208 protein-coding genes, 1 tRNA gene and 1 riboswitch (2 of these 210 only partly in view) are annotated in these 230067 nt (G+C 71.8%); of the genes, 101 read left to right on the top strand and 108 right to left on the bottom strand.

Annotation, left to right across the window (positions count from 1 at the left end; genetic code table 11):
• Positions 1-8, bottom strand: partial view of an OsmC family protein gene (locus SKED_RS09840; protein ID WP_012867001.1) — the beginning only. Its footprint begins 496 nt before the window's first position; only the first 8 of its 504 coding nucleotides appear in the window; it begins with the start codon at positions 6-8; its stop codon lies off the left edge, out of view.
• Positions 9-135: 127 nt separating this feature from the next.
• On the opposite strand from SKED_RS09840, the gene uvrC reads away from it, so the two are divergent.
• The 9 genes from uvrC to SKED_RS09795 all read left to right on the top strand — a co-directional run bounded on the left by uvrC (position 136) and on the right by SKED_RS09795 (position 9868).
• Positions 136-2247, top strand: coding sequence for an excinuclease ABC subunit UvrC (gene uvrC, locus SKED_RS09835; protein WP_012867000.1), 2112 nt, complete (start codon positions 136-138; stop codon positions 2245-2247).
• A 59-nt stretch (positions 2248-2306) separates the two neighbouring features.
• Positions 2307-3251 carry an RNase adapter RapZ gene (rapZ, locus tag SKED_RS09830; protein WP_012866999.1) on the top strand — a complete coding sequence of 315 codons (945 nt, stop codon included), beginning with the start codon at positions 2307-2309 and terminating at the stop codon, positions 3249-3251.
• The gene (locus tag SKED_RS09825; RefSeq protein ID WP_042437946.1) at positions 3248-4219 is read left to right on the top strand and encodes a gluconeogenesis factor YvcK family protein; all 972 of its coding nucleotides are present in this window, start codon (positions 3248-3250) and stop codon (positions 4217-4219) included. Before rapZ ends, SKED_RS09825 begins: the two co-directional genes overlap by 4 nt.
• A 112-nt stretch (positions 4220-4331) precedes the next feature.
• A complete protein-coding gene (whiA, locus tag SKED_RS09820) occupies positions 4332-5312 on the top strand; it encodes a DNA-binding protein WhiA (protein WP_012866997.1) in 981 nt (326 codons plus the stop codon).
• Between the two features lie 374 nt (positions 5313-5686).
• Positions 5687-6691, top strand: a complete 1005-nt coding sequence (gene gap, locus SKED_RS09815; RefSeq protein ID WP_012866996.1) for a type I glyceraldehyde-3-phosphate dehydrogenase — start codon at positions 5687-5689, stop codon at positions 6689-6691.
• Between the two features lie 130 nt (positions 6692-6821).
• Complete coding sequence (locus SKED_RS09810; protein ID WP_012866995.1) at positions 6822-8021, top strand: phosphoglycerate kinase; 1200 nt, start codon at positions 6822-6824, stop codon at positions 8019-8021.
• Between the two features lie 163 nt (positions 8022-8184).
• Positions 8185-8979, top strand: coding sequence for a triose-phosphate isomerase (gene tpiA / locus SKED_RS09805; RefSeq protein WP_012866994.1), 795 nt, complete (start codon positions 8185-8187; stop codon positions 8977-8979).
• A gap of 255 nt (positions 8980-9234) precedes the next feature.
• Positions 9235-9486 (top strand): preprotein translocase subunit SecG, encoded by a 252-nt coding sequence (gene secG / locus SKED_RS09800; protein ID WP_012866993.1) that lies wholly within the window; start codon positions 9235-9237, stop codon positions 9484-9486.
• Positions 9487-9517: 31 nt separating this feature from the next.
• Positions 9518-9868: an RNA polymerase-binding protein RbpA gene (locus tag SKED_RS09795; protein WP_081447962.1), complete on the top strand. Its 351-nt coding sequence runs from the start codon at positions 9518-9520 to the stop codon at positions 9866-9868.
• A 209-nt stretch (positions 9869-10077) separates the two neighbouring features.
• Here SKED_RS09795 and pgl read toward each other — a convergent pair whose 3' ends face one another.
• The 5 genes from pgl to tkt form a co-directional block, all read right to left on the bottom strand.
• Positions 10078-10824: a 6-phosphogluconolactonase gene (gene pgl, locus SKED_RS09790; protein WP_012866991.1), complete on the bottom strand. Its 747-nt coding sequence runs from the start codon at positions 10822-10824 to the stop codon at positions 10078-10080.
• Positions 10821-11741 (bottom strand): glucose-6-phosphate dehydrogenase assembly protein OpcA, encoded by a 921-nt coding sequence (locus tag SKED_RS09785; protein WP_012866990.1) that lies wholly within the window; start codon positions 11739-11741, stop codon positions 10821-10823. The genes pgl and SKED_RS09785 overlap by 4 nt, the downstream gene beginning before the upstream one ends.
• A gap of 39 nt (positions 11742-11780) precedes the next feature.
• Positions 11781-13322, bottom strand: a complete 1542-nt coding sequence (zwf, locus tag SKED_RS09780; RefSeq protein WP_012866989.1) for a glucose-6-phosphate dehydrogenase — start codon at positions 13320-13322, stop codon at positions 11781-11783.
• 147 nt (positions 13323-13469) lie between these two features.
• Complete coding sequence (gene tal, locus SKED_RS09775) at positions 13470-14606, bottom strand: transaldolase (RefSeq protein ID WP_012866988.1); 1137 nt, start codon at positions 14604-14606, stop codon at positions 13470-13472.
• 284 nt (positions 14607-14890) lie between these two features.
• Positions 14891-17068 (bottom strand): transketolase, encoded by a 2178-nt coding sequence (tkt, locus tag SKED_RS09770; RefSeq protein WP_012866987.1) that lies wholly within the window; start codon positions 17066-17068, stop codon positions 14891-14893.
• Between the two features lie 525 nt (positions 17069-17593).
• Here tkt and SKED_RS09765 point away from each other — a divergent pair.
• From SKED_RS09765 to SKED_RS09685, 19 genes are all read left to right on the top strand, one after another.
• Positions 17594-18511 carry a heme o synthase gene (locus SKED_RS09765; protein ID WP_425358127.1) on the top strand — a complete coding sequence of 306 codons (918 nt, stop codon included), beginning with the start codon at positions 17594-17596 and terminating at the stop codon, positions 18509-18511.
• Between the two features lie 8 nt (positions 18512-18519).
• Positions 18520-19473: a site-specific tyrosine recombinase XerD gene (locus SKED_RS09760; protein ID WP_012866985.1), complete on the top strand. Its 954-nt coding sequence runs from the start codon at positions 18520-18522 to the stop codon at positions 19471-19473.
• A gap of 72 nt (positions 19474-19545) precedes the next feature.
• Positions 19546-20427, top strand: coding sequence for a ParA family protein (locus SKED_RS09755; RefSeq protein WP_012866984.1), 882 nt, complete (start codon positions 19546-19548; stop codon positions 20425-20427).
• Positions 20411-21439, top strand: coding sequence for a segregation and condensation protein A (locus SKED_RS09750; protein WP_012866983.1), 1029 nt, complete (start codon positions 20411-20413; stop codon positions 21437-21439). The genes SKED_RS09755 and SKED_RS09750 overlap by 17 nt, the downstream gene beginning before the upstream one ends.
• Positions 21436-22110 carry an SMC-Scp complex subunit ScpB gene (scpB, locus tag SKED_RS09745; protein WP_012866982.1) on the top strand — a complete coding sequence of 225 codons (675 nt, stop codon included), beginning with the start codon at positions 21436-21438 and terminating at the stop codon, positions 22108-22110. Before SKED_RS09750 ends, scpB begins: the two co-directional genes overlap by 4 nt.
• A 4-nt stretch (positions 22111-22114) precedes the next feature.
• A complete protein-coding gene (locus tag SKED_RS09740) occupies positions 22115-22906 on the top strand; it encodes a pseudouridine synthase (RefSeq protein ID WP_012866981.1) in 792 nt (263 codons plus the stop codon).
• Between the two features lie 153 nt (positions 22907-23059).
• Positions 23060-23422 carry a chorismate mutase gene (aroH, locus tag SKED_RS09735; protein ID WP_012866980.1) on the top strand — a complete coding sequence of 121 codons (363 nt, stop codon included), beginning with the start codon at positions 23060-23062 and terminating at the stop codon, positions 23420-23422.
• A 170-nt stretch (positions 23423-23592) separates the two neighbouring features.
• Positions 23593-24345 carry a (d)CMP kinase gene (cmk, locus tag SKED_RS09730; RefSeq protein WP_012866979.1) on the top strand — a complete coding sequence of 251 codons (753 nt, stop codon included), beginning with the start codon at positions 23593-23595 and terminating at the stop codon, positions 24343-24345.
• An 80-nt stretch (positions 24346-24425) separates the two neighbouring features.
• The gene (locus SKED_RS09725) at positions 24426-25307 is read left to right on the top strand and encodes a lysophospholipid acyltransferase family protein (RefSeq protein ID WP_245534544.1); all 882 of its coding nucleotides are present in this window, start codon (positions 24426-24428) and stop codon (positions 25305-25307) included.
• On the top strand, positions 25300-25911 hold the full coding sequence (locus tag SKED_RS09720; RefSeq protein ID WP_012866977.1) for a YdcF family protein: 612 nt from the start codon (positions 25300-25302) through the stop codon (positions 25909-25911). Before SKED_RS09725 ends, SKED_RS09720 begins: the two co-directional genes overlap by 8 nt.
• 87 nt (positions 25912-25998) lie before the next feature.
• A complete protein-coding gene (der, locus tag SKED_RS09715; RefSeq protein WP_012866976.1) occupies positions 25999-27594 on the top strand; it encodes a ribosome biogenesis GTPase Der in 1596 nt (531 codons plus the stop codon).
• Between the two features lie 218 nt (positions 27595-27812).
• The gene (locus SKED_RS09710) at positions 27813-29210 is read left to right on the top strand and encodes a UTP--glucose-1-phosphate uridylyltransferase (protein WP_012866975.1); all 1398 of its coding nucleotides are present in this window, start codon (positions 27813-27815) and stop codon (positions 29208-29210) included.
• 89 nt (positions 29211-29299) lie between these two features.
• Positions 29300-29376 (top strand) — tRNA-Pro (locus tag SKED_RS09705).
• A 234-nt stretch (positions 29377-29610) separates the two neighbouring features.
• Positions 29611-30522, top strand: a complete 912-nt coding sequence (locus tag SKED_RS19510; RefSeq protein WP_012866974.1) for a HamA C-terminal domain-containing protein — start codon at positions 29611-29613, stop codon at positions 30520-30522.
• Entirely contained in the window at positions 30519-33077 is a 2559-nt protein-coding gene (locus SKED_RS19500; RefSeq protein ID WP_012866973.1) for a DEAD/DEAH box helicase, read from the top strand. Before SKED_RS19510 ends, SKED_RS19500 begins: the two co-directional genes overlap by 4 nt.
• A gap of 151 nt (positions 33078-33228) precedes the next feature.
• The gene (locus SKED_RS19975) at positions 33229-33987 is read left to right on the top strand and encodes a hypothetical protein (RefSeq protein ID WP_217167858.1); all 759 of its coding nucleotides are present in this window, start codon (positions 33229-33231) and stop codon (positions 33985-33987) included.
• A 507-nt stretch (positions 33988-34494) separates the two neighbouring features.
• A complete protein-coding gene (locus tag SKED_RS09695) occupies positions 34495-36774 on the top strand; it encodes an MMPL family transporter (protein ID WP_245534543.1) in 2280 nt (759 codons plus the stop codon).
• An 80-nt stretch (positions 36775-36854) separates the two neighbouring features.
• Positions 36855-38075 carry a sensor histidine kinase gene (locus tag SKED_RS09690; RefSeq protein ID WP_012866969.1) on the top strand — a complete coding sequence of 407 codons (1221 nt, stop codon included), beginning with the start codon at positions 36855-36857 and terminating at the stop codon, positions 38073-38075.
• Positions 38072-38767: a response regulator gene (locus SKED_RS09685; protein WP_042437937.1), complete on the top strand. Its 696-nt coding sequence runs from the start codon at positions 38072-38074 to the stop codon at positions 38765-38767. Before SKED_RS09690 ends, SKED_RS09685 begins: the two co-directional genes overlap by 4 nt.
• A 36-nt stretch (positions 38768-38803) precedes the next feature.
• Here the strand turns inward: SKED_RS09685 and SKED_RS09680 are convergent, their stop codons facing one another.
• Positions 38804-39352 (bottom strand): TetR/AcrR family transcriptional regulator, encoded by a 549-nt coding sequence (locus tag SKED_RS09680; RefSeq protein WP_012866967.1) that lies wholly within the window; start codon positions 39350-39352, stop codon positions 38804-38806.
• 86 nt (positions 39353-39438) lie between these two features.
• Between SKED_RS09680 and SKED_RS09675 the strand changes: the two genes are divergently transcribed.
• Positions 39439-40377: an SDR family NAD(P)-dependent oxidoreductase gene (locus tag SKED_RS09675; RefSeq protein WP_012866966.1), complete on the top strand. Its 939-nt coding sequence runs from the start codon at positions 39439-39441 to the stop codon at positions 40375-40377.
• A 64-nt stretch (positions 40378-40441) separates the two neighbouring features.
• Here the strand turns inward: SKED_RS09675 and SKED_RS09670 are convergent, their stop codons facing one another.
• Positions 40442-41029: a GNAT family N-acetyltransferase gene (locus SKED_RS09670; protein WP_012866965.1), complete on the bottom strand. Its 588-nt coding sequence runs from the start codon at positions 41027-41029 to the stop codon at positions 40442-40444.
• A 44-nt stretch (positions 41030-41073) separates the two neighbouring features.
• On the bottom strand, positions 41074-41676 hold the full coding sequence (locus tag SKED_RS09665) for a class I SAM-dependent methyltransferase (protein WP_012866964.1): 603 nt from the start codon (positions 41674-41676) through the stop codon (positions 41074-41076).
• A gap of 53 nt (positions 41677-41729) precedes the next feature.
• On the opposite strand from SKED_RS09665, the gene SKED_RS09660 reads away from it, so the two are divergent.
• Entirely contained in the window at positions 41730-42587 is an 858-nt protein-coding gene (locus SKED_RS09660) for an RCC1 domain-containing protein (RefSeq protein ID WP_012866963.1), read from the top strand.
• A 2-nt stretch (positions 42588-42589) separates the two neighbouring features.
• Here the strand turns inward: SKED_RS09660 and SKED_RS09655 are convergent, their stop codons facing one another.
• The 4 genes from SKED_RS09655 to SKED_RS18995 form a co-directional block, all read right to left on the bottom strand.
• A complete protein-coding gene (locus SKED_RS09655; RefSeq protein ID WP_012866962.1) occupies positions 42590-43162 on the bottom strand; it encodes a Clp protease N-terminal domain-containing protein in 573 nt (190 codons plus the stop codon).
• A 19-nt stretch (positions 43163-43181) separates the two neighbouring features.
• Positions 43182-43424, bottom strand: coding sequence for an RNA polymerase subunit sigma-70 (locus SKED_RS19495; RefSeq protein WP_081448078.1), 243 nt, complete (start codon positions 43422-43424; stop codon positions 43182-43184).
• A 72-nt stretch (positions 43425-43496) separates the two neighbouring features.
• The gene (locus SKED_RS09650; protein WP_012866961.1) at positions 43497-44309 is read right to left on the bottom strand and encodes a hypothetical protein; all 813 of its coding nucleotides are present in this window, start codon (positions 44307-44309) and stop codon (positions 43497-43499) included.
• 65 nt (positions 44310-44374) lie between these two features.
• On the bottom strand, positions 44375-45079 hold the full coding sequence (locus SKED_RS18995) for a GNAT family N-acetyltransferase (protein ID WP_012866960.1): 705 nt from the start codon (positions 45077-45079) through the stop codon (positions 44375-44377).
• A gap of 241 nt (positions 45080-45320) precedes the next feature.
• Here SKED_RS18995 and SKED_RS09640 point away from each other — a divergent pair, with 241 nt between their 5' ends.
• Entirely contained in the window at positions 45321-46088 is a 768-nt protein-coding gene (locus tag SKED_RS09640; protein ID WP_012866959.1) for an alpha/beta hydrolase, read from the top strand.
• Between the two features lie 75 nt (positions 46089-46163).
• Here SKED_RS09640 and SKED_RS09635 read toward each other — a convergent pair whose 3' ends face one another.
• On the bottom strand, positions 46164-46949 hold the full coding sequence (locus tag SKED_RS09635) for an SDR family NAD(P)-dependent oxidoreductase (protein WP_012866958.1): 786 nt from the start codon (positions 46947-46949) through the stop codon (positions 46164-46166).
• A gap of 102 nt (positions 46950-47051) precedes the next feature.
• Here SKED_RS09635 and SKED_RS09630 point away from each other — a divergent pair, with 102 nt between their 5' ends.
• Positions 47052-47918 (top strand): helix-turn-helix transcriptional regulator, encoded by an 867-nt coding sequence (locus SKED_RS09630; protein ID WP_012866957.1) that lies wholly within the window; start codon positions 47052-47054, stop codon positions 47916-47918.
• Between the two features lie 7 nt (positions 47919-47925).
• Here SKED_RS09630 and SKED_RS09625 read toward each other — a convergent pair whose 3' ends face one another.
• Positions 47926-50517 (bottom strand): excinuclease ABC subunit UvrA, encoded by a 2592-nt coding sequence (locus tag SKED_RS09625; protein ID WP_012866956.1) that lies wholly within the window; start codon positions 50515-50517, stop codon positions 47926-47928.
• Positions 50518-50623: 106 nt separating this feature from the next.
• On the opposite strand from SKED_RS09625, the gene SKED_RS09620 reads away from it, so the two are divergent.
• The 7 genes from SKED_RS09620 to SKED_RS09590 all read left to right on the top strand — a co-directional run bounded on the left by SKED_RS09620 (position 50624) and on the right by SKED_RS09590 (position 57835).
• Positions 50624-51685, top strand: coding sequence for an ankyrin repeat domain-containing protein (locus SKED_RS09620; protein ID WP_012866955.1), 1062 nt, complete (start codon positions 50624-50626; stop codon positions 51683-51685).
• A 125-nt stretch (positions 51686-51810) separates the two neighbouring features.
• Positions 51811-52440: a CDP-alcohol phosphatidyltransferase family protein gene (locus SKED_RS09615; protein WP_012866954.1), complete on the top strand. Its 630-nt coding sequence runs from the start codon at positions 51811-51813 to the stop codon at positions 52438-52440.
• Positions 52437-53360, top strand: a complete 924-nt coding sequence (locus tag SKED_RS09610; protein WP_012866953.1) for a phosphatidate cytidylyltransferase — start codon at positions 52437-52439, stop codon at positions 53358-53360. Before SKED_RS09615 ends, SKED_RS09610 begins: the two co-directional genes overlap by 4 nt.
• Complete coding sequence (locus SKED_RS09605; RefSeq protein WP_012866952.1) at positions 53357-54562, top strand: lysophospholipid acyltransferase family protein; 1206 nt, start codon at positions 53357-53359, stop codon at positions 54560-54562. The genes SKED_RS09610 and SKED_RS09605 overlap by 4 nt, the downstream gene beginning before the upstream one ends.
• Before the next feature lie 318 nt (positions 54563-54880).
• Positions 54881-56164, top strand: a complete 1284-nt coding sequence (locus tag SKED_RS09600) for a hypothetical protein (RefSeq protein WP_012866951.1) — start codon at positions 54881-54883, stop codon at positions 56162-56164.
• 117 nt (positions 56165-56281) lie between these two features.
• Positions 56282-56899 carry a TetR/AcrR family transcriptional regulator gene (locus SKED_RS09595; protein WP_012866950.1) on the top strand — a complete coding sequence of 206 codons (618 nt, stop codon included), beginning with the start codon at positions 56282-56284 and terminating at the stop codon, positions 56897-56899.
• A gap of 138 nt (positions 56900-57037) precedes the next feature.
• Positions 57038-57835, top strand: coding sequence for an NAD(P)H-dependent oxidoreductase (locus SKED_RS09590; RefSeq protein WP_012866949.1), 798 nt, complete (start codon positions 57038-57040; stop codon positions 57833-57835).
• A 101-nt stretch (positions 57836-57936) separates the two neighbouring features.
• Here the strand turns inward: SKED_RS09590 and SKED_RS09585 are convergent, their stop codons facing one another.
• Entirely contained in the window at positions 57937-58335 is a 399-nt protein-coding gene (locus SKED_RS09585) for a hypothetical protein (protein WP_012866948.1), read from the bottom strand.
• Positions 58336-58564: 229 nt separating this feature from the next.
• On the opposite strand from SKED_RS09585, the gene SKED_RS09580 reads away from it, so the two are divergent.
• From SKED_RS09580 to SKED_RS09565, 4 genes are all read left to right on the top strand, one after another.
• Positions 58565-59476 carry an AraC family transcriptional regulator gene (locus tag SKED_RS09580; protein WP_143755706.1) on the top strand — a complete coding sequence of 304 codons (912 nt, stop codon included), beginning with the start codon at positions 58565-58567 and terminating at the stop codon, positions 59474-59476.
• Between the two features lie 57 nt (positions 59477-59533).
• Positions 59534-60577, top strand: coding sequence for an ABC transporter substrate-binding protein (locus tag SKED_RS09575; protein ID WP_012866946.1), 1044 nt, complete (start codon positions 59534-59536; stop codon positions 60575-60577).
• A 99-nt stretch (positions 60578-60676) separates the two neighbouring features.
• Positions 60677-61306 (top strand): hypothetical protein, encoded by a 630-nt coding sequence (locus SKED_RS09570; protein WP_143755705.1) that lies wholly within the window; start codon positions 60677-60679, stop codon positions 61304-61306.
• A 61-nt stretch (positions 61307-61367) separates the two neighbouring features.
• Positions 61368-61913, top strand: a complete 546-nt coding sequence (locus SKED_RS09565) for a TetR/AcrR family transcriptional regulator (RefSeq protein WP_012866944.1) — start codon at positions 61368-61370, stop codon at positions 61911-61913.
• Between the two features lie 99 nt (positions 61914-62012).
• Here the strand turns inward: SKED_RS09565 and SKED_RS09560 are convergent, their stop codons facing one another.
• The 3 genes from SKED_RS09560 to SKED_RS09550 are packed head-to-tail and all read right to left on the bottom strand — an operon-like array spanning position 62013 to position 65235.
• Positions 62013-63686 (bottom strand): FAD-binding oxidoreductase, encoded by a 1674-nt coding sequence (locus tag SKED_RS09560; RefSeq protein WP_012866943.1) that lies wholly within the window; start codon positions 63684-63686, stop codon positions 62013-62015.
• Positions 63683-64372 carry a lysophospholipid acyltransferase family protein gene (locus SKED_RS09555; RefSeq protein ID WP_012866942.1) on the bottom strand — a complete coding sequence of 230 codons (690 nt, stop codon included), beginning with the start codon at positions 64370-64372 and terminating at the stop codon, positions 63683-63685. Before SKED_RS09555 ends, SKED_RS09560 begins: the two co-directional genes overlap by 4 nt.
• Positions 64372-65235: an SDR family NAD(P)-dependent oxidoreductase gene (locus SKED_RS09550; RefSeq protein ID WP_012866941.1), complete on the bottom strand. Its 864-nt coding sequence runs from the start codon at positions 65233-65235 to the stop codon at positions 64372-64374. The genes SKED_RS09555 and SKED_RS09550 overlap by 1 nt, the downstream gene beginning before the upstream one ends.
• An 81-nt stretch (positions 65236-65316) precedes the next feature.
• Between SKED_RS09550 and SKED_RS09545 the strand changes: the two genes are divergently transcribed.
• From SKED_RS09545 to SKED_RS09520, 6 genes are all read left to right on the top strand, one after another.
• Positions 65317-66123, top strand: coding sequence for a hypothetical protein (locus SKED_RS09545; RefSeq protein ID WP_012866940.1), 807 nt, complete (start codon positions 65317-65319; stop codon positions 66121-66123).
• Entirely contained in the window at positions 66120-68456 is a 2337-nt protein-coding gene (locus tag SKED_RS09540) for an SDR family oxidoreductase (protein ID WP_012866939.1), read from the top strand. The genes SKED_RS09545 and SKED_RS09540 overlap by 4 nt, the downstream gene beginning before the upstream one ends.
• A 1-nt stretch (position 68457) precedes the next feature.
• The gene (locus SKED_RS09535) at positions 68458-69261 is read left to right on the top strand and encodes a ferritin-like domain-containing protein (RefSeq protein ID WP_042437935.1); all 804 of its coding nucleotides are present in this window, start codon (positions 68458-68460) and stop codon (positions 69259-69261) included.
• 178 nt (positions 69262-69439) lie between these two features.
• Positions 69440-71929, top strand: coding sequence for a glycoside hydrolase family 3 protein (locus SKED_RS09530; protein WP_012866937.1), 2490 nt, complete (start codon positions 69440-69442; stop codon positions 71927-71929).
• 114 nt (positions 71930-72043) lie between these two features.
• Positions 72044-72745 carry a hypothetical protein gene (locus tag SKED_RS09525; protein WP_012866936.1) on the top strand — a complete coding sequence of 234 codons (702 nt, stop codon included), beginning with the start codon at positions 72044-72046 and terminating at the stop codon, positions 72743-72745.
• A 242-nt stretch (positions 72746-72987) separates the two neighbouring features.
• Positions 72988-73275, top strand: coding sequence for a hypothetical protein (locus SKED_RS09520; protein ID WP_143755704.1), 288 nt, complete (start codon positions 72988-72990; stop codon positions 73273-73275).
• Here the strand turns inward: SKED_RS09520 and SKED_RS09515 are convergent.
• Complete coding sequence (locus SKED_RS09515; protein ID WP_012866934.1) at positions 73270-74448, bottom strand: SGNH/GDSL hydrolase family protein; 1179 nt, start codon at positions 74446-74448, stop codon at positions 73270-73272. The two genes, SKED_RS09520 and SKED_RS09515, sit on opposite strands and share 6 nt — an antisense overlap.
• A gap of 88 nt (positions 74449-74536) precedes the next feature.
• On the bottom strand, positions 74537-75106 hold the full coding sequence (locus SKED_RS09510; protein WP_012866933.1) for a TetR-like C-terminal domain-containing protein: 570 nt from the start codon (positions 75104-75106) through the stop codon (positions 74537-74539).
• 178 nt (positions 75107-75284) lie between these two features.
• On the opposite strand from SKED_RS09510, the gene SKED_RS09505 reads away from it, so the two are divergent.
• The 8 genes from SKED_RS09505 (at position 75285) to SKED_RS09470 (ending at position 84037) form a co-directional block, all read left to right on the top strand.
• Positions 75285-75866: a hypothetical protein gene (locus SKED_RS09505; RefSeq protein WP_012866932.1), complete on the top strand. Its 582-nt coding sequence runs from the start codon at positions 75285-75287 to the stop codon at positions 75864-75866.
• A gap of 497 nt (positions 75867-76363) precedes the next feature.
• Positions 76364-77344 (top strand): ABC transporter ATP-binding protein, encoded by a 981-nt coding sequence (locus SKED_RS09500; RefSeq protein ID WP_012866931.1) that lies wholly within the window; start codon positions 76364-76366, stop codon positions 77342-77344.
• On the top strand, positions 77341-78438 hold the full coding sequence (locus SKED_RS09495) for an aliphatic sulfonate ABC transporter substrate-binding protein (protein ID WP_012866930.1): 1098 nt from the start codon (positions 77341-77343) through the stop codon (positions 78436-78438). Before SKED_RS09500 ends, SKED_RS09495 begins: the two co-directional genes overlap by 4 nt.
• A 97-nt stretch (positions 78439-78535) precedes the next feature.
• Positions 78536-79417, top strand: coding sequence for an ABC transporter permease (locus SKED_RS09490; RefSeq protein WP_012866929.1), 882 nt, complete (start codon positions 78536-78538; stop codon positions 79415-79417).
• Positions 79414-81639, top strand: a complete 2226-nt coding sequence (gene acs, locus SKED_RS09485) for an acetate--CoA ligase (protein WP_012866928.1) — start codon at positions 79414-79416, stop codon at positions 81637-81639. The genes SKED_RS09490 and acs overlap by 4 nt, the downstream gene beginning before the upstream one ends.
• Positions 81636-83018, top strand: coding sequence for an O-acetylhomoserine aminocarboxypropyltransferase/cysteine synthase family protein (locus SKED_RS09480; protein ID WP_012866927.1), 1383 nt, complete (start codon positions 81636-81638; stop codon positions 83016-83018). Before acs ends, SKED_RS09480 begins: the two co-directional genes overlap by 4 nt.
• Positions 83015-83512 carry a CoA-binding protein gene (locus SKED_RS09475; RefSeq protein WP_012866926.1) on the top strand — a complete coding sequence of 166 codons (498 nt, stop codon included), beginning with the start codon at positions 83015-83017 and terminating at the stop codon, positions 83510-83512. The genes SKED_RS09480 and SKED_RS09475 overlap by 4 nt, the downstream gene beginning before the upstream one ends.
• Positions 83513-83635: 123 nt before the next feature.
• Positions 83636-84037 (top strand): polyketide cyclase, encoded by a 402-nt coding sequence (locus SKED_RS09470; protein WP_012866925.1) that lies wholly within the window; start codon positions 83636-83638, stop codon positions 84035-84037.
• Between the two features lie 18 nt (positions 84038-84055).
• Here the strand turns inward: SKED_RS09470 and SKED_RS09465 are convergent, their stop codons facing one another.
• Complete coding sequence (locus SKED_RS09465; protein WP_012866924.1) at positions 84056-84964, bottom strand: helix-turn-helix domain-containing protein; 909 nt, start codon at positions 84962-84964, stop codon at positions 84056-84058.
• Positions 84965-85152: 188 nt separating this feature from the next.
• On the opposite strand from SKED_RS09465, the gene SKED_RS09460 reads away from it, so the two are divergent.
• Positions 85153-86199, top strand: coding sequence for an NAD(P)-dependent alcohol dehydrogenase (locus tag SKED_RS09460; RefSeq protein WP_012866923.1), 1047 nt, complete (start codon positions 85153-85155; stop codon positions 86197-86199).
• 96 nt (positions 86200-86295) lie between these two features.
• Here the strand turns inward: SKED_RS09460 and SKED_RS09455 are convergent, their stop codons facing one another.
• Both SKED_RS09455 and SKED_RS09450 read right to left on the bottom strand, forming a co-directional pair.
• Positions 86296-87288 (bottom strand): NAD-dependent epimerase/dehydratase family protein, encoded by a 993-nt coding sequence (locus SKED_RS09455; protein WP_012866922.1) that lies wholly within the window; start codon positions 87286-87288, stop codon positions 86296-86298.
• Between the two features lie 99 nt (positions 87289-87387).
• Positions 87388-87870 (bottom strand): GNAT family N-acetyltransferase, encoded by a 483-nt coding sequence (locus SKED_RS09450; RefSeq protein ID WP_012866921.1) that lies wholly within the window; start codon positions 87868-87870, stop codon positions 87388-87390.
• 53 nt (positions 87871-87923) lie between these two features.
• On the opposite strand from SKED_RS09450, the gene SKED_RS09445 reads away from it, so the two are divergent.
• Positions 87924-88316: a barstar family protein gene (locus SKED_RS09445; RefSeq protein ID WP_012866920.1), complete on the top strand. Its 393-nt coding sequence runs from the start codon at positions 87924-87926 to the stop codon at positions 88314-88316.
• 64 nt (positions 88317-88380) lie between these two features.
• On the opposite strand, the gene SKED_RS20295 is transcribed toward SKED_RS09445, so the two are convergent.
• The 3 genes from SKED_RS20295 to SKED_RS09435 all read right to left on the bottom strand — a co-directional run bounded on the left by SKED_RS20295 (position 88381) and on the right by SKED_RS09435 (position 90095).
• Positions 88381-88533, bottom strand: a complete 153-nt coding sequence (locus SKED_RS20295; protein ID WP_012866919.1) for a hypothetical protein — start codon at positions 88531-88533, stop codon at positions 88381-88383.
• Between the two features lie 126 nt (positions 88534-88659).
• Positions 88660-89343, bottom strand: a complete 684-nt coding sequence (locus tag SKED_RS09440; RefSeq protein ID WP_012866918.1) for a DUF6308 family protein — start codon at positions 89341-89343, stop codon at positions 88660-88662.
• Positions 89340-90095, bottom strand: a complete 756-nt coding sequence (locus SKED_RS09435) for a hypothetical protein (RefSeq protein ID WP_012866917.1) — start codon at positions 90093-90095, stop codon at positions 89340-89342. Before SKED_RS09435 ends, SKED_RS09440 begins: the two co-directional genes overlap by 4 nt.
• A gap of 178 nt (positions 90096-90273) precedes the next feature.
• Here SKED_RS09435 and SKED_RS09430 point away from each other — a divergent pair, with 178 nt between their 5' ends.
• The 7 genes from SKED_RS09430 (at position 90274) to SKED_RS18990 (ending at position 107638) form a co-directional block, all read left to right on the top strand.
• A complete protein-coding gene (locus SKED_RS09430; protein WP_012866916.1) occupies positions 90274-91665 on the top strand; it encodes a YihY/virulence factor BrkB family protein in 1392 nt (463 codons plus the stop codon).
• Positions 91643-92551, top strand: a complete 909-nt coding sequence (locus SKED_RS09425; RefSeq protein ID WP_012866915.1) for a hypothetical protein — start codon at positions 91643-91645, stop codon at positions 92549-92551. The genes SKED_RS09430 and SKED_RS09425 overlap by 23 nt, the downstream gene beginning before the upstream one ends.
• A gap of 316 nt (positions 92552-92867) precedes the next feature.
• Positions 92868-103814, top strand: coding sequence for a non-ribosomal peptide synthetase (locus tag SKED_RS09420; protein ID WP_012866913.1), 10947 nt, complete (start codon positions 92868-92870; stop codon positions 103812-103814).
• 356 nt (positions 103815-104170) lie between these two features.
• A complete protein-coding gene (locus tag SKED_RS09415) occupies positions 104171-104380 on the top strand; it encodes an MbtH family protein (protein WP_012866912.1) in 210 nt (69 codons plus the stop codon).
• A complete protein-coding gene (locus SKED_RS09410) occupies positions 104377-105546 on the top strand; it encodes a daunorubicin resistance protein DrrA family ABC transporter ATP-binding protein (RefSeq protein ID WP_012866911.1) in 1170 nt (389 codons plus the stop codon). Before SKED_RS09415 ends, SKED_RS09410 begins: the two co-directional genes overlap by 4 nt.
• Positions 105543-106502, top strand: coding sequence for an ABC transporter permease (locus SKED_RS09405; protein ID WP_012866910.1), 960 nt, complete (start codon positions 105543-105545; stop codon positions 106500-106502). Before SKED_RS09410 ends, SKED_RS09405 begins: the two co-directional genes overlap by 4 nt.
• Positions 106499-107638: a 4'-phosphopantetheinyl transferase family protein gene (locus tag SKED_RS18990; RefSeq protein ID WP_012866909.1), complete on the top strand. Its 1140-nt coding sequence runs from the start codon at positions 106499-106501 to the stop codon at positions 107636-107638. The genes SKED_RS09405 and SKED_RS18990 overlap by 4 nt, the downstream gene beginning before the upstream one ends.
• A 309-nt stretch (positions 107639-107947) precedes the next feature.
• Here SKED_RS18990 and SKED_RS18985 read toward each other — a convergent pair whose 3' ends face one another.
• The gene (locus SKED_RS18985; protein WP_012866908.1) at positions 107948-109540 is read right to left on the bottom strand and encodes an HNH endonuclease signature motif containing protein; all 1593 of its coding nucleotides are present in this window, start codon (positions 109538-109540) and stop codon (positions 107948-107950) included.
• 221 nt (positions 109541-109761) lie between these two features.
• Between SKED_RS18985 and SKED_RS09390 the strand changes: the two genes are divergently transcribed.
• Positions 109762-110094: an ArsR/SmtB family transcription factor gene (locus SKED_RS09390; protein ID WP_012866907.1), complete on the top strand. Its 333-nt coding sequence runs from the start codon at positions 109762-109764 to the stop codon at positions 110092-110094.
• A gap of 245 nt (positions 110095-110339) precedes the next feature.
• Positions 110340-110822: an SRPBCC family protein gene (locus SKED_RS09385; protein ID WP_042437932.1), complete on the top strand. Its 483-nt coding sequence runs from the start codon at positions 110340-110342 to the stop codon at positions 110820-110822.
• Positions 110823-111002: 180 nt separating this feature from the next.
• Here SKED_RS09385 and SKED_RS09380 read toward each other — a convergent pair whose 3' ends face one another.
• The 12 genes from SKED_RS09380 to SKED_RS09325 all read right to left on the bottom strand — a co-directional run bounded on the left by SKED_RS09380 (position 111003) and on the right by SKED_RS09325 (position 124186).
• On the bottom strand, positions 111003-111818 hold the full coding sequence (locus SKED_RS09380) for an ABC transporter ATP-binding protein (RefSeq protein WP_012866905.1): 816 nt from the start codon (positions 111816-111818) through the stop codon (positions 111003-111005).
• Positions 111815-112885, bottom strand: coding sequence for a FecCD family ABC transporter permease (locus SKED_RS09375; protein ID WP_012866904.1), 1071 nt, complete (start codon positions 112883-112885; stop codon positions 111815-111817). Before SKED_RS09375 ends, SKED_RS09380 begins: the two co-directional genes overlap by 4 nt.
• On the bottom strand, positions 112882-113949 hold the full coding sequence (locus tag SKED_RS09370) for a FecCD family ABC transporter permease (protein WP_012866903.1): 1068 nt from the start codon (positions 113947-113949) through the stop codon (positions 112882-112884). The genes SKED_RS09375 and SKED_RS09370 overlap by 4 nt, the downstream gene beginning before the upstream one ends.
• A 7-nt stretch (positions 113950-113956) precedes the next feature.
• Positions 113957-115000: an iron-siderophore ABC transporter substrate-binding protein gene (locus SKED_RS09365; RefSeq protein WP_012866902.1), complete on the bottom strand. Its 1044-nt coding sequence runs from the start codon at positions 114998-115000 to the stop codon at positions 113957-113959.
• Between the two features lie 233 nt (positions 115001-115233).
• Entirely contained in the window at positions 115234-116073 is an 840-nt protein-coding gene (locus tag SKED_RS09360) for a helix-turn-helix domain-containing protein (protein ID WP_012866901.1), read from the bottom strand.
• A gap of 123 nt (positions 116074-116196) precedes the next feature.
• On the bottom strand, positions 116197-116595 hold the full coding sequence (locus tag SKED_RS09355; RefSeq protein ID WP_012866900.1) for a VOC family protein: 399 nt from the start codon (positions 116593-116595) through the stop codon (positions 116197-116199).
• A 131-nt stretch (positions 116596-116726) separates the two neighbouring features.
• Entirely contained in the window at positions 116727-117962 is a 1236-nt protein-coding gene (locus tag SKED_RS09350) for a glycosyltransferase family 2 protein (protein ID WP_012866899.1), read from the bottom strand.
• Positions 117959-118834, bottom strand: coding sequence for an ATP-grasp domain-containing protein (locus SKED_RS09345; protein WP_012866898.1), 876 nt, complete (start codon positions 118832-118834; stop codon positions 117959-117961). Before SKED_RS09345 ends, SKED_RS09350 begins: the two co-directional genes overlap by 4 nt.
• The gene (locus tag SKED_RS09340) at positions 118831-119757 is read right to left on the bottom strand and encodes a PIG-L deacetylase family protein (RefSeq protein ID WP_012866897.1); all 927 of its coding nucleotides are present in this window, start codon (positions 119755-119757) and stop codon (positions 118831-118833) included. The genes SKED_RS09345 and SKED_RS09340 overlap by 4 nt, the downstream gene beginning before the upstream one ends.
• Positions 119758-120031: 274 nt before the next feature.
• Positions 120032-121333 (bottom strand): hypothetical protein, encoded by a 1302-nt coding sequence (locus tag SKED_RS09335; protein WP_042438965.1) that lies wholly within the window; start codon positions 121331-121333, stop codon positions 120032-120034.
• Between the two features lie 83 nt (positions 121334-121416).
• Positions 121417-123084 carry an ABC-F family ATP-binding cassette domain-containing protein gene (locus tag SKED_RS09330; RefSeq protein ID WP_012866895.1) on the bottom strand — a complete coding sequence of 556 codons (1668 nt, stop codon included), beginning with the start codon at positions 123082-123084 and terminating at the stop codon, positions 121417-121419.
• Between the two features lie 91 nt (positions 123085-123175).
• On the bottom strand, positions 123176-124186 hold the full coding sequence (locus SKED_RS09325; protein WP_012866894.1) for an Acg family FMN-binding oxidoreductase: 1011 nt from the start codon (positions 124184-124186) through the stop codon (positions 123176-123178).
• A 120-nt stretch (positions 124187-124306) separates the two neighbouring features.
• Here SKED_RS09325 and hrpB point away from each other — a divergent pair, with 120 nt between their 5' ends.
• Complete coding sequence (gene hrpB / locus SKED_RS09320) at positions 124307-126826, top strand: ATP-dependent helicase HrpB (protein ID WP_012866893.1); 2520 nt, start codon at positions 124307-124309, stop codon at positions 126824-126826.
• 13 nt (positions 126827-126839) lie between these two features.
• Here the strand turns inward: hrpB and SKED_RS09315 are convergent, their stop codons facing one another.
• From SKED_RS09315 to SKED_RS20430, 3 genes are all read right to left on the bottom strand, one after another.
• Positions 126840-128978 (bottom strand): TerD family protein, encoded by a 2139-nt coding sequence (locus SKED_RS09315; protein ID WP_042437929.1) that lies wholly within the window; start codon positions 128976-128978, stop codon positions 126840-126842.
• Between the two features lie 140 nt (positions 128979-129118).
• Positions 129119-129508 carry a fluoride efflux transporter CrcB gene (crcB, locus tag SKED_RS09310; protein WP_012866891.1) on the bottom strand — a complete coding sequence of 130 codons (390 nt, stop codon included), beginning with the start codon at positions 129506-129508 and terminating at the stop codon, positions 129119-129121.
• Positions 129505-130020: a fluoride efflux transporter FluC gene (locus SKED_RS20430; protein WP_012866890.1), complete on the bottom strand. Its 516-nt coding sequence runs from the start codon at positions 130018-130020 to the stop codon at positions 129505-129507. Before SKED_RS20430 ends, crcB begins: the two co-directional genes overlap by 4 nt.
• A 236-nt stretch (positions 130021-130256) precedes the next feature.
• Between SKED_RS20430 and SKED_RS09300 the strand changes: the two genes are divergently transcribed.
• Positions 130257-132077 (top strand): BCCT family transporter, encoded by a 1821-nt coding sequence (locus SKED_RS09300; protein ID WP_012866889.1) that lies wholly within the window; start codon positions 130257-130259, stop codon positions 132075-132077.
• Between the two features lie 109 nt (positions 132078-132186).
• Here SKED_RS09300 and SKED_RS09295 read toward each other — a convergent pair whose 3' ends face one another.
• Complete coding sequence (locus SKED_RS09295) at positions 132187-132588, bottom strand: VOC family protein (protein WP_012866888.1); 402 nt, start codon at positions 132586-132588, stop codon at positions 132187-132189.
• Between the two features lie 164 nt (positions 132589-132752).
• Here SKED_RS09295 and SKED_RS09290 point away from each other — a divergent pair, with 164 nt between their 5' ends.
• Positions 132753-133601, top strand: coding sequence for a UbiA family prenyltransferase (locus SKED_RS09290; protein ID WP_012866887.1), 849 nt, complete (start codon positions 132753-132755; stop codon positions 133599-133601).
• 53 nt (positions 133602-133654) lie between these two features.
• On the opposite strand, the gene SKED_RS09285 is transcribed toward SKED_RS09290, so the two are convergent.
• The 10 genes from SKED_RS09285 to pdhA all read right to left on the bottom strand — a co-directional run bounded on the left by SKED_RS09285 (position 133655) and on the right by pdhA (position 145138).
• Positions 133655-134908 carry an FAD-dependent oxidoreductase gene (locus tag SKED_RS09285; protein ID WP_012866886.1) on the bottom strand — a complete coding sequence of 418 codons (1254 nt, stop codon included), beginning with the start codon at positions 134906-134908 and terminating at the stop codon, positions 133655-133657.
• Positions 134901-135707 (bottom strand): class I SAM-dependent methyltransferase, encoded by an 807-nt coding sequence (locus SKED_RS09280; protein ID WP_012866885.1) that lies wholly within the window; start codon positions 135705-135707, stop codon positions 134901-134903. Before SKED_RS09280 ends, SKED_RS09285 begins: the two co-directional genes overlap by 8 nt.
• A gap of 59 nt (positions 135708-135766) precedes the next feature.
• The gene (locus SKED_RS09275; RefSeq protein ID WP_012866884.1) at positions 135767-136957 is read right to left on the bottom strand and encodes a type III polyketide synthase; all 1191 of its coding nucleotides are present in this window, start codon (positions 136955-136957) and stop codon (positions 135767-135769) included.
• 180 nt (positions 136958-137137) lie between these two features.
• A complete protein-coding gene (locus SKED_RS09270; RefSeq protein WP_012866883.1) occupies positions 137138-137938 on the bottom strand; it encodes a glycerophosphodiester phosphodiesterase in 801 nt (266 codons plus the stop codon).
• On the bottom strand, positions 137935-139317 hold the full coding sequence (locus SKED_RS09265) for an ABC transporter substrate-binding protein (RefSeq protein ID WP_012866882.1): 1383 nt from the start codon (positions 139315-139317) through the stop codon (positions 137935-137937). Before SKED_RS09265 ends, SKED_RS09270 begins: the two co-directional genes overlap by 4 nt.
• Before the next feature lie 139 nt (positions 139318-139456).
• On the bottom strand, positions 139457-140416 hold the full coding sequence (locus SKED_RS09260; protein ID WP_012866881.1) for a carbohydrate ABC transporter permease: 960 nt from the start codon (positions 140414-140416) through the stop codon (positions 139457-139459).
• On the bottom strand, positions 140416-141366 hold the full coding sequence (locus SKED_RS09255; protein WP_012866880.1) for a carbohydrate ABC transporter permease: 951 nt from the start codon (positions 141364-141366) through the stop codon (positions 140416-140418). The genes SKED_RS09260 and SKED_RS09255 overlap by 1 nt, the downstream gene beginning before the upstream one ends.
• A 249-nt stretch (positions 141367-141615) precedes the next feature.
• Positions 141616-142944 carry a dihydrolipoamide acetyltransferase family protein gene (locus SKED_RS09250; RefSeq protein ID WP_012866879.1) on the bottom strand — a complete coding sequence of 443 codons (1329 nt, stop codon included), beginning with the start codon at positions 142942-142944 and terminating at the stop codon, positions 141616-141618.
• Positions 142941-144011 carry an alpha-ketoacid dehydrogenase subunit beta gene (locus SKED_RS09245; RefSeq protein ID WP_012866878.1) on the bottom strand — a complete coding sequence of 357 codons (1071 nt, stop codon included), beginning with the start codon at positions 144009-144011 and terminating at the stop codon, positions 142941-142943. Before SKED_RS09245 ends, SKED_RS09250 begins: the two co-directional genes overlap by 4 nt.
• The gene (gene pdhA, locus SKED_RS09240; RefSeq protein WP_012866877.1) at positions 144008-145138 is read right to left on the bottom strand and encodes a pyruvate dehydrogenase (acetyl-transferring) E1 component subunit alpha; all 1131 of its coding nucleotides are present in this window, start codon (positions 145136-145138) and stop codon (positions 144008-144010) included. Before pdhA ends, SKED_RS09245 begins: the two co-directional genes overlap by 4 nt.
• Positions 145139-145308: 170 nt before the next feature.
• On the opposite strand from pdhA, the gene SKED_RS09235 reads away from it, so the two are divergent.
• The gene (locus SKED_RS09235) at positions 145309-145986 is read left to right on the top strand and encodes a TetR/AcrR family transcriptional regulator (RefSeq protein ID WP_012866876.1); all 678 of its coding nucleotides are present in this window, start codon (positions 145309-145311) and stop codon (positions 145984-145986) included.
• Positions 145987-146064: 78 nt separating this feature from the next.
• On the opposite strand, the gene SKED_RS09230 is transcribed toward SKED_RS09235, so the two are convergent.
• On the bottom strand, positions 146065-147780 hold the full coding sequence (locus SKED_RS09230; RefSeq protein ID WP_012866875.1) for a cation:proton antiporter: 1716 nt from the start codon (positions 147778-147780) through the stop codon (positions 146065-146067).
• A gap of 126 nt (positions 147781-147906) precedes the next feature.
• On the opposite strand from SKED_RS09230, the gene SKED_RS09225 reads away from it, so the two are divergent.
• The 7 genes from SKED_RS09225 (at position 147907) to SKED_RS09195 (ending at position 155625) form a co-directional block, all read left to right on the top strand.
• Entirely contained in the window at positions 147907-149157 is a 1251-nt protein-coding gene (locus tag SKED_RS09225) for an amidohydrolase family protein (protein WP_012866874.1), read from the top strand.
• 172 nt (positions 149158-149329) lie between these two features.
• Positions 149330-150952, top strand: a complete 1623-nt coding sequence (locus SKED_RS09220) for an ABC transporter substrate-binding protein (RefSeq protein ID WP_012866873.1) — start codon at positions 149330-149332, stop codon at positions 150950-150952.
• On the top strand, positions 150953-151891 hold the full coding sequence (locus SKED_RS09215; protein WP_012866872.1) for an ABC transporter permease: 939 nt from the start codon (positions 150953-150955) through the stop codon (positions 151889-151891).
• Positions 151888-152841: an ABC transporter permease gene (locus SKED_RS20720; protein ID WP_012866871.1), complete on the top strand. Its 954-nt coding sequence runs from the start codon at positions 151888-151890 to the stop codon at positions 152839-152841. The genes SKED_RS09215 and SKED_RS20720 overlap by 4 nt, the downstream gene beginning before the upstream one ends.
• Positions 152838-153650 carry an ABC transporter ATP-binding protein gene (locus SKED_RS20715; RefSeq protein ID WP_012866870.1) on the top strand — a complete coding sequence of 271 codons (813 nt, stop codon included), beginning with the start codon at positions 152838-152840 and terminating at the stop codon, positions 153648-153650. Before SKED_RS20720 ends, SKED_RS20715 begins: the two co-directional genes overlap by 4 nt.
• Positions 153647-154543 carry an ABC transporter ATP-binding protein gene (locus tag SKED_RS20710; protein WP_012866869.1) on the top strand — a complete coding sequence of 299 codons (897 nt, stop codon included), beginning with the start codon at positions 153647-153649 and terminating at the stop codon, positions 154541-154543. Before SKED_RS20715 ends, SKED_RS20710 begins: the two co-directional genes overlap by 4 nt.
• Positions 154540-155625 (top strand): pyridoxal-phosphate-dependent aminotransferase family protein, encoded by a 1086-nt coding sequence (locus SKED_RS09195; protein WP_012866868.1) that lies wholly within the window; start codon positions 154540-154542, stop codon positions 155623-155625. The genes SKED_RS20710 and SKED_RS09195 overlap by 4 nt, the downstream gene beginning before the upstream one ends.
• Before the next feature lie 18 nt (positions 155626-155643).
• On the opposite strand, the gene SKED_RS09190 is transcribed toward SKED_RS09195, so the two are convergent.
• From SKED_RS09190 to SKED_RS09165, 6 genes are all read right to left on the bottom strand, one after another.
• A complete protein-coding gene (locus SKED_RS09190) occupies positions 155644-156765 on the bottom strand; it encodes an ATP-grasp domain-containing protein (RefSeq protein ID WP_042437922.1) in 1122 nt (373 codons plus the stop codon).
• A 198-nt stretch (positions 156766-156963) separates the two neighbouring features.
• Positions 156964-157599 carry an FMN reductase gene (locus SKED_RS09185; RefSeq protein WP_012866866.1) on the bottom strand — a complete coding sequence of 212 codons (636 nt, stop codon included), beginning with the start codon at positions 157597-157599 and terminating at the stop codon, positions 156964-156966.
• Positions 157600-157676: 77 nt separating this feature from the next.
• Complete coding sequence (locus SKED_RS09180; protein WP_012866865.1) at positions 157677-158159, bottom strand: MarR family winged helix-turn-helix transcriptional regulator; 483 nt, start codon at positions 158157-158159, stop codon at positions 157677-157679.
• Between the two features lie 68 nt (positions 158160-158227).
• Complete coding sequence (locus tag SKED_RS09175; protein ID WP_042438943.1) at positions 158228-159370, bottom strand: LLM class flavin-dependent oxidoreductase; 1143 nt, start codon at positions 159368-159370, stop codon at positions 158228-158230.
• Between the two features lie 168 nt (positions 159371-159538).
• Positions 159539-160024, bottom strand: coding sequence for a DUF4395 domain-containing protein (locus SKED_RS09170; RefSeq protein WP_012866863.1), 486 nt, complete (start codon positions 160022-160024; stop codon positions 159539-159541).
• On the bottom strand, positions 160021-160548 hold the full coding sequence (locus SKED_RS09165; protein ID WP_012866862.1) for a thioredoxin family protein: 528 nt from the start codon (positions 160546-160548) through the stop codon (positions 160021-160023). The genes SKED_RS09170 and SKED_RS09165 overlap by 4 nt, the downstream gene beginning before the upstream one ends.
• A 167-nt stretch (positions 160549-160715) precedes the next feature.
• On the opposite strand from SKED_RS09165, the gene SKED_RS09160 reads away from it, so the two are divergent.
• From SKED_RS09160 to SKED_RS20705, 3 genes are all read left to right on the top strand, one after another.
• Positions 160716-161291, top strand: a complete 576-nt coding sequence (locus SKED_RS09160) for a tyrosine-type recombinase/integrase (RefSeq protein WP_042437920.1) — start codon at positions 160716-160718, stop codon at positions 161289-161291.
• Complete coding sequence (locus tag SKED_RS09155; protein WP_012866861.1) at positions 161291-161587, top strand: hypothetical protein; 297 nt, start codon at positions 161291-161293, stop codon at positions 161585-161587. The genes SKED_RS09160 and SKED_RS09155 overlap by 1 nt, the downstream gene beginning before the upstream one ends.
• Positions 161588-161668: 81 nt before the next feature.
• A complete protein-coding gene (locus SKED_RS20705; protein ID WP_245534623.1) occupies positions 161669-162136 on the top strand; it encodes a hypothetical protein in 468 nt (155 codons plus the stop codon).
• A gap of 34 nt (positions 162137-162170) precedes the next feature.
• Here the strand turns inward: SKED_RS20705 and SKED_RS09145 are convergent, their stop codons facing one another.
• The 8 genes from SKED_RS09145 to SKED_RS09110 all read right to left on the bottom strand — a co-directional run bounded on the left by SKED_RS09145 (position 162171) and on the right by SKED_RS09110 (position 169211).
• Positions 162171-162866: a YigZ family protein gene (locus SKED_RS09145; RefSeq protein ID WP_012866859.1), complete on the bottom strand. Its 696-nt coding sequence runs from the start codon at positions 162864-162866 to the stop codon at positions 162171-162173.
• Between the two features lie 129 nt (positions 162867-162995).
• Entirely contained in the window at positions 162996-163571 is a 576-nt protein-coding gene (locus SKED_RS09140) for a Dps family protein (RefSeq protein ID WP_012866858.1), read from the bottom strand.
• Positions 163572-163655: 84 nt separating this feature from the next.
• Positions 163656-164294: a hypothetical protein gene (locus SKED_RS09135; RefSeq protein WP_012866857.1), complete on the bottom strand. Its 639-nt coding sequence runs from the start codon at positions 164292-164294 to the stop codon at positions 163656-163658.
• Positions 164291-165640 (bottom strand): DUF58 domain-containing protein, encoded by a 1350-nt coding sequence (locus SKED_RS20860; protein WP_012866856.1) that lies wholly within the window; start codon positions 165638-165640, stop codon positions 164291-164293. The genes SKED_RS09135 and SKED_RS20860 overlap by 4 nt, the downstream gene beginning before the upstream one ends.
• The gene (locus tag SKED_RS09125) at positions 165637-166644 is read right to left on the bottom strand and encodes an AAA family ATPase (protein WP_012866855.1); all 1008 of its coding nucleotides are present in this window, start codon (positions 166642-166644) and stop codon (positions 165637-165639) included. Before SKED_RS09125 ends, SKED_RS20860 begins: the two co-directional genes overlap by 4 nt.
• A complete protein-coding gene (locus SKED_RS09120; protein ID WP_012866854.1) occupies positions 166641-167138 on the bottom strand; it encodes a hypothetical protein in 498 nt (165 codons plus the stop codon). The genes SKED_RS09125 and SKED_RS09120 overlap by 4 nt, the downstream gene beginning before the upstream one ends.
• Entirely contained in the window at positions 167135-167986 is an 852-nt protein-coding gene (locus SKED_RS20855; RefSeq protein WP_052293882.1) for a DUF4129 domain-containing protein, read from the bottom strand. The genes SKED_RS09120 and SKED_RS20855 overlap by 4 nt, the downstream gene beginning before the upstream one ends.
• 31 nt (positions 167987-168017) lie before the next feature.
• The gene (locus SKED_RS09110) at positions 168018-169211 is read right to left on the bottom strand and encodes a DUF3866 family protein (RefSeq protein ID WP_042437915.1); all 1194 of its coding nucleotides are present in this window, start codon (positions 169209-169211) and stop codon (positions 168018-168020) included.
• Positions 169212-169254: 43 nt separating this feature from the next.
• On the opposite strand from SKED_RS09110, the gene SKED_RS09105 reads away from it, so the two are divergent.
• The 10 genes from SKED_RS09105 (at position 169255) to SKED_RS09060 (ending at position 181784) form a co-directional block, all read left to right on the top strand.
• Positions 169255-170340 carry a helix-turn-helix transcriptional regulator gene (locus tag SKED_RS09105; protein WP_012866851.1) on the top strand — a complete coding sequence of 362 codons (1086 nt, stop codon included), beginning with the start codon at positions 169255-169257 and terminating at the stop codon, positions 170338-170340.
• The gene (locus SKED_RS09100) at positions 170333-171358 is read left to right on the top strand and encodes a helix-turn-helix transcriptional regulator (protein WP_012866850.1); all 1026 of its coding nucleotides are present in this window, start codon (positions 170333-170335) and stop codon (positions 171356-171358) included. Before SKED_RS09105 ends, SKED_RS09100 begins: the two co-directional genes overlap by 8 nt.
• A gap of 10 nt (positions 171359-171368) precedes the next feature.
• A complete protein-coding gene (locus tag SKED_RS09095; protein ID WP_012866849.1) occupies positions 171369-171701 on the top strand; it encodes a hypothetical protein in 333 nt (110 codons plus the stop codon).
• Between the two features lie 236 nt (positions 171702-171937).
• A complete protein-coding gene (tatA, locus tag SKED_RS09090) occupies positions 171938-172225 on the top strand; it encodes a Sec-independent protein translocase subunit TatA (protein WP_012866848.1) in 288 nt (95 codons plus the stop codon).
• 62 nt (positions 172226-172287) lie between these two features.
• The gene (gene tatC, locus SKED_RS09085; protein WP_042438933.1) at positions 172288-173049 is read left to right on the top strand and encodes a twin-arginine translocase subunit TatC; all 762 of its coding nucleotides are present in this window, start codon (positions 172288-172290) and stop codon (positions 173047-173049) included.
• 9 nt (positions 173050-173058) lie between these two features.
• Positions 173059-174210 (top strand): diacylglycerol/lipid kinase family protein, encoded by a 1152-nt coding sequence (locus tag SKED_RS09080; RefSeq protein WP_012866846.1) that lies wholly within the window; start codon positions 173059-173061, stop codon positions 174208-174210.
• Between the two features lie 9 nt (positions 174211-174219).
• Complete coding sequence (locus SKED_RS09075; RefSeq protein ID WP_012866845.1) at positions 174220-177138, top strand: DEAD/DEAH box helicase; 2919 nt, start codon at positions 174220-174222, stop codon at positions 177136-177138.
• Positions 177139-177198: 60 nt separating this feature from the next.
• The gene (locus SKED_RS09070; RefSeq protein WP_012866844.1) at positions 177199-178818 is read left to right on the top strand and encodes an amidohydrolase; all 1620 of its coding nucleotides are present in this window, start codon (positions 177199-177201) and stop codon (positions 178816-178818) included.
• 439 nt (positions 178819-179257) lie between these two features.
• Positions 179258-180832: an apolipoprotein N-acyltransferase gene (gene lnt, locus SKED_RS09065; protein WP_012866843.1), complete on the top strand. Its 1575-nt coding sequence runs from the start codon at positions 179258-179260 to the stop codon at positions 180830-180832.
• A 178-nt stretch (positions 180833-181010) separates the two neighbouring features.
• Positions 181011-181784, top strand: coding sequence for a polyprenol monophosphomannose synthase (locus SKED_RS09060; RefSeq protein ID WP_012866842.1), 774 nt, complete (start codon positions 181011-181013; stop codon positions 181782-181784).
• 57 nt (positions 181785-181841) lie between these two features.
• Here SKED_RS09060 and SKED_RS09055 read toward each other — a convergent pair whose 3' ends face one another.
• Positions 181842-182300, bottom strand: a complete 459-nt coding sequence (locus SKED_RS09055; protein ID WP_012866841.1) for a GatB/YqeY domain-containing protein — start codon at positions 182298-182300, stop codon at positions 181842-181844.
• A gap of 94 nt (positions 182301-182394) precedes the next feature.
• Complete coding sequence (locus SKED_RS09050; RefSeq protein WP_012866840.1) at positions 182395-182739, bottom strand: RNA polymerase-binding protein RbpA; 345 nt, start codon at positions 182737-182739, stop codon at positions 182395-182397.
• A gap of 486 nt (positions 182740-183225) precedes the next feature.
• Here SKED_RS09050 and SKED_RS09045 point away from each other — a divergent pair, with 486 nt between their 5' ends.
• Positions 183226-183552: an ArsR/SmtB family transcription factor gene (locus SKED_RS09045; RefSeq protein WP_012866839.1), complete on the top strand. Its 327-nt coding sequence runs from the start codon at positions 183226-183228 to the stop codon at positions 183550-183552.
• Positions 183553-183578: 26 nt separating this feature from the next.
• Here SKED_RS09045 and SKED_RS09040 read toward each other — a convergent pair whose 3' ends face one another.
• The gene (locus SKED_RS09040; RefSeq protein WP_012866838.1) at positions 183579-184181 is read right to left on the bottom strand and encodes a DUF1349 domain-containing protein; all 603 of its coding nucleotides are present in this window, start codon (positions 184179-184181) and stop codon (positions 183579-183581) included.
• 147 nt (positions 184182-184328) lie between these two features.
• On the bottom strand, positions 184329-185573 hold the full coding sequence (locus SKED_RS09035) for an MFS transporter (protein WP_012866837.1): 1245 nt from the start codon (positions 185571-185573) through the stop codon (positions 184329-184331).
• A gap of 67 nt (positions 185574-185640) precedes the next feature.
• Between SKED_RS09035 and SKED_RS09030 the strand changes: the two genes are divergently transcribed.
• The 3 genes from SKED_RS09030 (at position 185641) to SKED_RS09020 (ending at position 189266) form a co-directional block, all read left to right on the top strand.
• Complete coding sequence (locus SKED_RS09030; RefSeq protein ID WP_012866836.1) at positions 185641-186186, top strand: TetR/AcrR family transcriptional regulator; 546 nt, start codon at positions 185641-185643, stop codon at positions 186184-186186.
• Between the two features lie 150 nt (positions 186187-186336).
• The gene (locus tag SKED_RS09025; protein WP_012866835.1) at positions 186337-188724 is read left to right on the top strand and encodes an ATP-binding cassette domain-containing protein; all 2388 of its coding nucleotides are present in this window, start codon (positions 186337-186339) and stop codon (positions 188722-188724) included.
• Positions 188725-188753: 29 nt separating this feature from the next.
• On the top strand, positions 188754-189266 hold the full coding sequence (locus SKED_RS09020) for a hypothetical protein (protein ID WP_012866834.1): 513 nt from the start codon (positions 188754-188756) through the stop codon (positions 189264-189266).
• A 74-nt stretch (positions 189267-189340) separates the two neighbouring features.
• On the opposite strand, the gene SKED_RS09015 is transcribed toward SKED_RS09020, so the two are convergent.
• The 3 genes from SKED_RS09015 to SKED_RS09005 form a co-directional block, all read right to left on the bottom strand.
• Positions 189341-190192 (bottom strand): CPBP family intramembrane glutamic endopeptidase, encoded by an 852-nt coding sequence (locus tag SKED_RS09015; RefSeq protein WP_012866833.1) that lies wholly within the window; start codon positions 190190-190192, stop codon positions 189341-189343.
• 86 nt (positions 190193-190278) lie between these two features.
• Positions 190279-190515, bottom strand: a complete 237-nt coding sequence (locus SKED_RS09010) for a helix-turn-helix domain-containing protein (RefSeq protein ID WP_012866832.1) — start codon at positions 190513-190515, stop codon at positions 190279-190281.
• On the bottom strand, positions 190512-191249 hold the full coding sequence (locus SKED_RS09005; RefSeq protein WP_012866831.1) for a hypothetical protein: 738 nt from the start codon (positions 191247-191249) through the stop codon (positions 190512-190514). Before SKED_RS09005 ends, SKED_RS09010 begins: the two co-directional genes overlap by 4 nt.
• A 131-nt stretch (positions 191250-191380) precedes the next feature.
• On the opposite strand from SKED_RS09005, the gene SKED_RS09000 reads away from it, so the two are divergent.
• On the top strand, positions 191381-192172 hold the full coding sequence (locus tag SKED_RS09000) for an alpha/beta fold hydrolase (RefSeq protein ID WP_012866830.1): 792 nt from the start codon (positions 191381-191383) through the stop codon (positions 192170-192172).
• A gap of 90 nt (positions 192173-192262) precedes the next feature.
• Here the strand turns inward: SKED_RS09000 and SKED_RS18975 are convergent, their stop codons facing one another.
• Positions 192263-192895 (bottom strand): hypothetical protein, encoded by a 633-nt coding sequence (locus tag SKED_RS18975; protein WP_143755701.1) that lies wholly within the window; start codon positions 192893-192895, stop codon positions 192263-192265.
• 157 nt (positions 192896-193052) lie between these two features.
• Here SKED_RS18975 and SKED_RS08985 point away from each other — a divergent pair, with 157 nt between their 5' ends.
• Entirely contained in the window at positions 193053-194306 is a 1254-nt protein-coding gene (locus tag SKED_RS08985) for a phospholipase D-like domain-containing protein (RefSeq protein ID WP_012866828.1), read from the top strand.
• A 108-nt stretch (positions 194307-194414) separates the two neighbouring features.
• Here SKED_RS08985 and SKED_RS08980 read toward each other — a convergent pair whose 3' ends face one another.
• The 3 genes from SKED_RS08980 to SKED_RS08970 all read right to left on the bottom strand — a co-directional run bounded on the left by SKED_RS08980 (position 194415) and on the right by SKED_RS08970 (position 198741).
• On the bottom strand, positions 194415-194852 hold the full coding sequence (locus tag SKED_RS08980) for an SRPBCC family protein (protein ID WP_012866827.1): 438 nt from the start codon (positions 194850-194852) through the stop codon (positions 194415-194417).
• A 64-nt stretch (positions 194853-194916) separates the two neighbouring features.
• The gene (locus SKED_RS08975; protein WP_012866826.1) at positions 194917-195216 is read right to left on the bottom strand and encodes a hypothetical protein; all 300 of its coding nucleotides are present in this window, start codon (positions 195214-195216) and stop codon (positions 194917-194919) included.
• Between the two features lie 126 nt (positions 195217-195342).
• Entirely contained in the window at positions 195343-198741 is a 3399-nt protein-coding gene (locus SKED_RS08970) for a pyruvate carboxylase (RefSeq protein ID WP_042438929.1), read from the bottom strand.
• A 185-nt stretch (positions 198742-198926) separates the two neighbouring features.
• On the opposite strand from SKED_RS08970, the gene SKED_RS08965 reads away from it, so the two are divergent.
• Positions 198927-199700: a ParA family protein gene (locus tag SKED_RS08965; protein ID WP_042437906.1), complete on the top strand. Its 774-nt coding sequence runs from the start codon at positions 198927-198929 to the stop codon at positions 199698-199700.
• Between the two features lie 17 nt (positions 199701-199717).
• On the opposite strand, the gene SKED_RS08960 is transcribed toward SKED_RS08965, so the two are convergent.
• The 7 genes from SKED_RS08960 to clsA all read right to left on the bottom strand — a co-directional run bounded on the left by SKED_RS08960 (position 199718) and on the right by clsA (position 205257).
• On the bottom strand, positions 199718-200296 hold the full coding sequence (locus SKED_RS08960; RefSeq protein ID WP_042438927.1) for a MerR family transcriptional regulator: 579 nt from the start codon (positions 200294-200296) through the stop codon (positions 199718-199720).
• Between the two features lie 218 nt (positions 200297-200514).
• Positions 200515-201291, bottom strand: a complete 777-nt coding sequence (gene ftsR, locus SKED_RS08955; protein WP_012866822.1) for a transcriptional regulator FtsR — start codon at positions 201289-201291, stop codon at positions 200515-200517.
• Entirely contained in the window at positions 201288-201791 is a 504-nt protein-coding gene (locus SKED_RS08950; protein WP_012866821.1) for an FHA domain-containing protein, read from the bottom strand. Before SKED_RS08950 ends, ftsR begins: the two co-directional genes overlap by 4 nt.
• Positions 201792-201980: 189 nt before the next feature.
• Positions 201981-203291 (bottom strand): DUF881 domain-containing protein, encoded by a 1311-nt coding sequence (locus SKED_RS18970; RefSeq protein ID WP_012866820.1) that lies wholly within the window; start codon positions 203289-203291, stop codon positions 201981-201983.
• On the bottom strand, positions 203288-203620 hold the full coding sequence (locus SKED_RS08940) for a small basic family protein (protein ID WP_012866819.1): 333 nt from the start codon (positions 203618-203620) through the stop codon (positions 203288-203290). The genes SKED_RS18970 and SKED_RS08940 overlap by 4 nt, the downstream gene beginning before the upstream one ends.
• Positions 203621-203656: 36 nt before the next feature.
• Entirely contained in the window at positions 203657-204460 is an 804-nt protein-coding gene (locus SKED_RS08935; RefSeq protein WP_052293929.1) for a DUF881 domain-containing protein, read from the bottom strand.
• 59 nt (positions 204461-204519) lie between these two features.
• A complete protein-coding gene (clsA, locus tag SKED_RS08930; RefSeq protein ID WP_012866817.1) occupies positions 204520-205257 on the bottom strand; it encodes a cardiolipin synthase ClsA in 738 nt (245 codons plus the stop codon).
• 240 nt (positions 205258-205497) lie between these two features.
• Between clsA and SKED_RS08925 the strand changes: the two genes are divergently transcribed.
• Positions 205498-207342, top strand: a complete 1845-nt coding sequence (locus tag SKED_RS08925; protein WP_012866816.1) for a DEAD/DEAH box helicase — start codon at positions 205498-205500, stop codon at positions 207340-207342.
• A gap of 180 nt (positions 207343-207522) precedes the next feature.
• Here the strand turns inward: SKED_RS08925 and SKED_RS08920 are convergent, their stop codons facing one another.
• From SKED_RS08920 to ribD, 7 genes are all read right to left on the bottom strand, one after another.
• Positions 207523-207978 carry a PH domain-containing protein gene (locus SKED_RS08920; protein WP_012866815.1) on the bottom strand — a complete coding sequence of 152 codons (456 nt, stop codon included), beginning with the start codon at positions 207976-207978 and terminating at the stop codon, positions 207523-207525.
• A gap of 62 nt (positions 207979-208040) precedes the next feature.
• Positions 208041-208889: an ATP phosphoribosyltransferase gene (hisG, locus tag SKED_RS08915; RefSeq protein WP_012866814.1), complete on the bottom strand. Its 849-nt coding sequence runs from the start codon at positions 208887-208889 to the stop codon at positions 208041-208043.
• Positions 208890-208924: 35 nt separating this feature from the next.
• Positions 208925-209188 (bottom strand): phosphoribosyl-ATP diphosphatase, encoded by a 264-nt coding sequence (locus SKED_RS08910; protein WP_012866813.1) that lies wholly within the window; start codon positions 209186-209188, stop codon positions 208925-208927.
• Between the two features lie 87 nt (positions 209189-209275).
• On the bottom strand, positions 209276-209743 hold the full coding sequence (ribH, locus tag SKED_RS08905; protein ID WP_012866812.1) for a 6,7-dimethyl-8-ribityllumazine synthase: 468 nt from the start codon (positions 209741-209743) through the stop codon (positions 209276-209278).
• Entirely contained in the window at positions 209740-211134 is a 1395-nt protein-coding gene (locus tag SKED_RS08900; protein WP_012866811.1) for a bifunctional 3,4-dihydroxy-2-butanone-4-phosphate synthase/GTP cyclohydrolase II, read from the bottom strand. Before SKED_RS08900 ends, ribH begins: the two co-directional genes overlap by 4 nt.
• Positions 211131-211733: a riboflavin synthase gene (locus SKED_RS08895; protein WP_012866810.1), complete on the bottom strand. Its 603-nt coding sequence runs from the start codon at positions 211731-211733 to the stop codon at positions 211131-211133. Before SKED_RS08895 ends, SKED_RS08900 begins: the two co-directional genes overlap by 4 nt.
• 79 nt (positions 211734-211812) lie before the next feature.
• Entirely contained in the window at positions 211813-212994 is a 1182-nt protein-coding gene (gene ribD / locus SKED_RS08890) for a bifunctional diaminohydroxyphosphoribosylaminopyrimidine deaminase/5-amino-6-(5-phosphoribosylamino)uracil reductase RibD (protein WP_012866809.1), read from the bottom strand.
• A gap of 84 nt (positions 212995-213078) precedes the next feature.
• Positions 213079-213202: riboswitch (FMN riboswitch) on the bottom strand.
• A 107-nt stretch (positions 213203-213309) separates the two neighbouring features.
• Between ribD and SKED_RS08885 the strand changes: the two genes are divergently transcribed.
• On the top strand, positions 213310-213894 hold the full coding sequence (locus SKED_RS08885) for a GNAT family N-acetyltransferase (RefSeq protein ID WP_012866808.1): 585 nt from the start codon (positions 213310-213312) through the stop codon (positions 213892-213894).
• A 15-nt stretch (positions 213895-213909) separates the two neighbouring features.
• Here the strand turns inward: SKED_RS08885 and rpe are convergent, their stop codons facing one another.
• From rpe to SKED_RS08820, 14 genes are all read right to left on the bottom strand, one after another.
• Complete coding sequence (gene rpe / locus SKED_RS08880; RefSeq protein ID WP_012866807.1) at positions 213910-214572, bottom strand: ribulose-phosphate 3-epimerase; 663 nt, start codon at positions 214570-214572, stop codon at positions 213910-213912.
• A gap of 23 nt (positions 214573-214595) precedes the next feature.
• A complete protein-coding gene (locus SKED_RS08875) occupies positions 214596-216113 on the bottom strand; it encodes an RsmB/NOP family class I SAM-dependent RNA methyltransferase (RefSeq protein WP_012866806.1) in 1518 nt (505 codons plus the stop codon).
• Positions 216110-217057: a methionyl-tRNA formyltransferase gene (fmt, locus tag SKED_RS08870; RefSeq protein WP_012866805.1), complete on the bottom strand. Its 948-nt coding sequence runs from the start codon at positions 217055-217057 to the stop codon at positions 216110-216112. Before fmt ends, SKED_RS08875 begins: the two co-directional genes overlap by 4 nt.
• Positions 217058-217176: 119 nt before the next feature.
• Entirely contained in the window at positions 217177-217812 is a 636-nt protein-coding gene (locus tag SKED_RS08865; RefSeq protein WP_012866804.1) for an HAD family hydrolase, read from the bottom strand.
• Positions 217809-220139, bottom strand: coding sequence for a primosomal protein N' (locus tag SKED_RS08860; protein ID WP_012866803.1), 2331 nt, complete (start codon positions 220137-220139; stop codon positions 217809-217811). Before SKED_RS08860 ends, SKED_RS08865 begins: the two co-directional genes overlap by 4 nt.
• A 41-nt stretch (positions 220140-220180) precedes the next feature.
• Positions 220181-221374, bottom strand: coding sequence for a methionine adenosyltransferase (gene metK / locus SKED_RS08855; protein WP_012866802.1), 1194 nt, complete (start codon positions 221372-221374; stop codon positions 220181-220183).
• Between the two features lie 42 nt (positions 221375-221416).
• The gene (gene coaBC / locus SKED_RS08850; RefSeq protein WP_012866801.1) at positions 221417-222649 is read right to left on the bottom strand and encodes a bifunctional phosphopantothenoylcysteine decarboxylase/phosphopantothenate--cysteine ligase CoaBC; all 1233 of its coding nucleotides are present in this window, start codon (positions 222647-222649) and stop codon (positions 221417-221419) included.
• 41 nt (positions 222650-222690) lie between these two features.
• Positions 222691-222975: a DNA-directed RNA polymerase subunit omega gene (gene rpoZ, locus SKED_RS08845; RefSeq protein WP_012866800.1), complete on the bottom strand. Its 285-nt coding sequence runs from the start codon at positions 222973-222975 to the stop codon at positions 222691-222693.
• 121 nt (positions 222976-223096) lie between these two features.
• Positions 223097-223696 (bottom strand): guanylate kinase, encoded by a 600-nt coding sequence (gmk, locus tag SKED_RS08840; protein ID WP_012866799.1) that lies wholly within the window; start codon positions 223694-223696, stop codon positions 223097-223099.
• A gap of 2 nt (positions 223697-223698) precedes the next feature.
• Positions 223699-224010, bottom strand: coding sequence for an integration host factor, actinobacterial type (gene mihF, locus SKED_RS19485; RefSeq protein ID WP_081447957.1), 312 nt, complete (start codon positions 224008-224010; stop codon positions 223699-223701).
• Between the two features lie 223 nt (positions 224011-224233).
• Complete coding sequence (gene pyrF / locus SKED_RS08835) at positions 224234-225091, bottom strand: orotidine-5'-phosphate decarboxylase (RefSeq protein ID WP_143755973.1); 858 nt, start codon at positions 225089-225091, stop codon at positions 224234-224236.
• Between the two features lie 65 nt (positions 225092-225156).
• The gene (carB, locus tag SKED_RS08830; protein ID WP_012866796.1) at positions 225157-228480 is read right to left on the bottom strand and encodes a carbamoyl-phosphate synthase large subunit; all 3324 of its coding nucleotides are present in this window, start codon (positions 228478-228480) and stop codon (positions 225157-225159) included.
• Positions 228481-228483: 3 nt separating this feature from the next.
• Positions 228484-229746, bottom strand: a complete 1263-nt coding sequence (carA, locus tag SKED_RS08825) for a glutamine-hydrolyzing carbamoyl-phosphate synthase small subunit (protein WP_012866795.1) — start codon at positions 229744-229746, stop codon at positions 228484-228486.
• Positions 229743-230067 carry the 3' portion of a PH-like domain-containing protein gene (locus SKED_RS08820; RefSeq protein ID WP_012866794.1) on the bottom strand. Its footprint extends 242 nt past the window's final position, so only the last 325 of its 567 coding nucleotides appear in the window; its start codon lies beyond the right edge, outside the window; it ends in the stop codon at positions 229743-229745. Before SKED_RS08820 ends, carA begins: the two co-directional genes overlap by 4 nt.

The raw sequence follows: 230067 nt of genomic DNA, 5'->3' as shown, positions 1-230067 counted from the left end.
GCTCCCATCGCCCCACCGTATCTGGATCTGGCGCGATGTGACACCGGTCACGTCCCGGCCGGCACCGGCCTGGACCGTGGCCGTGGCCCGTTTGCCTGCGCCGCCGCTGTCAGCCGCCGCGACTAGGCTCGTCCCATGGCCGATCCAGCAACATACCGACCCGCGCCGGGAGAGATCCCGACCACGCCAGGGGTCTACCGCTTCCGCGACGACCACGGTCGTGTCATCTACGTCGGCAAGGCCAAGAACCTCCGCGCGCGCCTCTCCAGCTACTTCCAGGACCTCGCCGCGCTGCACCCCCGGACCCAGACGATGGTCACCACGGCCTCCTCGGTCGAGTGGACCGTGGTGGGCACCGAGGTCGAGGCGCTCGCCCTCGAGTACTCCTGGATCAAGGAGTACGACCCCCGCTTCAACGTCAAGTACCGCGACGACAAGTCCTACCCGTACCTCGCCGTCACCATGGGGGAGTCGGTGCCCCGCGCGCAGGTGATGCGCGGCTCCAAGCGCGTCGGCACGCGGTACTTCGGGCCCTTCGCCCACGCCTGGGCCATCCGCGAGACCCTCGACCTGCTGCTGCGCGTCTTCCCCATCCGCACCTGCTCGGCCGGCGTGTACAAGCGCGCCCAGCAGTCCGGTCGTCCCTGCCTCCTCGGGTACATCGACAAGTGCGCCGCCCCGTGCGTCGAGCGCATCAGCAAGGACGCGCACCGCGCCCTCGCGGACGACTTCTGCGCCTTCATGGCCGGCGACACCGCCAAGTTCATGCGCCGCCTGCGCGACGAGATGTCGATGGCCGCGCAGAACCTCGACTACGAGCGCGCCGCCCGTCTGCGCGACGACATCGGTGCGCTCGAGCGCGCCATGGAGAAGAACGCCGTGGTGCTCCAGGACGGCACGGACGCGGACATCTTCGCGCTCACCGGCGACGAGCTCGAGGCAGCCGTCCAGGTGTTCCACGTCCGCGGCGGACGCATCCGCGGTCAGCGCGGCTGGGTGGTCGAGAAGGTCGAGGACCTCACCGACGCCGAGCTCGTCGAGCACCTGCTCCAGCAGGTCTACGGCACCGCGGACGAGGCCGCTGGCGGCGACGCCCAGGCGGCCCGCGACAGCGGGCTGGTCCCGCGCGAGGTCCTGGTCCCCGTCCTGCCCGCGCACCTCGAGCAGATGACCACGTGGCTCTCCGGGCTGCGCGGTGCGCGCGTCGACATCCGGGTGCCGCAGCGCGGCGACAAGCGCGAGCTGGCTGCCACGGTCCTCAAGAACGCCGAGCACGCCCTCGCGCTGCACCGCACCCGCCGCGCGGGAGACCTCACCAACCGCAGCCTCGCGCTCCGCGAGATCCAGGAGGCCCTCGACCTCGACAGCGCCCCGCTGCGCATCGAGTGCTACGACATCTCGACGACCATGGGCACGCACCAGGCCGCCTCGATGGTGGTCTTCGAGGACGGCCTCGCCCGCAAGAGCGAGTACCGCACCTTCGGTGTCAAGGGCCCCGACGGCGACGGCGCGCGCGACGACACCGCCGCGATGTACGAGGTCATCACCCGCCGGTTCCGGCGCTACCTCGCCGAGCGCTCCGACTCCTCCGACATCGAGCTCGAGACCTTCGGAGGGGAGGTCGACGCCGAGACCCCGGCGACGGACCGCAAGCGTTTCGCGTACCCGCCCAACCTCGTGGTGGTCGACGGTGGTCCGCCGCAGGTCGCCGCGGCCGCCAAGGCCCTGGCCGACCTCGGCATCGACGACGTCGCGCTGTGCGGGCTCGCCAAGCGTCTCGAGGAGGTGTGGGTCCCGGGGGAGGAGTACCCCGTCATCCTGCAGCGGTCGTCCGAGGGGCTGTACCTGCTGCAGCGTGTCCGTGACGAGGCGCACCGCTTCGCGATCACCGCGCACCGCAAGAAGCGCGGCAAGGGCATGACCGTCTCCGAGCTCGACTCCGTGCCCGGCCTCGGCCCGGCGCGCAAGGGCGCCCTGCTGCGGCACTTCGGCTCGCTCAAGCGCCTGCGCGCCGCGTCGGCCGAGGAGATCGCGACCGTCCAGGGCATGGGCCAGCGCACCGCCGAGGCCGTCGTCGCCGCGCTGCACCCGGCAGGAGCGCCTGACGCGACGACGCCTGACACGCCCGAGGCTCCCGGTGCACCCGACGCCGCCGCGCAGCAGGACACCGTCGTCGCCGACCCGGTCGAGCACCAGGACTCCGAGGCCGTCACCCACGTCCCCGGCACCGCCGAGGCGCGAGGCTGACCTGCGGCTGCGACCGACCTGCGGGTGAGTCACCTCCCGATGCCTGGCATGCTTGGGGCATGACTGACGACGTCGCTCCGAAGACCGTCCCCTCAGGGATCCCGCAGGTCGAAGCCGTCACGCACCCTCCGGAACCGGAGACGAGCGAGGTGCTCATCATCACGGGCATGTCGGGTGCTGGTCGCTCGCGTGCCGCGATGGTCCTCGAGGACCTCGACTGGTACGTGGTCGACAACCTTCCGCCCAAGATGCTCGTGCCGCTCGTGGACATGATGACGCGCGCCGGCTCCGCGATCACCCGCGTCGGCGCCGTCGTCGACGTGCGCGGCCGTGAGTTCTTCAACGACCTCACCGAGGTGCTCGCCCGGTTCCGCAAGCGCGGCATCCCGTACCGCATCCTCTTCGTCGACTCCTCCGACGAGGTGCTCGTCCGCCGCTTCGAGCAGGTCCGCCGCCCGCACCCGCTGCAGGGCGAGGGGCGCATCCTCGACGGGATCGGCATCGAGCGCCAGCTGCTCTCGGCGATGCGCGACCGCGCCGACGTCCTCATCGACACCTCCGAGCTCAACGTCCACGACCTCGCCCGCGAGGTCCGCCGCAGCGTCGCCGAGACCGGCCAGGCGCAGGAGACCCTGCGCATCAACGTCGTGTCCTTCGGCTTCAAGTACGGGATCCCGCTCGACGCCGACCACGTGGTCGACATGCGCTTCCTGTCCAACCCGTACTGGATCACCGAGCTGCGCCACCTCACCGGCCGCGACGCCCCGGTCCGCGACTTCGTGCTGGCCCGCCCGGGCGCCCTCGAGTTCATCGAGCGCTACGTCGACGCGCTCGAGCCGGTGCTCTCCGGGTACCTCAACGAGGAGAAGCGCTACGTGACCATCGCCATCGGCTGCACCGGCGGCAAGCACCGCTCGGTCGCGACCAGCGAGGAGATCGCCCAGCGCCTGCGCGACCGCGGCCACCGGGTGGCGGTCACCGCGCGAGACCTCGGCAAGGAATGACCGTGGGGTCGGGGGACGCGCTCTCGGTCGTCGCGCTCGGCGGGGGCCACGGCCTCTCGGCGAGCCTGTCGGCCCTGCGGCTCATGTCGGACCGCCTCACGGCGGTCGTGACGGTTGCGGACGACGGCGGCTCGTCGGGGCGTCTGCGCGAGGAGCTCGGCGTGCTCCCTCCGGGCGACCTGCGGATGGCGCTCGCCGCGCTGTGCGACGACTCCGAGTGGGGGCGGACGTGGCGCGACCTGCTCCAGCACCGCTTCACGTCCAAGGGCGACCTCGACCAGCACGCCGTCGGCAACCTGCTCATCGTCGCGCTGTGGGAGCTGCTCGACGACCCGGTCGAGGGTCTCGACTGGGTCGGCCGTCTGCTCGGCGCCCGCGGTCGGGTCCTCCCGATGGCCTCCGTGCCGCTGTCCATCGAGGCCGACGTGCTCCGCGACGGCGCGCTCACCACGATCGTCGGCCAGTCGGCCGTCGGGTCGACGGCCGGGCGCGTCGAGAACATCCGGCTCATCCCCGCGGACCCGCCCGCGCACCCCAAGGCCGTCGAGGCCGTGATGGACGCCGACTGGATCGTGCTCGGCCCGGGCTCGTGGTTCTCCTCGGTGATGCCGCACCTGCTGGTCCCCGAGCTCGCCGAGGCCCTCGTGACCACGCGGGCGCGCCGGTGCCTCACCCTCAACCTGTCGAGCGAGACCGACGAGACGCACGGGATGACCACGGTCGAGCACCTGCGGGCGCTCTCCCGGCACGCCCCCGACCTCCAGGTCGACGCCGTCGTCGCCGACCCCGCTGCCGTCGACGACCCGGAGCTGCTGCTCGTCGAGGTCGAGCAGATGGGCGCCAAGCTGCTCATGCGGCAGGTGCGCCGCGGCGACGGCACGCCCCGGCACGACGCGCTGCGGCTCGCCGCCGCCTACCGCGACGTGTTCGACGACTTCCTGGGCGACGTCGGCGCGCTCACGCGGTGAGGGTGGCGCAGCCCGGTCGCGTCAGGCCGGTGCACGCCAGCCCGGACGAGGCCGGCGCACGCACGCCCGGCCCAGGTGCCGCGGCGTCGACGATGGATGGCAGGATTGACCCATGGCGCTCACGGCTCAGGTCAAGGACGAACTCGCACGGCTCAAGGTCGACAAGACCTCCTGCCGCAAGGCCGAGGTCGCGGCGATGCTCCGCTTCGCCGGTGGGCTGCACATCATCTCGGGGCGCATCGTCATCGAGGCGGAGCTCGACACCGCGATCGCCGCGCGGCGCCTGCGCCAGGCGATCTCCGAGGTGTACGGGCACACGAGCGAGATCATCGTCGTGTCGGCCGGCGGCATCCGCCGCGGCAGCAGGTACGTCATCCGTGTGGCCAAGGACGGCGAGTCCCTGGCCCGCCAGACCGGCCTGCTCGACGCCCGCGGGCGCCCGGTGCGCGGCCTTCCGCCGCAGGTCGTGTCGGCGGGCGTCGCCGAGGCCGAGGCCGCCTGGCGCGGGGCCTTCCTCGCGCACGGCTCGCTCACCGAGCCCGGCCGCTCCTCGGCCCTCGAGATCACCTGCCCCGGCCCGGAGGCCGCCCTCGCCCTCGTGGGTTCGGCCCGCCGCCTCGGGATCTCCGCCAAGTCGCGCGAGGTGCGCGGCGTGGACCGCGTGGTCATCCGCGACGGCGAGGCCATCGGCGCCCTGCTGACCCGCCTGGGGGCCCTCGAGACCGTCAAGGTCTGGGAGGAGCGTCGCCAGCGCCGCGAGGTCCGGGGCACCGCCAACCGCCTCGCGAACTTCGACGACGCCAACCTGCGCCGGTCGGCACGCGCCGCCGTCGCGGCCGGCGCCCGGGTCGAGCGGGCCTTCGACATCCTCGGCGCGGAGCTGCCCGACCACCTGCGCGAGGCCGGCGAGCTGCGCCTGGCGCACAAGCAGGCCTCCCTCGAGGAGCTCGGCCAGCTGGCCGACCCGCAGCTCACCAAGGACGCCGTGGCAGGCCGGATCCGCCGCCTGCTCGCGACCGCCGACAAGCGCGCCGCAGAGCTCGGGATCCCGGACACCGAGGCCGGCCTCAGCCCGGACCTGCTCGACCTCTGACGCCTCCGCGGCACCGCCGCGGTGTCGGCTCACCCGCACCGAGGGCAGAGCGAGGTCTGCTCCAGGCCCAGGACTCGTCCCGGACACGCGCGGATGACCTCGTCGTGAGACTCCTTGCCCGGCCTTGGTGTCTCGTTGGCACAGCACCGCCCGGGACGTGGTGCGCAGCCGTCTCACGGGACGATGGTCCTCACACGAGAGGCCATCTAGGTATAGGCTCAAGGAGTCAGGTTCACGGGAGACCCCGAGCCAGACCGAGGATCGGTCTTGCGACGTCTTTTCGGGTGCCAGGCAACTCACCAACGTACGCTGACGTACGTGTCGTTCGTCAACTACCGTGCGTCGGTTCGTCCGGCGCGCCCGAGGAGGGCATAGTGACCATCCGCGTCGGAATCAACGGCTTCGGTCGTATTGGACGTAACTTCTTCCGCGCAATCCTTGCGTCCGGAGCAGACATCGAGATCGTCGGTGTCAACGACCTCACCGACAACAAGACGCTTGCGCACCTGCTCAAGTACGACTCTGTCCTGGGCCGCCTCGGCGCCGAGGTCTCCTACGACGACGACTCGATCTCCGTCGACGGCAAGAAGATCAAGGCCCTCGCAGAGCGCAACCCGGCAGACCTGCCCTGGGGCGCTCTCGGTGCCGACATCGTCATCGAGTCGACCGGCTTCTTCACCGACGCGACCAAGGCCAAGGCTCACATCGAGGCCGGCGCCAAGAAGGTCATCATCTCCGCTCCGGCGAAGAACGAGGACGGCACCTTCGTCATCGGCGTCAACGAGGGCGACTACGACCCCGCGACGATGCACATCATCTCCAACGCGTCGTGCACCACGAACTGCCTCGCCCCGATGGCCAAGGTCCTCGACGAGGCCTTCGGCATCGAGCGTGGCCTCATGACCACGATCCACGCGTACACCGGTGACCAGAACCTGCAGGACGGCCCGCACTCGGACCTCCGCCGCGCCCGCGCAGCAGCGATCAACATCGTCCCGACCTCGACCGGTGCGGCCAAGGCCGTCTCGCTCGTCCTCCCGCAGCTCAAGGGCAAGCTCGACGGCTACGCGCTCCGCGTCCCCGTGCCCACCGGCTCGGCGACCGACCTCACCTTCACCGCCTCCAAGGAGGTCACGGTCGAGTCGGTCAACGCCGCGATCAAGGCTGCAGCCGAGGGCCCCCTCAAGGGCATCCTCGTCTACACCGAGGACCCGATCGTCTCCTCCGACATCGTGACCGACCCCGCCTCGAGCATCTTCGACGCCGGTCTCACGAAGGTCATCGGCGACCAGGTCAAGGTCGTCTCCTGGTACGACAACGAGTGGGGCTACTCCAACCGCCTCGTCGACCTCACGGTCCTCGTCGGCGAGAAGCTCTGACTCGCTGCGAATCCCTGAGTCACGGGTGACCACCCGAGCTCGCTGAACCGTCCGCGTGAGTGATGAGAGCCTTCTGGCGCCGTCACTCACGCGGACGTTCTCATGTCCGCCCCCTGAACCTGGAGTACCCATGAAGACGATCAAGGACCTCGGCGACCTGCGCGGCAAGCGCGTTCTCGTCCGCTCCGACTTCAACGTGCCGCTCGACGGCACCACGATCACCGACGACGGCCGCATCCGCGCCGCGCTCCCCACCCTCTCCTCGCTCGTCGAGGCCGGCGCGAAGGTCGTCGTCACGGCGCACCTCGGCCGCCCCAAGGGTGCTCCCGAGGACAAGTACTCGCTCGCGCCCGTCGCAGCCCGCCTCGGCGAGCTCCTCGGCGCCCCCGTGACCCTCGCGGAGGACACCGTCGGCGAGTCCGCCAAGGCCACCGTCGCGGCCCTCGGCGAGGGCGAGGTCGCCCTCCTCGAGAACATCCGCTTCGACCCGCGCGAGACCTCCAAGGACGAGTCCGAGCGCAAGAGCCTCGCGGCCGACCTCGCCGGCCTCGCGGACTTCTACGTCTCCGACGGCTTCGGCGTCGTGCACCGCAAGCAGGCGTCCGTCTACGACGTCGCCCAGGTCCTCCCGTCCGCCGTCGGCTCGCTCGTCCTCAAGGAGGTCGAGTCGCTGAAGAAGGCCACCGACAACCCCGAGCGCCCGTACGTGGTCGTCCTCGGCGGCTCGAAGGTCTCCGACAAGCTCGGCGTCATCGGCAACCTCATCACCAAGGCAGACCGCCTCCTCATCGGTGGCGGCATGCTCTTCACCTTCCTCGCCGCCAAGGGCTACTCGGTGGGCAACTCGCTCCTCGAGGAAGACCAGGTCGAGACCGTCAAGGGCTACCTCGCCGACGCCGAGAAGGCCGGCGTGGAGATCGTCCTGCCCGTCGACATCCTCGTCGCCGACGAGTTCAAGGCAGACTCGCCCGCGACCGTCGTCGCCGCCGACGCCATCCCCGACGGCAAGATCGGGCTCGACATCGGCCCCGAGTCGCAGAAGCTCTTCGCGTCGAAGATCGTCGACGCCAAGACGGCCGTCTGGAACGGACCGGCCGGCGTGTTCGAGTTCGAGGCGTTCTCCGGTGGAACCCGTGCCGTCGCCCAGGCGCTCGTCGACGCGACCAGCAACGGCGCCTTCACGATCGTCGGCGGTGGCGACTCCGCCGCGGCTGTGCGCATCCTCGGCTTCGACGAGGCCGGCTTCAGCCACATCTCGACCGGTGGCGGCGCGAGCCTCGAGTTCCTCGAGGGCAAGTCCCTCCCGGGGATCGCCGTCCTCGACTCCTGAGACCAGCTCTCAGCACCTCTGGACGACCGGCGCCTGAACGACCGGCTCCACCGATCTACCGGCACCTCTGAACTACCGGCGAGGGCAGCCGCAGCGGCCTGTGCACGCACAGCCGACCGCGCTGTCCTCGCCCCACCATCCCGACTCACGAAGGCAGGACCACATGGCCAACGCCCGTACGCCCCTCATCGCCGGCAACTGGAAGATGAACCAGGACCACCAGGAGGCCATCCACCTGGTGCAGAAGCTCGCCTGGGCCCTCAAGGACGCCAAGCACGACTTCTCGCAGGTCGAGGTGACCGTCCTCGCGCCGTTCACCGACCTCCGCAGCGTCCAGACGCTCGTCGACGCCGACAAGCTCGAGCTCACCTACGGTGCGCAGGACGTCTCGCAGCACGTCTCGGGCGCCTACACCGGTGAGATCTCGCCGGTGTTCCTCAGCAAGCTCGGCGTCACCTACGTGGCCGTGGGCCACTCGGAGCGCCGCCAGTACCACAACGAGGACGACGCCCTCGTCAACGCGAAGTCGAAGGCCGCCCTGGCCCACGGCATCATCCCGATCATCTGCGTCGGCGAGCCCCTCGAGGTCCGCAAGGCCGGAGACCAGGTCTCGCACACGCTCGCCCAGGTCGACGGTGCGCTCGAGGGCTTCTCGGCCGAAGACGCCGCCAAGGTCGTCATCGCCTACGAGCCCGTCTGGGCCATCGGCACCGGTGAGGTCGCCACCCCGCAGGACGCTCAGGAGGTCGCCGGCGCGATCCGCGTCCGCCTCGCCGAGCTCTACTCGGCCGACGTCGCCGACGCCGTCCGCGTGCTCTACGGCGGTTCGGTCAAGTCCTCGTCGATCGCCGAGCTCATGAAGGAGACGGACGTCGACGGCGCCCTCGTCGGAGGCGCCAGCCTCGACGCCGAGGAGTTCGCCAAGATCGCCCAGTTCAAGGCTGCCGCCGCGAGCTGACCCGCTCTGACGCAGGGGTGGTGCCGGGGGACCGGTGCCACCCCTGAGTCGTCCCCGGCCGGGGACGGCTCCGGGGTGCCTCGCGCTCGACGGGCGCGTGGTGGTCTATCCTGGTAGACGGCACGGACGGTGGCGTCCGTCACCTGCGCACGCCGGACCTGCTGGTCCAGCACGGCACGGGTTGCCGCCGCACCGCCGCTGAGAACCGGTGCTCCTCCGGGAGCGCCTCACCGATGTAGAGGGAAGAACAAGTCTGTGGACATCCTGCGTATCGCGCTCCAGGTCCTGCTCGTCCTCACGAGCGGCTTCCTGATCCTGCTCATCCTCATGCACAAGGGCAAGGGCGGCGGGCTGTCTGACATGTTCGGCGGCGGCGTCTCGAGCAGCGTCGGCTCCTCGGGTGTCGCAGAGCGCAACCTCAACCGCATCACCGTGGGCTTCGCGCTCACCTGGTTCGTCGTGGTGGTCCTCCTCGGGCTCATCACCAAGGTCGACACGGGCATCTGACCGCCCATCCATCTCTGGCAGGAGCGGCACAGTGGCCGGTGGTAGTGCGATCCGAGGATCGCGAGTTGGAGCAGGACCCATGGGCGAGGAGCAGCGCGGCGCCATGGCGCCACGCTTCGTCGTCACCTACTACTGCGCGAACGGGCACGAGACCCGTCCGAGCTTCTCGATCGAGAGCAACGCCCAGGCCCCCGAGACCTGGGACTGCACCCGGTGCGGCTACCCGGGCGGCCAGGACGCGGAGAACCCGCCGCCCCTCGTGCGCAACGAGCCGTACAAGACGCACCTCGCGTACGTGAAGGAGCGCCGCTCCGAGGAGGACGGCGTCGCCCTCCTCGACGAGGCTCTCGCGTCCCTGCGCGCCCGCCGCGGGGGCCGCTGACCCGACGCACCACACCACCCGACGGGGCTGGTGCCGCAGCCCACGCTGCCGGCACCAGCCCCGCCGTCGTCCTGGGAGATGTCTGCGCGACGCCTGCTCAGCCCCCCCGCACGACGAAGGGCGAGACGGTGAGAGGTCTCGCCCTTCGTCGCGTGCGCAGCAGGTGCTGTGGGGGTCGTCGTGCGGTGCCGGTCCTCAGGTGAGACCGGTCAGCGCCCGGCAGCCGCGGAGTCCAGGAGCCAGAGCGTCAGCTGCGCGCCCACGGCGGCCGCGACAGGAGCCTCGGCCTTGTCGGCGCCGTCGAGCCCGGCCTTCACCGCGTCGGCCTTCTCTGCGCCTGCGGCGATGATCCACACCTCGTGCGAGGCCTGGATGGTCTCGAAGGTGAGGGAGACGCGCTCGGGCGGCGGCTTCGGTGAGCTCCGCACACCCACGGTGCTCTGACCGGTGACGGTCCCGCCGGGGTGGCCGGGGAACAGCGACGCGACGTGCGCGTCGGGGCCCATGCCGAGCAGCGTGATGTCGAAGACCGGTGCGCTGGCTCCCTCGGGGGCGTAGCGCGCGAGCTCTTCGGCGTACGCGGCCGCGGCCTCGTCGACGTCGTGCTCACCGTCGGTGGACGGCATGGCGTGCACGTTGTCCGCGGGGAGCACGTCGAGGTGGTCGAGGAGCGCCTCGCGTGCCTGCGTCTCGTTGCGGTCGGCGTCACCGGCCGGGAGGTAGCGCTCGTCGCCCCACCAGAGGTGCACGCCGGTCCAGTCGACCGCGTCCCGTACGGGGTTCGCCGCGACGGCCGCGAGGGTCTTGATGCCCACGGTGCCGCCGGTGAGGACCACGTGGACGGGGGAGCGGACCGACTGCAGGTCGAGGATCCGCGTCAGCAGGCGCGACGCGGCCGCCTCGGCGAGCACCTGCGCGTCGGGGTGGACGACGACGAGCCGTGACTGCAGGCTCATGCGTCGGCCGTCAGACGCGGCAGGCCCTTGGAGAGGACCTCGCCGTAGACCTCGTCGGGGTCGAGGCGCCGGAGCTCCTCGGACAGGCACTCGCGGAGCGAGCGCACCGGGAGGGTGATCCGGTGGTCCGGCTGGCCCGGCTGGGTCAGCGTGGCCACGCGGCCGTCGGGACGGTCGAGCACGATGTCGCCGGTCTTGCGGTGCAGCACGACGCGGGTGATCGCGAGCTCGTCCTGGTTCCGGTTGATGGTCACCGGGCAGCGGAGCTTCTCGGCGAGCCAGGCGCCGAGGAGGTCGACCGACGTGTGCGACTCGGAGCCCTCGACGGTGACGCCGGTGACGGGCTCGTAGGGCGGCTGGTCGAGCATCGCCGCGAGCAGGCCGCGCCAGACGGTGACGCGGGTCCACGAGAGGTCGATGTCGCCCGGCTGGTGGTTCTCGCGCAGCGTCTCGAGCGTCTCGCTCGGCGACGAGCACTTGAGGCTGTCGGTGATGCGGATCTTGGCCATCTGGCCCACGAGGTCGGTCGACGGGCTGTCGGGGACCTCGTTGGGCCACCAGGCGACGATCGGTGCGTCGGGCAGCAGCAGCGGCATGATGAGCGTGTCGGGGTGCTGGGCGACGACGGACGACGGGCGCAGGACGATGACCTCGCTCGCCCCAGCGTCACCGCCCACGCGGATCTCCGCGTCGAGGCGGTCGGGTCGGCCGTCGGCGGTCGAGACGACGACGATGCGGCACGGGTGCTCGCGGCTCGCGTCGTTGGCCGCGTCGACCGCCTCCTCGATCTCCTTCTCGTCGGCGACGATCACGAGGGTGAGGACGCGTCCGAGGGCGATCGCGCCGCCCTCCTCGCGGATCTTGATGAGACGGCGCGCGACCGAGCTGACGGTCGTCTCCGGCATGTCGATGATCATGTGATCTCTCTTTTCAGGTCTTCAGGTCCGGGGCGCAGGTCAGGGCCGACGCCAGGACCGGCCGTCGCGGGCGAGCATCTCGTCGGCGGAGTCCGGGCCCCAGGTGCCCGAGCGGTAGGCGTCCGGGGTGCCCTTGCTCTCCCAGAAGGCCGTGATCGGGTCGAGGATCTTCCACGAGAGCTCGACCTCCTCGTGGCGGGGGAACAGCGGCGGGTCGCCGAGGAGCACGTCGAGGATGAGGCGCTCGTAGGCCTCGGGGGAGGACTCGGTGAAGGCGTGGCCGTAGCCGAAGTCCATCGTGACGTCGCGGACCTCCATCGCGGTGCCGGGGACCTTGGCGCCCAGGCGCAGCGTGATGCCCTCGTCGGGCTGCACGCGGATGACGATCGCGTTCTTCCCGAGCTCGCTCGTGGCGGTGGACTCGAAGGGCAGGTGCGGCGCCTTCTTGAACACGACGGCGATCTCGGTGACGCGGCGGCCGAGGCGCTTGCCGGTGCGCAGGTAGAACGGGACGCCGGCCCAGCGACGGGTGTCGATGTCCACGCGGATCGCGGCGAAGGTCTCGGTGGTCGAGGTGGGGTCGGTGCCCTCCTCCTCGAGGTAGCCGACGACCTCTTCGCCGCCCTGCCAGCCGGACTCGTACTGACCGCGGGCGGTGTGCTTGCCGAGGTCGTGCGGCAGGCGCATCGCGGAGAGGACCTTGATCTTCTCAGCGATGAGGTCGTCCGCGGCGAACGACACGGGCTCTTCCATCGCGGTGAGCGCGAGGAGCTGGAGCAGGTGGTTCTGGATGACGTCGCGGGCTGCGCCGATGCCGTCGTAGTACCCGGCGCGGCCGCCGATGCCGATGTCCTCGGCCATGGTGATCTGCACGTGGTCGACGTAGTTGGCGTTCCAGATCGGCTCGTACATCTGGTTGGCGAAGCGCAGCGCCAGGAGGTTCTGGACCGTCTCCTTGCCGAGGTAGTGGTCGATGCGGAACACGTCCTCCGGGGCGAACACCTCGGAGACCACGTCGTTGAGCTCGCGGGCCGACTCGAGGTCGTGGCCGAAGGGCTTCTCGATGACCACGCGGCGCCAGGCGTCCTCGGGGGACTTCGACAGGCCCGAGCGGGCGAGCTGGCGGCAGACGACGGGGAAGGCGCTCGGCGGGACCGAGAGGTAGAAGGCGTGGTTGCCCTTGGTGCCGCGCTCCTCGTCGAGGGCTGCGACGGTCTGGCTCAGGCGCTCGAAGGCCTCGTCGTCGTCGAAGGACCCCTGGACGAACCGGATGCCCTCGGCGAGCTGGTTCCACACGTCCTCGCGGAACGGCGTGCGGGCGTGCTCCTTGACGGCGTCGTGGACGACCTTGGCGAAGTCCTGGTCCTCCCAGTCGCGGCGGGCGAACCCGGTGAGCGCGAAGCCGGGGGGCAGTAGACCACGGTTGGCGAGGTCGTAGACCGCCGGCATGAGCTTCTTGCGGGCGAGGTCGCCGGTCACGCCGAAGATCACGAGACCCGACGGTCCGGCGATGCGCGGCAGGCGCAGGTCGCGCGCGTCGCGCAGCGGGTTGGAGTCGGCTTCGATCTTTGCGGGTCTCACGGGCGCCACCATCTTCTCCGGGTGTGGCACTGGGGCCACGCCCACGGTCTGACTTGTCGATCTTCACGTGTCGAGCGACTGGTCTGCGACGCATCGCCGCAGACCAGTCATGTCTAGCAGGACTCTAGGACCAGAGTCCTGCCTGTCTCAGGACGAGGCTCCGGAGAGTCCGTCGCGGACGGTCTGCAGGAGCTCGTCCCAGCTGGCCTCGAACTTCTGGAGGCCGTCCTCCTCGAGACTACGGGTGACCTCGGCGAGGTCGCCGCCGAGACGCGCGTACGTGTCGAGCGTCGCACGGGCGTCGTCGTAGGTGCCGGTGATGGTGTCGCCGGTGATGTCGCCGTGGTCGGCGACGGCCTGGAGGGTCTTCTCGGGCATCGTGTTGACGACGCCCGGGGCCACGAGCTCCGTCACGTAGAGCGTGTCGGGGTAGTCAGGGTTCTTGACCCCCGTGGACGCCCAGAGCGGGCGCTGCGGACGGGCACCGCGGGCCTCGAGGGCCTTCCAGCGGTCGGAGGCGAGCGTCTCGCAGTGGATCTCGTAGGCGAGGCGCGCGTTGGCCACCGCGACCTTCCCGAGGAGGGCCTTCGCCTCGTCGGAGCCGATCTCCTCGAGCTCCTTGTCGATCGCGCCGTCGACGCGGGACACGAAGAACGACGCGACGGACGCGAGGTCGGAGACGTCGCGGCCGGCCTCGAGCGCCTGCTCGAGCCCGGTGAGGTACGCGTCGATCACGGCGGAGTAGCGCTCGAGCGAGAAGATCAGCGTGACGTTGACGCTGATGCCCTGGGCGATCGCCGCGGTGATGGCGGAGAGGCCCTTCTCGGTGGCCGGGATCTTGATGAACAGGTTCGGCCGGTCCACCGTCGACCACAGGCGCTCGGCGAGCTTGCCGGTGGCGTCGGGGTCCTGCGCCATGCGGGGGTCGACCTCGATGGACACGCGGCCGTCGACACCGTCGGTGCGGTCGTAGACGGGGCGGAGCACGTCGCAGGCGTCGCGGACGTCGCGGGTGGTGATCTCCCAGACGGCGTCGTCGACGTCGGTGCCCTGCGCGGCGATCTCGGTGAGCTGCTCGTCGTAGCTCTCGCCCTTCGAGAGCGCGCTCGCGAAGATGGTCGGGTTGGTGGTGACGCCCACGACGTCGCGGGTGGCGACGAGGTCGGCGAGGTTGCCGGTGGTGATGCGCTCGCGCGAGAGGTCGTCGAGCCAGATGGCGACCCCCTCGCTGCTGAGTCGGGACGTCGCCTCGGACTGGGTGGGGGTGCTGCCGTTCTCTGACACGGGGATGACCTCTCCTGCTGCTGCTCGTGCTGTGGGCTCGTGCTGCGGGCCGTGCGGGTGCTGCGGTCTGCGGTGCTGCTAGGTCGTGCTGGGTGCTGCTGGGTCGTGCTGGTGAGACGACGACGGGCTGCGGCCGTCCCTGTTCCATCGAATCAGAGAAGGACGCAGCCCGCGATCAGAGCGCGCGTCTCGTCGCTCACACCCCCACTCATGCCCGTGGCGCGCCCGCGAGGCCCTCCGGAGAGGGCTGTGCGGACGCGCCACGGGCATGTCATGGGCGTGCGTCAGGGACGGTCGGCCGTGCCGCCCTCGGAGGGCTGCGGGGCTGCGCCGGGGGCGGAGGAGCCCGCGGCCTCGATGGACTCCTTGGCGGCGGCCACGACGGCCTCGGTGGTGATGCCGAACTCGCGGTAGAGCGTCTTGAAGTCTGCGGAGGCGCCGTAGTGCTCGATCGAGATCGAGCGGCCGGCGTCGCCGACGAGCTCGCGCCAGCCCTGGGCCACGGCGGCCTCGACCGACACGCGGGCCTTGACCGAGGCGGGGAGGACCGACTCGCGGTACTCCGCGTCCTGCTGGTCGAACCACTCGCGGCTCGGGACGGACACCACGCGGGCGTTGACGCCGTCGGCCTTGAGGGCCTCGCGGGCGTCGACGGCCAGCTGGACCTCGGAGCCGGTGCCCAGCAGGATCACGTCGGGCGTGCCGTTCGGGGCCTCGGCGAGGACGTAGGCACCCTTCTCGACGCCAGCGGCCGAGCCGAAGGTCTCGCCGGTGGCGGCACCCTCTCCACGGGCGTAGGTCGGCACGTTCTGACGGGTCAGGACGATGCCGGCCGGGCGGTCGGTGTGACCGAGGATGGTCTTCCAGGCCCAGGCGACCTCGTTGGCGTCCGCGGGGCGGACGACGTCGAGACCGGGGATGGCGCGCAGCGCGGCGAGGTGCTCGATCGGCTGGTGCGTCGGGCCGTCCTCGCCGAGACCGATGGAGTCGTGGGTCCAGACGAAGGTCGACGGGATGCGCATGAGGGCCGCGAGGCGGACCGCCGGACGCATGTAGTCGGAGAACACGAGGAACGTGCCGCCGTAGGCGCGCGTCCCGCCGTGCAGCACGATGCCGTTGAGGATCGCGCCCATGGCGTGCTCACGGATGCCGAAGTGCAGCGTGCGCCCGTGGGGGTTGCCGGTCCAGGCCGCCGTGGAGTGCTCGGCGGGGATGAAGGACGGCTCGCCCTCCATCGTGGTGTTGTTGGACTCGGCGAGGTCGGCCGAGCCGCCCCAGAGCTCGGGGAGCACCGGCGCGAGCGCCGTGAGGACCTTGCCCGACGCGGCACGCGTCGAGACGTCCTTGCCGCCCTCGAAGGTCGGGAGCACGGAGTCCCAGCCCTCGGGGAGGGTGCGGGTGGTGAGGCGCTCGAGGAGCTCAGCGCCCTCGGGGTTGGCGGTCTTCCACGCGTCGAAGCCGACGGTCCAGGCCTTGCGGGCCTCGGCGCCGCGGGCACCGACCTCGCGGGCGTGGGCGAGGACCTCGTCGGCGACGTCGAAGGACTTCTCCGGGTCGAGGCCGAGGTTGACCTTGAGGCCGGCGACCTCGTCGGCGCCGAGCGCCGAGCCGTGGATCTTGCCGGTGTTCTGCTTCTTCGGCGACGGCCAGCCGATGATGGTGCGCAGCGCGATGATCGACGGCTTGCCGGTCTCGGACTTCGCGGCCGAGAGCGCGGCGTGCAGCTCCTCGACGTTCTCGACGTAGCCGGTGCCACCCTGAGTCCAGTCGACGCGCTGGGTGTGCCAGCCGTAGGACTCGTAGCGAGCGAGGACGTCCTCGGAGAACGAGATGTTGGTGTCGTCCTCGATCGAGATCTGGTTCTGGTCGTAGATGACCACGAGGTTGCCGAGCTGCTGGTGGCCCGCGAGGGACGAGGCCTCGGAGGTGACGCCCTCCTGCAGGTCGCCGTCGCCGGCGATCACGAAGATCGAGTGGTCGAAGGGGCTCTCGCCGGGGGCGGTGCTCGGGTCGAGCAGGCCGCGCTCGCGACGGGCCGCCATGGCCATGCCGACGGCGGAGGCGAGGCCCTGGCCGAGGGGGCCGGTGGTGATCTCGACACCGTCGGTGTGCGTGTACTCGGGGTGACCGGGGGTCTTCGAGCCCCAGGTGCGCAGCGACTTGATGTCGTCGATGTCGACGTCGTAGCCGGAGAGGAACAGCTGGAGGTAGATGGTCAGCGACGAGTGACCGGCAGACAGCACGAAGCGGTCGCGACCGACCCAGTGCGAGTCGCTCGGGTCGTGACGCATGACCTTCTGGAAGAGCGTGTACGCGGCGGGCGCGAGCGAGATCGCGGTCCCGGGGTGGCCGTTGCCGACCTTCTCGACGGCGTCGGCGGCGAGAGCCTTGATCGTGGCGACCGCGCGGTCGTCGAGCTCGGACCAGTCGAAGGGCTGCTGCGCTGGGGTGAAGGAGTTCACCGGACCTCATCTCTGTCGTGGCGTGCGTGCACGCCAGAATCTGTCGTGGTCAGAGCCTGCGGGGCGTCGGAGGACGTCAGCAGCTGGCGGGCTGGTGCGCCGGACGACCGCGGCGAGGCCGTGGTCCTCGGCGGGCGTGCCCGTCGGTCGCTCTGGATTCCGCGTTCCACACTACGCGCGTACGCCCCGGTCTGGGCGGTGACGTCCGGCAGACGGTCACCGGTGACCGTCGACGTGCTGTGGCCCGCACCGGCACGATAGCGCGTCCGGGCGACGGGAGTGTGAACGTTAACAATCGTGTCGCGGAACAGGTCGCCGAACAGATCACAGTCGAAATCTCGCGCAGATGGCCGGGACTCAGGACCTACGGCACGTACGATGAGTCGGACGTTGTGCTGGCCTGGGCGTGGATGATCCCGCGACGAGCGCCGGCTTCTCTCGGACGCAGAACGGAAATCGGCCCGCGTGCACACCTCAAGCCCTGCCTCGGCACACCTCCCCAGCCCCGACGTGGCAGGTGAGGCGCTGCCCACGGCTGGGCAGCCGACCCGGGGCGCGGTGCTGCGGCGCCGGATCGGGGCGTACGTCGCCCTGACCAAGCCGCGCGTCATCGAGCTCCTGCTCGTCACGACCATCCCGACGATGATGCTCGCCGAGCGCGGCTTCCCGTCGCTGTGGCTCGTGCTCGCCACCCTCGTCGGCGGTGCCGGCGCGGCCGGCGCGTCGGGGGTCCTCAACTGCTACCTCGACCGTGACATCGACGAGGTGATGAACCGCACCAAGCGTCGCCCGATCGTCACCGGCGAGGTCTCGCCCCGTAACGCGCTGATCTTCGGCCTCGTGCTCGGCGCCGTGTCGCTCGCGTGGTTCGCGGTCTTCGTCAACATGGCCTCGGCGCTGCTGACCGCCGCGGCGATCGCGATCTACGTGGTCGGCTACACGATGATCCTCAAGCGCCGCACCCCGCAGAACATCGTGTGGGGCGGGATCGCGGGCTGCATGCCGGTGTTCATCGGCTGGTCCGCGGTCACCGGTGGCCTCAGCTGGGGCGCCGTGGCGCTGTTCCTCGTGATCTTCTTCTGGACCCCGCCGCACTACTGGCCGCTGTCGATGAAGTTCCGCCGCGACTACGCCGACGCCGGCGTCCCGATGCTCCCCGTCGTCGCCGACGACCTCAAGGTCGCCCGCGAGATGATCATCTACACGGTCGCCATGATCGCGTGCTCGCTCGCGCTCGTCCCGCTCGAGGGCATGACCTGGGTCTACGCCGTGGTCGCCTCGCTGTTGGGTGCCTGGTTCCTCGGTCAGTGCATCGGCATGTACCGCCGCGCCGCCGACCCCAGCCGCGGCAAGCTCGGCGCCATGAAGGTGTTCCACGGCTCGATCACCTACCTCACGCTCCTGTTCGTCGCCGTCGCGGTCGACGTCTTCCTGCCCTTCTGAGGTGAGCGGTGGTCGCAGCGGACGCCCGGGGTGACCGGCTCCGCCGTGCCGTCCAGGGCTACCTCGACCACCTGACCATCGAGCGTGGTCGCTCGACGAACACCGTCGCCGCCTACCGCCGCGACCTCGACCGCTACGTCGCGTACCTCGAGTCCCTCGACCTGGCCCTCGAGGACGTGACCACCACCGTCGTCGAGGACTACGTCACCGTGGTCCGCACCGGGTCCGACGGGCGCTCGGCCCTCGCGGCCGGGTCAGCGGCCCGCAGCCTCGCCGCCGTCCGCGGCTGGCACACCTTCTGCGTCGCCGAGGGCCTCGCCCCCGCGAACCCGACCGCGGGCGTGCGGCCGCCGAGCCAGGGCAAGCGCCTGCCCAAGGCGATCTCCACCTACGACGTCGAGCGCCTGCTCGCCGCGGCCGGCGCGGGGGACACGGTCGCCTCGGTCCGCAACCGAGCGCTGCTCGAGCTGCTGTACTCGACGGGTGCCCGCATCTCCGAGGCCGTGACCCTCGACGTCGATGACCTCGACCTCACCCCGGGCCTCGAGTCCGTCCGGCTGTTCGGCAAGGGCAGCAAGGAGCGCGTGGTCCCCGTCGGGTCCTTCGCGGTCGAGGCGATCCAGGCGTACCTGGTGCGCGCCCGCCCCGTCCTCATGGCGGCAGGGCGGGGGACACCCGCGGTGTTCCTCAACACCCGCGGGGCGCGGCTCAGCCGGCAGAGCGCCTGGCAGGTGCTGCGGACCTCGGCCGAGACCGCCGGGCTCGACGGCGCCGAGCACATCTCGCCGCACACCCTGCGGCACTCCTTCGCGACCCACCTGCTCTCGGGCGGGGCCGACGTCCGCGTGGTCCAAGAGCTGCTGGGGCACGCCTCGGTGACCACCACGCAGCTGTACACGATGGTCACCGCCGACTCGCTCCGCGAGGTCTACGTCCAGTCCCACCCACGAGCCCTCGCCTGAGCGGTGCCGTGGCGCGCCACCGTCGCGGCGCGCTTGCAGGCCCTTGCGACACGCCTGCGGTAGCGTTGCCGCGTGAGTAGTCAGGCCCCGAGCAGCACCGAGATCAACGAGCCCCGCCGCGACCCGGTCGGGCGCCTCCTTCCCGACTTCCCCGAGCCCGAGCGGCTCTCGGGGCACGGTCCCGCGCGCATCATCGCGATGTGCAACCAGAAGGGTGGGGTCGGCAAGACGACCACCACCATCAACCTCGCGGCGTGCCTCGCGGAGTACGGGCGCCGGGTGCTCATCGTCGACTTCGACCCGCAGGGCGCCGCGTCCGTGGGCCTGGGCATCAACCCCCACGAGCTCGACCGCACGGTCTACAACCTCCTCATGGAGCGCTCGGCCGACATCCACGAGATCATCGTGCCGACCAACGTCGAGGGCCTGCACATGCTGCCGGCCAACATCGACCTGTCGGCCGCCGAGGTCCAGCTGGTCGGCGAGGTGGCACGCGAGTCGGTCCTGTCCCGCGTGCTGCGCCCCGTGCTCGACGAGTACGACGTGATCCTCGTCGACTGCCAGCCGTCCCTCGGCCTGCTGACCGTCAACGCCCTCACGGCCGCGCACGGCGTGCTCATCCCGCTCGAGTGCGAGTTCTTCGCGCTGCGCGGTGTGGCGCTGCTGGTGGAGACCATCGAGAAGGTGCGTGACCGTCTCAACCCGCGCCTCGAGGTCGACGGCATCATCGCGACGATGTTCGACCCCCGCACCCTGCACTCCCGCGAGGTCGTGGCGCGCGTCTACGAGGCCTTCGGCGACACCCTCATGCAGACGGTCATCGGCCGCACGGTGAAGTTCCCGGACGCCTCGGTGGCCGCCGAGCCGATCACCACCTACGCCCCGAACCACTCGGGCGCGACGTCGTACCGCCAGCTGGCCCGTGAGCTCATCGCGCGTGGCGACGCTGCCTGAGGCACCGGCCGCGACCGACGTCGCGGTGTCTCCTGCGACGGACGTCGCGGTGCCCTCTGCGACCGACGTCGTGGTGCCAGCCCAGGAGCAGGTGTCCTCCGCCTTCGCGGTGCACCTCGACAACTTCGAGGGTCCTTTCGACCTGCTGCTGTCGCTCATCGCCAAGCACAAGCTCGACGTGACGGAGATCGCGCTGGCCCAGGTGACGGACGAGTTCATCGCCTACCTGCGGTCGGGGGAGCGTGACCTCGGGACGACGAGCGAGTTCCTGCTCGTCGCGGCGACCCTGCTCGACCTCAAGGCGGCACGCCTGCTGCCCTCGGGCGACGTCGAGGACTCCGAGGACCTCGAGCTGCTCGAGGCCCGCGACCTGCTGTTCGTCCGGCTGCTGCAGTACCGGGCGTACAAGCAGCTGGCGGGTGTGTTCTCCGAGCGCCTGGCGGAGCAGGGGCGCCGCACGCCGCGCTCGGTCCCGCTGGAGACGCAGTTCGCGGCCCTGCTGCCCGAGCTCGTGTGGACCACCACCCCGCAGGACCTCGCCGCGCTGGCCGCGCACGCCCTCGCACCGAAGCCGGCCCCGCCGACGGTCGACGTCGCGCACCTGCACGCGCCCGCGGTGAGCGTCCGCGACCAGGCGGCCATCGTCGTCGAGCGCCTGCGCGCCGGTGGCGCCCTCACCTTCCGCGACCTCGTGTCCGACGCCGAGTCCGTCCTCGTGGTGGTCTCGCGCTTCCTCGCCCTCCTCGAGCTGTTCCGCGAGGGCGTGGTCGGCTTCGACCAGATCACCCCGCTCGCCGAGCTCACGGTCCGCTGGACGGGCGACGACGACGGCGACGTGGAGGTCCGCGGCGACTTCGACGAGGTCGAGCCCGCCGACGAGGTCACGGTGGCCGCCGAGAGCGTGACCGACGAGACCATCGCGCAGATGGCGGCGCAGCCGGTAGGCACAGCGCAGTCGGTAGGCACGGCGCAGTCGGTAGTGACGGCGCAGCCGACGGAGTCACCCTCATGACCGTTGACGACGTCGAGCACGTCCCGCTCGAGGACCGCCCCGGCGGTGTCCTCGCGGCGATCGAGGCGATCCTCATGGTCGCCGACGAGCCCGTCTCCGTGGTGCGCCTGGCCGCTGCGCTCGGGCTCCCGGTCGACCGCACCGCCGACCACCTGTGGCGCCTGGAGACGGAGTACCGGTCTGCGGCGCGTCGTCCGGGCTTCGAGTTGCGCGAGTCCGGTGGCGGGTGGCGCGTCTACTCCGCACCGGAGTTCGCCGACGTGGTCGGGCAGTTCGTGACGGAGGGGCAGTCGGCCCGCCTGTCGCAGGCTGCGCTCGAGACCCTCGCCGTCATCGCGTACCGTCAACCGGTCACCCGTGGCCAGGTCTCGGCCGTCCGTGGGGTCAACGTCGACGGCGTCGTGCGTACCCTGACGATGCGCGGTCTGATCGTCGAGGACGGCTCTGACGAGTCCAGTGGTGCGCTCTTGTACCGGACTACGGGATACTTCATGGAGCGCATGGGCTTGTCGTCACTCGACGAGCTGCCCGCACTGGCTCCGCACCTGCCCGAGATCGACGCCCTGGAGCTGCCCGACGACCCCGGTCGTGGACAGCTCACCGGGCGGTGGGCGCAGGGCCGACCCGCCGAGGCGGCAGAACAGCCCGCTGTGGCACAACTGGAGGAATGAGTACATGAGCAACACCCGTGGCGGACGCAAGAAAGCCCGCCCGCAGGAAGCACCTCGCGACGTCCACGTCCCCGACGGTGTGCGCCTGCAGAAGGTCCTCGCGACGGCAGGGCTGGGTTCTCGCCGTGCGTGCGAGAACCTCATCACGGCTGGTCGTGTGACGGTCGACGACGTGCCCGTGCACGAGCTCGGCGTCCGCATCGACCCCGACAAGAACGTGGTGCACGTCGACGGGCTGCGCATCCAGCTCGACATGTCGCTGCTGACGCTGGCTCTCAACAAGCCGCTCGGCGTGGTCTCGACCATGCACGACCCCGAGGGTCGCCCGACGCTCGCGCAGTTCGTCGCGGACCGTCCGGAGCGCCTGTTCCACGTCGGCCGTCTCGACGCCGACTCCGAGGGTCTGCTGCTGCTGACGAACGACGGCGAGCTCGCCAACCGTCTGACGCACCCCAAGTACAAGATCACCAAGACCTACACGGTCCAGGTGGAGGGCCGCGTGCCCGCCAACCTCGGGACGACGCTCCTCAAGGGCATCGAGCTCGAGGACGGCGTCGCGACCGTCGACAAGTACCGCCTGGTCGACGCGACCCCGCAGGCCAGCCTCATCGAGGTCGAGCTGCACGAGGGCCGCAACCGCATCATCCGCCGCATGTTCGAGACCGCCGGGTACCCCGTGACCCAGCTGGTCCGCACCAAGATCGGCCCGATCCGCCTGGGCGACCTGCGTCAGGGTCGCGTGCGCGTCATCGGTCAGACCGAGCTCGGCACGCTCATGGCCGAGGTCGGGCTCTAAGACCACCGCAGACAGGCCGCCGGGAGACCGGCGGCCTTCTGCGCACCACGGCACCACCCGGCGTCACAGCACCACCTAGCGTCACCGGCGCCCCCAGCCTCACCGCACGACCCAGCCTCACCGCATCACCCAGCCTGACCGAACGGAGACACCATGACGGTGCGCGCGATCCGCGGCGCCACGCAGCTCGAGGTCGACGACCGCGAGCACCTCTTCGAGCGCACCAGGGAGCTCGTCAAGGAGGTGCTGCGGGCGAACGACCTCGACACCGAGGCGCTCATCTCCATCGTCTTCACGTGCACGCCCGACCTCGTGTCGGACTTCCCGGCCGCTGCCGCCCGGGAGATGGGGCTCGGCGACGTGCCCCTCATGTGCGCGACGGAGATCGCCGTGCCGCACGCGCTGCCCCGGGTCGTCCGGCTCATGGCGCACGTCAACCTCGAGGTGCCGCGCAGGGACGTCCAGCACGTCTACCTGCACGGCGCGACCACCCTGCGGAAGGACCTTGCCCAGTGAGCCACAGCGCGACAGACAGCCTCGGCGGAACGCCTGAGAGCCTCGAGGGCGGGACGGGTGCGTCGCAGGACGGCGCGGCGAGTGCTGACGGTGCCACGACCGCTGCCCTGAGCGGCGCGACGGCCGCGGCCATGAGTGCGGCCGCGGTCGGTGCCACGAGCGGCGCCGCGGTGGCTGCTGCGAGCATCGCGCACGACCTCGCCCACGCGGAGACGACCGACGTCGCCCGCCCGCTGGTCGTCGCCCTCGACGGGCCCTCGGGCTCGGGCAAGTCGAGCGTCTCCCGCCAGGTGGCCAGCCGCCTGGGGCTGGCGTACCTCGACACCGGTGCGATGTACCGCGCGGCGACATGGTGGTGCGTGCACCAGGGCGTCGACCTCACCGACCAGCCGGCCGTGGCCGCCCTCGTGGCGAGCATGCCGCTGGAGATCGGCGTCGACCCGTCGGACCCCACGGTCCACGTGGACGGCACGGACATCGCCGAGGCGATCCGCGACTCGTCGATCTCGACGGCCGTGAGCGCCGTGGCCACCAACCTCGAGGTGCGCGCGGAGCTGCGCCGTCGTCAGCGTGAGCTCATCGACGTCGAGCGCACCGCCGGCTTCTCCGGTGGCGTGGGTGTCGTGGCCGAGGGCCGCGACATCACGACGGTCGTCGCGCCCGACGCCGACGTCCGCGTGCTCCTCACCGCGAGCGAGGAGGCACGCCTGGCGCGCCGCGCCAAGGACGTGCACGGCGACGCCGACGCGTCGTCCGTGGAGGCGACGCGCGACCAGGTGGTGCGCCGCGACCGCGACGACTCGACCGTGTCCCAGTTCCTCGTGGCAGCCGACGGTGTCGTGACCGTCGACTCCTCCGACCTCGACTTCGAGCAGACCGTGCAGGCCGTGCTGGAGGTCGTCGAGCGCACCGGCCAGCGCTGATGGCTGCAGCAGGGGGACGCGCGAGCGGAGGCAGGTCCCGGGGCGACGGTGCCCCGGGCAAGGCCTCCGTCCGTCGCGACGTGACGAAGCCGCCGCTCGCGACGATCCCCGGGCCAGCGGGCCCGGCGTGGTCTCGCTGGGTCGGCCGGTTCCTCGCCAAGGTCGTGTGGAGCACGCGCGTCGTCAACGGGTCGAACCTGCCCCTCGACGGCCCGGTGCTCGTCGCTGCGAACCACACCGGTCTCATGGACGGTCCCGTGGTGCTCGGCGTCGCCCGGCGCCCGCTGCACATCCTCGTCAAGGACTCGATGTTCCGCGGCCCGCTCGGCCCGGTGCTGCGTGCTGCCGGTCAGATCCCGGTCGACCGCGAGGGCGGCCGCTCGGCGCTCACCACCGCTCTCGCGGTGCTCAAGCGCGGGGGAGCGGTCGGGGTGTTCCCCGAGGGCAACCGCGGTCGCGGTGACCTCGCCGAGGTCCGCGCCGGCGTCGCGTGGCTCGCGCTGACCTCCGGTGCGCCCGTCGTGCCGGTGGCTGTCCTCGGGACGCGACGTACCGGCCAGAAGGTCGGCGCGATCCCCGGCTTCCGCCGACGCCTGTACGTGGAGGTGGGTCAGCCCATCGTCGTCGAGCGCACCCCCGGCGTCTCCGGCCGGGCGACCCTCGAGGCCGCCAACCGCGAGATCCGCGACGCCCTCGCCGAGCTCGTGGCCGGAGCGGTCGAGCGCAGCGGGATCAGCCTGCCCCTCGACGACCCGAACCGGGAGAAGGGCGCTGGGCTCGCCGTCGAGCCGCCCGCGCCCGGGGTCCCCGGGGCGCCGGGAATCCCTGGAGGTCCGGGAGTACCCGGAGCCGCTGCGGTGCATGGGGTGACCGGTGCAGCCGGTGCCCCCGACGTCACCGGTGCGAGCAGCACGGCCGACGTGCCCGACGCGACAGACCAGGGCCCTTCGCACGGTGCTTGACCGTCGTCGTGCCTCGCTGGTCGGCATCGCCGTGCTCGGCGCGGTGCTGGTCGCGGGGGAGGTCTACGACTGGCGGGAGAGCCGCCGCGCCCTCGGCAGCGCACCAGGCCCTGGCGACCGCGAGGCGGTGGTCGTCCTCGGCTACCGCAACCGCGGGTCCCGGCCCAACGTCGTCAACCGCCAGCGCGTCCGCGCCGGCCTGCGGTCGGTGGACCCGGAAGCCGAGACTGTCCTCGTGATGTCCGGCGGCGCCGTCGCCGGTTCCGTCCCCGAGGCCGAGGTGATGGCCGCCTACGCACGGAGCCTCGGCTACCGCGGACGGTTGCTCGTCGAGACCGAGAGCCGGTCGACGTGGGAGAACGTCCAGAACGTCGTCCCGGTGCTCGAGGGCGCCGACCGCATCAAGATCGTGTCCACCGCGGCGCACGCCTCCCGTGCCCGCGAGATGCTGAGGGCAGTCCGCCCCGACCTGGCCGAGCGCCTGGTGCGCGGCCGCGAGCACCGCACCGGCGAGCTCACGCTCCTCAAGCCCGCGATGCCCGTCATCGCCCTCCGTGCGCAGCTGCGCAACCGCCGGTACTCCCGCCCGCAGCCGCCCCGCTGACACCCGGTTCGACCGGATTCTCCAGATGTGATGCAGCCGATCACCCACGTGTTCGTGAATCGGCCGCAGGACTGGGAGAATAGGTGTATGAGCACGCCTGAGCAGAACCTTTCAGAGGACACCGCGACGACCGCGGACCCCACATCAGCGCCACAGCCGACGTCTGACGTCCCCGAGTCTGCCCAGACGGAGTCGTCTGAGACGACGCAGCCGCAGGTGCCCCTCAGCGACGGCACGGAGTCCGACGGCGACGATGCCCAGCGCGAGCACGCGCTCCGCGTCGGCCTCGAGGAGTACGAGCTCGGCGACGAGGACCTCGCGCTCCTCGGCGGCGAGTTCGACGACGGCTCTGGCGAGGGTGTCGGCGTGCCGCTGCCCGTGCTGGCCGTGGTCGGCCGCCCGAACGTCGGCAAGTCGACGCTCGTCAACCGCATCATCGGCCGCCGTGAGGCTGTCGTCGAGGACAAGCCCGGCGTGACGCGTGACCGCGTCAGCTACCCGGCCGAGTGGGGCGGGCGCCGCTTCATGCTCGTCGACACCGGTGGCTGGGAGGTCGACGTCGCGGGCATCGAGGCGCGCGTGGCCGAGCAGGCCGAGGTGGCCATCTCGCTCGCCGACGCCGTGATGTTCGTGGTCGACGCGACCGTGGGCCCGACCGCGACCGACGAGCAGGTCGTCAAGCTGCTCCGCAAGTCCGGCAAGCCCGTGGTGCTGTGCGCCAACAAGGTCGACGGGCCGCGCGCCGAGGCTGACGCCTCGGAGCTGTGGAGCCTGGGCCTCGGCGAGCCGCACCCCGTCTCGGCCCTGCACGGCCGTGGCACCGGTGACCTGCTCGACGCCGCGATGCGCAAGCTCCCCACCAAGACCGAGCACGGCGTGGCCGTCCCGAACGGCCCGCGCCGCGTGGCCCTCGTCGGCCGCCCGAACGTCGGCAAGTCGTCGCTCCTCAACAAGGTCGCCGGCTCCAACCGCGTCGTCGTCGACCCGACCGCCGGGACGACCCGCGACCCGGTCGACGAGCTCATCCAGCTCAAGGGCAAGGACTGGGTGTTCGTCGACACCGCAGGTATCCGTCGCCGCGTGCACCAGACGCAGGGTGCGGACTTCTACGCGTCGCTGCGCACGCAAGCCGCGATCGAGAAGGCCGAGGTGGCCGTGGTGCTCCTCGACGCGAGCGAGAAGCTCACCGAGCAGGACACCCGCGTGATCTCGCAGGTCATCGACTCCGGTCGGTCTGTGGTCATCGCGTACAACAAGTGGGACCTCATGGACGAGGACCGTCGTCCGTTCCTCGAGCGTGAGATCGAGAAGGACCTCGTGCAGGTCCAGTGGGCGCCGCGCGTCAACATCTCGGCCGCGACCGGCTGGCACACCGACCGTCTGGTGCCGGCCCTCGAGCGTTCGCTCGAGTCCTGGGACACCCGCATCTCGACGGGTCGCCTGAACTCGTTCATGGGTGAGCTCGTCGCCGCCAACCCGCACCCGCTGCGTGGTGGCAAGCAGCCGCGCATCCTCTTCGCGACGCAGGCGTCGACGCGCCCGCCGCGCTTCGTCATCTTCGCCACCGGGTTCCTCGAGGCCGGCTACCGCCGCTTCATCGAGAGGCGCCTGCGCGAGACCTTCGGCTTCGAGGGCTCGCCCATCTCCATCTCGGTGCGCGTCCGCGAGAAGCGCAAGCGCTGAGCGATCTAGCGCGCAAGCGCTAACGCTCTGATCGTCCGACCAGGCCGGGACCTGCAGACAGTCGTCTGCGGGGCCCGGCCTTCGTCGTACCTGGTGGGAGGGCGTCGAGGGCTGTCTGGGGCGCCTGGGAGGGCTCCTGGAAGGGCTCCTGGTGTGATCTGACGCTGTCCACAGCGCCCCGGCTGTCCGCGTGCGTCCGTTCTCACTACAGTCGGGGCATGAGCGACTCAGGACTTCTCCAGGCCCAGCAGAAGATGCGCGACGGTGGGGTGGCCGGGACGGCGATCGACGTCTTCTCCCACTTCTACCGGCTGCTCGAGTCGGGGGAGACGGGGGTCATCCCCGAGTCCGACGTGGACCCTCTGGTCGACGTCGACAAGCAGTCGGAGCTGGACGTCCCGGAGCAGGTGGGCAAGGACGCCCTGGCGAAGACGGCGATCATCAAGCTCAACGGCGGCCTCGGCACGTCGATGGGCATGGACAAGGCCAAGTCGCTGCTGACCGTCCGCGGCGACGAGACGTTCCTCGACATCATCGTCGGCCAGGTACGCCACGCACGGGCGACGTCGGGCGCGCGGCTGCCCCTGATCTTCATGAACAGCTTCCGGACGCGTGACGACACCCTCGCGGCCCTCGACAAGCACGCCGACGTGGCTGTCGACGGAGTCCCGCTGGACTTCATCCAGAACCGCGAGCCCAAGCTGCGCGCCGACGACCTCACCCCGGTGACGTGGGAGGCCGACCCGAGCCTCGAGTGGTGCCCTCCGGGCCACGGGGACCTGTACACGGCCCTGCAGACGTCAGGGGTGCTCACAGCGCTCCTGGAGGCCGGCTTCGAGTACGCGCACGTGTCGAACTCCGACAACCTCGGTGCGTCACCCGACGCGGCCGTCGCCGGCTGGTTCGCGCAGTCCGGTGCGCCCTTCGGCGCGGAGGTCGCCGTGCGGACGCCAGCAGACCGCAAGGGAGGCCACCAGGTGGTCCGCAAGAGCGACGGGAGGATCGTCCTGCGGGAGACGGCCCAGACCCTCGACGAGGACGCTGCAGCGGCTGCTGACATCTCCAAGCACAAGTACTTCAACACCAACAACCTCTGGTTCGACCTCAAGGCCCTCGCCGCCGAGCTCGAGCGCACCGGTGGTGTGCTGCAGCTGCCGCTGATCAAGAACTCCAAGACCGTGGACCCCTCCGACGCGTCGTCCACTCCCGTGATCCAGATCGAGTCCGCCATGGGCGCCGCCATCGAAGTCTTCGAGGGCGCCAGGGTGCTGGAGGTCGACCGGTCCAGGTTCCTGCCCGTGAAGACCACCAACGACCTCCTGGTGCTCCGCAGCGACGTCTACGAGCTGGGGGAGGACTACAGGCTCACAGCGGCCGTCGAGGCCCCGTACGTGGACCTGGATCCCGACCACTACAAGACCATCGGGAAGTTCGACGCTCGCTTCGCCCAGGGGGCTCCGTCGCTGGTCAGGGCTACGGCGCTGAGGGTCGAGGGGGACTGGACCTTCGAGGCCGGCGTGACGGCTGTGGGGGAGGCGCGGCTGACCGACCCGGGCCAGCCCGGAACCGTCCCGTCCGGGACCACGATCAGCGCCGACGGCCTCGACGTGTCGTGAGCACCCCTCAGGATGGGGTAATGTTCTTCTCGGCCCTGCGGGGCTGGTGAGGTACTCACCGGCGGTCTTCGGACCGGCGAGAGAACCCACGGGCTGTAGCGCAGCTTGGTAGCGCACCTGACTGGGGGTCAGGGGGTCGCAGGTTCAAATCCTGTCAGCCCGACCAGCATTGAAGTACGTCGAAGAGGGCGGTTTCGGAGTAATCCGGGATCGCCCTCTAGCGATTCAGGAGCATCGAACGTAGGTGCAAGCGGAGCGAGGCCCACGAGCCCACCCGCATGACTTCACCCCCCTCTGTTCAGGGCACATGAGCCGACCTCACTTAGCATGGGGCGGGACAGGATCGCCCTAAAACAGACAGGCCCAGACCTTGCCTCCCGACGGATTCGTGTTCCAAGAGATGATGGATTCTCTAGTGCGAGGAGACACGTCGGACTTTCTACACCTAGTCGGTGCATTCGGAGAGCCAAAGAAGCTTGACGGGACTCGATCTACGGTACGGACCCACTTCGTGACCACCGACTCCACAGGTACGCCTGCAGTTGATCTTTTGAGCTCAGCAATGGCATACGCCGTGGTCGATTTCTGTGTACCCAGAGAGCGGATTGAGGCGGCCAACGCCCACTACCAGCGGACTCGAAGTACGATGCACGTTGCCAGCCTTCAGCAGGAAGCGCAAGAACTCTTTGTGGATGCGGATGAATCTGGAGAAGGTGGGGAACTCCTGCTCTTCCTTCTGAGCGAGCAACTCCTTGGCCTCCCACAAATCATCGCCAAAATGCCTTTGAAGACAAGTTCGCAGATGCACGTCCACGGTGCGGACGGCGTTCATGCCCGGATCGATGACGAAGGAATCCTTAACGTCTTTTGGGGCGAGTCGAAGCTCTACAAATCAAGTACAGACGCTTTCAGGGACTGTTTTAATAGCATTAAGCCTTTTCTTGCTCCGGACGGCCACGACGCTAGACGTCGAGATCTCCAACTCGTGCGCGACAACATCAATGTCGATCACCCAGAGCTAGCCACGCACTTGGTCCGCTATTTCACCACCTCCGATCCGCAGGCGCTCCAAGTGAAGTGGGGAGGTGTCTGCCTTATTGGTTTCGACTTAGAGGCCTACCCGAATACATCGTGCCTTGTGGAGGCGGAGCGAGCGGAGCTATCGGCAAAGATCAACCGATGGGAGAATGCCGTGAAGCGCAGAGTCTCAGAGCATTCTCTGGTCGACATCGAAATTGACGTGTTCTGCATACCTTTTCCAAGCGTTGCAGAACTACGAAAAGCTGTTCGTAGGAAGTTGGGAGGCCGATGAACGAGGACGACGTTCTAGAAAACAGTACTTTTCGTGATAGTTTTCACGAAATGAGGCGGCAAGAGTTGCGTCGAGAATTCCCCATGGTTGTGAACGATGGGGAGGCTGATCCGGCTGTCTTGGACTGGAACTTTCTGATTTTTTGCGCGAGCGCAATCTCGTCCTTTCGGACCGAACGCTCCGAGGCTTCCGTTCTTCGAGTAGCAACGTCCTGCCTCACGAACGAAAACACCGATGAATCCCAAAAGCAAGCAGCGGTGCTACTGCTAAACAGAATTGGAAATTCTCGGACGGTCCAAATGGCGGCAGCAAAAGGCCTGGTCCAACCGCAAGTGCCAGCTTCACTGCCTCCGCTTCTACGATTGGAATCGATACGCGGATCCATGGCCCGCGTTATTCCAATAGCAAGCGGCGAGCGCCTTGAAGTCAACAGGTTCCAGCGAGAAGTCTGGCAGATTGCGCAGTCGAATCAGTGGATCAGTGTTTCTGCTCCGACATCTGCGGGCAAGTCGAGAATTGTGCGTGAATGGTTTCTCGAACTGCTTCGAGAAACGCCCCGCTTGACGGCGGTCTACCTTTGCCCGACCCGGGCTCTAGTCGAGGAAGTCTCGGCTGATTACCGGAGTAGCGTACCGATAAACACAGGTGTCTTCACAATGCCTTGGGATCCTAAGATCTCGGAAGGCGACAAACGAGTATTAGTGCTAACACAAGAGCGCCTGCACCTTGTGCAAGAGAAATTCTCTGACTTCAAGGTCGATCTGCTGTTCGTCGACGAGGCTCAAGGGCTGGGCGCAGTGGAGCGCGGAATTCTGCTGCAGCAGGTGATCGACCGAGCAGTGGCCGCGAATGCAAGAATGCAGGTAATTTTTGCAAGTCCACTAAGTTCTAACCCAGACATTCATCTTACACACAGGCCCAAAGAAGTTTCATCAGAGCATTTCGTATCTGAGGCAGTAACTGTCAACCAGAACTTGCTGCGAGTCGAGGCAGTCAAGGGAAAGCCGCTACTTCGTGCCGTCAGGTACGCGCACGAAGGGACTATTAGAAACCTTGGCCATATTGAACTTCCTGAACGCCCGAATTCTTTGCCGGAGCGAATAGCCAATGTTGCTTTTGCTCTAGGTGGGAAATCGGGCGGCAATATAGTCTATGTAAATGGGGCAAGTGAAGCAGAAAAAGTCTCAGCAGTGCTCGCGCAACTTAACAGAAAATCGATTCAGAATGATGAGGTTCGCAATCTGCAGAAACTCCTGGAGACTGTCGTGCATCCGGACTACGCTTTAATCGACGCTTTGAACGCCGGGATCGCATTCCACTACGGCAACATGCCTTTAGTGGTTCGATCGGAGATCGAGAGGCTTTTTAGCAGTGGCCATATTGGCTACTTGGTATGTACTTCAACGCTGCTCGAGGGGGTGAATCTTCCGTGTCGTAACATTTTCATGCGGAATCCGAAGAAGGGCGTAGGTAACCCGCTCACTGAAAGCGACTTCTGGAATCTGGCTGGACGGGCTGGTCGTTGGGGGAAAGAATTTCAGGGCAATGTTGTTTGCATCGATACTGACGTCTCTGGTACTTGGGAGAACCTTCCACTTGTTCGCAAAAGATCTAAACTGATTCTGGCGACCACGCAAGGCCTCGCACGGACTCCCGATCTTCTTGAGTATATCGATCGGTCCGAGCGATCGGCGATATCTGGTCCTGAAGAATATCTTTTTTCATACCTTTGTTCCCGCTATGCTGCGGGCCGCGATCTGACTGACATGCTTTCTAAAGTCCCCGAGGAATCTCTGAGGGACGAGCTTCGTAATCGTATCGGTGCGGTGGTCGACAATGCTCCCTTCCCGAAGGAGATCATCTCTCGCCATTCGGGTGTATCTCCATTCGCAATGGAGAGATTGCTGGCGTCGTTCTCGGCAGAGAGCGATCTTGAGAATCTCTGGCTGCCAGGTCCAACCGAGGGGGATTCGAAGCTGAAATATCAGCGCGCGCTCTGTCGAATTGGTGAACACGTCACTACGGCCTTTGGTTCCGTGGCGATGTCTCCCGATTCAGACAAGAGAAAATGGCAACTGGCGAACCTAATTGTGAATTGGATGCTCGGGGTGCCGTTGCCAATGCTCATTGATCAGCGGATCTACCAAAGGAAAAATATCCCCGCGGCAATCAGGGGTGTACTTTCTGACGTTGAAAACATCGTCAGATTCCACGCACCAAAACACTTGGCTCTGTATGAGGACCTGGTTCGTGTTGAGGCGTTAAGGCGGGGGCAGCCGGTTCCGAGTAGTCGGCCCGACGTGGTGATGTTGCTCGAGCTCGGCGTGTCGAAGCCCAACGAGGTGGCTCTAACCACTTTGGGGCTTTCGCGAACGTCGACCGTAGCGCTCGCCGCCTATGTTCCTGTCGAACCGTGGATGGGTGATGAAGCCCTGAACTGGCTTTCCAACTTTGACATCAAACGGCTTCCTCTGCCGAAGATAGTGGAGAAAGAAGTGCTTGCTCTTCGCTCCGGCCTGGCCCGACTCGAACCACCTAGCCTAAGCGAGCAGTGAAGAGATGATTCCGGGTAAAAGTAGCGTCAACGCCGAAGGCCAACTTGAATCAGAGCATAACTCAGTGGCGTCCAGTCGGCGTTCGCGGCGGTTGGAGAGTGAGGCGGGCAGACGTTCGATCTGGAAGTCTACCTTGTATGTGTGGCCTCTGGTGGTTTTCGCTTCATGGGCCACCGCGCTCGTTCTGGATAGCGGCAACGGCCAGTTGTCGATTGTTGGTTGGATCCTAAGCGTCTCGAATCTCTTGCTGTGCGCCGTTTTCATTGCCAGTCTTGAAAAGCTTCAAATTTGGCCTCTACTGCTGACTGGAGGTTTGTGTGTGCTGGTATGCGCAGGGCTCCTGGTGCTTTCCGTTCGAGTTAGATTGGCTCTGCCGGCCGAAGTCGGCATACCACTTATCACCTTTTTGGCTCGAGTCTCTGTGATTGTGGTGTCCGTTAGGGTCTTTCAGATTCTTCGTCGGCGCGCAATGTCGAGCAACGAGCGTCGTTCCGTGAGTTGGGCGGCTGCCGGAGTGGCGGCTACTATCATTGTCGGGATGCTCGTTCCCAGTCTCGGCGTTTCGGGTTCGTCCAGCGTCGTTAAAGTTGAAGTCTTTCTGGTCTCGGTAGATTGTGAGGGGGTTCGCACTCCGGGAGATAACGTGCCCGTTACCGTGACGGTTGATAAACATCACCCAATGGTGTATTTAGTTGAAGACGGGCGCGTTGCTTACGACCTGCCGCGATATTTTGCCAGTTACACGTTGCACTTGCCATCTTCGTCGGGTGTCGGATTCGACCGCGTGGAAACTTGGAAACCGAAGCCCTTACCTATGTTTGTTGACCTGATTCGTGTCGCGGCCTCGTTCGGGCTCAGTACGAGGAGTGACTACATCGAAGGTGGTTGGGAGTATCGCGAGTGTTGGTGATTTGCGGGCCGGGAATTAGTGTAAGATTGCCTTTAGGCGGTCCTGTGAGTAGTCGGTCCGTTGCCGGCTCCAACTCGATGAACTCTGCGTCCGTTTCTTCTCGGTGTTTTTCGGTGAAGCGGGTGTTTCAGTCCAGAATCATTTTTGTTTTTCGACGGGCGTCGCCGATCACCGCTGTTTTATCACTTGTGTAAACGTTATGGGGTTTCCCAGTCTCCCCGAGTTGGCGTGCTGCGGCCGGCTCACTCGAACCCACACGTGCCCTCCTAGGTCAGGGAGTGGCCGGACTGTGTCTGGGGCGGTCGGGGCGAGCGCCAACTGTTCGAGCTGGAGCACCTCGTCGTGGCGGATCTCGGCCAGGTGGCCATCCTGTAGTCGTCGGCAGGGCGCCGTGCCTTGTCCCTCCCGACCTCCAGCCCTGATCGATATATTGATTCAAGCGACAAACGTATCGCCAGCCCGCGCTACCTCACCCAGATGAATGAGTCCCCACCCTCCACCAAGGCGATGCCCCAGCCCCACACACCCGACGAGGCTGATGCCAGCCCCCTCGTCTCGAGCGTGGGCATCATCTTCGAGAGGACTCTCATGGCTCGGCTGCTCTACAGGTTGGGTGTGCTCAGCGCCCGGCACCGTCTCGTGGTCCTCCTGGTGTGGACCGTCGCCCTCCTCGGTCTCGGCGGCATCGCCGCGACCAGCGCTCAGCTGTCCGAAGAAGAGGGGCTTCCGGAGACCGAGTCGGGTCTGGCGCTCGACATCGTCGAAGCACAGTTCGGCGTCCCGGCCGCCGACTCCCTCTCCGAGCTCCAGCTGGTGCTGGTCGCGGACGACATCACGTCGGACCCCGCAGCATCCGTCGTGCGAGGCCTGGTGGCTGACGCTCAGGCGCTCCCCAGCGTGACATCGGTCGCGGACCCGCTGGCTCCAGAGACACCGTTCGTCTCCGAAGACCTGACGACGGCCGTCGTGCAGATCAGCTTCACAGACCTGTCCGACGACCTAGACGCTGCAGCAGCAGCCCAGCACGCGACGGAGGACCTCGCAGCGTCCGCCCGTGCCTCCGGGCTGACCGCCGAGGTCGGCGGTTCCCTCTCGGTCGAACCGGTCGAGCTCATCGGCCCGACCGAGGCCGTCGGTGCGACCGTCGCGTTCCTCGTCCTGCTCGTCACCTACGGCTCGCTCGCTGCCGCGGGCGCGAATATGATCGTCGCGCTCCTCGGCGTCATCGTCGGGACCGTGGGCATCTTCGCATTCTCGGCGCTCGTCCCGGTCGGCTCCGTCACCCCGATCCTGGCGATCATGCTGGGCCTGGCCGTCGGCATCGACTACGGTCTGTTCATCCTGGCGAGGTTCCGGTCAGAGCTCCGCGACGGGCGCGACGTCGAGGATGCGGTGGGTCGGGCGACCGGCACCGCCGGGACGTCGGTGGTGTTCGCCGGCGCGACCGTGATGATCGCCCTCGCCGGCCTGACCGTCGTCGGCATCCCGACCATCACCGAGATGGGGCTCGCCGCAGCCTCCGCCGTCCTGGTCGCTGTCCTCATGGCACTGACGCTCCTGCCCGGCCTGATGTCCTGGATGGGCCGCCGCGCCCTGCCACGCGCAGAGCGCGCACACGGTCGCCCGGACGTGCCGGCGGCTCCGACGCGGACGAGCTTCCTCGAGCGCTGGGGTCGCCGCGTCGTCAGCCGCCCGCTGACGGCACTCGTCCCGGCCACCGCGATCCTGCTCCTCCTGGCCGTCCCGGTGCTCTCGCTCCAGACCGCCCTCACCACCCCCGGCGGTCCCGACCCCGACTCGACGGAGCGCGCCGCCTACGAGATGGTCGCCGACGCGTTCGGGGCCGGAGCCCAGAGCCCGCTCGTCGTCCTCGTCGAACCCGACGGCGCTGACCTGCAGTCCGCGCTCCCCAGTGTCGAGTCAGCCCTCGCTGCGCTCGACGGTGTCTCGGCGGTCGCCCCGGCGCAGACCTCCCCGGACGGCACCACCGCCATCGTCACGGTGGTGCCCACCACCGGCGCGATCGACCCCGCCACCGATGATCTCGTCGAGGCGATCCGCGGCACCTCCGTCGACGGTGTCCAGATGCTCGTCACTGGGACGACCGCCTTCGCCCTCGATATCGCCGCGCTGCTCACCTCCGCGTTGATGACGTACCTCCTCGTGGTCGTCGGGCTGTCGCTGGTGCTGCTCGTGCTGCTGTTCAGGTCGCTCCTCGTGCCACTGGTCGCGACCGTCGGGTTCCTGCTGTCGCTCGGCGCCGGTCTCGGGGTCATGGTCGCGGTGTTCCAGTGGGGGTGGCTGGACGCACTCATCCAGGCGCCGCAGGGAGACCCGGTGCCGTCCCTGCTGCCGATCCTCGTGGTCGGGATCCTCTTCGGGCTCGCGATGGACTACCAGGTGTTCCTCGTCTCCCGCATGCACGAAGCCCACCGGGCAGGCATGGCACCGTCCGACGCCATCGTCGAGGGCTTCCGGCGCAGCGCCACCGTGGTCGCGGCTGCGGCGTCGATCATGGCCGCGGTCTTCGGCGGCTTCGCCCTCGGCCTCGACCCGCTCGTCGGGTCCATCGCCTTGGCGCTCTCGGTCGGGGTGCTCGCCGACGCCTTCGTCGTGCGGATGGTCGTGGTCCCGGCCCTCCTCGCCCTGCTCGGTGAGAAGGCCTGGTGGATCCCGCGCTGGCTCGGCCGCATCCTGCCCGACCTCGACCCGGAAGGCCACGCGCTCGACGACAGCCCCACCAGCGTCGAGACGCAGCAGCGGGAGCTGGCAGGTCAGAGCCTGTGACGGCAGGGGCACGGCCCTCCGGTCGGCGCGTCGCCCGGCGGTCGTCACCGGACGCGCCGCCGAGATGGGACCCTAGGGCCGTGCCCACCCCCGAGACGCAGTCAGCAGCCCGGCTGCAGATCCGGTCGACCCGGCTGTGGGAGGGCCTGCTCGACGTTGTGAGTGTCATCGCCGTGGTCTCCGCCGTCGGCCAGACGGAACCAGTCCCACCCGCAGGGCTCGCCCTGCTCGCCGTCGCAGCACTCAGCCTCGTCGCACGACGCCGCGCACCGCGCCCGGCGTGGATGGTCTCCGCCGTCGCGGCCACCGCTGCCGGCTTCGCCTGGCCCGGCTCCATGTGGCTCACGCTCGCCTTCTGGGTCATCACCCAGGTGTGCCTGTTCAGCGTGGCGCTCCGGGACGACCGGCAGGTCGCGGCGTGGGCCGCGGGGACGCTCGCCGTCGCACTGGTCGCGCAGAGCACCATCGCCCAGTCGAACTCCGTGGTCGACCTGCTGAGCTTCGCGCTGATCACGTGGACCGCCGCGGTGCTCGGCGCCGGGCTCGCGGTCCGCGCCCAGCGCGAGCACATCGCCGCCCTCGAGGCCAAGAACCGTGCGGAGGCCGCCGACCGGGAGCGGGAGGTCGGGCAGCGCCTCACCCAGGAGCGCCTGCGGATCGCACAAGACCTGCACGACGCCGTCGCCCACACCGTGGCGGTCATCGCGCTGCACGCCGGCGCCGCGGAGCAGAACCTGCGGACGTCCCCGGACGACTCGGCCGCGTCGCTCGGTGCGATCCGTTCGGCCGCCCGGACCGTCGTGGGGGAGATGCAGCAGATCGTGCAGCTGCTCCGCGACGAGGGCGAGCCTCGTGAGGCGCGGGGCCGCACCGTGCCGGGCCTGGCGGCGGTGCCGGACCTCCTCCGGTCGGTGCGTGCCTCCGGTGTCCAGGTCTCCTACACCGAACGGGTCGGGACCGGAGAGCACGACGGCGCAGCGCAGCACAACAGCAGTGTGGAGCTGCCGCAGGTCGTCGACGTGACGGTGTTCCGGGTCCTGCAAGAAGGCCTCACCAACGCGGTGCGGTACGGAGACGGTCGCGTCGAGGCCAGCGTCGTCCGGGACGACCAGTCGGTGACGGTGCGCGTCGTCAACCAGCACGGGTCGTCGCCGGACGAGCCTGGGCGTGCGGGCTTCGGTCTGGTGGGGATGCACGAGCGGGTGTCAGCAGCGGGTGGTCACCTGTCGGTGGGGGACACCGAGCAGGGTTTCGAGGTCGTCGCAGACCTCCCGATCGAGAGTGCGAGGCCGTCAGCATGAGTGTGACGACTCCCGGTGCGAGCGCCGGGCAGGTGACCACCGTGGTGGTGGTCGACGACCAGGCCATGATCCGGGCCGGTGTCCGGGGGATCCTCCAGGGCGCCCCGGACCTCAGCGTGGTCGGCGAGGCCGCGGACGGGGACACCGGTGTGCGCATGTGCGCCAGCCTGCGGCCCGACGTGGTCCTCATGGACCTGCGGATGCCTGTCCTGGACGGCATCGAGGCGATCCGACGGCTGAGGAGCATGCCCGACCTCGAGTCGCTGCGGATCCTGGTGCTCACGACCTTCGACGACGACCCCGACGTCCTGGCGGCGCTCCAAGCGGGTGCTGACGGGTTCCTCAGCAAGGTCGCCGAACCGGCCGAGCTCGTCGACGCGGTCCGGGGTGTCGCAGCCGGCGACGTGATGCTGTCGCAGACGGCGACCCGCGCCGTCGTCCAGCACGTCGCACGGGCACCGCGACCCGCCGAGCCGGACCCTGTGCTCGCGCAGCAGGTCGCGAGCCTCACCCCGCGTGAGCGGACCATCGTGAAGCAGGCCGCGCAGGGCCTCGACAACCTCCAGATCTCCCGTCAGCTCCACATCTCCCCGCACACCGTGAAGACGCACCTCGGCCACGCCATGGCCAAGCTCGACGTGCGAGACCGGACGCAGATGGTCGTCGTCGCGTTCCGCGCCGGCCTCGTCTAGCGGCGGTGGAGCCGTGACTACTGCCTATGGCCAGCCTTAACGGCTGGCTGGGGGCCTCAGCCCGTCGAGCATCACCTGCAGGAGCAGGGGGAAGTCGTCGGGCGTGCCGAGTCGTACTGCGTGCTCGATGCCGCAGACGAGGTGTGCCAGGTGGTCGACCGTGAGGTCGGGGCGGACGATGCCGGCGGCGCGGGCGGACTCGAGGACGGAGGTGAAGGACTCGAAGATCTCGCGCTTGGCGGTCCGGACGGACTCGGCCTCGTCGTCGGGGGAGAGGAGCACGGCCTGAAGACCGCCGTCCTCGAGCTGGAGCGTGAGCGCGGAGCGCAGGTAGAGCGCCAGCCCGTCGCCCGGGTCAGGGTCTGCTGCAGCGCGCCGAGACGTGGCGAGCATGGTGTCGAGGGTGTCGGCGGAGAGGGCCTCGACGAGCGCGTGGACCGTCGGGAAGTGGCGGTACACCGTCCCGACGCCGACACCGGCCTCGCGGGCGACGTCGTTGAGCCGCAGGGTCGCCCGGTCGAGCGTCCGGGCGGCGTCGAGGATGCGCGCCCTGCTGCGGGCTGCGTCGGAGCGGAGGGCTGACATGACCCCAGCCTACGGCAAGTGGATGACCTATCCGTCTGTGCTAGCGTTTAGGCGGATAGTCTATCCACTTGAGAGACGAGGACAGCATGCCCTGGGACCCCGCACGACTGCCAGACCAGACCGGACGCACCGTCGTCGTCACCGGAGCGACCGCCGGGATCGGCTACTTCGCCGCGGAACAGCTCGCCGCCGCCGGAGCGGACGTCGTCCTCGCCTCCCGCTCGCAGGACAAGCTCCGACAGGCCGCCGACGCCATCAACAGCACAGTCCCGCACGCGTCGGTGCGATCCGTCGTGCTCGAGCTCGGTTCGCTGGCATCGGTCGACGCCGCGGCCGAGGAGCTCGCGTCGCTGCCCCGCCTGGACGCCGTCCTGCTCAACGGGGGAGTCATGAGCATGGACCGCCGCGCCGTGACCGAGGACGGCCTCCCGCTCATCCTCGGGACCCACGTCGCCGCCAACGCGAGGCTCGTCGCCCGGCTGCTCCCGGCGCTCGTCGCCTCCGCCGACGCGCACGGCAGCCTGAGCCGGGTGGTCCACACCTCGACAGGTTTTGTCCAGCAGCTGCGAGTGGGCGTCGACGACCTGCGGCGGGTCCCCAGACTCGGCATCACGGCGTACACGAAGGCCAAGACCGCGACCGAGGTCTTCGCCTTCGAGCTGGACCGCAGACTCCGCGCGCACGGGCTGCCCGTCGCGTCCGTCGTGACGCGACCCGGGGTGGGTGTCGACGCGAAGACGCCTGAGCGCCCCGGGATCCGCGACGCCACGACGCCCTACCAGCGCAACCCGTACACCCCGTGGGCGCAGGGCAAGGACACCGCCGCGTGGTCTGCCGTCAGGGCGGTCACCGACCCGGACGTGCGCGGTGGGGAGTACTTCTCACCCAGCGGGTCGCTGCGTGGTGCCCCGGTCTCCGTCCCGCCACCCGCCAGGACTGCCGCTCCGGACGGCGGCGCAGCAGAGCGACTGTGGCGTGAGGTCGAAGAGCTCGCCGGCCTGCCGATCACTGTCGGCCCAGCCTGACGAGCCTTCGGGCAACGGATGACCAGCTACAGCGTCCTGCGGCGTCGCACGCAGCCCACGACGCTCAGTCCTCGGCGAGCCGCTGGAACATGCGGTGGTCCTGCCACTCGCCCGCGATCTTGAGGTAGCGGGGCGCCATCCCGAACTCCTCGAAACCGTTGCGGGCGAGAACACCCTGCGACGCCGTGTTGGCCAGGAGCGTCGCGGCCTCGACCCGGTGGAGCCCCAGGGTCGTGAAGGCGTGCTCGACGGCGGCGGCCACGGCCTGCGTCGCCAGACCTCGACCAGTGCGGTCCTCCGCGAGCCAGTAGCCCATGCTGCAGGACTGGAACGGGCCCTGGACGATCCCGCTCAGCGTGACCCGACCCGCGACGCTCCCGTCGTCGTCGAGGATCACGAACGGTGCCGCGGCGCCTTGCTCGTGCCGTCCCAGAGCAGCCTCGATATCGGCGAGCTGCCCGGCAGCGGTGACGTAGTCCTCGCTCCGCACGGGTTCCCACGGAGCGAGGAAGGCACGGTGGGTCTGGAGCAGCTGGGAGAGGGCGTCGGCGTCGGTGCGCGAGACGAGACGGATGCGATTCACGCGTCGGAGCATGCCAGACCTGCGCGCGATGGAGAACTTGAGGCCGCGGTCGCTGACAGCCTGGAGCATCAGGGCGCAGACACCGTCGCGAGGAGACAGGCGCGTGACGAGGGTCAGTGCGTCGGCTTCGTCCAGACGAGCGAGTACCGCCACAGGGCGAGTCGCTGCCAGCGCGCTCCCGGGAGCACCCGGGCTGCGCTGCGCCGGACGTCTGCATAGGTGTGAGGCGGCGGCGCGGTCGGAGCGGAGTGCTCCCAGTGGCCGTGGCGGCGGGCGAGGCGTCGGTGCTGGAGGAGTCCGACGACCTCGTACACGTAGTCGAGCGGGCGTGAGTTCTGCGCCAGACCCACGACGGCGACGACGCCACCGGGGGTTGTGAGGTCGACGAGACGCTGGAGCGCCTCGTCGAGGCCGGGGAGGTGGTGGAGCGTCGCGATGGACGCGACCACGTCGAAGGAGCCCGTCGGGAGGGGGACCGTCATGGCGTCCCCCTGGACCCAGGTGACGTCCGGGTCACGGCGTCGTGCTGACTCGAGCGCTGTGGCGTCGAGATCGAGGCCGGTCACGTGCGGCACCCTCTCGCGGAGCTCCGACGCGAGGAGCCCGTCACCGGCGCCGACGTCGAGGGCGGTCTGCGCTCCCGCCGGGACGACGTCGAGGATCCGACGGTGGTAGTGGATGTTGTGGTTCCACCGGACCGGTCGTTCCTCGCTCATCGGTCCAGGGTGTCCGGTCGAGGGAGCGGACCGCAATCTGGGAGCATGCACCGATGACCTCTTCTCCGGTTCGCTCCCGCATCGCCGCCGGTCGACGGCACTCGCTCGGGGTCGGCGCGGACGGGTCGGTCGTGACCGCCGGGCGTCCCGGTGCGGAGGAGCTGCGCACGACCGGCTGGAGCGACGTCGTCGCGGTCGCCGCAGGGAACGTGCAGGCCGCACCCAACACCGGTCGGTCCCACTCGGTCGGTCTCCGGCGCGACGGGACTGTCGTGGCGACCGGGTGGGACAAGGACGGGCAGTGCGACGTCCACGAGTGGCGCGACATCGTCGCCATCGCTGCCGGCTGGCGACGCACGCTGGCCGTCGTCGCCGACGGGACAGCCCGCGCTGCCGGTCGACGTGCCGAAGGGGCCTGCGACCTCGACGGGTGGACCGACCTCGTCGCCGTGGCTGCAGGAGACTGGCACTCGGTCGGTCTCCGGCGCGACGGGACCGTCGTGGCGACCGGGAACAACCGCAGGGGACAGCTCGACGTCGAAGGCTGGCGGGGCATCGCTGCGGTCACTGCGGGGTACCTCCACACCGCCGCCCTCACGCAGGACGGCCGGGTCGTCGTGACCGGTGATCGTTCCGCTGGCATCGAGGACGCCACTGCCTGGCGTGACGTCCTCGCCGTGGCGTCAGGGAGCCACCACGTCGTCGCGGTCCTCGGCGGGGGACGGGTGCTGGCGGCAGGGGACAACAGTCGCGGTCAGTGCGACGTCGAGCAGTGGCGGGACGTGGTGGAGGTCGCCGCGGGGTCGACCCACACGCTCGGGCTGCGTGCTGACGGGACCGTCCTCGCGACAGGGAACGACGACGACGGGCAGTGCCGTGTGAATGCCTGGAAGACGACGGGCGACTGGTGAGGTCAGCCTGCCGTGCTCGCGCGGCTGAAGATCCGCTGCACCAGCCGGGTGACCGGCCCGGTCCGCACCTCGGTCGGCCAGGTCGGCGCCGGTGCGCCAGGGGTGGCTGCGGCGGCGAGCACCTCCGCACGGACCTGGTCGACGTCGACGTCGAGTGCCTGCAGGAGTCGTGACGCGCGGGCGGTGGGTTCCAGGGCTGCGAGCCAGAGGACCGTGCTGGTCAGCTTGCTCTCCTTGGGAAGGGAGCCGTTCTTGCGGAGCTGGCCCCACCCGGCTGATGCGGTGTTCAGCGCTGACTGCAGCTCTGGCGTGTGTCGGTTACGAGGGGTCCGGATCGGGCGTGGCGCCTCGGCCACCTGCGCTGCGACCGTCGAGAGGCCGAGGCTCCCGATGAGAGGCGCGTCGTCAGCCGAGCGCTCTACGGCGTCGTGGACTGCGGCGTAGGTCAACGAGGGGGTGACGGCGGTGACCGCGTCAGCGAGAAGACCTCCTGTCGCGAGCAGGCCGAGCAGGACGTGCTCGGAGCCGTAGACGTGCGCTCCGAGCGCCGTGGCCTCGTGCTGCATGGCAGTCATGACATCGGTGAAAGTGTCGTCATAGATCAGCATCGTCGTCCCATCGTCGAGAGCCGCGGGTGCGGCCGTGCTTCTTGTGGACTGTCTGGCGGGTCACTTCCAAGCAGGCGGCGATGTCGGCCCACGACATCCCTGCGGCGCGGGCTCGCGCTACGTGCAGATCTTCGAGGCGCGACGCCAGCCGTCGGAGGGCCACGACCGTCCGGAGGCCTTCGGTGGGTTCGACCGAGGTGGCTTCGGTCTCCATCGCTGAGAAGTTCATGCTGTCAGCCTAGGCTGACACCTGATGGGCGTCAACCTAGGCTGACAACCTGGTTCTTCCTGAGCGTCAGCTTCAGTCAGACGACTGGTCACCGAGCGCAGCGAGCAGGACGCGCGTCAGCGGTTCGTGCCGCGCTGCCATGTCGTCGTCGAGCGCGTCGAGGAGATGCAGCACCGCCATGCGGAAGAACAGGGCCCGCAAGAGCAGCTGAGACCACTGAGGCACGTCGTGGCCGAGCTCGAAGACGCGGTCGGCGGGCCAGCCGTGCCAGCAGACGGCGTCGACGGCCGCGATGGCGTCACCGAGTCCGACGGGTCGCCAGTACGGGGCCCAGTCGATGATGGCGGGCGGCCTCGCTGGTGAGAACAGGACGTTCCCGAGGAGGTCGCCGTGGATGAGCTGCGCTGGTCCCAGGACCGGGCGGAACTCCCGCGCGAGTCGAGAGAGAATCGGCCCGCCAGGGTGGGCCACCTCTTCCCACGCCATACGGTCAGCAATGCTCCAGGGACTGTCGGACTCGTCCAGGAACGCTGGACGGGGCAGCCCGGCGACTGCTGCGTGGAAGGCCCGCCCTGCCGCGATGACATCGACGACCCGGTCCTCTGCTGCCGCACCAGGCAGCCAGGTCCAGGCTTCCCAGCCGTCGTGCACCCACCCGCCGGTCGCGGACGCGACGGGCCGCGCTGTGCAGAACGAGCTGGTGTGCTCGATCCTGCTCAGCACGTGTGACTTCCAGCGAGCCTCGTCGAGAGCGTCGTGGGCTCGCAGGACGACGTCGCCGGCACGCCAGGTGAGACCTCGACCGCCGTCGAGCCGCGTCACCGGCGTCCCGGCTACCCCGAAGGCGGCGAGCGTCGCGGGGGTCGGCGAGGGCGCGATGGTCATGTCGCCACGGTACGGCGCTCGCCTGCGCATCGCGGGCTGCGGGCACGGGGCACGTATCGGTCGGCTCAGGTGCGCAGCTCGAAAGCCGTCTGAGTGCCCATACGGACGAATCCCAGTCGCTCTCCGACCCGGGTCGACGCCGCGTTGGTGTCGCGCGATCGCCACTGTGCCACGGTGTGCTCACGAAGTGCGTGCTCGACTGCCCCTGAGGCAGCTGCGCGCCCCAGGCCTCGACCTCGGTGCTCCGCGCCGACAGCGACACCGCAGTGTGCGACGCTTCGTGGCCAGCTCTCGTACCCTGCCGCGGCGACCGGGACGCCTTCGTCCTCCGCCACGAACCAGGTGCTCATCTCCGACAGACCGCTCTCGTCGCGGTCTTCAGGTTCACAGTGAGCGATCGCCCATTCTACGGCACCTCGGTCTGCCCGGCGCACCACGTGCACTGCGGGCGCCGGAGTGAACGTCGACTCGTCGGCGTACCCGAGGAGTGCCTGCCCGATGAGCAGTGGTCGCAGGTCGACCAGTGCTGACTCGGCAGCACGAGCATCGACAAGCTCGTGTCGTGGCAGCCCGTGCAGGCAACCGATCGCTTCAGCGGGTCCCGCGACGAGCACGGAGCCACCGATGTCGACGATGACGGCGGCCGTGAAGCGCGGCCATTCCACGAACGACACCTCGGACGCGCTCAACGCACCGTCCTGTGCGCGCATCCGCTCTTCCCAGAGGCGCTCGACGACGTGAAGCGTGGCGGGACGCAAGGACGACGACATGCTGCACCCTACATTCCGGTTGCTCCGCGGACGGCCGGTGGCGGCGCGCCCCAGGAACGATCAACGGGACGTCTCCTCGGGACGCTTCACTGGACATGAAAGTCTTGCGGGTAATCGCAGAACGGCGCGCCACAGTGACGACAACCGTCGAAGTCGTCCCGTCGACCTGAGCGGCTGACCTGGATATCGGGCACCCCGCCACTTCGACCACGTCGCTCAGCCGACGTGCTGTACTGGCCAGATGGGCGAGCTGGAGATTTCTCGGCGAGATCAGGCGCACGGTGCCATGTCTGAGGTGCTGTTCTCCGTCGAGCGGGACGGACTTCAGGTCCCCGCCTTCGCGTGGTTGCCGACCGGGCGACGGCACGCGTCGGTCGTCCTGATCGGCCACGGCGGCAGCGGGCACAAAGCCATCGACCGGCATCATCGACTCGCCCTCCGGTTGGTCGTCGGTTCAGGCGTGGCCTGCCTGGCGATCGACGGTCCCTACCACGGAGACCGCGCCGTCCCAGGCGACGGTCCGCTCGACTACCAACAACGGGTCGTCGCAGAAGGACCCGCCGCGGTGCACGATCGAATGTCCCAGGACTGGCTGACCGTGCTCGCTGCAGCGTCGGAAGAATGGTCGCTCGACGGGGACGCTGTCGGCTACCTCGGGTTGTCGATGGGGTCGCGCTACGGGCTCGGGGTCTGCGCGGCGTTGGGCGCCCGGCTGCAGGCCGCGGTGATCGGCACGTTCGGCCTGGCAGCGGACGATCCCATGATGGTGGCGATGGCCGCCGACGACCTCTTGCGGACTTCGGCGGCCGAGATCACCGCGCCTGTCTTGCACCACGTCCAGTGGGACGACGAGGTCTTTCCTCGCGGCGGACAGCTCCAGCTGTTCGATCTGTTCGCGTCACCGGAGAAGATCATGCGGGCCAGACCAGGAGCCCATGGAGAAACCCGCACCGATGACGAGGCCGCGTGGTGCGAGCATCTGTCATCGCGCCTGGCCGAGAAGGTCTGACACCGAGACCGAAACTCCTGTCGATGCCCGCGCTTCCACACCCGCGTGCGCTTCGCCGAGCACCGTGTATCCGCCCTAAGCAGTCCGCGCCGCCGTAATCCCACCGTCCACCGCGATCTCCGCTCCGTGGATGTACCCAGCCCGGTCGGAGAGCAGCCACGCCACAGCATCAGCAACCTCCTCAGGCGTCCCAGGTCGCCCAGCCGGCGTCGGAGCGGTCATCGCAGCGATGACGTCCCCATCAGTCGCGTTGATCGGCGTCCGGGTCGCACCGGGGGAGACCGTGTTGACGCGCACCCCGCGGGGCCCGAACTCTGCGGCCCAGCTGCGGGCGAGCTGGATCTCGGCGGCCTTGGACGCTGAGTACAGCCCGACGATGGGGTGCCCGATGTGGGCCATCCACGACCCGATGACGACGATGGCCCCGTGGCCGCGCTCGGCCATCGCCGGGGCGAGTGCGGCGGTGAGGACGTGGGGTGCGCGGACGTTCACCGCGAGGGTGGCCTCGAGGTCGGCGTCGGTGAGGGAGACGGTGTCGACGGATGGGCACAGTGCGGCGTTGTGCACGATCGCGTCGAGCCGCCCGCCAGCCACCTCAGTCACTGCGGCGGCGAGCTCACGCAGGACGTCGGGCGCGGCAGCCAGGTCGGAGGGGACGAAGACGGCGTGCGGGACGTCGACGCCGTCACCCGCCGCGGCGAGGTCGTCGATCTCCGCGACGACGGCGTCCCCGCGGGACCTGTCGCGACCGGTGACGATCACGCGCCACCCCTGGGCGGCGAGGGTGCGGGCGGTCGCGGCGCCGATGCCGCTGGTGGAGCCGGTGACGAGGACGGTGCGCGTGTGCTCGGTGGTAGTCATGTGTCTCAGTGGACCCGGTGTCGCACCACACGCACCAGGGTGCGTGCAGCCTGGTCACGACATGACCAGGTCCACGTCGCCCTGCGCTCCTACGCTAGGTGAGTGCCTGCTGACCGTGCCGCCCTCGGGGCCTTCCTGCGCTCTCGCCGTGACCGCCTCACGCCGTCGCAGGCAGGCATCACGGCGTTCCCAGGCCCGCGGCGCGTGCCGGGCCTCCGCAAGGAGGAGCTCGCGGTACTCGCCGGGCTGAGCCCGGACCACTACAGCCGTCTGGAGCAGGGCCGCCAGCAGAACGTCACCGACGAGGTCGTGCGGGCTCTCTCGCACGCGCTGCAGCTGGACGACGTCGAGCGTGCGCACCTCCGTGACCTCGCCGCCCCGATGTCGCGTCGACGATGGGCCGGGCCAGAAGCCCCGCAGCGCCCCGACCCGGGGATGCTCCGCCTGATGTCGACGCTCGACCACGTCCCGGCGCTGCTCCTGGGGCGCCGCTCAGAGGTACTCGCGAGCAACACGTTGCTCAGCAGCGTGCTCGGCACCGCGATGGAGCCGGGGACGTCGTTCGTGCGGTGGCTGTTCCTGGACCCGGACGCGCGGACGAGGATCGTCAACTGGGCCGACTTCGCCGCCCCTGCCGTGGGTTCGCTGCGCTACGAGGTCGGACGGCACCCCGACGACCGCCAGCTCGCCGACCTGGTGGAGGAGCTGCGCTCGGGCGACCCGGACGTGGCGCGGTGGTGGGACGACCAGCGCGTGACCTTCCGCACCTCGGTGACCAAGCACGTCGCCCACCCCACCGCCGGGCCGCTCGTCTTCGGCATCGAGTCGGTCGTCGGACCGCACGACCCGGAGCAGCGCCTGGTCGTCTACACCGTCGAACCCGACTCGCCCACGGCACGGGTCCTGCCGGTTCTGGCCAGCTGGACTGCGGACGCGCAGGTGCGCAGCGGGGCCGACGGGCGGAGCTGACCGAGGCTCACCTCGACGTCGGACCCCTCTCGCCCAGCGCCGTCGCGAGGTACGGCGCCGTCCGGCTGCCCGCCTCGGCGGCGACATCAACCGGCGTCCCCGATGCCACGACCCGTCCACCCGCGTCCCCGCCCGACGGTCCGAGGTCCACGACCCAGTCCGCCGACGCCACCACGTCCATGTCGTGCTCGACGATGACGACGCTGTCCCCGGAGTCGACCAGCGACTCGAGCTGCCCCAGCAGCAGCCGCACGTCCGCCGGGTGCAGCCCCGTGGTCGGCTCGTCGAGCAGGTACAGCGTGTGCCCACGACGCACCCGCTGCAGTTCGGTGGCGAGCTTGATGCGCTGTGCCTCCCCACCTGACAGCTCGGTCGCCGGCTGCCCGAGACGCAGGTAACCGAGACCCACGTCGAGCAGCGTCCGCAGGCTGCGCGCCGCAGCGGGGATCCCGCTCAGCGCCTCGGCAGCGTCCTCGACAGTCAGCGCGAGGACGTCCGCGATGCTGCGCCCGTCGTACGTCACCTCGAGCGTCTCGTCGTTGTACCGCGCACCGTGGCACTCGGGGCACTTGCCATAGCTCCCGGGGAGGAACAGCAGCTCGACGGACACGAAGCCTTCGCCCAGGCACGTCTCGCAGCGGCCACCGGCCACGTTGAACGAGAACCGGCCGGCGGTGTACCCGCGCTCGCGGGCGAGGTCGGTCGCCGCGAAGGCCGAGCGCACCGCGTCGAACAGGCCGGTGTACGTCGCAAGGTTGGACCGGGGCGTGCGGCCGATCGGCTTCTGGTCGACCTGCACCAGACGGTCGACGTGCTCCAGCCCCTGGGCGTCGCGGACGGTAAGCACGTCGGCACGCGCGTCCGGGAGCACCGCCTCGGACAGGCCGGCCTCCTCCGACTCCTCGGCCGTCCCTTCGGCACCGTCGACGTCCTCGTCTACCGCCACCGACCCGCCTGGCAGCCCGTCCCCGTTGAGGTGGTCACGCACGACATCGCGCAGTACCCGGCTCACGAGCGTCGACTTCCCCGACCCCGACACCCCGGTCACCGCGACCAGCATCCCGAGCGGGACGCTCGCGTCGAGCCCGTCGAGGTTGTGCACCGTCACGCCCTCGACCGTCAACCAGCCCTTCGGCTCACGGACCGGGCGCTCCACCGCGCCATCACCCTGCTCAGGGAACAGGAACGGCCGCGTCACCGACTGCTCGACATCGGCCAGCCCAGCCACAGCGCCGCTGTACAGCACCTCGCCACCGCCGGTCCCCGCCGCAGGACCGACGTCGACCACCCAGTCGGCCTTCCGGACCAGGTCCATGTTGTGCTCGACGATGAACACCGAGTTCCCGGACTCCTTGAGCTGCTCGAGCACCTCCATCAGCGGCTCCGCGTCCGCGGGGTGCAGCCCAGCAGACGGCTCGTCGAGGACGTACACGACCCCGAACAGCCCTGACCGCAGCTGCGTCGCGAGCCTCAGCCGTTGCATCTCGCCGGGGGAGAGCGTCGTCGTCACGCGTCCCAGCCCGAGGTACCCGAGACCGAGGTCGGTGAGGACACCGATGCGCGCCAGCAGGTCGGTGGTGATCGCGACGGCGACGTCCGTGTGCTCACCGGACCGGTTCGTCGGCAGTGCCGGCGCGGCGTCCGTCAGCTGCGTCGTCGGCCGGATGACCTCCGCGAGCTCGGTGAGCGGCAGCGCGTTCATCTCGGCGATGGTCCGCCCCGCGAAGGTCACCGCCAGCGCCTCCTGTCGCAGCCCCGTCCCGCCGCACACCGGGCACGGCCCGGACCTGACGAACTGCAGCACCTTAGCGCGCATCGTCTGGCTGGAGGAGTCCGCGAGGATGTGGAGGACGTACTTCTGCGCGCTCCAGAACCGCCCGTTGTACGGCTTGGCCACGCGGTCGCGCTGCGGGGTGATCTGTACGACGGGCTGCTCGTCGGTGAACAGCAACCAGTCGCGGTCCTCCCGGGGCAGGTCGCGCCACGGTCGGTCGACGTCGTACCCGAGCGCGATGACGATGTCGCGCAGGTTCTTGCCCTGCCACGCTCCCGGCCACGCGGTGATGGCGCCGTCGCGGATGCTCAGCGACGGGTCGGCGACCAGCGTGTCCTCAGTGACGGTCCGTGCCACACCGACGCCGTGGCACTCGGGGCAGGCGCCGGCGACGGTGTTGGGGGAGAAGGCGTCCGAGTCGAGGCGCGTCGCGTAGCCCTCGGGGAAGGTGCCCGCGCGGGAGAACAGCATCCGCAGCGAGTTCGACAGGGTGGTCACCGTCCCGACGCTCGAGCGTGAGCTCGGCGCACCGCGTCGCTGCTGCAGCGCGACCGCGGGCGGCAGGCCGGTGATGGACTCGACGTGCGGGTCGTGCCCCTGCTGGATGAGCCGTCGTGCGTACGGCGCGACCGACTCGAGGTACCGGCGCTGTGCCTCCGTGAAGATGGTCCCGAAGGCCAACGACGACTTCCCCGACCCCGACACCCCGGTGAACGCGACGATGGCGTCGCGGGGCACGTCGACGTCCACGTCCCGCAGGTTGTTCTCGTTCGCGCCGCGGACACGGACGAAGGCGTCGGGGGTGGTGGGGGTGTTGTTGAGCATCGTGCGACCCTAGGCCGGGCCTCGGGTGGCTGCGACCTGGGTGCGCGGTTCGGGTCGAAGGTCACTCCGAGCGGACGCAGCGACCACCGCCTGGCACGATGCTCCTATGGCTCGCCTACGCACGACTCTGCCCAAGGACTTCGCCGACCTGCTGCGCTCGTCGTCGCTGGACGAGCTCGTGGCGGTCTTCGACCGCTGCGCGGTCGACGCCACCGGCGGTCACACCAAGAGCACGGCTCTCGGGTTCGTGGACTGCCCCGACGGGCTGGTCCGCTGGCTCGTCGACCAGGGCGCCGACGTCGACGCGGTCGACACCTACGGCGCGACGCCGCTCTGGACCCGGGCAGCGAGGGGCCGGCCCGAGCAGATCCCGCTGCTGCTGAGCCTCGGGGCGGACCGTGACCACACGACCCGGGGCGGGGTGACGCCGCTGCACGCAGCGGCCGAGAACCAGCGCGACGCCACGGTCGAGGCGCTCCTCCGTGCGGGCGCGGACGTCCGCGCGACGACCGACCGCGGCGACACGCCCCTCAAGCGCGGCCTGGTCAGCACGACCAACGCGTCGATCGCCGCGATGGCCGACGTCGCGAGGCTGCTCCTCGAGGCGGGCGCCGAGGTCGACGACTCGATGCGCTCCCTGGTCGAGCGCATCGGCGAACGTTTCGAGTTCCACCGCGCAGGCTTCAACGCCGACTTCCTGCCCGAGACCGATGCCGGCCTGCGGGAGCTGTACCGCCTGTTCGGCGCGGAGCCCGCACCGGAACGCGTCGTGCACGACGGTGTCGCTCCCATCCACGTGCCCGCCGGCACCTGGCAGGCGCAGCACGCGGCGTTCTGGGAGCTGCTCGTCCCCTCCAAGGGCGCGGCGCAGACCGCGCAGGGCGAGGCGATCCGGATCACCGGTCGCGTCCACGACGAGGTGTTCCGCAACGGTGGTGCCAACTGGGACCGCGACTTCCGCCGGATGCTCGACGTCCTGGTCGAGCTCTGCAGCTCGGGCGTCCCGCTCGGCGCAGAGCACCTCGACGAGCTGCGCGCCCTCACGCACCAGTTCGAGCGCGGGAGCGCGCCGGACGAGGTCCTCGACCGGCTCGACGAGCTCGCCGTGGTGTGGGTCGCGCAGAACCCCACGCCGATCCCGTGCCCGGCTGTTCCCTACAGGCGCTGACCGGTCAGCGCCTGGTCTCGACGCCGTTCCCAGCCGCGCCTGGGGCCCTCGCTGCGCAGGCGTCGGCCGTCCCCCGATAGTTCTCCCCATCCAGGTCAGAGCGTGTTCCGCGCTACGTTGACCGGATGCGCGGACTCTATGCACTCAAACCCTGGTACACGAACCGTCTGGCGTCCGTCCTGCGGTTCGCGGTCGCCCGGGACGTCTCGCCCGACGTGTTCACCGCCGTCGGCGTCGTGAGCGCGCTCGGTGCTGGTGTTGCGATCGCCTTCGGCAGCTGGATCATCGCCCTGGTGCTGCTGGCCGGACGCCTGGCCGGGGCGAACCTCGACGGCGCGGTCGCCCGCGCCCAGGGGGTGAGCCGCCCGTGGGGCTTCGTCCTCAACGAGCTCGGCGACCGCGCAGGGGACCTCGCGATGTTCGCCGGGCTGGCGGTCCTCGCGGCGCGGACCGACTCGCTCGACTGGGGGACCGGGTGGGTGCTGGTGGCCGCGGTGTGCGCGACCCTCCCGACCTTCGCCTCCCTCTCGGGCGCTGGCGCCGGTGCCCAGCGGCTCAACGGTGGCCCCTTCGGCAAGACCGAACGGTGCGCTGCCGTCGTCGTCGCGACCGTTGTCCCCGCGTGGATCCCGGTGATCAGCGTCGTGATCGTCGTCGGCTCGCTGGTGACCACGGCTCTCCGGCTCCGCAGCATCCACCGCGTCCTCTCGACCGCGCCTGCCGGACCCGCGAGCACCTCGGCCGGCACCCCGTGAACCCCTTCGGGGCAGGCGCCGACCCCGTCGCCGCGTGGTTCGGCCTCGACCGGGCTGCGTTCACCATCGACGTGCACCTCGGCCCGTGGCACGTCTTCCTCGAGGGGCGCGCGGTGTTCCTGCTGCTCGTCTCGGTGGTGATCATCGGTGTCGCCGCCGTGCCGGTGTTCCTCTCGGGGAAGGCCGAGCTGCGGCGCCGCTGGACGACGTGGGCGTGCATCCTGCCGATCATCGGCGTGCCCATCTGGTTCGGGGCCGGGACCACCGCCGCTCTCGCCGCCGCGATCGGCATCCAGGCGGTGCGCGAGTTCTCCCGGCTCGCGGCGCTCCCGAAGCCCGAGACGTGGATCCTCTTCGCGCTGGCCGTCGGGTACCCGGTGGCCGCGTGGCTCGACCCGAGCCTGCTCGCCCTGGTCCCGCTCATCGCCCTGCTCTGCGCCGCCCCGGCGCTGCTCAGCGCCGACACGACCGACGGGGTCCGACGCGGCGCCATGACAGCCTTCGGGTCCATCTGGATCTGCTGGTCGCTGTCGAACCTCGTGCTGGTGTGGGGCGACGCGTACCTCATCTGCTTCGCGGCCGCGGCCGCCGACGTCGCCGCCTGGTGCGGCGGCAACGGGCTGCGCCGCCTCGGCTGGGCGCGACGCCCGCTGTCGCCGCTCAGCCCGAGCAAGACCGTCGGCGGGGTCGTCGGTGCGCTGGTCGGTACTGTTCTTGTCCTCGCCCTCCTCGGCTCGCTGTCGGTCGGGCTCGTCGTTGCTGTCGTCGTCGGAAGCGTTGGAGGAGACCTCTTGGAGTCCATGGTGAAACGTCACGCAGGGGTCAAGGACGCGGGTACCTGGCTCCCCGGCTTCGGCGGGATCCTCGACCGCGTCGACTCGTTGCTGCTCGTCCTGCCGCTCGCGGCGGTGCTCGCATGACCGCGCGTCGGCGCGTAGGCATCCCGCGCGGACCGAACGTCGCCGGGGCCCTGCGTCGGGGGATGTGGCGCCAGCTGTTCACCGTGGTCGGTGGGTACCGGGTGCGGGGGAGCGCGCCCTACGAGGCGATGGTCATCGTCGCCAACCACTCCTCCCACGCCGACACCCCGGCGCTGCTCGCCGCGTTCCCGTCGCCGTACAAGCCGGTGGTCGTCGCCGCGGACGACTACTGGTTCTCCGACGTGTGGCACCGCGCGCTGCTGCGCATCGCCATCGGTGCCGTCCCGGTCCGCCGGTCCGGTGGCGCGTACGACGACCTCGTCGAGAGCGCGCAGCAGGTGCTCGGCAAGGGCTCGAGCCTGCTCATCTTCCCCGAGGGCACCCGCAGCCTCGACGGGCAGCTCGGCGACTTCCGCTCCGGTGCGCTGCGGATCGCGAAGGAGTTCGACGTACCGCTGCTCCCCGTCGCGCTCGTCGGCACCCGTGACCTGCTCCCCAAGGGCGGGAGGTTCACTCCGGGACCCATCGAGGTGCGGCTCGGCGAGCCGATCCAGCCCGAAGACCTCGTCGACGGGGACATGAGCCCGGTGGTCGACCAGATCACCGACCTGCTGTCCCGCGGCGAGCCCACCGCGCCCGACGACCCCGCGTGGACCGCCCTGCACCGCCTCATGGAGTCGAAGGCCGGCATGGGTGCCGCCGCGGCCTGGGGCTTCGCCGAGGCCATCAGCTGGCCCGTCACCGCGGAGATGTTCCTGTCGGTGTTCGCCGCCGCCCACCCCCGCAAGGTCCTCCCCGCAGCCGGCTGGCTCGCGGTCGGGTCCGTGGCAGGGGTCGTCTTCACCGCCGTCTGCGCGCGGCACGACCGCACCCCGCCGGCGCCGCTGACCACCGCCGGCATGCGCACCGCGGCCGCGGACCACATGGCTGCTGGCGCGCAAGGCATCTGGCGACAGGCGCTCAACGGCGTCCCGGTAAAGGTCTACGCCGCCGAGGCCGGACGCCGACGCATCCCCCTCGCACCGCTCGCCGCGCACGCGCTCGGCGCGCGGGGCGCCCGGGCGCTGGCGCTGGGGGCCGTGGTTGCCGGGGTGTCGTACAAGGCGCAGCCGATGCTCAGGCGTGCGTACCGGACGTACCTCGGGACGTCAGGTGCCGGGTACGCGGCTGGATTGTCGCTCGTGATCCGGCGGTGGCGGTAGTTCTGCAGGCAGGCCCGACGAATACCCCGGAGGAGCCGATCTCCGTCTGGGGCTGATGTGGTGCAGGTCGTCCCGCGCGAGGAGCGACGGATGAGCACCCGCGGACGGTCACACCAGGGCCCTCCCGGTCCACCGACCGCCTGTGCTGACGGAGGCTCCGCGGGTTGCAGGTGCGCGTCGGGTCGAGGTGCTCTCGAGCGCAGGCCCGTGATTCACCCGGTGCGATCCAGCGTGGCTGCGCGTCTCGCCCTGTCGCTCGGGACAGGTCCGCTACATTCCACGTGACCCAGTGGTGTTCCGTGGCGTGTGGAGACAGCGATGAGCGACGAGATCGAGATCATCAACGATGGTGAGGGTGTCGCGATCTTGGGCGACCCCGCGGTCGTCGAGCAGTACCTCAGCTCGGTGGGTCTGGAGTCGAAGGAGCTCCCGACACGACGTCTCGGGGCGTCGATGAGCGCAGCGGCCGGCATCGCTCAGGCGGGCTCCGGTATCGCAGCCAGCTCTGGACGGTGGGTGAAGCTCACGGAGAAGTCCGCCGCTGCACTGAAGCAGTCCACCCTCATGAAGGGATCGAGCACAGGAGTCAGCAGGGCTGTCCTCACCGAGAACGGCGGCAAGATCAAGGGCATCCTGGAGATCGTCCAGACCCCTGCGTCGATCCTCACCAATCCCGCGATGCTCGCCGGCGTGTCCGGCATCATGGCGCAGGTGGCAATGCAGCAGGCGATGGACGAGATCAACGACTACCTGGCTGTGATCGACGCGAAGGTCGACGACGTGCTGCGGGCTCAGGAGAACGCCGTCCTGGCCGACATGATCGGCGTCGACCTGATCCTCGCGGAGGCCATGACGTTGCGTGAGCACACGGGCCGGGTCTCTGACGTGACCTGGTCGAAGGTGCAGTCCACGTCCTTCTCGATCGCCAGGACCCAGGCCTACGCGCTCGGTGAGATCAAGGGCATCTCGGAGAAACTCGAGAAGCAGGTCCAGGTCGGTGAGATCGCGAGTCTCTCAGCCACGTCGCGCGCAAAGGTGCTGGACTGGCTCGCGGTCCTCGCGCGGTGCTGTGCGCTGCAGGACGGCATCGCGGTGCTGGAGCTCGACCGCGTGCTGGACTCCTCGCCCGAAGATCTGGAGACGCACCGGTCTGGCGTACTGGCGGCCCGTCGCGACCGGGTCCAGCTCATCGTCCGGAGCACCCAGAGCCTGCTGGAGCGTGTCGACGCTGCGTCCCAGTCCGCCAACACGAAGGTGCTGCTGCACCCGGTGGCAGCTCGGACCGTCGTCCAGGTAGGGAACCACGTGACCCGTGACGTCCTCGACTTCCAGCTCCGTCTCGGCGTCGACGGGGAGCGCGGCGCTCTCGAAGCGCGCCGCTGGCGAGACGCGGTCGGTGACGTCCGGGACAGGACGATGGAGACGGGGATGGTCGGGGTCGCCGTCGCGGCAAAGCTCGGCAACGACACGGTCGGCCGGACCAGGTCGATGACAGGCAGAGCGGCCGGTGGCGCAGCGCGGCGCCTGGCGCGTCTTCGCGGAGGCGACCAGGGTGAGCAGGCGGTCGAGAAGACATCTGAGGATCCTGGCTACGACGAGTAGTCCTCATCGGCGGCGCGCGGGGTGGAGCACGGGCTAGCGCTTCTTACCATTCGTAAGTTACGGTAGGTAAGTAGAAGGGGCGTCGCCGCCCCACCACATCGACCGCCGGAGGACACCGTGACTGCCGACTCCCTCCCACCCCCACGCACACGCCTCTCTCGAGACGCCCGCCACGCCCAGCTCCTCGACGTCGCCCGGGACCTCATCCGCGACGACGGCACCGACGAGCTCACCCTCGCCCGCCTCGCCGACCGCGCGGGCGTCACGAAGCCGTTGGTCTACGACCACTTCGGCGACAGGTCCGGCGTCCTCGCCGAGCTCTACCGCGCCTTCGAGGCCCGCCAGCGCAACACCCTTGCCGCAGCCCTCGACGGTGCTGGACCGGCCCTGCCTGACGTGGCCGCGATCGTCGCCAGCGCCTACGTCGACTGCTGTATCGCCGAGGGCCGCGAGCTCGCCGACGTCGTGTCCGCGCTCGCCGGCTCGCCCACCCTCGACGCGCTCCGCCAGGAGGCGCAGGACGAGTACCTCGCCATGTGTCGCGACGCCCTCACACCGCACTCGAGCGCGCTCGACGCCGCGGGCCTCGTCGGGATCGTCGGAGCCGGCGATGCCCTCGGCCGCGCAGCCATCACCGGCCGCATCGGCGCCGACCGTGCTCGAGCTGCGCTGACCAAGGTGGTCACCGCGCTGGCATCCGGAGAAATGCCAACCCCCTCCGACGCGACCGCCTGACCCCGGCGCTCAGCCCCTCGCTTCAGCCCCCACCACCCCACAAGCCCAGCCGCACCGCCGCTCGGGCAGCTTCGCCGCGCCCGACTGCGACGCCACCTCTCCAGCCCCCACCCCGATGACCAGCCCTAGGAGCCCCCCATGATCGAGAACCCGCCCACCCCTGGCAGCGCCCTCTGGGTCTACGCCCACCCCCGCCGAGGTTCCTTCAACGACCTCCTGTTCCAGGCCGGCACCGAGGCCCTCTCCGCGACGCGCGACGTCGCCACCTCTGACCTGTACGCCCAGGGTTTCGACCCGGTGCTGAGCACGCGTGACCTCGGCGACCTCGCCGACACCCCGGGAAACATCGCCGAGCAGGTCGGCGAGGCTTTCTCTGCGGGCCGTCTCCCCGACGACGTCCGCGCCGAGCAGGCCAAGCTCGCCGCCGCCGAGCTGCTCGTCATTCAGTTCCCGCTCTGGTGGTACGGCCCGCCGGCCATCCTCAAGGGCTGGCTCGACCGCGTCCTCACCGCGGGATTCGCCTACGGCGACATGGACCCCGAGCTCGGTGTCCCGCGCCGCTACGGCGACGGCGGCCTCACCGGACGGAAGGCCCTCGTCGTCGTCACGGCGGGGGAGGACGAGCGCACCATCGGCCCGCGCGGCATCAGCGGCGACATCGACGCCCTGCTGTTCCCGCTGACCCACGGCACGCTCTGGTACACCGGGATCGAGACCCTCGACCTGCACGTGGTCACCGACGCCGACACCCTCGACGCGTCAGCCGTCGACCGCGAGACCGAGCGCCTCCGCAGCAGGATCGCTGGCCTGAGTACCGAGAACGTCCACCCGTACCGCCGTCTGCGCGACGGCGACTACCAGGGCACCCGCGCCCTCCGCGACGACCTCGCCCCCGGCCGCACCGACCTCGGCATCCACCGGGTCCAGCCCGGCTGACCGCCCGGACCCGCCCTCCCTCATGCCCGAGGCGCGCCGCCGCACCCCTCCGCGGAGCACCACGGGATCGCGCCCCGAGCATGAGAGTGGGTGGGCTCCGGTCAGGAGAAGGCGGTGCGGACGAGCTCGCTGACCTTGGCGAGCGTCGGGTCGTCGATCTCGGTGAGGAACCAGGCCGAGGGGTGCAGCGTGGTGCCGGGCTCACGGGCCACGGTGGCCTTCTCCGAGAGGCCGAGCGACATGTTGCCGTCGTCGAGCCGGAAGAACACGACGACCGGCGCGGTCCGGCTGGTCGCGTACCCGGGCATGCCGTACCAGATGCGCGGCTTGAGCTTCGGGCCGGCACTGAGGATCGTCTCGTGCAGACGTGCTCCGATGGTGGCGTAGGGCTCGGGCCACCCGGCGATCTTGTCGACGACGTCCTGGAGGTCCTGCGTCGCCTTGTCCGGCTTCGACGCCTTGGCAGTCGTCGGTTCCGTGCTGGACTTGGTCGTGGACATGGGGTCCGCCCTTCTCTCGCGCCGCACCGCGGCATGGTGACGACAGCCTCCCCGGTCGGGTCGGCTGCGCAATCTCCACCGCGGACGTGTCCTGGCCGGGGCCAGTCCTCTCTGCGGACGTGTCAGACGAGCACTTCGTCATCGACTGCGTGAGGGCACACGAGGTGCCGCCAGCCACGATAGCAAGACCGGCCGACAGGCGTCACGGCCGGTGACCTACCCTGAGCACGTGCGACCGACCGACCCCGCAACCAGCGCCGGGACCGCACCCGTGCAGTCTCCGAGGCGGATCGCCGAGGGGTACATCCTCACCACCGAGGAGTACGTCGTCGACGGCGAGGTCACGTGGCCGGCGCACGAGCACGCGGAGAGCGAGCTGCTGTGGTGCGCGTCGGGGTCGGCGAGCCTCGAGGCCGACGGTCGCCGCTGGACGATCCCGCCGAGCCTGGCGGTGTGGGTCCCTGCGGGTGTCCGGAACGCCGCGGGCGCGGCAGCCGGCTCGTTGGTCCGTGCGACGTTCTTCGACGTGGCCGCCACACGGCTCGTGGACGTGCCGGACGTCGTCACGGGCGTCGCGATGACCGACGCGGTGCGCGTCCTGCTGATGCACAACCACCTACGTGACCTCGACGACGCCGCACGGCGCCGGCTCCACCGCGTGGTGCTCGACCTGCTGGTCCCCGTGCCCCACGAGTCCTTCGACCTGCTGCTGCCGCGGACCGGCCACCTGCGGTGGGTCGCGGAGTCGATCCTCGCCGACCCGGGGGACCGGCGGACCACGGAGGAGTGGGCCAGCCGCTGCGGCCTGCACCCGCGTACCCTCGCGCGGCAGTTCCACGCCGAGACCGGTGTCACCTTCACGAGGTGGCGGATCCTCGCCCGGATGCAGTGGGCCATCCGCGAGCTGGCGCTCGGGGCGCCTGTGCTCGCGGTGTCGCGGCAGGTCGGGTACCGCAGCCCCAGCGCGTTCCTCGCGCACTTCCGCGAGCTCACGGGGCAGACGCCGACCGCGTACGTGGGCCGCCCGGCACCGGTGGTGGACGAGCCCGGACCTGGGGCTCACCACGTGCGCGGTCCTGAGGCTCACGACGTGCAGAAACAGAAGGAAGTCGTCCCCCGAGCGACACGGGTACCGAGTTAGGTTAGGCAAGCCAAACCTTGCTGGCCGCGCTCGCGGTCCTCACCTCCCTGGAGACCCATGTCCTCGCTCCCGCGCGCCCGCAGCGCGTCTCTCGACCCTCGTGGCCACCGCCGTCAACAGCGCCGTGCCCTCGCAGCCGTGGCCCTCGTGTCGACGCTGTTCCTCAGCGCCTGCTCGTCCGATGCGGCGCCCTCCGACGAGCCCGACGGCACCTGGACCTACCAGAGCGACTTCGGTCCGGTCGAGATCCCGGAGAACCTCGAGCGGATCGTGTCCGTCGACTTCTACACCCCCGCCGCCCTGATGGACCTCGGTGTCACGCCGGTGGGCGTCGTCAACACCTACCTCACCGACACCGAGGGAGCCGCCATCCCCGGCCAGTACACCGAGGCGGTCGCGGAGCAGGGCATCGGGTCGATCGGGGAGTACTACGAGCTGAACCTCGAGGCGATCGTCGCGGCAGACCCGGACCTGATCATCGCGACCGACGACTTCCTGCCCATCGAGGACCCGATGCGCGAGAAGCTCGAGCAGGTCGCCCCGATCCTCACCTTCACCGCCCGCGACGGAGACAGCTGGCGGACGCGTGCGACCGAGCTCGCCGTGATCCTCGACAAGGAGGACGAGCTGCAGCCGCTCGTCGAGGAGTACGAGGCTCGCCGTGACGCGATCAAGGACGAGTACGCCGACATCCTCGACAGCTACGCCGTCACCGTGCTGGCCCCCGAGCCCGACGAGTGGGGGACGTACGCCGACACACACTTCTCCACCCCGATCCTCCGCGACCTCGGCGCGACCTTCCGCGAGCAGGAGGACGACGAGGTCAACGAGAACGGCTTCCCCAGCTGGTTCTCCTACGAGAGGCTCGACCGGCTCTCGAACGCCGACGTCGTCTTCGTGCTGCCGAAGGTCGACACCGACGTGATGGCCCGCCTCGAGTCCAACGGGATATGGACCAGCCTGCCCGCGGTCCAGGACGGTCTGGTCTTCGAGTACATCCCGCTGTCGCCGACCGGCTCCTACGGTTGGGCGACGGAGAACCTCGACGACCTCGAAGCGCTGCTCGGCGAGGTCCAGGCCGCCATCGACGCGAACGCCTGACCGAAGAACCTGCGCGGGGTGCTCGGCTCCTTCTCGACGAGCGGCACCGTCTCGACGAGCATCCCGCGCACGGGACTCGTCACCCGGCAAGATGGTCCCGTGACACTCTTCGACCCCACCTTCGCCGCGACGCCCGGCATCGAGCGTCGCCGCTCGACTCCCCATACCGTCGGCGCCGCGGTCGGTCTGGTCCTCGTGCTCGTCGGCCTGGTGCTCCTCTCGCAGAACGTCCTGACGGTTGCGGAGTGGGCCCGCGACGGACTCCAGGACTCGTCGCGAGCACGCTACCGCGCAGGCGCGGGGCTCATGGTCCCGATGCTGTACCTCGCAGGGTTCTTCCTGGTCGGGTACTGCATCCGGTACCTGCTGGTCGACGCCCGCCCCTGGACGCGCACGGACACCGGGACGCGGCTGCGCTCCCTGTACGAGGGCTGGTATCTCGGCGACGCCCGGTTCTTCGAGGACCTGCACGCACGGCTCGCCTCGGGCGACCCCACGCGCTACACCCCGATGCCCGAGCGCGACAAGCGCGGACACTCGGGCCTGCGCATCTGGACCGCCGCCGCGGATCGCACTGCCTACGTCGGCCTCACCTGGGGGCCGCGACGCAAGACGACGCTCAACGCCCCGATGATCGTCCTCGTCGGCCCGGCGTACGACGCCCTCCTCGCCGCGAAGCGTGCGCGCTTCGAGAAGCCTTCTCGCGACGCCGAGCGTTCTCGCTGGTGAGCAGGCCCGTCCGGGCGCCCCAGCAGGAATGCCTGCTCAGGCCGCGGGCTACCATTGCCGCATGGTGCGCACGAAGGTCGAGCAGAAGATCTTCGTCGCCGCGCTCGAGATCCTCCGCAGCCGCGGTCCGCTCGCCGTGAGCGTCGAGTCGGTGGCCGCCGCCTCCGGCGTCGCGAAGACGACCATCTACCGTCGGTACGCCAACCGCGACGAGATGCTCACCGCCGCTGTCGCCTCCATCGCGGCCGAGACCGAGATCCCCGAGAGCCTCTCCGCGCACGACGCGATCCGGTGGGTGCTGCGGCACGCCACGGACACCATCGAGAACGTCGTGGGGCGCGGCACCGTCGCCGCGGTCCTCGTCGACGCCGACCCTGCCTTCACGACGCTGCTCCGCGGCCTCATCCGCACGTCGGCCAGCCCGTTCCGCGACGACCTGCGGGCACGCTCCGAGCGCGGCGAGATCAAGCGCGACCTCGACATCGAGCTGGTCATCAGCATGCTGCTCGGCGCCGTGGTCGCCGAGCTGGTCCGCGGCCGCCCCACGGACGCCGCCTGGGTCGAGACGGTCCTCGCCCTCGTCTGGCCGGCGCTCGAGCCTGTCTGACCACGGTCGCTGCGCCGCCTGAGCCCGGGACCACGAGAGCCCGCGAGGTCACCTACCCCGCGGGCCCTGCGAGTCCCGGTCCTCCGAGTCGCAGCCCTGCTAGTCCGCGACCACCTTGTTCGGGTTGAAGTGCGCCCCGGGGTCCGCGCCCTCGAACAGCGCCGTCATCACCTTGACGCCCTCGGGGGAGATGTCCTGCTCCAGCCACGCGGAGTGCTCGCGTCCCACGCCGTGGTGGTGCGAGATGGTCGCGTGGTTGTCGACGAAGGCCTGCTGGATGGCGCTCTTGACCGTGTCGTACTCGGTGAGCGGGTCGTCCTGGAACACGAAGGCGAAGGTGAAGTACAGGCACGCGCCGGAGTGGTACGAGTGCGAGAGGTGCGACATGATCCAGCCGGTCACGCCGATCTCGGCGTAGGCCTTGTGCGCGGCCTCGTAGACGGCGTCGTGCACCTGGTTGAGCCTCGACCACGGCGCCGCGGTCTCCGACACGTCGCCGGCGGCGCCCATGTCGAGCAAGAAGTCGCGCAGGTACGGGGTGTCGAACTTCTTCTGGTCGTACAGCAGGCCAGGGCCCTCGCCGACGCCCATGCCGCCGTGCTTCTTGACGATCGCGTCGACGAGCTTCTTCTGGTGCTTGGCGTGCGCGACGCCGCCCTCGTAGCCGATGAACGACAGGCAGATCGTGTCGAGGTCCCAGCCCTTGGAGGACATGATCTTGGGCAGGGCGGTCTCGGCGGTGAACTTGGAGAACCCGCTGCGCTTCTTGCTCGTCGCGAGCGTGAAGGCGGTCTCGCGCGCGTCGGAGATGCGGGTGATCGACGGCGACGCGTCGGACTCGGAGATCGCCTGCATCGCGGCGACGCCCGCCTCCCAGGTGGGGAAGAAGTACGCGTAGATGTTCCGCTTCTCGGGGATGCGGTGCACCTGGACGGTGACCTCCGTGATGACGCCGAGGCGGCCCTCGCTGCCGAGGATCATCTCGCGGACGCTCGGCCCGCTCGACGTGCTGGGCAGCGGGCGCAGCACGAGGACGTCGCCGGGGCGCACGACGCGCAGGCCGCGGGCGATGTCGGCGATGTCGCCGTACTTGTCGGACTGCATGCCGGTCGAGCGGGTCGCGACCCAGCCGCCGACGGTCGAGTGCGTGAAGCTGTCGGGGAAGTGCCCGATGGTCCAGCCCTTCGCGTTGAGCTGCGCCTCGAGGTCGGGGCCCTGGGCGCCGGCCTGCACGCGGGCGAGGCCGGAGTCGGCGTCGATGTCGACGACCTCGCGGAGCCGACCGAGGTCGAGGGACACCACGGTGCGGGTCTCGGCGGGGAGCGGCTCGAGGCTGCCGGCGATGTTGCTGCCCCCGCCGAAGGGGATGATCACGGCGTCGACGGCGACGGCCGCGTCGACCACGCGCTGCACCTGCGCCTCGTCGGCCGGGTACACGACGACGTCGGGGGAGCGCAGGATCTGGTTCCCGCGGATGCGCACGAGGTCGCGCAGGCCCTTGCCGTAGGTATGGATGACGCGGACCATGTCGTCGGTCGTCACGTGCTCGCCGCCGACGATGGCCGTGAGCTCACGGACGAAGCCCTCGGACGCGCGGCTGGCCGGGACGTCGACGTCCTCGAAGGACGGCTCGCTCGCGCGCGTCGCGGAGCCGAGGTCGAGCCCGACAGCCTTCTCCACGAAGGGGGCGAAGCCGGGCTTGTCCTCGTGGTGGAACCCCACGCCCTCGTTGCCCCAGCCCCACCACTTCATGTGCTTGACGGTGTCGGTCATCGTGTTCCCTTCTGGACGTGCACCAGGGCGCCGGAGGGCACGGAGGCATGGAGTCGGTGGATCTCGTCGGCGAGGCGGGCGGAGAACTCCGCCGGGGTCTCGTCGGGCTGGGGGAGCATGGGCGCGCCGAACACGACGTCGACCGGGGGCCGGCCGCGCTTGGGCCAGCTCACGCCGCTCGGCATCGCCGTCGCCGTCCCGACGAGCGCCACGGGCACGCAGGGCACCTCGGTGGCGATGGCGAGAGCCGCGGCGCCCTTCTTGAAGGGGCGGATCGCCCCGGACTTGGTCCGACCGCCCTCGGGGAAGATGAGCAGCGGCACGCCGCGCTCGAGCAGCTTGCGGGACGTCCCGCCGCGCTTGCGCTCACCGTTGCGCTCGACCGCGAAGGCGCTGAAGAAGAGGGTGGTGAGCGCCTTGCGCCACCACACGTCGAAGAAGTAGTCGGCGGCCGCGCCGGCAGCGAGGTACCGGGAGTGCTTGCGGGGCAGCCACCCGAGGATCAGCGGCGCGTCGAGGTGGCTCGCGTGGTTCGCGACGACGATGAACGGCGGGCGCAGGTGCGTCAGGTGGTCCTGACCGTGCACCGACACCTTGACGGTCGAGCGCACCACGGGTTTGAGGAACCCGCGCTGCGCGACGAACCGGACCGCTGCGACACCCTTGGAGCTGAAGCGGTCGACCATCAGGAGTCCTCGGTTCGTACGGTGCGGGTGGGGGCGTCGGTGCCGGGGCTGGCGGTGGGCGGGCTGGCGGTGGGCGGGCTGGTGTCGGGCGGGGAGTCCCGTCTGCTCGACGAGATTCTGCCCGAGATCTGCCGGACCGTCGCGCGCGGCAGGTGCCGGGCGAGCCATCCGATGACGCGGTAGCGCCGGGAGGGGACCGAGACGACCCGTCCCCGGGCGGAGTCGCGGAGCGCGGCGAGGGCCACGTCGGCTGGTTCGGTCCACAGCCAGCCGGGCACGGAGCTGCGTCGCTCGCCGTCGCGCGCGTGCCAGTCGGTGCGCACCCACCCGGGCAGCACGGCGGTCACGGTGACGCCGGTGCCGTGCAGCTCGACCGAGAGGCCCTGGGAGTACGACGTCACCCACGCCTTCATCGCGGCGTAGGAGCCGGTGGTGAACAGGCTCTGCAGGCTGGACACGTTGATGATCGCGCCTGAGCCGCGGGCCGACATGGCCCGGCCGGCGGCTCCGCCGAGGACCAGCACCGCGCGGCACATGACGTCGAAGCCGAGGTCGTGCGAGGCCACGTCGCGGGAGACGAGCGGGGTGCGGACGCCGGACCCCGCGTTGTTGACGAGCAGCTCGACCGGGCGCGTCGTGTCCTCGAGCCGTGCCGCGACCCGCTCGACGTCGGCGCGGACGGCAAGGTCGGCGCGCAGGGTGTCGACGGTGATCCCGTGGGTGGAGGCCAGTCTCGTCGCGGAGTCCGTGAGGCGTCCTTCGTCTCGGGCCACGAGGACGAGGTCGACGCCACGGGCAGCCAGCGCCTCGGCGAACGCGGCGCCGATGCCGGAGGTGCCGCCCGTGATGAGAGCAGTAGCCATGGCGGACAGCGTACGCTACGACGACCGTAGCGAAGGTCGGTAGACTCCGCTGAGATCATGCTCCTGACGGAAGGTGAAGGCATGTCGGAATCCCGGGACTCGTCCGTGGATCAGGCCCGGTTCCCGGCCCCGGACTTCGACGTGCGCGACTACGCCCGCACCGCAGCAGGGAGCCACCGAGAGGTCATCGACCTCGCCGCCTTCCGCTCCCAGCCGCTGTCCGCAGAGACCCTCCGCGTCCTCCGGTACGTCCAGGTCGTCGAGCGCTCGACCATGACGCACCTGCGCAGCGTGCTCGTGACGGCAACCCACAAAGATGCGCGGATCACCGCATTCTTGGTGACCTGGGCCTTCGAGAAGTTCTGGGTCGCCGACGCCCTCGCGCAGATCCTGCTGGCCCACGAGCCGGAGGGCACCGAGCCCGACCGCTCCGCGCTGCGGACACCGACCGAGCGGACGATCCGCGAGTCGGTCTACGCCAACATCGTCGGCGTCCCGATGATCGCCGTGCACATGACGCAGGGCACCGTCGACGAGTGGCTCACCCAGGCCGCGTACCGGCGCCTGGCCGAGCTCGACCCGCACCCAGAGCTGGTGGCGGTCGTCGACAGGTTCCTGGAGATCAAGGCGCGCCAGCTGAGCTTCTTCGAGGCGCAGGCCCGGTTCCGGCTCGCCGAGTCGCCCCGGGCGCGGAAGATCACCCGCAGGCGGCTCGCCAAGACCCCCTGGCCCATCGGCGCGCGTGCCGAACCGCGCAGCGAGACTGAGTTCTACTACTCCTACCTCTTCTCCGGACAGCCCGAGCGTCTCCTCGAGATCGACTCGCACGTCTCCTCCCTCCCCGGCCAGTCCGGGCTGGATCTCCTCCGAAAGGCTGCCCGGCTGTGACCCACGAGCCCGCACCCCCGCACGCACCGACCCCTGAGCCCGCGCTGGCTCCTGAGGCGGGACTGTCCCTCACCACCGAGCACGTCTTCGTCACCGGGGGCACCGGGTTCGTCGGCCAGGCCATCATCGAGCGCCTGCTCATCTCCCACCCGGGCACGCGCATCACCGTCCTGGTGCGCGGCAAGGGCAGCAAGACCCCGGCGGAGCGCCTCACCGGGATCCTCCGCAAGCCCGTCTTCGCGCGGTGGCGCGAGCAGCTCGGCGACGAGGCCGCGCGTACCGAGTTCGCGCGCCGCGTGACCGCCCACGAGGGCTCGCTCAGCGACGTGGGGACGCTCCCGGACGACATCGACGTCGTGCTGCACAGCGCCTCGACCGTGTCCTTCGACCCGCCGATCGACGAGGCCTTCGAGACCAACGTCGGCGGCGCCACCGGCCTGTACGGCGCGCTCCTCGCGAGCGGCAGCGACCCGCACGTCGTGCACATCTCGACCGCGTACGTCGGCGGGATCCGCAAGGGCGTCGCCCCCGAGGCGTCGCTGACGCACGAGGTCGACTGGCGCGCCGAGCACGACGCCGCGCTGTCGGCCCGGGTGCGCGTCGAGCTCGAGTCCCGCCAGCCGGAGGCCCTGCGCCGCCACCTGGGCACCGCGAAGGCGCAGCACGGCAAGGCCGGCCCGCAGCAGGTCGCGCGCCTGGCCGAGACGGCCCGCACCGAGTGGGTGCGCGAGCGCCTCGTCGACTACGGCCGGATGCGCGCCGAGAGCCTGGGCTGGACCGACGTCTACACCCTCACCAAGGCCTTCGCCGAGCGCGCCGCCGAGGAGCTCTGGGCGCAGAGCGGCCACCGCCTGTCGGTGGTGCGACCGTCCATCATCGAGAGCGCCCTGCACCACCCCTTCCCGGGGTGGATCGACGGCTTCAAGGTCGCCGACCCGCTGATCATCGCCTACGGCCGCGGCCAGCTGAAGGACTTCCCGGGGCTGCCCGACTCCGTCCTCGACATCATCCCGGTGGACTTCGTGGTCAACGCCGCGCTCGCCGCGGCCGCGCGCCCGGCCGTCGCGGGGGAGCCGGAGTACTTCCAGGTGGTGTCCGGGACGACCAACCCGCTGCCGTTCCACCGCATGTACGAGAACGTCAACGAGTACTTCACCGCCAACCCGCTGCCCGACGAGAAGGGCGACATCGCCGTCCCGCTGTGGCGGTTCCCCGGGGGCGAGAAGGTCGAGCGCGTCCTCGCACGGCGCGAGCGCCAGGTGGAGCACGCCGAGCGCATCGTCGAGCGGCTCCCGACCACCCCGCGCACGCGCCGGTGGCTCGACACGGTCGGCAAGAACAAGCGTGGGCTGGGTCGCCTGCGCGCCTTCGCCGAGCTGTACCGCGCCTACGTGCAGACGGAGATCATCTTCGACGACGCGAACACGCGGGCGCTGCTCGCCTCGCTGCCCGAGGACGTCCGCAAGGGCGAGGGCTTCGACGTCACGGAGATCGACTGGGAGCACTACTTCCAGGGTATCCACCTCCCGGCCGTCACGACCCTCACCCGCGCCTTCGGCAAGCGACCGCCGGCACGCGAGAGGTCCGAGCGCGCCCTGCCGGTGCGCGACGACGTCGTCGCCGTCTTCGACCTCGAGGGCACCGTCCTCGGTGCGAACCTGGTCCAGCAGTACCTGCAGCTGTGGAGCAGGACGGTGCCCCGGGGCCGCGCGGCGCACGACCTCGCCGACCTGGTGCTCTCGGGCCGCCGCTACTGGCGTGCGGAGCGCCGCGACCGCGGCGAGTTCATCCGCACCTTCATGCGTCGCTACGAGGGCTTCAAGGTCGCCGAGATCGAGCGCGAGGTCCAGGGCCGTTTCGGCCGCGCCATGCGCCGCGCCGCGCTGCCCGAGGCGCTCGAGCGGGTCGCGCAGCACCGGGCCGCCGGTCACCGCACCATCCTGGTGACCGGGACCATCGACCTCATGGCCGCGCCCTTCGCGCCGCTGTTCGACGAGGTCGTGGCCGGGCGCATGCACCAGCGCGACGGCGTCCTCACCGGGTACCTCGCCGACCCGCCGCTCGTCGACGAGGCCCGCGCCGCGTGGCTGCGCCGCTACGCGGAGCAGAACGGCCTCGACCTGTCCGCGTCCTACGGCTACGGCGACTCCCACGCCGACCTCGTGTGGCTCGACCTGCTCGGCAACCCGAGCGCGGTCAACCCTGACGTCCAGCTGTCCCGCCACGCCCGGCAGAAGAAGTGGGCCGTGCTCGACTGGAGGCGCCGGGCTCGTCCCTCGACGCCCGCCGCGGTGCCCGACGACCAGCGTGTGACCCTCAAGGATGGTGCGTGACATGGCATTCGACATCGACAGGTACACCGCGACGTCAGTCAGCGTGAACTGGGACGACCTCGACTTCGAGGAGTTCAGCCGCACCCCGCTGCCCGAGTCCACGCTGCGCAGCCTGCGCTACATGTGCGACATCGAGTACCACACGGTCTGCTACCTGCGGGACCTGCTCGTCACGCCCTCGCACAAGGAGGCGGACGTCAGCGCCTTCATGACGATGTGGAACCGCGAGGAGTTCTGGCACGGCGAGGCCCTGGCCGCGGTCCTCGGCGCGCACGGCATCACCGTGGACTTCGACGAGCTCAAGGCCACGCGCCTCAAGCTCGGGTGGAAGGACCGCCTCGACCCGATCAAGCAGTCGATGCTCGGCAACGTGGTGGGCAAGGACTTCATCGCGGTGCACATGATCTGGGGCGCGGCCAACGAGTGGTCGGCCGTCGCGGCGTACAACCGGCTCGCCGACCTCGAGAAGCACCCGGTGCTGGCCGTGCTGCTGCGGCGCATCGCCAAGCAGGAGGCCCGCCACGTCGCCTTCTACGCCACCCAGGCGCGCGAGCGCCTCGGCAGCAGCAAGAAGGCGCAGGTGCTCGCCCGCTTCGCGCTGAAGAACGCGTGGGCGCCGGTCGGCTCGAGCGTCATGGAGCCCGAGGAGGTCACCCACGTGATGGGTCACCTGTTCGCCGGCGAGGAGGGCCTGCGCGAGATCCGCAAGCTCGACGAGCACATCTCCCGCATGCCGGGCCTCGACGGCCTGAAGATCGTCGAGACCGCGATGATCAAGCACGGGGTCGCCGTCCCGGCTGCCTGAGCGGTTGTCCGGTGGCGTGGGCGGCGAGGCCCGGCCGAGGGGCGGTCAGGCGCTGCGACCTGCGCGGGAGCCCAGGCTGGGGCGGGTGCGCAGAGCCCTCTCGTATCGTTACGATGGTTGACGGCGCACCGCGCTGACCGCGCCCGGACGCACCCACGAGCCACAGGAGCCCCATCACATGAACACGCCGTCGGACACCCCCACCCCGGAGCTCTCGGCGGGTGAGCAGGAGCTCGCGCAGGCGTCGACGAGCCTGGTCGACACCGACACCTGGGTCGACCCGGAGCTCGCAGCCCTGTGCCGTGGGTCTGCGGCCGACGGCACCGTCCTGCTGAGCAACGACGGGACGCTCCCGCTCGCCGCCCGCACCCGCGTCGCGCTGTTCTCCCGTGTACAGGTCGACTACTTCACCGTCGGCTACGGCTCGGGCGGCGACGTCAACGCGCCGTACTCGTGGAACCTCCTCGACGCGCTCCGCGACGGCGGCCGCGTGGACGTCGACGCCGAGCTCGCCGACCTGTACACGCAGTGGTCGAAGGACCACCAGCCCGACGAGGGCACCTGGGGCAACTGGCCGCGGTACTTCGACGAGATGCCGCTCGAGCGCGAGACCGTCCGTGCCGCCGCGTCGCGCACCGACGTCGCCGTCGTCATCATCGGCCGCGCCGCGGGCGAGGCCCGCGAGAACACCCTCGAGCCCGGCAGCTACTACCTCACCGACGACGAGCGCACGCTCCTCGACTCCGTCACGGGCGAGTTCGAGCGCACCGTGGTGATCCTCGACTGCGGCAACGTCATCGACCTCGCGTGGCTCGAGGGCTACGGCGAGAAGATCTCGTCGGTCCTCTACGCCTGGCAGGGCGGCATGGAGGGGGCACGGGCCGTGGCCGACGTGCTCACCGGAGCCCAGGTCCCCGGCGGGCGCCTCACCGACACCATCGCGCGGCACTACGAGGACTACCCGAGCGCCCCGAACTTCGGCGGCCTCGAGCACAACGTCTACGCCGAGGACATCTACGTCGGCTACCGCTACTTCGAGACCTTCGCCCCCGAGAAGGTGCTCTTCCCCTTCGGCTTCGGGCTCTCGTACACGACCCTCGAGGTCGCACCGACCGTCGAGACCACGGACGCAGACGTCACCGTCACGGCGACCGTGACCAACACCGGCTCGGACCACCCCGGTGCCGAGGTGGTGCAGGTCTACGTCCAGGCACCCGACGGCCTCCTCGGCAAGCCCGCACGCAGCCTGGTCGGCTTCACCAAGTCGAGCCGCCTCGCCCCGGGGGAGTCCGAGACCGTCACGGTCACCGTCCCCGTCGACTCCCTCGCGTCGTACGACGACGCGGGCGTCACCGGGCACCGCTCCGCCTACGTCCTCGAGGCCGGGGAGTACACCGTCTACGTCGGCACCGACGTCCGCACCGCGGCCGCGGTCGCGACCGTCACCGTCGACGCGACCCGCGTGGTCCAGCAGCTCGCCGAGGCCAACGCCCCCGAGGCCGAGCACGCCTTCCAGCGGATGACCGTGGGCCGCGACGCCGACGGTCAGGCCGTCGTCGCGTGGCAGGACGTCCCGACGCGCCAGGCGTCGCGCAAGGATCGCATCGAGGCCCGCGAGCTCCACACCGTGGAGCAGACGGGCGACCAGGGCATCACCCTCGCCGACGTCGCCGCCGGCACTGCGACCCTCGACGCGTTCGTGGCGCAGCTCAGCGACGACGAGCTCGAGGCGCTCACCCGCGGCGACCGCGTCATGGGCAGCGAGCTCGGTGTGCCCGGCAACGCCGGCGTCTTCGCCGGGATCAGCGAGTCCCTGCGCGCCAAGGGCGTCCCGCCGGTCACCACGACCGACGGCCCGTCGGGCATCCGCCTGTCCGCCTACGCCTCGCTGCTCCCGTGCGGTGCGGCGCTCGCGGCGACGTGGAACACCCCGCTCGTGCGCCGCCTCGCGGCCAGCCACGGTCAGGAGATGGTCCGCAAGGGCACGCACGTGCTGCTCAGCCCGGGCATGAACATCCACCGCGACCCGTTGTGCGGACGCAACTTCGAGTACTTCTCGGAGGACCCGCTCGTCACCGGGCTGGTCGCCGCCGCGGTCATCGGGGGAGTGCAGGAGGCCGGCGTGGCCGCCTGCCCCAAGCACTTCGCGGCGAACAACCAGGAGACCAACCGCAACCTCAACGACTCGCGGGTCTCCGAGCGCGCGCTCCGCGAGATCTACCTGCGCGGCTTCCAGATCGCGATCGCCGAGTCGGCGCCGCGCACCATCATGACGTCGTACAACAAGATCAACGGCGTGTGGTCGCACTACAACGACGAGCTCTGCACCCAGGTGCTCCGCGACGAGTGGGGCTTCGAGGGTACGGTCGTCACCGACTGGTGGATGCAGCACGCGACCGACCCGGACTTCCCGGCCGTGACCGACGACGCCTACCGCGTCCGCGCCCAGGTCGACGTGTTCATGCCCGGCGGCTGGTTCGACCACGTGTCCGGCGAGTTCGACCAGGTCGCCCAGGCGTCGCTGCTCGACTCCCTGGCCCGCCCCGACGGCATCGCCCTCGGCGAGCTCCAGCGCACGGCACGCACCGTGCTGAACCTGACGCTCGGCCTGCCGGTCCTGCGCGAGCGCGTCGAGTCGCTGTCGGCTGCCGGACGTCAGGACGCCTGACCGCAGCCGACGCTGCAGCCAGCGTGACGCACGAGGCGCGCCGACCGGAGACGGGCGGCGCGCCTCTGCTGTCTCCACGGTCCCTGGTCTCCGCAGACCCCTAGGATGTCGCGCATGACGTCGAGCGTGGCCGCTGCAGCGGCGCAGGTCGTGACCTACGACGGGCTGCCCGCGGCAGCCGGCGGGGCGCACGCGCTCCGCGTGAAGAATCCTGCGGACGCCCGGGCACGGGTGGCGACTTTCCTCGACGCCTGCACGCAGCCCGCAGGCCCGCAGCGCTGGGGCTTCCAGGTCGCGACGGGCGGCGACCCAGACGCGAGCGACGGCCTGCGGGCCGTCGCGACCGAGCGCCTCGGCGGACCCAGCCGCCGCACGCAGACCCACACGGAGTGGGGCGTCCGCGACGAGGCCGTCGACGAGCTCCTCGCAGCGCTGGCCGCGGCCGGCCCGCAGACGACGCGGTACGGTGCGCCGCTGGCCGCGCTCACGCAGTCCGTCGCCGTGCACCTGCTGGACCCAGGGACGGGCGAGCCGTGGTCCGACCTCGACCCCGAGACGTTCGGCGGCTTCGCGGTCGACGGCTACGGACGTCTGCTGGGCGCGTCGGGCGTGCGCGCCACGTACGGCACCTCGGGCTCGACCCTGTCCCTCTGGCTCAACCTGCCCGCCGACGAACGACTGGTCCCCGCCGCCCAGCACCTGCAGCAGCACCTCCCGGTGAAGCTCTCCACCAAGCACTGGCGACGCTGGGCACCGACCCGAGCCGGAGACGGCTACAGGTCGACGAAGGTCACCTCCCCGCTCGTGGCAGTCTGACGTCATCACCCTCTGACGCCGTAGCCTGCGGTCCGCGCTGCCGCTACGGTGTCGATGACGGACCCGAGTCGCGGTCCAGCAACAGGGTGAGAGGCAGCATCGTGCGAGAACGACGACCCGACAGGGTGCGGCGACAGGACAGCGCACCGCGAGCACTCAGCGCTCTGTCGCGATCGACCCGGGCTGCTCTGGTACTGGCGGTCGCCCCGCTGGTGGTCGTGTCCTGCGCGGGTGGCGACTCCGTGCAGTCCGTCGGCATCGGTTCCTACCAGGTGTCAGACGACGGCCTCCGCCTCACCGTGGAGGTCTCTGTCGGGGCGGAGGACGCGTTCACCGCCGTCCACGTCGACCAGGACCCATCACAGGTCCAGGTCGAGATCGAGGTGGAGTTCCTGGTCGCAGGCGGCTACCAGCCGGCGATCGGCTACGCGAGACTGATCGACGTCGACCTCGACGAGCCTCTCGGTGACAGGACCGTGATCAGCACCCGGAGCGGAGAGCCTGTGCAGCGGGTGGAAGCGGATTCATAGGGCTCGACGACCAGTCTGACCGAGCTTCCCGAACCCCGTCTCGGCGAACCGCTCGCCCATCGTCTGGTGGGTGGCGGCGTCCGGGTGGAGGTTGTCGAGCATCGGGTGCTCGACGGCGTCGTCCGCGGAGTAGAGCTCGCGGCCGTCGAGGTAGGTGAGGTGCGGGTCGGTGGCCTGGCGCTCCTGGACGATGCGCTCCAGCTCGGCACGGATCACCGTGAGCGTGAGCTTCCCGGCGGCGACCTCGGTGGGGTCGCCGGTGGCGCGGAAGGCGAGCCTCCCGCTGGCCAGCGCCTCGAGGTCGAAGGCCCCGGGCCCGGGTGTCTCCTCGTGGATCTCGCACCAGACGGGCGAGACGACCAGCAGCGGTGTGGTCGGGTGGCCCTCGCGGATGGTGTCGAGGAACCCGTGGACGGCGGGCCCGAAGGCGCGCAGGCGCATGAGGTCGGCGTTGACGACGTTGATGCCGAGCTTGACCGAGATCAGGTCGGCGGGGGTGTCGCGGATGGTCCGGGCCATGAAGGGGTCGAGCAGCGAGCTGCCGCCGAACCCGAGGTTCACCAGCTCGACGCCGGTCAGGCGTGCCGCGACGGCGGGCCAGGTGGCCGTGGGGTGGGTGGCGTTCGAGCCGTGGCTGATGGAGCTGCCGTGGTGCACCCACACGGGTCGGTCCTGCGGAGCGGGGGAGACGGGGGCGTCCGCGCGGAGGTCGACGATCTCGACCTGCTCGTTGTGCGGCAGCCAGATCTCGACGGTCTTGTCCTCGTCCGGCAGCCCGTCGAAGCGTGCCGTGTGCGAGGGACCGACGTCCACGGACGGTGTGCCGGTCGCCATGTCGATGGTCACCGTGGTCCCCCCGGAGGTCATGGACTGCCCCACGACCTGTCCGTCGACGCTCAGCTCGACGATCCCCTCGGGGCGTGGCGGCACCCCGGAGTAGGTGGTGCGGGACCGCAGCAGGTCGATCTCGACCGTGGTGGCTCGCGTGCGGAACGCGACCCGCACGCCCGAGGGCTGCGCCTCGACCATGGCGAGCTGCGGGTCGGCGCACTGTGCGCGCGCCCACGCGGGCAGCCGGTGTACCCGGACGCCGTGGTCGGTCGTCTCGAGCTCGGCTGCGCCGCGCACGAGGGCGTCGGTGACCGGGACGGAGGTGAGTGGGGTGGAGGTCATGCTGGTGCTCGTCTCTGGTGAGGTGCTTCGGTGACGACGTGCGTGGTGCCGTCGCCTGGGTGGGGCCGACGCCTGGGTGAGTCGCTGCTCAGCGCGTGGGCCAGTCGGACAGGATCGCGTCGAGGGCGTCGATGATCTCGTCCCAGCTCTCGCCCGGTGGCGGGGTGCTGTGGTCGAAGCCGCCACCTGCCTCGATGGTGATGAACCCGCGGATCGTGCTGCCGAGCAGCCGGGTGGCGTGGACGTGGACCGCCCCGTCGAGCCCATAGCCGAGGAGGACCGCGGCGATGAGGCGGGCGTGCCGTGGCCCGGCGCTCGCACGCGCGGTCTCGGCGGACAGCGGGACGACGGTCGCGGCGAACCGTCCGGGGTGCTCGCGGGCGTAGTCGCGGAACGCGTTGGCGAGCCCGGCGAGCGCGTCTCGTCGGGACCGGCCGAGGACGGCTGCCTCGGCGCGGTCGGCGAGCTCGGCGAGGGCGAGCAGCGACACGCTCTCGCGCAGTGCGGGGGTCCCGGAGACGTGCGAGTACAGGCTCGCGGTCTGGACGCCGAACCGTCGGGCGACCGCGGCGGCGGTCACCTGCTCGAGACCAGACTCGTCGGCGAGGTCGGCTGCGGCCTCGGCGAGCCGGGCCGGTGTGATGCCTGCGCGTGCCATCTCTGTCCTCTCGACTGCTGCGCTCTCTCGGGCGGCATCCTCTCGACGCAACCCGACCTATACAAGGTAGCAGATTACCTAAGGTGTGTAGGCGCGGCAGAGCGCGACACGGCAGGGCACGACACGGCACGGCAGGGCAGAGCGGGGGCCGACGCACGCGCTTCGCTAGGGTGCTCTCGTGACCGCGTCCACGCTCCACCAGATGGTCTTGTTCCTGACCTCCGTCGACGAGGCCCGGCTCGGCGAGGAGCTGGTCTCGCACATCCCCGCGCTGCGGTTCGTCGACAGCGCGCAGGGAGACGACACCGCGACCCCGGAGATGCGCACCTCGCTGGCCGGCTGCCGGGGCCGCCTCGTCACCCTCGTGGACACGAGCATCGTCTCCGAGGGTCGGTTCCACGACGAGTACGTGGTCCGGCACCCGGCTGGGCACCGCTGGACCTACGCGATGGTCGGGACCGGCCTCGCGAGCCTCCTGCGTCAGGGCCCCACCTCGGGTGGTCTGCTCAACAGCGAGCTGCGCGCGTCGGTGCCTCGCGGCGACCACGCCACCCCGGCCTTCGTCGCCGAGCTGGAGCGCGTGGTGCGCGCCGGGGCCCGGCGGGTGGTCCCCGTCGACCCCGAGACGGGCGCGGTAGGACGCCGCGCCGACCGCCGGCTCCTCGCCTGGCCCGACGCCGCTGCCAGGTACGACGGCGGTGACGAGGGCGTCCTCGTCAACAGCGCGACGGCGTGGTTCGTCGCCAAGCAGGGCTCCTGACCGCACGATCCACGAGGTGTCGGCGTCGTGAGCTCTGAGTCGAGTCCAGGCCACCTGAGGCAGTAGACGGATGCCGGGGATCGTGTGTTGCCGCTGAGCCGCAGGTCCCACGATGAGAACTCACGATGTCCTCATGCTGAGATTCCGTTTGCTCAGCCCGGCGGGCCACGGCTACCGTCTGTCTCGACCACAGACCGCGCGCGTCTCGCTGGACGAGACAACCCCGATGGAGAGGACTGCCGATGACCAGCTCGACCCACGCTGCGCACACCGACGGCACTCTCGCCGGACGCGGTCCGTCCCTCGCGGAGCCGCACAGCTGTCGAACGTCCTGTCGACCTCATCTGCGCCGTCCCCGCGTCCTGCAGGCTGCCTAGCCCTCCTGCCCGGCTTCCCCGCCCACGCCCCGGTGCTCTTCCCCGCCATGGTGTGGCCGCTGCCGCCCGACGTCACCCTCGTCGCGCGACGTCCATGCCCTGAACCCCCAGGACCTCCCGATGTCGCTCGCCGAACGCCCCTCGCGCCCCGCCTCGCCGGCGACGCCCGCGCAGGCTCCCGCTGTCCACGCGCAGGCCGCCCAGACGGTGACCCTGCGCCACGTGCACCGCACCTTCGCCACCCCCGCCGGTCCGCGAGCGGTCCTCGCCGACGTCGACCTCACGATCACCGCCGGTGAGATCGTCGCCGTCCTCGGCACCTCGGGCTGCGGCAAGTCGACCCTGCTGCGCCAGGTGAGCGGCCTCGACACCCCGAGCACGGGGGAGATCCTCATCGGGGAGACCGCGGTCCACGGCGTCGACGACCGCACGGCCGTCGCCTTCCAGGAGCCGCGGCTGCTGCCCTGGCGCACGATCGCTCAGAACGTGCGGCTCGGTCTGCCGCGCGGCACATCCAAGTCCGCCGGGGCTGCGCGCGTCGCCGAGCTGCTCGAGCTGGTCGGTCTCACCGCCTCCGCGGACCTGCGTCCCCGGCAGGTCTCGGGCGGGATGGCCCAGCGCGCCTCGCTCGCGAGGGCCCTCGCCCGCAACCCGGCGGTCCTGCTCCTCGACGAGCCCTTCGGTGCGCTCGACGCGCTGACCCGCCTCAAGATGCAGGACCTCCTGCTCACCGTGCACGCCGCCGAGCCCACCACGGTCGTGCTCGTCACCCACGACGTCGACGAGGCCCTCGTCCTCGCCGACCGGATCGTGCTGCTCCGCACCGTCGACCCGGCAGCCGACTCAGCCCCGGACGGCGCTCGCTCCGTCCGGGCCGTGATCGACGTCCCCGGCGCTCGTCCCCGCGACCACGCCGACGCCGAGCTCGCCGCCCTGCGCACCGAGCTCCTCAGCGGCCTCGGCGTCCCGGCCCGGGTCGCCGGTCCCTCGCACACCCAGGCACCGCACACCCCAGCACCTCACGTCGCGGCTCCCGCGGCGTCAGACACAGCATCAGCAGCACCCACGACATCACACGTCCCCACCGAGGAGTCCGCATGACCATCCACCCGCTGCGCGCAGCGTCCGCCGCCCTGCGCACCAAGACCACGCTGCGCAGCAAGCCCGTGCTGTCCCTGTCCGCCGTGGCCCTGGCCGCGACCCTCGCCCTCACCGGGTGCGTGGCCGGAGAGGGCAGCGCTGCCGACTCGGGCTCCGGCACGACGGGTGACGCCGAGGGCTGGAGCGACGACAGCCTGTCGATCGACTTCGCGACCTACAACCCGCTGAGCCTCATCATCAAGGACCAGGGCTGGCTCGAGTCGACCCTCGGCGACGACGTCGAGGTCACCTGGGTGCAGTCCGCCGGGTCGAACAAGGCCAACGAGGCGCTGCGCGCCGGAGTGGTCGACGTCGGCTCGACCGCGGGCTCGGCTGCGCTGCTGGCCAAGTCGAACGGGTCGCCCATCTCCTCGATCTACGTCTACTCCCAGCCGGAGTGGGCCGCGATCGTCGTCCCGGCCGACTCGTCCATCACGTCGGTCGCCGACCTCGAGGGCGCCTCGGTCGCGGCGACCAAGGGCACCGACCCGTACTTCTTCCTGCTGCAGGCCCTCGACGAGGCCGGCCTGAGCGTCGACGACGTCGAGGTGCAGAACCTCCAGCACGCCGACGGCAAGGCGGCGCTCGAGAGCGGCGCGGTCGACGGCTGGGCCGGTCTCGACCCGCTCATGGCGACCAGCGAGATCGAGGCGGGCTCGAAGCTGATCTACCGCAACGTGGACTTCAACACCTACGGCCTGCTCAACGCGACCGACGAGTTCCTCACCGAGAACCCGGACCTCGCCCAGGTGGTCGTCGACGCCTACGAGAAGGCCCGCCTGTGGGTCGAGGAGAACCCGGACGAGGCCGTCCAGATCCTCGCCGACGCCGCCGGGATCGACTCGGCGATCGCCGAGAAGGTCCTCACCGAGCGCACGTCCTTCGACATCGACCCCGTCCCGGGCGACGCTCAGCGCAAGGTGCTCGAGGTGGTCGGCCCATTCTTCGTCGAGGCCGGCGACGTGGACGACCAGAGCCAGATCGACACGGCTCTCGACGAGCTCCTCGACCCGTCGTACGCGACCGCGGCCGACCCGTCGACCATCGCGGACTGACCGCACGCTCTGCCCGCGGCACCGCCCGCACGCGAGCCACCGCGCCGCCGCCCGTCTCGACCTCACCCGATAACCCCTGATCCCCGAGGAGCCCACCATGACCGCGACCAGGACAGGTGCGACCCCCGAGGTGAAGGGCGCGCCGGACAGCAGGGTCGAGACGGGCGCCACCGCTCCCGGCACTAACCCCGCCCCACGGGGCTCGGCCCGACGCCCTGCCACCGGCCCGGGCCGCTGGCGTCGTGTCGCCGTCGGCGCGATCCTCCCGCTCCTGGTGCTCGCCGCCTGGACCTGGGTGACCGAGACCGGCCGTGTCCCGGCGTACCGGCTGCCGTCGCCGGAGTCGGTGTGGTCCGCGGCCGTGGACCTGGCTCAGCGCGGCCTGCTGGGCCAGTACGTGGCGATCTCGACGCAGCGCGTCCTCATCGGCTTCGCCATCGGGGCGGTGATCGGCCTGCTGCTCGGTGCGGTCGTGGGGCTCTCGCACTGGGCGCGCGGCCTGCTCGCACCGTCCTTCGACGGCCTGCGTGCCGTGCCGTCGCTCGCCTGGGTGCCGCTGCTGGTGCTCTGGGTGGGCATCAACGAGGACTCCAAGATCATCCTCATCGCGATCGGGGCGTTCTTCCCCGTCTACACGACGGTCGCCGGGGCGCTCCGGCACGTCGACCCGCACCTCGTCGAGGCAGGGCGCGCCTACGGCCTCAGCGGGCCGCGGCTGCTCGCCCAGGTGCAGCTGCCGGCCGTCGTCCCGTCGGTCCTCGCGGGCCTGCGCCTGGCGCTCGCGCAGTCGTGGCTGTTCCTCGTGGCGGCCGAGCTGCTCAACTCGTCGATGGGCCTGGGGTTCCTGCTCGTCGACTCGGGCCAGAACGGCCGGGTGGATCGCATGATCCTCTCGATCGTCCTGCTCGCCCTGCTAGGAGGCCTGACGAACGCCCTCGTCGGCCTCGCCGAGAAGTACCTGCTGAGGACGTGGTCATGACCGAGACGATCCGCACGAGCCCGACGCCTGTCGCGAGCGAGACCGCGCCCGGGCCGTTGCAGCCTGGGGGATCGTCGTCGATCTCGGTCGTCCAGACCGAGGACCGCACCTACCCGGCGCCGCAGGCCTTCGCTGAGAAGGCCAACGTCGACCGGGCCGAGCACGACCGTCTGCTCGCCGAGGGGGAGCAGGACCCGGTCGGGTTCTGGGAGCGTGCGGCTGGCAGGCTGCGCTGGGACACCCCGTGGCACACGGCACACACCTGGTCCCCGGCCGTGCCGGTCGAGGGCGGCGAGGAGGGCGAGCTCACCGTCCCCGAGGCCCGCTGGTTCCTCGGCGGCCGGCTCAACGTCGCCGTGAACTGCGTCGACCGCCACGTCGACGAGGGGCGAGGCGACAAGGTCGCGATCTACGCCGAGGGGGAGCGCGGCGACCGCCGGGCCATCACCTACGCCGAGCTCCAGGACGAGGTGTCCCGCGCGGCCAACGCGCTCACCGCGCTCGGCGTCGGCGAGGGCGACCGCGTCATCGTCTACCTGCCGGTGATCGCCGAGACCATCGTCGTGACCCTCGCGATCGCCCGCATCGGCGCGATCCACTCGCTCGTCTTCGGCGGGTTCTCCGCGGAGGCGGTCCGGTTCCGCGTCGAGGACACCGGTGCCAAGCTCCTCGTCACCAGCGACGGCCAGTTCCGCCGCGGCGCGGCCGTCGAGGTGAAGTCGGCCGCCGACGCCGCGGTCGCCGGTCTCGACCACGTCGAGCACGTGCTCGTGGTCCGCCGCACCGGTCAGGACGTCGCCTGGACCCCCGGGCGCGACGTGTGGTGGCACGACGTCGTCGACACCGCGAGCCCGGTCCACGAGGCGCGGTCCTTCGACTCCGAGACGCCGCTGTTCATCATCTACACCTCGGGCACGACGGGGAAGCCCAAGGGCCTGCTGCACACCAGCGGCGGGTACCTCACGCAGGCGTCGTGGACGCACTGGGCGCACTTCGACGCCAAGCCCGACGACGTCCACTGGTGCACGGCCGACCTGGCGTGGGTCACGGCGCACACCTACGAGATCTACGGGCCGCTGGCGAACGGCCTCACCCAGGTGATCTACGAGGGCACGCCCGACACCCCGAGCCGCACGCGGCACCTGGAGATCATCGAGCGGTACGGCGTCACCACCTACTACACGGCGCCGACGCTCATCCGCACCCTCATGACGTGGTTCCCGGACGGCCTGCCGCCCGAGCACGACCTGTCGAGCGTGCGCCTGCTGGGCACCGTCGGCGAGGCGATCAACCCCGAGGCGTGGGTGTGGTTCCGCGAGCAGCTCGGCGCAGGGACCGCCCCGGTGGTCGACACGTGGTGGCAGTCCGAGACGGGCGCGACCATGATCGCCCCGCTCCCGGGGTCGAGCACCCTCAAGCCCGGCTCGGCCACCCGACCGTCGCCCGGTCTGTCCGTCAAGGTGGTCGACGAGGCCGGTGCCGAGGTCCCGTACGGCTCGGGCGGGCGCCTGGTCGTCGACCGGCCCTGGCCCGGGATGGCCCGGACCATCTGGCGGGACCCGCAGCGCTACCTCGACGCGTACTGGCGCACCTACGCGGGTGCTGGCGCCGACGGCCAGGGCTACTTCCTCGCCGGCGACGGAGCGTCCTACGACGCCGACGGCGACATCTGGCTGCTCGGTCGCCTCGACGACGTCATCAACGTCTCCGGCCACCGCCTCTCGACCATCGAGATCGAGTCGGCGCTCGTCGCGCACCCGGGGGTCGGCGAGGCCGGCGTGGCCGGGGTCGACGACCCGGTGACCGGCCAGGCCATCACGGCCTTCGTCATCCCGTCGCGGGCACCTGCCGCCCTCGACGACACGGCGGCCTGGCGCGCCGCGTCGGCCGCCGTCCAGGACGAGCTCCGGGCGCACGTCGCGACGGCCATCGGCCCGGTGGCCAAGCCGCGCCGCGTGGTGCTCGTGCCCGACCTGCCCAAGACGCGCTCTGGCAAGATCATGAGGCGCCTGCTCGCCCAGGTGCACGACCGCACCACCCTCGGCGACGTGACGTCGCTGCAGAACGCGCACGTCCTCGACCAGATCCACCACCTGCTGCACGGCGAGGAGAACGTCCCGGTGCCGCAGCCCGACCTTGCGCAGCAGACCGAGCCGGCTCAGCAGGAGCAGCACGACGAGCACGACACGCAGCACCACGCGACGAAGGAGCTCTCTCGATGACCGACCGCCAGTGGGGTTTCCGCACGAGGGCGCTGCACGCCGGGGGCGTCCCCGACGCCGCGACGGGTGCGCGCGCCGTGCCGATCTACCAGACGACGTCCTTCGTGTTCTCCGGGACCGACGACGCCGCGAACCTCTTCGCGCTGCAGAAGTACGGCAACATCTACTCCCGCCTGGGCAACCCGACGGTGGCGGCGCTCGAGGAGCGCATCGCGTCCCTCGAGGGCGGCATCGGCGCGGTCGCGACGGCGTCGGGGATGAGCGCGGAGTTCATCACCTTCGCGGCGCTCGTGGGGGCCGGTGACCACGTGGTGTCGTCCGCGCAGCTCTACGGTGGCACCGTGACCCAGCTCGACGTGACCTTGCGACGCTTCGGCGTCGAGACGACCTTCGTGCCGGGCACGGACCCTGCCGACTACGCGGCGGCCATCCGGCCCGAGACCAAGGTGCTCTACACCGAGGTCGTCGCGAACCCCTCCGGCGAGGTGGCCGACCTGGCCGGCCTCGCCGAGGTCGCGCACGCCGCGGGTATCCCGCTCGTCGTCGACTCGACGCTCACCACGCCCTACCTGAGCCGCCCGATCGAGCACGGGGCGGACATCGTCATCCACTCCGCCACCAAGTTCCTCGGCGGGCACGGCACCACCCTCGGTGGTGTGGTCGTCGAGAGCGGGCGGTTCAACTGGGGCAACGGCAATTTCCCGCAGATGACCGAGCCCGTTGCGTCGTACGGCGGCGTGCAGTGGTGGGAGAACTTCGGCGAGTACGGCTTCCTCACCAAGCTGCGCTCGGAGCAGCTGCGCGACATCGGGCCGTCGCTCTCGCCCCAGTCGGCCTTCACGCTGCTCCAGGGCGTCGAGACTCTGCCGCAGCGCATGGACGCCCACCTCGCCAACGCGCGCGCCGTCGCCGAGTGGCTCGACGCCGACCCGCGCGTCTCGTACGTCAGCTGGGCCGGCCTGCCCGGCCACGTGCACCACGACCGCGCGCAGCACTACCTGCCGACCGGCCCGGGGTCGGTCTTCGCCTTCGGTGTCGCCGCCACCCCCGAGGTCGACGGTCGCACCGCGGGCCGACGGTTCATCGAGGCGCTGCAGCTGGCCAGCCACCTGGCCAACGTGGGGGACTCCAAGACCCTGGTGATCCACCCGGGCTCGACCACCCACCAGCAGCTCTCGGCCGAGCAGCTGGCTGCGGCGGGCATCACCGAGGACCTCGTGCGCATCAGCGTGGGCCTCGAGGACGTCGACGACATCCTCTGGGACATCGACCAGGCCCTCACCGCTGCGACGGCAGTGCCGGCCGAGGTCCCGGCGCAGGCGTCGACGAGCGAGGCATCGGCGAGCCAGGCATCGACGACCACCGAGGTGTCCGCATGACCGCCGACCACACAGCCCGCACCTGGACGGGACCCAGCGCCCCCGAGCGCCTCGCCCTGCTGCGCCGCACGACGTCGGTCGCGATCGTCGGTGCCTCCGCCAACCCGTCCCGCGCGAGCTACTTCGTCGCGACGTACCTGCTGTCGAGCTCGCCGTACGACGTGTACTTCGTCAACCCGCGGGCCACCGAGATCCTCGGGCGCCCCGTCTACCCGTCCCTCGACGCGCTGCCGGTGGTCCCTGACCTCGTCGACGTCTTCCGCCGCCACGACGACCTCCCGACCGTCCTCGACGAGACGATCGCCGTCGGTGCCAAGGCCCTGTGGCTCCAGCTGGGCTCGTGGCACGAGGACGTCGCCCGCCGCGGCCAAGAGGCCGGTCTCGACGTGGTCATGGACCGCTGCCTCAAGATCGAGCACGCCCGCTTCCACGGCGGCCTGCACCTCGCCGGCTTCGACACCGGGGTTATCAGCTCGCGGCGGTCGCTAGGCTGAGCTCGTTCGCCTGAGCTCGCTGGGCTGAGGTCGTAGGGCTGAACCCACTGCTGCTGAAGACGGGGCGCGAGCGGTACGGCCGGATGCCTACCCCTCGCGCCCGCCCGCTGCTTGACTGGGTGCATGACCTACGAGGCACTCCACATCTCTCAGCCCGTCGACCGCCCGGCCGCCGAGGTGGCAGCGTTCGCCGGTGACCCGCAGAACCTGCCACGGTGGGCTGCAGGCCTGAGCTCCGGCATCCGCGAGGACGACGGCAGGTGGGTGACGGACTCACCGATGGGCACCGTCGAGGTGCGCTTCACGGGCCCGGTCGAGCACGGCATCCTCGACCACGACGTCGTCCTCCCTGACGGCACGGTGGTCCACAACCCGCTGCGCGTCCTGCGCAACGGCGACGGCAGCGAGGTGGTCTTCACGCTCTACCGTCTGCCAGACGTCGAGGACTCGGACTTCGAGCAGGACGCGACCACCGTCCGCGGTGACCTGGCGAGGCTCCGGGGGGTCCTCGAAGCCGACGCCTGAGCGTCGAGATCTCCGGGATCAGGCGCTCGGGGTGACCGCCGCACCGCCCGCGACCCCGCCTGCCCCCTCGACTCGACCCTGGCTCGCCGCCCAGCTCGACAGCAGCTTGAGCGCGTCGGCCGACGGGGTGCCGGGGACGGCGTTGTAGATGGTCAGCGTGTGCCCAGGGTCGCTGGGCAGCTCGATCGAGTGGTACATCAGCTCGACGACGCCGACCTCGGGGTGGTTGAAGGCCTTGGTGCCCGAGTGGTGCAGACGGACCTCGTGCGCGGCCCACATGGTGCGGAACTCGGCGCTGTGCGTCGAGAGCTCGCCGACGAGGGCCTGCAGCTCGCGCTGGTGGGGCTGGCGACCGAGGGCCATGCGCAGCAGCGCGACGCAGGTTCGGGCTGCGCTCTCCCAGTCGGCGTAGAAGTCGTGTGCGGTGGGCTCGAGGAACGCGAAGCGCGAGAAGTTCGCTCGACCGTCGGTGACCGTGTCGAGCATGGGGGAGAACATCGCCCGGGCCAGGTGGTTCATCGCGGTGATGCCCAGGTAGGGGTTGCCGACGACGGCGACCGCGTCGGTCATCGAGTCGACCATCCACTGCAGGCTGGGCCGCGGCACCGGCCCACCAGGCCGGGTGCGAGCGGTGGCGCCGGTGCGTCGGCACGTGGCGCGGACCAGGTCGTAGAGGTGGACGTGCTCGGCCTCGTCGAGCTCGAGCACGCGGGACACCGCGTCGAGCACCGAGTCCGACGGGTTGACGACCTTGCCCTTCTCGAGGCGCACGTAGTAGTCCGTCGAGACCCCCGCAGCCATGGCCACCTCCTCCCGGCGCAGCCCCGGGACCCGGCGGGTGCCGTGAGACACCAGGCCGACCTGCTCTGGGGTGATCCGGGCGCGACGAGTCATGAGGAAGTCACGCAGCTCCTCCGGGTTCTTCATACCGTCGAGTGTAGGGAGCGGCGCTGCGCGCAGCAGCCCACCGGGTCTCGCAGAGGGGGGTACGACAGGACCCCCCTCTCAGGTCGCGGCCGACCGCTCGGGCACTGCACCATGGAGATCAGGCCGACGACGTGACGCGTTCCCGTCGTCCGCGCCCACCACACCTCGTCTCACCGGATGGAGCCCCCATGCCCACCACAGTCTCCGCGTACGCAGCGACCGCACCCGACCAGCCGCTCGAGCGCACCACCATCGAGCGCCGCGACGTCGGCCCGCTCGACGTCCGCATCGACATCAAGTTCGCCGGCATCTGCCACTCCGACATCCACACCGCCCGCGGCGAGTGGGGCGGCGTCCAGTACCCGATCGTCGTCGGGCACGAGATCGCCGGCGTCGTCGCCGAGGTCGGCTCCGACGTGACCAAGTACGCGGTCGGCGACCGCGTCGGCGTCGGCTGCATGGTCAACTCGTGCGGTGAGTGCGAGCAGTGCCAGAAGGGCCTCGAGCAGTACTGCCTCAAGGGCAACATCGGCACCTACGACGGCACCGACGTCGACGGCACGCCCACCCAGGGCGGGTACTCCCAGCAGGTCGTCGTCACCGAGAAGTTCGTGCTCCGCATCCCCGACGGCCTCGAGCTCGATGTCGCCGCACCGCTGCTCTGCGCCGGCATCACCACCTACTCGCCCCTCCACCACTGGGGAGCGGGCCCGGGCACCAAGGTCGCCGTCGTCGGCATGGGCGGGCTCGGCCACATGGCCGTCAAGCTCGCGCACGCCCTCGGTGCTGACGTCACGGTGCTGTCGCAGTCCCTCAAGAAGCAGGAGGACGGTCTGCGCCTCGGCGCTGACCGCTACTTCGCGACGAGCGACCCCGAGACCTTCACCGAGCTCGCGAGCTCCTTCGACCTCATCATCAACACGGTGAGCGCCGAGATCGACCTCAACGCCTACCTCGGCCTCCTGGCCGTCGACGGCACCATGGTCAACGTGGGCGCACCGCCCACCCCGCTGCCGGTCCAGGTGTTCTCGCTCATCCCGTCGCGCCGCTCCTTCGCCGGGTCGGCCATCGGCTCCATCGGCGAGACCCAGGAGATGCTCGACTTCTGCGCCGAGCACGGCATCGGTGCCGAGATCGAGGTCATCAACGCCGACCAGGTCAACGAGGCCTGGGAGCGCGTCCTCAAGTCCGACGTCCGCTACCGGTTCGTCATCGACACGTCGACGCTCGTCTGACACCAGCACCACGAAGTGAGCCGCAGGAGCCCGGGACGCACCACGCGTCCCGGGCTCCTGCCCGTCTGAGGGCTCTGCGCTGGCGCGAGTGTGGACTCAGCGCTGATGCGAGGCAGGGGCCGCCGCTGCGCCGAGCTCGGCCACGAGGGCAGCCTCGTCCGCCGACGCGAGACCGGACCGGCGCTCGCGGTCCACGCCACGTGCAACCTCGTCGTCGAGCGTCCGGCGCAGCGTGTCGACGAGCGGCCGCACCGTCCCACCAGCCGCGAGGTAGGCGGCGTTGCTGCGCCGCGCGAAGCCGGCGTCCTCCACCGGGATCCACAACGGCAGCGACCGTGGTCCGGCCCAGTACCGGACGTCGTGGTCGAGCAGCCACGGGTCGTCCGCCTCGACGATCTCGCCCTCGAAGCCGGTGACGTCGCGGGCCTGCGAGAGGAGCTCGGCGAAGCTGTGCGGGTGGCCGACCGCGTCGACGACGCCGGTCGTCCCGTCCGACCCGGCACGCACGACGAACCCGGCGAGGTCACCGACGTCGATCACCTGGACGTACCGACCGGCGGCCGTCGGCGAGAGCACCGTCCCACCCCGGGAGAGCCGCGCGACCCAGTAGCCGAACCGGTCGCTCGGGTCACCGGGCCCGGCGATCAACCCCGGGCGGACGACCAGCAGCCGGCTGCCCACCCGCGCGGACGTCGCCCGCTCAGCAGCGACCTTCGCCTGCCCGTAGTCCGTGAGGTCGACCGGCTCGACCACGTCCGCGGACTCGTCGGCACCGGGCACGTCGGTGCGTGCGTAGACGGACACCGTCGAGACCAGCGTCCAGTGCCGGGCGCGGTCCGCGAGCGCGTCGAGCGCCGAGGTGACGAGCGGCAGGTCGTAGGAGAGCTCGACGACGTGGTCCCACTCGCCGTCGAGAGCGTCGTAGGCGCCGGGCTGGGCCCGGTCGGCGACGACGAGCCGAGCGCCGTCAGGTGCGCTGCCGGAGGTGCCGCGGGCGAGGCAGACGACCTCGTCGCCGCGGGCGACCGCCTGCCGGGCGATCTCGTGTCCGAGCCATGCCGTGCCGCCGAGGATGAGGGTGCGTCGCATGGGCCTAGTGAACACGACGGGCTCTGGTGGTGGTGCGTCGTCTGCTCAGGGCAGAGGAGGTGCGGACGGGGCCGGTCGCGGGAGGCGGAGTGCGCGCGTCTACAGCTCGCGCAGCATGGTGTCGGACCCGCCGTTGCGCCCGACGACCACGAACCCGTGCCGCTCGTAGAGGGCGCGGGCTGCGACGTTCCCGTCCTCGACGCTCAGGCTCAGTGCACGCCAGCCCTGGGCACGTGCCTGGTCGAGGTGACCGGCGAGCAACGCCGACCCGACCCCACGACCACGGTGGGCGGCACCCACGCCCATCCCGATCTCAGGCACGTCGTCGGCCACGAACCCGTAGCCCGGGGCCTCGGCGGGCAGCGCCCGCGCCCAGACGGCCCCGAGCGGACGGTCGTCCTCGTCGAGCGCCACGAGCCCGAGGTCGCCGGGCTGCTGCCAGCCGCCGAGGTACCGGACCGTGTGCTCGTCGGCGCGGACCTGCTCGCGGGTGAACCGTGCGGTGCCGTCCCAGGTGAACGCCTCGTAGAGCATGTCGTGCAGCAGGTCGAGGTCCTCGTCGGTCGCGTCTCGTAGCCTCATGCGAGAGATCGTCGCACGCGGCGCACACCACACCTCGAGAGGAGGACCTTCAGATGGCTCTGGCACTCACGATCGACGGCTCGACCGTCCACGACATCGCGTCGCTCTACGTCGAGCTGGACCGTGTCTTCATGCCGGACGAGGACTGGCGGCTGGGGGAGAGCCTCGACGCTCTCGACGACCTGCTCTACGGCGGCTTCGGTGTGCTGCACGGCCAGGACGACGTGCACGTAACCTGGGCGGACCATGCGGTCTCCCGAGCGGCTCTCGGTGCCGAGACGACACGCGCCTGGTACCAGGCGAAGCTCGACCGACCGGAGGTCTACGCGTCAGGTCTGGCGGAGCGGGCGCTCGCGGCCCTCGACGCCGGGACAGGTCCGACCTACTTCGACCTCGTGCTGGAGGTCTTCGCAGGTCACCCTGAGCTCCGGCTCACGCTCGCCTGAGCCGCTGAGAGCAAACGCGTCCAGTCCGTCGAAGGGCGGGGACGCGTCGCGCCCCCGCCACGGCTCATCGGACGTTGCAGTGCTCGCAGATCCGCCAGCCGCCCGTGCCGTCCCGGCGGTTGCCTGCCGGGATCTGCTGCCCGCTCGGGCAGTCGTCGTAGATGTGGTGCACGTCGGGGTCGGACTGGTTGGTCGAGTGGTAGGCACCTACGTACATCTCAGGCTCCTTTGCCTGGGCCCGGCCGCCGGGTGCGGCACGGTGGGGATGTGAGCCGCCTCGAGGTGCTGGCGGCTGGGCTCTCGGTGGGAGGCGGTCGTCGCGACCTCTGACCGGAGCCTCGTCCTACACGTCGGAGGGTTCTGGGTCCTCGGCAGACCACTCGCCGGTCCCGCGCGGGTCACCGAGGTGCCAACCGATGATGTCGAGCGCCCGCAGCGGCGTGACGGTCGGTCCCGTCGCGAGAGCGGCCAGCGCGGTCCAGTGCTCGAGCTGGGCCGTCAGGTCCTCCTGTACCGCCGCGACCCACAACCGGGTGAGGTCGGTCCAGCTGCGGTTCTTCGTGTCGGGGACCGGCGCGCCGTGCGCGTAGACGTAGCAGTGGCGGATGTTCCGGTCGTACAGCGGGAGCAGCCCGGGGCGCTTGCGGTGCAGCGCCTTGGACAGCTTGGTGAGGCTGATGAACTTCGGCTTGCTCGTGTCGAGCACCCCGTAGAGCTGGGCGATGCTCTCGAGCGTCCCAGGCGTGGCCTCGTCGAGCGTGACGTCCGTCGGGATCTCAGCGAGCCGTTCGTTGAGGACGTCGAGGATCGACTCGAAGCCGTAGTAGCTGCCGATGGCGTTCTGCCCGGCGTTGAGCAGCGCTGGCGCCAGCAGGTCGGCCGCGCCGAGCTCGGGCCCGTCGTGCCCGGGGTAGCCGTCGTACGCGGGATAGGCCCAGATCCGTCCCGGGTTCGTCACGTACTCGCGGACGTACTGCTGCGCCTTCTCGAGGCTGGTGTGGGTGCCCCCGACCCGGATCGTCGTCATCCTCGGAGCGTAAGCCCCTGGTGTTCTCCTGGTGAGCTCGCGACGACCTCAGGAGCGGGCGAAGTCTGCGGGCACGCCCCGGAGGCGCTGGTCCCACCGCGCCGCAGCCACCCACCGCGCCGCACCGATGGACCGTCATCGATCGCTTCTGAACCGACCGTCGCTGCGGTGGCGACGACGACCCAGGCGAGCAGCAACGGCAAGGACGCGGCGGCAAGACCCATGAGCGCCGCAGACAGCGTGAGGTACCCGATGCCCGACAGGACGAGGGCGACCGCCGTGACTACCGTGACGACCATCAGCGCTCGCCCACGCCGCACAGCCCCTGCGCAGACCGTCCCCACCAGCGCCGCGAGGACCAGCATCTTGACCCCGTCGACGCGGCTCACCATCTCCCAGAGGGCGACGGACCCGGTGCGGTACGGGTCGACGGCGAGACTGACCTCCCCGGCGAGCTGGTCGAGGGACAGCACCGCGGCGATCGTGGCGAGCGCGACGACCGGCCGCCGCGTCCGACCCGAGGACAGCGAGAGGCCCAGCAGCACGAGGAACGCGGCAGCGGCGCCGTGCACGAGGACGGCGAAGACGAGGACACGCGTCTCGTCCGAGAACGCGAGCCCGATCTCGGCGGCCGTGGCGTCCGGTCCGAGCTGTGGCCCTCCGACGAGCAGCCCGGCGACCCAGCAGGTGACGTACCCGACGGCCACCGCCCACCGCGCGCGTGCCGTCTGGAACCGCGTCGCCGTGGTCATGGGGGTGACGCTAGCGGTCGGTGTGCGCACACCAGACGGCTGCTCGCGGAAGACTGCCTGAACGTCCGGTGACCAGCAGGTGAACCGGCGGGAGGCCGAAGGGCTCTCCGCAGGCCCCGATCCCGACTCCGCGCTGCGACCCGCCCCGTGACAGAGTTCTCCCCATGGTGCTCACCCGATGACCCTCATGCTGCTCGTCACCACGGGACTCGTCTGCGCCGTCGTGATCCGGCTCTGGCTGCCCGCGCGCGAGAAGATCAGCACCGCCGCCACCACCATCGGGTCGGTGACGGCGGCGCTCGTCGTCGGGCTGCTCGCGAACGCGGTGGTCGGCGGCGCCCTCGGGGAGGTCCTCGCCGTGGTCTTCGGTGCGGGTGCGGCCCTCGGTGCGACGCACGTCGGCGCGAACGCCCTCGCTGCCGGCCGCGAGCGCAAGCGCCGTCGTGGCACCAAGGACAAGCCGCCGGTGCTGCAGCGCATCGAGGACTTCACCGAGGCGCACCCGGTGTCGGTCGGGTGGTTGAACGTGCCGCTGCTCGTGGTGCGCTGCGCCCGGCGGATCTCGCACGTGCGGGTGACGGGGCTGGCCGCGGAGATGACGTACTACGCGCTCATCTCGATCCTGCCGCTGGTGACCGCCTTCGGTGCGGCGCTGGGCTCGCTCGAGCGGTTCGTGGGGCAGGAGAGGGTCGAGCAGATCCAGTCGACCGTGGTGGACCAGGTGGTGCGGGTGTTCGACCACCAGATCGGTGCCGACGTGCTGGCACCGCTGGTCGAGGGGCTGCTGGGGCAGGAGCGCACGGGAGTGGCCATCGGTGGCACGGTCGTGGCGCTGTGGCTCGCCAGCCGCATGTTCCGGGCGGCCATCCGGGCGCTCGACGACGCGTACACCGTGGAGGAGCGTCGCAGCTTCGTCCAGCAGGTGATGCTGGGGCTGGCCCTGGCGCTCGGCGCGGTGCTGACCCTCGTGGTGCTGCTGAGCATGCTGGTGATCGGCCCGCTGCTGGGCGGCGGCGAGGAGATCGCGAACCTCTTCGGCCTCGGCTCGGTGTTCACGTCCGCGTGGGAGCTGCTGCGGTGGCCCGCGGTCGTGCTGCTCGCGGTGGGGTTCCTCGCGCTGCTGTACCGCTACGGCCCGAACGTGTCGACCACCTGGCAGCGTTGCCTGCCGGGTGCGGTCGGCGGGACGATCGGCCTGCTCGTGGTGGCCCTCGGCTTCCAGGTGTACCTCGGGGCTGCCGGCTCGAGCGTGCCGGGGGAGGACGCGGCGACCCAGACGGTCGCGATCGCCGCGCAGACCATCGGTGCGATCCTCGCCGCGGTCCTGTGGCTGTGGGTGAGCAGCATCGTCATCCTCGCCGGCGGCGTCCTCAACGCCGAGGTGCAGCGAATGCGCGGCACGACCCCGCCCGAGGTGGCTCAGGCGACGCCGGAGCCGGTGGAGCAGGACGACGAGGCTGACAGCGCCCACGAGCCCGACAGCGCCCACGAACCCGACAGCGACCACGTGACTGACAGCGTCGCCGGTGATCCCTACACTGGCGCCCATGACCTCAGTCGACGACGCTGACCAGGCCGGATGGGTGACCGCTGCGGGCAGCAGGGCCACCGGTGACACGCTCCCGACGGGCTGGCTCATGGCCGCCGCCGCGCACGGGCCGCTCGGACGCGACGACGAGGGCTTCGTCGCGCTCGAGGAGAGCGCCGACCCGGAGCGCGACGTGCACGTCCGCACCCTGCGCCTGCGCGCCCCGCACGACGCGCAGCTCACCCGTCTCCCGGCCCGGCTGCACGACTTCCCGAACCTCACGGACCTCACGATCGGCCCGTACGTCGAGCCAGACCTCGTCAAGGCTCTGGACCAGGGCGGGATCCCCGGGTCGGTGACGACCTTGACGGTGCTCACCGGCGGGCGACCGACCCGCTGGCCCAAGGGCCTCTCCCTCCCCGCCGTCCGCTCGTACACGACCGACGGTCCGTCGACCTTCGCGGCCGACACGTTCCCGTACCTCGAGCACGCCCACCTGGCCCCGACCAGGACGTCGTGGGCCGCGCTGCTCTCCCTGCCGACGCTCTCCACGCTGCAGCTGCGCACCGTGCCGCTGCCCGCTCCTGAGATCTTCGAGGCGGTCTCCCACCTGCCCCTCGTGGACCTCGGCCTGCTCGGCGGTCGCAAGATCACCGACCTCACCGGGATCGACCGGCTGTCGGGCCTGCGTCGGCTGCGCCTGCAGAGCCTGCCTGCTCTGACCTCGATCGCCGCCCTGGAGAGCCTCGAGCACCTCGAGGAGCTGCGCATCCTCTACTGCTCGCGGATCCAGGACGTCGAGACCGTCACGCGGATCCCGTCGCTGAGCCGGTTCGACGCCCACGGCTGCCAGGGCATCGGGCTCGAGGCCCTCGAGTCGTTCCTCGACGAGCACTCTGCGCACCGCGGGCACCGCGCGCTCGGCTGAGCAGCGGAGACTCTCGCCGGATCCTCCTCCAGACTCCACCCATCCGCCCTGCTCCAGGCTCCGAACTCTCCATGACGTCCCTCCCGGGGCGTCCACGAGACCGCACCGAAGGAGCACCTCATGGACATCTGGACCGCACTGATCGAAGGCCCGCTCATCCAGGGACCGCTGATCGACTTCGGCGGGATCCTCAACTTCCTGCAGATCGGGCAGTTCCAGTAGGACCCCACCCAGGCCCGAGGTCCGTCGGGACGACCGACGCAGCGACACGAGGTCCCGCCCGAGGGCGGGACCTCGTCTGTGAGGAGAGCGACGAGTGACGAAGCACGAGCAGGACGCCCAGACCGAGACGACCGCCACGAGCACGACAGCCCCGGACGTCGGTGACAGCGCCGAGACGTCAGATCTGCGCCTGCCGCTGACCCCCGCCCAGCGAGGCATCTGGTACGCGCAGCAGCTCGACCCGGGCAACGCGACGTACCAGATCGGCCAGTACCTGGACGTCGAGGGCCCGGTGGACCCGCGCCTGCTGAGCATCGCGCTCACCAAGACCGTCCGTGACATCGACTCGATCAGCATGCGCTTCCGATCCGACGACGACGGCCCGCACGCCGTGATGCGCCGCCCGGAGCCCACCGACGACCTCCTCGAGGTCGTCGACCTGCGCTCCGAGGACGTCGACACCGCCGTCGAGAAGGCCCGCGCTCTCATGGACGCGGAGATGGCCACGCCGCGCGACATCACCGGCGACGAGCTCTTCGGCGCGATCCTGTTCCGTCTCGCGGGGGACAGGTCGCTGTTCTTCCAGCGCGTCCACCACATCACGCTCGACGGCTACTCGGCCGTCATCGCCCTGCACTACCTCGCCCGGGTGTACACCGAGCTCGACAAGCGCGCCCCGACGGGTCTGCTGCTGCGACCGCTCGCCGGACGCGTGGCCCGCACGGCCGCGAAGACCCCCTCGCCGTTCCCCGGCCACCTCGAGCTGCTCGACGCCCTCGAGGAGTACCGCACGTCGGAGGAGTTCGCCGAGGACGAGGCGTTCTGGCGCGAGACCTTCGAGGAGGAGACCACGGTCGACGGCCTCGAGGGCACCACCGGTCGTGCTGCGACCCGTGTGGTCCGCGTCGCCGTGCCGCTGACCGAGACCCAGGCGGCAGCGCTCGCCGCCCTCGGTCGCGACCTCCCCAAGACGATGGTCGGCATCATCGCCGTGTACCTCGCCAAGATCACCGGCCAGGAGACCGTCTCCCTCGGCCTGCCGGTCACGGCCCGCCGCGGCAAGGTCGCCAAGTCGACCCCGTCGATGCTGTCGAGCATCCTGCCGGTCCGCGTCGACGTGTCTGCGTCGGCCACCGTCGCCGAGACGATCCAGCACGCCGGCTTCGTGCTGCGCGGGGTCGTCAAGCACCAGCGCTTCCGCACCGAGGACCTGCCGACCGCCCCGTCGCAGGCCGGCCCGTCGGTCAACCTGCTCCCCGTCATCGACGCGCTCGCCTTCGGCTCCGCTCGCGGCGAGGTGCGCATCCTGTCGACCGGCCCGGTGCACGACCTTTCCTTCGTGGTCTCCGGGCTCGAGAGCGACGCCGCGGTCCCGACCGTCCAGCTCGAGGGCGACGCCGCCCTGCACACCGTGGAGAGCCTCACCGAGCACGCCGATCGCCTGCTCGCCCTCGTCGACCAGGTCGTGGCCCAGCCCGACGACCTGGCCGTCACCTCGGCACGCGTCGTCGCCGACGACGAGGTCGCCGGTCTGCTCCAGCAGGGTGCCGGCCCCGAGCTCCCCATCGAGGCCGAGACCGTCCTGGAGGCCTTCGCCGCGGCGGCCTCCCAGCGCGGCGACGACGTCGCCGTGGTGGCCCCCGACGGGCAGCTCACCTTCGCCGAGCTCGACGCCGAGTCGACCCGCATGGCCCACCACCTCCTCGCCCAGGGCGTCGAGACGGGCCGCTGCGTGGCCGTGCGCATCGAGCGCAGCAAGCACCTCCCGCTCCTCGTCCTCGCGGTCCTGAAGGCCGGCGGCGTGTACGTGCCGCTCGACCCGGAGTACCCGATCGACCGCGTCGCGGGCATGATCGAGGACTCCGAGCCGGTGCTGCTCCTCACCAGCCACCGCCAGGCGGAGCGCGACCGCGCTGCCGGCGCTCGCTGGACCGTGCCATCCGTCGCCGTCGACTCTGACACCGCCGGGTCCTGGCGTCGGTGCAGCGACGACGCGTCGACCCTCCCGACGCTGCACGGCACCGACCTCGCCTACGTCGTGTTCACCTCCGGCAGCACCGGACGCCCCAAGGGCGTCGGCGTCGAGCGTGTCGCGCTGCGCAACCTCTTCCAGCACCACCGGACCGAGCTGTTCGACCCCGCGGCAGAGCGCCTCGGGCGCCCGGTGCGCGTCGCGCACACCGCCGGCCTGTCCTTCGACGCCGCGTGGGACCCCCTGCTGTGGCTGTTCGCCGGCCACGAGCTCCACATGATCGACGACGACGTGCGCCGTGACCCCCAGCGCCTCGCCGACCACCTCTCCGACGCCGGCATCGACTCGATCGAGACCACGCCGTCCTTCGCCGAGGCCCTGCTCGCGGCCGGCCTGTTCGACCGCGACCCGCACCCGACCGTCGTCGCCCTCGGCGGCGAGGAGGTCGGCCCCTCGCTGTGGGACGCCCTCGGCGCCCTCGACGACGTGCACGCCGTGAACTTCTACGGCCCCACCGAGGTCACCGTCGACAGCCTCGTGGCGACCATCACCGCCGGTGACCCCCACATCGGGACGTCCGTGCGCAACAGCCGCCACTACATCCTCGACGCGAGCCTGAGCCCCGTCCCGGACCGCGCCGTCGGCGAGCTGTACCTCGCCGGGGTCAACGTGGCCCGCGGGTACGTGGGCCAGCCCGGCCTGAGCGCCGAGCGCTTCGTCGCCGACCCCTTCGCGAGCGACGGCTCCCGCATGTACCGCACGGGCGACGTGGTGCGCCGCCGCCACGACGGCTCGCTGCGGTTCCTCGGTCGTATCGACGACCAGGTCAAGATCCGCGGGTACCGCGTCGAGCTCACCGAGATCGAGGCGGCCATGCGCCGCCAGGACGGCGTCGTCGGCGCCGCGGCGATCGTCCAGGGCGAGGGCCCCGCGGCCCGCCTCGTCGGGTACGTCACCGGCGAGGGCGACGGCGCGGCCGACGGTGGAGCCGACGAGCGCCTGGGCACCCGGGTCCGCGACGCGTTGCGCGCCGACCTGCCCGACTACATGGTGCCCAGCGCCGTCATGACACTGGCGGACCTGCCGCTGACCCCCAACGGCAAGCTCGACCGCCGGGCCCTGCCCACCCCCGGGCGCAGCGCCGACGACTCCGCCCAGCAGCCCCGCACCGCCGTGCAGCGGACCGTCGCCACGGCCTTCGCCGAGGTGCTCGGCGTCGAGTCGGTCGGCATCGAGGAGGACTTCTTCGCCGCCGGCGGTCACTCGCTGCTCGCGACCCGTCTCGCCTCGGCCCTCACCCAGGCGCTCGACGTCACGGTGACCGTCCGCGACGTCTTCGAGAAGCCCACCGTCGCACAGCTCGCCGGCCTCACCGCGTCGGGCGACGACGAGGAGCTCGCCGCCGACGGCACCGCGCCCCGACGCGCCGCCCGCCTGGCACCTGCCGCCCGCCCGGACCGCCTGCCGGTCTCGCTGGCGCAGCGCCGCCTGTGGTTCCTCAACCGCCTCGAGCCGGCGTCGGCCGCATACAACATCCCGGTCGTGCTGAACCTCGCCGGTCGCCTCGACGTGGCCGCGCTCCGCGCCGCCTTCGGTGACGTGGTCGCCCGGCACGAGCCGCTGCGCACCGTGTTCCCCTACATGGACGGCGAGCCCGTCCAGGTAGTCCTCGACGGCGACGACAGCACCGTCCCCTTCACCTCGGTCGACGTGCCCGCCTCGCAGGTGGACGCCGTGATCGAGCAGGAGGCGCTGCGCCCCTTCGACGTCACCGAGCAGACCCCGCTGCGCGCGGTGCTGCTGCGGACCGCGCCGGACACCCACGTGCTCGTCGCGACCATGCACCACATCGCCTCCGACGGCTGGTCGCTGGCGCCCTTCGCCCGCGACCTCTCCGTCGCGTACGCGGCGCGCGCCGCCGGGCACGCCCCTGAGCAGTCGGACCTTCCGGTCACCTATGCCGACTTCACGCTCTGGCAGCGCGAGCACCTCGGCGACCCGGACGACGAGTCGAGCGTCCTGGCCGAGCAGCTCACCTACTGGAACCGCGCCCTCGCCGGTGCGCCGGACGAGATCAGTCTGCCGCGCGACCGCTCTCGCGGCGCCGCAGACCCGAGCGACCCCGAGCAGAACGGTGTCGGCGAGGTCGCCCTCGAGCTCGACCCGCAGCGGCACGCAGCGGTCCGCGCTCTTGCCGCCGAGCACCGCACCAGCGTGTTCATCGTGCTGCACACGGCGCTCGCCGTGGCGCTCGAGCAGCAGGGCGCGGGCGAGGACGTGGTCCTCGGCACCCCCGTGGCCGGACGCGCCGACCCGCAGCTCGACGAGCTCGTCGGGTTCTTCGTGACGACCGTCGTGCTGCGGACCTCCCTGGCGCAGGACCCGACCCTGGCCGAGGTCCTCGGCCGCGTGCGGGCCGGAAACACCGAGGCCTACGCCCACCAGGACGTGCCCTTCGACTCGCTCGTCGACGCCCTGCGCCCGCCGCGCGTCGCCGACCGGCACCCGCTGTTCCAGGTGCTGCTCACCCTGCAGAGCAACGAGCCGGCCGAGCTCGACCTCGACGGCCTGGCGGTCACCGTCCCCGGGCAGGTGACGAGCGCCGGCGTCAAGGCCGACCTGCTCGTCGACTTCCAGACCCCCACCGGTGACGACGGCCCGCTCGTCGGGGCCCTCGGCTACGACCGCGCGCTGTTCGACCGCGCGACCGCCGAGCGCCTGCGCGACGCCCTCGACCGGGTGCTCACCGCGATCGTCGACTCGACCGACAGCCGCCTCTCCGACCTCCCGTCGGTCGACGCGGAGACCGCCGAGCGCCTCGCCGAGCAGAGCACCGGGCGTGAGCTCGCTGCCGGTGGGACGGTCCTCGACCGCCTCGCCGAGACGGTCGCGGCGCACGGCACCGAGCCGGCCCTCGTCGACACGCACGGCAGCCTGGACTTCGCGTCCCTCGACGTCCGTGTCGACGCCGCCGCCCGCGGCCTGCTGTCCCTCGGCGTGACCCGCGGCGACCGCGTCGCCGTGGCGCTCCCGCGCACCTCCGACGCCGTGGTCCTCGTCCTCGCCGCCCTGCGCGCCGGGGCCGTCGCGGTCCCGGTCGACGTGGCCTACCCCGACGCCCGCGTCGTGCAGATCCTCACGGACAGCGACTCCCGGGTGCTCGTCACCGACGACGCCGACCGCGCGAGCACGCTCGTCGGTCTGCTCGGCGAGGACGGCGACGTCGAAGACGAAGACCAGCTCGTCGTCCGCACCGCCCAGGACGTCGTCGACGCCGGCTCGCCCAGCGACGGCACGGCAACCGTCTCGCTCCCTGCGGCTCCGGCCCCCCGGGACGTCGCGTACCTCGTCTACACCTCCGGGACCACCGGCACGCCCAAGGGTGTCCAGGTGCCCCACTCCGCCCTCGCGAACGTCCTGGCCCAGCACGAGGACACCCTCGTCGGCCCGCTCCGCGAGCGCCTCGCGGGTCTGAGTAGCGCCAGCGAGACGACCAGCGCTACCAGCACCCCGCGCCTCCCGCGCATGCTGCACCTGTCGGGCCTGGGCTTCGACGCGGCCTGGGACCCGATCCTGTGGCTGGTCTCCGGGACGACGCTGCACATGGCTGACGACGCGACGCGCACGGACGCCGAGGCTGTCGTGCGGGCGGTCGTCGAGCACGGCATCGACGTCCTCGAGACGACGCCGTCGTACGCCCAGCAGCTCGTGACCGTCGGTCTGCTCGACGGTGCGGCGGACCGCGAGGTCCCGCTGCTCGTCGCCGTCGGCGGCGAGGCCGTGCCGACCGCGCTGTGGGACCGCCTGGCGGCGGCTCCCGGTGTCGACGGCTGGAACCTCTACGGCCCGAGCGAGTTCACGGTGGACTCGGTGCTCGCCCCGGTCGAGGCCGGCCGGGTGACCATCGGCGCGCCGATCGCGAACGTCACGGCGCGCGTCCTCGACTCGACGCTGCGCCCGGTCCCGCCGGGTGTCGAGGGAGAGCTGTACCTCTCTGGTCCTTCTGAGGCGCACGGGTACCTCGGCCGCTCGGCCGAGACCGCGTCGCGCTTCGTGGCCGACCCCAGCGGCGACGGCACCCGCATGTACCGCACGGGTGACGTGGTGCGCCGGCGCCTGTCGGGCGAGCTCGAGTTCGTCCGCCGCGACGACGACCAGGTCAAGCTCCGCGGCTACCGCATCGAGGTCGAGGACGTCGAGCGCACCCTCGAGCGCGCCGACGGCGTCCGCACCGCGGTCGCCCGCGTGGTGACTCCCGGCGGCCCCGACACCGCGCGCCTCGTCGCGTGGGTGGTGGGCAGCGCTGCTGGTACCACGGGCACTGCGCTCGCCCCCTCGGCGCTCGACACCTCTGCCGTCCGTGCCTTCGCGGCGGCCGAGCTGCCGGACTACATGGTCCCGACGTCGATCACCCCGATCGACGCGGTGCCGCTGACCCCGAACGGCAAGGTGGACGTCGCCGCGCTGCCCGAGCCGGGCGACCGCGGGCCGTCCCGGGCTCCTGAGACCGACGACGAGCGTGCGCTCTGCGCGATCGTCGGCGACGTCCTCGGTGTGCGCGACGTCGGTCTCGACGACGACTTCTTCGCCCTCGGCGGTCACTCCCTGCTCGCGGTGGCCCTCGCCGGCCGTGTCCGCGACGAGCTCGGCGCGACCCTCCCGCTGCGCGCCGTCTTCGACGCCCCGACGCCGGCCGCGCTCCTCGCGCTGCTCGGCCGTGGGTCGTCGGGTGCTGGTGCTGGCGCAGACGCCGCTGGGGCCGGTGCTGCCGGTACGAGCGTTGCTGCTTCAGACCCTGCCCCTGGCCTGCGTGCCTGGGTCGCGGCGAACCCGCGCCAGGACGGCGAGGAGCTGCCGCTCACGTCGGGCCAGGCGCGCCTGTGGTTCCTCAACCGGCTGGACCCGAGCTCGGCGGAGTACTCCGTGGTGCTGCAGGTCGAGCTGTCGGGCGACCTCGACGTCGCGGCGCTGTCCGGTGCCGTCGACGACCTGGTCGACCGCCACGAGGTGCTGCGCACCACGTACCCCGAGGTCGACGGCCGTCCGGTCCAGCGCGTGCACCCCTCGCCCACCGGGCTGATGGGTGACGAGCCGGTCGACACGAGCGTGGGCTTCGACCTCACGGTCGACCAGCCAGTGCGCGCCGCGCTCGTCGCGACCGGTGACCACCGGTGGCGTCTGGACCTGGTGATCCACCACGTCGCGACCGACGGTGCGTCGCTCGCCCCGCTGGTCCGTGACCTCTCGGCGTCGTACACCGCGCGCCGCAGCGGCTCTGCCAAGCTGCAGCGCCCGCTCGAGGTCCAGTACGCCGACGTCGCCCGCCGCGAGCACGTCGGTGCTGACTCTGACGCCACCTCCCAGCACCTGCTGGACGCGTGGGTCGAGGGCCTGGCGGGTGCGCCGGCCGAGCTCGACCTGCCGGCCGACGGCCGCCGTCCCGAGACTGCCGCGCAGCCCGCCGGGCTGCTGGAGTTCGAGATCCCGGCTGACGTCGCACGTCGTGTCTCCGCTGCTGCTGCGCGCCAGTCGGCGAGCGGGTTCCACGGGTGGCTCGGCGGTCTCGCCGGGTACCTGCACCGCATCGGTGCGGGCGACGACGTCGTCATCGGGTCACCCTCGGCGGGCCGGACCGACGCTGACGTGGCCGACCTGGTCGGGTTCTTCGTCAACACCCTCCCGCTGCGCATCGACCTGACCGACGGGGCCCCGAGCCTCGCCGACGCGATCGAGCGCGCCCGCTCGGCGACCCTCCAGGCGCTCGAGGGGGAGTCCGTGCCCTTCGAGCGCATCGTCGAGGCTCTCGCCCCCGAGCGTCGTCTGGGTCGCCACCCGGTGTTCCAGACCATGCTGTCCGTCGAGGAGCCCACCGGGATCAGCCTCGACCTCGAGGGCGTCAAGGCACGCCCGGTGGCCCCGGGCACGACCGGCAGCGCGAAGGTCGACCTGTCCTTCACCCTGCGCCCCCGTGGCGCAGGTGCTGGTGCTGGTACCCGAGGTGCAGACGGAGCCGGCGCTGCCGGAACACGTGGCGAGAGCCCGACCTCCGGCTCTGACACCTCCGGCACCGTCGACGGCGTGCTCGAGTACAACGCGGCGATGTTCAGCGTGCACGCGGCCCGTGGGCTGGTCGACCGGTGGGTCGACTTCCTCCGCGAGGCGGCGGACGCGCCCGACGAGCCGCTCGTCGACACCGTCCTGTCGCAGAGCACGCTCGCCCCGCTCGACGCGTGGCCGTCGGTGTGCGAGCCCCGTCCGGTCCTCGACGTCTTCGCCGAGTCGGTCCGCCGCTTCGGCGAGCAGGTCGCGCTCGTCGGGCCCGGGGAGGCGTACGCGGCGGAGTCGCTCGACTTCATCGACCTTGACGCCCGGGTCTCGGCCCTCGCCGCCGGGCTGACCGCGCACGGGGTCGGCGCTGGTGACGTGGTGGCCCTCCGTCTGCCCCGCTCGACCGACACCATCGCCGCACTGCTCGCCGTCTGGCGTGCAGGTGGCGTGGTTGCCCCGGTCGACGACGAGCTCCCCGCCGAGCGCGTCGCCAGCATGCTCCGCAGCGCAGCCCCGCGCCTCGTCGTCCACGTGCCAGAGGCGCAGGGCGAGCCTGAAGGGCAGAGCGAGCACGAGCCGCAGGGTACGCACCAAGGGCAGAGCGAGGGGCACGTCTCCGACCTCACCCACAGCACCGATCTCACCCACCGTGCCGCCGAGGAGGCAGGTCTCGACCGTTCCCAGGTCGTCGCCCTCGCCGACCTGCTCACGCGGGCGGGGTCGTCTGACAGCTCCGATGTCGTTCCTGCTCCTGCTGCTAGCACCACCAACCCGTCCCTCGACGACCCCGCCTACCTGATCTTCACCTCGGGCACGACGGGCGAGCCGAAGGCCGTCCAGGTGCCGCACGCCGCGCTGGCCAGCCTCCTGGTCTCGCACCGTGCGACGCTCATGCCCGACCCTGCGGTGCGTCGTGCCGTGATGGCGCACACCACCGGTGTTGGTTTCGACGCCGCGATGGACCCCGTCCTGTGGCTGGTCGCCGGTCACGAGCTGCACGTCGTGGGCGACGAGGTCCGTCGCGACCCGGAGGCTCTCGTCGAGCTGTTCGAGCAGCGGGAGATCTCCGCCTGGGAGACGACGCCGAGCTATGTCGCGGCGCTCGCCGGGCAGACCTCGCTCACCACGCTGCTCAACGCCCGCTCGCCCGAGGCTCCGTTCACGATGCTGCTCGGTGGCGAGGCGCTCGACGCCGGGCTGTGGGACTGGCTGCGCGAGCGGCCCGCGGTCGAGGCGTGGAACCTCTACGGACCGACGGAGGTGGGTGTCGACTCGCTCGTCGCCCGCGTGTCCGAGGCCCCGAGCCCCGAGCTGGGCGCGACGACGCCGCACACCATCGGCTACGTGCTCGACTCCCGTCTGCGCCCGGCCCTGCCGGGCAGCGTCGGCGAGCTGTGGCTCGCCGGCAGCCAGCTGGCCCACGGGTATGCCGGGCGCGGGGGAGCGACGGCCGAGCGGTTCGTCGCCGACCCCTTCGCCGCCGACGGCAGCCGCATGTACCGCACGGGTGACCTCGTGGTGGTCCGTGACTCCGTCGACGGGCGCCGTCCGAGCGTCGTGACGCTCGGACGCAGCGACGGCCAGGTGAAGATCCGCGGCCACCGCGTCGAGCCCGGCGAGGTCGAGGCGCTCTTGCGCGCCGCCGACGGCGTCTCGCAGGCCGTCGTCCGCCCGGTCGAGACCGCCCGTGGCGTCAGCCTCGGCGCGTGGGTCGTGCTCGCGGCGCAGACTGCAGGAGGCGGGTTGGAGCACACCGCAGGACGGCCGTCGGCGGAGCCCGCAGGAGAGGCGCCGGATCACACCGTCGAGCACGGTGCAGACCACCTCACCGCCGACCTCATGGCGGACCTCCGCTCGCGGGTGCCGGACTACATGGTCCCGGCGGCGGTCCGCGTGGTCGACGAGATCCCGCTGACCCCCAACGGCAAGGTCGACGTCCGGGCCCTGCCCGAGCTCGAGACCGTGGGTGCTGGCGGCCGTGCCCCGGCACCTGGTGCGGAGAGCGCCGTCGCCGCGGCCTTCGCGAAGGTCCTCGGGGTCTCGGACGTGGGTGCTGACGACTCGTTCTTCGAGCTCGGTGGTCACTCCTTCGTTGCGCAGCCGGCGATCACCGCGGTGAACACGGCGCTCGGCAGCTCGCTGCCGGTGCAGGCGCTGTTCCAGGCCCCGACGGTCGCGGGGCTCGCGGCCCTCGCGGGGTCGGGGACCGCGGACGTGGCGGACAGCCTGCGGACGATCCTCCCGCTGCGCCCCGAGGGCACGGGCGCTCCGCTGTTCGCGGTGCACCCGGCCAGCGGTGTCAGCTGGAAGTACTCGGTGCTGCTCGGTCGTCTGTCCACGCGGCGCCCGGTGCTCGGGCTGCAGATGCCGGGCATCGCGCCCGACGAGCCGGAGACTGCGACGGCGGAGACGCTCGACGACCTGCTCGACGAGTACGTGGCCGCGATGCGCACCGTCCAGCCCGAGGGGCCGTACCACCTGCTCGGCTGGTCGTTCGGCGGTCGTCTGGCGCAGCACCTGGCGGCACGCCTGCAGGCGCAGGGCGACGAGGTGGCGCTCGTCGCGCTCCTCGACGCCTACCCGACCGAGGAGTCGGCGCTCGAGGGGGTCGCCGGTGGCGACGCCATGTGGCGCGGCTTCCTCGACGCCAACGGCATCACGGCACCCGACGACGTCGAGCTCGACGTCCGGACGGTGCTGGCGATGCTCGGTGAGGCGGGCAACCCGCTCGGCGACGTCCCCGTCGAGTCGATCGAGCGCAGCGTCCGCCGCTTCGTGCGGATGGGCGAGCTGTTCGACACGACGCCGGTGCCCGAGCTCGAGGGGGACCTGCACGTCTTCGAGGCCACGGAGGAGGTCCCGGCCGGTCGGCCGGAGCCGTCCGCGTGGGAGAAGCACGTCCGTGGCTCGGTGACGTCCAGCACCGTCGCCGTGCGCCACTCCGACATGCTCAGCGACGAGGCGATGGACGACGTCGCCCCGGTCCTCGACGAGCTGCTGCGGGGCGTGGAGCAGGAGTAGGGACTTCTGGTTCCCGGGAGGTCAGCGGGTCTAGCACCCGAGACAGCCTCAGACGGCCGTCGCACGTGGCGAGATCTTCGCCGTGCGGCGGCCGTCGTGCTGCCTTCACGTCTGGGTGCGACACAGGCCCGGCGTCTGCCCTCCGACCTGTCGGGGCGACCGTGCGTGGATCCTCACGCGTCGTCGCTCTCTCGACGATCGGGGCCTGGGCAGGTGTGCGATGTGGCGACTGTGCCCCCGGTCACACCGCGTGACCTCTTCGTGATCTAGACCCATCCGCGCCGGTGGGGGCGTCGAACCACCCCCGACGACAGCTCCCCGACAACAGCCGACAGACGACGAGAAGAGGAAAGACGATGACGAACCCCTTCGACAACGACGAGGCGCAGTTCAGGGTCCTCGTGAACGGCGTCAACCAGCACTCCCTGTGGCCCGAGTTCGCCGACGTCCCCCAGGGTTGGGTGGCCGTGTTCGGTCCTGCCGCGAAGGACCAGGCCCTCGGGTACGTGACCGAGCACTGGCAGGACATCACTCCCGTGCACGACCAGGAGCGCATCGCGTCGTGATCTCCATCCACGGACTCACCAAGCGATTCGGCGACTTCCAGGCCCTGGCCGGGGTGGAGCTCGAGGTGCCCGAGGGCAGCGTGCAGGGCCTGCTCGGCCCCAACGGCGCCGGCAAGACCACGACGGTGCGCGTGCTCACGACACTCCTTGAGCCTGACGCGGGGGAGGTGACGGTCGCGGGGCACTCGGTGCGCACGGCTGGTCACCTCGTCCGACGCAACCTCGGGGTGTCGGGGCAGTACGCGGCCGTCGACGACAAGCTCAGCGGCTTCGAGAACCTCACCATGGTGGGGGAGCTGTACGGCATGCGGCGCTCGCAGGCGAAGGCCCGGGCGCGCGAGCTGCTCCGCGACTTCCGCCTCGACGACGTGGCCGACTCCAAGCAGGCCGGCTCGTACTCGGGCGGCATGAAGCGCAGGCTCGACCTGGCGGGTGCGATCGTCGCCCGCCCTCCCGTCGTGATCCTCGACGAGCCGACGACCGGGCTGGACCCGCGTGGGCGCCGGGACACGTGGGACGCGATCGAGTCCCTCGCCACCTCGGGGACGACGGTCCTCCTCACGACGCAGTACCTCGAGGAGGCCGACCAGCTCGCGGACAAGATCGCCGTCATCGACGCCGGGGCCATCATCGCCGAGGGGACCGCGACCGAGCTCAAGGCCCAGGCGGGCGGCGCGTGGATCGACATCGTCATCGCGCCCGGCTCGGACGGCGCAGCGGCCCTGGCCGCGGCACGTCGGACCGCGCAGGACGCGATGCTCGACGAGCGCTCGCGACGTCTCACGGCGCGCGCGACCGGTGGCAGCGACGCGTTCCGCGCCGTCCTGCACGCCCTCGCCGACGCGCAGGTCGACGTCGCCGAGGCGGCGCTGCGTCAGCCGACCCTCGACGAGGTGTTCCTCCGTCTGACCGGCAGCACCGCCACCGAGGCGGGTGCTGAGGCTGACTCGGAGGCGCACGACGACGGTGCTGGTGATGCGGACGTACGAGACGGCGACAGCCGAGACAGCGACGGTCATGACGGCGAGCGGTCGCCCGAGCCGAGCCGCGCACGCCGGCTCCAGACGACCGGCTCGTCCGAGAGGTCCGGTGATGCGGCCGAGACGGGCGCCACCGAGAGTCCTGACGGCGAGCCCGACAAGACCAGCAAGGTGGTGGTGTCATGAGCACGCTCCAGAGCGACGAGACGAGCGCGAGCGCGACCGGGACGAGCGCGACCGCGACGAGCTCCTCCGGTGGTGGTGCGCCTTCCCAGGGCACCGGTCTGCAGACCGCCGTCCCGACCTCGGTGATCGAGATCCCCGAGGTGCGCGGGGGCGTCCTCGCCCCGCTCGTGTCCGCGGTCCGTGACGGCTGGGTCGTCGCGCGACGCAACGTCGTGAACGTGCGGCGGACGCCTGGCGCGCTCGTGACGGGGGTGGCGCAGCCGATCATCTTCGTGCTGATCCTGGCGTTCGTGTTCGGCGGCGCGCTGGGGGGCGACGCGTACCGTGAGTTCCTCATCGGCGGCATCCTGGCGCAGACGCTGACGTTCAACTCGTCCTTCACCGCGGTCTACCTCGCGAAGGACCTGCAGTCCGGGCTGATCGACCGCTTCCGTGCGCTGCCCATGTCCCGGGTCGGCGTGATCCTCGGGAGGACGACGTCTGACCTGGTGACGAGCGGCATCTCGATCGTCGTGATCGTGCTGTGCGGGCTCGCCATCGGGTGGCGCGTCGACAACGGTGTCGGGCAGGTGCTCCTCACCTTCGGGCTGCTGGTGCTGTTCGCCTTCGCGACGTCGTGGATCGGTGCGGCCATCGCGCTCACCGCGCGCAGCGTCGAGGTCGCGCAGAGCCTCGGTCTGCTGTGGCTGTTCCCGGTGTGCTTCATCTCCGGTGCTTTTGTGTCCGCCGACATGCTCCCGGGCGTGCTGCGGACGATCGCCGAGTGGAACCCCGTGACTGCTGTCGCGACTGCGGTCCGTCAGGGCTTCGGCAACGAGCCTCCCGCCGGCTTCGAGGTCGCTGATGGCTGGGCCGCGCAGAACGCGATGCTCTACGCCTTCGTGTGCTGCATCGCGATCATCGCGGTCTTCGCCCCGATCGCTGTCGGCCAGTACCGGCGCATCAGCAAGCGATGATCACCCTGCTCGACGCGTCCGTCGACGACGTCCTGGCCGCGTGCGGCAGGCTGTCGGCGGCGGGCGCGCTCGTGGGTGGTGCGGTGCCATCTGTGCAGCGAGCGTCGTCTGTCGACCGGGCTTCGTCTGTCGACCTAGCGTCGTCTGTCGACCGGGCTTCGTCTGGCGACCAGGCGTCGTCTATTCACCGGGCTTCGTCTGTCGAACGGGCGTTGCCTGGCCACCCCGCGTTGACTGTCGACTCGGCGTTGCTGGGCGACCAGGCGTTTCCTGACCAGCAGGCGTCGACTGACCAGACGGCAGCAGCTGTCTGTCCGACATCGGGCGGCGTCGCTGCGCTCGGGCACGGCACTCAAGCGCTCGACGGCCTGGTCCGGAGCGGCCCCGCGCGTCGGACGGCTCTCGAGGTCGAGGCCGCCCAGCAGCTCGTCGACCCGGCTGACCGGGAGGCCGCGGCACGTCGCCAGCGTCCCGACGATGCGCGCAGGACGCTGGCAGGCCGCGTCGCGCTGAGGCTGCTGGTCGCCGCGCGCCTGGGTGTGCCGTTGAGCCTGGCGCCGCAGATCGTCGTGGACAGGACCTGCAGCACCTGTCACCTGCCGCACGGTCGCCCGCGCGTCGCGGGGCTGTCGGTGAGCACGTCGAGCTCTGAGCAGCGGGTGCTGGTCGCCGTCGCCGACGAGGGGACGGAGGTGGGTGTGGACATCGAGCGTGTCCCGTCGACGGTCTTCGACGGCTTCGACGACTTCGTGCTGCACCCCGACGAGCGAGAGCGCTTCGGTCCGGTGACGCGCGGGGCCTCGGGGACTGCTGCTCGTCTGTCGTGCTGGGTCGAGAAGGAAGCCGTGCTCAAGGCCGTGGGCGTCGGTCTGGCGTCACCACCTCACGAGCTCCTCCTCGCAGCGCGTCCTGACGACGCAGTGCTGCCGACACGCGCCGACATGATCGGCCCGTGGGAGTGGCGGCTCGTCGAGCAGGCGGGAGCGGCCGAGGCACTCGGGCTGTCCGTCACCGAGCTCCCGACGGAGCCTGGCTACAGGTCCGCGATCGCAGCGCGTGTTCCGGCGCGGATCCATGCCGTCGACATCACCAGCATCGCGATGCAGATCGCATCATCTGAGGGCTTGAGGGCTTGAGGGCTTGAGGGCTTGAGGGCTTGAGGGCTTGAGGGCTTGAGGGCTTGAGGGCTTGAGGGCTTGAGGGCTTGAGGGCTTGAGGGCTTGAGGGCTTGAGGGCTTGAGGCGGTGCTGCCCTTCGGCATGATCATGGCGGAGGCGCGGAGGCGCGGAGGCGCGGAGGCGCGGAGGCGCGGAGGCGCGGAGGCGCGGAGGCGCGGAGGCGCGGAGGCGCGGAGGCGCGGAGGCGCGGAGGCGCGGAGGCGCGGAGGCGCGGAGGCGCGGTGAAGCGCTGCGCGGCTCCCTGTCGCCGATGCTGAGCGACCCGGCTCAGAACGGTGGGTCGTCGGCGAAGGAACTCCCCGGGTCGGGAGGTGCGTGTGCTGTGCTGAAGGGTCTCGCCCCGCGTGAGCTGCGCACCTCGTCGGGGGCGGGGAGCTCGAGTGCGGGATGGTCGGTGTAGGTCCGACCGGTCGGCGAGGACCAGGCTGCGATCCCGTTCGGTCTGCCGAGCCCACCGGGGCGCATGCTGACCGTCCACCGGGTCTGGTGCTTGACGCGGTGGTGGTGCCGACACAGGTGGATGAGGTTGTCGTGGGCGGTGGTGCCGTCGTAGGCCCAGTCGACCACGTGGTCGATGTCGCAGCGCGCCGCTCGACGTTGGCAGCCGGGGAACCGGCACGTCTCGTCCCGTAGTCGGAGCCACCGTTTGAGGTCGGCCGGCACGGTGTAGGCGTCTCGTCCGACAGAGAGGACCACCCCGGTCTCGGGGTGGGTCAGGATGCGGGTGAACGACGGGGCACGCGCGGCGAGGTCCCGTGCCGTGGGGGCATCGATCGGACCGTAGCCCTCGAGGTGGCCGGGCTCCTCTGAGGCACCCAGCAGAGTCATGACGGGGACGGTCACGGCGACCGTCGGCCGGATGCCCCGCATCGACGGCAGGCCCGACGACGGGGTGGACACGTCGATGTCCTCCGCGGATGCTCCGCCAGAGCCAGAGCCAGAGCCAGAGCCAGAGCCAGAGCCAGAGCCAGAGCCAGAGCCAGAGCCAGAGCCAGAGCCAGAGCCGGAGCTGATGCGGCACGGGACACCGGACGGAGAGTGCTGTGTCGAGATGTCGTCGTCGAGGAGGAGTGCGCTGAACACATCAGCTCGCAGCTGTGCGAGCGTCCGCGGGTCGTCTGGGCCCTGGAGGCTGGCGGCTGTGTCGGTCAGACGGTTGTAGATGGCGGTCGCCTGCCCCGCAGGGAGGTACTGGTGCAGCCACATCATGCCGTCGTGGGCTGGCTCGGTCTCGACCCGCCGCTCGAGGAACCGCTCCCGGTGACGGTCCTCCAGTGCTCGCGGATGAGCCTGCTCCCGCTGCCGCCGCGCGTACCTCCGCAGCGCCGACACCGTCGTGATCTTCGCGCGCTCGACGAGGACAGCCTCGAGCGTCTGGCAGTCATCGGGCTCGAGGGTCGTCGTGGCATCCAGGATCGCGCCGACGTGGCGGTAGGTGATGTCGCCCTCCCCGAGAGCCTCGAGCGTCGCCGGGTGATGGTCGACCAGCACCTCTGCCTCGTGGACCAGACCGTCCATCGTGACCTCAGGGGTGCGGGTTGCGCACGCCATCTCGAGCGTGACGGACTTTCGGGCGTACGACCGCCCCGAGCGGATCGCGGCCGCGCGCTCGCGGTCCTCGGGGTCGACGGGCCCGAGCGCTGGGTCCAGCTCCCGCGCAGAGTCGACGGCCCAGGTGCGAGCAGCCTCGATGGCTCTGACGCGTCGGGCGTGGGCTGAGGCGATCGCACGGTCGGACGCGACGACCTCGTCGAGGAGCTCGTCCAGGATCTCTGAGCGCGCCCGCCACCACGGCATGCCGCTGGCGACGAGGTCCGCGACGCGGTTCGTCAGGTCGGCAGGAGAGTGGCTCGAACGCATGTTCGAATACTACCGTTCGGGGGTTTTGGGTGGCAAGGGGGAGTTGTGAGGCTGTGGATCGTCGCATGGCGGGCGCCTGACGTCGACCACCGGGCACAGGCGCGGGGGTGGCGCTGAGGCGTCCGCGCGGCGGCGCCCGCCCCGCGCACCGTTGCACCGCTCCGCGCCCTCGTATCGCCCACCCTTGCGCCCTGTCGCCACCCCGCGTAACGTACAACTTTATGGTTGTAGATCAGTGGGCCGACGAAGAGGTCGACCGCGTGTTCCAGGCGCTGGCCGATGCGACACGGCGCGACATCATGGCGCGCGTCGTGGAGCGCGGTCAGTCCGTGTCCGCGCTGGCTCAGGACTACGACATGAGCTTTGCCGCCGTGCAGAAGCACGTCGCGGTCCTCGAGCGCGCGACCCTCGTGACCAAGGAGCGACGCGGGAGGGAGCAGATCGTGCACGGGAACGTCGACGCCGTCCGGAGGGCTTCACACCTGCTCGGCGAGTACGAGAAGATCTGGCAGCTCCGAGCCCAGCAGATCGACGTACTGCTCGCGGAGGGATGAAGCACCAGCAGGGCGAGCGGCGCCGTCTGGCACCACGACAGCCCGCACGAGCCCACCCCGCCGCGACACCACCGCACCACGACAGCCCGCACCGCATGACAGCAGCACCGCACCATGACAGCCCGCACCGCATGACAGCTCCACCGCACTACGACAGCAGCAGAGAACCCCGGAGACCAGCGACCGAGAGCACCAAGGCCGAGAGCACCAGAGCCGAGAGCACCACGACGGAGAGAAGGACGACCATGCCTGTAGTGAGCAGTCACAAGGATCCTGAGAACCTCACCCTGACGATCGTGTCAGAGCACGCCGCCGACGTCGACCGTGTCTGGCAGATCTGGGAGGATCCGCGCCAGCTCGAGCAGTGGTGGGGTCCGCCCACCTGGCCCGCGACCTTCGAGGAGCACTCACTGGTCCCGGGCGGGCGCTCGCGCTACTACATGACCGGCCCCGAGGGGGAGAAGGCCGGCGGCTGGTGGACGATCCTCACGGTCGACCCGCCCCGGTCCTTCGAGTTCGAGGACGGGTTCGCCGACGAGGGCGAGGCGACCCCGACGACCGACACCACCCGCGCCGTCGTCACCCTCGAGCCGGTCGACAGCCGCACCCGGATGACCATCGTCACGACCTTCGCGAGCCTCGAGCACCTCGAGCTCCTCGCCCAGATGGGCATGGAAGAAGGCATGCGCGAGGCGATGGGCCAGATCGACGGGGTGCTCGCCGGCTGACGGAGGCACCCGACGCCGAGGGGCGACATCCCGCCGACCAGGCACGACATGCCTGGTGGCACGGGGTGTCGCCCCTGGTCGTCTGTCCGCTCCCTGGCCTCTGGGTCTCGGCAGGGTGGGATGACTACCGTCGGATCAGCCGGCGCAACAGCTGCGCCTGTCGTGAGACCGGCTGCGGCGTCAGCCCGCCGCGCGGTCCGTCACGTGGTGCCTCCCGATGGGCAGCATGAGCGGCTTCCCGGAGGTCGGGTCGACGATGACCTGGTTCTCGAGGCCGAACACCGCGCGGACGGTGTCCTCGGTGAGGACCTCCGACGGTGTGCCCGACGCGTGCACCCGCCCGTCGGCGAGCGCGATGAGGTGGTCCGAGTACCGGGCTGCGAGGTTGAGGTCGTGCAGCACCATGACGATCGTCGTGCCGCGCGCCCGGTTGAGGTCGGTGAGCAGGTCGAGGACCTCGACCTGGTGGCTGACGTCGAGGAAGGTCGTCGGCTCGTCGAGCAGCAGGAGGTCGGTGCGCTGCGCGAGCGCCATGGCGATCCACACGCGCTGGCGCTGCCCACCGGAGAGCTCGTCGACGGGACGGTCGGCCAGCGCCGCGGTCTCGGTGGCGTCGAGCGCCGCGGCGACGGCCTCGTCGTCGGCGGTGCTCCAGCGCGACAGCATGCCCTGGTGCGGGTGCCGTCCGCGGCCGACGAGGTCGGCGACGGTGATGCCCTCGGGGGCGATCGGTGACTGGGGGAGCAGCCCGAGGGTCCGGGCGAGCTGCTTGGCGGGGGTCTTGTGGACCTGCTTGCCGTCGAGGAGCACCTGCCCGCCGCGCGGTGACAGCAGGCGCGACATGGAGCGCAGGAGCGTCGACTTGCCGCAGGCGTTCGCGCCGACGATCGCGGTGACCTTGCCGGGCGGGACCACGAGGTCGAGCCCGTCGATGACCGTGCGGTCCCCGTACCCGAGGGTGAGGCCCTGTGCGACGAGGGTGTGGTCGGTGGTCACAGGGAGCTCCCGGAGCGGTTCGTGCGGACGATGAGGTAGACGAGGTACGGCGCCCCGAGGACACCGGTGACGACGCCGACGGGCAGGCGGGTCCCGAGCGCGTACTGGCCGACGAGGTCGCCGACGAGCACGAGGACCGCGCCGACCAGGGCGGCCGGCACGAGCAGCGAGCCGCTGGGGCCCACCAGCCGCGCCGCGATCGGTCCGGAGAGGAACGCGACGAAGGCGATCGGGCCGGCGGCCGCGGTCGCGAAGGCGATGAGACCGACGGCGGCGACGATGAGGATCAGGCGGGTGCGGTTCACCCTGACCCCGAGCGCCGAGGCCGTGTCGTCGCCGAGCTGCGTCACGGACAGGTTGCGCGACTGCGCGAGGAGCACCGGGGCGAGCACCACGAGTGCGGCGAGCACGGGCAGCGCCTGGGACCAGCTGACGCCGTTGAGGCTGCCGGTGAGCCACCGCTGCGCCGCCTGCAGGTCCCACTCGGCAGCGCGGGACAGGACGTACGCGGTCATGCTGTCGAGCATGGCGGCGACGCCGATGCCGATGAGGATCAGCCGTGTCCCGGCGACCCCGCCCTTGTAGGCCAGCAGGTAGACGAGGATCGCGACGACGAGCCCGGCGACGATCGCCACGACGGACACCGCGCGCGACCCGAGCGACAGGGTGACGATCGCGAAGGCCGCCGCGGCGCTGGCACCGGAGCTGATGCCGATGATGTCGGGGCTGGCCAGCGGGTTGCGCAGCATCGTCTGGAAGGTGACGCCGCCGAGCCCGAAGCAGAGGCCGGCCAGGATCGCGAGGGTCGCACGCGGCAGGCGCAGCCGCCCGACGGTGAAGCTGGCGCCGGCGACGTCCTCGCCGAGGATCACGCGCAGCACGTCGGAGGCCGGGTAGAAGGTCTTGCCGACCATGAGCGAGGTGACGAACAGGACGACGACGAGCACGGCCAGCACCGCGATCACGGTGCGGCGGCGGACGGCACGGCCGGACCGGGCGCGCGCGACGGACTGCGCCGTGGTGAGGACCGGGCGGTCAGACGCCGCCTCGAGGCTGACGGTGGTCACAGGGCACGCACCTTCTGGCGGCGGACGATGTAGATGAAGAAGGGCGCGCCGACCAGCGCGGTGACGATGCCGACGTCGACCTCGCTGGGCCGGGTGGCGATGCGCCCCAGGACGTCGGCTCCGGTGAGCAGCGCCGCGCCGGTGAGCGCGGAGAAGGGCAGCAGCCAGCGGTGGTCGACGCCGACGAGGAGACGGCAGGCGTGCGGGACGACGAGCCCCACGAAGCCGATGGGCCCGGTGACGGCGGTCGCGGCGCCACAGAGGATCACGGCGCTCAGGGCGGCGGTGCCGCGGGCGATCGCGACGCGCTCGCCGAGCCCGGCGGCCAGCTCGTCGCCGAGGGCGAGGGAGTTGAGGCTCCGCGCCGAGACGAGCGCCAGCACCAGCCCGACCACGAGGAAGGGGGCTACCTGCCGGATGCTCTCGTAGGAGCCACCGCCGACGCCGCCGATCTGCCAGGACCGCACACCGCCCGCGATGTCGTTGCGGCCGAGCACCACGGCGCTGACGAAGGACGCGAGGGCGGCCGAGGTGGCGGCGCCGGCCAGGGCGAGCTTGAGCGGCGTCGCACCTCCGCGGCCGAGGGAGCCGATCGTGTAGACGAACAGCGCGGTGACGGCGGCACCGGCGATGGCGAGCCAGATGTAGCTCGACGCGGCCGTGAGCCCGAAGTACGCGATGCCGGTGACGACGGCGAGCGAGGCGCCCATGTTCACCCCGAGGATCCCGGGGTCGGCGAGGGGGTTGCGGGTCACGCCCTGCATGAGCGCACCGGAGACGCCGAGAGCGGCGCCGGCGACGACGGCGAGGAGGGTCCGGGGGATGCGCTTGGCGACCGCCGCCTGGTCGAAGCCGTCGGTCGAGCCGCCGAGGGCCGCGAGGGCGTCGGTCCACCCCACGCCGCGCGAGCCGACCATCACCGAGGTGACGACGAGGACGAGCAGGACCGCCAGGACGACGAGGAGCCACAGGGCGCGGACGCGCCTCGGGCGCCGCACGGCTGCGGCGCCCGAGGTGGTCGGCCCGGCGACGGTGGTTGCCGGGCCCGAGGGTGCTGGTGTCACGCGGGGGTCACTTCGCGTTGTCGGCTGCTGCGCCGAGCAGCTCGAGGTAGTCGTCGAGGATCCAGGAGATGGACAGCGGCGTCGGGTTCGCGGCGGTGCCGAGCGGGCTGGTGCCGGGCAGGTTGACGATCGAGCCGTTGGCGACGGCGGGGACCTGCGAGAGCAGCGGGTCGGCCTCGAGGGCGGTCACGAGCTCGTCGCCGCCGTAGGTGACGATGAGGTCGACGTCGCTGAACGCGTCGGCCTGCTCGGCGCTCTGCGTGAGGGCGAACAGGTCGGTCGAGGCCGTCGCGGTCGCGATGCTCTCGGGGGTGGTGAGGCCGATGTCCTCGAAGAACATGGCGCGGGTGTCGTGCGAGGTGTAGAAGCTCACCTGGCTGAGGTCGGTGGTGTCCACGTGGGTGAGGAACATCGCGGAGGTGCCCTCGAGCTGCGGGTACGCGGCGGCCTTCTCGGTGATCTCGTCCTCGAGCTCGGTGACGAGGGCGTCGCCCTCGTCGGCCATGCCCATGGCCTCGGCGTTGAGGTGGATCATGTCGCGCCACGAGGTGCCCCAGGCGGTCTCGGGGAAGGCGACGACCGGCGCGATCTCGCTGAGGGTGTCGTAGTCCTCCTGCGTGAGGCCGGAGTACGCGGCGAGGATGACGTCGGGGTTCGTGTCGGCCACGGCCTCGAAGTCGATGCCGTCGGTCTCGTCGAAGAGGACGGGCGTCTCGGCGCCGAGCTCCTCGAGCTTCTCGTCGACCCAGGGGAGCAGGCCGTCGCCGTCGTCGTCGCCGAAGTTCGCGGCGGCCATGCCGACGGGCACGACGCCCAGGGCGAGGGGGACCTCGTGGTTGGCCCACTGGACCGTGGCGACGCGCTCGGGCTTCGACTCGATGGTCGTGGTGCCCAGGGCGTGCTCGATGACGATGGGCTCGAAGCCCGCCGCGCTGGTGGACTCCTCGGCCGGTGCGTCGGACGAGCACGCGGCGAGGCCGAGGGTGAGGAGCGCGGCGCTCGAGAGCGCGATCAGGCGGGGTGCGCGGGACGTGCTGGCGGCGCGGGTCATGGTGGCCTCTCGGTGGTGGTGCGGCGGTTCGCGGCGCGTCGCACAGGGTGCGGGCCGCGCGGGCCGTCGACGGTGCCCGTGGGTGGGCGAGGTGATCAAGGGTGGGAGCAGACCGGCGGGCCGTCGAACGGACCGCCTAAGGTTTGCCTAACCGAAGATAGTGCGCCCTTAGTGGGATGGCAATCGAGCAGTTCTGACGCCCAGATGAGCGGATCGGACACCTGGCGGGTGCGTCAGCGAGCGCGGAACCGCCCGGGGCTCACACCGGTGACCCGCCGGAACGCCGTGCCGAAGGCACTCGCAGAGCCATAGCCGACGAGCAGCGCGACGTCCTCGATCTCCTCGCCGCGCGCCAGCAGCGCGATCGCGTGCTGGGTCCGTGCCGTCGCGACCCACTGGCTGAAGCCGAGACCGGTCTCGGCGAGGAACGTGCGGGTCACGGTGCGCGTGCTCACCCCGAGCCGCGCGGCCCACGCCGCGAGCGTGGTCGGGTCTGCGGGGTCGGCCAGCACCGTCTCGACCACCGGGGCGAGCAGCTCTGACGTCGGCGACTGCAGCAGGAGCTCCGTCGGGGCCGGGACCAGCACGTCGAGGACCATCGCCTCGGTCGTGGCGCGCGACGCCTCGCCGAGGTCGGAGTCCAGACGGTCGAGGAGGAGCGTCAGCAGCGGCGTGAGGTCGACGGCGACCGGGGTCTCGGAGATCGACCGGACGGTCCGGGTGTTGAGCTGCGCGGCGCGCTGCCAGGTCCCGGCGGGCGTCCACCCGGAGTGCCGGACACCGGCGGGCACCCACAGCCCGATCGACGGGGTGACCGTCCAGGTCCGCGGCCCGACCGTCGCGGTCGACGCACCACGCTCGTTCCACAGCAGCTCGTGCGTGGGGTGCGAGTGCTCCTCCCACCACGTGTCGTGGGTGATGACCTCGGACGAACCCAAGATCACGAAGGGGACCTCGACCGAGCCGGCCTCGTAGGACGGCAGGGTGCGGCTGGTGCGGGAGGACGCCCTGCGCGGTCCGGAGCGGTGCGACGTGGTGGCGCCGGGCTGCGAGACGGTGGCCTGCTCGGTCATGGCAGCCAGGGTACGACGACCAGGTGCACCACCAGCGACGCGGATCGGCGTCCCGCCCCTCCACACCCCGCCCCGTCCCGCCCCGACGTGTGCCGCGGCTGGGCTGCTCGTCCTGTGCTCCGGCTACTCGTCCCGGGAGGAGAGCACGCAGAACTCGTTGCCCTCGGGGTCGGCGAGCACGTCCCAGGTGACCTCGGGGCCCTGGCCGACGTCGACCCGTGTCGCTCCGAGCGCCAGCAGCCGCGCGATCTCGGCGTCGCGGTCGTCGCTCGTGTGCGGCGCGAGGTCGATGTGCAGACGGTTCTTGGTGGTCTTGGTGTGCTCCACGGGCACGAACACCAGACCGGGCGGCACGCGCTCGAAGGGCAGGGTCTTCCCCAGCTCCTCGGCCCACGGTGGCACGAGCGCGACCTCCTCGTCCGAGGCGAAGACGGTGGTCCACCCCAGAGCCTCTTCCCACCAGGCGGCGAGAGCCCGGTGGTCGGTCGACTCGACGACTGTCGAGTACCAGCGCAGCGCCATGGTCGTGCCTCTCGTCGGAGCGGTGTGGGTCTTCGTGGGTCTGTGGTGGCCCGGGTCCACCGTGGCACGGTCGACCGACCGGCGCCACGGCTGTGGTGGCTGGCGCTGCACGGCTCCTCAGGCTCCGCTCCTCAGAACCGTGCCCCGTCCGGGATCCCGTGGCGTGACGACACCCCGGTGCGCTCCAGCTTGTTCCACCGGGACGGGCGGCGCCGCAGCTGCTGGACGATCGCGGTGACCATCACCGCGTTCATCACCGTGGAGTACACCGGCATCACGAGCAGCACGTAGAAGAACCGCAGGTCGCGCCACGACCCGTTGAGGGCCGCGGAGACGACCACCGAAAGCACCGGGAACAGCAGCAGCGCCCACGCGAGCGTGCTCGCCGGCGTGCCGTAGAGCGTCTGGGAGTCGTCGACCGCCAGGCCGAGGATGATCCCCAGCGCCACGAGCTGGAGCACCGGCGCCACGACCATCGTCAGGGCGTTGACGGCCAGGTACGGCCCCACCACCCCGTGCCGGACGCTGCCCACCAGGTCACGGTGCATCCACAGCGTCTGCAGGTACCCCCGCGCCCAGCGCACCCGCTGGCGCCACAGCGGCCCCACCCCGGCCGGGACCTCCGCGTAGACGATGGCCTCCGGCTGGAACGACACCCGGTACCCGGCGCGACGCACCCGCCACGTCAGCTCGAGGTCCTCGCCGAGCAGCCCCTCGGTGAAGCCGCCCACCTCGTCGAGCACCTCGCGGCGCACCGCACCGCAGTTCCCCGAGACGATGGTGAGGCAGTTGACCTGCGCCAGCGCCCGACGCACCATCGCCGTGACGTGCGTGAGCAGGGTGAGCAGCCGCGGCTGGAACCGGTCGAGGTTCACCGGGGCGTCGTTGCCGCACACGGCCCCCACCCGCGGGTCGTCGAAGCCGCGCAGCATCCCGCGGATCGTCCACCCCGAGAACACCCCGTCGGCGTCGACGAACATGAGGATGCTGCCGCGGCTCAGGGAGATCCCGTGGTTGAGCGCCGCCGCCTTCCCCGCGTTCGTCTGGTGGGCCACCACGACGCCCGGGCGACCGCGGTAGCTCTTCATCACCTCCCACGTGTCGTCGCGCGAGCCGTCGTCGACCAGCACCACCTCCTTGTTGAGGTAGCGGTCGGCCAGGATCGAGTCGACGCACCGGCGCAGCACCCGCCCCTCGTCGAAGGCCGGCACCACCACCGACACGAAGGGGTTCGACGGGACCCGCAACGGGTCCGCCGGGCGCCGCGCGTGCGCCACGAGAGCGAGCGGCAGGTACGCCGCCTCGACGAGGGACAGCAGCACGGCCGGCAGCACGAGCAGCTGCAGGGCCAGGGCCCACCCGCTCACCGGGTCGCCATCACTCGGTAGTGGTCCAGGATCCCGCCGCAGATCTCGGGCACGTACGCGCTGTGCGCACCCAGGCGGGCGTTGATCTCCAGCACCACCGCCGTCCCGTCCCGCAGCCGGCGCACGTCGACGTCCGCAGGGCCGGTCAGACCGATGGCCAGCACCGCGTCCGACGCCGCGGCCACCACGTCGGCCGGCTGGCCCGCGGCCAGCCGGCGCACGTGCGTGCCGTTGCCGACGTCCCCCTGCGCCAGAGCCGTCTTCTCGAGCACGGCGACCACGTCGACCGTGCCCCACCGGGACGACACCAGCAGGTCGACGGCGTACTCCGTGCCCGGCGCGAACTCCTGCACGATGCTGTCCGACGTCAGCCCCAGCCGGCCCACGTGCGGGTGGACCACCACCCCGCGCCCACCGCGCCCGTGGCGCGGCTTGGACACCAGCGGACCGTCGTACCCGGCGAGCGCACCGTGCGCCGCCGTCGTCCACGACGTCCCGAGCGTGCTGGCCGGGACGGGCACGCCCGCGTCGGCCAGCACCCGGTATGTGGACCACTTGTCGCTCGCGATCGACACGGCGCTCGCGGGTCCCACGACCACCGACCACTCGGGCGAGGTGTGGTGCAGCGCCGGGAGGGTGAGCTCCTCGGAGACCGTCGGGATGATGAGGTCGGCCGACCAGCAGCGGGCAGCCGCGAAGAGTGCGTCCGGGTACGTGGGGTCGAGCACCGGCGGGACGCGGAGCACCGTGAAGGGGCCCTCGCCCTCGGGGTGCATGTCCACCCCGAGGACCTGGTGCCCGCGCTCGACGAGCTGGCGGGCGACGCTCGCGCCCGCCGGCCCGCGGGCCCCGGTGACGACGACGCGCCTCACGGGAGCACCGTCGTCATCGAGGCGAGCACCCGGACGGGCTCGTAGCCCTCGGCGTGACGGACCTTGGCCTGCCCGCCCCGGTAGGACGCGGTCGCGCGGATCCGCTCACCGGTCATGTACGGCTTGTCGCTCTGGTCGCGGTGCGTGGCGATGGCCAGGACCTTGACGTCCACGTACCCGCCGACGTCCACGAAGACCGTCGGGCGGAACCGGGTGGTCGCCGACGGGCTCTCGTAGCACAGCAGCGTGGTGTGGAACCGTGCTGCGCGCAGCGTCGCCAGGTGCACGGCCTTGTGGTCCTGGTGAGAGTCGTTCGACGAGTGGGTGAGGATGATGTCGGGCTGGAGCCTCGACACGTGCTCCTCGATGGCGACGACCATGTCGCTGCTCGAGTCGGCGAGCCGGGTGTCGGGGAAGTTGAGGACGGTCACGGACTGCGCGCCGAGGAAGTTCCCGGCCGAGCGTGCCTCGGCAGGCCGGACGCCGGTGCCGCCGCGCTCGCCGTTGGACATGACGAGCCCGTGGACCTCGTAGCCGGCGTCGATCCACCGGGCGAGGGTCGCCCCGCAGCCCAGCTCCAGGTCGTCGGGGTGCGCTCCGACGGCGAGCACGCGCCGGGGTCGAGGCGCTTCCTCGTCGTCGGGCGGGGCGATCATCGTGCCGCGCACGACCACGAGGAGCAGGATGATGCTGGCCCAGCCGAGCACCTGGATGGCCACCGATGCCGGGCCGGTGAGCGTCGAGTGGTGCCAGACGGTGCAGATGGTCGCGGCGGGCACGAGCAGCAGGGCAGACACGAAGGCCGTCCGGCGGACGACGTCGGGGTGGGTGGTGTGCCGTCGGAGCCACCGTGCGCTGAGCAGCGCTCCGGAGGCCGCGCCGAGCAGGGCGAAGCAGAGGAGGGTATGGGCGAAGAGCACCATCGTCGGTGTCCTTTCGGGGTTGCCGCGCGCGTCTGAGGGCGCGACAAGGCTGAAGAGGTGGGGTGGACGGCCACGGCACGACGGGGGAGGGGGCACGTGGTCCGGCCAGAGAGGTCACCGAGGTGACCCGCGTGTGTTCGTCAGCTGGTGGGTGAGACAGGGCTGGTGGGTGAGACAGGGCGTTCGCTGCGTGGCCGGGGAGGGTCGCGCCTGTGCTCCGGGGAGGGAGGTTCACGCCGTGGGGGACGAGGGCGTGGGCTCGTGCGGCTGGGGCCTAGGTGCGGCCGTCGTCGCTGAAGGGGTCGGAGCCCTGTGCCGCGAGCACGAACCATGCGGTCGTGCCCGTGTGCAGGGCGTCGTAGATGGTGCTGTCGCCGCCGGCCGTGCCGTCCTGGGACGCGGCGGGGACTCCCCGCGGTGCGACGCCCGAGGAGGACTGGCCGTCGGTGAGGGACGGGGCGGACGAGGACGTCTGCGGTGCGCGCTGCGCGTCGCGGAGGGTGTCGAGGAGCTCGTCGGCGAGCGCTGCGTCGCGCTCGAGGCCCCGGACCCGCAGGGCGCAGGCGAGGTGGGCGGTGCCCTCGTACCAGACGGTCTCGGTCGGGTCGGCGCCGTCGCCGACCTTCGCGCCCCGGGCGTCGTCGCCGCCGACGAGGAGGTTCTCGCTGGCCCAGTCGAGGGCGCGGGAGGTGGCGTCGCCGGGCAGGACGAGCGACGCCCAGGACTGCACGTCCTCGGGGACGTAGTCGTCGGTGTTGGTGGTCTCGCCGTCGGTGCCGGTCCCCACCCAGTAGTGCCCGGTCGCAGGGTCCTGGAGGGAGGTGACGACCGCCAGCGCCGACTGCGCGCGCTCGGACCACACCGGGTCTCCGGTCGCGGAGGCGAGCATGAGGAAGAACGCGGCGACGTCGATGTTGTGCTCGGTCGACTTCCACAGGATCGGTGTGCCGTCGGCGGCGAGGCCGCCGGTGTACCCGCCGGTGCCGCGGTCGTCTGCGGTGACGTCGTGGATCCAGGTGCCCAGCCGGACGGCGGCGTCGAGCACAGCGGTATCGGGCGTCGCGGCGTCGGCCGTGCTGTCGTCGGCGGCTGCGTAGACCTGCAGCTGCGCGAGGCCGGCCCACGCCATGTTCCCGGTGCTGCTGGCGTCGGTGAGCGCCTGCGAGCTGTCGGCCGGTGCGGTGCACGGGTAGGCGTTGCGCAGGCGGCCGTCGCCGTCGGGGTCGGAGCCCTGCAGGGAGACGAGCGACGCGGCGAGGGTGCGCGCGCGGCCGAGGTCCTCGTCGGTGCCGCGGGCCGTGTACGCGATCGTGGTGACGGCGACGTCGTACACGTAGGACGCCTCGGGGGCGTCGGCTGCGGGGACGCCGCTGAGGTAGCTCGGCGGCAGCCGCAGCTGGTCACCGCGTCCGCAGGTGTCCATCGCGAGGTCGAGGAACGCGTAGGCGTCGGAGACCGACGCGTCCGGCGTGCTGCACGACGAGGCCGAGGTCGCCAGGACCGCTGTGGTGACGGCGGCGACCCACTGGCCCGCGGTGCGGTAGGAGGGGGTGCGCGACGACCGCTGTGCGCTCACGCTCGTCAGGGTCGCCATACGGGTCACAGTAGCCACCGGGTGTGATCTGCGCCACAAAAAGTCACGCGGCGACCGGGTGAGAATCACGCGGTGTCGTCGCTCACCTGACCGGCCTCCACGACCCACCTGCGGTCGACGCGCACGGCGTCGAGCATGCGGCGGTCGTGGGTGACGAGCAGGAGCGTGCCGGTGTAGGAGTCGAGGGCCTCCTCGAGCTGCTCGATGGCGGGCAGGTCGAGGTGGTTGGTCGGCTCGTCGAGCACGAGCAGGTTCACGCCGCGGGCCTGCAGGAGCGCGAGCGCGGCACGGGTGCGCTCGCCGGGCGACAGCGACGCGACGGGGCGCGCCACGTGGTCGCCCCGCAGGCCGAACTTGGCGAGCAGGGTCCGTACCTCCGCCTCCGGCCAGTCGGGCACGAGGCGGGAGAAGGACAGGGCGAGCGGGTCGTCGTCGCCCAGCTGGGAGCGGGCCTGGTCGACCTCGCCGACCGCCACGCTCGTCCCGAGGGTCGACGAGCCCTCGTCGACCGGGATGCGGCCGAGCAGCACGCCGAGCAGCGTCGACTTGCCGGCGCCGTTCGCCCCGGTGATCGCGATGCGCTCGCCCGACTCGACGGACAGCCTCACGGGGCCGAGGGTGAACGCGGTGCCCGCGGTCTGGGCATCGCTCGAGCCGAGCCGCACCACGGCGCCGTCGAGGGTCGCGACGACGCGCGAGCCGCGGGGTGCTGCGGCGATCTCGTAGCGCAGCTCCCACTCCTTGCGCGGCTCGACGACCTCCTCGAGACGCTCGATCATGCGGTCCGTCTGTCGCGCCTTGGAGGCCTGCTTCTCCGAGCCCTCGCGGTGCTGGGCGCGGATGAACTTGTCCGGGTCGGACTTCTTGGCGGCGTTGCGCACGCCCTTGGCCATCCACCCCCGCTGCATGCGGGCCCGCGCCTCGAGGCCGGACCGCTTGTCGGCGTACTCGTCGTACTCCTCGCGCGCGTGCCGTCGCGCGACCGCACGCTCCTCGAGGTACGCCTCGTAGCCACCCGAGTAGACCGCGACCTGCTGCTGGGCGAGGTCGAGCTCGACGACGCGGGTGACGCACCGGGCCAGGAACTCGCGGTCGTGGCTGACCACCACGACCGCCGAGCGCTGCGACCCCACGAACTCCTCGAGACGGGCCAGCCCGTCGAGGTCCAGGTCGTTGGTCGGCTCGTCGAGCAGCAGCACGTCGAAGCGCGACAGCAGCAGCGCCGCCAGGCCCACCCGTGCCGCCTGCCCACCGGACAGCCCGGTCATCAGGTGCTCGGGGTCCACCTCGAGCCCGAGGTCTGCCAGCACGGCACCCAGGCGCTCGTCGAGGTCGGCCGCCCCGATCGCCATCCACCGGTCGAAGGCGACGGCGTAGGCGTCGTCGGCCCCGGGCTCGCCGGCACCGAGGGCCTCGGTGGTGCGCTCGAAGGCCTCCTGCGCCGCGGCGACACCGGTGCGGCGAGCCAGGTGGGCGCGCACCGTCTCACCCTCGACCCGCTCGACCTCCTGCGGCAGCCACCCCACGATCGCGTCGGCAGGGGACAGGGACACCGACCCGGCCTTGGGGTGGTCCGCACCGGCCAGCAGCCGCAGCAGCGTCGACTTGCCGGCACCGTTGGCGCCGACCAGCCCCACCACGTCCCCGGGGCTGACCACGAGGTCGAGCCCGGAGAACAGCGTGCGGTCGGCGTGCGCTGCGGCGAGGCCGCGGGCGACGAGGGTGGCAGTCATGGGGTGAATCTTCTCATCGCGCGAGCGACGCCAGCTCCGCGGCACGGGGAGCCGTGCACGCAGGCATCCTCCGACGAGAGCCCGCCGGGAGCTACGCGGTCGACGCCCCGCCGGTCTCGAGGTGGTCGCCCCGCACCGCGGCGGTCCCCAGCGCACGACGAGGCGTCCGCACCCCGGGCTCGCCGTAGCCGAGCTGCAGGAGCACCTGCGGGGCGCCGACGAGGCCGAGCGAGCGGACGACCTCGTGGCGCGTCGTCGGGTTCTCCAGGACCGTGGTCGCGAAGGACGCGGTGAGTCCGGCGACCGTCGCCTCCAGCAGCAGCCTGCTCAGCGCCCGCCCGGCCCTCAGCCAGTCGTCGGGGGAGTCCCCGGGAGTGGTCAGGAGGGCCAGCACGGCCCCGTGCTCGGTGGCGTCTCCGGGTCCCGCTCGGTCGCTGAGGCGGCGCGACCCGGGACCCGGAGCAGCACCGGGGTGGCCCGCCCACGGTTCCTCGACCGGCACACCGTCACCAGCACCGTCGGCAGCAGCAGCTCGCCCCGTCCACGCCTCCTCCTCGGCACGGCCGACCAGGTCCTCGGTGGCCAGCGCCTCCGCTCGAGCCACCTGACGCAGCACCACCCCGCGAGCAGCGCTCCCCGGTGGCAGCACGACCAGGTGCGCCTGCGCGTCCGCGACCATCCGGACCAGCCGTGCCACCAGAGCGTCGTCGACCACGAGATCGTCCAGCGCGATCCGGGTCGTCCGCCGGTGCACCGTCGCGACCGACAGCTCCAGCTCGGCGACCGACGGAAGGTCGCCAGGAGACAGCGACACCCGCGCCAGCCGCAGGTCCCCGTCACCGGCGGTCACCGTCACCTCGGCGTCGAGACCCTCGCGCCGTGCCGCCACGACCAGATGGTCCACCAGCGCACCGCAGCTGATCGTCGCCTCGCGGGACAGCGGGTCGCCGTGCCGCAGCGACCGCGCCGGGTCCACCCTGACGTCCACCATTCCGCGGCCCCGCGACAGCCCCACCTCCACCGTCCACGGCTGCGTGTTGTGCACGCTCGGCGCGCGCGTCGCAGCCCGCACCACCCGCTCGAGCACCTCGGTCGTGAGCATCGTCGCTCTCCTCTGGTCGATCCCCCTGACTCCCGAGCCTGGCACCACCCGCCCCACCCGCGACAGTGCCGAAGGTCCTACGACGCCCCCGCACCGACCCCAGCGGGAGACAATGCTCCTGTGCCCGCCGACCCGATCGCCCGACTCCTCGCCGACCCACCCGACCTCCCCGTCCGCAGCGCCCTCCCGGCGCTCGCCGACGCCGTCCGCGACCGCGGGGTCGTCGTGGTCCAGGCACCACCCGGGACCGGCAAGACCACGCTCGTGCCACCGGCGCTCGCGGACCTGCTCGGCGCAGGCCGCGTGGTCGTCACGCAGCCCCGGCGGGTCGCCGCACGCGCAGCAGCCCGCCGCCTCGCGCAGCTCCTCGGCGAGCCGCTCGGCCAGACCGTCGGCTACTCGGTCCGGGGAGAGTCGACCACCAGCGCGAGCACCCGGGTGGAGGTGGTCACCACCGGTGTGCTGCTGCGCCGCCTGCAGCGCGACCCGGGCCTCGACGGCGTCACCGCCGTGGTGCTCGACGAGTGCCACGAGCGCCAGCTCGACGCCGACCTCGCCCTCGCGCTCCTCGTCGACGTGCGCGCCAACCTCCGCGACGACCTCGTGCTCGTCGCCATGTCCGCGACCGTCGAGGCAGAGCGCACCGCGGCTGTCGTCGGCGGCGACGGGCCTGCCGCCCCGGTCGTCACGGTGCCGGGCGCGCTGCACCCCGTGACGCAGGTCTGGGCTCCGCCGCCAGCCCGCGTCACCGCCCTCGACGAGCGGGGTGTCACGCCCGCGTTCCTCGACCACGTGGTCGCCACCACCCGGCGCGCCCTCGACGAGCGGCCGGGGGACGTGCTCGTGTTCGTGCCAGGGGCACGCGAGGTCGACGTCGTCGCCCGAGGCCTTGCCGGGGTCGAGGCCGACGTGCGGCCGCTGCACGGCCGGCTCCCCGCCGCGCAGCAGGACCTCGCCCTGAGCGCGGGGCCTCGTCGGCGCGTGGTGGTCTCGACCGTGGTGGCCGAGTCGTCGCTCACCGTCCCCGGGGTCCGCACGGTCGTGGACGCGGGCCTGTCCCGCGAGCCGCGGGTCGACCACCGCCGGGGGCTGTCCGGGCTGGTGACCGTCCGGGGCAGCCGGGCCTCGGCCGAGCAGCGTGCGGGGCGTGCCGGACGTGAAGGGCCGGGAGCGGTGTACCGCTGCTGGAGCGAGGCCGACCACGTCCGGCTCGTCGCGCACCCGGTCCCGGAGATCCTCACCGCCGACCTCACGTCCTTCGCGCTCGAGCTCTCCTGCTGGGGCTCGCCCGACGGCACGGCGCTCGCGCTCATGGACGCCCCGCCCGCCGCGGCGAGCGCCGTGGCCCGCCAGACGCTCGTCAGCCTCGGCGCGGTCGAGGCCGACGGGACCGTCACGGCCCGAGGACGGCAGATCGCCGGGGTCCCGGTCGACCCGCGCCTGGCCCGCGCCCTCCTCGACGGAGCCGACGCCGTCGGCCCGCGCGCCGCGGCCGAGGTGGTCGCGTTGCTCTCCGAGGACGTCCGCGCCCCGGGCGGCGACCTCGTCGCGGCCGTCCGCGGGCTGCGCGCCGGGACCCTCCCGGCGCCGACGTGGAAGAGCCAGGTGACCCGTCTCGAGGCGCTCGCACGGCGCAGCGGACCAGCGCGGGGGCTTGCCACCCGCGGCAGCGCCGGAGGCCGGCGGGCCGGGCTCAGCCTCGACCTGACGGTCGGGCTCGTCGTCGCCCTCGCGCACCCGGACCGGGTCGCCCGACGGCGCCCCAAGGGCTCGACCTACCTCATGGTGTCCGGCACCGGAGCCGCGCTCGCCCCGGGCTCTTCGCTCACCGGCTACGACTGGGTCGCGGTGGCCGACGCCGACCGTGGAGCAGGGCGCCGCGACGCGACGGTCCGCTCGGCCGCCCCGCTCGACGAGGACCTCGCCCTCGACGCCGCGTCCTCCGCACTGCACGACGACGCCACGGTCACCTGGACCGATGGCCGCGTCGTCGCGCGCCGCACCACGTCGCTCGGCGCCATCGAGCTGACCTCCGACCGGCTCACCGACCCGCCCCGCGACCAGGTGGTCGCCGCCGTCCGCGACGGGCTGGCCCGCGACGGCCTCGACGCGCTGCCCTGGCGCGAGTCCGCCGTCGCGCTGCGCGCCCGGCTGGACTTCCTGCACCGAGCCCTCGGCGAACCCTGGCCCGACGTGAGCGACCAGGCGCTGCTCGACGGCCTCGACCGGTGGCTGGGCCCCGACCTCGACCGGGTGCGCCGCGCCGACGACCTCCGGCGGCTCGACGTCACCTCGGCGCTGCGACGGCTCCTGCCCTGGCCCGAGGCCGGACGGCTCGACGAGCTCGCGCCCGAGCGCGTCACCGCACCGTCCGGCACAGGCGTCCGGGTCGACTACTCCGGCGACCAGCCCGTCGCCGCGCTCAAGGTGCAGGAGGCCTTCGGGTGGAAGGAGGCACCCCGGCTCGCCGGCGGCAGGGTGCCCCTGCTGCTCCACCTGCTTTCACCGGCCCGACGCCCCGCCGCGGTCACCGCCGACCTCGCGTCCTTCTGGTCCACCGGGTACCCGCAGGTCAGGGCAGAGCTCCGGCGCCGCTACCCCAAGCACGCCTGGCCCGAGGACCCCTTCGCGGCGCGCTGAGCGGCGCCGAGCGTCAGCCCTCGGCCTCCTCCGCGGTCGTGGAGAGCTCCGGTCCGAGGCCCTCGCCCGAGAGCCGCGGTGCGGGCGCGACCCACGCACGCACGGGCTGGAGCACCGTCGCGTAGAAGGTCTCCGTCGTGCTGATCACCGACGGGATGAAGGCACCCTTGACGCCGGAACGCTTCGTGCCGAGCGGCGCGACCGAGGTGAGCTCGAAGGAGACGACGTCACCGGACCGCTCGGAGACCAGCCCGGCGGCCGACTCACGGACGTCGCCCAGACGCTCGCACGTGTCGGAGGCAGCACCCGAGTAGTGGACGTCGACGAGCGTGTCGTCCGGGGCGTCCTTGAGCTGGCGGAGGATCCATGAGATGCGGCGCTGCGGGCCGCCCTCGCGCGGCGCCGGGACGGACGCGCTGATCCGGACCCGGCTGGTGCGCAGGTCCGCGACGACCAGCAGGGGGCCGGCCGCACCGGGGACGCGCAGGGTGGCTTGGAGCGTGCCGTCGGCGGCGAGCTGCTCGACCGCCGCCTGCGTCCTCGCAGCCGGGTCTGTCGCCAGGCGGCGTGGGAGGACGTGAGTCACGGGCACCCCGAGCTCGGCCGTGAGCCGGAGGCAGAGCTGGCGGACCAGCCGCGTCCACGAGTCGGCGACCGTCGGGACCTTGCGGTCACCGGCGCGCAGCGTCCCCGCGGCGACGGCCTCGCGCACGGTCACCCACCCGGCACCCATGTCGTCGAAGCCGGTGGCCCCCGAGCGCGGGTGCTCGAGGTAGCGGATGAGCTCGTGCAGCACCCAGGCCTGCATCGAGTCGGCGACACCACGGTGGGTCAGCACCATGCGTGCCTCGTGGAGGACCTCCGCCCACGAGAGGTGGAAGAGCGCCACCCCGCGCAGCTTGCGCTGGTCCACCGTGACAGGGTGCTCGCCGGTGCCGGGCGCGATCTCGTTCGAGATGGTCACCACGGCGTCGTAGCCGTTCTCGCGCGCGGCGTCGAGGTAGCTCTCGACCTGCTCCTTGCGCAGCTGCCCCGTGCCGGTCTTGACCTCGACCAGCGCCGTCCAGACCTTCCCGCCGCGGGCGACCCGGATCATCCCGTCGGGGACGACACGTCGCTCGCCGAGCACGAACGGCACCTCGAGGAAGGTCTCGACGGCACCCGCCGGTGCGCCGAGGTGCGCGCTGACCGCGCGGGCGAAGGGCCGGACGCCCATCATCGTGGCGAGCAGTGCCGAGGTGGCCCGCTTCTCCTGCTCCTCGCCTGCGCCCACTCCGTAGATGGAGAAGAGGCGGGCGGGGACCCAGGTGTCTTCGCCCGCGAGTCGGGGGACCGGTGCCGCGACCACGGGCTTCTGCTTCTTGGTGCGCACCCCTGCGGCGCGACGGGGCACGGCACCCGACGAGAGGTCGGCCGTCCGGTCGGGTGCGGGTGCCTGACCCGGGGTGAGCGGGTCGACCGGGGGTTCCGGCACGAGCGTGTCGACCGACTCCGGGACCGGACGCTCGACGACCTCGACGAGGTCCTCCTCTGTCGCCCCGAGGTCCGACTCGACGACCACCGACGAGGTCGGGTCCTGCGCCACGGCACCCGCAGCGTCAGCCGCGTCGGATGCTGGGTCGTCGGCGACGCTCACCCCGAAGTCGGTGGCCAGCCCCGCGAGCCCGTCGTCCCAGCCCTGGCCGACCGCGCGGACCTTCCACCCGCCGTCACGCCGGTAGACCTCACCGAAGACGAAGGCGGTCTCCGACGTGGCCTCGGTGATGTCGAAGCCGACGAGCGGCGTCCCCGCCTCGTCGACGACCGTGAACCTCAGCGCGCCGAGGTCGCCGAAGGTCGCGTCGGAGACGCTCGCGGTGACCGCGACGCAGTGCACCGACGGGTGGATCTCCTCGAGGTCCAGGGAGAGCCGCTCCTCGGCACCCGAGTCACCGGCAGCGCGGCCGAGGTGCTGGACCGAGCCGTCGGCGGCGACCGGCTGGTTGTAGAAGACGAAGTCCTCGTCGCTGCGCACCTTCCCGGCGTCGGAGAGCAGCAGCGCCGAGGCGTCGACGTCGACGCTGTCGTCCGCCCACGCGACCACCACGCGGATCCTGCTCACGGTCGGGCTGAGAGGCGCGTTCGCGCCCCGGGACAGGACCTGAAGTGTCATGGGCCACATCCTGCCCGGGCCCGGTGCCAGCGTCTACGGAGGTCAGCGGTGGAGATCCCGGGGGAGCGGGTGAGAAAGAGCTGCGGCGACGCTGTCGTGGTTCGTCCTCAGCACGTCCCGATCGTGCCGGTCGGCGTCCGTCACCCGCCGAGCTGGCCGAGCCAGAGGCCTGCTCCCGCGGCGGCGACGGTCGCGACGAGCATGCCGAGGCTGGCGACCAGGGACGCGGCGTAGCGGCCGGCCTGGAGCAGGCGGACGGTCTCGACGCTCGCCGTGCTGAACGTCGTGTAGCCGCCCAGCAGGCCCGTGCCGACGACGAGGACCACCTGGTCGGAGGCCAGGTGCCCGAGCCCGAGGCCGGTGAGCACACCGAGGAGCAGCGACCCGGTGACGTTGACGACCATCGTGCCGAGCGGGTAGTCGCCGCGGGTCCGGGCACGGACGATGCCGTCCACCACGAACCGGGCGGCGGCGCCGGCGCCTCCGGCGAGGGCCACGAGGACGAAGAGCAGCGGGGTCACGGAGGTCATGAGTCCGCACCCGGGCCTGCGGCTGCACCCTGACCGCGTCCGCGCCTGCGTCGTCGGGCGGCGAGGGCGATGCCCGTCCAGGTGGCGAGCGCGCCGAGCAGGACCGTGGCGAGGGAGTAGACGGCCGCTCCGCCGTGGTCGCCGTCGGCGAGCAGGCGGGCCGTCTCGACGGCGAGCGTGCTGTACGTGGTGTAGCCGCCCAGCACACCGGTCCCGAGCAGCAGGCGCAGGCGACGACGGCGGTCGTCCTCGGGGCCCTGACGGAGCAGCGCCTCGAGGAGCACACCGAGGGCGAGCGCACCGGACAGGTTGATGCAGAAGATCACGGTGTCGAACCAGCCCGTCGACGGGACGGCGAGCACGAGGGCCTCGCGGGCCGCGGCGCCGACCGTCCCTCCGGCCGCGACCAGGCCGACGCTCGACCAGCGCAGGTGCACCGGACGTGACCCCCGCGCCTGCGGGCCGGCTGCTGGCGTGTCGAGGTCCGGGTCGAGCGGGCGGTCGTCGGTCACGTCGCCCCCCTCTGCTGTCCGGGTCTGGTCGTCCGGGTCTGCCGGCGCGGTGCGCGCGCGGCCGCCCGAGTGTAGCGCCGGGCCCGACGACGTGCCGAGGCGTCCGCACCTCTGGCGGGTCTCCGGGGCGCTCAGGCGCGTCGACCTGCGCTGCCGCGCGCAGATGTCGCGAGTGAGGTGATGCTCACGTCTTCTCCGCATGCCCTCCGGCCCCTGAGCCCCTAGGGTTCACTCCCATGGAAGGTAAGAGCAGCAACGGAATCCACCGGGCGGTGTTCTGGCCGGCGGCCATCATCGTCCTCGTCTTCGCCACCCTGGCCATCGTCGCCCCCGAGGCGTCCGAGCGGGTCTTCGCCTCCGTGCAGAGCACGATCGTCGCGAACTTCAACTGGTACTACGTGCTCCTCGCCGCGGGCTTCGTGGTCTTCTGCCTCTGGATGGGCTTCAGCCGCTTCGGCGACATCAAGCTCGGGCGCGACGACGACGAGCCGGAGTTCTCGCTCCTGTCGTGGTTCTCGCTGCTGTTCGCCGCAGGCATGGGCATCGGCCTCGTGTTCTACGGCGTCAGCGAGCCCCTGAGCCACTTCGTCACCCCGCGCCCCGGCGTCGAGGGGACACCGGCGCAGCTCGCCCAGCAGGCCATGTCGCAGACGTTCCTGCACTGGGGCGTGCACGCCTGGTCCATCTACGTGGTGATCGGCCTGGCTCTCGCCTACGCGATCCACCGCCGCCGTCGCCCCATCTCCATCCGCTGGACCCTCGAGCCGCTGCTCGGCCGCCGCGTGAAGGGCCGCTGGGGCGACGCGATCGACGTCGTCGCCCTCGTCGGGACCCTCTTCGGTGTCGCGACCTCCCTCGGGCTCGGTGTGCTGCAGATCGGTGCCGGCCTCGACAGCGCCGGCATCGTCGAGCCCACCGACACCATCAGCGTCATCCTCATCCTCGTCATCACCTGCTTCGTGCTGTTCTCCGTCCTCTCCGGCGTCGCCAAGGGCATGAAGTGGCTGTCCAACGCCAACCTCATCCTCGCGGCCGTGATCCTCACGATCGTGCTCGCCGTCGGCCCCACGCAGTTCCTGCTGCGCGAGTTCGTCCAGTCCATCGGCAACTACCTCCAGGGCTTCATCGGCGCCGCGCTCAACGTCTCGGCGTTCTCCGGTGCTGAGGGCGAGGCCTGGCAGGCCAGCTGGACCACCTTCTACTGGGGCTGGTGGATCTCGTGGGCGCCGTTCGTCGGCGTGTTCATCGCGCGCATCTCCCGCGGCCGCACGGTCCGCCAGTTCGTCACCGGCGTCATCCTCGTGCCGACCACCATCACGGCGCTCTGGTTCGCCGTGCTCGGCGGGACGGCCCTCAAGATGGAGCTCGACAACCCGGGCACCCTCACCGAGGGCGGCGAGGTCAACATCGAGGGCGCGCTGTTCTCGCTGCTCGACCAGCTGCCCGGCGGCTCCGTCCTGACCATCGGCGCGATCATCCTCATCGCGATCTTCTTCGTCACGTCGGCCGACTCCGGTTCGCTCGTCATGGGCATGCTCGCCTCGGGTGGTGCGACCGAGCCCAAGGCGTGGGTCCGTGTGTTCTTCGCCTGCGCCACCTCGCTGCTCGCCATCGCGCTGCTGCTCTCGGGTGGGCTCGAGGCGCTCAAGACGGCGGCGATCATCATCGCGCTGCCGTTCTCGGTGATCATGATCGGCATCTGCTGGTCGACGTACATCGCGTTCTCCCGCGAGGACCGTGCCTACGCCAAGGCGCGACGGGCGGCGTTCCTCAGCCACATCGGTGACTACTACGGCCTCGAGGTCGACGCACCGCTCGAGCGCCCTGCTGTGTCGCCGTTCGCGAACATCCTCGCGAAGGTCCGCGCCACCACGCACCGCGGGCAGGACGCACAGGCGAAGGCCCGTGCCGCCGGGGCCGCGGTCGACGGTGCCGGCCCGGCCGGTCGCGCCGAGGAGGTCCGCACGACACCGGTGGCGGACATCGCCATCGAGCCCGACCCGGGCGCACCGGCTCCCGAGGACGTCATCGGCAGCGACGAGCGTCGGACCGACTGACACCTGCCCGACACCCGGGAGACCACGACGGTCTCGCCCGGACCGCACCAGACAGCACGCCCTGCGCCCTCCCCGGACGCGGGGCGTGCTGTCGTCTGGGGGCGGACGCTCAGGGCGCCTCGGCAGCCTGCGAGGAGTCGTCTCCCGCAGGCTCGCCGATCACGGAGAGGATGTTGCCGGCCGGGTCGGTGAACCACGCGATGTCCGGGCCCCACCCGCGCATGATGCCGCGGTCGTCGACGCCCTCGTAGCGGACGAACGTCACCCCTCGCCTGACGAGCTCGTCGACCGCGGCCTCGATGTCGTCGACCGGGAAGTTGAGCACCGTGAACGACGCGGGAGTGTGCTCGTCCTTCGGGTAGACCAGGACCGAGGCACCGTCGCCGAGACGCAGGTGCAGCATGCCGTGCTCCTCGTCGACCTGCAGGCCCAGGACGTCGGCGTAGAAGGCGCGGGTGGCGGGGACGTCGTCCGTGGCGAAGCCGCTGAACGCGCGAGCGCTGTCGATCATGAGGTCCTCCGTCGTCGTCGACCGGTCCGTCCCGTCGACACTAGACCCGCGCACCCCGAGGCACCAGAGGTCAGGCACTCAGGACATCCGGGCCGGCAGCCGAGCCGGCAGCCAGGCACGACACCCGACCGGCGACGAGGGCGTACGGACCCTAGGGTGGGCGCATGCTCGCCACGCTCCGCTCGCTCCTGCTGTCCAGCCACCCCGGACCGACCGCCACGGTCACCGTCCTCGCCGTCGTCCTCGGGGCAGGCAGCGGGCTCGGGCCCGGACGCGTCGTGCTGCTCGGCGTGGCCTTCCTCCTCGGGCAGCTCTCGATCGGGTTCTCCAACGACTGGGTCGACGCCGCGCGCGACCGGGCCGTCGAGCGTCGCGACAAGCCGGTCGCCCGTGGTGACGTCTCGGTCACCACGGTCCGCACCGCCGCGTGGGTCACCGCGGCGCTCACGGTCCCGGCGTCCTTCGGGCTGGGCTGGCAGGCCGCGGTCGCGCACCTGGTGCTGGTGGCCTCCGGCTGGGCCTACAACCTCGGGCTCAAGCGCACCGCGTGGTCCGTGGCACCCTTCGTCCTGAGCTTCGGGCTGCTCCCTGCCGTGGTCACCCTCGCCGCCCAGCCCCCGGCCGTCGCCGCACCGTGGGCGCTGGCCGTCGGTGGCGTCTTCGGTGTCGCCATCCACTTCACCAACGTGCTCCCAGACCTCGAGGACGACGCCACGACGGGCGTCGACGGGCTGCCGCACCGGCTGGGGCGTGTGGTCTCCGGCGTGGTGGCCTTCGTCGCGCTGGCCGTCGCCGCGCTGCTCGTGGTCCTCGGACCGGTGCTCGCCGGGACGAGCGACGCCCCCGGGCCGCTGGCCCTCGTCGCGCTCGGCGTCTGCCTGGCCGTCGCGACCGCCGGGGTCGTCCTCGTGGTGACGCGGCCGCCGGGGCGGCTGCTGTTCCAGCTCATCATCGTCGCGTCGCTCGTCGTCGCCGCGCAGCTCGCGCTGTCCGGGACGGTGCTCACGGCGTGATCGCGGTCGCGCTGGCGGTGCGGTGGACCGGGTGACCGGCTGCGGCAGATCCCTCAGCGCAGGTGGCGCATGGCGTAGACCGAGGCGAGTCCGCGTCGGGCGGGTGTCCGCAGCGCGGCCGTGAGCAGGGCGTCGCGCAACGCGGCGGTGGTGCCCTGCACGGGGCGGCCGAGGGCCATGTTGGCCTCGGCCTGGCGTGCGGCCCAGCGCGCCCTGCGGCGGCGTGTCGCGTCGTACCGCTCGAGGGCCTCGGCTGGGAGCGTCCCCGAGCGGGCGCCCTCGACGAGCAGGGGCGCCAGTCGTGCCGCGTCCAGCCAGCCGAGGTTCATGCCCTGCCCGCCGATGGGGCTGATCTCGTGCGCGGCGTCGCCGAGCAGCACCTTGCGCCCGTGCACGGTCTGCGCTGCCAGCCGGCGCCGGACCTCGAAGGAGCTGAGCATCGTGCAGGTGGACGCGTCGAGGCGGACACCGGTGCGGTGCTCGACGACGGCCACGAGCTGGTCGGCCGTCGGGCCCACGACCCGCGCGTCCGTGCGGACCACCCAGCGTCGCGTGCCCTGCGGGAGCGGGAAGGACTCGACGACGCCCTCGCGCTCCAGGTGCACCACGGCGTCGTCGCGCCGGGCTCCGTCGTCGACGAGGGAGCCGGTGCCAGAGCCAGTTCTAGTGCCGGTGGTGTCGGCGAGGTCGCCCATGACGTAGGTGTCGGGGTAGGTGCGGACGGGTGCGCGGACGCCGAGGAGGTCGCGGACGGTGCTGCGTGCGCCGTCGGCCGCCACGACGAAACGTGCGGTCTCGTGCACCGGGGTGGTGAGCGTCAGGGCGCTCGCGAAGGCGTCGTCGGCGGCGGGGGTCTCCTGGTCTGCTGCCCACCCGGTGAGCGGGACCTCGCCCGTCACCTGGACCGCTCCGACCACCTCCTCGAGGCCGGTGAGCGTCGTGCCGCGCTGCACGCACGACGGGTCGAGGGCGTCGACCCGGGCGCGGAGGATCTCCTCGGTCCGGGCCTGCGGGAGCGTCGCGACGAAGGGGAAGCGCGTGGAGACGCGGTCGAAGGGCACCACGCCGAGCACCCGGTCACGGGTGCGGGCGACGCCGCGCCGCACCAGCACCGCCTCGTCGACCACCTGCTGGGCGACCTCGTGGTCGAGGGACTCGAGAGCCGGGGCGTGGATGCCGATCGCCCGGGACAGGCCGGCCGGGGCGGGACGCCGCTCCCACACGACGACGTCGAGCCCTGCCTCGAGGAGCCGCGCCGCAAGGGCGAGACCGGCGGCGCCCCCACCGACGACCAGGACGTCACGCACGAGGACTCTCCGGCACGGGGCTGGAGGAGCTACCGGCGTCGGTGGCATCGCCTCTGGTGCGGTCGAGGACCGCGAGGACGCGGAAGGGCTGGCGCTCGACGGTCCAGCCCTGCGGCAGGACGGCGGCGAGCTCGTCGGGTCGGTAGCTGCGGCGGATCGACAGCAGACCGTCGTCCCGGACGAAGGACGCGTCCGGGCGCCCGCGCCGGTGCAGCGGGAGGGTACCCACCCAGTAGCCGAGGGCGGCCAGCGGGCTGCGGGCGATGTCGTCGTGCACCACGAGGCGCCGGGCGAGGGCCGCGCTGTCGTCGAGGAGCCCGGCCGTCTGGTCCGGGTCGAGGTGGTGCAGCACGTGGTTGGAGGTGACCACGTCGAACCGTGCGCCCTCGCGGACCAGGTCGGAGCTGAAGCACGGACGGAAGGTGACGCCAGGGACGGGTGGGAGCGAGAGCGCGTAGGCCGTCGCGCGGTCGTCTGGGTCGATGGCCGTGATGTCGAGCCGCAGGCCGTCCGTGGCCGCCCAGCGGGCGAGGGCGCGGGGCACGTCGCCACCACCGGACCCGATGTCGAGCAGCGTCGTCGTGCGTCCGGCCGACAGGAGCGGCCGCAGACGACGGACGTACACACCGCGCCACCCCGAGACGAGGCGGTTCACCACCACGAACTGCCGGTAGGTGCGTCGCAGCCCCTCGGCGTCGCAGTCGGGGTCGTCCATGAGCTCGGAGGCCTGGGTCTCGCGGTCGGCGAGCGAGTGACCGACCACGCGTCGGGCGACACGGTCGAGCGGGCGTCCGGCCACACGGTCGACCTGGTCGGCGGCGCGGGTCAGCAGGTCGTGGCGCACCGGGTGCTGCGCACTCACGCAGCAGCCCGGTCGTCGGCCCGGCGCAGCGTCAGCAGCGCCGACTCGACCGTGAGCCCGGGGCCGAAGGCCATGGCGCACACGGTCTCGCGCTCGCCTGGCCCAGGAGCACCCGCGGCCGCGGCGTCGAGGAGCCGGGCGAGGATGAACAGCACGGTCGCGCTCGACATGTTGCCGTGCTCGCGCAGGACGTCTCGGGACGGTGCCATCTGCTCGTCGTCGAGGCCGAGGGCGTCCTGGACCTTGTCGAGGACCGACCGACCACCGGGGTGCACGGCCCACCGGCCGATCTCCCCGGCGGCGCGGTCGCAGTCGCTGCCGACCTCGGCGAGCAGCGGGTCGAGGGCGCCGCGGATGTGCTCGGAGATGATCGAGGGGACGTACCGGGAGAGGACCATCTCGAAGCCGTGGTCGCCGATGGTCCACGCCATGTCCTGCTCGCCGACGGGCGTCAGCGCGGTGCGCAGGGTGTCCAGGTCGAGGACCAGGTGCCCGGCCGGCGCGGGCCGGGCGGTGACCACGGCGGCCGCCGCGCCGTCGGCGAAGACCGACGACGCCACGATGGTGTCGGGGTCGTCCGAGGCCTCGAGGTGCAGGGAGCACAGCTCGACGCAGACCACGAGCACGACCGCGCCCGGGTCCTCGGCGCAGATCGACCGGGCTGCTGACAGCGCCGGGAACGCCGCGTAGCAGCCCATGAACCCCACGTGCAGCCGCCGGGTCGTCGCGGGGAGCCCCAGGTCGCGAACCAGGACGTAGTCGGGACCGGGAGCGAAGAACCCCGTGCACGACGCGGTGACCACGTGCGTCACGTCCCCGGTCCCGAGCCCTCCCGACGCCGCCAGGGCGCCGCGCGCCGCCTCGAGGATCAGGCCGGGCACCTCGGCGACGTAGCGGTCGTTGCGCGGGCGGGTGGTCGGCGAGAGCACCGTGCCGTCGGCGGGGTCGACGAAGAACGGCTCGGGGGCGTCGTCCGGGCGCGGTGTCCGCCGTGACGGGCTCGTCGGCGAGAGGTCGGTGACGACGGTGTGGCGGGTGTCGATCGCGGAGGCGTCGAAGGCCGCAGACACCAGGCGCCGCGCGAGCCGGCTGCGGCCGGGCTGCGCGAGGAGCAGGTCACGCATGTCGGGCTGCTGGATGACCGTGGGAGGGACGGCGGTGGAGACGGACCGGACGCTGATGGTCATGACGCGACTGTAGCTCTCGCCCCAGGTCAGCGCAGGGGAGAGCCTGTGGGTACCGCCGCACGGCAGACCGCCAGGAGCCACGGACGCCGCCAGGATCCGGTCGACGACCAGCCCGGCAGCACGCGGACGGCCCCGCACCCCCCGAGGGGGTGCGGGGCCGCCGCTGCCGTGCGCGGGTCGTCAGCCTCGCGGTGACGGCGCCGCGCCGGTGGCCGAGAGCCAGCCGACGAGGGCGTCCGGGCGGTCGGTGATGATCGCGTCGACGCGGGCCTCGACGAGGAGCGCCCAGTGCTCGGGCTCGTTGGCCGTCCACACCATGACCTGGACGCCGGCCGCCTGCAGGCGCGGGAGCAGCGTCTGGTCGTCGAGGAGCAGGCCGCCGTGCGGGTTGCACGCGACGACCCCGAGCTCGGCGCACACGTCGAGCAGCGTGTGGTCGACCTCGAAGACGAGCAGCCCACGACGCATCTCGGGTGCCACGTCGCGCAGCGCGGCGACGGTCTCCCGCGAGAAGCTCTGCGCCAGGACGCGGCCGGTCAGACCGGCCGCGCGGATCGCGTCGACCGCGACCTGCACCCCGGCAGCGTCCCAGTCGCCCTTGAGCTCGAGCAGCAGCTCGATGCCCTCGCGGGCGACGAGCAGCTCGAGCACCTCGTCGAAGGTCGGGATCCGCTGACCCGCGTAGGCGGGGGAGAACCACGACCCGGCGTCGAGGCGACGCAGCTCGTCCGAGTGCATCTCGGCCACGGCACCCGACCCGTTGGTCGTCGCGTCGACGGTGTCGTCGTGGATGACCACGGGAGCGCCGTCGGCGTCGAGCTGGATGTCGATCTCGATGCTGTCCGCCCCGCTGCGCCATGCCGACTCGAAGGCGGCGAGCGTGTTCTGCGGGGCGAGGGACGAGCTGCCGCGGTGCGCGATCACCATGGGTCTGGTGCTGCGCTGCGCCTCGAGCGGTGCGGCGAGGGGTGCGGTGGTCACAGGTAGGGCTCCACGTTCTCGGAGAACGCCTTCTCCAGTCGGGGTGTGATCGCAGCCCACGCCTCGGCGGCCGGGGTGTTCTTGAGCACCATCTGCTCGATGCCGTCGGTGAGGATCTGGTCACCGCCGGGCACGAACACGCGGACCCAGTCCTGGGTGCGCGTCTTCTGCTCGAGCTGGTCGATCGCCGTGCGGAACTGCGGGGTGTTCGCGTAGATCTCCGTCATCGTCTCACCCTCCTGCGCGGAGGTACGAACGGGCATGTAGCCGGTGTTCGCCGAGAAGTACGCCGTATTGTCGGGGTCCGTGATGAAAGCGAGGAAGATCGCCGCGGCGAGCTGCTGCTCGGGGGAGCGCGACGCGGGGATCGCGAGGCCGGTGCCACCGGTCGGGACGCCCGAGCCGTTCGGGCCGTCGGGCAGGAACGAGGTGCCGAGCTCGAAGTCGGCAGCGTCGAGCAGGCCCTTGAGCGACCCGGTCGAGCCGACGAAGGAGCCGAAGATGCCCGCGGCGAAGTTCGCCTGGGTGTCGGTGCCGACGCCCGCGACCTTCGAGTCGTTGAACAGGCCGCGGACGAACTCGCCGGCCGCCTCGGCCTGCGGGGTGTCGAGGGTGACCTTCCACTCGTCCGAGTAGGCGCCGCCCTGGCCCCAGATGATGTTCTCCATCCACCAGCCGGCCCACGAGGTCCCGGTGCCCAGGCCCAGCGGCGCGCCGTCGGCGGGCAGCTGCTCGCGGATGGCCGGAGCCCACTCCTCGAGCTCGGCCCACGTCTTCGGTCCGCGGTCGGGCAGGCCGGCAGCAGCCCACACCGTCTTGTTGTAGTAGAAGAGCGGCGTGGAGCGGGCGTAGGGCGCGGCCCAGTGCTTGGAGTCGAACTCGTAGTCCGAGTACAGCGTCGCGTTGAAGTCTGCGGTTTCGACCTCGAGGTGCGAGAAGATCTCGTCGAGCGGCATGATCTGGCCGTTGAGGAAGTAGCGGAACCACCAGACGTCCGACGAGATGACCAGGTCGGGGAGGTTCGACGTCGAGGACGCCGCCTGGAAGCGCTGGGCGACCTCGTCGTAGTTGGCGCCCGCGGTGACGAGCTTGACGGCGATCTCGGGGTGCACGGCGTTGAAGCGCTTGATGAGCTCTTCCTCGATGGGCTTCGAGGCGCCCGGGTGGTTGGACCACCAGGTGATCTCCGTGGCCGGGGTGACCGAGGACCAGTCGGTCGCGGGCTCGGCGTCGGCGCGGGCGCTGCCCTCGCTGACGGAGGGGCCGCTGCAGGCAGCCAGGGCCAGGCCGAGGGCGCCGAGGCCACCGAGCTGCAGGACGCTGCGGCGGCTGGGGGTCCAGCCGTTCGCGGCGGAGAAGACGTTGGTCGAGTTCGACACGAGAGGTGCTCCTTGAGTGTGGTGCTACGAGGACGTGAAGAAGATCAAGGCAGGTAGGTCTGGTGGGACGAGGTGCGTCAGGTGGTACGAGACGGGCCGGTCAGGTTCGTCCGGCCCGTGGATCAGGGGTGCGGGCTGGTCAGCCCGTCACGGCGCCGGCGGTCAGGCCCGCCACGAGGCGGCGCTGCAGGACGAGGAACACCGCGAGGATCGGCGCGGTCACCAGCACCGTGGCGGCCATGAGCACGCCCCAGTTGTTGAGACCGTCGACGTTCTGCAGCAGCGTCAGCCCGACCGGGAGCGTCATCATCTCGGCGTTGTCGACCACGAGGAACGGCCACAGGTACTCGTTCCACTCGGCGACCATCGACACGAGGCCGACCGCCGCGATCGTGGGGAGCGACATCGGGAGCACGAAGCCCCAGAGCCGCCGCCAGTGACCGGCGCCGTCGAGCGCGGCCGCCTCGAGGATCGAGACGGGGAGCGTGAGGAAGTGCTGGCGGAACAGGAAGGTCCCGAAGGCGCTCGCCAGGCCCGGCACCAGGATCCCCTGGTACGTGTTGAGCCACCCGAGCGAGGCCACGAGCGTGTAGTTCGGGATGATCGTGATCTGCTGCGGGATGAGCAGCGCGAAGATCACGACGGCGAACACGACCTTCTTGGCCGGGAACTCCAGGAACACCAGCGCGTAGGCGCAGCACAGGCCGAGCAGCATCTTCAGGCCGGAGCCGACGATCGTCAGCCCCAGGCTGTTGAGGAACAGCCGGCCGATGGGCAGCGTGTCCGCGACCTGCGCGTAGTTGTCCGGCTCGAAGCTGGCCGGCAGCCACTGCAGCGGGATGGAGTAGATCTCGTCCGGCTGCTTGAAGCTCGCGAACAGCATCCACAGCAGCGGGACCGACATGACGCCGACCGCTACGACCATGGTCACGTACGAGGCGACCGTGCCCGGCAGGGTCCCGGTGCGGGCCTGCGGGGCACCGCGGTCCTTGGCAGGCTTCCGGGAGCCGCGGGTCGCCGGCGGGGTGGTCGACCCGGAGCCGGTGGGCGTGGGGCCGGGGGGCGTGGACGCCGAGCGGGTGGGGAGGTCGAGGCTCATCAGTAGTGCACCTTCCGCTCGACGAACTTCAGCTGGACGAGGGTGACGACCAGCAGGATGCCGAAGAGGATCGTCGCGACGGCGGAGGCGTACCCGGCACGGCCGGACACGAAGCTCTCCTGGTAGATCTGGTACATGAGGGTCGTGGTGCTGCCGAGCGGGCCGCCCTTGGTCATCGCGTGGATGATGTCGAAGGACTGCAGCGAGCTGAGCAGCGTGGTGACCGACAGGAAGAACGTGGTCGGTCCGAGCAGCGGCAGCACGATCGAGACGAGCGTGCGTCGCGAGGACGCCCCGTCGAGGGCGGCGGCGTCGCGCAGGTCCTGCGGGACGGCCTGCAGGCCGGCCAGGTAGATGAGGGCGACGTAGCCGATGTTCTTCCACAGGTAGACGATGATCACCATCGCGAGGGCCCAGGGGCCGTCGTTGTACCAGTCGGGCGAGTTGAGCCCGATCCAGGCGAGGACCGTGGACATCAGCCCGTAGCGCGGGTCGAAGATGAACAGCCACAGCATGCCGACCGCGATGCCCGAGAGCACGTAGGGCGCGAAGGCGACCGTGCGGGCGATGCCGCGCCCGGCGAGGCGCTGGTTGAGCAGCAGGGCGAGCAGGAGGCCGAGGACCAGCGAGCCGCCGACGGTCGCGACCGTGAAGATCGCGGTGGTGGTGAGGATCTCCGGCGTCCGCGGGTCCTGGAACCAGTCGACGTAGTTGCCGAGGCCGACGTTGCGTGCGGTCGGGGAGCCGATGTTCCACTGGAGCGTCGAGTACTGGAAGCTCTGCAGCAGCGGCTTGTAGACGAAGATCACGAGCAGTGCGACGTTCGGCCCGGCGAGGGCGACGAACGTGAGGTACGACATCCACCGGCGGGCGCGAGGGCGCCGGCGCACGGGTGGAGGAACAGGGGGAGCGGACAGCGCGGGGGGCGCGTCCAGTGCCGCGGAGGTCATCGCGTGACTCCAGTCAGATCGGGGTGAACGCGCCAAGACTATGGAGCGAGAACACCGCTGATCTGCAGTAACGCTGGATTTTGGGGACTGTTCTCCGACCGTTCACCAGGGTGGGGCCTGGTGCTCACCTGGCGCCGCCGGACGACACCTGAGGGTCGTCCGTCGGCCACCGGGAGGTCACCGAGAGGTCGCCTGGTGAACGTGGAGGACGGACGTCGAGGGCCCGGCGGACGTCCCCGACGGGTCCGCTCAGGCCACGACGGCCCAGGGGTGCTCGAGCAGGCGCACGAGCGTCTGGAGGAACCGCGCTGCCCCGGCGCCGTCGACAGCCCGGTGGTCCACGGACACCGTCAGCGTCATGGCGTCGCGCACCGTGACCTCGCCGTCGAGGACGGCGGCCTCTCGGCGCACCGCGCCGACCGCGAGGATCGCCGCCTCGGGCGGGTTGACGATCGCCCGGAAGTGCTCGACCCCGAGCATCCCGAGGTTGGACACCGTGAAGGTGCCGCCCTGCATCTGCTCGACGCTGAGCCGGCGCTCGTGCGCGGCCGCGGCGAGCGACGCCACGGTCTCGTGCACGCCGGAGACGGCGAGCCGGTCGGCGTCGTGGACGACGGGGACCACCAGCCCGTGCTCGGTGGCGACGGCGACCCCGACGTTCACCCGTGCGTGGAGCTGCAGCACCGGACCCCCGGGACGGTCGACGTACGAGGCGTTCACCTCGGGGTGCGCGCGGAGCGCGAGGGCGCTCGCCCGCACGACGAGGTCGTTGAGGCTCACCGTCGCCCGGTCGCCGTCCCGCAGGCCGTCGCAGAGACGCGTGCGGAGCCGGACGAGCTCGGTGACGTCGGCCGTGGCGGTCACGGAGAACTGGGGGACGGTGGAGGTGCTCGCCGTGAGGCGCTCCGCGGTGACGCGTCGCGCGGGGGCTACAGGGTGCTCGACGGGCCCGCGGAGGTCTGTGGTGCCTGAGCCGGCTGTGCCCAGGTGCCCGGCGCCCTGGTCGGCCGTGTGACGGTCTGCTGGTGCGGGGTGCGTCGCAGGGCCGGTCCGGTCGGGGTGCGTCTGCGCTCCTGCCTCTGCCGCCCTGCTGAGGTGGGACTCGAGGTCCCGTCGGACGACGCGACCACCGGGCCCGGTCCCGGTGACGTGGGTGAGGTCGACGCCGTGCTCCCGGGCCAGGCGCCGGACGAGAGGCGAGGCAGGTGTGGCGGTCGTGCTCGACGACGTGCGTGGCTCGGTGGGTGCTGGGCCGGGGCCCGGTGCCGGTGCCGGTGCGAGGTGGGTCGCGGCGGTCGTCGGTCCGGTGGCGCCTGCAGGCTGCTCCTGGCGGTCGAGCACCTCCGGTCCGTCGAGGACGGCGATCACCTCCCCGATCCTCGCGGTGCCCCCGGCGGGGACGAGCACGTGCGTGAGGGTGCCGGACTCGAAGGCCTCCTGCTCCATGACGGCCTTGTCCGTCTCGACCTCGAGGAGCACCTGCCCTGCGGTGACCTGGCTGCCGACCTCGGCGGCCCAGGAGGTGATGGTGCCCTCCTCCATGGTGTCGGAGAGGCGGGGCATGCGGATCTCGATCACGGGCGGACCTCCTGGGCATCGAGCGAGACGGCGTCGTCGGAGACGGGGTGGTGGGGGACGGTGCTGTGGGGGACTGCGCGGTGCGCGACGGCGTCGAGCGTCTCTCGGACGGCGCGGGCGACGTCGTCGGCCGACGGCAGGGCCGCTGCCTCGAGGGACGCTGCGTAGGGCAGGGGGACCTCGGCCATCGCGACCCGGCGGACCGGGGCGTCGAGGTGGTCGAAGGCGCCGTCCGAGATGCTGGCCGCGACCTCGGCGCCGATCCCGTAGGTGAGCCAGTCGTCCTCGACGATCACGGCGCTGCCCGTCTTGCGCACGGAGGCGACGACGGTCTCGCGGTCGAGCGGTCGCAGGCTGCGCAGGTCGACCACCTCGACGTCGATGCCGTCGGTGCGGGCGAGCTCCTCGGCCACGGCGAGGGCGACCGTGGCCATGCGCGAGTAGCCGACGAGGGTGAGGTCGGTGCCCTGACGGGTGACCGCCGCCCGTCCGATCTCGGCGGGGGTGTCGTCGTCGGGGACCTCGCCGCGGGTGTTGTAGAGCGCGAGGTTCTCCAGGAACAGGACGGGGTCGTCGTCGCGGATCGCGGCGAGGAGCAACGCCTTGGCGTCGGCAGGTGTGCTCGGGGCGACGACCTTCATGCCGGGCACGAAGGCGTAGAACAGCTCGATGTTCTGCGAGTGCGTCGCGCCGAGCTGCTGTCCGCCGCCGCCCGGGGTGCGGATCACCATCGGGACGGAGGTCTGGCCGCCGAACATGCCGTAGATCTTCGCGGCGTGGTTGACGATCTGGTCGAGGGCCAGCAGGGAGAAGTTGATGGTCATGATCTCGACGACCGGGCGCAGCCCGAGCATCGCGGCGCCTACGGCGGCACCGGTGAAGCCCTCCTCGGCGATCGGGGTGTCCCTCACCCGCTTCTCGCCGAACTCCGCGAGCAGGCCGGCGGTGATCTTGTACGACCCCTCGAAGACCCCGATCTCCTCGCCGAGCAGCAGGACGTCGGGGTCGCGGTGCATCTCGGCGCGCAGGGTGTCGTGGACGGCCTGCCGGTAGGTCATGACGCTCATGAGGTGGCTCCTGGCTGAGGGGTCGAGGGCTGGGTGGTGGAGGGCTGCGAGGGTGCGGTCTGCGCCGACGGGCGCGGAGCGGCGGGGTAGAGCGCGTCGCCCGGCAGGCGTCGGGAGTCGTGGGGGACCGGGGTCGCGTACGTGTGGTCGAACAGCGTGGACGGGTCGGGGTGCGGGCTGGCCTCGGCGAAGGCGACGGCCTCGGCGACGACCCCCAGCACCTCGCGGTCGATCTCTGCGAGGCTCTCCTCGGTCACGCCGTGCTCGACCAGAGAGGCGGCCAGGAGGCTCACCGGGTCGGCCGCCCGGACGGCCGCGACCGTCTCGGGGGACCGGTACGCGGCGGGGTCCACGACCGAGTGCCCGCGGAGCCTGCTGCTCGTGGCCTCGAGCAGGTAGGGGCGCCCAGAGCGGGCGACCCGCACCGCCTCGGCCGCCGCGTGCTGGACCGCCACGGGGTCGGTGCCGTCGACACGTGCCGACGCCATCCGGTAGGACGCGGCTCGTCGGAAGATCTCCGGCTCCGCGCTGGACTGCTCGACGGTGGTGCCCATCCCGGTGCCGTTGTTGACGACCACGTAGACGACGGGCAGGCCCCAGAGGGCGGCGATGTTGAGCGACTCGTGGAAGGCGCCGATGTTCGTGGTGCCCTCGCCCATGAGGCACATGACGACCTCGGTGCCGGACCTGTAGTCGACCGCGAGGGCGGCGCCGGTGGCGAGCGGGAGCTGTCCTCCGACGATGCCGTAACCGCCGAGGAGCCGGGACTGCGCGTCGAAGAGGTGCATGGACCCGCCCCACCCGCCGGAGACGCCGTCCCTGCGGCCGTAGAGCTCGGCCATGATCCGACCGGGGGAGATCCCCCGGCACAGGGCGTAGCCGTGCTCGCGGTAGTTGGTGAAGAGGTAGTCGGTCGGCTCGAGCGCCGCCATGAGTCCGACGACGGTGGCCTCCTCACCGAGGTTGAGGTGGCAGTAGCCGCCGATCTCCGCCTCGGTGTAGGCGCGTGCGGCGCGCTCCTCGAAGCGGCGGACGAGGAGCATCTGCCGGTAGCGGTCGAGCTGGTCGTCCACGGGTGGGGGTGCCGGCTCGGCGGCGCTGGGCTGGGGTGGTGCGGCCCGGGTCATGGGGCTCCTTCGGTCGGACCTGCTGCGGGGTGACGGACCGGCAGGGGACCGGGCCTCCCGTTAATGAAACGATGCCGTGTCATTATGTGTCGGCGGTGCGTCGCGACACAAATGACACGCCCCCGTGTCATGGTGATGCCAGACACCGCCCGCCCACCAGGAGCCCACCCATGACCGACACCCCGGCCACCGCCCGCAAGCGCGGACGGCCCGCCGCCCACGAGCGCGACGCCCGCCGCGACGAGATCCTGCGCGCCGCCACCACGACCTTCCTCGCGCACGGGTACTCCGCCACCACGCTCGACCAGATCGCCACCGCCGCACAGGTCACCAAGCGCACCGTCTACACCTACGTCGGCGACAAGGCAGCCGTCTTCACCGCCGTCGTCGACCAGCTCCACCGCGACGTCATCGCCCAGGGCGCACCGGTGAACCAGACAGGGCACGACGCAGATCAGACCCCCAGCACCACGCTCCTCGACCTCTGCACCCGCATCGTCGACACCCTGCACTCCGACCACGGCACCGGCCTGCACCGCCTGGTGATCGCCGAGGCCCCAGGCTTCCCCGACCTCGCCGCCACCTTCTACGCGACGGGACCGGAACGGTACGTCGCCGCGCTCGCGGACGCGCTCCGGGCGCGCGGCACGTCGACGGACGGGGCTCTGTCGCCGGGCGGGGCCCCGGTCGGTACCGCGACGGCCGAGAGCCTCTTCGGGCTGCTGCTCGGCGAGGCGCACCGGCGCAGGCTGCTCGGCCTGACCCCGGCACCCTCCGCGGAGCAGGCGCGTGCCCACGCGCAGGGAGCCCTGGACGTGCTGGGTCTCGGGGAGGTCGCCTCCACGTAGGCGGCCGTCTCAGGGCACGAGGTGCGGAGAGCCGACGCTCGTGCGCCACGCAGTCCACAACCTCCCGAGGAACTCCCGCTAGGCCTTGCGGCTCATCCGGTCGAGCCGGTACTCCTCGACGTCGAACACGCTCTGCGCCTTCTGGATCGCCTTGGAGCTGTGGGCGCCGATCGCGCGGGCGTCGAGGAGCTCGTTGCGCGCCGCCTCGAGCATGCGGCGCTCGAGGACGATCTGCTGCGTCCGGGCGTTGGCTCGGCGGGGGTCGGGCTTCTTGCTGGCCACCTCACCCACCCTCGAGTGGTTCTTCCGGACGTGCTCGACCACTTCGGGGGAGATCTCGACGCCGTCGATGGAGATGCCCTCGGGGTCGTCGAGCACGGCCAGCGCCGCGTCGTTGGCCTGCTGCAGCAGGGACCGCACCTCGGTGCGGTGCACGTCGCGGTCGTCGCCCTGGATCTTGCTGAGCCGGATGACCAGCGGCAGCGACCCGCCGAGCCCGAGGAGCGTGACCACCGCGACCGTGAACGCCACGAGGATGAGCAGCGCACGGTTCGGGATGTCGGAGGGGAGCGACTGCGCCGCGGCCAGCGTGACCACGCCGCGCATCCCGGCCCAGCCGATGATCACGCTGCCCTTGAGGGACAGGCCCTGCTTCTCGACGAAGGCGAGGTCCGCCGACCGCTGGGCGATGCCCCGCTGCGCCCGTGTCTTGCGGCGCGCCATCCGGTCGTCCTGCGGCGCGTAGGCCTCGATCTTGGCACGTGCCTGGTCGAGGAACTCCTGCCGCCCGAGCTGGCGGCGCTCGTCCCGGCGGATGAGCGCCATCTGCGGGATGACGAAAGCGAAGCGCAGCACCACCACCATGACGGTGAGCAGCAGCCCGATGAGGACGGCCTGGTCGAGCCCGCCGCCCTCGTTGGACGCCTCCTGCACCAGGCCGCGGATCTCGAGGCCCATGAGCAGGAACACCCCGTGCTCCAGGACGAACTGCACCGTCATCCAGTTGGTGTGCTCGCTGATGCGCTCGGTCGCGGCGAGCTGGCGGGCGCCGCGGTGCCCGGTGACGAGCCCGGCGACGACGACCGCGAGGACGCCCGAGGCACCGATCTCCTCGGCCGGGATGAAGGCGAGGAACGGCACGATGAACGAGACGGTCGTGGTGAGGACCGGGTCGTTGAGGCGCGCGCGGACCGTGACCGACACCCAGCCGATGACCAGCCCGACTGCGACGGCTGCAGCGACCGCGTAGAGGAAGTCGCCGGCGACGGCCAGCAGGCTGACCGAGCCGGCGGTCGCGGCCACGGCCGAGCGCAGGAGCACGAGGGCCGACGCGTCGTTGACGAGGCTCTCGCCCTCGAGGACGGTGACCAGCCGGGAGGGCAGGCCCAGGCGCTTGCCGATCGACGTCGCCGCGACGGCGTCGGTCGGGCTGATGACCGCGCCGAGCGCGATCGACGCCGCGAGGTTGAGGTCGGGGATGAGCCAGTAGATGACGTACCCGGTCGCGACCGACGTGATGAGCACCAGGGTGACCGACAGGCCGGCGATGGGCTTGAGGTTGCGCCGCAGATCCATGACCGGGACGTTGACCGCCGCCGAGTAGAGCAGCGGCGGCAGGACCCCGGCGAGGATCCACTCCGGGTCGACCTCGAAGTCCGGGACGATCGGCGTGTAGCTGATCGCGATACCCACGAGCAGCAGGATCAGCGGCGACGCGATCCCGGTCCGTCGCGAGAACACCGCGCACGCCACGATGAGCGCCACCGCGCCCAGGACCAGCACCATCGGTTCCATCAGGTCCTACCTCCGCGTCCCGCGAGCAGCCCGCGGGCAGTCCCACGAGCACGAGGGCGTCGCGCCCCTGGGTCACCCTAGAACACCCGCCCGGGCACGCACCGGCGCTGGTACTGTCCTGGACCCATGAGCCCCCGTGAGCAGGACCGACGACCGCTCGACGCCGACGGGCCGACCCTCGTGGTCCACGGGGCGCAGGTGATGGACGCCGCGGGCGGGTTCTCCCCGGCGACGGTGACCGTGGTCGACGGGGTGGTGGCATCGGTCGACAGGAGCCCGCAGGGGCTGGTGCAGAACCTGGAGCAGGGGCCGGCGCCGAGCCCGAGCAGCGCTGCCTCGGGTGGCCAGGTGACGAGCACCCTCGACGCGAGCGGGCTGTGGTTGGTGCCGGGCGTCGTGGACTGTCACACGCACCTCGGGTGGACCACCTTCCTGCCGGTCGACGACGACGCCTCGGGATCGGTGGACCCGGCGGAGCGCGCGCGGGCCCGGCTCGAGCAGGTGGCTCCGGGGCTCGCGGCGACGCTGCGGGCGGGCGTGACCTCGGTGCGCGACGCGGGTGGTGCGGAGGCTGCGGTGCGGGAAGGTGTCGCGTCGGGCGGGCTGCGCGGGCCACGCGTCCAGACCGCCGTGGCGACCGTGACGGACGAGCTCGCCCGTGACCCCGAGGGGCTGCGGGCTCGTGTCCGTGGGCTCGTCGACGCAGGTGCCGACTGGATCAAGGTCGTGGCGACGGGCGGCGTGATGGCCCCGGACGGGTCGGAGGACGAGTCGCCCTTCGACGAGCGCGACCTGCGCGCGGTGGTCGACGAGGCTGCCGGGCTCGGGGTGCGCGTCATGGTCCACGCCTGGGGCGGGGACGCGCTGACGCACGCGATCACGGCCGGCGTCGCCTCGGTCGAGCACGGGATGTTCCTCACCGAGCGCCAGGCGGCCGCCGGGGCCGAGCAGGGGGTGGTGCTGGTCCCCACGCTCGCGATCTACAGCGAGGTCGCCGAGATGGCCCGCCGCGGCGAGCTGCCGGAGCGGGTCCGTGGCCGCGCCGAGCGCGTGGTCGAGGCGCACCCGCGTGCGGTGGGACGTGCGCTCGAGGCCGGGATGGTGCTCGCGCTCGGCAGCGACTTCGGCACGACCGAGCAGCACGGGCGCAACCTCGTCGAGGTCAACCACCTCGCGCGCGCCGGTCTCGGTGGCGCCGGTGCGCTCGTGGCAGCCACGCAGGCCGGTGCGAGGCTGCTCGGGGACGGGACAGGCGTGATCGAGCCCGGGCAGCGCTTCGACGCGGTGCTGCTGTCGCGCGACCCGTCGGACACGGCGGTGCTGCGTGATCCGGGGACTGTGGTCCAGGTGTTCCTCGCGGGTTCCGCGGTGGTGTGAGGGGCAGCCCGACCGCGCGACACCGCAGTTCCCGCGATGTGGGACGATGCTGTCCACGGCGTCCGATCCGTGGAATCGTAGGACGAGTAACCCGCGTAGCCTGCCCCTCTCGGGCGGACTCCTCGCGCGGGAGCCGCCGAGCCCCTCGGCCCTCAGGACAGGAAGAACAGACGTGAACCTCACGCGCACCCGGACCACGCCCCAGAGCACGACGACGCGGACCGCCTCCGCCGTCGCCCTGTCTGCCGCCCTGGCCGTCGCGCTCTGCTCGTGCTCCTCGTCCCCTGACACCGCCGGGCCGACCACCAGCCCCTCGACAGGCACCTCGACCACCGAGGCCGCCGGCGAGCCCCAGCCGGGCGGCACCCTCGTCTTCGCCCGGACGCAGTCGCCCACGTCGCTCGACCTGCACCGCGAGATCACCGCCAACAACGCCTTCGCGATCGACAAGGTCTTCGAGCCGCTCCTGGCCTTCGACGCCGAGGGCGAGATCGAGCCGTGGCTCGCGAGCGAGTACTCGGCGAGCGACGACGGCCTCGTGTGGACCTTCACCCTGCGCGACGGCGTGACCTTCTCCGACGGCTCGCCGCTCACCCCGGCCGACGTGGTGTTCTCCCTCGAGCGCCACCTCGAGATCGGTGGCCCCCTGCCCCTCGGCGCGCCGATCACCTCGGTCGAGGCGCAGGGCGAGGACACGGTCGTCATCACGCTCAGCGCCCCGTACACGCCCTTCGCCGCGGAGCTCGCCGGGTTCTCCAACGGGATCCTGCCCGCAGACCTCGGCGGGGTCGACGAGGCGACCTTCTTCAAGAACCCCGTCGGCACGGGCCCCTTCGTCGTGGACGAGTGGACCGAGGGCGGCGACATCTCGTTCACCGCGAACGACGGCTACTGGCAGGACGGCAAGCCGTACCTCGACGAGGTCGTCTACCGCCTCGTCCAGGACGACAACCAGCTGATCGCCCAGCTGCAGGCCGGACAGGTCGACGTCATCGACTCCGTGTCGAGCGCCAACGTCGCGACCCTCCAGTCGAACACCTCGCTCGCCGTGAGCATCACCCCCGGGTGGCAGGTCGAGGAGCTGTTCTTCAACACCCTCGACGAGCACTTCCAGGACCGCGACGTCCGCCGCGCCGTCTCCTACGCCCTCGACCGTGAGGGCATCGTCCAGGCCACGAGCTTCGGCACCGCCGAGGTCGCCGGCTCGGTGCTGCCGCCCTCCATCCCCGGCTACGACGGTGACATCACCACCCTCGACTACGACGTCGACGCGGCCAAGGCCGCGATCGCCGACTCCGCCTACCCGGACGGCTTCTCCACCAAGCTCCTCGTGGCCAGCGGCAACGACCTCCGCGCCCAGGAGGCGCAGATCATCCAGGCGCAGCTCGCCGAGATCGGGATCACCGTCGAGATCGAGTCGATCGACCTCGCGGCCTTCCGCGAGCGGTTCCGTGCCTTCGACTACTCCTTCATGCTCAACGGCGCCACGAGCGACGCGGCCGACCCCAACGGCATCGTCACCTTCCAGGCCGACCCGGAGGGCGGCACCAACGGGTACTGGACGCACTACGAGAACCCTGAGGTCACCGCGCTCATCACCGAGGGGCGCACCCTGCCCGACGGTGACGAGCGCACCGAGGTGTTCTCGCAGATCCAGCAGCTCATCGCCGACGACGCGCCGTTCATCCCGCTGTCGTACCCGTCGAACATCAAGGCCTCGGCCGCGACCGTGCAGGGCCTGACCGTCCTGCCCAACGGCAGCGTGCGCCTCCAGGACACCTGGCTCGAGCAGTAGATGACCCGGGGCTCGCTCCGGTGGCTGCGGCGCACCGCCCTCACGGTCGTGCCCGTGGTCGTCGGGGTGGTCCTGGCCACCTTCTTCCTGCTGCGGCTGGTCCCCGGCGGACCGGCCGCAGCGATCCTCGGTGACCAGGCGACCGACCAGGCCGTGGCCGACCTCGAGGCCGAGCTCGGCCTCGACCGGCCCCTCCTCGCCCAGCTGTGGAGCTTCGTGGTGAGCGTCGTCGTGCACGGGGACTCGGGGACCTCGCTCCTCTACGGCGTCCCGACACGCGACCTGATCGTCGACCGGGTGGGGGTCACCCTCGAGATCGTCGCCCTGTCCGTCGTCCTCACGGTCCTGCTCGTGGTCCCGCTCGCCCTCCTCGCGGCGCTGCACAAGGACCGGCTGGTCGACCACGTGGTCCGCGTGGTGCCGGCCGTCGGGCTCGCCATGCCGACCTTCTGGGTCGGCCTGCTGCTCATCCTCGTCTTCGCGGTGAACCTCGGGTGGCTGCCCGCGGGCGGCGGCGACCAGGGGCTGCGCAGCCTCGTGCTCCCGGCCGCCGCCGTCGCCGTGTCGCTCACCCCCGTGCTGGTCCGCACGCTGCGCGCCCAGCTGCTCGAGGTGCTCGACGCCGACTTCGTCGCCACGCTCACCGCCGCCGGCCTCCCGCGCCACCGGGTGCTGGCCCACGTGCTGCGCAACGCAGCCCTGCCGACCGTCACGCTCTTCGGTCTCAACATCGCCTACATGATCGGAGGCACCCTCGTGGTCGAGCGCGTCTTCGCGATCAACGGGCTCGGCGCCCTGATGTTCGACTCGATCGGCAGCCGCGACTTCCCGGTGGTCCAGGGCGTCGCCCTGTTCTGCGCCGTGCTCGTGGTGCTCGTCACCGTCCTCACCGACCTCGTGGTGAACCGGCTCGACCCGCGCACCCGGGTCCTCGCATGAGCGCCGACCTCGTCGCGGCCGCGGCCGAGCCCCCCGCCGACCGCCCGGGCGTCGTGCCCGTGGAGGCCTCCGGCACCGGGGAGACCGGCACCGGCGAGACAGGGGGCCACGAGCGCGTCGCCAGGCCGGCCGAGCCGACGTGGCGGCGGGCGCTGCGGACCCCGGCCTTCGTCGCCGGAGCGCTGATCACCGCCTCGATCGTCCTCGCCGCGGTCTTCGCGCCGCTGCTCGCGACCCACGACCCCGCCGCGCAAGACCTGCTCAACGGGCTGCAGGGGCCGTCGTCGGCGCACTGGCTCGGGACCGACCAGCTCGGCCGCGACCTCTACTCGCGCCTGCTCTACGGTGCGCGCACCGACCTCCGGATCGCCGGCCTCGCGGTGATCGTCCCCTTCGTCACCGGGGTGCTCCTGGGGACGGTCGCTGGGTACGTGGGCGGGCGGTTCGACTGGGTCGTGGCACGGGTGGTCGACACCGTCGTGGCCTTCCCCTTCTACGTCATCGTGGTCGCCGTGGTCTTCGCGGTCGGCGCCGGGGAGCGCGGCATCTACGTCGCGCTCGCCCTCGTCGGCTGGGTGACCTACGCCCGCGTCCTGCGCAACACGACGGCCGTGCACCGGTCGTCGCCCTGGGTGGTCGCCGCGCGCGGCGGCGGGCTCTCGCACGGGCGCGTGGTCGTCCGGCACATCCTGCCGAACACCCTCACCCAGGCGATTGTGCTGCTCATGAACGACGTCGTCTTCGTCATCGTCGCCGTCGTCACGCTCAGCTACCTCGGGCTCGGCGTCCAGCCGCCCACACCCGACTGGGGGACCATGATCACCGACGGCAAGGCCTTCATGGCCACCCAGTGGTGGCTGTCGGTCCTCCCTGGAGCGCTGGTCGTCTACACCGGGATCGGGCTGTCGCTCCTCGGCGACGGGATCGCCGACGTCTGGAGAGCAGAGTGAGTCTGTTCACCAGGGCTACGACCCGGCAGGCCCCGCACGGGCGAGGTGCGACGACCACCTCCGCCGCACCCGGGCACGCTCTCACGGTCCGCGGCCTGACCATCGCGTCCCGGACGGGGACGCTGGTCCACGGGGTCGACCTCGACGTGCCGCAGGGGGCCGCCGTCGGGCTGGTCGGCGAGTCGGGGTCGGGCAAGAGTCTCACGCTGCGGTCGCTCATCGGCCTCCTGCCACGCGGGGTCGAGGTGACCTCCGGGACCGTCGGCGTCACCGGCCAGCTCGGCATGGTGTTCCAGGACCCCTCGAGTGCCCTGGACCCCCTCGTGACCGTCGGCAGCCAGGTGGTCGAGGTCTGCCGCCACGTGCGCGGGATGACCAGGGCCGCGGCCCGGCAGCGCGCGGTCGAGCTGTTCACGGAGGTCGGGATACCCGACCCCGAGGCTCGCCTGGGCTCCTACCCGCACGAGCTCTCGGGCGGGCAGCGCCAGCGCGTGGTGCTCGCCGTGGCGCTCGCCGCCGAGCCCGACGTCCTGCTGTGCGACGAGCCGACCACGGCCCTCGACGTCACGGTCCAGGCGCAGGTGCTCGCGCTCGTCGAGCGCCTGCGGACCGACCGCGGGCTCACCGTCGTGTTCGTCAGCCACGACCTCGCCGTCGTGAGCCAGGTGTGCAGCACCGTCAACGTCATGCAGGCCGGGCGGATCGTCGAGTCCGGGCCGACGGAGCGGGTCGTGTCGGCACCGGAGCACCCCTACACCCGGACGCTGCTCGACGCCGTCCTCGAGATCCCCGAGGTGGAGGCAGGATGAGTCACGAGGGAGTCGCGGCGGACGGCACAGACGGCGAGCACGCCCCTGTGCAGCCCACGGCCCTGCTCGAGGTCCATGACCTGAGGGTCGCGTACGGGTCGACGCAGGTGGTGCACGGGGTCAGCCTCCAGGTCCCGCCCGGGGGAGTGCTCGGGATCGTCGGCGAGTCCGGGTCGGGCAAGACCACGGTCGCCCGGGCGATCGCCGGCGAGCTCGCACCGGCGTCGGGCGAGGTGCTCCTCGACGGCCAGGTGCTCCCGGGGACCTCGCGCACCGTGGCCCAGCGCCGCGCGGTCCAGGTCGTCTACCAGGACCCCTACGCCTCGCTCAACCCGCGCATGACGGTCGGGCAGGTGCTGCGCGAGCTGCTCACCGTGCACCGGGTGGTGCCCAAGAGCCAGGTCCGGGCGCGCAGCCTCGAGCTGCTCGACCTCGTCCGGCTCCCGGCGCAGGCGCTCGACGCCCGCCCCCGCCAGCTCTCCGGCGGGCAGCGGCAACGGGTGGCGATCGCCCGCGCCCTCGCCCTCGAGCCGCGCGTCCTCGTCGCCGACGAGCCCACGTCGGCCCTCGACGTCTCCGTGCAGCGCACCGTCCTCGACCTCGTCGACGACCTGCGCGAGCGGCTCGGCCTGACCGTCGTCCTCATCACCCACGACCTCGCCGTCGTCCGCAGGCTCTGCGACACGGTGGCCGTGATGCGCGACGGGCTCGTCGTCGAGCAGTCACCGGCCGACGACTTCTTCCGCGGACCCCAGCACCCCTACAGCCGGGCGCTGCTCGCCGCCGCGCCGCGGCTGCGCAAGGGTGGTGCCGCTGGTACCCCTGCTGGCGCAGTCGGCTCTCCTGCTGAAGCAGCCACCCTCCCGATCCCACCTGACGAGGACTCCCTGTGACGACCTTCGACCCGTCGACGCTGCTCGACCCGCCCCCGCTCGAGGCTGCGACCCTGGCGCGCATCGAGCAGCAGGTCGCTGCGCTGCTCGGGACCGACGACACCGTCGTGCTGTTCCAGGCCGAGGCGATCCTCGCGCTCGAGGCCGTCGCGACCGCCCTGGCGGCACCGGGACGCCGTGCGGTCAACGTCGCCACGGGACCCTACGGCGTGATCTTCGGCGACTGGATGCGGCGGGCCGGGGCGGAGGTCGTCGACGTCACGAGCGCGCTCGACTCCGTCGCGACGGTCGATCAGGTCGTCGCCGCCCTGGACGCGCACCCCGGCACCGAGATCCTGGCCCTCGCCCACGCCGAGGCCGCGACCGGTGGGTCCAACCCGGTCGCGGAGATCGTGCGGGCCGCGCGCGAGCGCGGCGTCGTGACCGTCGTCGACGCGGTCGCGTCGGTCGGGGCCGAGCCCGTCGAGCCGTCCGTCTGGGGCACCGACGTCTGCGTGATCGGGCCGCAGAAGGCCCTCGCCGGTCCCGCAGGCGTCAGCGCTGCGACGGTGTCGGACCGCGCCTGGGCGCTGGCCGGGTCGAACCCGTCAGCGCTCCGGACGTCGTCGCTGTCGCTGCTCGACTGGCGCGACGGCTGGCTGCGGAGCGACCGGACGGTCGTCCCCGGCACGCCGTCGGTGCTCGAGACGCGTGCGCTCGGAGCGGCGCTCGACCGCGTGGAGGCCGAGGGGCTCGAGGCCGTGATCGCACGGCACGAGGCTGCTGCTGCACGCGCCCGGGCCGGCCTTGGCGCGCTCGGGCTGCGGACCTGGCAGCGGGGGCCGCTCGGGTACGCCTCCGTGGTGACGACGGTCGCCGTCCCCGACGGGGTCGACGGTCATGCCTTCAGCCGGGCGGCGGTCGCCGCCGGGGGAGGGCTCGTCATGGCAGGCCCAGGGGCCCTCGCGGGGCGCCTGGTCCGCATCAACCACACCGGGCGCCAGGCGACCCCGGAGGCGGTCGACCGTGGGCTCGAGGCGCTGCACGGGGCTGTGCGGGCTGTCGGTGCAGGCGGTGCGGTGGGCGCGAGGCCGACCGCCTGACGCCTCGGGTCGGACTGCTCAGACGGCGTCGGCGAGGAGCGTGGTGCCTGCGCCGACGGGCTCGGCTGCCGGTGACGGCGCGAGGTGGGCCGGTGCGTGCTCGACCGGGGCCGGCAGCGAGACCACCGTGTCGACCGACACGAAGGAGTGCCCGAGCTGCGGCTCGAGCACGGGGCTCGTGCCCTCCAGGGCGAGGGTCACGGCCGCCCACGGCAGGTTGAGGCCGGTGAGCGACGCGGCGTACAGACCGCCCGACGGGCGCGTGTTCACCTCGAGGAGCGCGAGCTCACCGCGCCACCAGCGCAGCTGGGTGTTGGTGAGGTACGCGAGCTGGTACGAGTCGACCATGCGGTGCGCGATCTCGACGGCGCGCGGCTCGTCGTCGAGGAAGGTGCGCTTGCGACCCGCCTTGGCCCGGGGGAGCGCGGCGAGCGTCTCGCCGAAGGTGGTCGAGAGGCAGTCGACGCTGATCTCGGGCGAGGCCATGTACGGCAGGACCATGAAGGTCGGCAGGTCGCGGCCCGTGTCGGCAGCCCGTTCGAGGGCGAAGGCCACCTCGTCCGTGCGGACCCGGTGCGACGGTGCGGCGAGCAGGTCGTCGAGCGTCGTCGCGGAGTCGTCGAGCACCCGGAAGCCCTCGGCGCCAACGCCCTGCAGCGGCTTGAAGCAGACCACCTCGTCCGCCTCGAGCTCGGAGCGCAGCGAGGCGACGGCGTCGACGAAGGCGTCGGCGCCCTGGGCGGTCCGCCACGGCGGCACCGGGACCCCGAGGGCAGAGGCTGACGCGTAGGTGGCGTCCTTGTCGTCGAGCAGCGCGATCGAGGGCGCAGGCGAGGCGAGCACGTGCACCCCGAGCGCGGCGAACTCGACGGCCCGGGTCGCGATCGCGAGCATCTCCTTGCCGGGGAGCAGCACGTCGATCGCGTGCGCCTGGCAGAAGGCGAGCGCCCAGTCGACGTACGCGTCGCCCGTCAGGGCCGGCTCGATCTCGGTCACGTCGGCGGCCTGGAGGACCGGGGACGTCTCGTCGGTGTGCGTCGCGAACAGCCGGACGGGCGTGCCGTCGGGGTTGGAGCGGAGCATCTGCAGGAACCAGTAGTTGGTCGCGTAGGTGCGGTTGAGCCAGATGTTCACAGTCACGCGGGGGTCCCTGCCAGGAAGAGTGAGGAGAGGTGGAGGACCTGGTGCGTCGTCGGACCTCGCCTCAGGAACCAGTTTACGCTCGTCGCGAACGTCTCCGGACCACCGCGGGACGTTCCGTGCGTCACCCCTGATCGAGGTCTGACACCACGTCCGTACGGTTCGGCACCGCGTCCGCGGGGGTCGTGTCCTCAGGGCTCAGACGCCGCCGGCGAGCTGCTGCTCGAAGGGCACGAGCCCGGCGAGCAGGTCGGGGACCGACGACGACGGCTCACGGGCCGCGACGAGGGTCGCGAGCTCTCCTGCTGCGCGGGTGATCCTGGAGGCCAGCTCACCGGTCTGGGCGTCACCCGAGCCCCAGTCCTCGGACGCCGCGAACACCGAGGTGGGCGCGACGACGGCCCGCAGGTAGGCGAAGAGCGGCCGGAGCGCGTGCTCGAGCGCGAGGGAGTGCCGGGCGGACCCGGCGGTCGCGCCGATGAGGACGGGGGTCCCGACGAGGGCCTTGGAGTCGACGATGTCGACGAAGCTCTTGAACAGGCCCGAGTACGACGCCGAGAAGATCGGTGTCACGGCGACGACGCCGTCCGCGTGCTCCACGGCGTCGACGACCTCCTTGAGGCGCGGCGACGGGAACCCGGTGAGCAGGTTGTCGGTGATGTCGTGCGCGAGGTCGCGCAGGTCCACGGTGCGGACCTCGGCGGTGATGCCACGATCGGCGAGGGCGCTCACGGTGCCGGCGACGAGCCGGTCGGCGAGCAGCCGGGTCGACGACGGCTGGCTGAGGCCGGCCGACAGGGCGACGAGCGAACGGGTGGTGGTGCTGGAGGTCATGGTGTCTCCTCGGGAGGACGGTGGAGCAGGTGGTGTCGTGGGTGGTGCCGTGCGCGCCGTCGTGAGCGGGCTGCTGCTCAGTCGGGGATGTCAGCCTGTGCGAGGCGGAGCGTGGTGCAGAGCTCGAGCAGGGTGGTGAGCTGCTGCGCGTCGAGGGCGGGTTCCAGGTACTTGCGGATGCTCCGCACGTGCCGGCGCCCGATCTCCTTCTGCAGTGCTGCGCCCGCCTCGGTGAGGCGGATGAGCGTGCCCCGACGGTCCTCCTGGGCCGCGCAGCGGGTGAGGTAGCCCTTGGCCTCGAGACGCTCGACCATCCGGCTGAGCGAGGGCTGGGTGACGAGGACCTCGCGGTTGAGCTCGTTGAGCCGCAGCCCCGCCGGGTCGGAGGTGCTCAGCGTGAAGAGGACGTCGTACTCGCGGACGCTCACCGGGTGCCAGATGTCGTCCGCGGTGAAGCGCCGCATGAGGGCCACCTGGGCCCGGAACAGCGCCTCCCACGAGGCCGCGGCGAGGCGGTCGGAGGTCTCCGCGGGGACGGCCAGAGCCTGCGGGCTCGTCACCGTCCCCGCGTCGCCTGCCGTGGTGACGGTGCTCGCCGGCGTCTCGGTGCTCGCCGTCGTCACGGTGGTCACCGTGCGCCGACAGGCGAGGCGCCGGTGACGTCGTCGGCCGGGGCGTAGACGGTGGCGTCGTGGGCCCCGCCGGCCCTGGCGACCAGTGCCGCGTGGGTGGGCGCGTCGGGGACGTGCGCGGGGCGGCCGACCGCGAGCTCCTTGCGCAGCACGGGGACGACCTCCTCGCCGAGGATGTCGAGCTGCTCGAGGACGGTCTTGAGCGGGAGACCGGCGTGGTCCATGAGGAACAGCTGGCGCTGGTAGTCGCCCACGTGGTCGCGCATGGCGGCGTAGCGGTCGATGACCTCCTGCGGGCTGCCGACGGTGAGCGGCGTCTGGGCCGTGAAGTCCTCCATCGACGGGCCGTGTCCGTAGACCGGGGCGTTGTCGAAGTACGGGCGGAACTCGCGGCGCGCGTCCTGGGAGTTCTTGCGCATGAACACCTGGCCGCCGAGCCCGACGATCGCCTGGTCGGCCGTGCCGTGGCCGTAGTGCTCGAAGCGCTGGCGGTACAGCGCGACCATCTGCTGCGTGTGCTCGATGGGCCAGAAGATGTTGTTGTGGAAGTACCCGTCGCCGTAGTAGGCGGCCTGCTCGGCGATCTCCGGGGTGCGGATCGAGCCGTGCCACACGAAGGGCGGGACCCCGTCGAGGGGGCGCGGCGTGGCCGTGAAGCCCTGCAGCGGGGTGCGGAACTTCCCTTCCCAGTCGACGACGTCCTCGCGCCACAGGCGGTGCAGCAGCGCGTAGTTCTCGATCGCGAGGTTGATGCCCTGCCGGATGTCCTTGCCGAACCACGGGTAGACGGGCCCGGTGTTGCCGCGGCCCATCATGAGGTCCGTGCGGCCGTCGGCCAGGTGCTGGAGCGTCGCGTAGTCCTCGGCGATCTTCACCGGGTCGTTCGTGGTGATGAGCGTCGTGGAGGTCGAGAGCAGGATGCGCTCGGTCTGCGCGGCGATGAAGGCCAGGGTGGTGGTGGGGGAGGACGGCACGAAGGGCGGGTTGTGGTGCTCGCCGGTCGCGAAGACGTCCAGCCCGACCTCCTCGGCCTTGCGGGCGATGGCGATCGTCGCCTTGATCCGCTCGTTCTCCGTGGGGGTGCGGCCTGTGGTCGGGTCAGGGGTGACGTCGCCGACGGTGAAGATCCCGAACTGCATCATGGTGCCCAGCTCCTCGAGGTGTATGCGTTTGCATGTACTTTACGCCTCAACTACCGCCGGGGTGTGGATATTCCTCGAGGGATTCCGTGTCCTGGGTCACCACGACGCCTAAAAAAAGTGTGCCAAGCACGTGAAGTACGAGGAGCCGTCGACTGGCCTGGTCGCTCAGCCCACGCTGGGTGCAGGGCGGCCCGGACGCAGGCGCTGGAGCAGAAGGTACAGCTCGCAACCGAGGCAGAGGTCGAAGGCCGCGTTGAGGAAGGCAGCCACGAGGGCGACGGCTGCGGCCACCGGGACGGCGGCCGCGACACCGAGCAGCCCCAGCACGAGGCCGACGAGCGTCACCGCGAGACCGACACCCTGGGCGAAGCGGGGAGGGCGAGGGTCCTCGAGCTCGGCGGGCGGCGCCAGGCGCGGGCGGACCCACCGCCGGAAGATCGCGCCCTGGACGGTGCCCTGCGTCCCGCGTGCGACGCCGACCGCGAAGAGCACCACCGCGAGTCCGAGCAGCACGAAGGCGGCCGTCGAGGTCCCCAGCAGGACGACGACCGCCAGCAGCACCGCCGTCAGCGCCGCGCCGAACCGGGGTCCTCGAGGATCGATGCCCGCGGGGGAGGTGGCGGAGGACCCGGGGGTGGCGGTTCCGGTCATGATCGTCTCGTCTCGTCGGTGGGCTGGTCGGTGGTGGGTGCGTGGGGTCGAGCCGAGCGGTCGCTGGCGGTGGACAGCGCCGTGAGTGCCGCTCGCGCCTGCGCCGGGCTCATCGCACCGGAGCTGCGGCCCGACTCGTGGCCGGCGGGGTCGAGCAGCAGGACGGTCGGGGTGCGCAGCACCCGGAGGTGTCGTGCCAGCTCCATGTGCTCCGCAGCGTCGAGCTCGACGTGCGTCACCCCGGGCTCGACCGCTGCGATGTCGGACAGGACCGCGGCGGTCCGTCGGCACGGGGTGCAGACCTCCGAGGAGAGCTGCACGAAGGTGGCCCTGTCCCCGAGCGCGACACCCCGCGTGGACAGCACCGCCAGCAGGGGCTGGTCGGGAGGCGGGGGAGCGGAGGCCCGGGGCGCACGGACGGTCCCAGAGCGTCGGGTGCGGACCCACCAGGCGATGGAGACGAGGCCGAGCAGCACCAGGAGCAGCACGGCGCGTCCTGGGACGCTGCTGACGAACGGGTCCATGGAGTCCTGCGTTCACGACGAGGGGACAGGCGTGGGTGCAGTCAAGCACGGGTCCCCACGAACGGTCTGCACTTTCTCGATACGTCTCATCCCGCGGTCTTCGACGTGCACTTCCTGATAGAAATAGTGTGCCAAGCGTCTTTCAGCCACCATGGAGACTTGATCCTGTGAGCTCACCTGACACACCAGCACAGACCAGATACCCGCGACCTCCCGTCACCCTCGGCGAAGCCGAGGCGGTCTGGCGCGACCTCGCGTCCGCGGCGACCGTCGAGGGTGCCAAGCCGGAGAGCGTCCGTCTCGCGGTGATCGTCGGCCTCACCCGGTGCACCGACGCCCGGTACTCGGACCTGCTGCGCTGCACGGTCGACTCCCTCGACCTCGAGCGGGGGAGCCTGGTGGTCCACCACGGCAAGCACCGCAGCGAGCACGAGCACCTGCTCGACGACAGCGCGCTGGTCGTCGTGCGCCGCTGGCTCGTGGTCCGCGAGCAGCTGTGCGTCGACCTCGAGGGCTCCGTGCCGAGGGCACTGCTGCTGACCGTGCACCACACGCACGACAACGGCGTCACCGTCGCGGCCGGGCTGCCCATCACGCGGCAGGGCCTCGTCCTCTCCTGGCGCAGGTACGTCCAGCGGACCAACGCTCGCTACGCCGGGGTCAGGCCCCCGCTGCCGACGCGCTTCGAGCAGCTCCGTCGTGCGTGGAGCACCGCCCCCGACGACGCACCTACGATCGTCTGATGCCGTCCTACCGCGTGGTCCTCACCGTCGGAGCGCTCGCCCCCGGGGTCCGGCCACCCGACGTGCTCCCGGCCGCAGCCGACGCCGCCCGCGAGCTCGTGACGGTCGAGGCCTACGACGTCGGCGTCGTCTCGGGGGAGGCTCGGATCACCGTCCGCTTCACCGCCGACGACGACGCCACCGCCTGGCGCGTGCACGACCACGTGCGGTCGAGCACCGGCGTGCTCGCCGACCTCCCGACAGCACGGCTCACCCAGCGCTACGGCCCGCGCTGGCACCCCGTCCGCGGGCGCTGACGAGCACCCGTAGCGCCGGGCCGCGGCGCGACCTACGCTGGACTCCTCCTCATCGACGAGGGCGGGACCATGGTGTGGATCGTGCTTCTGGCGACGTGCGCCGTCGTCGTGCCCACGGCATGGTGGCTCGTGCGCCGCACCCGCCGCGCCCGGCGCCAGCGGGCCGCGCTGGCCAGGACCACGCTGCGCCTCCCGACGCGCCGCCTCCCAACGCACCGCCTGACGACACACCGCCTGCCGACCCTGCGCAGGCCGCCGGTCGAGACGGACCCCTTCGAGATGCTCACCCTGCAGTTCCGGCTGTCGACCCTCGCCACGCAGATCCAGCGCATCGAGCAGGACCAGAGCACCCTCGCCCGTGCGCACCATCTCCGCGCCACCCAGTACGCCTACGACACCGTCCTGCGCCAGGCCTGCACCCTCGTCGGGCTCACCGAGCTCTCCGGCTCGCACCGCCCGGGCGCGACGGTCTCCGACACCTGGGTGGTCGACGAGGACGAGCGCATGCGCCAGGAGCTCGAGCTCTGCGCGCGCGGCTGGTCGTGGTGACCTAGGTCGGGCTGTCCTGGTGGCCCGTGCCGGGTCAGGGGAGCGCAGGGATGTCGGTGACGTGCCAGCCGCGGACCTCGGGCAGCGCCGTCCCTGAGGTCTCGGCGGCGACCAGCTGCTCGAAGGACCTCAGGTCGCGCGGGCGCAGCCGCACGGTGAGGACCACGGCGGCCCCGTAGGCCGGCGGGTCGACGATCGCACGGTGCACGTGGCACCACTCGCGCACCACGTTCTCCAGACGCCCGGCCGACACGTGGTCGGTCTCGACCGCCACCTCGACGCGCGGCTCCCGGCTGACCACGACGGCACGGTCGAGGGCCTCGCTCACCGACGTCGAGTAGGCACGGACCAGGCCGCCGGCACCGAGCAGCACACCGCCGAAGTACCGGGTGACCACGGCGACGACATCGGTGAGCCCTCGTTGGCGCAGCACCTCCAGCATCGGCACACCGGCGGTCCCGGACGGCTCGCCGTCGTCGGAGGACCGCTGCCGGTCGGCGCGCTGCCCCACCACGAGAGCCACGCAGCTGTGCCGTGCGTCCCAGTACTCCTTGCGGACGGCGGCCACGACCTCGTCGGCGGCCTCGACGCTGGCCACGTGCGCCACGCGGGTGATGAAGCGCGACCTCTTCACGACGATCTCGTGGACCGTCGTCCCGTCGACCGTCGAGGGGAGCGTCAGCCCCACCGGGAGGTCGGCAGGGAGCTCGAGGGCGGGTGACGGGTCCACCGGACGAGCCTACGCGGGGCAGGGGAGGAGCAGGTACGACGAAGGCCCCGACCGTCGCGGTCGGAGCCTTCGTCGTCAGTCGTCCGTCCGGGCGGCGTGCGCCGGTCCGGACGTGTCATGCCTCGAGGGTCAGGACGCCTTCTTGGCGTGCTCCTCGGCCTTGTCGGCTGCGCCGACCTCGGACGACTCGCCCGCGGTGCTCAGGCTGCCACCGGTGGACTCGAGGTGGGCACGTACGAACCAGTGGAACAGCTCGAGCTCGTGCAGGTGACCGATGAGCAGGTCGTTGGTGACGTCGTCGAGCTCCTCGACGTCGGTCGCCGCCTTGCGGTGGTCGGTGATGACGCCCTGGTACACCTCGTCCAGCGCACCGAGGTGCGCGATGGTCGTGGCGCGGCCGAGGGAGTAGTCGTCCCACGAGCGCTCGGAGACGATGACGCCGGGCGTGCCGCGCGGTGCGACACCGAGCGTCGCGATGCGCTCCGCGGTCGCGTCGACCATGAGACGCACGGCGTCGACCTGCGGGTCGAGCATCTCGTGGACCGCGATGAAGTGCGGGCCCACGACGTTCCAGTGGATGTGCTTGAGGGTCAGCGCGAGATCGTTGAGCGCGGTGAGCCGCAGCTGCAGGATCCGGGCGACCTCCTGTCCCTGCTCGGGGGTGAGCGAGGGGACGGTGTACTTGGGCAGGTTCTTGCGTGCCATGATGTCGCAGTCCTCCAGAGGTGATCGGAAGGGTGGTGAACCACCTGCCTCCATCGTGCACCTGGTCTGCTCTCCTCGCAGAAGTTACGTCCTGGTCCGCGGTGCGTCGTGGCCGGTCGGGAGCCCGTGGCGCAGCAGGAGGGCCAGCAGGAGCGCAGCGATCCCGCCCGGGACGGCGAACCACGGCCAGGTGATCGACGGCGCCGCGTCGGCGGCCGCGGTCAGCCCCCCGGCGAGCAGCGCCACGACCTGACCCGCGAGGTTGAAGACCGCCGAGCGGCGACCCTCCTGGACGAGGACGGTGACGTCGACGCGGGTCTTCCGGCCGGCGAGCGTGGCGAGCCAGCTGAGCCGCACGACGGCGTGCACCAGGACGATCAGCACCGGTGAGCGCCAGGTGTAGCCGGCGGGAGAGCCGAACACGTACGGCAGCAGGATCAGGGCGAGCGCCGTGCCTCCCACGCCGTAGCCCGGCCGGGCGAGGTTGGCCACAGCGCCTCCGACGAGACCTGCGGCGGCGATCGCGATCAGCGCCGGCGAGATCTCCGAGCCGAGGGTCGCGACGCCGAGGCCCGTGACCATCGCGACAGCCAGCGCGACGTGCACCGCCCACCCGGGGATGGATCGACCCACGTCGATGCGTGCACCCACGCGGTCGTCACGGCGCGACCGCAGGGCCGCGGGGAGCCACGCCGGCCGCCGGCTCTGCACCGGGGCGGTCACGAGTGGCCTCGCAGCGCACGGGCCTCGGCACGCAGCGCGACCGCGGGCTCACCCGTCGCCCACCGCAGCACCGTGACGCCGGCGCGCGAGAGCTCGTGCAGCCGGTCGCGACGGACGATGTCGTTGAGACGCCAGGCCAGCAGCTCGTGCCGGTCGAGGCCGCGCAGGACCTCCTGGGGGAGCGTGTCGACAGCCACCACGCGGTGCCCGAGGGCACGCCACGCGAGGGCGGTCCGCGAGGGCGAGTCGTCGAGGAAAGTCGAGAACAGGTAGACCATCGCGCCCGTCGGGAGCTGGGGTGGGCGTTCCCGGTGCTTCGGGGCGCCGGCCGGACGGGCCAGGGCGAGGGCGTGGACCACGCGTTGCAGGTGGCGCTTGCCCCCGGAGAGCGGGACGGGGGTGTGCAGCCGCCCGAGGTCCTCGAAGCCGAGCCTGTCCCCGCCGTCGACGACAGCCGTCCCGACGGTCGCCGCAGCCTCGCGCGCGATGTCGAGCGAGGTCTGGACGTCGGGCGCGGTCTCGCGGTACCCGCCCCAGGTGGAGACCTCAGGGCCGACGTCGTCGCGCGAGTCGAGCACGAGCACCACCGACGCCTCGGACGCGGCGAAGGTGCGACGGACGTAGAGCTCGGAGACGTCGGGAGAGCGTCGCGCGGTGGTCCGCCAGTCGACCCGGCGCACCGAGTCGCCCGCGCGGAACAGGGCGATGTCACGCAGCTGCGACCCGTCGCCCGGGCGGCGCGAGCTGTGCGGCCCGGTCAGGCCGCGCAGCTGCGAGGCGACGGGCACCACGTCGAGACGCCGCACGAGCGGCAGCACCAGCACGTGGTCGGGCTCGAGGTGCAGGGGGTCGAGGAACCAGCCGCCCTCGGCCGCCACCGGCACGGCGTCGACCGTGAACAGCTCGCGGGGGCCGGTCCGCACCGACGGCGTCGTGAGGTCGAGGGTCCTGGTGCCGTCCGGGACGCTGACGAGCGCGTCGACCGGGTCGTTGCCGGGGCTCTCCGCCCGCACCCGCACGAGGTCCACGCCGTGGGGGACCGTGAGGGTCAGCGCGACGGCGAGCTCCCGGTCACGGACCGTGGTGCTCCCGCTGCCGGTCGAGACCGTGAACGGTCCCGAGGGCCGGTTCGCGGCCGCCCAGGCGGCAGAGAGCACGAGCGGGACCGCGATGGCGACCGCCTGGGGCCGTCCGGCTGCGAGGCCTGCGCAGAGCAGCACGACGCCGACGAGCGCGCTGACGACGACCACGCCGTCGCGCTCCCACCGGACCGCCGGGGCGGCCGACCACCGGGCGGCGGCCCGCGCGGCCCGGGAGCGCTCGGCGACCGAGGACCCCCGTGTCATGCCCGCCCGACCTCGCGGCCGTCCGACCCGACGGTCGCCGGCCCGGGGACCTGGTCGAGCAGGCTGATGACGAGGGTCTCGGTGCTGACTCCCGCGGCCCAGGCCGCAGGGCTCAGGGTGAGGCGGTGCGCGAGCACGGAGACCGCGACCTCCTTGACGTCCTCCGGGAGGACGTAGTCACGTCCGTCGATGACCGCCAGGGCGCGCGCGACCAGCATGAGGGTCTGCGACCCGCGCGGCGACGCCCCCACCTCGAGGTCGGGGACGCTGCGGGTGGCTGCTGCGAGGTCGACGCAGTAGCGGATCACGTCGGGGTCGAGCGCGACGTCCTCGACCCCGGACTGCATCGCCAGCAGGATCTCGGGCGACACCACCGCGTCGACCGAGCTGAACTCCTGGCGCCGGTCGAGCCGGCGGCGCAGCACGTCGAACTCCGCCTCCCGGTCCGGGTAGCCGACCGCGAGGCGGACCATGAACCGGTCGAGCTGGGCCTCCGGGAGGGGGTAGGTGCCCTCGTACTCGACCGGGTTGGACGTCGCCATCACGTGGAAGGGCAGCGTGAGCGGGTACGTGGTGCCGTCGATCGTCACCTGCCGCTCGGCCATGGCCTCGAGCAGCGCCGACTGCGTCTTGGGTGCGGTGCGGTTGATCTCGTCGGCGAGGAACAGGCCGGTGAAGACCGGACCGGGCCGGAACAGGAACTCGCGCGTCGCGGGGTCGTAGACGGTCGACCCGGTGATGTCTGCCGGGAGCAGGTCCGGGGTGCACTGCAGGCGGGCGAAGTCGAGCCCGAGCGCCGAGGCGAGGCTGCGGGCGGCGAGCGTCTTGCCGAGCCCGGGGACGTCCTCGAAGAGCACGTGGCCCCCGGCGAGCACCGCGGCGAGGGCGGTGCGCAGCGGCTTCTCCATGCCGACGACCACGGTCCCGACCTCGGCGAGCACCCGTGAGGAGAGCTCGGAGATCTCGGCGACCTGGAGGGGTGCGGGGGCAGGGGCGGAGGTCATCGGGTGCTCCTCGTCGGGTGGGTCTGGGGGGTGGGGCCGGCGGGGTCGAGGTCCGCGAGCCGGTCGATCGTGCGGGCGAGCTGGTGGACGGTGGGGTGGTCGGTGCGAGACTCCACGAAGTCGTAGGCTTCGTCGCCCAGCAGCCCGCGGGAGGTCTCCGTCTGCTGCGGGTCGTCGAGGTCGACGCCGAGCAGCCGGAGCCGGGACGCGGTGGCCGAGCGGACGGCGGCGACGGCACGCGGGGTGACCGCGTCGTCGCGGGACATGAAGCTCCAGGAGAGGTCCGAGACGTCGTCGCGCGCGCCCTGCTTGGCGCGGGACTCGTGCCGCGGCCAGCGCGGCTGGCGCGGGTCCTGCTGGCCGACGACCATGACCGTCACGGCGACCGACGCGACCAGCGCCATGAGGGTGTGCGCGAGGTCCGTGCCGATCGCGAGGTGCAGGACGGCGGCGACGACCGCCTGGATGGCGACGTAGACCCAGAACCGGATCATCGGGCACCACCCTGGGTCGAGGTCTGGTCCGTGCTGGAGGCCGTGCTGGAGGGAGTGGCGGACCGCAGGTCGACGACGAGGCGCTCGAGGGCCTCGGCCGCCGTCGCGCCCTGCTCGGGGGTGATCCGGTGGTCGGTGAACCGCGCGCGGTGGTAGAGGCGCAGGAGGGTCTGGACGGCGTCGGGGCTGGCCGGCGTGGTCCCGAGGACCTCGACCGTGAACTCGGTCGGGGTCTGCGCGGGGGTCCGCTCGGTGCCGCTCGCCTCCGCGGCGGACTCGAGCGCCACCCACGCCGCGACGACGTCGTCCGTGGGGTCGGCCGAGCTGCGCAGCCGGGTGGCCGCGAGCGCCGCGGCCTCCTCGAGCTCGGCGACGGGCACGACGGCGACGACGGTGGTCGCGGCGTCGCCGACGACGGGCTCGGGGAGGGTGCGTGCGGCGAGCCAGGGGAGAAGCCTGCGGGTGATGACCTTGCGGGCGAAGACGATGAGGGCGGCGAGGAGGGCGACGCCGAGGACGATGGCGAGGATGGTGCTGGTGCCGTCTCCCTCGGGCTCCCGTTCCTCGACGGGCTCCTCGGTCGGCAGGGGCTCGAGCGTGGGCGCGGTGGTGGGCTCGACGGGCGCGGTGGTGACCGGGACCGGGTCGGGCTCGGTCACCTGCCAGGGGCCGCTGAGCGCTGCGCTGGCGACGACCAGGAGGAGCAGGGCTGTGGCGAGGGCGACGGCGACGGTGGTGGCGCGCCAGCGCGGTCCGCCGGAGCGACGAGATCGTCGTGGGCCCGGTGCGGGCACAGTGCTCCCGCTGGTCTGGCCGCTGGCGTGGCTCTGCTGAGGAGGTGACGTCATCGTGGCGCCCACCTTAGCGGGGGTCGGCGGGTCAGGTGAGGAGCGACGCGGCGTGCTGGCCTGCGACGGCGGCTGCCAGGAAGGCTGCGGGGTCCTGGTCGAGCCCGCGGCCCATGGTGGAGAGGCGGACGGGCGAGAGCGCGAGGGCGTCGGCGAGGTCGGGGGTGGCTGGGGCCTCGACGAGGGTGTGCCGGGCGGGTCCTGCGGCGAGGCGTGGGGCCTGCTGCTGGATGCGGGCGTCGAGGGCGAGCGGGTCGTGGCCGGCGGCGTCGAACCGGTCGGCGACCTGGTCGAGGCGGGGGACGGGGACGTCGGCGGGGAGGAGGGCGACGCGGCCGTAGGCGGTGAGGGAGTGGTGGGAGATCCCCTGGTGGCGTTCGCGGGCGTCGGCGCCGGAGACGCGGAGGGAGGCGACGGGTCGGCCGCCGAGGGTGGCGGCGGCGTTGACGGCCTCTCCGGCGGCGACTCCGGAGAAGCCCCAGCGGGTGCCGGTGCCGAGGTTGCCGGGGCCCTGGGTGACGACGGCGAGGTCGGCGTCGAGGACGTGGTGGGCGGCGAGGAGGCCGGTGTGGACGGTGACGGCCTCGTGGTCGCCGCCGTAGGCCTGGCCGACGGTGATGGTGGCGGCGGTCCACCCGGTGTCGCGCAGCCGGGCGACGGTGCGGGAGAACCAGGCGGGGAGGGCGCCGCCGTCGGTCATGACGTAGACGATGCGGGGCGTGCGGCGGCCGTGGGTCTGGGCGTGGTGGCGTGCGCCGGCGACGATCGCGGGCAGGGCGGAGTGGAGGTCGGCGACGACGACGGGCATGCCGCCGAGGTCGTCGGCGTCCTGGAGGGTGCTGTGGTGGGGGGACTCCTGCTCGTCGACGCCGAGCACCATCGTCTGGTGCGGGGTGTAGCGGGCCTTGACGAGGTGGCCGGGCCCGTCGGTGCGGGGGGAGGCCGCGACGGGCTGGCCGTCGCGGGGGAGGACGGCGACGACGAGGGCGTACCCCCCGGTGCCGAGGCCGCGGTCGAGGGCGGTGGTGTTGAGGAGGACGTGGTCGCCGACGGTGGTGGGACCGACGAGGGCGGGGTAGGCGAGGGCGCGCAGGGTGCTCTGGGTGTGCTGCGGACCGGCGCCGGGGACGTCGCTGTCGACGGGGTCGGTCTGGACGGTGAGCTCGAGTGCGCCGTCCCAGGCGGTCCCGGTCGAGAGGATGCGTGCGCCGCGCCATGTCATCACGCCCCAGACGCTACTCGACCTCGGTGGGCGCTAGCGTAGGGGCGTGCCTGCGAACACCCCACCTGCCGCCAGACTCCTCAACCTCGTCATCGCGCTGATGAACACGCCGCTGCGCATGTCGAAGGAGGAGATCCGTGGCTCGGTCGCGGGCTACGACGACGCGGCGACCACCGAGGCCTTCGAACGGATGTTCGAGCGCGACAAGGACTCGTTGCGCGCCCTGGGGGTGCCGATCGTCACCGTCGACGCAGGCGGTCACGCCCAGGACGCGGGGTACCGGATCGACAAGGACGCCTACGCGCTCGAGGAGGTCGACCTCACGCCGGCAGAGCTGGGCGTGCTGTCGCTCGCGGCGCAGTTCTGGCAGGACAGCGCGGTGGCCGTGGACACCTCGCGCGCGCTCACCAAGCTGCGCTCGGCGGGGGAGCCGGCCGAGCTGGGGGACGGCGCGGACGTGACGGCGGGGCTGGCCCCGCAGGTGCGGTCGGTGTCCGACGCGTACGAGACGTTGCTCGACGCGGTGGTCGAGCGTCGTGCGGTGACCTTCACCTACCGTGCGGCGAGCACCGGGCAGGTGCTGCAGCGGACCGTCGAGCCGTGGCGGGTCGTGGTCCGTGACGGCGGGTGGTACCTGCTGGGTCACGACCAGGACCGCCGGGCGGCGCGTGCCTTCAAGCTCACCCGGGTCGAGGGCCAGGTGCGGGCGTCCGGGCCTGCGGGCGCCTTCGAGATCCCGGAGGGTCTCGACGCCGACGCGCTCATCGGGCTGCGCCGGCAGGCACCGGTGCGTCCCGCGGTCCTCGCGATCCGTCCGGAGCGCGCCGGGGCGCTGCGTGCCCGCGGGCGGGCTGCGGGCGAGGGCGAGACGCGGGCCGACAGCAGCACGACCACCGTCCCTGCGGGACGCGACGTGGTCGTGGTGGACTTCACCTCGGTGCAGACCGTCGCGGACGAGGTCGCCGGGTACGGTGACGCGGTCGTGGTGCTCGACCCGCCCGACCTGCGGGCCGCGGTCGTCGAGCGCCTGCGGGCGGCGTCGTCGCTGGCAGGCGCACCTGCTCCACCGAGCGCACAGGCTGCACAGACCGCACACGCTGCACAGACGACCGAGGGGACCCACCGTGGCTGAACGTGCGACCGACCGCTTCGTGCGCCTCGTAGGGCTCGTGTCCTTCCTCGAGGCGTCCGGGCCCGTGCCCGTCGACGAGCTCGCCCGGCACTTCGGCGTGACGGCCAAGCAGATCCTCGCCGACGTCGACACCCTCTGGGTGTCGGGGACGCCCGGCTACTGGCCGGACGACCTCATCGACTTCGACGCGGACTCCTACGACCGCGGGGTCGTGCACCTCACCGAGGCCCGCGGCATGACGCGCCCGCTGCGGCTGGGGACGCGCGAGGGCATCGCGCTCATCGCTGCCCTGCGCGCGCTGCACGAGGCCGTGTCGGCCTCGGGGGACGACGAGCAGGCCGGCGTGGTCGAGTCCGCGCTCACCAAGCTGACCGTCGCCACCGGGGACGCCGCGTCGGCCCTCGACGTCCGGGTGACCGTCGACGCGTCCCGGGAGGTGCTGGCGGCCATCCGGTCGGCCACGACCACGGGACGCCGCCTGCTCATCGACTACGTGGACGGTTCCGACGTCACGACCCGACGGGTCGTCGAGCCCTTCCGCCTCGTCCCCTCCGACGACGTCACATACCTGCACGCCTGGTGCCTCGACGCCCAGGGGGAGCGCACCTTCCGCACCGACCGCATCCTCGCCGCCGAGGTCGTCGACGAGCCGGCGACCCGCACGGCCAGCCCGGCTGCCGCCTCCCGCGCCTACCGGCCGGCGGGCGACAGCGTCGTCGAGCTCGTGCTGTCGGCCCAGGCACGGTGGATCGCCGAGCAGGTGCCGGTCGAGTCCGTCACCAACATCGACGAGACCCGCTTCGCGGTGACGCTGCGGGTCGCCAACCCGGCGTGGCTGCGGCTGTTCCTGCTGCGCAACGCCTCGCGCATCCTCTCGGTCGGCCCCGAGGAGGTCCGCGAGGACGTCGCGGTCGCGGCACGCCTGGCCCTGGCGGAGTACGAGAGCCTCGGCCTCCTCGACGACGAGCAGGCTGCCGGCCCGCCGTCGCTCCCGGCGCCCGCGGGCGCCGGGGCCTAGGGTGGTCGGCATGTGGTTCTGGATCTGGTTCGTCCTCGTGCTCGCCGCCCTCGCCGGGGCGGTGCTGCTCGGCCGGTCGCTGTGGCGCCGGGTCAAGAGCACCACGCGTGCCGCGGGGGAGGCCCTCGGGTCCCTCGACCGGCTCGCCGAGAAGATCGACGCCCTCGAGGGCGTGCCGGTGGGTCCGGAGCCGCGCCCCGTCGACGTCTTCGCCGACAGCGCCGCACGGCACGACCTCGCCGAGCTGGTCGCGAGCCGCCGGACCGCACGCCGCAGCCGCCGACGCGCGCGCTACGAGGCCGACGCCGACCGGTACGAGCAGTGGCGCCACATCGACCTGTGAAGGACTCTGCGGGGCTCTGGGGCCCCTGGACGGCGCTGCGCGGCGCCGGTCACCGACCGTCGACAGCCGCCGGACCCACGCTCTCAGACCGTTGAGCCGAGACCGTCGGTAGGGCAGGATGGAGGGAAGCGCTTCGACGGAGAAGCGCCTGCACCAGGCAGCAACCTCGGGCAGGTACCCTTCGCTTGCGTCACCGGATCTACGATGGTTCTACCCACCCGCAACAGGAGGCACTCATGGGAGCGTTGAAGCCCACGCACCTGCTCATCCTTCTCGTCGTCATCCTTCTCCTCTTCGGGGCGAAGCGTCTTCCCGACCTGGCCAAGAGCGTCGGCCAGTCCCTGAAGATCTTCAAGAAGGAGATGAAGGAGCTCACCGACGACGACGACGCGCCGAAGGCCGCGCCGACCGTCCAGGTCGTCACCCCTGAGCAGGGCGCCGCGACGCCGCCGGTCTCCCCGGTCGACGTCACCGCCACGCCGCCACGGACACCGTCCGGGAGCACCACCCCGCCGCAGGCGTGAGCGTGGCGCAGGGCTCGCGCCGGTCTGAGGAGCGCGCCGAGAAGCTGGCCGCCAAGGGCAAGATGCCCTTGCGCGGCCACCTCCTCGAGCTCCGCCGGCGCCTGTTCCTCGCCGCCCTCGGCATCGTCATCGGTGCCGTGGGCGGCTGGTTCCTGTACAACCCCGTCTTCAACCTGCTGCAGCAACCTCTCCTCGACGCCGCTGCCCGGCTGAACCAGCCGGTCAACATCAACTTCGGCGGCATGGCGACGGCGCTCGACATGAAGATCAAGATCTCGTTCTTCATCGGCCTGTTCCTCACCAGCCCCTGGTGGCTGTTCCAGCTGTGGTCCTTCATCACCCCGGGGCTCACCAGCAAGGAGAAGCGCTACACGGTCGGGTTCCTCGGGTCTGCCATCCCGTTGTTCCTGGCCGGTGCGTTCATGGCCTGGGCGATCCTGCCGCACGCGGTGAAGATCCTCACGGACTTCCTGCCGGAGGGGGCGACGAACTTCCAGGACGCGCAGACGTACCTCAGCTTCGTCATGCGCCTCCTCATCGCCTTCGGGCTCGCCTTCGTGCTGCCCGTCGTCATGGTCGTGCTCACCTTCGCCGGGCTCGTCCGGTCCGAGTCCTGGGCCAAGGGGTGGCGGTGGGCGATCGTCATCGCCTTCACCTTCGCCGCGATCATGACCCCGACGCCCGACGCGCTCACCATGATCCTCGTGGCGCTGCCGATCGTCCTGCTGTACTTCGCGGCCCTCGGGGTGTGCATCCTGCGCGACCGCGCCGTCGACAGGCGGACCGCCGCGCTCGACGCCGAGATCGACGCGTACGACGTCTGACGCACCACGATGACCGAGACCCCCGCCACGCGCGGGCCGGTCACCGGAGCGCCCTCCAGCCCCGGTGACCGCGCCCGCACGGCAGCACAGCACGCACCCGCCGAGGCCCCCGCGCGACGGACCGTCGGTCTCGTGGTCAACCCCACCGCCGGGCACGGCCGCGGCGGGGAGGCAGGCCGGCGCACCGCCGAGCTCCTGGCCCGTGCAGGGGTCGACGTCGTCGACCTCACCGGTGCGTCCGTGGCCGACGCCGTGGCGCGCGCACGCCCCGCCGCCCTCGACGGGCTCGCCGCCCTCGTGGTCGTCGGTGGCGACGGGATGGTGCACCTCGGCGTCAACGCCACCGTCGGGACGCCGACGCCCCTGGCGATCGTCGCCGCAGGGTCGGGCAACGACTACGCCCACGTCCTCGGTCTGCCCGTCCACGACGTCGAGGCCTCCGTCCGGCAGGTCGTCGCCGCCCTCGACCACCCGCCCCGCCGGGTGGACGCCGTGCACGTCGGCCCGCACGTCCCGGGCACCACGAGCGGCGCACGGGCGGCCGCAGGGACGGCCGCAGGGACGGCGACCGCCCCACCCGGCCTCGCCCCGGACACCGAGGGGGGCTGGGGTGGCCGCTGGTACGCCGGGGTCCTGTCCCTCGGCCTCGACGCCGACGTCAACGCGCGGGCCAACACCTACCGCTGGCCCGCCGGCCACGGGCGCTACGTGCGCGCCGTCCTCGCCTGCCTCGCCGGCTTCACGCCCTACGGGTACACCCTCACCACCGACGACGGCACCCGGACCTTCCGCGGCACGCTGGTCGCGGTCGCGAGCTCGTCGCAGTTCGGGGGCGGGCTGAGCATCGCCCCCGACGCGCAGGTCGACGACGGGCACCTCGACGTCGTCTACGCCACCGAGCTGTCCCGGCGGGGGATCCTGCGGCTCTTCCCGCGGCTGTACCGCGGGACGCACCTGAGCCACCCGGCGGTGCACGTGCTGCGCACCCGCAGCGTCGTGGTGACCGCCAGCGGCGACGGGCGCGTCCCGCCCGTGGCCTTCGCCGACGGCGAGGTGGTGGGGCCCGTCCCGCTCCGCGTCGAGGTGTACCCGGGGGCGCTGCACGTGCTCGCCGGGCCGGCGCAGCCCGCCCGCACCGCAGGGGTCACCGGCTCGCTCTAGGCTGGAGGTATGGCACCTCCCTCCCGACGCCGCAGGTCGGCCCCGGCCACCCCGGCCGCCGCCAGCACCACCCGCACCGGCCCGAGCCCCGCCGAGCGCTACCAGCAGTACCGCCAGCGCGCCGAGCTCGACTCCCAGCAGGTCTCCGCGTTCCGCCAGACCCTCGACTTCGACCTCGACGACTTCCAGCTCGAGGCCTGCGCCGCGCTCGAGCGCGGGCACGGCGTGCTCGTGGCCGCCCCGACCGGAGCAGGCAAGACCATCGTCGGCGAGTTCGCCATCCACCTCGCGGTGACCGGCGGGCGCAAGGCGTTCTACACCACGCCGATCAAGGCCCTGAGCAACCAGAAGTACGCCGACCTCGTCGCCCGGTACGGCGCCGAGCACGTCGGGCTGCTCACCGGCGACACGACCATCAACGGCGAGGCCCCCGTCGTCGTCATGACCACCGAGGTCCTGCGGAACATGCTCTACGCCGCGTCGCCCACCCTCGACAACCTCGGCTTCGTGGTCATGGACGAGGTCCACTACCTCGCCGACAGGTTCCGCGGCTCCGTCTGGGAAGAGGTCATCATCCACCTCGCCGCCGACGTGCAGCTCGTGTCGCTGTCCGCGACGGTCTCCAACGCCGAGGAGTTCGGCGACTGGCTCGAGATGGTCCGCGGCGACACGACCGTCGTCGTCAGCGAGCACCGACCCGTGCCGCTCACCCAGCACGTGGCTGCCGCACGACGGGGGGCCGCTCCCGGCGGGCTCTTCGACCTCTACGCGCACACCGTCGACCCCACCGCCCCGGGGCCCAACCCGCCCATCAACCCCGACCTGCTGGCCCTCATGCGCCAGGGCGACTCCTTCCGCGGCGGCGGGGGCCGCGGTCGCGGCTACCGCAGCGCCCGCGGCCAGGGCGGCCCCGGCGGACGCAGCCGGGACAGCGCACGGGGCTCGGCCGGGACGACCGGCCGCCGCGGCCCCGCACGGTTCACCGTCGTCGACGAGCTCGAGCAGGCCCGCCTGCTGCCCGCCATCTACTTCATCTTCTCCCGCGCCGGGTGCGAGGGAGCCGTCGCGCAGTGCGTCGGCTCGGGGCTGCGGCTGACCACCCCGGAGCAGGAGCTCACCATCCGCGGGATCGTCGAGGCGCGCTGCGCAAACATCCCCTCCGAGGACCTCGCCGTCCTGGGCTACTGGGGCTGGCTCGACGCCCTGACCCGCGGCATCGCCGCGCACCACGCCGGCATGCTCCCGCTGTTCAAGGAGACCGTCGAGGAGCTCTTCAGCGCCGGTCTCGTCAAGATCGTCTTCGCGACCGAGACCCTGGCCCTCGGCATCAACATGCCCGCGCGCTCCGTCGTCCTCGAGAAGCTCGTCAAGTGGGACGGCTCGTCGCACGTCGACCTCACGCCGGGGGAGTACACCCAGCTCACCGGGCGCGCCGGACGTCGCGGCATCGACGTCGAGGGGCACGCCGTGGTCGTCGACCACCCCGGCCTCGACCCGGTGGTCCTCGCCGGCCTCGCCTCCAAGCGCCTCTACCCCCTGAAGTCCAGCTTCGCGCCCACCTACAACATGGCCGTCAACCTCGTGTCCCAGGTGGGCCGCGAGCGCGCCCGCGAGATCCTCGAGACGTCCTTCGCGCAGTTCCAGGCAGACCGCGGCGTGGTGGGCCTGGCCAAGCAGGCGGCGGCGAGCTCGGAGGCGCTCGACGGCTACGCCGAGGCGATGCTCTGCGAGCAGGGCGACTTCCGCGAGTACATGCGGCTGCGCAAGGCGCTGTCGGCGCGCGAGGCCGAGCTGTCGAAGCGTGCGACGAACGAGCGCCGCAGCGAGGTCGTGCGGGCGCTCGAGTCGCTGCGCCGTGGTGACCTCGTCGAGATCCCGTCGGGGCGCCGGGCCGGGTACGCGCTCGTGCTCGACCCGGGGTCGGACGGCGGCTTCGACGGGCCGCGCCCGACGATCCTCAGCACCGACCGCCAGGTGAAGAGGCTGACCGTGGCCGACGTCCCGCAGGGGCTTCGGGTGGTGGGTGAGGTGCGGATCCCCAAGACCTTCAACGCCCGCAACCCCGGCTCACGACGGGACCTCGTGTCGTCGATGAACACCAGGCTGGGCGCGTTCGCGGACACCGCTGACGGGCGCGTGCCCAAGCGTTCCGGCTCGACGCGTCGTGGCGCGGGCGACGACGCGGAGGTGGCGCGGATCCAGGCGGCCCTGCGGGCGCACCCCTGCCACTCGTGCCCCGACCGCGAGACGCACGCGCGGTGGGCGCTGCGGTGGGAGTCCCTCGACAAGGAGCACAAGGCGCTGATGCGTCGCATCGAGGGACGCACGGGGTCGATCGCGAAGGTGTTCGACCGCATCTGCGACGTGCTGCGGACGCTGGAGTACCTCGAGCGGGACGAGCACGGCGCGCTCGTGGTGACCCGTGCGGGGGAGAGCCTCAAGCGGCTGTACGCGGAGAGCGACCTGCTGCTGGCCGAGTGCCTGCGTCGCGGGGTCTGGGACGACCTCGACCCCGCGGGCCTGGCGGCGGCGGTGTCGACAGTCGTGTACTCGGCGCGCCGGGACGACCGTGAGGAGGAGCCGCACGTGCCGGGTGGTCCGGACGGGCGGCTGGCCCGCGCGCTCGACGAGACGGTGCGGATCTGGTCGGCTCTCGACGACCTCGAGGACGCGCACCGGCTCGAGGCGACGGGTCCGCTCGACATGGGGCTGGTCGAGGCGATGCACCGCTGGGCGTCGGGGCGCAGCCTCGACGTGGTGCTCAAGGGCACCGACCTCGCTGCGGGAGACTTCGTTCGGTGGTGCAAGCAGGTGATCGACGTCCTCGGGCAGCTCACCAAGGCCTCGCCGCAGGACCACGTCCGGGTCACCGCGGACAAGGCGATCGACGCGCTGCGCCGGGGCGTGGTGGCGTACTCGAGCGTGTAGCCGGGTGCGCTGCTCGCCCCTGGTGGGCTGAGGGCACGTCGTGGCCTAGGGTGGTTCGTCGTGACTTCCATCGTGCTCCGTGGCGGCATCATCCACTCTCCGGCAGACCCCTTCGCCGAGGCTGTCCTGGTCGACGACGGGGTGGTGACCTGGATCGGCGCGAACGACACGGCCGACGGTCTCGCCGCCCGGGCGGACCGTGTCGTCGAGCTCGACGGGGCACTGGTGGCCCCCGGCTTCGTCGACGCGCACGTGCACGTCCTCGAGGAGGCGCTCGCCCGCGCAGGGCTGGACCTCGACGGGCTGGGGTCGCGTGCCGCGACGATCGACGCCGTCGCCGCGCGCAGCAGGACGCTCCGGGCGGAGGACGGCCCGCTCCTGGCCCACGGGTGGGACGAGAGCGTGTGGGACGACGCGCGACGCCCGACCGCCCACGAGCTCGACGCCGCGACAGGCGGCGCGGCCGTCTACGCCGCGCGTGCCGACCTGCACTGCGCGGTCGTGTCCAGCCGCCTCGCCGACCTCGCCGGCCTGCGGTCCCTGCCCGGGTGGCGCGAGGACGGCTTCGTCACGGGGGAGGCGCACCTCGCCGCCCGGGCTCTCGCCCGCACCCTGACCCCGGAGGCACGGGACCGCCTCGTCCTCTCGGCCTTGCAGGCCGCCGCGGCGAACGGCGTGGTGAGCGTGCACGAGGCCTCCGCGCCCGGCATCGACACCCGTGAAGGTCTGGCCTCCCTCATCGCGCTCACCGCCTCCGACGACTCCGGGCTGCCCCTCGTGGTGGGGTACCGCGGGGAGCTGGTCCGCACCGCCGACGAGGCGCGCGAGATCGCCGACCAGATCCCGGGGCTCCGCGGGCTCGCGGGCGACCTCAACGTCGACGGGTCGATCGGGGCGCGCACGGCCGCGCTGCGGGCGCCCTACTCTGATGCCCCGGGGACCTCGGGATCGCTGTCCCTCGACGCCGACCAGGTCCGCGACCACGTGCTCGCCGTGACCGAGGCAGGGCTGCAGGCCGGGTTCCACGTCATCGGCGACCTGGCCATGGACACCGCGGTCGCCGGGCTCGTCGCGGCCGCCGAGACGTCGCGGAGCGCGATGCGCAGGCTCGGGCACCGGCTCGAGCACGCCCTCATGCTCGACGACGCGGCCCTGCAGGCGCTCGTACCGCTCGGCGTGGGCCTGAGCATGCAGCCGGGCTTCGACGCCGCCTGGGGAGCACCTGGCGGCCTCTACGAGGCGCGGCTGGGGGAGCGGGCCACCCAGATGCACCGCCTCGCCGCGATCGCCTCGGCCGGGATCCCGACCGCCTTCGGCTCGGACGCGCCCGTCACCGCGCTCGCACCCTGGGCTGCGGTCCGCGGTGCGGTGTTCCACCACACGGCCGACCAGCGGATCTCCGCCCGTGCTGCCTTCCGCGCCTCGACCCGTGGCGGGTGGCGCCTCGCCGGGATGGACCACACCGGTGCCGGGGAGATCCGCGTCGGGGCGCCCGCGCACCTCGCCGTGTGGCGGGCCGAGCAGGTGACCGTCCAGTCGGAGGCCTCCGGGCTGTCGTCGTGGAGCACCGACGCGCGGTCGGGGACACCGCTGCTGCCCGACCTCACCGACCCCGAGACGTACCCCGAGTGCGTCATGACGCTGCGTGCCGGACGGCCGGTCTACGACGCGCTCGGCTGAGCCCGACCGACGTCCACGGTGATCCGCGGCCGCCCTCCCGAGGAGCTGCGGGGCGGGACGGGCGAGGCCCGTGTGACACCTGGTGCACCTGAGGCGACCCGTCGGTCCGTCGGTGGAGAATCTGTGTGCGAAGCCTTGACAGCGCGCGGGCCCGGCCAGGTAGGTTCGCCTGGTGCGAGAGCGCGGCGCTCCGGCGTCCAGGGGTCCACAGCCTCACTCTGCGGGCACCGAACCGGAAGCTCTCTGTCCGGTACGTGGAGGTCCGCGCGTCCAGTAGAAAACGACGTCCTCGACGTCGGCCCGAAGGACGCGCGGACCGCCCGCCACCTCGCGCGAGGCTCCTCCCATGTCGGTGACGTACCCTGCACGGGTGCCCGCCCGACCTGTACCCAGCGACCTCGCCGCCCACACTGCCCCGAGCGCCCACACTGCCCGGCCCGTGCCTCGGCTGCTCGCCCTCGTGCTCGCCGCGGTCGGCGGCGTCGTCACCGACCTCGCCTTCCCGGACGTCGGCATCTGGGTCCTCGCCCCGGTCGGCGTCGCGATGCTGTTCCTCGCGGGCGGACGGGACGCGCCGTGGTGGAACGCGCTCCTCGGCTTCGTCTGGGGGCTGACGTTCTTCTTGCGTCACATCCTCTGGGCGCAGTACGCGGTGGGCGACGTCCCGTGGGTCGCCCTGAGCGTCATGGAGGCGCTGTTCGTCGGTGCCGTGATGCTCGCGTGGACGTGGGTCCGCCGGGTGCCGGTCGTCCGTGACCACGCCACGGTGCAGGTGCTGTCCTTCGCGACGCTGTTCGTGGCAGGCGAGGCCGCACGCTCCGTCGCGCCCTTCGGTGGCTTCCCGTGGGGACGGCTCGCGTTCTCCCAGGCCGAGTCTGCCGTCGGACGCCTCGCGTGGCTCGCGGGCGCCCCGCTGGTGTCCTTCGCCGTCGTGGTGACCGGGGTGCTGCTGGCGATCGCCGTCCTCGCTCTGCTGCGCCTCGACCTGCTGCCGCTCGGCGTGTCCGCCCTGACCGCCGTGGCGGTGCTGGCCGTGGGCCTCGCGGTCCCGCTCGCCACCCAGGCAGAGTCCGGCACGCTCGCCGTCGGAGCCGTGCAGGGCAACGTGTCCAAACCCGGCCTCGACGCCTTCGAGAACCGGCGCGAGGTGCTCACCAACCACGTCGACGGGACGTACAGCCTCCTCGACAGCGTCGACCAGGGCGACCTCGACATCGTCCTGTGGCCCGAGAACGGCAGCGACTACGACCCGCAGGTCGACGCCCAGGCCGCGACCGACATCGACGGCGCCGCACAGGCCGTCGGCGCCCCGATCCTCGTCGGCGCGCAGGAGTTCCCCGAGACCGGAGGACGCTACAACGTCGGCCTGCTCTGGGAGCCCGGTGTCGGCGTCGTCGACCGCTACGCCAAGCAGCACCCGGCGCCCTTCGCCGAGTACATCCCGATCCGCGAGCTCGTCCGGCCCTTCTCGTCGGCCGTCGACCTCGTCACCAACGACATGATCGCCGGGACCGAGGTCGGCACCATCGCCCTCGACTCCGACCGCCTGGGCCGCACCGTGACCATCGGCGACGTCATCTGCTTCGAGGTCGCCTACGACGGGCTGGTCCGCGACTCCGTCGCCGCCGGCGCCGAGATGCTCGTGATCCAGACCAACAACGCGAGCTTCGGGCCGACGGCAGAGTCGACCCAGCAGCTCGCCATGTCCCAGCTGCGCGCCATGGAGACCGGACGGACCACCGTCCAGATCTCGACCGTCGGCGTGAGCGCGGTCATCGCCCCCAACGGGACGATCGTGTCCAGGACCGGGCTGTTCACGCACGAGCAGATGATCGAGGACGTCGCCCTGCGCACCTCGACGACCCCCGCCGTGGCCGTCGGGGCCTACGTCCCGTGGGTCACCCTCGCCGGCGCCCTGCTGCTCCTCGGTGCGGCGGCCGCCACCGGCGTGCAGCGTCGCCGCGCACGCACCGGCGCCGACCCGTCCACGAGGCGCTCCGCTCCGAAGAGGTAGAGACAGGTCCTGGCAGGCGATCTGCAGGTCACCTCGCAGGTCACGGTGCAGGTCGAGGTGCCGCCGGCAGGTCTGGTGGCGCCCGCGACGCTAATGTCTGGGGGTGCGTGCACCGCGCACGGGTCTACCGGGCGCCTCCGGAGACCGCACGACAGCCGTACGGCGAGCAGGGAGCAGGATGGATCCGCAGGCAGACCGCGTCCTCGTGGTCGTCCCCACGTACAACGAGGCCCTCACGCTCACGACGCTCGTCGACGGGCTGCGGGCGCACACGCCGGACGTCGACGTGCTCGTGGTCGACGACGCGAGCCCCGACGGCACCGGCGAGCTCGCCGACGCCCTCGCCCAGGCGCACCCCGGGGTGCACGTGCTGCACCGCACCGGCAAGCAGGGCCTGGGGACCGCGTACATCGCCGGCTTCCGCTGGGGCCTGGAGCGCGACTACGACGTCCTGTGCGAGATGGACGCCGACGGCTCCCACCGCTGCGAGGACCTGCCCCGGCTGCTCGCCGCGTCAGCCGCCCGGCCGCACCCCGCCCTCGTGCTCGGCTCGCGCTGGGTCCCCGGTGGGTCCGTGGTCAACTGGCCACGGCACCGCGAGCTGCTCTCGCGCGGCGGCAACACCTACGTCCGCCTCGCCCTCGGGCTGCGCCTCGGCGACGCGACCGGCGGGTTCCGCGCGTACCGCGCGCAGACGCTGCGCGACCTCGACCTCGCCGGCGTGGAGTCGCAGGGCTACTGCTTCCAGGTCGACATGTCGTGGCGGGTCGCGCAGGGCGGCGGGCAGATCGTCGAGGTCCCCATCACCTTCGTCGAGCGCACGGCGGGGGAGTCCAAGATGAGCCGCGGCATCGTCCAGGAGGCGCTGCGCAAGGTCACCGTCTGGGGCGCCCGGCACCGCGCCCAGCAGCTCCGCTCGCTCCTGCAGCGCGGACGGCGCCCCGCTCGCTGAGCAGGGCGCCGTCGGGACTCGCACGGGCCCCAGGGCCCGAGCGCGGAGCTGCGGTCGTCAGCCGACGAGCGCCGCCCGGACGACCTGCGAGAGCACCTTGCCGTCGACACGGCCGAGCCCTGCCGCGGCAGCGTTGACGGCCTTCATCACGGTGCCCATGTCCTTGGGGCCGGTGGCACCGGTCGAGGCGATCGCGTCGGCCACGAGCGCGTCCACCTGCTCGGGCGACAGGGTCGCCGGCAGGTAGGTCTCGATGAGGTCGGCCTCGGCCGTCTCGTTCGCCGCGCGGTCGTCCGCACCGGCGTCGGCGAAGATCTGCGCGCTCTCGCGACGCTTCTTCACCTCGGAGGCGAGCACCTTCTGCACCTCGTCGTCCGAGAAGTCGCGGGCGACCGAGCCGGACTTCTCCGCGGTGCGCACAGCACCGATGATCTGGCGCAGGGTGCCGGTGGTGAAGGTGTCACGGGCCTTCATGGAGGTGGTCAGGTCTGAGGTCAGTCGCTCGAGCGTGGTCATAGGACAATCATGCCCGCCCGCGGCGCAGCGGGAGGACGACGAAGGCCGCAGCACCGTGGAGGTGCTGCGGCCTTCGTCGTGCGTCAGGGGCCGGTCAGGCGCTGCGGCGCAGCTTTCCGGCACGGAGCAGCGTGAGGCGCTCGTCGAGCAGGTCTTCGAGCTCCTTCATGGTGCGACGCTCGAGGAGCATGTCCCAGTGCGTGCGCGGCGGCTTGCCGGACTTCGCCTCGGGCTTGTCGGCGTCGCGGAGCAGCGCCTCCTCGCCGCAACGGCACTCCCAGACGACCGGGACCTCAGCCTCGGTCGAGAACGGGAGGATGATGGTGTGGCCGTTGGGGCAGTCGTAGTGGGCCTGGAAGCGGGGGGCGAAGTCGACGCCCTCGTCCGACTCCATGCTCTTGGCGCCGATGCTCATGCCGCGCAGCGAGCGGTCTGCCATGTGTCCTCCAAATGATCTGCGGTGCCGGACGAGCGGCGAAGAGCCACGGTGTGCGTCCGTCGGTCGTGTCCTGATGTGTAGAACGGGTCCTGTGGTCGAGATGTTCCTGCTTCGCGTGAAGGTCTCGTGAACCGCCCGGCCGGAACAGGTGCCGGGGCGGCGGGTCGAGACCAGGACGACGCCCAGGTCGGCGTGCGGGGCCTGATGCTCAGGTGCGCACGGCGCGTGGACGTGGTCGGCTGTGCCGGCCTCTCCCGCAGATCGGCACGCAGGTCTCAGAACCGAACCACTGTACCGTGCAGCCGCTCCGCGCCGCACCCCGGACCGGGGTCGTCCGCGTCACAGTCCTCGGTCGCGGCGTGCCGCCCGTCCGCGGGCCTCCGCAGGCCCGGCGCTGCGTAGGATTGAGCGCCCCACCAGCACGACCGTAGCCAGCACGACCGAAGCCCGCACGGCCCTGCACGACCGACAGGAGATGCCCGACCCATGACCGAAAGCAGCGGCGAGTCCGCCCTGGCCCGGTCCTTCAAGGCCCTCTCCGACCCCACCCGGCTCAGGCTGCTCTCCCTGGTCGCCGCTCACGAGGGCGGCGAGGCGACCGTCGTCGACCTCACCGAGCCGCTGGACCTCACCCAGCCGACCGTCTCGCACCACCTGAAGATCTTGGTGGAGGCCGGCCTGCTGACCCGTGAGAAGCGCAGCGTGTGGTCCTACTACGCCCTCGTCCCGGGCGCGCTCGGCACCCTCGGCCGGTACCTGCAGGACGCGGACGCCGCCTGGTCGCCGTCGAAGACCCGCACCAGGCGGCGCTGAGGGGCGCCAGCGCTCAGCAGCAGCGGTCAGCGGCCGTCGCGCAGGTCGCCCAGGGTCTCCTCGCGCCAGGTGATCTGGTCGAAGCGGGACACGCACGTCTCGCCCATCGGCGCCTGCGACAGGAAGCCCACCGTCGCCCCGGCCGGGACCGCGAGACGGAACACCCGGACGAAGTCCCAGGTGATCCCGTCGAGCGACGAGTGGAAGGCCCACGCCTCGCCGACCCGGCTCAGCCGCAGGTAGACCTCGTCGCCCGCCACGAGCGTCGAGTTGCAGTCGTCGGAGAACCCGTCGGTGACGACGCTGACCACCATGACGTCACCCTGGGGGGACCGCTCGAAGCAGAGCTTGGCCCAGTGGTCTTGGTCTCCCCACACGCACAGCGCGCCCGCGTCGAAGGTCGAGCGCGGTCCGTCGACACGGACGCGCGCGGACAGCGTGAGGTCCCCCGAGGGCTCGAAGCCGAGCGCCGCGGCACGGTGCTGCTGCGGACCGCCCGTCGGGTCGTTGCTCCAGTCCACGCCAGCGGCGGCCGTGAGGACCAGGGTCCCGGTCGCGTCGTCGTAAAGGGCGTCGCCCTCGAGCGGGGCCCACGAGAGGGCGGGGAGGCCAGGGAGGTGGAGTGCCACGATGCAGGTCCTGCTTCCATGTCGGTGCTGATGAGGGTGAAGGTGCTGGTCAGGCGCCGGCAGGCCGGTGCCCAGAGGATGCTAGCGAGAGACCGTGGCGCTCGGGAAGAGGGCTGCCGGGCAGAGCGGCACCAGCCCGAGGTGGCGTCAGGCCGAGGGCGTGTCGCCCGAGGTCGCGGGGGAGGAGGCGCGCTCGGCGCGCGGGCGGGCTGCCGAGGTGAGCAGCGACGCGAGGGCCACGACCACGAGCACCACGACCATGGCGCCGCGCAGGCCGTAGTGCTCGCCGAGGAACCCGAGCAGCGGCGGGCCGACGAGGAAGGCGACGTATCCGGCGGTCGCGACCGCCGCGACCGACGAGGTCGGGTCGTCGCTGTCCCCGGCGGCCGAGAGGGTGACCGGGAACCCGAGCGCGGCCCCGAGGCCCCAGAGGATGACGGCGCAGCCGGCGACCACCACGTTGTCGGCGAAGACGACCAGGGCGATCCCGGCGGCCGAGACGAGGGCGCTGACCCGCAGGACGGCGACGTTGCCGAAGCGCGCGAGGAGCGGCTCTCCGGAGAAGCGCCCGATGGTCATGGCAGCCGCGAAGCCCGTGAAGATCACCGACCCGAGGGTCTCGGACATGCCGTGCCCGTCGACCATGAGCAGGGGGAGCCAGTCGCTGGCCGACCCCTCCGCGAGGGCCAGGGCGAGCACGATGAGCCCGAGCATGAGGATGCGGCTCTGCTTCCACACCGAGAGCTGCTCGCGCCAGGTGGAGGACGTGGCGCTGCCCTTGCGCGCGAGGCCGGTCTCGGCGGGGATCTGGGGCACCGCCCAGAGTGCGGCGGCCGTCCCGGCGACGGCGACGGCCACGAGGTGCCAGACGACCGGGAAGGACATCGCGGTCAGTGCGATCCCCAGGCTCGCGCCGAGGACCGTGCCGAGGCTGTAGCAGCCGTGGAGCATGGGCAGCACGGACCGTCCAGAGGCGTTCTCGACCGCGGCACCCTCGATGTTGATCGCGATCTCCGACATCCCGACGCCTCCGCCCACCAGGGCGAGGCCGACGAAGACGCCAGCCGTCAGGCCCAGGCTCGAGGCGACGCCCACCAGGGCGAGGCCCGTGACGAGGCTCGTCCCGCCGATCGCGATGGTCAGCCGTGCCCCGTGCGCGCGGACCACCGACGCAGACGAGAGGACACCGGTCATCGACCCGACGGAGAGCCCGAAGAGGACGAGGCCCATCTGCCCCGTCGACGCGTCGAGGAGGTCCCGGACCGCCGGGGTGCGGACCACCCACGAGGCCATGGACACGCCGACCACGAGCATGAAGACGAAGATGGCCGTGCGGCGCGTGCGCAGCGCCGGGGCGAAGGGCTGGCGCCCGGCGACGGGGGTGGTGTGCATGCGTACGATCGTACTGCTGAGGCCCGGGTGGCCCGGGCGGTGGTCCGAGGTCTGAGAGGATGGGCGGATGCCCAGGCGATTCGACCCGACGAGACGCGACCGCATCATCGACGTCACGGTCGAGGCGGTCGCCGAGCTCGGGGTCGCCGGCATCTCGGCACGGCGCATCGCGGCGCGGGCCGACGTCCCCCTCGGGTCGATGACCTACCACTTCACCGACATGGACGAGCTGCTGCACGAGGCGTTCACCCGGTTCTCCGAGTCGGTGGCCGACCGCTTCGAGGCGCGCCTGGTCGCGGCGACGACCTTCGACGAGGCCAAGCAGGCGGTGGCGACCCTCATCCTCGACGACCTGGTGCAGTCGCAGCGCGAGCTCGTGCTGACCCACGAGCTCTACACCCTCGCCGCCCGCCAGGCCGGCTACCGCTCCATCACCCGCGCCTGGATGGCCCGCAGCCGCGCCGCGCTCGAGCGGCACTTCACGCCCGAGGTGGCCCGACGGCTCGACGCCCTCATCGAGGGGCTCACCATCCACAGCGCCCTCGACACCGAGGAGCACGACCCGGCCGTGACCGTGCGGGCGATCGACGCGATCTGCCGCACCGACGGCTGACGGGCGAGGTACCGCACTGCGGTTCGCGCCCGCGCGCGTGGCCTTGTGCCGGAGAACGGCTCTGCCTCAGAATCAGCCATACCTCTCGCAGGTACCGCCCGTCCGGAGCGCGTCCGCGAGCGCGCCGGACGCACGACAGACGGGACGACCATGAGCACCAGGACCACGGGCGCCAGCACAGGGCTGCACGCTGCCGACACGCACGACCTCATCCGGGTGCGGGGCGCGCGGGAGAACAACCTCCAGGACGTGAGCCTGGACCTGCCCAAGCGACGCCTCTCGGTGTTCACGGGGGTGTCGGGCTCGGGCAAGAGCTCTCTGGTGTTCGCGACCATCGCGGCCGAGTCGCAGCGGATGATCAACGAGACCTACAGCGCGTTCCTGCAGGGGTTCATGCCGAGCCAGGCGCGGCCGGACGTCGACCTGCTGGAGGGGCTCACCACGGCGATCATCGTCGACCAGGAGCGCATGGGCGCGAACTCGCGGTCGACGGTGGGCACGGCGACGGACGTCAACGCGATGCTGCGCATCGTGTTCAGCCGGCTCGGTGAGCCGTACGTCGGGTCGCCGCAGGCCTTCTCCTTCAACGTCGCCTCGATCAGCGGTGCGGGTGCCGTGACGACCGAGAAGGCCGGCCGGACCATCAAGGAGCGGCGCAGCTTCACGGTCACCGGCGGGCAGTGCTCACGGTGCGAGGGCATGGGGACGGTCAACGACATCGACCTCACGCAGCTCTTCGACGACTCGAAGTCCCTCTCGGAGGGGGCGCTGACCATCCCGGGCTACACGGCGGACGGGTGGGGCGTGAAGATCTTCACCGGGTCGGGGTTCCTCGACCCGGACAAGGCGATCCGCGACTACACCGCGAAGGAGCGGGACGCGTTCCTCTACAAGGAGCCGGTCAAGGTCAAGGTCGGCGACATCAACATGACGTACGAGGGCCTGGTGCCCAAGGTGCAGAAGTCCTTCCTGTCGAAGGACCGCGAGGCGATGCAGCCGCACATCCGGGCCTTCGTCGACCGGGCGGTCACCTTCACCACCTGCCCGGACTGCCAGGGCACGCGTCTCAACGAGGGTGCCCGGTCCTCGCGGGTGCACGGGCTGAACATCGCCGAGGCGTGCTCGATGCAGATCAGCGACCTCGCGACCTGGGTCACGGGCCTCGAGGAGCCGTCGATGACGCCGCTGCTCGACGCGCTGCGCGACACGCTGGACTCCTTCGTCGAGATCGGTCTCGGGTACCTGTCACTCGACCGGCCGGCGGGGACGCTGTCCGGGGGAGAGGCGCAGCGCACCAAGATGATCCGCCACCTCGGCTCCTCCCTGACCGACGTGACGTACGTGTTCGACGAGCCCACCATCGGGCTGCACCCGCACGACATCCAGCGCATGAACCGGCTGCTGCTGCAGCTGCGCGACAAGGGCAACACGGTGCTCGTCGTCGAGCACAAGCCGGAGATGATCACGATCGCCGACCACGTCGTCGACATCGGTCCCGGCGCCGGGACCGCGGGCGGGGAGATCTGCTACGAGGGCACCGTCGAGGGTCTCCGGTCGAGCGGCACGCTCACCGGGCGCCACCTCGACGACAGGTCGCGGGTGAAGGACTCGGTCCGTCCGCACCGGGGGGCGATCGAGATCCGGGGCGCGACCGCCAACAACCTCACGGGTGTCGACGTGGACATCCCGCTCGGCGTGCTCGTCGTGGTGACCGGTGTCGCCGGGTCGGGGAAGAGCTCGCTGGTGCACGGGTCGATCCCGCACGGTGCGGGGGTCGTCTCGATCGACCAGGCGACGATCCGCGGGTCGCGCCGCAGCAACCCGGCGACGTACACGGGTCTGCTGGAGCCGATCCGCAAGGCCTTCGCCAAGGCCAACGGGGTCAAGCCGGCGCTGTTCAGCGCGAACTCCGAGGGCGCCTGCCCGGTGTGCAACGGCAACGGGGTGATCTACACCGACCTCGGTGTCATGGCGAGCGTCTCGTCGCCCTGCGAGGTGTGCGAGGGCAAGCGGTTCCAGGCGTCGGTCCTCGAGTACCACCTCGGTGGGCGCGACATCAGCGAGGTGCTCGCCATGTCCGTCGCCGAGGCCGAGGAGTTCTTCGGTGCGGGCGACGCCCGCACCCCCGCGGCGCACGCCGTCCTCGTGCGGCTGGTCGACGTGGGCCTGGGCTACCTACGCCTCGGGCAGCCGCTGACCACGCTGTCCGGCGGCGAGCGCCAGCGCCTCAAGCTGGCGACGCACATGGCGGAGAAGGGCGACGTGTACGTCCTCGACGAGCCCACCACCGGCCTGCACCTGGCCGACGTCGAGCAGCTCCTCGGGCTGCTCGACCGCCTCGTCGACTCCGGGAGGTCCGTGATCGTGGTGGAGCACCACCAGGCCGTCATGGCGCACGCCGACTGGATCATCGACCTCGGTCCGGGCGCCGGGCACGACGGCGGCAAGGTCGTGTTCCAGGGCACCCCGGCCGACCTCGTCGCGCAGCGCTCGACGCTCACGGGGGAGCACCTCGCGGAGTACGTGCAGGGCACATGAGGGAGGGGCCACCGCGCGAGGGGGAGTGGATGGCGAAGATCGAGGGCGACGCCCAGGACGCCCAGGACGCCCAGGACGCCCAGGACGCCCAGGACGGCAGCGTGCGCACGTCGCGTCGCCGTGCCTCGACGAGGCGGTTGGCGACGCCGGGACGGGTGAGAGACGTGGCCCTGGTCCTCGCGGTCGTGGCGATCGCCATCGGCGGCTTCCGGGTCGCAGGGCTCTTCGTGTCGAACGTGCTGATCACCGGTGACCTCTACGGACAGCCGCTGCGGTCGTCCGGCGAGGCGACGCGGGAGCTCCCGGGTCAGGCGGCCGGAGGGCTCCTCCTGGCCACCCTCGGTACCGCGGTAGCGGTCGCCGCACGGGACCGTCTGGCCGTCGTCGTCGGCGTCGTGGTCCTCGTGGCCGGTGTCGGCGCGGTGCTCGTGGTCGGAGCTGCTCTCGACGTCTGGCAGGTCGACCTGCCGGAGCAGCCGGCGACTCCCGCCACCGACCAGCCGACCTGCCGCAGCGGCGAGGGTGGGTGCCCTGGCGGCTGACGCGTCGAGCGGCCTGTCGTGTCGTCGACCTGGTGCCTGCTCGGGGCGGTGACAGCGCGAGGGCTGGGCCCAGGTCAGCGCGGCGAGGTGAGGAACACGTCGAGCAGCTCGGGGTGGTGCGCGTGGACGAGCACGCCGAAGACGACGAGGTCGAAGAGCAGGTGGACGGCCACGACGTAGGTGAGGGACGCGCTCTTGGCGAAGATCCACCCCTGCACGAGGGCGAAGGGCACGGTGAGGGCCGGGCCCCACTCGCGGTAGCCGAGCTCCCAGAGGAACGACACGAACACCACGGACTGCAGCACGTTCGCGGTCCACAGGCCGAAGTGCGCCCGGAGCAGCGCGAAGACCGTGCAGATGAAGAACAGCTCGTCCCAGATCCCCACGGCGTTCACGCCGACGAACAGCCGGGCGATGTCCTGGTTGCCGTCGAGGTCGGGCCAGTTCTGGTACGCCCCGGACCCGATGAAGTACGGCGGCAGGATGAGATACCCGATGACGACGACCGCCACGAGGTAGACGACCTGGGTCCGGGTCCAACGGCGCCCGGTCGCGACCGGGAAGGTGATGGAGCGCTGACCGAAGACCTTCCGGGACAGGAACCACGGCACCAGCACCGCGAGGGACAGCGCCACCGTGAAGCGCAGCATCCCGCCGTCGCTGAGGTCCGCCTCGAGCGAGATGGCCGAGATGATGCCCATGCCGAGCCCGATCAGCGCGAGGTCGCGGCCCAGGGCCCGGTCGACCGCCAGCCCCAGGGCGATCCCCAGCACCAGGGGCACGTAGCCGAGCGGTCGCTCGTGGACCGCGAACAGCAGCACCGCCGACCCGCAGACGAGGAGCGCGGCCAGCAGGCGGGCCGGAGACCCGACCGCCCACGGGGCTCGGTCGGTCGTGGCAGCGGGGGGAGCGCTGTGCGTCGTCACCTGCGACAGAGTGCCACGAGGGCGTGGCAGCCGCCCGCTGAGCGGCAGGCCGGACCGGGCCGCGAGCCGGTGAAGCGCTCTACGCCTCACACTCGCGGCTCCGGCACGACCACGAGAAGATCCCCAGGCTGACACCCGAGCGCATCGCACACCGCGGTGAGCGTCGAGAACCGCACGGCACGTGCGCGGTCATTCTTGAGGACAGACAGGTTCGCCACCGTCACCCTCGTGGCAGCGGCGAGCTGGACGAGGGTGAGACCACGGTCCGCGAGCAGCTCGTCGAGACGGCACACGACGCGGTGCGGCGCCGCCTCGCTGCTCACACGAGCCCTGCAGAGTCGGCGGCGAGTCGTTCACCGCGCGCAGAGGCCGCGGCGAGCGCACCCAGGAGCACGACCACGAGGGCCGGCCACCACACGACGTGCAGGGCGGGCTCCAGCCAGCCGGTCGGGATGCCGTGGGGCTCGGGTTCCCCGACGCCCCCGACGGCGACCAGGTGCTCCAGGACCGTCGGTGCTACGAGGAGCGGGGCGACCGTGCTGACCGCCCACCCCACGGCGACGACCGCCGCGGCGATGCCGAGCGGCCGGGCGGTGCCGTGACGCGCCGGGCGTCCGGTCGCGGTCGAGCGCAGCACCGGGACGAGGAGCAGCACGACGGCCCCTGCCGCAGCCAGGCCGGTCCAGACCGGAGCCGCGGCGAGCACCGACATCACGGGGGAGAGGCCCGTGGACTCGGCATCGAGCCCTCCCGCGCGGTGGACGGGGAGCGGCAGTGCTGCCGGCCACTCGCTCGACGCGGCACTCGGCCCGCACCCGTCGCCCGGCACGATCTCTCCGTCGACGCAAGGGAGGACGCGCTCGGTGACCGCCGGTGCCCCGGCGGCCAGGGAGACGGGCACCGGATGAGCCAGCGCGCCCGTGGCGGCGAGCCCTGCGGAGACGATGCCACCGAGGATCAGCGCCCACCCGAGTACCGTCGCGGCCGCGACGGCGACAGTCGCCCCTGCGGTCCTCGGCGGCGCCTCGGGACGTGCGTGAGACTGCTGTGCGGTCATGGTGGTCTCCCTGGTGGTCCTCGACGTGCTCGTGCCTGGCATATCGACAGTCGATGGGTCTCGCTCGAGCCGACACAGCCTGTTTCACCCGGCCGACCCTTCCGTCCTGCTTCCGGTCGTAGGCTCGAGGTATGGAGATCGACGCTGGCGGCACGCGGGTGCATTACGTCGAGCACGGCAGCGGTCGGCCGGTTCTGGTGCTGCACGGCGCGGGCGTCGACCACCGCGAGGCCGCCGCCGCCCTCGAGCCTGCTCTCGAGGCTCACGGCGGGTTGCGGAGGATCTACCCGGACCTCCCTGGAGCGGGCCTCACCCGGACGGCGGAGACGGTCAGCAGCGCCGAGGACGTCCTCGATGTCCTTTTCGCGCTGATCGACGAGGTCGCGGGGGAGAGGGGACTGGTCCTCGCTGGGCACTCTGCAGGCGCTTACTACGCGCAGGCCGTCGCCGACCGGGCGCCGGAGCGCGTCGACGGGCTCGTCCTCGTGTGCCCGCTGCTGGCGGGGACACGCGACGTCCCGCCGCACCGACCGGTCGTGGCCGACGAAGACCTGGGAGACCCGGAGTTCCGGGATTACTTCGTGGTCCAGACGCCCGAGATGCTCGAGCGGTACCAGCAGGCGGTCGCACCCGGCGTCGCCGCTGCAGACCTCGTCACCGCCGAGCGCATCGGGCAGCACTGGGAGCTCGAGCCGACAGACGACGCGTACGACGGTCCGGTGCTCGTGGTCGCCGGACGTCAGGACTCGACCGTCGGGTACGCCGCGGCGGTCGACCTGCTCGACAGGTACGCGCACGTGACGCTCGCCGTCGTCGACGGCGCCGGGCACGCGCTGCCGCACGAGACACCGGCTGCTCTCAGCGGCATCCTCAGCGGATGGCTCGCCACGGCTGTAGAGCACGGGTCTCACCACGGCGGCTGAACCCCTTCTGGAGCCCCGCTCCGCCACTTCCGTCTAACGCCGATAATGTACGTTATGACATTACGGCGGTGGAGCAGCCCCGCTCGTCACTCAGTCGCCCTCTCCCGGCACCTCGATGTCCCGGGCGATCACCTCGACCTCGAAGCCGGCTGCACGCAGGTCCTCGACGAGCTGCGCGCTGCACGAGACGTAGAGCGAGTCGTGGTAGACCGGGCACGCGAGCAAGAACGACCCGTCCGCCGGCCACACGAACACCGGCAGCCTCCGGTGCTCGTCGTCCGCCGTCCGGTCGCCGAGCCACGACACCGGCGCCCGGTGCAGCACCAGACCGCCCTCGCGGCGGCTCAGCTCTTCCAGGGCCGTCGGGACGACGACCGGCTCGAGACCGTCCGTCTCGCCCGCGTAGCCCGGCCAGAGGAAGAACGAGCACTCCGCTGCCGCGTCCTGCCCGCGAGCGAGCACCGAGGCGAGCGCCACGCAGAACGTGCGGCCCGGTGTCGCGCGGGAGACGTCCAGGCCCTCTCGCCCCAGGGCCTGCAGGTCGACCGACAGGTCCGACCACCGCTGCGTGGACGACAGGGGCCGGACCGGCGCCGGCGAGCCCGAGAGCGCCGTCGTTTCCGCGACGAGCGGTCCCCAGGGCCACCTGCTCTCCCGCTCCCCCACGAGCGGGACGAAGACCCGGGCCGTCACCTCGTGCGTCGACGTCGTGAAGGCGCTCACCTCCGGGCCCTCCGGCCCGACGCTCGGTGCGGGCTGGTCTCGCGTCACTGTGCGTCCCCCTCGGACCGGTCCCTCGTGGCGGCGCGCCACGGCCCTCGATGATGCCAGATCAGCGCGTCACCAGGCCGAACACCGTGGTGCCGTCTATGGTCGTGCTGTGGAAGACCTCGAGCACACCGCGATCCGATTTGCGCAGAAGACGCTCAAGCGAGCCATCGTGCTCTCCGCCGTCACCCCCTTCGTCGTGGCCGGCGGCGTCGTCGCGCTCGACCACTGGTCCAAGCGCAAGAAGTCGCGCAAGGCGGTGTTCCCCCACGCCAAGCCCGTGAGCTCCACGGTCGAGACGACCGGCACGACGATCTACACCTTCGGCGAGGACCTCTACGCCGCGATGCTCGAGGCCATCGAGGGCGCCACCGAGCGGATCTTCATCGAGACGTACATCTGGAAGGGCGACGAGGTCGGCCGCCAGTTCAAGGACGCGCTGATCGCCGCCTCCGAGCGCGGCGTCGAGGTCTTCGTCGTGTACGACGGCTTCGCCAACGCCGTGGTCCCCCGGTCCTTCTTCAGGTTCCCCGAGGGCATCCACGTCCTCGAGTACCCGCTCTTCCGGCCGCAGGTCCTCCTCATGGACCTCAAGCACACGGGTCGAGACCACCGCAAGATCCTCGTCGTCGACGACGAGGTCGGGTTCGTCGGCGGCTACAACATCGGCACCCTCTACGCGACGCAGTGGCGCGACACGCACCTGCGCGTCACCGGCACCGCCGTGTGGGAGCTCTCGAGCGCCTTCATCGACTTCTGGAACCTCAACCGGCGCCGCCACCACCCGTCGATCGACTCCCCCGGCACCATCACCTGGGTCCCCGGCTTCCAGGCCGCCCGCAACGCCCCGGCGCGCCGCGTCTACCCCATCCGCAACCTGTACCTCGAGGCCTTCCGCCGCGCCACGAGCCACATCTACCTCACGCAGGCTTACTTCATCCCGGACCGCGAGCTCCTCGAGGTGCTCGTCGCTGCCGCGCGTCGTGGGGTGGACGTGCGGCTCATCGTGCCCGAGGCCTCCAACCACGTCCTTACCGACTGGCTCTCGCGTGGGCTCTACTCGCAGATGCTCCGCGCCGGCGTCACCATCTGGCTGTACCGCAACGCCATGGTCCACGCCAAGACCGCCACGGTCGACGGACGCTGGACGACCATCGGGACCGCGAACATCGACCGGCTCAGCCTCACCGGCAACTACGAGATCAACATGGCGATCTACGACGAGGGCATCGCCGCGCAGATGGAAGACATCTTCACGCTCGACCTCACCAACTGCCGCGAGCTCCACCTCGACGAGTGGGAGGCCCGCTCCCCCGTCGCCAAGATCGGCGAGCTGCTGCTCACCCCGCTGAGCCCGCTGCTCTGAGGGCCCTGCTCTGACCGCTCGGCGACACGCCGTCTGACGTCCCAGCACCGTGGCAGCACGCTGCCGGCACCTCCCCTGAGGGCGGCGCCGGCAGCGTGATCCTGGTGCTCAGGTGGTGACGAGGCGCTCCATGGTGTCGAAGAAGCCGCGCCAGCCCTTGCCGAGCTGCGCCAGCTGGTCCTCCGAGAAACCCTCGGCGACCTGCGTGAAGATCATCTCGGTGCCGCCGTCGACAGCCAGCAGGTCGACCGTGATCGGGGCACCGGGATCCGTCCCGGGCTGGTCTGTCATGGTCATCACCAGGCGCTGCGGCGAGTCGACCTCGACGAACTCGCCCTCCCAGTGGATCTGCGGCCCGTCCTCGGGCAGGTGCATCACCGCCGACCACGTCCCACCGGGACGCACGTCCATGGCGAGCGTCTCGAGCGGGACCTCGACGGCATCGGTCCCGAACCACACGGCGAAGTGCTCCGGGGTGGTCCAGGCCGCGAAGACCGCATCAGGCGGTGCGGGGAAGGTGCGGGTGATCGTCAGCGTTCCAGACATCGTCGCTCTCCTCGTGCTGGGGTGCGGTGCTCGCGTGTGCGGAGGTCGGTCTCAGCGGTGAGCCTCAGACCCGGTCGGCGTCGGCGACGTCTTCCTCGGGCCTCGGTGGGACGGTCTCGTCGTCCTCGAGGAGCGGCACCTCGTCGAACTCCGGGTGCTCGGCACGCAGCGCCTCGGCCGCGGCGTGAGCCCGTGCCTCGCCGGTGTCGTCGAGCCCGTCGACGCGCTCGTCGGCCGCGGGCTCCGTGACCTCGGGCTCCCCCACCTCGGGCTCGCGGTGCACGGGGTCGGAGTGCACGGGCGAGCCGTGGAGTGCGTCGCCGTCGACGAGGTCGACGGGGTCAGGTCCGGGGGTCGTGCTCATGGTGATCTCCTCGTTCGGTGGGCCAGGCCTCCACGGTAGGCACCGTGGAGGCCCCGCGCACCCGGAGGCCGGTCACCGAGGACCGGCCGGCAGAGCACCTCGAACCACGACCCACGACCTGCGCCCTCAGCCGACCACCAGCACCAGGTCGCCGCCCTCGAGCTGCTGGACGCCGGCGATCGCGAGCCGCTGCACCACGCCTGCGACCGGGGTGGTGATCGCGGCCTCCATCTTCATGGCCTCGACCGTCGCGACGGTCTGCCCGGCCTCGACCCGCTCGCCCTCGGCGACCACCGGTGTCACTGCCCCCGCGAACGGTGCGGCGACCTGCCCGGGGACCTGCGGGTCCGCCTTGTCGGCCACGGCCCCGGAGACCTCGATGCTGCGGTCGCGCACGGAGATCGGGCGGATCTGCCCGTTGAGCGTGAACATCACGCTGCGCATGCCCCGCAGGTCAGGCTCGCCCACGGCCTCGAGCCCGACGAGCAGGCGCACGCCGCGCTCCAGGGCGATCTCGACCTCCTCGCCGCGCTGGAGACCGTGCAGGTAGGTGCTCGTCTCGAGGACGGACACGTCGCCGTACGCAGCCCGCGTGGCGGCGTACTCCTTGGCAGGACCGGCGAACAGCAGGTGGTTCAGCCTGTCCCGGCGCTCCCTGGACTCTCCGGACAGCGCGGCGAGGTCGTCGTCGGACAGCGGCGTCACCCCGGCACGCACCGAGCGCCCGGCCAGCGCCTTGCTGCGGAAGGGCTCCGGCCAGCCGCCGGGCGGGTCACCGAGCTCTCCGCCGAGGAACGCGACGACCGAGTCGGGGATGTCGTAGTCCTGCGGGTTCTCGGCGAAGTCCGCCGGGTCCGCTCCGCGCGCCACGAGCTGCAGCGCGAGGTCGCCCACGACCTTCGACGACGGGGTGACCTTGACCAGGCGCCCGAGGATCCGGTCGGCGGCCGCGTAGGTCGACTCGATCTGCTCGAACCTGTCCCCCAGGCCGAGCGCGATCGCCTGCTGGCGCAGGTTGGACAGCTGGCCCCCGGGGATCTCGTGCGTGTAGACGCGCCCCGTCGGCCCGGCCAGGCCAGACTCGAACGGCGCGTAGAGGCGGCGGACGGCCTCCCAGTACGGCTCCAGGTCGCAGACCGCGGCGAGCGACAGACCGGTGTCCCGAGGGGTGTGCTCGAGCCCGGCCACGAGGGCCGACATCGACGGCTGGCTCGTGGTCCCGGCCATCGCGGCGCTGGCCACGTCGACCGCGTCCACCCCGGCCTCGACCGCTGCGAGCAGCGTGGCCATCTGACCACCGGTCGTGTCGTGCGTGTGCAGGTGGACCGGCAGGTCGAAGCGCTCGCGCAGCGCGGTCACCAAGACCTTCGCGGCGGCCGGACGCAGCAGGCCCGCCATGTCCTTGATCGCCAGGACGTGCGCCCCGGCCGCGACGATGCGGTCCGCCAGCCCGAGGTAGTAGTCCAGCGTGTAGAGGTCCTCGGCGGGATCCAGCAGGTTGCCGGTGTAGCAGAGCGCCACCTCCGCGACAGCAGTCCCAGTCGCTCGGACCGCGGCGATCGCGGGCGCCATCTGCTCCACGTCGTTGAGCGCGTCGAAGATCCGGAAGATGTCGACGCCCGTCGCGGTGGCCTCCCGGACGAAGGCCTCGGTGACCTCGGTCGGGTACGGCGTGTAGCCCACGGTGTTGCGCCCGCGCAGCAGCATCTGGATCGCGACGTTGGGCAGCGCCGCCCGCAGCTTGGCCAGCCGGACCCACGGGTCCTCGCCGAGGAACCGCAGCGCGACGTCGTAGGTCGCACCGCCCCAGGCCTCGACCGAGAGCAGCTCAGGAGTCAGCCGCGCGACGTACGGCGCGACCACCTCGAGGTCGTGGGTGCGCACCCGCGTCGCCAGCAACGACTGGTGCGCGTCACGGAAGGTCGTGTCGGTGACGGCCACCGCGGTCTGCTCGCGCAGCTCCCGCGCGAAGGCCTCCGGACCCACCTCGAGCAGCCGCTGCCTGCTCCCCGGACGTGCCGGGGCGGCGACGTCGACGGTCGGCAGCTTGTGCCGCGGCTCGATCGCTCCCGTCCCGGGACCGTGCGGCTGGTTGACGACCACGTCGCCCAGGAAGGTCAGCAGCCGGGTCCCGCGGTCCGCGCTCTCCCGCGCGGAGAGCAGCTCGGGGCGCTCGTCGATGAACGACGTCGACACGTCACCGGCCACGAAGGCCTCGTCGGCGAGGACAGCCTGCAAGAAGGGGATGTTGGTGCGGATACCGCGGATGCGGAACTCTGCCAGTGCACGCCGGGCACGACGCACCGCCGTCGGGTAGTCACGGCCGCGGCAGGTGAGCTTGACGAGCATCGAGTCGAAGTGGCCGGTGATCTCTGAGCCCGCCGTGGCGGTGGCGCCGTCCAGCCGCACGCCCGCGCCACCCGGTGACCGGTAGGCCACGATGCGGCCCGTGTCGGGACGGAACCCGTTGGCCGGGTCCTCGGTCGTGATGCGCGTCTGCAGCGCCGCGCCGTTGACCCGGACGTCCTCCTGCCGGATGCCGAGGTCGGCGAGGGTCTCCCCCGCGGCGATCCGCATCTGCGAGGAGACGAGGTCGATGTCGGTGACCTCCTCGGTCACCGTGTGCTCGACCTGGATGCGGGGGTTCATCTCGATGAACACGTGCTGCCCGGCGCGCTCCCCCACCGTGTCGACCAGGAACTCGACGGTCCCGGCGTTCTGGTAGCCGATGGCGCGGGCGAACCTCACCGCGTCGGCGCACAGCGCGTCGCGGATCGCGGGGTCGAGGTTCGGCGCCGGGGCGATCTCGATGACCTTCTGGTGCCGACGCTGGACCGAGCAGTCGCGCTCGAAGAGGTGGACCACCTCACCGCTGCCGTCGGCGAGGATCTGCACCTCGATGTGCCGCGGCCGCAGGACGGCCTGCTCGAGGAACATGGTCGGGTCGCCGAAGGCGCTGTCCGCCTCGCGCATCGCGGCCTGCAGCGCCTCCCGCAGGTCCTCGCGGCGGTCGACCCGGCGCATGCCGCGGCCACCACCACCGGCCACGGCCTTCGCGAAGATCGGGAAGCCGATGCGGTCCGCGGCCTCGACCAGCTCGTCGAGGTCGGCCGACGGCTCGCTCGACTCGAGGACCGGGATGCCGGCCTCGCGAGCGGCCTTGAGCGCCCGGACCTTGTTGCCCGCGAGCTCGAGCACCTCGGCCGGCGGCCCGATGAAGGTCAGGTCGGCCTCGACGCAGGCGCGGGCCAGGTCCGGGTTCTCGGACAGGAAGCCGTAGCCCGGGTAGACCGCGTCCGCCCCTGCGCCCTTGGCCACACGGATGATCTCGTCGATGTCGAGGTAGGCGCGCACGGGGTGCCCCTCCTCGCCGATGAGGTATGACTCGTCGGCCTTGAGCCGGTGCTCGGAGTTGCGGTCCTCCTGCGGGAAGACGGCGACGGTCCGCGCGCCCATCTCGTAGGCCGCGCGGAAGGCGCGCACAGCGATCTCTGCTCGGTTGGCAACCAGCACCTTGGCGAACACGCGCACATCCCATCGGTCGGGGTCGAGAGCCTGGACGGCTGGGCCGATCCTCCCACGGACCGCTGCCCGCGGTGGGCCGCTTCCGGACCGCGGACCGCCGGCACGGTGATCGTGCCTGGTGGCAGGCCTGCCAGGTCGTGAGAGGGCCTTTCGTCCGAGCCTGGCGAAACGCTACAGTTGCCCCCGTGCCAGTGCTCGGAGTCTGCAGTCTGAAGGGCGGCGTCGGCAAGACGTCCGTCACCCTGGGTCTCGCCTCTGCCGCCATGACCGCGGGGATGCGAACCCTCGTCGTCGACCTCGACCCCCAGGCGGACACGACGCTCGCGCTCGGCGCCACCGGCGCTGCCGCGCAGGACGTCGCCGCGGTCCTCGACAACCCGGCCCGGTACGTCGTGGACTCCGCGATCGCCGCGTCGTCCTGGGACCCCGACCTCCTCGAGGTCCTCATGGGCTCCGCGGACTCCGTCCGGCACGACGGTCCTACCTACGAGCACCGCCTGCACAACCTCTCGACGGCGCTCAGCACCCTCGACGAGTACGACCTCGTGCTCGTCGACTGCCCGCCGTCGCTCGGCGGCCTCACCCGCCAGGGCCTCACCGCCTGCTCCCGTGCCCTGGTGGTCACCGAGCCCGGGCTCTTCTCGGTCACGGCGGCCGCGAGGGCCTTCCAGGCGATCGACACGCTCCGCCGTGGACCGGCACCCGCGCTGCAGCCGCTCGGCGTGGTCGTCAACCGGGTCCGGGCACGCTCCTCCGAGCAGACCTACCGTCAGCAGGAGCTCGAGGGCATGTTCGGTCCGCTGATCCTCTCCCCCGTGATCCCCGAGCGTGCGGCGATGCAGCAGGCGCAGGGAGCCGGTCGGGCGATCCACGACTGGCCCGGGGCGTCGGCCACCGAGCTCGCCGAGGGCTTCGACGCCCTGCTCGCGCGGGCGGTGCGCGCGATGTCCGAGACCTGAAGGTCTGAGGAGGCGCCTCAGCCGGCGGTGCGTGCCTGACGGCGGGCCGACAGCTCGTCGGCGACCGCAGGTCCGGCGTCGAGACGCTCGGTGGGCAGCGTGGCGAGGGTGCCCTCGACCTCGCGCCAGACACGTCCGACGGCGATGCCGAAGACTCCCTGCCCGCCCTGGACGAGGTCGATGACCTCGTCGGCCGACGTGCACTCGTAGACCGAGGCGCCGTCGCTCATGAGCGTGATCTGGGCGAGGTCGTCGACGCCGCGCTCGCGCAGGTGCATCACCGCGGTGCGGATCTGCTGGAGCGAGACGCCGGTGTCGAGGAGGCGCTTGACGACCTTGAGGACGAGGACGTCCCGGAAGCTGTAGAGACGGTGCGTGCCCGAGCCGGTCGCCGGGCGGACCGTGGGCTCGACCAGGCCGGTCCGTGCCCAGTAGTCGAGCTGACGGTAGGTGATGCCGGCGGCACGGCAGGCCGTGGGCCCGCGGTAGCCGATGGACTCGTCGAGGTCCGGCAGGTCCTCGTCGAACAGGAGGCCCTGCGTGCGTCGGGTAGCAGGCGTCCCACCAGGAACACCGTCACGACCGGTTCCGCTCACAGCTGCCTCCGTCTCGATGCCTCCAGCGGACCCGCGCCCGGAGCTGCTCCCCGACGTCTTGCGCCGGTGCTGCTCCGTCGTGCGACGGGCCTCCCAGATGTCGTCGGCGGGACGTGTCCGCCGCGCACCCGGGGTGTGGATGACCATGCTCACGCTAGGGCTCCCGGGTCACCGGGTCAACGACCGTCGACGCTCGACTTCTGGCGTGTCGTCCGACGTCAGCGCGGGAGGTCGTCGATGCCCTGCCGCACCCACACGGTGTGCAGGCGAGCCATGAGCTCGCCGAGCTCCGACGCCGTCGCCTGCGCCTGGCCGCGGGCGGCAGGAGACTGCTGCCCGCGCAGCGGCGAGACCACCTGGTCCACGAGCGTCACGTGCCTGTCGGCGGCCGAGCGGAGCGTCCGCAGGTGACGGGCCTCGATGCCGTAGACCCCGAGCTGGGCGGCCAGCTCGACGACGTCGCGCGCGAACGCGTCGAAGCGTCCGGTCGGGTCGGGCCGCAGCACCCCGGCGTTCACGAGCTCCTCGACGAGCGCGACGGGGACGCCGCACTCGGCGGCGAGCAGGTCCGACGTCGACGGTCCGCGTCCTGACGACGCGGTCTCGCCGCCCCGGGCCACCAGGCGCGGGATGAGCGGCCGGTCGCTGCTCGCCACACCGTCGTCGAGGGCGCTGAGCTTGTCCTTGATGACCTTGAGCGGGAGGTAGCGGTCACGCTGCTCGATGAGCACGAACCGCAGGCGCTCGACGTCCGCCGGGCTGTACTTGCGGTACCCGGACGCGGTCCGGACCGGCTCGACCAGGCCCTGCTCCTCGAGGAACCGCAGCTTGGAGTGGCTGATCGCCGGGAACTCCAGGCGCAGGCTCGCGAGCACGTCCGAGATCCGCATCGTCGCGTCGCGCGAGATGCCGTGCGGCCAGGTGTCCGTGACGGCGTCCGGCTCGCCCTCGGGCGTGCCGGACGCGGCGTCCGGGGAGGAGCGCGCTGCGCTCACCCGGCGACCGGTCCGTCCACCGGCGCCTCGTGCTGGCGCGGGCTCGGGTAGAAGAGCATCCGGTACTTGCCGATCTGGACCTCGTCCCCCGCCTTGAGCAGCGTCGAGTCGATCCGGGTCCGGTTGACGTAGGTCCCGTTGAGCGAGCCGATGTCGCGGACCTTGAAGTCGTCGAGCTCACGGATGAACTCGGCGTGCTTGCGCGAGACCGTCACGTCGTCGAGGAAGATGTCCGACGACTCGCTGCGGCCCGCGACGGTGCGGTCCGCGTCGAGGAGGAACCGCGAGCCGCCGCTCTGACCGCGACGCATCACCAGGAGCGCCGAGGTGCGCGGCAGTGCGGCCACGGCCGCCTGCTCCTCCGCGGTGAGGCCCGGCGCCGTCGCGACGTCGTCCTGACCGATGCTGCCGAAGCTGATGGTGGTGTCGCCGAGAGCGTGCAGGGCAGCAGCACGCGCCTGGTCCGGCTGGTCCCCGGGGACTTCAGTGCTGCTACTCATGTCGCCTCCTGATCGCGTGGTCCCACGGGCTCCCGCGGGCTCTCTGGACTGCTGGCCCGCCGCCCCCGGCAGGCATCTGATCTGCACAACCTTAGATGCTCAGCACTGGTGGCGAAACCACCTGAGCGGCCGAGGGCCGTTTCCCTGGTCCTGCGCACCGGCTGCGCACGAGGAATCCTCGTGCGCAGGTCACTGGTCGGTCGCCGGTGTCGCGAAGCGCGGTTCGGACGGGTCGCGGACCGAGCGGATCTGGACGAGCTCCTTCTGCTCGATGGTCGTCCGGCCCCCGCTCGTGGTGATCGAGGCCACCGCGCCGCCGGGGATCGCCATCGCGGGCTCGAGGGTCTGCGGGTCGCCGATGACCGTCCACCGGTAGGGCGGGGACACCACGATGCCGTCGATGGACACCCCCGTCCCGGTGTCCTCGAAGTGGCTGGACGTGACCATCCGGATGCCGTTGACGTCGATCGCCTCGGCGCCGGCGTTGCGGAGCTCCTCGAGCACGTTGAACAGCCGCGCCGCAGAGATCGGGCTGTCCCCCTGCACGATCTGCAGCTCGAGCCCCGGCCCCTCGGCCGGCAGGCGCCCGGAGAGGATGCCCTGGATCTCCGCGTTCTTCTCGGCGAGCTCGAGGGCAGCCTGCTGGGAGTCGCTGCCCGAGCGCAGCTCGAACTCCGACTCGCGCAGGGACGTCGCCTCGCGCTCGAGGCTGTCGGAGCGCTTGCTCACGTCGTCGAGGATGCGGACGAGGTCGGACTGGCGGAGCCCGGAGAACTCGTCCTGCTGGTTCTGCTGGAGCTGGACCACGAGCGCGAAGCCGAGGACGGCGCACAGCACGGCCGCGAGCCCCTGGGCACGCGTCATCCGCGGCCGGAAGGCCGAGCGGAAGCGCTGGCCCGGGCTCATCGCGGCGCGCGCCGCACGGCGGGCCTCCTCGGGCGTCCGGGGCGGCGTGGAGGAGGTCGTGCCGGTGGCAGCGGCGGTCGTCGCGGAGCCGTCGGTGCCCGTGCCCTGGGGTCCGGTGGTCTTCGACCCGGTGCCGTCGGTCGCTGCGCTGACGCCAGGCTGGACTCCTCCGGTGGCCGAGGGGCGCGCAGGTGGTCCCGGCCGGCTGGACGGCGCGGGGCGCGGGGCGCGTGCAGGGCGTCCGGTGTCGGGGCGCTCGCCGGGGGCGGGACGGGACCCGGTCGGGCGCGCCGAGCCGTCGGACCCGGACGGCACCCCCGGGACGACGCGCACGACGCTCAGCGGGAGGACGACCTCGATCTCGTCGGTGTCCGGGTGGGTCTCGGAGCGCGGCCTCGGCGCGGCAGAGCCGACCGGGATCGACGGCGGCCGGGCGGCGGGCTCCTCTGGGGTCGCCGGCGCCTCGTCGACCTGTGGGTCCACGATCTGGGTGCCCTCTCCCTGGGGCTCGTCGCCCGTCACCTGGTCGCCCGTCACCTGGTCGTCGGACGGCTGGTCACGGGGCTCGTCGGGGGTGCGGGGCACGCTGCTCATGCCTTGAACAGGTGGCGGCGGATCGCCGCCGCGTTCGAGAAGATCCGGATGCCGAGCACGACGACGACGCCGGTCGACAGCTGCGTCCCCACGCCCAGCTGGTCACCGAGGAACACGATCAGGGCCGCCACGACGACGTTCGAGAGGAACGACACGAGGAACACCTTGTCGTCGAACATCCCGTCCAGGAGCGCGCGCAGACCTCCGAAGAGCGCGTCGAGCGCCGCCACGACGGCGATCGGCAGGTACGGCTGGAGGTAGACGGGGACGGTGGGCTCCAGGAGCAGCCCGGCCACCACTCCGATCAGCAGACCGAAGACCGGAATCACGTGTCACGCTCCCACCCAGTAGTCATCACCAGCACCTCAACCCTCGCCATTATCCTTGCCGACCGGTCCCGCGGAGAACAGGACACGGGTCGGCCCGGCGGGGACGGTCATCTCGTCACGCGTCGACACGCTCGTCTTGATCCCGTACTGCGACCCCAGGGCGCTCAGCTGCCGCGCGGCAGAGGACCGTGCGAGCCCGGTCTCCAGGTCGTTCTTCCCGCCGATGGCCACGACCTCGTAGGGCGCGCTCACCCCGACGAGGTCGACGAGGATCGCGCTGCCAGCGCTGCGGATCGCGGTCGTCGAGGTCAGCCGCTGGTCGTTGACCGCGATCGCCTCGGCGCCGGAGGCCCACAGGGCGTTGACGAGCATCTGCAGGTCGGAGTCCTGCACGAGCGCCGCCGGCTCCTCGTCGGCGCGCGGGCCGTTCTCGACCTTGACGACGATCCCGGGGCCGCGCGCCGCGATCGTGCCGTTGGACAGCCCGTCCTCGGTGAGCTGGGCGACGGAGTCGGGGTCGGTGGAGGCCAGCGCCTCGTCGCGCAGACCGTCGATCGACGCCTGGAGGTCGGCGTTGGTCTGCGTCCGCTCGGCGAGCTGCGCACGCCGGCTGACGATCTCGTCGACGAGGAGCTCGCGGGCGGCGACCACACCGGGCTGGGGCGCGCGGAGCTGGCGGGCGGCGCTCACGGTGACCAGGCCGAGCACCACGGCGAGCACCAGGAGGGCGACGACGCCCGTCACGGTGCGACGCGGGGCCTCCCCTCGCTCCTTGCGGGCCGCTGCCTCGGCGTACCCGGCGTCGAGGGGACGGTGCATCACCTCGTTGAGGAGCGTCATCGACGCGTCGACCGGCGGCCTGGACCTCAGGGTGGGCTCGTCGACGTGGTGGCCCGGCGTCACTGCGGGGCCCGCGCGTCGTCGGAGGAGAGGGTCGGGGCAGAGGCCGACGGAGAGGTAGCGGGCTCGTGCCCGGCGGGGTGCTCGTGGGCGGCGCGGTCCTCGTGGGCGGCGGCCCGGTGCTCGCGGACGAGGTCGCGCGTCTGGGCGACGTAGAGCGCACCCGAGGCCCAGTACAGGCCGACGCCCCACCAGGCGAAGGCCCACCCGGACGCGTGCGCGACAGCCCCGACGGCCCCGGACATCTCCGCGAGGAGCAGGAGCGGGAAGGCGTAGAGCAGCGCGAAGGTGGCGGCCTTGCCGAGGAAGTTCACCGGCAGCGGGCCGTACCCGAGGCGGTTGAGCGTCGGCACCAGCAGGGCCATGAGCACGTCGCGCGACAGGATGAGGACCACGAGCCAGAGCGGGACCACGTCGCGCCAGGCGAGCGTCACCAGGGTCACGAGGATGAACAGGCGGTCGGCGGCGGGGTCGAGGACCTGGCCGAGCTTCGACACCTGGTTCATGCGGCGGGCCGCGACGCCGTCGAGCCAGTCGGTGAACCCCGAGAAAGCCAGCACGAGCAGCGCGGCGACGTCACGCTCGGTGATGATGAGGACCGCGAAGACGGGGACCAGCGCCAGGCGCAGCAGGCTGATGAGGTTGGGGACGGTGAGCACCCGGGTGCTCACCTGCTGCTCGTTCACCTCGGCCACCGCTGCCTGCCCCTCACCGTGCGTCGTGCTGCTTGCCGACATCCTATGGTGTGACGACGCCCTCCCGACCCTTGTGGTCGAGGTCACCGCGCAGGTCGCTGGCCTCGGCACCCAGCACAGGCGTATTGTGGAGACATCCCTCGGAGTGTGTCGCGGGTCCCGCGTGTGCGTGTGTCAGTGGCCGGTGACGGCCCAGTGTGTGTGTTTCGGGATTGCGACTCCAGATCGACAGGTCGAGCTGACCTCCGCTTCCCCCACACCACTGAACGGTTGTATCCCTTCATGACGTCTCTTGACACCACTGCGCCCGAGCGCGCCCAGAACACCCCCACCGAGAACACGGTCGCCACCTCGCCCGTCGCCGAGGCCATCACCTTCGCGGACCTGGGCCTGCCGGCCGAGCTCCTCTCCGCCGTGCTCGACCTGGGCTTCACCGTCCCGTCGACCATCCAGGAGAAGGCGATCCCCGCCCTCCTCGCCGGCAACGACATCACCGGCGTCGCGCAGACCGGTACCGGCAAGACCGCGGCCTTCGGCCTCCCGATGCTCGCCGCCGTCGACCCCGAGCTCCGCCGCACCCAGGCCCTCGTCCTGGCCCCGACCCGCGAGCTCGCCATGCAGGTCGCCGAGGCCATCGAGACCTTCGCCAAGCACCTCCCGGGCATCGAGGTCGTCCCCGTCTACGGTGGCTCCCCCTACCCGCCCCAGGCCCGCGCCCTCTCCCGCGGTGCGCAGATCGTCGTCGGCACCCCCGGCCGCGTGATCGACCACCTCGAGCGCGGCACCCTCAAGCTCGGCGACATCCGCTTCCTCGTCCTCGACGAGGCCGACGAGATGCTCCGCATGGGCTTCGCCGAGGACGTCGAGAAGATCTTCGGCGCCGCGCCGACCGAGCGTCAGGTCGCCCTGTTCTCCGCGACCATGCCCCCGCAGATCCGCCGCGTCGCGCAGCACCACATGCGCCAGCCGGTCGAGATCGCCGTGTCGCGCCAGTCCTCGACCGTCACCTCGGTCACCCAGCAGTACGCCGTGGTGCCGTTCCGCCACAAGGTCGGCTCGCTGACCCGCGTGCTCGCCACCTCCGACGCCGACGCCGCGATCGTCTTCTGCCGCACCCGTGGCGCCGCAGAAGAGGTCGGCTCTGCGCTCATCGAGCGTGGCATCTCGGCCGCGACCATCTCCGGTGACGTCGCGCAGAAGGACCGCGAGAAGATCGTCGAGCGCCTGCGCGCCGGCGCCCTCGACGTCCTCGTCGCGACCGACGTGGCCGCCCGTGGCCTCGACGTCGACCGCATCGGTCTCGTCGTGAACTTCGACATCCCGGGCGAGCCCGAGGCCTACGTCCACCGCATCGGCCGCACCGGCCGTGCCGGGCGCACCGGTGTCGCACTGTCCTTCGTCACCCCGAACGAGCGCGGACGCCTCAAGCAGATCGAGCGCACCATCCGCCAGCAGCTCGTCGAGATCGAGATCCCGTCGCCCGCCGACGTCTCGGCCCACAAGGTCGCCACGCTCCTCGGACGCGTCGACGCCCGTCGTGACGCCGGTCGCCTGTCGATGTACACGGACCTCGTCCGCACCCACCTCGACACGCACGGCACCGACCCGGCCGAGCTCGCCGCGATCCTCGCAGCCCTCGCCGTCGGTGACGACGGCCCCCAGGCCCGTGAGGAAGAGGCAGCCTTCGAGGCGCAGCGCGCCGAGGCCCGCGACGCCCGCAAGCGTCGTGACGACGACCGCGCCCCCCGCGAGCGTCGCGACAACGACCGCCCGTCACGAGGCGTCCGCCGCGAGTCGACCGGGACCCGCTACCGCCTCTCGGTCGGCCACACGCACGGCGCCCAGCCGAGCGGCATCGTCGGCGCCCTCACCAACGAGGGTGGCCTCTCGGGCAAGGACCTCGGCAAGATCGACATCTTCCCGTCCTTCTCGCTCGTCGACATCAGCGCACCGCTCGACTCCGAGACGATCGACAAGATCTCGCGGGCACGCGTCGCCGGCAAGGCGCTGCGCATCAAGCTCGACGACGGCCCCGCGCCGACCCGCACCCCGCGTGCCGGCGGTGCACCTGCCGGTCGTCGCGAGGAGCGCTTCGACCGCAAGCCGCGCACCGAAGCACGCTACTGACGCCTGCTGACGCAGCGACCGGTCCCCCACGGGGCTGACCGGTCGCAGCAGCGCCGCTCATGACACGAGCCGCCTCCCTGACCAGGGAGGCGGCTCGTGTCGTCTGCGCTGCTGTGCCGGTGGACGACCGTGGTGCGGTGCGCGCCTGGTGCGGCGTCACCAGGCTGGTGGGAGGTGCGCTCAGCGGAGCCGCTCGTGGCCCTCGCCGTGCAGCACCACGAGGGAGGCCAGCCGGGCTGCCTCGCGCGCCGCGTACCCGCCGTCGGCGCGCTGGACGGCCATGACGGGCCAGGTGGTGCCGTCGGCGAGCTCGAGCATGACCCAGGGGTCGCCGGAGCCGAAGGTCACGGCGACCACCTCGGACCAGTCGAAGGTCTTGACGCGCAGCAGGTTGCGGACGGTGACGCCCCGCGTGTCGACGCGCGCCGACACGCTCGCCTGCCGCCACAGGAACGCGCACCCGGCGCCGAGCAGCAGCGCCGTGCCGAGGACGTCGACCCAGGCGTAGCCCCGGCCGTCCGTCCCCGGTGCGACCCAGGCGACGACCAGGCCTCCGACGGCGACGACCGCGATCGCGGCCCAGGCCACGTAGCGGACGAAGCGCGGCGAGAACGGCGCGTAGAGGTCGTCGTTCACCCGGTCCTCCTCGTCGAGGGTTCAGAGACGGCTGCGGACGCTGCCAGCGGGGCTGAGCGCGATCAGAGCCTGCAGGCGTGGATCGAGGTCACCAGGATCGCGCGGGCGCCCACGTCGTACAGGGCGTCCATCACCTGGTTGGTCTCGGATCGGCGGACCATGGCGCGCACGGCGGCCCAGTCGCGGTCGTGCAGCGGGGAGACGGTCGGCGACTCGAGCCCGGGCGTGATGGCCACGGCTGCGTCGACCAGGGACTGCGGCACGTCGTAGTCCATGAGGACGTACTCGTGCGCGGTGAGCACTCCCTGGAGCCGGCGGGTGAGCGTGTCGAGCCCGGCCGGTGCCTCGACGCCCTTGCGGCGGATCAGCACGGCCTCGGACCGCAGGATCGGCTCGCCGAAGATCTCGAGCCCGGCGGCACGCAACGTGGTGCCGGTCTCGACGACGTCGGCGATGACCTCGGCGACGCCGAGGCGCACCGAGCTCTCCACGGCACCGTCGAGGTGGACGATCGCCGTGGGGGTGATGCCGTGCTCGGCGAGGTACTGGCCCACCAGGACCGAGTACGACGTCGCGACCCGGCGGCCCTCGATCTGGGCGATGTCGGTGATCTCACCGGTCGGGGCGGCGAAGCGGAAGGTGGAGCGGGCGAAGCCGAGCGGCAGGTGCTCCTCGGCGTCCGCGGCGGAGTCGAGCATGAGGTCGCGGCCGGTGATCCCGGCGTCGACCGTCCCGGCACCGACGTACACGGCGACGTCGCGCGGGCGGAGGAAGAAGAACTCGACGTCGTTGTCCGGGTCGGCGAGGACCAGCTCGCGGGTGTCGCGGCGCTGGCGGTAGCCGGCCTCGCGGAGCATCTCGGAGGCGGGCTCGGACAGGGATCCCTTGTTGGGGACGGCAATACGCAGCACAGGAGGTCTCGCGTTCGTGAGAAGAGGGCGGTTCGTCAGAGGTAGGAGTACACGTCGTCGAGGGTCAGGCCCTTGGAGACCATGAGCACCTGGAGGTGGTAGAGCAGCTGGGAGATCTCCTCGGCCGTCTCTGCGTCGCTCTGGTACTCGGCGGCCATCCAGACCTCGGCCGCCTCCTCGACGATCTTCTTGCCGATGGCATGGACCCCGGCGTCCAGCTGAGCCACGGTGCCGGAACCGGCGGGTCGGTCAACTGACTTGGCGGTGAGCTCTACGAACAGCTCTTCGAACGTCTTCACGGCGTCCACCTTAGTCGCCACGGGCGCTGCGCACCGACCGGTGTCCGACGGGTGACCACCCGCCGGACACCGACCGGCCCCGGGACCTCAGAGCGAGCGCAGCGCGAGGACCGTGGCGACCGCGGCCTCCACGGCCTCGGCTCCCTTGTCCTCGCGGCTCCCCGGCAGACCGGCCCGGTCGAGGGCCTGCTGCTCGTCGTCGACCGTGAGCACACCGAAGCCGACCGGGACCCCGGTGCGCACCGTGACGTCGGTGAGGCCGAGCGTCGTGGCCTGGCACACGTAGTCGAAGTGCGGCGTGCCGCCGCGGACCACGACGCCGAGGGCGATCACCGCGTCGTACCCGGCCTCGGCCGCCCGGGCTGCCGCGACGGGCAGCTCGAAGGACCCGGGGACCCGGATCTCCTTGACGTGGGTGACGTTCGCCGCGACGAGGGCGCGACGGGCGCCCTCGAGCAGCCCGTCCATGATCTGGGTGTGCCACTGGGCGGCCACGACGACGACCCGCAGGCCCGTCCCGTCGACCGTGATGCTGGGGGCTCCTGCGCCGCTCATCGTGCGTCCTCCGTCTGCTGTGCTGGGGTGGTCTGCTGGGCTGTCGTGGACGGTCCAGGGGCCTGGACCGGGGGCTGCGTGCCGTGCGGCTGGGCGCCGTGCGACTGGGTGCCGAGGTCGCTCGCGGAGACCACGACGGTGTCGAGGACGTGACCCATGAGCTCCTTCTTGGTCCGCAGGTAGCGCTCGTTGTGCTGGGAGTGCCCCACCTCGATGCGGACCGTCTCGGTCACCTCGACGCCGTGGGCGGCGAGCCCCGTGGACTTCGCGGGGTTGTTGGTGAGCAGCCGGACCCGCTGCAGGCCGAGGTCGACCAGGATGGCCGCCGCTCCCCCGTACTCGCGGCGGTCGGCGGGCCACCCGAGGTCGAGGTTCGCCTGGACGGTGTCCCGCCCGGCGTCCTGGAGCTCGTAGGCCGCGATCTTGGCGAGCAGCCCGATGCCACGGCCCTCGTGGCCGCGCAGGTACACCACGGCACCCCCCTCGCGGGCGACGATCTCCATCGACGCCTCGAGCTGCGGGCCGCAGTCGCAGCGCAGCGAGCCGAAGGCGTCCCCGGTGAGGCACTCGGAGTGCACGCGCACCACCGGCACCTCCTCGGGGTGCTCGACGCCCACCGGCACCAGCGCGACGTGCTCGGCACCGGTCCGCAGGTCGCGGTACCCGTGCACCCGGAAGTCGCCGTGGGCCGTCGGGAGCTCCGCCACGGAGGTCGCGTGCACACGCTCCCCCGCGAGAGGCAGCGGCTCTGCCTCGACCACGGGGTCGTGCTCTCGACGCCACGCGATGAGGTCCTCGATGGTCAGCAGCGCGAGGCCCTCGCGCTCGGCGAGAGCCGAGAACTGGGGCATGCGCATCATGGTGCCGTCGTCGTTGACGAGCTCGGCGATCCCGCCCACCTCACCGAGGCCCGCCAGGCGCACGAGGTCGACAGCAGCCTCGGTGTGGCCCGCCCGGTGCAGCACGCCGCCGGCGACGGCCCGCAGCGGGAGCACGTGGCCCGGACGGATGAGGTCGACCGACCCCGAGCCCGGGTCCGCGAGGACGCCGAGCGTCCGGTGCCGGTCCGCGGCAGAGATGCCGGTCGTCACGCCGGTCGAGGCGTCGACGGTGACCGTGTACGCCGTGCGGCGCGGGTCCTGGGACTGCGGGACCATGAGCGGGAGCTCGAGGGCGTCGGCGCGCGAGGCCGGCATCGGGGCGCAGAGGTAGCCCGAGGAGTGCCTGATGGTCCACGCCACCCACTCGGTGCTCACCGTCGACGCGGCGAACACCACGTCGGCCTCGTTCTCCCGGTCCGGGGAGTCCGAGACGAGCACGGGTCGGCCGGCGCGCAGCTCGTCGAGCGCCTCCTCGACGGTCGCGAGACGCGGGCTCGCCTGCGGGCTCATGCGCGGGCCCCGAGCAGGCGCTCGACGTACTTGGCGATGACGTCGACCTCGAGGTTCACGGGGTCTCCGACCTCGAGCCCGCCGAGCGTCGTGGCCTCGAGCGTGGTCGGGATGAGGGAGACGCCGAAGGTCGTCGCCGTGACGCCCGTGACCGTGAGCGACACACCGCTCACGGTGATCGAGCCCTTCTCGGCGACGTACCGGGCGACCTCGGGCGAGGTCTCGAAGACGAGGTCGTCCCACCGCTCCCCCGGCGTCCGGCTCACGAGCGTGCCGACGCCGTCGACGTGCCCCTGGACGATGTGGCCGCCCAGGCGGGCGTCAGCACGCATCGCGCGCTCGAGGTTCACCCGACGGCCCACCGCGAGGGACGCCAGGGCCGTGCGGCTGAGCGACTCGGGCATGACGTCGGCCGTGAAGCCACCTCCTGGGAGCGACGTGACCGTCAGACACACGCCGTCGACCGCGATCGAGTCACCGAGCGCGGCGTCAGAGACGACGAGCGGGCCCGAGACGGTGAGGACGGCGTCGCTGCGCGACGCGTCCGGGAGCTCCAGGGCCGTGACGGTCCCGAGCTCCTCGACGATTCCTGTGAACATCTGATTCTCCTGGTGGGTGGTGCGGACTGCTGTGTACGAGGCTGCTGCGGACGGGCTGGTGCGCGCTGGGGCGGCAGGGTCAGGGCGGCGGTCGGACCGCGCGGGCGACGAGCAGGACGTCCTCGCCGAGGCGCTCGACGGTGCTCGTCGACCAGCGGACCGCGTCGTCGATGCTCTGCCCGCCGAGCGCCCCGACGGCACGGCGACCGTCGCCGACGAGCACCGGGGCGACGTACGAGTGGATCTCGTCGACCACACCGGCCGTGACGAATGCCGTGGCGACGGTCGGGCCGCCCTCGACGAGCACGTGCCGGACCTCGAGGGCCGCCAGCCGCGCGAGGACCTCGTGGACGTCGTGCGTGGCGAGGTGGACGAACCTGCCGTCGCCGCCCCGGACGCGCGCGTCGTCGGCGACCGCGCGCTCGCCGACGACCACGCGGAGGGGCTGGTGGACCGCTGGCTCCGGGACGCCGTCCCCGACCTCTCCCTCGGGAACCGGAGGCCGGGCGGTGAGCGTGGGGTCGTCGGCGAGAAGCGTGCCCGTGCCGACGAGGATCGCGTCGACGGTGGCGCGGACCGTATGGGCGTGAGCGCGGGACTGCGGGCCGGTGATCCACCGGCTCGACCCGTCGGCCGCGGCGACGCACCCGTCGAGGCTGGTCGCCGTCTTGAGGGTCACGAAGGGGCGCCCGGCGCGGACCGAGGTGAGCCAGACGCGCAGCAGCTCCTCGCCCTCGTCGGCCAGCAGGCCGGTGCGGACCGCGACACCGTGCGAGCGCAGGTGCCCCATCCCGCCCGAGGCCACCGGGTTCGGGTCGCCCACGCTCACCACGACCTCGGCGACGCCCGCGTCGAGGAGCGCCTGCGCGCAGGGGCCGGTCCGGCCCGTGTGGTTGCAGGGCTCGAGGGTGACGACGGCGGTCGCCCCACGGACGTCCACGCCGGACGCCGAGGCCCGCGCGAGCGCGTCGGCCTCGGCGTGGGGCGTGCCAGCACCGCGGTGCCAGCCGACGGCCAGGACCCTGCGGGGGCGCGAGGCCTCTGCGCCTCCGGCGCTGGTGGCACCTGGGGTCCCTGCTGTCCGGGTCGCGTCAGCAGTGTCCGCGGCGAGGATCACGCAGCCGACCTGCGGGTTCGGGCCGTGCGCCGGGCCGCGGCGCGCGAGGTCGAGGGCGTGCGCCATCGCCTCGTCGAGCGTGAGTGGTGCGTCCACGGAGTGCCTGTCCCTGCCTGTCGTCGGTGCGGACGCGCTCCGGGGCACCGACGAGCGCGCACCCGTGAGGGTGCACGCGAGCCACGGTGCACCAGGGTCCACGACAGCCGTCGTCAGACCTCAGCGCACCGCCACGAGACTCTTCCCATCCGGACTTTGACCGTCGGTCCTGGAGTTGCACCAGATCAACCGCGTCGAGACGCGGGTCGCGGACTATCACCGCCGGCTCGGATTTTCACCGACCCCAGAGCACGTGTACTTGCTGAGGACCACTATGCCACGAGCAGGTGAGCACTGTCTGGGCCGTCTGCCGCCGGCGCAATCTGCTGGCCAGGGCTGTGCGGCACGGTGCACCATGACCACATGCCTGACGACTCCACGCACAGCACCACCGACCACGAGCCGCACCGCGCCGCCGTCTGGACGGCTGACGTCCCCGGTGCCGTCGGCACCCGCATCGTCAGAGTCCCTGTGCCGGCCCTCGGTGCGCTCGCGGAGGGGGACCTCGCTGCTGGGCAACGCCTGCTCGGGGACGACCCACGGTTGACGCCGTTCGTCGTCGGCCCGCGCAGCAGGTCGGTCTGGGACCGCCGCAGCCGTCAGGTCGCGCAGCACCCAGCCGACGCGGCCTGGGTCACCCGCCTGCTCGTCGCCCCGTCCGGCGAGGTCGTTGGGAGAGCAGGGTTCCACGGCGCCCCGCAGGACGGCACCGTGGAGGTGGGATACGAGGTCGCCCCCGAGGCGCAGCGCCGCGGCCACGCCCGCGCTGCGCTACGGATCCTGCTCGACGTCGCCCGCCGAGAGCAGGGCGTGCGCACCGTGCGGGCGACGATCCGGCCCGACAACGTCGCCTCGCGGTCGCTGGCCGAGGCGCACGGCCTCGTCGTCACCGGCGAGCAGTGGGACGAGGAGGACGGGCTCGAGACGATCTTCGAGATCGCGGTCTAGGACGAGCCGGACCGCTCAGTGCTGGTGGGCCGAGGCCATCCGGCGCAGGGTGTCGATCTCGGCGGGGATGTCGTCGGCGCCGTAGACGGCCGAGCCGGCGACGAACACGTTGGCACCGGCCTCGGCGGCGCGGTCGATGGTCGCGCGCGAGATCCCGCCGTCCACCTGGAGCCACACGTCGAGGTCGGCCTCGCCGATCGCCCGGCGCGCACGCTGGATCTTGGGCAGGGTGCCCTCGATGAAGGACTGGCCGCCGAAGCCGGGCTCGACCGTCATCACGAGGATCATGTCGATCTCGGACAGCAGGTCCAGGTAGGGCTCGACGGGCGTCGCCGGCTTGAGCGCCAGGCCGGCGCGCGCACCGAGGCGACGGAGCTCGCGGGCCAGGCGCACCGGTGCCGCGGCGGCCTCCGCGTGGAAGGTCACCGACTGCGCGCCCGCCTCGGCGAAGCCGGGCGCCCACCGGTCCGGGTCCTCGATCATCAGGTGCACGTCGATCGGGACCGGCGACACCTGGACGATGCGCTCGACGATCGGCAGGCCGAGCGTGAGGTTCGGCACGAAGTGGTTGTCCATGACGTCGACGTGCGCGTAGTCCGCCGTCGAGATCGCCTGGAGGTCACGCTCGAGGTTCGTGAAGTCCGCCGACAGGATGCTGGGAGAGACGAGTGCGGTCATGGGTCAACCCTAGAGGGTGAGCCCTAGGCCCCCGTGCGGCGCAGCAGGGTGAGGTGCATCGCGTCCGTGCCGTGTAGGTGCGGCCACAGCTGGACGTCGAGGCGCTCGGCGAGCGGTACGTCCGTCCCGGCGATCTCGGTGACGAGGGCGCGTGCGTCGAGCATCTCGACGAAGCCCTCCGGCAGCGCGGCGAGGACGTCGGAGACGACCGCCCGCGTCTCGGCGAGGTGGGGCGAGCACGTCACGTACCCGACCACTCCCCCCTCCCGGACCGCGTGCAGCGCCGACGTGAGCAGCTCCCGCTGGAGCGTCGCGAGGACCTTGACGTCCGCGGGTGTGCGGCGCCACCGCGACTCGGGACGACGGCGCAACGCACCCAGGCCCGTGCACGGTGCGTCGACGAGCACGCGGTCGTAGGCACCGGGCTCCTGCTCGCCGATGTCGCGACCGTCCCACACCTGCACCCGCTCGACGGAGTCGGCCGGGACGGCGACCAGCGCACGGTCGACCAGGTCGGCACGGTGCGGCTGCACCTCGTTGGCGACGACCCGGGCGCCCCGCGTCCCCGCGACGGCGGCCAGCAGCGCGGCCTTGCCGCCCGGTCCGGCGCACATGTCGAGCCACCGGGCGTCGGCCCCCTCGACCGGCGCCTGCGTGAAGGCGAGCGTCACCAGCTGGCTGCCCTCGTCCTGCACACCGGCCAGCCCGGACCGCACGGCCGGGACGGCACCGGGGTCGGAGCCGTCGAGCACCACGGCGGTCGGCGCGAGGCGCCCGGGGCGTGACTCGACCTGCTCCCCCAGCTCGTCCTGCGTGACGAGACCCGGGCGGGCGACGAGCGTGACGCGCGGCGAGGCGTTGTCCGCCTCGAGCAGCGACGCGAGCTCGTCGACCGGGCGCCCGGAGCCGACGAGCGAGTCGCGCAGCGCACGGGTGATCCACTGCGGGTGGCTGTCGACCACCGACATCTTGGCGATCTCGTCGGGCTGGGCTGCCTCGACGGTCTCGAGCCACTCCTCGAGCTCGGTGCGCGAGATCTTGCGCAGCACCGCGTTGACGAACTGCGCGCTGCCCGCGCCGACCCGGTCGCGGGCCAGGCCCACGGTCTCCGAGACGGCCGCGTGCGAGGGCACCCGCATGCCGAGCAGCTGGTGCGCGCCGAGGCGCAGCACGTCGAGCACCGGTGCGTCGATCTTGTCGAGCGGACGGTCCACGCACTCGCCGATGATCGCGTCGTACCGACCGCGCAGGCGCAGCGTGCCGTAGGCGAGCTCGGTCGCGAAGGCGGCGTCACGGCCCGAGATCCCGCGCGAGCGCAGCATCGGGGGGAGCACCAGGTTGGCGTAGGCGTCGGAGTCGGCGACCTCGCGCAGCACGTCGAAGGCCACGAGGCGGGCAGAGTCGGTGCCCTTGCGGCGCTCGCTCGGCGCGAGAGAGCCACGGTGCCCCTCGCCGCGGGCGCGAGCACCGCCGCGCTCACGGCCCTTGGCGTCGCGACGGTCGTCGGAGCCGCGCTGCGGGGTACGGTCGTCGGCGCTCACGCGGACACCTCCTGGCCGAGGCGCAGACCGTCGTCGAGACGGGCACCTCGCGCCCAGTCGGCGGCCTTCATGGGCTTCTTGCCCGCCGGGCGCACCTCGCCGAGCTCGACGGGGACGGTCGCCGTCCCGACCCGGACCGCAGACTTGGTCACCTGCACCTCACCGGGCTCGAGCGAGACCTCGAGGGGCTCGTCGAGCGGCGTCACGGGGCCCAGCCCCAGGCGCGACCCGTCGGGCAGCGTGGTCCACGCCCCGGGCGCGGGCGTGCAGCCGCGGACGAGGCGGTCGACGGCGTGCGCCGGGTGGGTCCAGAGGACGCGGGCGTCCTCGACGGTGAGCTTCGCGGCGTGGCTCACGCCGTCCGCGGGCTGCGGGACGGGGATGATCGCGCCGTCCTCGATCGCGTCGAGCGTGGCCACGAGCAGGCCGGCCCCGGAGCGGGAGAGCCTGTCGAGCAGGTCGCCCGAGGTGTCGCGGCGGCGGATGGTCTCGGTGGCGGTCCCGAGGACCGGCCCGGTGTCCAGGCCCTCCTCGATGATGAAGGTGGAGGCACCCGTGACCTCGTCGCCGGCGATGACGGCGCGCTGCACCGGAGCGGCGCCGCGCCAGGCAGGGAGCACCGAGAAGTGCAGGTTCACCCAGCCGTTGCGAGGCACCGCCAGCACGTCGCGCGGCAGGATCTCGCCGTAGGCCACGACGGGTGCGCAGTCGACCTGCAGCGCCTCGAGGCGCTCGACGAAGCCCTCGGAGCGGGGTCGGTCGGTGATGACCTCGATGCCGGCCTCCTCGGCGCGCTGGCGCACGGGGCTGGGCACGAGCTGCCGGCCGCGCCCGGCGCGGGCGTCCGCACGGGTCAGCACGGCGACGACCTCGTGCCGCGACCCGATGAGGGCTTCCAGGGCAGGGACAGCTACGGCCGGGGTCCCGGCGAAGAGCAGACGCATGGGTCCAGTCTACGAGCGCTGGTCGGCGCCACCGGACGCGCTGCCGACCGTGCAGCCAGACCAGCGCTGTCGGACCGCGCCGTCAGGTCACTCTGTCAGGCCCGCACCGGAGAGCGACCTCAGCCCAGCAGGCCGAGCGCGACGAGCTCGTCGCGCAGCGCCGCGGAGGTGGTGAAGTGCACGGCATGCAGCCCGACGTCCTGCGCGGAGCGCACGTTGGGGAGCGAGTCGTCGACGAAGACCGTGCGGGCGGGGTCGAGGCCGAAGGTCTCGACGGTCAGCCGGAAGATCTCCGGGGCGGGCTTGGCCAGCCCGACCTCGCCCGAGACGACGATGCCCTCGAGGCGCCCGATCGCCGGGGCTGCCGGGACGGCGTGGTGGAACAGCTCGGCCGACCAGTTGGTGAGGCCGTAGAGCCGCGCCCCCGACGCGGCGAGCTCGTCGACGATCTCCGCCGACCCGGGGACCGGTCCGGTGAGGCTCGCGGCGAAGCCGTCGACGTAGCGGTCGACGAGGTGCGCGTGCTGCGGCCAGGAGGCTGCGACGAGGGCCCGCAGCTCCGCCCAGGGCCGGCCGGCGTCCTGCTCGTGGTTGTGCGCCAGGAAGTCGGTCTCGTCGAAGAACCTGTCGACCTCCGCACGGTCGAGCCCGACGAAGGGACCGTAGGGGTCCCAGCCGACGAGGACGTTGCCGAGGTCGTAGAGGACGGTGTCCACCTGCGGGCGGGTCGCGCTGTCGTGCGCCGTGCCGGTCACAGCATCTCCTTGGGGTCGAGGACGACGGTGATGAGCCCCGCCTCGCGGCGGGCGCTCGCGACCGCGAGGGCCGCGGCGAGGTTGCGGGCGAGGTCGCGCCCCCGGGCGACCGGGACGCGCAGGATCGCGCGCACCTCGGCCTCGAGCCCTCCCCCGGCCCGGGACCGTGCGGTCCCGCTGCCCGGCTGCACGGCACGGGTTACGGGGGGACGGCCGCTGCGACCGACGGTCGGTGCACGGTCGGGCTGCGGTGCCGTCGTGGGCTCGGGGAGGTCGACCGGGCCGAGGACCGAGCCGCCGTCGGGCAGCGTGACCCGCGAGAGGAACAGGGCCACGGCGTGCCGGTCCCCCGTCACCGAGGCGATGCGCACGGCGGGCGGCATCCGCAGCTCGGCCCGCTCGTCGAGCTCGCGCCCGGCCAGCCCGGCAGGGTCCCACCGGACGAGGGCGTTGGTGGGCGTGGGGGCGGCGTCGCCGACGAGCAGCAGGCGTCCGCCGAGCCGGCTCGGCCGGACGAGAGCGCCGGCCGTGATCCATCGGTGCAGGGCCTCCTGGTCGGTGTAGAGGCCGACGTGGCTGGTCGAGACCGCGGCGTCGAGCAGCACCCCGACCGAGTAGCCCGAGGGTGCGACGGGCTCGGCCCCGGGGGTCGAGACCACGAGGGCTGGCTTGTCCGGGACCTCGGAGAGGATCCCGGCGGCCGACCGCGCGCCGGAGACCCGGACGGTAGCCCCCGGGAACGCCTTGCCGAGCTCTTCGGCGGTGCGGTCGCTACCGACGCGCACGGACCGCAGACCGGTCGCGGAGCACTCCGGGCAGCGCCAGCCGCCCGCGAGGGCACCGCACCAGGTGCACTGCGGCACCGCGTGCGCGCCGTGCAGGGCGAGCGGCCCGTTGCAGGTGGTGCAGCGTGCCGCGGTGCGGCACCGCACGCACGCCACGACAGGCAGGTAGCCGGCGCGAGGCACCTGGACGAGCACGGGGCCGTCGAGGAGCCCCTTGGTGATGGCCTGCCACGAGGCGCCCGGCAGCCGCGCCGCCCCAGCGGGCCCCTCGCGGGCGACCTCGACGGACGTGAGTGCCTCGACGCGTGGCGTCTCGGTCCGGACCGTCTGGCGGTCGGCGACGAGCTCCCGGGCCCACCCGCTGCGCACGAGCGACTCGGCGTGGATGGAGCGGCTGAGCCCGCCCACGAGGACTCCGCAGCCCGTCTGCTCGGCGCGCAGCGCGAGGATCTCGCGGACGTGGGGGTAGGGCGCGCGGCGCTCCTGGTGCATCGCGTCGACGTCGTCCCAGCACACCACGAGGCCGAGGTCCGCGACGGGTGCGAAGGCGGCCGCGCGGGTCCCGACGACGATCTGCGCCTCTCCGCGCAGCGCCGCGAGGAAGTTCCGGTACCGCGGCGTCGGGCCGAGGTCCGCCGTGAGCGGCACGAAGCACGGCACCTCGGGGTGCTCGGCGGCGTGCTGGGGCGACCAGCCGGGGACCCCGGCCTCGACCAGGGCCTGTGCGAGCCTGTCGACGTCGTGGGCGTCCGGGAGCACCACGACGGTGCCACGGCCTCCGGCAGCGGTCGCCAGCGCCGCCTGGGCGAGCGCTGCCGGCCATCCCCCCGTGCGCCCCTGGCCCGGGAGCGCGGTCCAGACCGCTCGGGGCGAGTCGCCGGCCTGCAGCCGGCCGAGGAACGCGTCACCGCCGCGGTAGACGGACCAGGCGGTGAGGGTGCTCGTCGCGACGGGAGCCGGGGTGGCGGTCTCGAGGCCGTCGGTGCCGGTCTCGCCGTCGTCAGTGCTGTCCGGCTCTCCAGCGCCAGTCTGCGCTTCGGGCGCTGCGACTACCTGTGCGACCGCCTCCGCAGCGGCCTGTCGCGACTCGCGTGCCGTCGGCTCCTTCTCGACCCGGGCCAGGCGCGGTGGGACGGCCAGGCGCAGGACGTCGCTCAGCGAGCCCGCGTAGTAGTCGGCGACCCGCCGCGCGAGGTCGGCGACCTCGGGGGTCAGCACCGGCTGGGGCGAGACGACCTTGCGGATCGCGACGAGGTTCCCGGTGTGGTCGGTGGTCGCGGTGCGCTCCATGACGTAGCCGTCGACGTCCTGCGCGCCGAACCGGACCTTGACCCGGACACCGGGCTGGGCGTCCGCGGACAGCGCCGCAGGGACGGTGTAGTCGAAGAGCCGGTCGAGGTGCGCGGGCGCCACGTCGACGCACAGCCGTGCGATCGGCAGGTCGGCAGCCAGGGCGAGCCCTGTCTCCGACCGCGACGGCACCGGCCGCGACGCGGCGAGACCTGGCAGCGTCTGCTGCTCGCTCTCGGGCTGGACCGCCACCCGTCTCCCGTCTCCCGCTGCTCGTGCGTGCTCTGGTGGTGCTAGACCGCCGACTGCAGGTCGGCGACGCGGTCGGTGCGCTCCCAGGTGAAGTCGGGCAGCTCACGGCCGAAGTGCCCGTAGGCCGCCGTCTGCGCGTAGATGGGGCGCAGCAGGTCGAGGTCGCGGACGATCGCCCCCGGGCGCAGGTCGAAGACCTCCTTGATGGCTGCCTCGAGGCGGGCGCTCGGCACGGTCTCGGTGCCGAAGGTCTCGACGTACAGGCCCACGGGGTGCGCCTTGCCGATCGCGTAGGCGACCTGGACCTCGCAGCGGCGGGCGAGCCCGGCGGCCACGACGTTCTTGGCGACCCAGCGCGTGGCGTAGGCGGCCGAGCGGTCGACCTTCGACGGGTCCTTGCCCGAGAACGCACCGCCGCCGTGGCGGGCCATGCCGCCGTAGGTGTCGACGATGATCTTGCGGCCGGTGAGGCCGGCGTCGCCCTTGGGCCCGCCGACCACGAAGGTCCCGGTCGGGTTGACGATGAGGCGGTGGTCGACCGACGGGAGGTCGAGCTCGGCGAGCACCGGTGCCACGACCAGCTCCGCGACGGCGGCACGCAGCTCGTCCTGACGGACGTCGGGGTCGTGCTGGGTCGAGAGCACCACGGTGTCGACGGCGACGGCCTGCTGGCCGTCGTAGGCGATGGTCACCTGGGTCTTGCCGTCGGGGCGCAGCCCGGCGAGGGTGCCGTCCTTGCGGACCTGCGCCAGGCGCTCGGCGAGCCGGTGGGCGGCGAAGATCGGCAGCGGGAGCAGGGTCGCGGTCTCGTCGGTCGCGTAGCCGAACATCAGGCCCTGGTCCCCCGCGCCCTGGGCGTCGAGCGGGTCGAGGTCTCCACCGTCCGAGCGCAGCTCGAGCGCCTTGTCGACGCCTTGCGCGATGTCGGGCGACTGCTGGCCGATCGACACGGACACCCCGCAGGAGTCGCCGTCGAAGCCGATCGACGACGAGGTGTAGCCGATCTGCTTGACGACCTGGCGGACGATCTGCGGGATCTCGACGTAGGCCTCGGTGGTCACCTCGCCCGCGACGTGCACGAGGCCCGTCGTCACGAGGGTCTCGACGGCCACCCGGGAGGTGGGGTCCTGCTCGAGCAGGGCGTCGAGGATGGAGTCGGAGATCTGGTCGCACACCTTGTCCGGGTGTCCTTCCGTCACGGACTCGGACGTGAACAGGCGCAGTGACTCAGTCATCCGGCAAGGATACGGTGCGCTGACCGGGGTCCGCGCAGCAGGTCAGCGGCGTGAGACGGCCTCGCTCGACGCGTGACGCAGCGCGAGGACCTGGTCCACCAGCGCGGCCGCGACGTCACGCTTGGAACCCTCCGCCGAGCCGAGGGTCGAGCCGTCGGCGGCGAGGAAGGTCACGGCGTTGTCCGGTGTGCCGAAGCCCACGTCGTGGCCGACCTCGTTGAGCGCGAGCAGGTCGGCTCCCTTGCGGCGGGCCTTGGCCTGGCCGTGGAAGAGCACGTCACCGTCGTCGTCGCCGGTCTCCGCGGCGAAGCCCACGACGGTCTGCCCGGGCAGGCGTCGAGCCACGAGGCCGGCGAGCACGTCGGGGTTGACGACGAGCTCGATCGGGGCGATCTCGCCGTCGGCGCGCTTCTTCGTCTTGTGGTCACCGAGGCGTGCCGGGCGGAAGTCGGCCACGGCGGCTGTCATGACGATCACGTCGGAGGCCTCACGGTGCTCGTCGACGGCGTCGGAGAGCTGGGCCGTGGTCTCGACCGGGACCACCGTGACGCCGTCGGGGGCGTCGAGCGTGACGTTCGCGGCGACGAGCACGACGTCGGCGCCGCGCTCGCGTGCCTCGGCCGCCAAGGCGTAGCCCTGCATGCCGGTGCTGCGGTTCCCGAGGAACCGGACCGGGTCGATCGGCTCGCGGGTCCCGCCCGCCGTGACGAGGACACGCAGACCCTCGAGGTCACGCGGGGCCGCAGCGGCGGGCTCGACCAGCGCCAGAGCGGCAGCTGCGATGACCTCGGGGTCGGGCAGGCGTCCCGGCCCGGTGTCGGCCCCGGTGAGCCGCCCTGAGGCGGGCTCGAGGACGGTGACACCGCGCTCACGCAGGGTCGCCACGTTGGCGACGGTCGCGGGGTGCAGCCACATCTCGGTGTGCATCGCGGGGGCGACCAGCACCGGGCAGCGTGCGGTGAGCAGCGTGGCGGTGAGCAGGTCGTCCGACCGACCCGTTGCCATGCGGGAGAGGAGGTCCGCTGTGGCGGGGGCGACGACGACGAGCTCCGCCTGCTGGCCGAGAGCGACGTGAGGCACGTGCGGGACGTCGTCGAACACCTCGGTCGACACGTGCTGACCCGAGAGCGCCTCCCACGTGGGGGCACCGACGAACTTCAGCGCCGCGGCGGTCGGGACCACCTTGACGGTGTGCCCGGCCTCGGTGAGCGAGCGCAGCAGCAGGACGGCCTTGTAGGCCGCCACCCCGCCGCTGACGCCGAGGACGATACGCATGGGTGTGCCCCTCGGGTCAGTCGTCGACCGGCGAGGACGCCTCAGGCGTCCGTGCCCTCCGCGGGCTGCTCGATCGGGTTGATCGTCAGCAGGCCGGCGTTGATCTCGCGCATGGCGATGGAGAGCGGCTTCTCCTGGTTGCGGGTCTCGACGAGCGGGCCCACGAACTCGAGCAGGCCCTCGTGGAGCTGCGAGTAGTACGCGTTGATCTGACGGGCGCGCTTGGCCGAGTAGATCACCAGGGCGTACTTGGAGTCAGCGCGGTCGAGCAGGTCGTCGATGGGCGGGTCGGTGATGCCCACAGGGGCGGCAACGGTTCCAGACACGGGTCAACTCCGAGGGTGGTGAGGATGGATCAATGGACCAGTCTACTCGGTCGCAGGCGCGCCGAGTCCTGCCGCACGGCCGCACCGTCGTGTGACGTGCGCCGGTGGGGCTGGTGGGTGCTCAGCGACCGGCGACGGGGTGCGGCGCGAGCCCCATGACCGAGACGAGCTCGTCGGCGGCGCGCTGCACGTCGTCGTTGACGATGACGTGGTCGAACTCCGAGGCGGCGGCCATCTCGACCTTCGCGGTCGCGAGACGACGCTCGCGCTCCTCGGGACCCTCTGTGCCACGCCCGACGAGGCGGCGCTCGAGCTCTTCCCAGCTGGGCGGGGCGAGGAACACGAAGCGGGCCTCGGGCATGGTCGCGCGGACCTGACGAGCCCCCTGGAGGTCGATCTCCAGGAGGGTCGCCACGCCGGCGTCGAGCTTCTCCTGCACGGGACCCCGCGGGGTCCCGTAACTGTTGCGCCCGTGCACCACGGCCCACTCGAGGAGCTCGCTGTTCGCCACCATGTCGGCGAACCGGTCGGGCCCGACGAACAGGTAGTGGACCCCGTCGACCTCGCCGGGGCGAGGCTGGCGTGTCGTCGCGGAGACGGACAGCCAGATGTCGGGGTAGCGCGCACGGATGTCAGCGGAGACCGTGCCCTTGCCGACGGCCGTGGGTCCGGCGAGGACCGTCAGGCGCGAGGACTCGGGTGCGGGGGGCGTTGCAGGAATGATCAGCCGAACCTTTCGACGAGCGCCGCTGCCTGGTGGGGGCCGAGACCACGGACACGGCGAGACTCGGCGATGCCGACCTCTTCCATGATCGCGCGGGCCTTGACCTTGCCGACTCCCGGCAGGGACTCGAGCAGCGACACGACTTTCAACTTGCCGATGACGTCATCGGTGCGTCCTTGCTCGATGACTTCGGAGAGGACCCCTGAAGAGTACTTCAGACGGTTCTTCACCTCGGCACGAGCCCGCCGGGCGCTGGCGGCCTTGTCGAGCGCAGCGGCGCGTTGCTCTGGGGTCAGTTCAGGTAATGGCACTCCGGTCACCTTCTTCGGACGAGCGGAAACGTACTTGCGAAACTAGCGACGTTCTGGCTGGTCGGCAACGGGAACGTGGTCTGGGCCACACCGTCAGGGGGTGGTGGAGTCGCGATTGGGGTGATAAGTCACGAGCTCAGGGGACGCGCGCGTGAAAATCTTCACGGATCACGCGTCGTCGCTGGTCGGACGGCCGGTCACCCGGCCGTCCGACCGCGCGTGGTCAGCCGACGAGCGCGCTGCGGGCGTCGGCGGCGGCCTGGCGGGCTGCGGCTCGCAGGGCCGCCACGTCGGGCCCTGCAGCGAGGACGCCGCGGGAGGAGGACGCGAGGACCTGCGACCGGGCGTCGCCGAACACCGCGGCGAGCTCGGGCGCACCGGCGCCCTGCGCGCCGACGCCGGGTGCGAGGAGCGGGCCCCGGACCGCGGCCAGGTCGACGCCCGTGATGCGGGCGGCGTCGCCGATCGTGGCGCCGACCACGAGCCCGACGGACCCGAGGGCCCCGCTCCCCCGTGCTGAGCCAGCCGCGCCGGAAGAGAGCCCCGAGAGCTCGACGGCGTTGGCCTCGGCTGCGAAGCGTGCCACCTGGGCGGCGACGCTCTCGCCGTCGGCGGTCCGTGCGTGCTGGACCTCGCGCCCCTCGGGGTTGGAGGTCAGGCAGAGCACGAAGAGCCCTCGGCCGGTGGCGAGCGCGAGGTCGACGGCTGGTGCGAGCGACCCGGCACCGAGGAACGGCGACACGGTGAGTGCGTCGCCGGCCAACGGTGACCCGTCGGCCAGGTACGCCTCGGCGTAGCCGGCCATGGTCGACCCGATGTCGCCCCGCTTGGCATCGACGATCGTCAGTGTGCCGACCTCGCGGGCCGCGGCGACGACCTCTTCGAGCACGGCGACGCCGCGGGAGCCGTGGCGCTCGAACAGCGCGGACTGCGGCTTGAGGGCCGCGACCCGCCCGCCGAGCGCATCGACCACGGTGAGTGCGAAGGTACGCAGGCCAGCGACGTCGTCAGCCAGACCCCACGCGGCGAGGAGCCCGGGGTGCGGGTCGATGCCGGCGCAGAGCGGGCCGTGCTCGGCCATGGCCGCGGCGAGCCGCACCCCGAAGGGGGTGCGGCTGCCGGTCTGGCCTGCGGGTGGGGTGCCCGTCACCGGGAGCCCTGGACCGTGACGTACTCCTGCAGGCTGCGGACCGTGAACGGCCCGGCGAGCACCGCCTCGATGCCCTGGACGGCCGCGGCCAGCTGGGACACCGTGGTGATGATCGGCTTGTCGGCCGCGGTCGTCGCCGCCCGGATCTCGTAGCCGTCGGCGCGTGCGCCCTGGCCCGAGGGGGTGTTGACGACCATGCCGACCTCGCCGTCGGTGATGAGGTCGACGATCGTCGGCTCACCGTTCTCGCCGCGGCCCGCCGAGTGCTTGCGCACCACGGTCGAGCGGATGCCGTTGCGGCGCAGCACGGTCGCGGTGCCCTCGGTCGCGAGGATCTCGAAGCCGAGCTCGGCGAGGCGCTTGACCGGGAAGACGATCGAGCGCTTGTCCCGGTCGGCGACCGAGACGAAGACCGACCCGCTGGTCGGCAGGCCGCCGAAGGCTGCGGCCTGGGACTTCGCGAAGGCCGTCGGGAAGTCGTCGTCGAAGCCCATGACCTCACCGGTCGAGCGCATCTCCGGGCCGAGCACGGTGTCGACGGCCACGCCGTCGGCGGTGCGGAAGCGCTTGAAGGGCAGCACGGCCTCCTTGACGGCGATCGGCGCGTCGAGGTCGAGGGTGGCTCCGTCGCCCTCGGCGGGCAGCACGCCCGAGGCGCGCATGTCGGCGATGGTGTGGCCGACCATGAGCAGCGCTGCCGCCTTGGCGAGCGGGACGCCCGTGGCCTTCGAGACGAAGGGCACGGTGCGCGAGGCGCGCGGGTTGGCCTCGAGGACGTAGAGCACGTCGGAGACGAGGGCGAACTGCACGTTGAGCAGGCCGCGCACCCCGACGCCCTTGGCGATGGCCTCGGTCGAGCGGCGGATGCGCGCGATCTCGGCCTCGCTCAGCGAGACGGGGGGCAGCACGCAGGCGGAGTCGCCCGAGTGGATGCCGGCCTCCTCGATGTGCTCCATGACGCCGCCGAGGAACATCTCCTCACCGTCGTAGAGGGCGTCGACGTCGATCTCCATCGCGTCGTCGAGGAACCGGTCGATGAGGATCGGGGCGAGGTGTCCCCCGGCCTTGGCGACCTCACCGAGGGCGCGCTCGACGTACCCGGTGAGCTGCTCCTCGGAGTAGACGATCTCCATGCCACGACCGCCGAGCACGTACGACGGTCGCACGAGCACCGGGTAGCCGATGCCGTCGGCGATCTCGCAGGCCTGCGCGAGGGTGGTCGCGGTGCCGAAGGCAGGGGCCGGGAGGCCTGCCTCGCCGAGGACCCGGCCGAAGACCTCGCGGTCCTCCGCGGCGTTGATGGCCTCGGGCGAGGTGCCCAGGATCGGCAGGCCGGCGTCGGCGAGGCGCTGCGCGAGGCTCAGCGGCGTCTGGCCGCCGAGCTGCACGATGATGCCCTTGATCGGACCGGCGGCGAGCTCGGCCTCGTAGACCTCGAGGACGTCCTCGAAGGTCAGCGGCTCGAAGTAGAGGCGGTCGGCCGTGTCGTAGTCGGTCGAGACGGTCTCGGGGTTGCAGTTGACCATGACGGTCTCGTAGTCGCCCTTGAGGGCGAGCGCGGCATGGACGCACGAGTAGTCGAACTCGATGCCCTGGCCGATGCGGTTGGGGCCCGAGCCGAGGATGATCACGGCCTCGCGCTCGCGCGGCTTGACCTCGGTCTCGGCGTCGTAGGACGAGTAGTAGTACGGCGTCTCGGCCTTGAACTCCGCGGCACAGGTGTCGACGGTCTTGAAGACCGGGCGCACCCCGAGGGCCTTGCGGACCTCGCGCACGGTGGCCTCGCCGGCGGAGCGGCTGCCGCCGATCCCGCGCAGCGACGCGATCTGCGCGTCGGAGAGCCCGTGGCGCTTGGCACGGTCGAGCACCACGCGGGTGAGCGCCGGTGCGGCGGCCACCTCGGCGGCGATCTCGTTGACCAGCTGGATCTGGTCGAGGTACCACGGGTCGATCTTCGTGGCGTCGAAGACCTGCTCGATGGTCGCCCCGGCGCGCAGCGCCTGCTGGGTCTGCACGAGGCGCGCCTCGGTCGGACGGGCGATCTCCACCAGGAGCGCGTCGAGGTCGGCGCCCGTGGGCACCTCCCCGTCCCAGTGGAAGGTGGCGCCGGTCTTGTCGATGGAGCGCAGCGCCTTGCCGAGGGCCTCGGTGAAGTTGCGGCCCATCGCCATGGCCTCGCCGACGGACTTCATGGTCGTGGTGAGGGTGTCGTCGGCGGCCGGGAACTTCTCGAAGGCGAAGCGCGGCACCTTGACGACCACGTAGTCGAGCGACGGCTCGAAGGACGCCGGGGTCGAGCCCGTGATGTCGTTGGGGATCTCGTCGAGGGTGTACCCGACGGCGAGCTTCGCGGCGATCTTGGCGATCGGGAACCCGGTGGCCTTCGACGCGAGCGCCGAGGAGCGGGACACGCGCGGGTTCATCTCGATGACGACCACGCGGCCGGTCTCGGGGTGCACGGCGTACTGGATGTTGCAGCCACCGGTGTCGACGCCGACCTCGCGGATCACGGCGATGCCGATGTCGCGCAGGTTCTGGTACTCGCGGTCGGTGAGGGTCAGCGCCGGGGCGACCGTCACCGAGTCGCCGGTGTGCACGCCGACGGGGTCGACGTTCTCGATCGAGCAGATGACCACGACGTTGTCCGCCTTGTCACGCATGAGCTCGAGCTCGTACTCCTTCCAGCCGAGGATGGACTCCTCGAGGAGCACCTCGGTGGTCGGCGAGTAGTGCAGGCCCTGCCCGACGATGCGGCGCAGGTCCTTCTCGTCGTAGGCGATGCCCGAGCCGAGCCCACCCATCGTGAAGGACGGGCGCACCACCATCGGGTAGCCGAGGTCGTCGGCGGCCGCGACGGCCTCCTCGACGGCGTGGATGATCACCGAGCGGGCGGACTCGCCGCCGCACTTCTCGACGACCTCCTTGAACTGCAGGCGGTCCTCGCCCTTCTGGATCGCGGCGATGTTCGCACCGATGAGTTCGACGTCGTACTCGGCCAGCACGCCGGCCTCGTCGAGGGCGATCGCGGCGTTGAGAGCCGTCTGCCCGCCGAGGGTCGCCAGGACCGCGTCGGGGCGCTCCTTCGCGATGATCGAGGTGAGCACCTCGGTGGTGATCGGCTCGACGTACGTGGCGTCGGCGAACTCGGGGTCCGTCATGATCGTCGCGGGGTTGGAGTTCACGAGGATGACACGGATGCCCTCCTCCTTGAGGACCCTGCACGCCTGGGTCCCCGAGTAGTCGAACTCGCACGCCTGGCCGATGACGATCGGCCCGGAGCCGATGACCAGGACGGAGTTGATGTCTGTTCTGCGAGGCACTGGTCAGTTCTCCTTCTGCGACGTGGCGGTCTGGGGCCCCGCGGCCGACAGGCCTGCGGCGGACGACGCGCCGGACGTCATGAGGTCGAGGAAGCGGTCGAAGAGGTACGAGGCGTCGTGCGGGCCTGCGGCTGCCTCCGGGTGGTACTGCACGGAGAAGGCCGGGATGTCGAGGCACTCGAGACCCTCGACCACCTGGTCGTTGAGCCCGACGTGCGACACGATCACACGCCCGTAGCGGTCTGCGTGCGGGGCGACGGTCTCGGCGTCGATCGGGGCGTCGACCGCGAAGCCGTGGTTCTGCGAGGTGATCTCGACCTTGCGGGTCGCGAGGTCCATCACCGGCTGGTTGATCCCACGGTGGCCGTAGGCCAGCTTGTACGTGCCGAAGCCCAGCGCACGCCCGAGGATCTGGTTGCCGAAGCAGATGCCGAAGTACGGCAGACCACGGTCGAGCACCTCGCGGAGCAGCTCGACCTCGTGCGTCGCCGCACCCGGGTCGCCGGGGCCGTTGGAGAAGAACACGCCGTCGGGCGAGAGCGCCGCGATGTCGTCGATGGTCGAGGACGACGGCAGCACGTGCACGCGGATGCCTCGCTCGGCCAGGCGCTGCGGAGTCATCGCCTTGATGCCCAGGTCGATCGCGACCACGGTCTTCAGCGGGGCCTTCCCGGCGAACTCGCCGAGGGGCTCGATCACGTACGCCTCGTCGGTGCTCACCTCGCCGGCCAGGTCGGCGCCCTTCATCGACGGGGCCGCGAGGACCTCCGCGACGAGGTCGTCGATCGACCGCGGGTACCCGCCGACCAGCAGCGCGTCGCCGGAGAACACCGCACCGCGCATCACACCGCGCTCGCGCAGGTGACGCGTCAGCGCACGGGTGTCGATGTCCGAGATCCCCACGACACCCTGACGGACCAGCTCGTCCTCGAGGGTGCCCACGGCACGCCAGTTCGACGGACGGCGCGCAGGGTCGCGCACCACGTAGCCGCTCACCCAGATCTTGCCGGACTCCGGGTCGTCGTCGTTCACACCCGTGTTGCCGATGTGCGGCGCCGTCATCACGACGATCTGCCGGTGGTACGACGGGTCGGTCAGCGTCTCCTGGTACCCGGTCATGCCGGTGTTGAAGACGATCTCGCCGACCGTGGTGCCGTGCGCGCCGTAGGCACGACCGGAGAAGGTGCGACCGTCCTCCAGGACGAGGAGCGCGGCGTCGGAGACGTCCGTCTCGGGGGTCTTGGTCGCGTGGAGCTGCGTAGTCACTCGGACTCCTTGATGTCGGTACGAGAGTCGGGGGAAGAGGAAGACGAGGCCGCGAGAGCGCTCACGGCGTCGAGGAGGAGAGGTCGGTCGGTCTTGTGCAGGGTGCGCACACCCGTCTCGAGAGCGGTGCGCTCCCCCGACGGCGACACGGCGGACCAGGCGATCACGACGATGCCCTCCCCGCCGACGTACTTGCCGGCCATGCCCGAGGTACGAGACGCACCCGTGAGGTCGGCCACCGGCACGAACAGGTCGGAGGCACCCGCGCGCGCCACGAGCACGCCCGCGTCGAACACCTGCACGACGGCCTTGGCCTTGTAC

The organism is Sanguibacter keddieii DSM 10542, from assembly GCF_000024925.1.
Classification (GTDB): Bacteria; Actinomycetota; Actinomycetes; order Actinomycetales; family Cellulomonadaceae; genus Sanguibacter; species Sanguibacter keddieii.
This window is presented reverse-complemented; position numbering and strand designations above follow the sequence as displayed.

Bases quoted from the DNA above. Each gene is read 5' to 3' on its own strand.
- uvrC (WP_012867000.1), top strand. From the start codon at position 136: ATGGCCGATCCAGCAACATACCGACCCGCGCCGGGAGAGATCCCGACC.
- rapZ (WP_012866999.1), top strand. From the start codon at position 2,307: ATGACTGACGACGTCGCTCCGAAGACCGTCCCCTCAGGGATCCCGCAG.
- SKED_RS09825 (WP_042437946.1), top strand. From the start codon at position 3,248: ATGACCGTGGGGTCGGGGGACGCGCTCTCGGTCGTCGCGCTCGGCGGG.
- whiA (WP_012866997.1), top strand. From the start codon at position 4,332: ATGGCGCTCACGGCTCAGGTCAAGGACGAACTCGCACGGCTCAAGGTC.
- SKED_RS09810 (WP_012866995.1), top strand. From the start codon at position 6,822: ATGAAGACGATCAAGGACCTCGGCGACCTGCGCGGCAAGCGCGTTCTC.
- tpiA (WP_012866994.1), top strand. From the start codon at position 8,185: ATGGCCAACGCCCGTACGCCCCTCATCGCCGGCAACTGGAAGATGAAC.
- pgl (WP_012866991.1), bottom strand. From the start codon at position 10,824: ATGAGCCTGCAGTCACGGCTCGTCGTCGTCCACCCCGACGCGCAGGTG.
- SKED_RS09785 (WP_012866990.1), bottom strand. From the start codon at position 11,741: ATGATCATCGACATGCCGGAGACGACCGTCAGCTCGGTCGCGCGCCGT.
- scpB (WP_012866982.1), top strand. From the start codon at position 21,436: ATGACCGTTGACGACGTCGAGCACGTCCCGCTCGAGGACCGCCCCGGC.
- SKED_RS09740 (WP_012866981.1), top strand. From the start codon at position 22,115: ATGAGCAACACCCGTGGCGGACGCAAGAAAGCCCGCCCGCAGGAAGCA.
- aroH (WP_012866980.1), top strand. From the start codon at position 23,060: ATGACGGTGCGCGCGATCCGCGGCGCCACGCAGCTCGAGGTCGACGAC.
- der (WP_012866976.1), top strand. From the start codon at position 25,999: ATGAGCACGCCTGAGCAGAACCTTTCAGAGGACACCGCGACGACCGCG.
- SKED_RS09710 (WP_012866975.1), top strand. From the start codon at position 27,813: ATGAGCGACTCAGGACTTCTCCAGGCCCAGCAGAAGATGCGCGACGGT.
- SKED_RS19510 (WP_012866974.1), top strand. From the start codon at position 29,611: ATGATGGATTCTCTAGTGCGAGGAGACACGTCGGACTTTCTACACCTA.
- SKED_RS19500 (WP_012866973.1), top strand. From the start codon at position 30,519: ATGAACGAGGACGACGTTCTAGAAAACAGTACTTTTCGTGATAGTTTT.
- SKED_RS09695 (WP_245534543.1), top strand. From the start codon at position 34,495: ATGCCCCAGCCCCACACACCCGACGAGGCTGATGCCAGCCCCCTCGTC.
- SKED_RS09685 (WP_042437937.1), top strand. From the start codon at position 38,072: ATGAGTGTGACGACTCCCGGTGCGAGCGCCGGGCAGGTGACCACCGTG.
- SKED_RS09680 (WP_012866967.1), bottom strand. From the start codon at position 39,352: ATGTCAGCCCTCCGCTCCGACGCAGCCCGCAGCAGGGCGCGCATCCTC.
- SKED_RS09675 (WP_012866966.1), top strand. From the start codon at position 39,439: ATGCCCTGGGACCCCGCACGACTGCCAGACCAGACCGGACGCACCGTC.
- SKED_RS09670 (WP_012866965.1), bottom strand. From the start codon at position 41,029: ATGCTCCAGGCTGTCAGCGACCGCGGCCTCAAGTTCTCCATCGCGCGC.
- SKED_RS09665 (WP_012866964.1), bottom strand. From the start codon at position 41,676: ATGAGCGAGGAACGACCGGTCCGGTGGAACCACAACATCCACTACCAC.
- SKED_RS09660 (WP_012866963.1), top strand. From the start codon at position 41,730: ATGACCTCTTCTCCGGTTCGCTCCCGCATCGCCGCCGGTCGACGGCAC.
- SKED_RS09655 (WP_012866962.1), bottom strand. From the start codon at position 43,162: ATGACTGCCATGCAGCACGAGGCCACGGCGCTCGGAGCGCACGTCTAC.
- SKED_RS19495 (WP_081448078.1), bottom strand. From the start codon at position 43,424: ATGAACTTCTCAGCGATGGAGACCGAAGCCACCTCGGTCGAACCCACC.
- SKED_RS09650 (WP_012866961.1), bottom strand. From the start codon at position 44,309: ATGACCATCGCGCCCTCGCCGACCCCCGCGACGCTCGCCGCCTTCGGG.
- SKED_RS18995 (WP_012866960.1), bottom strand. From the start codon at position 45,079: ATGTCGTCGTCCTTGCGTCCCGCCACGCTTCACGTCGTCGAGCGCCTC.
- SKED_RS09640 (WP_012866959.1), top strand. From the start codon at position 45,321: ATGGGCGAGCTGGAGATTTCTCGGCGAGATCAGGCGCACGGTGCCATG.
- SKED_RS09635 (WP_012866958.1), bottom strand. From the start codon at position 46,949: ATGACTACCACCGAGCACACGCGCACCGTCCTCGTCACCGGCTCCACC.
- SKED_RS09625 (WP_012866956.1), bottom strand. From the start codon at position 50,517: ATGCTCAACAACACCCCCACCACCCCCGACGCCTTCGTCCGTGTCCGC.
- SKED_RS09620 (WP_012866955.1), top strand. From the start codon at position 50,624: ATGGCTCGCCTACGCACGACTCTGCCCAAGGACTTCGCCGACCTGCTG.
- SKED_RS09615 (WP_012866954.1), top strand. From the start codon at position 51,811: ATGCGCGGACTCTATGCACTCAAACCCTGGTACACGAACCGTCTGGCG.
- SKED_RS09605 (WP_012866952.1), top strand. From the start codon at position 53,357: ATGACCGCGCGTCGGCGCGTAGGCATCCCGCGCGGACCGAACGTCGCC.
- SKED_RS09600 (WP_012866951.1), top strand. From the start codon at position 54,881: ATGAGCGACGAGATCGAGATCATCAACGATGGTGAGGGTGTCGCGATC.
- SKED_RS09590 (WP_012866949.1), top strand. From the start codon at position 57,038: ATGATCGAGAACCCGCCCACCCCTGGCAGCGCCCTCTGGGTCTACGCC.
- SKED_RS09585 (WP_012866948.1), bottom strand. From the start codon at position 58,335: ATGTCCACGACCAAGTCCAGCACGGAACCGACGACTGCCAAGGCGTCG.
- SKED_RS09575 (WP_012866946.1), top strand. From the start codon at position 59,534: ATGTCCTCGCTCCCGCGCGCCCGCAGCGCGTCTCTCGACCCTCGTGGC.
- SKED_RS09565 (WP_012866944.1), top strand. From the start codon at position 61,368: ATGGTGCGCACGAAGGTCGAGCAGAAGATCTTCGTCGCCGCGCTCGAG.
- SKED_RS09560 (WP_012866943.1), bottom strand. From the start codon at position 63,686: ATGACCGACACCGTCAAGCACATGAAGTGGTGGGGCTGGGGCAACGAG.
- SKED_RS09555 (WP_012866942.1), bottom strand. From the start codon at position 64,372: ATGGTCGACCGCTTCAGCTCCAAGGGTGTCGCAGCGGTCCGGTTCGTC.
- SKED_RS09550 (WP_012866941.1), bottom strand. From the start codon at position 65,235: ATGGCTACTGCTCTCATCACGGGCGGCACCTCCGGCATCGGCGCCGCG.
- SKED_RS09545 (WP_012866940.1), top strand. From the start codon at position 65,317: ATGTCGGAATCCCGGGACTCGTCCGTGGATCAGGCCCGGTTCCCGGCC.
- SKED_RS09535 (WP_042437935.1), top strand. From the start codon at position 68,458: ATGGCATTCGACATCGACAGGTACACCGCGACGTCAGTCAGCGTGAAC.
- SKED_RS09530 (WP_012866937.1), top strand. From the start codon at position 69,440: ATGAACACGCCGTCGGACACCCCCACCCCGGAGCTCTCGGCGGGTGAG.
- SKED_RS09525 (WP_012866936.1), top strand. From the start codon at position 72,044: ATGACGTCGAGCGTGGCCGCTGCAGCGGCGCAGGTCGTGACCTACGAC.
- SKED_RS09515 (WP_012866934.1), bottom strand. From the start codon at position 74,448: ATGACCTCCACCCCACTCACCTCCGTCCCGGTCACCGACGCCCTCGTG.
- SKED_RS09510 (WP_012866933.1), bottom strand. From the start codon at position 75,106: ATGGCACGCGCAGGCATCACACCGGCCCGGCTCGCCGAGGCCGCAGCC.
- SKED_RS09500 (WP_012866931.1), top strand. From the start codon at position 76,364: ATGTCGCTCGCCGAACGCCCCTCGCGCCCCGCCTCGCCGGCGACGCCC.
- SKED_RS09495 (WP_012866930.1), top strand. From the start codon at position 77,341: ATGACCATCCACCCGCTGCGCGCAGCGTCCGCCGCCCTGCGCACCAAG.
- SKED_RS09490 (WP_012866929.1), top strand. From the start codon at position 78,536: ATGACCGCGACCAGGACAGGTGCGACCCCCGAGGTGAAGGGCGCGCCG.
- acs (WP_012866928.1), top strand. From the start codon at position 79,414: ATGACCGAGACGATCCGCACGAGCCCGACGCCTGTCGCGAGCGAGACC.
- SKED_RS09480 (WP_012866927.1), top strand. From the start codon at position 81,636: ATGACCGACCGCCAGTGGGGTTTCCGCACGAGGGCGCTGCACGCCGGG.
- SKED_RS09475 (WP_012866926.1), top strand. From the start codon at position 83,015: ATGACCGCCGACCACACAGCCCGCACCTGGACGGGACCCAGCGCCCCC.
- SKED_RS09470 (WP_012866925.1), top strand. From the start codon at position 83,636: ATGACCTACGAGGCACTCCACATCTCTCAGCCCGTCGACCGCCCGGCC.
- SKED_RS09465 (WP_012866924.1), bottom strand. From the start codon at position 84,964: ATGAAGAACCCGGAGGAGCTGCGTGACTTCCTCATGACTCGTCGCGCC.
- SKED_RS09460 (WP_012866923.1), top strand. From the start codon at position 85,153: ATGCCCACCACAGTCTCCGCGTACGCAGCGACCGCACCCGACCAGCCG.
- SKED_RS09455 (WP_012866922.1), bottom strand. From the start codon at position 87,288: ATGCGACGCACCCTCATCCTCGGCGGCACGGCATGGCTCGGACACGAG.
- SKED_RS09450 (WP_012866921.1), bottom strand. From the start codon at position 87,870: ATGAGGCTACGAGACGCGACCGACGAGGACCTCGACCTGCTGCACGAC.
- SKED_RS09445 (WP_012866920.1), top strand. From the start codon at position 87,924: ATGGCTCTGGCACTCACGATCGACGGCTCGACCGTCCACGACATCGCG.
- SKED_RS20295 (WP_012866919.1), bottom strand. From the start codon at position 88,533: ATGTACGTAGGTGCCTACCACTCGACCAACCAGTCCGACCCCGACGTG.
- SKED_RS09440 (WP_012866918.1), bottom strand. From the start codon at position 89,343: ATGACGACGATCCGGGTCGGGGGCACCCACACCAGCCTCGAGAAGGCG.
- SKED_RS09435 (WP_012866917.1), bottom strand. From the start codon at position 90,095: ATGACCACGGCGACGCGGTTCCAGACGGCACGCGCGCGGTGGGCGGTG.
- SKED_RS09430 (WP_012866916.1), top strand. From the start codon at position 90,274: ATGACCCTCATGCTGCTCGTCACCACGGGACTCGTCTGCGCCGTCGTG.
- SKED_RS09425 (WP_012866915.1), top strand. From the start codon at position 91,643: ATGACCTCAGTCGACGACGCTGACCAGGCCGGATGGGTGACCGCTGCG.
- SKED_RS09415 (WP_012866912.1), top strand. From the start codon at position 104,171: ATGACGAACCCCTTCGACAACGACGAGGCGCAGTTCAGGGTCCTCGTG.
- SKED_RS09405 (WP_012866910.1), top strand. From the start codon at position 105,543: ATGAGCACGCTCCAGAGCGACGAGACGAGCGCGAGCGCGACCGGGACG.
- SKED_RS18990 (WP_012866909.1), top strand. From the start codon at position 106,499: ATGATCACCCTGCTCGACGCGTCCGTCGACGACGTCCTGGCCGCGTGC.
- SKED_RS18985 (WP_012866908.1), bottom strand. From the start codon at position 109,540: ATGCGTTCGAGCCACTCTCCTGCCGACCTGACGAACCGCGTCGCGGAC.
- SKED_RS09390 (WP_012866907.1), top strand. From the start codon at position 109,762: ATGGTTGTAGATCAGTGGGCCGACGAAGAGGTCGACCGCGTGTTCCAG.
- SKED_RS09385 (WP_042437932.1), top strand. From the start codon at position 110,340: ATGCCTGTAGTGAGCAGTCACAAGGATCCTGAGAACCTCACCCTGACG.
- SKED_RS09365 (WP_012866902.1), bottom strand. From the start codon at position 115,000: ATGACCCGCGCCGCCAGCACGTCCCGCGCACCCCGCCTGATCGCGCTC.
- SKED_RS09360 (WP_012866901.1), bottom strand. From the start codon at position 116,073: ATGACCGAGCAGGCCACCGTCTCGCAGCCCGGCGCCACCACGTCGCAC.
- SKED_RS09355 (WP_012866900.1), bottom strand. From the start codon at position 116,595: ATGGCGCTGCGCTGGTACTCGACAGTCGTCGAGTCGACCGACCACCGG.
- SKED_RS09340 (WP_012866897.1), bottom strand. From the start codon at position 119,757: ATGGTGCTCTTCGCCCATACCCTCCTCTGCTTCGCCCTGCTCGGCGCG.
- SKED_RS09330 (WP_012866895.1), bottom strand. From the start codon at position 123,084: ATGACTGCCACCCTCGTCGCCCGCGGCCTCGCCGCAGCGCACGCCGAC.
- SKED_RS09325 (WP_012866894.1), bottom strand. From the start codon at position 124,186: ATGCTCACGACCGAGGTGCTCGAGCGGGTGGTGCGGGCTGCGACGCGC.
- SKED_RS09315 (WP_042437929.1), bottom strand. From the start codon at position 128,978: ATGACACTTCAGGTCCTGTCCCGGGGCGCGAACGCGCCTCTCAGCCCG.
- crcB (WP_012866891.1), bottom strand. From the start codon at position 129,508: ATGACCTCCGTGACCCCGCTGCTCTTCGTCCTCGTGGCCCTCGCCGGA.
- SKED_RS09300 (WP_012866889.1), top strand. From the start codon at position 130,257: ATGGAAGGTAAGAGCAGCAACGGAATCCACCGGGCGGTGTTCTGGCCG.
- SKED_RS09295 (WP_012866888.1), bottom strand. From the start codon at position 132,588: ATGATCGACAGCGCTCGCGCGTTCAGCGGCTTCGCCACGGACGACGTC.
- SKED_RS09290 (WP_012866887.1), top strand. From the start codon at position 132,753: ATGCTCGCCACGCTCCGCTCGCTCCTGCTGTCCAGCCACCCCGGACCG.
- SKED_RS09275 (WP_012866884.1), bottom strand. From the start codon at position 136,957: ATGACCATCAGCGTCCGGTCCGTCTCCACCGCCGTCCCTCCCACGGTC.
- SKED_RS09260 (WP_012866881.1), bottom strand. From the start codon at position 140,416: ATGAGCCTCGACCTCCCCACCCGCTCGGCGTCCACGCCCCCCGGCCCC.
- SKED_RS09255 (WP_012866880.1), bottom strand. From the start codon at position 141,366: ATGACCTCCGCGGCACTGGACGCGCCCCCCGCGCTGTCCGCTCCCCCT.
- SKED_RS09245 (WP_012866878.1), bottom strand. From the start codon at position 144,011: ATGAGCGTCATGACCTACCGGCAGGCCGTCCACGACACCCTGCGCGCC.
- pdhA (WP_012866877.1), bottom strand. From the start codon at position 145,138: ATGACCCGGGCCGCACCACCCCAGCCCAGCGCCGCCGAGCCGGCACCC.
- SKED_RS09235 (WP_012866876.1), top strand. From the start codon at position 145,309: ATGACCGACACCCCGGCCACCGCCCGCAAGCGCGGACGGCCCGCCGCC.
- SKED_RS09230 (WP_012866875.1), bottom strand. From the start codon at position 147,780: ATGGAACCGATGGTGCTGGTCCTGGGCGCGGTGGCGCTCATCGTGGCG.
- SKED_RS09225 (WP_012866874.1), top strand. From the start codon at position 147,907: ATGAGCCCCCGTGAGCAGGACCGACGACCGCTCGACGCCGACGGGCCG.
- SKED_RS09215 (WP_012866872.1), top strand. From the start codon at position 150,953: ATGACCCGGGGCTCGCTCCGGTGGCTGCGGCGCACCGCCCTCACGGTC.
- SKED_RS20720 (WP_012866871.1), top strand. From the start codon at position 151,888: ATGAGCGCCGACCTCGTCGCGGCCGCGGCCGAGCCCCCCGCCGACCGC.
- SKED_RS20710 (WP_012866869.1), top strand. From the start codon at position 153,647: ATGAGTCACGAGGGAGTCGCGGCGGACGGCACAGACGGCGAGCACGCC.
- SKED_RS09185 (WP_012866866.1), bottom strand. From the start codon at position 157,599: ATGACCTCCAGCACCACCACCCGTTCGCTCGTCGCCCTGTCGGCCGGC.
- SKED_RS09175 (WP_042438943.1), bottom strand. From the start codon at position 159,370: ATGCAGTTCGGGATCTTCACCGTCGGCGACGTCACCCCTGACCCGACC.
- SKED_RS09170 (WP_012866863.1), bottom strand. From the start codon at position 160,024: ATGACCGGAACCGCCACCCCCGGGTCCTCCGCCACCTCCCCCGCGGGC.
- SKED_RS09165 (WP_012866862.1), bottom strand. From the start codon at position 160,548: ATGGACCCGTTCGTCAGCAGCGTCCCAGGACGCGCCGTGCTGCTCCTG.
- SKED_RS09155 (WP_012866861.1), top strand. From the start codon at position 161,291: ATGCCGTCCTACCGCGTGGTCCTCACCGTCGGAGCGCTCGCCCCCGGG.
- SKED_RS09140 (WP_012866858.1), bottom strand. From the start codon at position 163,571: ATGGCACGCAAGAACCTGCCCAAGTACACCGTCCCCTCGCTCACCCCC.
- SKED_RS20860 (WP_012866856.1), bottom strand. From the start codon at position 165,640: ATGACACGGGGGTCCTCGGTCGCCGAGCGCTCCCGGGCCGCGCGGGCC.
- SKED_RS09125 (WP_012866855.1), bottom strand. From the start codon at position 166,644: ATGACCTCCGCCCCTGCCCCCGCACCCCTCCAGGTCGCCGAGATCTCC.
- SKED_RS09120 (WP_012866854.1), bottom strand. From the start codon at position 167,138: ATGATCCGGTTCTGGGTCTACGTCGCCATCCAGGCGGTCGTCGCCGCC.
- SKED_RS20855 (WP_052293882.1), bottom strand. From the start codon at position 167,986: ATGACGTCACCTCCTCAGCAGAGCCACGCCAGCGGCCAGACCAGCGGG.
- SKED_RS09095 (WP_012866849.1), top strand. From the start codon at position 171,369: ATGTGGTTCTGGATCTGGTTCGTCCTCGTGCTCGCCGCCCTCGCCGGG.
- tatA (WP_012866848.1), top strand. From the start codon at position 171,938: ATGGGAGCGTTGAAGCCCACGCACCTGCTCATCCTTCTCGTCGTCATC.
- tatC (WP_042438933.1), top strand. From the start codon at position 172,288: ATGCCCTTGCGCGGCCACCTCCTCGAGCTCCGCCGGCGCCTGTTCCTC.
- SKED_RS09080 (WP_012866846.1), top strand. From the start codon at position 173,059: ATGACCGAGACCCCCGCCACGCGCGGGCCGGTCACCGGAGCGCCCTCC.
- SKED_RS09075 (WP_012866845.1), top strand. From the start codon at position 174,220: ATGGCACCTCCCTCCCGACGCCGCAGGTCGGCCCCGGCCACCCCGGCC.
- SKED_RS09060 (WP_012866842.1), top strand. From the start codon at position 181,011: ATGGATCCGCAGGCAGACCGCGTCCTCGTGGTCGTCCCCACGTACAAC.
- SKED_RS09055 (WP_012866841.1), bottom strand. From the start codon at position 182,300: ATGACCACGCTCGAGCGACTGACCTCAGACCTGACCACCTCCATGAAG.
- SKED_RS09050 (WP_012866840.1), bottom strand. From the start codon at position 182,739: ATGGCAGACCGCTCGCTGCGCGGCATGAGCATCGGCGCCAAGAGCATG.
- SKED_RS09045 (WP_012866839.1), top strand. From the start codon at position 183,226: ATGACCGAAAGCAGCGGCGAGTCCGCCCTGGCCCGGTCCTTCAAGGCC.
- SKED_RS09035 (WP_012866837.1), bottom strand. From the start codon at position 185,573: ATGCACACCACCCCCGTCGCCGGGCGCCAGCCCTTCGCCCCGGCGCTG.
- SKED_RS09030 (WP_012866836.1), top strand. From the start codon at position 185,641: ATGCCCAGGCGATTCGACCCGACGAGACGCGACCGCATCATCGACGTC.
- SKED_RS09025 (WP_012866835.1), top strand. From the start codon at position 186,337: ATGAGCACCAGGACCACGGGCGCCAGCACAGGGCTGCACGCTGCCGAC.
- SKED_RS09020 (WP_012866834.1), top strand. From the start codon at position 188,754: ATGGCGAAGATCGAGGGCGACGCCCAGGACGCCCAGGACGCCCAGGAC.
- SKED_RS09005 (WP_012866831.1), bottom strand. From the start codon at position 191,249: ATGACCGCACAGCAGTCTCACGCACGTCCCGAGGCGCCGCCGAGGACC.
- SKED_RS09000 (WP_012866830.1), top strand. From the start codon at position 191,381: ATGGAGATCGACGCTGGCGGCACGCGGGTGCATTACGTCGAGCACGGC.
- SKED_RS08980 (WP_012866827.1), bottom strand. From the start codon at position 194,852: ATGTCTGGAACGCTGACGATCACCCGCACCTTCCCCGCACCGCCTGAT.
- SKED_RS08975 (WP_012866826.1), bottom strand. From the start codon at position 195,216: ATGAGCACGACCCCCGGACCTGACCCCGTCGACCTCGTCGACGGCGAC.
- SKED_RS08950 (WP_012866821.1), bottom strand. From the start codon at position 201,791: ATGAGTAGCAGCACTGAAGTCCCCGGGGACCAGCCGGACCAGGCGCGT.
- SKED_RS18970 (WP_012866820.1), bottom strand. From the start codon at position 203,291: ATGAGCAGCGTGCCCCGCACCCCCGACGAGCCCCGTGACCAGCCGTCC.
- SKED_RS08935 (WP_052293929.1), bottom strand. From the start codon at position 204,460: ATGACGCTCCTCAACGAGGTGATGCACCGTCCCCTCGACGCCGGGTAC.
- clsA (WP_012866817.1), bottom strand. From the start codon at position 205,257: ATGTCGGCAAGCAGCACGACGCACGGTGAGGGGCAGGCAGCGGTGGCC.
- SKED_RS08925 (WP_012866816.1), top strand. From the start codon at position 205,498: ATGACGTCTCTTGACACCACTGCGCCCGAGCGCGCCCAGAACACCCCC.
- ribH (WP_012866812.1), bottom strand. From the start codon at position 209,743: ATGAGCGGCGCAGGAGCCCCCAGCATCACGGTCGACGGGACGGGCCTG.
- SKED_RS08900 (WP_012866811.1), bottom strand. From the start codon at position 211,134: ATGAGCCCGCAGGCGAGCCCGCGTCTCGCGACCGTCGAGGAGGCGCTC.
- SKED_RS08895 (WP_012866810.1), bottom strand. From the start codon at position 211,733: ATGTTCACAGGAATCGTCGAGGAGCTCGGGACCGTCACGGCCCTGGAG.
- SKED_RS08885 (WP_012866808.1), top strand. From the start codon at position 213,310: ATGCCTGACGACTCCACGCACAGCACCACCGACCACGAGCCGCACCGC.
- rpe (WP_012866807.1), bottom strand. From the start codon at position 214,572: ATGACCGCACTCGTCTCTCCCAGCATCCTGTCGGCGGACTTCACGAAC.
- fmt (WP_012866805.1), bottom strand. From the start codon at position 217,057: ATGCGTCTGCTCTTCGCCGGGACCCCGGCCGTAGCTGTCCCTGCCCTG.
- metK (WP_012866802.1), bottom strand. From the start codon at position 221,374: ATGACTGAGTCACTGCGCCTGTTCACGTCCGAGTCCGTGACGGAAGGA.
- coaBC (WP_012866801.1), bottom strand. From the start codon at position 222,649: ATGCGTATCGTCCTCGGCGTCAGCGGCGGGGTGGCGGCCTACAAGGCC.
- pyrF (WP_143755973.1), bottom strand. From the start codon at position 225,091: ATGGCCGAGCACGGCCCGCTCTGCGCCGGCATCGACCCGCACCCCGGG.